Raw genomic sequence first — 230,686 nt, 5'->3', positions numbered from 1 at the left:
TGAAAACAGCGGTTACTACGGCAGGACAAAAACCGGCAACTACCGGCGCCGCTACCGTTAAACCTATACCGCAGTACATCCCCGATAACCCTGCCCTACTGAACGATAAAAGCCTGAACGGGCAATACCAATATCTGCTTACCAAAGTTTACCATTACCAGCAGCCATTGATAATGGCCCTTTGGAAAAACTATTCGGATACGCTGAATGCCACCCGCCGCAAGCTTACCGAAGCCAGCACTAAACTAAGGGTGCAAACGCAAAAAGCGGATTCGTTGCTGGCTGATATTTCGGCTAAGGACCAGAACCTATCTACTTCCAACGCGAAGGCCGATAGCGTAAGCCTGCTGGGTATGCCGCTTACCAAAGCCACTTACAACTGGATAATGTGGGGGTTGGTGGTTGGCTTTGGTGCAATTGCCATTATCGTTATAGCCAGTTCGGGCGCGCACCGCCGAGAGGCCAATTACCGCAGCAAGCTTTATAACGAGCTGGAGGAGGATTACAAAACCTACAAAGCGAAAGCCAACGAAAAAGAAAAGAAATTGGCCCGCGAATTGCAAACCGAACGCAATAAACTAGATGAGTTGTTGGGTAAAGGCTAAGTCCCCCCAGCCGTTGAAAAGTAGTAATGTGATCATAGATGAAAGCTTATCTCTTCGGCTGGAATCCGTTAAAATTTGCCTGGGCAGATATGGACGAGGATGTTCAAACGCTCAAATCTAAGGGCAAACTGGTAGATAACTGGAGCGTGGCCAGCCATAAAGCAATTCAACCCGGCGATAGGGCCTACATTGTAAGGCTTGGCGTTGAACCAAAAGGCATCTTCGCTTCCGGGACAATCTCATCAGAACCATACATCGCTTTCCGTAAAGGCAGGCATTACCACCGTATAGAAATCAGCATCGATACTCTATTGAACCCTGCTAAAGAGCTTATCCTCACCATGGATATCCTGAAAACCGGCAATCTTGCCCAGCAAAACTGGTCGCCGCAGGCATCGGGCATATCCATCCGCTCCGAACTGGTTGATGAGCTGGAAGGCGTTTGGCAGGACTTCCTTAATCCTTAGCCATGTCGTAAAATCGCCACCTAAAGGTCGTTTTTACACGCTACCACGGTTGTTGTTTTTATATACCTTTGACATAACAAACCAAAAAAAAGACATTATGGCAACTCAAATTTTCGTGAATTTACCCGTTAAAAACCTTGATAAATCTGTGGATTTCTTCAAAAAATTGGGGTATTCCTTTAATCCTCAATTTACCAACGAACAAGCTACCTGCATGATCGTGAGCGACACCATTTATGTGATGCTGCTGGTAGAATCGTTCTTCAAAACTTTCAGCAGCAAAGAAATCGCGGATTCTACTAAGGTTGTGGAATCCATCATATGCCTGTCTGCCGACAGCCGCGAGGCGGTAGACGACATCCACAGCAAAGCTCTTGAAGCCGGCGCAACGGCTCCTAAAGACAAAGTTGATTATGGCTGGATGTATAGCTGCAGTTTTGAAGACCTCGACGGCCACCAGTGGGAATACGCGTGGATGGACCCTGCGGGCATGCCACAGCATCAATAGTTCCCTGATAAATACCAGAGCGGCATCCTAACTTTTGGGTGCTGCTTTTTTATTTGCCTTGTCGCGAATGTAATGGAACCTATCTTTCAACTTCAGGAACCGAGCCTCGAAAATAAAGGAGAAACTTACAATAATAACGAGGAATATAAACTTAAAGCCAATAGCCGCCCACAAGGGCAACTGGGTAAAATATTGCATCCACGGCTGCAGGCTCCTTGGCCCGGCAAACAGCTCCTGCCATATATAAATACTATACGATAGCATACCCAGCGTGGTTAAAAAGGTATTGCTGAGTATTTTTGAAAGGAGATCTTTTTGACTAATGGCAATAACAAGCGCAAGCCCGACGAGCGTCGCCGACAAATATTCTGATACGTATTTAGTATAAAATAAAAACGTTTTGGCATGGATGACAATCCCAATCAGCAGGATTGCCAAACTTAAAAATTGATTGGCTTTCAGCTTTTCGGGCTTGATTATTCCTTTAAACATCAGCACTGAAAACACAGAGCCGATGAGGATGATTACCGGCCCTTTCCAAAACGTGTAGTTACAAATACGCGCAAGCAGGTGTAAAACGGCATTACTTGTAAATACGGCGGGCGCAAAATAATCTATTATACAAACCAGCGGCACCACAATTACTATAGACAGCGATATGATGGTATACCACCTTATATTAAGGGCCAGCAAAATGGGGAAGGTAAGATAAAACTGTTCCTCTACCGCCAACGACCAGAAATGCGCGGTGTAGGGTTCCTGCGGCATAGGCATGTTCTTGAAAAATAGCATGGCGGCAATAAAATCAAATAGCCGGATATGCAATTCAAAAACATGGTTAAGCCCGGCAAGTACCAGCAAAAATAACCAGGCAACCGGCAATATGCGCAATGCCCGGCGAATGTAAAAGTGTTTTAAGGAGATACGGCCGTTCCGCAGTTTTTCTTTGATGAGGAGGGTGGTTATCAAAAACCCGCTAAGCACAAAAAAGATATGCACCCCTGTGGTGCTGTTAAAAAGGATTCCGTAATGCCACGAATAATAATTAACGCCAAAATGGCCAAACACCAACAGCAATATGGCCAGGCCCCGCAAGCCGTCAAGTGCCGGGAAGTGGCTGTGCTGCAATACAGCAGGCACCTCGGTAATATCTGCAGATAATCTATGGGCGAGTTGTTTAAGGTAAGCCAAGGCGTTTTAGTACTGATGAATCCGTTGGCTAAGATAGCCAAATTGTGGAACGATAATTTGCGTAAGGTGTATCGTTTGCAATAAAACGCCGTAACGTATAATGAATCCAATTCCTTAAATCGACGATATGAAACCTATATTCAAAACCATCTTGTTGCTGGCATTATGTTTTGCCACCCTGCTTAGTGCCTGCACTAAAACCGCCGGCACCTCCCCTGCTGTTGAAAAATACACAAGCAATAAAGGTACAATCATCATTTTAAGCACCAACCAATGGTATGTTACACGTTTTACCACGGGCGCCGGCGGTACGGTTAACTTAAAATTGGAGGGCACTACCAATGCCGATAAAATCGTATTGAAAACCCATGGCGATGGGCTAATAAGCGATAACGAGTTGCCTTTAGCAACCGGCAAAAAGTTCAGTAGCGACGGAACCATCTCCTTTACGGCAACCGGCGTGCCGGTAGGCAACTTCACGGCCAGCACACAATTGATAGCCTACAAAGGCAGCGATGTTTTCGTAGTGGATTTGGTTAGCGGGGAGTTACATTATTGAAACTTAAGATAGTTCAATTTACTTTGGTTATAATTCCGTAGCATGTCTTCTCTATTTTGCAATCGAATTGGCTAACGGAAACATTCCCGCTATATGGATTTGCGGGCATAACAATCACAGAAACGCCCTTCACAAAAAGCTTACTGTTATTACACAGCTCCAAAACCCTGATAGTGTCGCCAATGGCTGTACAAATTATCGTAGACGAATTATTTGAGTTGGCACCACAGGATCCAGATTTTAGATACTCGATAACTTTACCCTTCACAGCGTAGGATAAGGTAAAATACTTCCAATTATTTAAACAAGTACTTCGTTTATATGCCTTCTTGGGTATGGATGCACAGGTGAAGCAAAAGATACAAATCCAAATTAATAGAAGTAGTTTCCACATAGCTAAATAAATCAAAAAGCTACTCTTTTGCAGTCATGGCTTCTCATAGAATGGTGCCTTACCTGTTACCCCCCCAATTGCAGCTTGCTTCGGCTAGCCTAAGAGAGTAAACACACTATAAACTGTAGATTATAAACTAACTATTCGCAGTATTTGGTTTAGTTAGCCGCAAGTATAGTGCCGTAGTAGGTTTTGTAATTCTTTCGGTCGTAGGCGGCTATTACCGGCATCGACACAAACGAGATCGGCTTATTCCCGGGTTTGATATTGACCTTTGCACCTTCTGCGAAATCACCATGCATGCTGGAAAGCTCGAGCACCCGTATGGTATCTTTTTTATTTACTTCAATTATGCTAACAGATGCGCAGGTTGCCCGGCCGCAAAACATGCTGTTTTTTGCTTGGGTTATTACTTTGGCGTTCTTAATAGTATCCGTTAATTGGCCGTAGGTCCATCCCGGCTTGGAAGCAACTGCCTCCGAAGGGTTCTGAGGCATTTTAGTTGTTATTGGCTTTTTATTATTGCAGCTGGCAATGGTTATAACCACTAGCAGTGAAAGGAGAATCTTAAAAAAGGATTTGTATCGAGCCATGATAAACTAAAAAACAGGGTCTTGCCTATTATCCCAAAAGAAAAGTATTTCAATTGACGTTTCGCCAACATCGTAAAACATGGAGCAATTTCGATGTATAAACGCTTTTCTTAAATTCTCGTTGCCATCAACAGCTTTAAATATATACGGAAACTCACTTATTTTGTCTACAACCTCATACACTCTACGCCTAAATTCCCGTTCTTCACGTTCGCTGAATCGTTCGGCGATTTGCTGCCCGATAGAATAGAAGGTATCTTCTGCCTCATCAGAAAAAATTACATCAAGCATTATCTAACGGGGTATTTCGCCTTGATCTCCTCGAATGTTTTATATCTGCCTGTTTTAATATCTTCTCTCCCCTTGGCAATTCCGGCTAATACATGTTGAGGTAACTCATCTTCCTTAAAAAAAGATATCTCTAACGCTTTCAAAAAAGCATCGAACGCTTTTTCCTGCTCTTCTGTGGGGTTTACAATATAAGTTGCCATATCTCAAATTTAACTAAAATTCTTCAAATGCAAAAAAGCCACTCTTTTGCAAGAATGGCTTTTTTAATTTCGGATCTTCCGGTACTATCACACTTTGATCTCAACTTCAACTCCGCTTGGCAATTCAAGCTTCATTAAAGCATCTACAGTTTTTGAGTTAGAGCTGTAGATATCCAATAACCTCTTGTAAGAGCATAATTGGAATTGCTCGCGTGCTTTTTTGTTTACGTGCGGTGAACGTAATACAGTGAAAATTTTCTTTTCGGTTGGCAAAGGCAGCGGTCCGCTTACTACAGCGCCGGTTGGCTTTACAGTTTTTACGATCTTCTCGGCAGATTTATCTACCAGGTTGTAATCGTAAGATTTCAATTTGATCCTGATTCTTTGGCTCATGTTGTTTGTTTTTTTGGGATCTCACCGATTAAAATGATCTCACCGATTTAAAATTAACTACCCTAAGAGCTATTTGTTAGAGCAGTACTTGTTTATTTTCATTTAATGATTACACCGATTTTGTGTACTACACAGATAATCGGTGTAATCCTAAATTTTCTTAGTTATTACCAGCTGCTCTCTTACCTCTTGCTTTGGCAACTACTTCTTCCTGCACGTTACGTGGGGCTTCTGCGTAGTGGTCAAATTCCATGGTAGATGTAGCACGGCCAGACGTGATGGTACGTAACTGGGTTACATAACCAAACATTTCTGAAAGTGGTACAGTAGCTTTAATTACCTGTGCACCTGCACGTGAATCCATACCTAAAAGCTGGCCACGACGACGGTTCATGTCACCGATAACATCACCCATGTTTTCTTCAGGGGTAAGGATCTCGATTTTCATGATCGGCTCAAGCAATACCGGTTTACATTTTGGCAAGGCCTCGCGGTAAGCCATCTTAGCAGCTAACTCGAAAGATAGCGCATCTGAATCGACTGCGTGGAACGAACCATCAATTAACCTTACTTTTAAGCTGGTTAACGGGTAACCTGCCAATACGCCATTCGCCATAGAAGCGTTAAAGCCTTTTTCTACAGATGGGATAAACTCGCGAGGGATTGAACCACCGCTAATTTCGTTCACAAACTGTAAGCCTTCTTTACCTTCGTCGTTTGGTGATAGTATAACCTGTATATCGGCAAATTTACCACGGCCACCGGTTTGTTTCTTGTATGTTTCGCGGTGTTGGATAGTGCCTGTGATAGACTCTTTGTAAGCAACTTGTGGCGCACCCTGGTTAACCTCTACTTTAAACTCACGTTTTAAGCGGTCCATGATGATATCCAAGTGAAGCTCGCCCATACCGCTAATTACGGTTTGGCCGGTTTCTTCGTCAGATTTTACGTGGAAGGTTGGATCCTCTTCTGATAATTTACCTAAAGCGATACCTAATTTATCTACGTCGGCCTGTGTTTTAGGCTCAATAGCTAAACCGATAACCGGGTCAGGGAAGTTCATCGATTCAAGGATGATCGGGTGTTTCTCATCGCAAAGGGTATCGCCAGTTTTGATATCCTTAAAGCCTACTACCGCAGCAATATCACCTGCACCTACATTAGGTATAGGATTTTGCTTGTTAGCGTGCATTTGGAATATACGGCTGATACGCTCTTTGTTATCAGAACGCATGTTGTGCACATACGAACCTGCTTCCAAATTACCCGAGTAAACGCGGATAAAGCAAAGACGGCCTACGAAAGGATCCGTTGCAATTTTAAATGCTAAAGCTGCAAACGGCTCTTTTTCTGATGGCTTACGTAAAATTTCTTCGCCTGTATCTGGGTGATGGCCTACAATACCTTCAACATCCATAGGTGAAGGAAGCAATTCCATCACGTAATCGAGCATGGTTTGTACACCTTTGTTTTTGAAAGACGAACCGCAAACCATAGGAACTATCTTGGCATCTAAAACAGCCTTACGTAAAGCGTCAAGCACTTCGCGTTCGGTAATAGTTTCAGGCGCATCAAAGAATTTCTCCATCAGGCTCTCATCGTAATCAGCAACAGATTCGAGTAATTTCTCTCTCCACTCTGTAGCTTCTTCGATCATATCCTCGGGGATAGGCACTTCGGTAAAGGTCATACCTTTATCGTGCTCATTCCAAACAATACCTTTCCAGTTGATCAAATCCACAACACCTTTAAAGTGCTCTTCAGCACCAATTGGCAATTGCAAAGGAACAGCGTTACTGCCTAACATGCTTTTTACCTGTTTTACAACATTTAAAAAGTCGGCACCGCTACGGTCCATTTTGTTAACGAAACCAATACGGGCAACGTTGTAGTTGTTAGCCAGGCGCCAATTAGTTTCTGATTGCGGCTCAACACCATCAACAGCACTAAATAAGAACACCAAACCATCCAGTACACGTAAAGAACGGTTCACCTCAACGGTGAAATCCACGTGTCCCGGGGTATCAATAATGTTGATATGGTAGTTTTGGCCCCTGTATTTCCAACCAACGGTTGTAGCAGCCGAGGTGATGGTAATACCACGTTCTTGCTCCTGCGCCATCCAGTCCATCGTAGCTGCACCCTCGTGTACCTCGCCAATTTTATGGCTAACACCCGAGTAGTACAATATACGCTCTGTTGTAGTGGTTTTACCGGCATCAATGTGAGCGGCAATACCTATATTTCTTGTATATCTTAGATCTCTTGACATTTTTGTTTTTTTTTGATTTCACTGATTTTTGTGATTTCACCGATTTGGTACGATCACGCTTAAGGGCGCAATCATACTAAATCAATGTAACCGTAATATATAATCGGTGTAATCCTTTTTATATCGGTGTAATCTTATTAGAAACGGAAGTGAGAGAACGCTTTGTTGGCTTCAGCCATTTTGTGCGTATCTTCTTTCTTCTTAACAGCAGCACCTTCGCCTTTTGCAGCAGAGATGATCTCGCCGGCAAGTTTCTCCATCATGGTTTTTTCGCCACGACGACGTGCATAGCTAATTAACCATTTCATACCCAAAGCAACTTTACGCTCCGGACGAACCTCAGTTGGTACCTGGAAGTTTGCACCACCTACACGGCGGCTTTTTACTTCTACAGCAGGCATTACATTGTTCAAAGCTTTTTTCCAGCTATCTAAACCGTTTTCGCTGGTTTTCTTTTCAACAATTTCAATTGCGTTATAGAATATAGTATAGGCGGTAGATTTTTTACCGTCGAACATCATGTTATTTACAAACCTGGTTACCAAAACATCATTGAATTTTGGATCAGGAAGAAGGATTCTTTTTTTTGGTTTTGACTTTCTCATTGTTACTATCCTCCTTTAATTATTTCTTTTTCTTAGCTGGTGCGCCTTTTGTAGGTGCAGCTACCTGACCTGGTTTAGGGCGTTTGGTTCCGTATTTAGAGCGGCGTTGGTTACGGCCCGCAACACCTGATGTATCCAGTGCACCACGGATGATGTGGTAACGTACACCAGGTAAATCTTTAACACGACCACCACGGATCAAAACAATTGAGTGTTCTTGCAAGTTGTGGCCTTCACCAGGGATGTAGGCGTTAACTTCTTTACCATTTGTAAGGCGCACACGTGCAACTTTACGCATTGCTGAGTTTGGTTTTTTAGGGGTAGTGGTGTACACACGGGTGCACACGCCTCTTCGCTGTGGACAGCTGTCCAACGCTGGTGACTTACTCTTGTCAACCAGAGCTACTCTACCTTTTCTAACTAATTGCTGAATAGTAGGCATTTTTTCCTTTTTGTATTTACTGTTTTATCCTTATTTTAAGGACTGCAAAGGTAGGCACTATTTTTTGATTTTCAAGCGGCTGGCAGAAAAAGTTTTTGTAATGGCCTGATTAGGTGGGCGGATGGCGGAAATGGGGTGGTTTTGAGGTGATTTGGGCTAAAAGGTTACCTTTAAATGCAAGATGTATTAATAGTAAAATAATGAAAGCCTTTTTAAAATCAATTGCCGCGCATCCCTTGTCTGCAATTTGCTATGTTCTATATTTTACACTTTTTGTATCGCAGGTTATACGGGAATTTGAATATCAAAGAATAGTAGAACAAAATAATGGTAAATGGCCACATGGTGTTAGAGAGGGTGCAGGTATTCCGGTTTACTTATTCGGTATTATATTCTTGATCGTTACTATTATTCGCGGCTCTGCTAAAAACGAAAACGGCAGTTTTTACTTTTGGCTTGGGTTGGCAATTTTATTGCCAATGATTATTTACGGGAATATTTAAACTTGAAAAGCAAGTATCGTGCTGCTAACTACCGCCAGCCCCGCTTTCTGTACAAGCCGCTGATAGAAGCGTCTTTTCCGTCAATCGGGTTTAGGTAGGCGGGGTATTTTAAGTCGGTTAATATTTGTTAATTTATCTGCAAATTTTATAAAGAGCATTATGCCCAAAAATAAGACGATAACTGTAAAAGGAACTGTGATTGCTATTGTCGAAGAAAGTGGCGAGGATTTCATTTCCATCACCGATATGCTAAAGGCAAAAGACGGCGACTTTTTTATTGCAGATTGGCTAAGAAATAGAAACACCGTCGAGTTTTTGGGAATATGGGAAAGTGTCTATAATCCCAATTTTAATTATGGCGAATTCGCCATAATTAAAAGTCAAGCCGGGCTAAACAGTTATAAAATCAGCGTAAAAGAATGGGTTGCAAAAACGAATGCCATTGGCTTAAAAGCTACAACAGGCAGATATGGCGGAACCTATGCTCATAAGGATATAGCTTTTGAGTTTGGAATGTGGATAAGCGCCGAATTCAAAGTCTATTTAATTAAAGAATTTCAACGCCTTAAAGAAGACGAAAACGACAGACTAAAATTGGAATGGAATTTTCAGCGGACTTTGGCCAAAATAAACTATACCATACACACAGACGCAATTAAGCTAACCCTAATCCCCAAAGAGCTTAATAAAGCTCAAATTGGGTTTGTGTACGCCAATGAGGCCGATCTTTTAAATGTCGCACTTTTTGGAGTTACAGCAAAAGAGTGGCGAGAGGCCAACCCAAAAGCAAAAGGTAATATACGCGATGATGCAACAATAGAGCAATTGGTAGTTTTATCAAATCTGGAAAGCATTAATTCGGTTTTAATTCACCAGGGCAAACCGCAATCAGAAAGATTAATATTACTGAATACGATTGCAATAACTCAAATGGCCTCGTTAATTAAGAGCAAACAAATAAAGAACCTCCTTTAGTTTTACACCCTGTGCCGAATTGTGCATATTAAACTTTGTCTGTCGCATCACTCCCCCTAATTCTTCACGCTCATCAACTCCCCAAGGCCCAAAGGCGCAACAACGTTTATATTTCCCTTATCGTCGGTAAGCACTTGTATTAGGGTAAATTTGCCTTTGTAGTACCAATAGAACCCGTTAGATACCGGCACCTCGTGCTCGGCAAAAGATTTATCGGTAATGGGTTTAATGCGTTGGATGAATTTTACGAAGTCCACAGGCTTTGCTTTTGATATGGTACACACTGCTGCAAAGCCCCTGTTGGGTATCACGATAACCGAGCCCCACTCGCCCACCAGTTCGGGTGCGTTTCCCTGTAGGTTTAGCGCATAGCTGGCTGCATAATCGTCGTTGGCTAAAAAGTTGAATTCTGTTTTGTGGATGTCGCCATCGAATATTTTCGTAACCTTTTCAACTTTTTGGCTACCCACATTGGCAAGGGCATCTTTAAATACCTCCTCGGCAGGTTTGTTCCATTTTTCGAAATCAGTTTTAAATAGCGGCGAAAACCCGCCAGGCATATCCAGCATCAAAACGGTGGTGGTTCCTTCCAGGTCGACACGCGAAACCATTTTCCCAACGCCGCCTTTTTGCGCAACGCTGGCATCCGAATAAATGCGTACGGTTAAATAAGGCTTAGCTTTATCGTAGGCACTGATATCTATACCATTTGTCTGACCGAAACAAACGCTACCGAACAACAGCAGCAAGATGACAAGATTATTTTTTTTAGCGTGTAGTGATAAAGGCATTTCAGGGCTATTTAAGGCAGGTTAAATTAGATATAAATATCCAGATAGCTAAAACCGGGATGCAATTATCTGCCCAGCCTTATTCTTTTTGAAAACTTTAACGCTGGTTTTTCTATAAGCACATTAAGTACATAAGCCGCCCCAACGCTTACTGCCAACGTGGTGATGCCTAACACAAATGCATTACTGACGTATGTTTTAATAAAATGAAGGTAGAGGTTCGAAAAAACGATATGCGTTAAATATAGCGAATAGGAGATTTCTCCAAAAAACAACAGCACTTTAGGGCTTTTAGCTTTATATAGTAATATAAACAGGGCGGTAATAGCAGGCACAGTACCCGTTGTAATAGAAATTTTCACTCCTAAAAAGCCACAAAACACCAACACAATCACTATTGCCTGCCTCAGGCTTATTTTAGCTGCATAATACAAGAACACAATATAACCTACAGCAAAATTGTATAACGAAGCAAAAATAAGCTCGCGTATATCAAACTGTATAAAAACGCAAGCTGCGCTAACAATCAAAACAAGCGCCAGGGACAGCATCGGTTTCATTTTCATGAGCAGCGGAAACAGCAAGCCCAGCATTACATAATACTGAAACTCGATGGAAAGCGTCCAAAATATACTACTGAACCATGGCTGGCTCTTAAAAAAAGGAACAAGGTATGTTACGTGAAGCACTATTGCCTTAAAACTAAGAAACCGCAGAGGCAATATTTTAAAAACAAACAACAGAATTATAGCAGCCCAGTACGGTGGGTCTATCCTGATACTTCTTTTTAATAGGAACCCTGGGAAATCGGGAAAGGTGTAATTTTTTTTATACAGCGAATATGGAAGGATAAAACCCGACAGTACGAAAAAGATGGTAACGCCCAACTGCCCCATGAAAAAAAGCCTGGCTACCGGCGGGCTGTACACCACCTGGTTACCGATGTAAAAATGAACAATGAAAACGCCCAACGCAGCTATACCACGCAATATGGTCACACTTTCAATGTTGCTGCCTTTATCTGCCATTGCCAAATATAGGGTAATGCCACTGCATGCCAAACATCAATTCCGTATCCAGCCCACAGGTATATCGTTCACAAAAGCCTTGTCTATTTTCCCGACGGCATCTCTGGTAAACTTCAAGGTAAAGCCCGGCTCATTGTTATAGAACAGCAGCTCATCCACTCTAAAAAACTCCAATTTGTCGCCGTCCCAGCTTTGGGTTATTACCAGTTTATTGCCCACGGCAGTTATTTGCAAATACATTCCATTACCGCCGTTTTTAAACCGTCCCCCGCCCAACCAGGCGTCCACGCTTGCGAACACCGCCGTTTTAGCAAAAAGCCAAAAGCGTTAGCGCGGACGTTGAAAAAATCATACAGTCAGGCATGGTTCCATATATTTTTGAAAAGGGAGGCTTGTGCTGCTATTTCCTGCCAGCCCTCCCAATGGCTATCGGGACTGTAAGTCCTCGTTCCTGCGGGCTTTCCGCTACTATCGGGTTTAGCTAAGTTGGGCTTGTTAATGATATTCTCCCTACCTCGCCAGTACCTTTGGCGAAAGAATTACCCCGGATGCATCATCCCAATGAAAAATAACCTGGGTTGGTGTCACTTCTACCGAGCCCTGAGTATTAATGTCATGCAATGAAATAAAAAGCCTGTACGTCCCTACGGTTAAGGGCTCTAAAAAAGAGCTAAAATCGTTGTGTGCCGATAATTGGCGGCGAACGGGGCTGCACCCGTTCGGGTGAAGATAGGTCCCTTGTACCGACATATAAAACCCGCGGGGCATGCTTTCGTAACCAATTCCAAAGTCGAGTACCGAATTGGAACAGTATTTATCTTTCGTGGTAACCGTAAAAGCGAGGTAGCTCGAATCGGACTTAGCACTTTTGATGATCTGCGGCACAAGGCTTATTTGGTCATCATCGGCAAGTTTTGCATAAAACAGGGTTGGCACATACACCGAATCGATAACCGTAATGGTTTTGGGTTTAGATTCGATATCGCTGTTGTTCGCTTTTATAGTATAAGTGCCTGCTTTTGTAAATTTAATAAGGGCAACGGTTTTAACAGGCAGCAGCTCATCCGAGCCGGCGGGCGTTACCACCCAGGTTACTGCTTTAGTGGTATCTGCCCCTACAAACAGCATCGAATCGGGTTCATTAATTTTAATTTTTAATTTGCTTAGCGCTATTTCTCCATAGGCGGCATTGGGTTCACCATTTTTATTGCAGGCGGTTAAAATGCAAAGGGCAAGGATTAGCGCTATTACAGATGTTGATTGCTTTTTCGTCATCGGCTTAAATTGATAAACGAATTTAAACAAACAGCCTGTAAATCAATGTATTATTTTTGTTAAAATAGACGATTTATGCTCTAATACACCAGGCGCATCAATTACAAAAGCGACTTCTGATTCCCTAATATGATATAGGGCTGTGATTACAACTTTCAAGGGATACAATTAAATCGAATAAATTATTAATTTATAATATAAATATTATACTATAAATACAACTATGGAGTTATACCACTAATTAACCGAATTAAAATCGGTCAGTTAATAGTTGATAAAGATTAAACGAAAGCAGGTATAGCGCAAGGCCACGCCTGCTTTTTTGTTTACAGCGGCTTATCGAAACTATCGTTAAGTGCTACTTTATAGCTATCGCTTAGTTTGATGTCCCGTATTTCTCCTGCTCCTTCAAAAGCTATGCATATCCCGGCAATGTCCTTTATGGTTTGGGTTATGGGTGTTTTAAATATCTCCACGCCGTTAAGCTGCACGCATAGCTGCATATTTTTTACACTGCAACGCAGGTTTTGATAGTGGTTAAAATTACAACCGAAAGTACTGAGATCCTTATCCTTACCAAATATCCAGTCTGATGAGGTAAAGAGCTTTAACGCCGAACTACAGCCTTTATTAGCCAGCGGAATAATAATGGCATTTTGCTTGCCCAAAATATAAACAATAACATTCCGGCAGGACGATTCTTCGGCGGTGGAGGTATTGCGCAGGGTGGTTTCAAGCGTAAAATCGCTACCGTTTATGCCATCAAATTCTTTTACATTATAAAACCGCAGCCATTGGCCGTTAAAAACGGGCAGCCCGGTTTTATGGGCAATAGCTGCTGCACCCAGGCCCAGCGCGCCGGGCAGGTGTATCTCCGCATCGCTCAGATAGGTGGGAGACGGTTGTTTATCAAGCAAGCCTACCCAACCTTTCGTTTTTATATATACCGGGGTTTCCTTTTCTATTTTTCCTTTATGTATGAGTTTCGCCGTAAAATAACCCGGGTGATAATAGATAGAGGTATGCTGTGTGCCCGATGTGGCGATGCGCTCCGTCCGGCTTGGGTCCCAGGTTTGCTGCAGGGTAAGGCTGTCGGCCTGCAAGCCCGAAGCATCATAGTCGAACACCACCGAATTGGGCAAGCCATCGGCAACCACCCTCGCCGCAAATTGCACGGGTTTGGCGGTTGTTTTTTCGTGCTGTTTTGGTTTGATTATCCAGGCCAATATCCCGACCAGAACAACACTCATGGTGGCTATACTGATGATTGTCGGCAGGTAATTCTTTTTCCTGGGGGACAAATTGGCCGCAGGTATTGCAGCCGTTTGGCTTTCCGAGTCGATGCGCTGCTTAAAAACACGCCAATCATCGTACCCGACAAATTTGGCAAGCGTGTTCAACGTAGCGGCATTAGGTGTGCTATCATACTTCACCTTGCCCCAAAGTCTTTTCAGCGTGGTAACGCTGAGCATGGCACCAGTTTTATGCAAAAAAAGTTGGCTCAGCTTCTCAAAATCGAGGTCGCTCCAAGCCGTGCTATCACCCCAGCCCAATTGCTCTTCGGCAATCTCCCGCCAGCGGGCTATGTACTGAACCTCTTTTTGCATGCTGATTGACCGTGAATGTGTTTGAATGAACTTGAATATGGCTTTGCCGTCGTGGCCATCCAATTTAGCTTAAAATTATAAATAATCATGAAAAATAAACTACTGCATCTCATCAAACCGGTGCTCATTCTTGCACTATTATTTTACGCAGCCGCCGGCATGGCGCAGACGAAACAAGCTAAGACTAAAGCTATCGCCATGCCCTTTGATGCCGCGCATTTCGACACCACCTTACAAAAGGTAGAGTTTATTACCTATAAAGGCGCAAAGGCCATGAAGGTGCTCCCCGGCAATAAACAGGTGGTGTTAAAGGACCTGATCTTCACCGACGGCACCATCGAATTTGATGCTCAGCCGGTAGATGTTGCCAAATCATCATTCCTCAGCGTGTATTTCCGCAGGCAAAACGGCAACGAAAGCGAGTTGGTGTACCTGCGCATGGCCAAAGACGAAACCCTGCAACGCAACGACGCTATCCAATACGCACCCGTCATACGCGGGGTAAACCTTTGGGATATGATGAACCACTACCAGGGGCCCGCCGAACTGAAGAACGAGGATTGGAACCACTTTAAACTGGTAATATCGGGCATGCAGATGAAAGTGTATATAAACAACATGGCCAAACCCACTTTGGAGATACCGCGACTGGAAGCAAATGCTGCAACTGGCGGCATCGCGTTCGACGGGCAGGCTTACTTTGCCAACCTCGTTATCAAACCCAACGATACCGAAGGGCTTTCGCCGGTTGCGGGTACCGACCTTACCAATCACGATGTAGGTTACATCCGTCGGTGGGATGTATCTGCCGCACAGTTTCTTGAAAAAGGCCGTGAACTGATACGCGAGGACTTGCCTACCGATACCACCAAATGGCAGCCCATCTTGGCCGAGAGGCACGGCCTTATCAACCTCACCCGCCTATTCGGCGGCATGGAAAACCGCGGCGGCGGCGTGCAAAACAAAAACCGCTACGTATGGCTCAAAACCAAAATACGCAGCACTAAAGACCAACTGGCAAAAATACAGCTCGGCTTTAGCGATGAGGCGTACGTTTTCATCAACGGCGGCTTGATTTACGTAGACAAGAACCAGTACCCGCAACCCATACGAAAATATCCTGACGGGCGTTTGGATGTGGCCAACTCCTCATTCGATATCCCCCTCAAAACCGGCGATAATGAGTTGATTATCGGCGTATCCAACTACTTCTACGGCTGGGGCATCGTTGGGCGCATGGTTAAGATGGATGGCAGCATAGCTGTTTTGCAGGAGTAAGAACGCCTTATGAGTCGCTGGTTAGCCAACCAGCGACTCATAATATTCCGATGTCTTCTTTTTTATCCATATTTTTAGGTGTTTTAATATATAAAGCCCAGTAAAACCAAAAACACCCACTCCATGAAAGTACCGTTTCTCACTTTTGTCGCGCTGTTTATATACACATTTGCCAATGCCCAAATAAAACTGGAGAAGCGAACCTACCTCGAAGGAAGACTTGAAATGCTTATCCCCACAGATTTCAAACAAATGTCGGCAGAAATGATTGGCGTAAAATATCCTAATCGTACTCAGCAGCCCCAAGCCGTGCTGTCTGACGACGATGGAACGGTAAATATTATTGTTAACTATTTGCCTCAATCCATACAACCCAGCCAGGTAGCTGAATTTAAAGAATTCCAGTTGAACTTTTTTAAAAAAAACCGCCCCGATGCACAATGGCTGGCAGATGGGGTAAAACAAATAAATGGCAAAACGTTTGGCTTTCTAAAGTTTACAATTGATGCCGTTGATCAGAAAGTGTATAACTATATGGTGTTTTCGGAGTTGAACGGGAAAATTTTAATGCTAAGTTTTAATTGCACCGAAAAACTGCTGCCGAAATGGCAAGCCACGGCCGAGGAGATCATGGCATCGATAGCCCTGAAGTAATAAGGCGTTCATTTCAGTTTTGGGCTTAAATAACTAACTTAGGCTTTACCAAAATCCATTTTAAATTAACCGACCAACCATGACCGTAGACGAAGTTATGGCCGAACTGCAGGCGAATGGCAGCGAAAGCATCAAAAAAATCTTGCTGAAACATGGCGTTAGAGAGCCGTTTTTTGGGGTGAAGGTGGAATATCTGAAAAAAATCCAAAAGAAAACCAAAACCGACTACGAGTTGGCCAAGGGCCTTTTTGAAACCGGCAATGCCGATGCTATGTACCTGGCCGGCCTGATAACCGATGATGCAAAAATGACCAAAGCCGAATTGCAACACTGGGTAGAACTTGCCTTGTCCAACAACATCGGCGAGTACACTGTACCCTGGGTTGCCGCCGGAAGCCGTTTTGGTTTCGAACTGGGATTAGAATGGATAGATAGCAGCGAAGAACGTATCGCCTCGTCTGGGTGGGCCACGCTGGCAAACCTTGTAGCCTTAAAGCCGGACATTGAGCTGGATTTGGCAGCACTAAAAAGTTTGTTGAATCGCATCGGGAAAACTATCCATACCTCCCCAAACCGCGTGCGCTACCAAATGAACAGCTTTATCATTTCTGTAGGCGCATACGTTTCACCGTTAATTGCTGATGCGTTTGAAACTGCGGAAAAGAACGGCATAGTGATGGTAGATATGAACGGCACAGCGTGCAAAGTGCCCGCTGCAGCAGATTATATTAAAAAGGCAAAGGAAAGAAATCCAAACTCCACGAAGAAAAAGACGGTGAAGTGTTGATTGGATTTGTCTCTTCCTTTGTAAAATCAGTGAAATCTGATAAATCGCATAAATCCCGGTTACCTCAACACCTCCCTGGCAATCACAATCTTTTGTATCTCTGAAGTACCCTCGCCTATGGTACAGAGCTTGGCATCGCGGTAATATTTCTCTACCGGGAAATCTTTGGTATAGCCGTAGCCGCCGAATATTTGCACGGCTTCGTTGGCGCAGCGCACCGCTACTTCCGATGCAAAATACTTGGCCATGGCCGATTGTTTCGTAACCGGCAAGTGACGGTTTTTATAATCAGCCGCTTGCATTACCAGTAGTTCTGCGGCTTCTATCTCGGTTGCCATATCGGCCAGTTTAAAAGATATCCCCTGGAAACTGCTTATCGGCTGCCCAAACTGGTGGCGCTCTTTGGAGTAAGCAACCGCTGCCTCAAACGCCCCTTTTGCAATGCCTAAGGATAAGGCCGCGATAGAAATACGCCCGCCATCCAACACTTTCATGGCTTGCTTGAAGCCTTCGCCCTCGGCTCCCAATAGGTTCTCTTTGGGTACACGGCAGTTATCAAAAATCATTTCGGTGGTTTCTGATGCGCGCATGCCCAGCTTATTTTCTTTTTTGCCCGCGCTGAAACCAGGCGTACCGCGTTCAATCACCAACGCGGAAATCCCTTTGCTATCGCCCTTATTGCCGGTGCGTACCATCAACACAGCTACGTCGCCGCTTTTGCCGTGGGTTATCCAGTTCTTCGAGCCATTCACAATATAATGATCACCGTCCAAAACAGCAGTGGTATTCATGCCCATGGCATCGCTGCCGGTGTTGGCTTCGGTTAGTCCCCAGGCGCCAAGCCATTCGGCAGTGGCCAGTTTGGGTAACCAGCGTTGCTTTTGCTCTTCGTTGGCAAAAGCCAGTATATGGCCGGTGCATAATGAATTATGAGCAGCTACAGATAAACCTATCGAACCGCAAACCTTAGCAATTTCTACTATAACCGTTACGTATTCTGCATAGCCAAAGCCTGATCCGCCGTATTCCTCGGGTACCAGCACGCCCATCATGCCGGTTTCGCCCAGTTGCTTGAACAGTTCCAGCGGGAAGTGTTGCTCCTCGTCCCATTGCATTACATTGGGGCGGATATGCTTCTCGGCAAAATCTTTGGCCATCTGGCCTATCATTTTCTGGTTATCGCTGATAGAGAAATCGTAGCCTGCGGGCGTATCGGTTAGTAAGTGGTCCATCCTGAAAAAATAGATTTATAATTGGTTGGGATAAAGATAGAGATAAAATACTATGCATGCATAGTATTTTATCAAATAATCTTAGCAGCTTTTGTACCCTCAAATAAACCTTATTTTAAATAAAAATCTCAAAATCTTTTTATAATTCATTAAAAAGACCGCCTTTGTTCGAAAAAAATCTATATATCTATCTATAAAAATCAAATTACTAAAAAAAGATCTCTAACTAATCTAAAATGCTACAATTTCAAGTCAATATTTCATAGAAATTTCATAAAAAAGCGATTATTAATGAAATTTATTCAGTAAAAAGTCAAAATAAATACCAATTTATCATAATAAGACCGCGTAATAATTAAAAATAACATAATTATTACTGCACTTTTTTAAAAATCACCATAAATTGACAACAGTTACAACATCGTTTTTGCAATTAAAGTAAAAATTCCAAGCCAATTGTAGTGTAAATGTTACACTAGTATCTTGTGTGCATTAACTTTTCACTTTAACTGATCTTTTTATGAAAAAAAAATTATTCAAAAACCTCATTGGGTTGCTGTTGGTACTATTGTGCCAATTTGCCTACTCCCAAAGCCGGACAGTAACCGGTACAGTCACCGCTAAAGACGATGGTTTGCCGGTGCCCGGCGCCACTGTCGTGCTAAAAGGCGCTCACACCGGCACACAAACATCCGCCACCGGTAAATTTATCTTAAGCGTCCCTTCTTCAGGTGGTGTACTGGTGTTTTCCTATCTTGGATACAACTCTTTAGAGGTGCCAATTAATGGAGATGTAATTAATGCGGTGCTTATTACCAACTCAAAACTTTTGGGCGAAGTTGTGGTAACCGGTTCGGGTGTTGCAACAAGCAAAGCCAAATTAGGTATTGCTGTTGAATCACTATCAGGCAAAGCGCTTACCGCATCTCCCCAGGCATCTATCGACCAGGGTTTGGTTGGCCAGGTTGCAGGTGCACAGATATCTTCGGTAGACGGCACACCGGGTGCGCGAACAAATATCGTATTAAGAGGTATAAATACCGTTCAGGGGAGCACTTCTCCTATGATCCTTGTAGACGGTGTGGAATCTCGCACGACAGATTTAAGCCAACTCGATCCCGCTACGGTTGATCACATAGAAATTGTACAGGGTGCAGCAGCATCAACTATTTATGGAGCCCAGGGTGCCAACGGTGTAATCCAGATCTTCACTAAAAAAGGAAGGATCGGTAAAACGCGTATCGACGTTAGTACCAGTATCAGCAGTAACGATTACCTAAACTTAGGCAACGTGCATCAGGCTAAGTTAAGCAGCTTTAAAACGGATGCAAACGGCATTTTTATAGATGCTGGCGGCAATCCAATAACTATTGATGCCGATGGACGTTATAAAGATATTCAATGGGCTTTTGGTGCAGATCCGGGCAATGGATCTCCTACGGCTATGAGTAATCCATTAAACATAGCGCATCAACAATACGGTACTAACTTGCAGTATTATGATCACCTTAAGCAGTTATTCAGAACTTCATATACTACTAATAATAGTGTTGCAATTTCTGGCGCGAACGAAAAATCTGATTATAATTTAACTGTTTCTAACAATAATCAGCAAAGTAACATCAAAAATAATGGTTATAATAACCGTACTAATTTAACAGCCAATGTTGGCTCGGAGTTATTTAAAGGTTTTACCATAAGATCAGTTACGCAATTGATTTACACCAAAAATACACTGAACCCCAACTATGGTATCGGTAATTCCGGGGGTATCTTTGATGTATTAAACGCATCACCTTTTTATGATTTTGACCGCAAAAATGAGGATGGCAGTTACCCGCTATCATTAAACTCCGGTACTGTAAGCGTAAACGGATCTAACCCCAACTATTATACACAATGGGCAAACAGGGTATCAAACCGTGAAGACCTGCTTCAAAGTATAATGGCGGATTATAAAGTAAATAAATTCCTGACCCTAAATGCTAAATACGGCCTCAACTACCAGCACACTGAAGAAAACATCGTTTTCAAAGATCAGTCTAAAACACTTACGGCCATCGACCTGGGTTCTTACTATGGCTTTTTTGCATCACTTCCAAAAGGAGAGTTAGTTAAAAATACCAGTTCTACAGTTTTTCAAAACTTTAACACATCGGCTGTAATTAACACCGATTTCGCAAGGGATTTTAAAATCAATGTGCCTATCACCACCAGTACTTATTTAGGCTTTGATTATAGAAAAAATAATGATAAACAATTTAACACCTACGGTTTAGAATTGCCAGAGTACGAAATTTACAATTTCCAACAAACCGCAACCCAGGCCGTATCTTTTGATTATACAACACCATTTGTAACTTACGGATTTGTATTGAACCAAAAGTTTGACTTTGGAGACTACGCCGGTGTTGCAGGTGGCTTTAGAACGGATTATTCATCGGCTTTTGGCGCGGGTTCAAAACCATTTACGTTCCCAAATGCGAACGCTTATATCCGTGCATCGTCTTTCGGATTCTGGAAAAACTCCTTCCTGGGCAATGCCATTCCCGAGTTTAAGATCAGGGGTGGTTACGGCCAGGCAGGTACACAGCCTTATCCGTTTGACAGGTATCCAACTATTAACCCGGGCCACCTTGGCGGAGCACTGATCTTCAGTTTACCAACAGCCTTAGCCAACCCCGATTTGAAGGTGGAAGTATCTAAAGAATATGAAATTGGTACAGATTTCAGCATCAAAGGTGCATCCGGCAACTGGTTTAATGATATAAGCCTGAGCGGCACTTACTGGAACCGTAAAGCTTCTAATGTTATTTACAACGTTAATACTGCGCCATCAACAGGTGGTACTCAAATTAAAACAAATGCTATCGGCTTGGCGTCGAACGGTGTGCAGGCATCGTTAAATCTTGGGATTTTAAAAAGCAGGGATTTCAGTTGGCACTTTACCGCCAACTTTAGCCACCAAACCACCACAATCACCAGCACAGGCGGTAAGCCAATTATTCTAAGTACCGCTGCCGGTAGCACGCAGTTATCCTTAGTAGCCGGGCAAAAAATTGGCCAGATCTTTGGTAACAAGGCTTTAACCAGCTTAAGTGAAACTAACAGCGCAGGTGTACCTTACATATTGCCGGCCGATTATGACAAATACACTATCGTAAATGGCAGGGTAGTAAATATTGCCAATAAGGGAATCCAGTTTGCCAATGAGGCAACCCCACTTGGCGATCCAAACCCTAAGTTCAACATGTCATTCATTAACGCCTTAACTTACAAATCATTATCATTAGGCTTCCAATTTGACTGGGTTTACGGTAGCCATTTATATAACCAAACCAAAGAATGGCAATATAGGGACGGCATAAGCGGCGACTACGATGTGCCGGTTAATATAGGGGGCACTTCCGGTGCTTACACCGCGTACTATAGAAGCGCATATGCTGATATTATTGGTGGAAGAAACGGCGCAAGAAATGGCACCAAAGATTATTTCTACGAGGGTTCTTCGTTTTTACGATTGAGGAACATTACCCTTGGGTATGATTTCTCCAGCCTGATCAGCCGCAAGGTGTTTAAAAGGGCCTTGCTTACCTTTACCGGCCGTAACTTAATTACAGTTACTAAGTACACCGGCTTTGATCCGGAAATTAGCTCGGGAGCATCTAATTCACCGTTTGACAGGGGCGTAGACCATGATTCGACTCCCAACAGCAAAACGTATCAAATTGGCTTAAATCTTGGATTTTAATTGATCTTAATTGAAAATAAAATGAAAAAATATAAATACATAGTAACATCAATGATCATGGCCGGGGTAGTCTTCTCTTCGTCATGTAAGAAAGAATTGGACGTAAAAAATCCAAATTCGCCAACATTGGAACAAGCAAAAACAGAATCCGGACTAACTTCACTTGCATCGGGCAGTGTTTACATCAACGGCTTTGTAAACGGCAACGGGTGGCTGGGAGACAGTTTCTTTTCATTGTGCTACGGGTACCACGAATTATTGGCAGACGATGTATCTGCGCAAGCATCCAACCAAAATGTAAACTTGGTTAATATGCCCGATTATGCCATACTAGACGACGGCAGTAAGGTTACTAACCCACAGCCACAAATTGCCAACTTAAGGCTCAACAACTCCCGTGATAAACAGGGTACCAACATGTTCTATTACGAATGGCAAAGCATGTACGGATTAAACAATGCCTGTAACCAGATACTGGCTTTAACCGACAATATTAGCTTAGGTGGCGACGCAGCAACTAAACAAGCTACGTACAAGGCATGGGCATACTGGTGGAAAGGCCTTGCCTACGCCAGGTTAGGTTCTGTTTATTACGCCGGGCTGATAAACGATGGCGTAAGTGTAACAAACGGCAACTATGTTACCAGCGCTGCGCTCATCGCCGAATCAAACAAAAACCTTACGCAGGCTATGACGCTTTTAAAAGGCATATCCAATACCGCAACTTATACCGAACTGATGGGTAAACTGATTCCTTCGTTCTTCCAGGTGGGTAATGCGCAGGTGCCTACAACGGATATGTTTGTGCGCAGTATAAATACGCTAATGGCGCGTAATTTATTGGCCAATACCCGTACATCGGCCATGACAGCCGCCAACTGGCAAACTATTTTAACTTTAACCAACGCTGGGATCCAGGCGGGCGATAATGTTTTTGCAGGCTTTACAGCCGCCAATAATTATGTCTTTTCTTCCGGTGGCGGCTCAGTAGCTGCTAACACCGCGGGTGATAAAACATCAACCAGCTTTACCATCAGCGAACGTTTAGTGCAAGACATTAAGCCAGACGATTTGCGTAAAAGCAAGAATTTTTTACAGGGAACGCCTTTCTATAATCAGGTAGGTGGCTTTACTTTTAGTACAAGGTGGCAATTGAATGATGCCAAATTTACCCCAATTCCGGTTAACAACGCGTTCACAATTGCCGACAAAACTCCGGGCAATCAGGAAGTGTATATGGCAGGCAGCTACGAAGAGAATGAACTGATGAAAGCAGAAGCGCTTATTAACACCGGCCAAATTGATTTAGGCTTAGCAAGTGTTGATGCGGTGCGTATTTACCAGGGCGCGGGGCTTGCAGCGGTATCCGGCACTGGTTTAAACCTGGCAGCAGCACAAGAAGAACTTCGTAAAGAACGACGCCTTGCGCTTTTATTCAGGGGGACCGCATTTTACGACGCAAGGCGCTGGGGGGTGATTTATGATATATCTAAAGGTGGCGGCCGCACAAATGCTGTAGTGCTTACATCTTCTGGTGTATTAAACACGCATGCAACCATCAACTATAACTTCCTTGACTATTGGGACGTTCCGGCTGATGAGTTTGAATTAAACCCGCCGGCAGCAGGTAGCGCGCCGATAAAGAATCCGAATTAATGATTCTTATTTGTTTCGTTCTTTATATCAGTTAATACTAATTCCCCAAGGCCGCGCACACAAATTGCGCGGCCTTTTTATTTTATCAATTCTTTTTTTCCTACTGACATAGGGCTGTCATTACCCCGCCGTTTCTTTGAATTACAAAACAAAAACAACAAGCTATGACAACCATCGAATTTTTCCTGGAACAATTAAACTCTGAAGTGGCAACCACCCGCAAAATGCTGGAGCGCATACCAAACGATAAATACGATTGGAAGCCGCATCCAAAAAGCATGAATATCCGCAGCCTTGCCACGCATATTGCCGAGCTGCCTACCTGGATACCTATGGTGCTATCTACCGAAGAGCTGGATTTTGCCGCTGCACCTTACGACCCAACCATCATTAACAATACCGAAGATTTGATGGCCCTGTTCGAAAAATCATTCGTAGCCGGGTTAGAAGCATTGGTGGCCGACAAAGAGTGGCTGATGAACGATACCTGGACGCTGCGAAACGGCCGGGAAATTTACAGCCGCGAGAAAAAATGGGAGGTGATACGCCTCACTATTTCGCAAATCATCCACCACCGCGCACAGCTGGGCGTTTACCTTCGCTTGCTGGATATCCCCATCCCCGGCAGCTATGGCCCAAGCGCGGATGAAGAGTTCGTGCCGATTGAAGTGGAAGAGGCAGCGTAGACGAAACGACGGTTTAGATTTGTCAACTTTCAAAAAGTTGACAAATCTTTGCTGCGTAATCCTCAAAAATAGCATGCACCAGCAAACTAGTGGTGACACAATTTTGTCACCATCGCAATATTTTCAATAAATTGATTATCAATGCATTAAAAGCGTTCACGGTGTTCACATTGCGCCGCGTGAACACTTTATTGAGGTTTTTTGCCATTGTTAAAGCCCTCTTGTGAAGCGAAAAATTCTTAGAATTGGGGTGTATTTAGTTCACCGTCAATTTCACGATCATATCCACCGGGTCGATGGCAACGCCATTAGTGTAGATAAATACGCCTTCGGGTTGTTGCTTAAATTTGAGGGCTGCACCGCTGCTTAGCAACACAACCTTATTCACTTTTTCTTTCAACTGCGGAATAAAAACATACGGTTCTTTTGGTGCAGTGGTTACGTGCGCATACATCGTTTTACCACTAATGGTTGCAACGCCCCATGGTTGCGGCGGTATGGCATTACCCCTTGTGTTGTAAATACTCTCACCATTCTTTTGCAGCCAATTACCTACTATGGCCAGCGTGTCGGTAAATTCCGATTGTATTTTACCGTTTGGCATTGGGCCGATGTTGAGCAAAAAGTTGGCATCGCGACCGGCGGCGTTTACCAGGTAATGGATAATCTGTTTAGATGATTTAAAGCTCCTGTCGTTGATGTTGAAGCCCCAGCTGTTATTGATGGTTTCGCAGGTCTCCAGGGGCAGGTTGCCAATTTTAGAGCCGCCGCTGAAACCTGTGGTATTAGCGCCGGGCAGGTCCTTCTCAAACATCTGGAAATCCTCGCCGCCTATTGGCTCCATATGGTGGTTATTGCCAACCAGTATCGCAGGGTTTAGTTTGTGTATCAGGCCGTATATTTCGTCGTAATGCCAGTTTACGTTCTTCCGCTCCCAATGCCCGTCGAACCAGATTCCTTTTACTGCCGGGTATTTTGTGATGAGTTCGGTAAGCTGGTCTTTCATGAATTTGATGTAGCTATCCCAATCGCCTTTCACGGGTTTGCCATCAACAATCGGGCTACCGAAAGCATAATCAGGTCGGCCCCAATCCAGCAGCGAATAATAAAAATGCAGTTCGATGCCTTCCTTTTCGCATTCTTTGGCCAGTTCCATCAAAGGGTCTTTACGGTATGGGGTAGCATCCACAATGTTGTAAGGCGACATTTTGGTGCCGAACATGCTGAACCCATCATGATGGCGCGAGGTAACGGTGATATACTTCATGCCCGCTTTTTTGGCAAAGGCCACCCATTCCTTTGCATTAAATTCCTGTGGGTTAAAAAAACCGGCGAGGCGTTTATAGCTATCATAAGGTATCTTTTTTTCATGCATCACCCATTCGCCATCGCCCAAAATGCTGTAGAGACCCCAGTGGATAAACAGGCCGAACTTCAGCTCCTGGAATTTCTTCCGGGCGGCGAGGTTATCGGCAGTGGGCGCATATGGGCTTTGCGCACGGGTATTTAAGATAGCCGTTAAAAACAGCAGGCAAATGAGGGTAAGTTTCCGCATAATAATGTATATAGATTTATCGAGCCGAAAATTAGCAATTTTTATGCTTAACCGTAACTTTCACATTTATATTATTTACAGTTAACAGTGTAATCATAACCTTGCGGGATATTGTCTGAACCGGGATTAAACGGATTGCCGGAATTTATAGCAATTGGTTGTCTATGGCTTAAATTCTGTCCATTCATTAATTCCATAAAATTCGAGTTCAGACAAATTGAACGATAACTATATTTACCTCATGTTAGATTCCCGCAGAGATTTCCTTAAAAAGGCAGCCATGCTTACCGGCGCAGCAAGCCTTAGCAGCGTTTTGCCCGCATCCATCCAAAAAGCCCTGGCTATAAACCCGGCGGCTGGTAGCACCTGGCGCGATGCAGAGCACGTTGTTTTCCTGATGCAGGAGAACCGCTCGTTCGACCATTGCTTCGGTACGCTTAAAGGGGTACGCGGATATAACGACCCGCGGGCTATCGACCTTCCCAATAAAAACCCCGTTTGGCTGCAAACCAACGAAAAGGGCGAAACCTTTGCGCCTTTCCACCTCGATATAAAAAACACCAAAGCTACCTGGATGAACTCACTGCCGCACAGCTGGACCAACCAGGTAAATGCCCGCAACGATGGCAAATTCGACCAGTGGCTGATGGAGAAGAAATCGGGCAATCCCGAGTACCGCGATATGCCCCTTACCCTGGGCTACCATACCCGGGCCGACCTGCCTTTTAACTATGCGCTGGCCGATGCTTTTACCGTTTGCGACCAAAACTTCTGTTCCTCGCTTACAGGCACTACGCCAAACAGGTTGTTCTTTTGGTCGGGTACCATACGTGAAGAACAAAAAGAATCATCACGACCACGGGTTTGGAACGAGGATGCGGATTTCGGCACCCTCAACTGGACCACCTTCCCCGAGCGGTTGGAAGATGCCGGCATCAGCTGGAAATGCTACCAAAACGAATTGAGCATACCCCTTGGTTTCGAGGGCGAGCAGGACCCCTGGCTATCAAACTTTACCGATAACCCGCTGGAGTTTTTTGAGCAATACAATGTAAAACTGCACGATAAGCACACCGTCTTCCGCAAGAAAATGCTGGAAATACTGCCCGGCAAAATCACGGAGACCGAGGTCAAGATAAACGCCCTGCCTGCAGGCGATGTAAAGCTTAAGCGACTTAAGGAGGAATTGCATTGGATGCAGGAGCAACTGGCCGATATCAAAAATAACCCGCAACTATTGGAGCCGGGTGCTTTCGACAAGCTTTCGCAAAAGCAGAAGAACATACACCTTAAGGGTTTCGATACCAACCGTACCGACCCGCATTACCACGACCTAACAACACTGAAATACGACGATAACGGCACTAAACGCGAAATGCAGGTGCCAAAAAGCGATGTGCTGCACCAGTTTAGGCAGGATGTAAAAACCGGCAAGCTGCCGACGGTATCCTGGCTGGTGGCACCCGAGAATTTCTCGGACCACCCCGGCGCGCCATGGTACGGCTCCTGGTACGTATCCGAAGTATTGGATATCCTCACACAAAACCCCGAGGTTTGGAAGAAAACCATTTTTGTATTGAATTACGACGAGAACGACGGCTACTTCGACCACGTGCCGCCTTTCGTGGCCCCCCACTCGCACAAAGAGGGTACGGGCAAAGTGTCTAAAGGCATTGACACCCGTGTAGAATTCGTAACCCTGCAGCAGGAGCAGGAACGCAAGGATTTCCCTACCCATTACGATCGCGAAAGCGCCATAGGCCTGGGCTTTAGGGTGCCAATGGTTATCGCGTCACCCTGGAGCCGCGGCGGCTGGGTAAATTCAGAAGTGTTCGACCATACCTCCTGCCTGATGTTCCTGGAGAAATTCCTGACGCACAAAACCGGCAAAACCATTACCGAACACAATATCAGCGATTGGCGGCGCACCGTTTGCGGCGACCTGACCACCGTATTCCGCCCCTACCATGGCGAACATATAGCCAACCCTGTGTTTTTAGATAAGGATAAATATGTGGAAGGCATCCACAAGGCCAAGTTCAAAAAACTACCGACTTTCAAGAAACTGAACGAAACCGACATCAAGCTCATCAAAACCAACCGCCACGCATCGCCGCTGATGCCAAAGCAGGAACCGGGCATCAAGCATTCCAACGCGCTGCCTTATGAACTATATGCCGATGGCGTATTGAGTGAAGACAAGAAATCGTTCCTTATCAAATTCGACGCATCAAACAAGGCATTTGGCAAACAAGCGCTTGGTGCGCCTTTTAATGTGTACGCGCCGGGTAAGCATGCAGGTTTTTACAACCCTGGCCAAATGGAAGCCGCCCGCACCTGGAGCTACGCCCTTACCTCCGGCGACAGCCTGAGCGACGAGTGGAAGCTTAGCGATTTCGAAAACAGCCTGTACCACCTACGCGTATACGGCCCCAACGGTTTCTACCGCGAATTTAAGGGCGACGCCCAAGACCCGGACCTGACTGCCGACGTGCAATACCAACAGGATGCCGCAGGCAAAAAGCTTACGGGCAACATCCAGATAGGTTTCAGTTCGGGCAGTGCAACGCCGTTGCTGGTAGAAGTGATTGACAACGCCTACAAAAGCGCCCCCCTTACCCGCACCGTTTACAACGCCGCAAGGTTTACACCACTGGTGCTAAACCTGCAGAAAAGCCATTGCTGGTACGATTTTACCATAAGGGTTAAAGGGAATGCCAACTTCGAGAAACGCTACGCCGGCCGTGTAGAAACCGGCAACCACAGCTTTACCGACCCATTGATGGGTGGGGTTGTAGTGTAGATATTTGAACACCGAATTTTGAATGCAGAATGTAGAATAATGAAGTAAGAAGACCCATCTACTTCATTATTCGGCGTTGGGCATTCGGTGTTCGATATTTCTCTCTCCTTTACTCTCCGCCCAGCAGCGGGTTATTCACTACTCCGGCGAACAGTACCAACCCGGTTTTCATCTCGCGAATAACGAAGATGAAGGGCCGGTTGAATTCCAGTACCGATATAGGGCCTGCCGAAGTAAGTCCGATTTCTACCGATGTTACAGCGGCGGCTTCGGTGCCCTGCTCATTCACATCTACGAATGCTTTGTGCTTAACATCGGTTATAGTGAGGCCGCCCGCAGCGCGGATGCCAGTAAAGTCGGCCATATCGCTAAAGGCGCGGCCCATGCCCAGGCTTATCAATGGGTCTTTTAACGATTTGCCGTAGGAGAATTTAAACTTAGGGAAGTACACCTGGCTTTGCTGTGCGCCCAACCCGGACATCCAACTGTTCCATTTGGCAGCATCTATACTGGCTATCAAGTCTTTCGCAGATACGCTTGCATCGGGCAAAATGGCTACCATGCTGAACCTGTCGTGCGCATAGGGGAATTCGGCGATGATAGTGGTTTTGCCGCCCTCGGTAACGATATTGTTGTTGTAATCTATCTTACCGGCCATAAAATCGGCCTGTACACTACCGCTGCCTGCCAGGTTAAAGCTCCGTTTTTTGGTTTCAGCGGCATCGAATTTGGTTTTCCATACGCTTTTGAAATAGATGGCGTTGATCAGGAACATCTGCGATTCACTGTTAATGGCATCTACAATACGGGGTATCTTGCCATTGGTTTTATCGCTTACCCAACTGTTGATGGTGTTTTTGGCATCGGGACTGGCAAAATCCAAGGCCTGAACTTTGGCCTGGTAGCTGCTGGTATTTACATCAATAAACGGTTGTAGTACTTCAAGCCCCTGGCGGTACCAGATGGAGTTGGCAATTTTTAGTTGCGTATTTGGCTCAAGACCAGGCAGTTCCGTCATCAGTTTATTGTAGTAGCTGTTTACAACAGGCTGCGTAAAGCTGGTGAAGTTCATGGTATTATTGATAGCATCCAAGGTTTCGTTGCGGGCGCCGTTGGCCGTCATCCCCACGGCGAAGCTTACGCTTAGGGGCGACAGGAACAAGTTTTTGTCGGTACCCTCGGATGCTGATATTTCTTTGAACAGCTTGATTGTAAACGCATTATCCGCTGCTGCTTTTTGTTGTTCGGCGGGGGTAAGCACCAGGCTCTTACCCTCACCAGGGTCAATACCATCGTTTTTATTGCAGGAAACGAAGCCAATCATCAATAAGCCAAATAGCAGCGGAGCGATGCGTTTCATAAGATCAGTTTTTATATTTTCACCTGATTAGTTAATTACATTACGGGGACGTATTTACAAGTGATACAGGCAAATGGAGAAAAATCACTTTCTAAAATCTCCGCGTTTTTGCCATAATGACTTAAAAAAGGGTCGTTTTTCTTATTTTAATGGTGCGCTTTGCGAGTATTTTTTGCGCTTTTTAACCCCGGACGATAACGTCAAATTTCGGCCCCTTAATTTGACAGATAAAGAAGCTCCGCGTTAAGGATAGAAGTGGAAACCCCACAGCCGCGGGAGGGATGGCGCGGGTGGAAGGGCGAGGAGTTGGAACGTATAGCCTGGGCCGAAGGCAACGCCATCAACTACGGCTAACAAAACCCGAAGGTTCGTTTTTCAAGAAAATTATCCAGCGTATAAAAGGTAATTAATTCTCAACTTTTAATCCTAAATTTATCTGCCTGCAACAAACCCCGGTTGCACCGGAAACCAAATTATCAAAACTTACCGCTGATGAAAAAAATCTTGTCCGTACTGCTCGTGCTTTGCCCTGCTTTGTTGTTTGCCCAGGGCAGTAAAGTGTTCGATAACCTTACCGTAAACAGCAAAATACTCAAGAGCGAACGCAAGTTTGCCATTTACCTGCCGCCAGATTACGAAACCAGCGGCCGCAGCTACCCTATCCTGTACCTGCTGCATGGCGCGGGCGACGACCAAACCGGCTGGGTGCAGTTCGGCGAGGTGCAGAACATTGCCGACAAAGCCACCCGCGACGGTAGCGCTACCGCGATGATCATCGTAATGCCCGATGCCAACACCGGCCGCCGAGGCTATTTCAACGACATTAAGGGCGACTGGAACTACGAGGATTTCTTTTTTACCGAACTGATGCCCTACATAGAGAAAAAATACCGCGTAAAGGCCGAGAAACGTTACCGCGCCATTGCCGGCCTCAGCATGGGGGGCGGTGGTAGCTTTGTTTACGCGTTGCACCATCCCGAGTTGTTCTCTTCGGCTTGTCCGCTAAGCGCGGCCACGGGCTTCCTGAGCCTGGATGAGGCCAAAGCCGGCATAGCCCGGATGAACCCCGGCGTAACCCTGGCCGATAGCACCATAAGCAACTTTTACAATAAATATAGTGTAATGCCTTTGATGAACGCCCTTTCGGATGCCAACAAAAAAGCCGTGCGCTGGTATATTGATTGCGGCGACGACGACTTTTTGTACGAGGGCAACGGCCTGGTGCATAACCTGATGCGTAAGAAAGATATCCCGCATGAGTACCGCATCCGCGATGGTGCCCATAACTGGACCTACTGGCGCGCATCGTTACCCAGCGTGCTGGAGTTTGTGTCGCAGGCGTTTCATCAGTATTAATCAATGGGGCATATTATAGGACTATCGGTTTGGGATTTTAAAAACGTTACATTTATAAATAATATACTACTATTTACTAATTTAACATGAGAAAAACCTTATTCCTTTTCGCCATATTTCCAGTGATTCTATCATGTAATCAATCATTAAAAAATAAAGCGGTGTCGGTATCTGATGATAGACCTAAAAGCCAATTATATTTTAATCATATGGTTGATTCATTATCAAATGACTATCAAACTACTAATAACAGTGCAAAAGCGGACTTGAGATATGAAGAATTTAAAAAGTATGCCCTCGACAGCTTAAAAGAAATAAAGGATTGGGTCGTATTAGTTAATGAAGTTTCAGACTATGTAGGTGATGCAAATTCAACAGCACCTCTTCGTATGGATTTATCAAAACCCATTTATAATCTCAAAATGTATTCAGTTATAAGAATGTATGATAAGATAAACCCGTCTTTAGATAGTGTCAATTTACCTCAAGGAGATGTGATCTTTTTAACATACACAACACCTAAATCACCAAAGGATAAGAAGTTCATTGATTTAATAAAATCTGTCAATAATGGAGATACGCTTTTGGTTTCAGGTTCTTTAACCCATATAAACCAAGATTATAAAATAGATTTCAAAGATATGATGAAAACTGGATATGCGTGGAATTTTGACCTGTTAGCTTCTGAAATAAAAAAGAAGTGAGCCTTGGCAGATGAATATAATTATCTTAATAAACACATTTAAAATACATGCAACGCAGACAATTCTTAAGAAATACAGCTATAGCCGCAGGCGCATTATCGTTTTTGGGTAGCCGCGGGTTTGCCTGCAAACTTGCAGACCCTATCTTCCAAATTATTCCCTTACGCAACAACGTGGGGATTTTTATCGAACAGGGCGGTACTATCGCCTGGATGGTAAATAAAGAAGGCATCGTGGTGGTTGACGCGCAGTTCCCTAACACCGCGCCGCACCTGATTGCCGAACTACAGAAGAAAAGCGATAAGCCTTTCCAGTGGCTCATCAACACCCACCACCACGGCGACCATACCAGCGGCAACATCGCTTTTAAAGGCATAGCCAAAAATGTGGCCGCGCACGCCAATTCGCTTGTAAACCAGAAAGCATCGGCAGTAAAACAGAAAAAAGAAGACCAGCAGCTATACCCCGATACCACTTTTACCGACAAATGGAAAGTAAAGGTTGGCGACGAGATCATCAGCGGGCATTACTTTGGCGCGGGCCATACCAATGGCGATGCCTTTATCCACTTTGAGCATGCCAACATCGTGCATACCGGCGATTTGGTGTTCAACAAAATGCACCCGTTTATCGACCGCGGCGCAGGCGCATCGTGCAAACATTGGCCAATCGCCCTGGAAGCTGCCACCAGGCACTTCGATAAAAACACGCAATACGTTTTCGGCCATGCCTTCGAGCCATTAAAAGTTACCGGCACGGTAGAGGATGTAAAGCAGATGCAGGATTACCTGGAGAAACTGGTGGCTTTTGTAGAAAGCAGCATAAAAGCCGGCAAAACCAAGGAGGAAATATTAGCTGCAAAAGCTATCCCCGGCGTAACGCTTTGGCAGGGTGATGGTATACAGCGCAGTTTGTCGGCGGCGTATGAGGAATTATCGGCGTAAGCGACAATGGATCTTTTCCATCCATTAAATATTGAAAAAAGTGTCAGGAAGCGGCGGCTTATATATAAGCTGACTTTCAAGTTAGTACTTGATTATATGGGGTATTTCTTTATTGGTACATTGTTGTATGGTGTTTGTTTCATTTTAGCTCACGCACTATTTGAACATACAAATGTTCCTTCGTTGATAATTAAACTCTTTAACGGCTTGTTAACCATCTGGATTATAGCAGACGTTCTTTTTTGTTCATTGACCGTTAAGCTGACCGGTAGAGGCAAGGGGCGTAACAAAAAAGCTTTAAATGATATTTTAAACGCAAAATATAAGCGGCTAACGAGATTAAGTGCTACCAATGATATGATGAGGTATAAGCAAGAACCCAAAATAGCGGGCTCTATTTACCTGATAACTTGCTTGTTTGACAATGACGAAGCGTTTATTAACATTACATCACTGGGCAAAGGTTCAGGATTTTTACCATTTAACGGGTTATTTAATTATTTACAAAGCCGGCGCATAGCAAAAACTTTCAGCAATTATAAATTTGATTGACCAAATCGTTTATAACCTGAAGCAGACCAAGTATAACGCACGTTAACTTAACACTACTAATATGAAATTAAATCTCCCGGAGCGGCCGCTTCTAATTTTCTGCATGTGTATATTCATGCTTATTTTTAGCCAAAAAACAATGGCACAGCAAAAAGAGCAAATGGTGAGGCTGGCAAAGATACAGGTAGACCCCGCGCAATTAACGCAATATAACGCCGCTTTAAAAGAGCAGATGACTACAGCCGTAAAGCTTGAGCCGGGTGTGCTGACGTATTACGCTGTTGCCGATAAAACCAACCCCGCACACATCACCATATTGGAGATATACGCCGATACGGCTGCATACAAATTGCACATAGAAACGCCCCACTTTAAAAAATATAAACAAACTGTGCAGCACATGGTAACCTCGCTTGAACTGGTGGATGTAAACCTAATCGGGGCCGCTACAAAACCGGGAAGTAATTAATACCATTTATACCATTATCATATGAAAGCCTTGCTTTTCTCCGCCCTCATATCCTTATCCGCCCTATCGGGCCCTAAGCTAAGCAGCACCGCCGTGCTAGAGAAGATGTATGCCAAATACCACGGCAAATGGCATACCTCGCTTACATTTAATCAAACCACCCAGCGTTACCGAAACGATAGCCTGCTGCGTACCGATACCTGGTACGAGCACATCGTTTATCCGGATTTGCTGCGGATAGACTTTGGCGACAAAACGGGCAACGGTGTTATTTACCGGGGCGATTCATCGTACGTGTTCCGTGCCAATAAAGTGGTACGGGCGGGCAAAGGCGAAAACGAATTGATCTTCTTTTTAGGCGGGATGTACTTCAAGCCCTTCGAGCAGGTGCTGGCCCATTTTGCCGAGCTGAAGTTCGACCTGTCCAAATTTCATGAAGACACTTACAACGGCAAGCCCGTTTACGTGATAGGGGCCGATAAGGATGGCGAAAAAGTAACCCAGCTTTGGATAGACAAGGATAAACTGGTGGCAGTACGATATTTTAAATACGATGCCAACGGCAAGGAAGAGGCCACATTTGAGCAACATGTACAGCTAAAAGGCGGCACGTGGAGCGAAACCTTCTGTAAGTTCTACATCAACGACAAGCTGCTGCAAACAGAAACATATCATGATATAGTACCCAATTTACCTACCGATAAAGCTATTTTCGAGCCATCATTGTTAGGCAACAAATAAGGCAGGCACCATATCAATACGCTACGTATTCTTTCTGGTCTATCCGCACCGAGCCTTTGTTTTCGGTGGTACTGATGTACATCGAAACGCGGTAAAAATCGTTATCGAATACGTAAATATTATTATAGCTATCCGCCCCCTGAAACTGCATAACCAGCCTGGTCCGCCGCGCCTGAGCAACCATATTGAGGATGTGCTGCGGATTGCGCGAGGTATAGGTAACGGTATGCAACACCGCCGTATTGGGCAAAACTTTGTTTACACCTATAACGATGGTTTGCTCGCTCGCCTTTGGGTTTATCGACCGGAAGTGCTCTATCTTCTTACCATCCACTTCTTCAATATACTGGTGCTTAAACACCCGGCCAAGCGTTAAATAGGTATGCGCCTGCCCGTCGCTCAGGTTAGCCAGGTTGGTAAGATCAGCAAAAGTGATGCTTTGCGCGCGGGCACTAACCTGCAGGCAAAACAATAGCATGAGCAACAGGTATTTTTTCATTTCTTTTCCTCCCAACAAATATAATTCATTTTAAATGAGTTTGTAAATGCCTTTTAAGGGTGGTACGTGTTAACCGCATGCCGCAGCACATCGCCTTTGTAAAACAGCACATCTTTAAACTTCCCATCGATATAACCCTGCGCCTGATCGGTAAAGTTTGGCGATGCGGCATCGAAAGAATGCCCGCCGGTAATGATGGACTTTGCTTTTAGGGTGGGGCCGAACTCAACGGCAGCTATAAAGCTATTACCCGAGTAGCCGTAACGTTTTTGTGTACCCGGCATTATACGGCTCACGAAGGAAGGAAGCTGCCCAAAATTAGACGACGTTTGCCCCACCGGCAGGCTGGGCAAGGCATCGCTAAAGGTAAGGCCATCCGCAGGGCGCTGGTACCGGTTGATATCACCCCATTGCACCTTCCAACTGCCATAACGGGACTGCAAGCTATTTAGCGCGGTACTAAACATTTCCAGTTGGCGGGCGGCTGGCAGCGATTGCAGCAGGCTGCGCATCCTTTTTACGATGTAGCTCGTTTCGCCCGGCTCGGGCGGAGGCATGGCGCGGAACACCTGCGTGCCCCATTCTACAGCCAGCGTGGTAGCTACCGAGGTTGCTGCGCTACGCTTATCCCAGAATTTCAGTATAATAATAGGTTGGGCCAATTGGGCTTTCAGGTTGTCGGGTGCGGCATCGTATGCCGCGAACAGGTTGGGCAGCAAATCGTCAAAAGCGGCAAGGTAATGATCGTACCCTTTGGCAATTAAGCCATCCAGCGTAAGGTTTTTGGCATCCTTCAAAACAATTACGGCGGTTATGCCCCGGTAATTTTCATCGTCGGGCGCCATGTAAAGGGGATATTTGGCCCTGGCGGGACTAGCAACGCCTGCCGACGTAAAAACCGATGAATTGCAGTTTTGAATGTACCCGGCAGTTGGGTTGTACACATGCACCAGCTCGTCTATATTGCAAAGCCCTTTCCATTCGGTGGCGGGCGTTGCACCGTCTACGGGTATCTCCCAGTTGAATGCCGGATCGCGTTTGGGCATAAAATTGCCGTACCAAAAGGCGGTGTTGCCTTTATCGTCGGCATAAACGGTGTTGTTGCTGGTATTGGCCAGCAGGCCCATTGCCTTGCGGTACCCGGCCAGGTTATTTGCCTTGGTAATCAGCCACGATTCGAGCAGGGCTTTGTAAGATCGGTTATAGTGTTTCAGCGCCAGCCATTTGCCGTTGCGGGCAGCCAGCACGGGGCCATGATGAGTATAGTACGCGGTAATATCGGTAGCCGCCAGCGTATCGCCTTTTTTTACCAAAAGCTTCAATTTCTTTTCGGTTACGGGGCGTAGTTTACCATCGTATTGGTAAAACCATTTGCCGTCTTTTTTCACTACGGTTTCGGCATACATGTCGCCAACGTCCGCATAGCTGCTGGTATGCATCCAACCACAATGCGCGTTAAAGCCCTGGTATATAAAAAACTGGCCCCACGTAACTACGCCGTAGGCATGCAAACCCTCATCGCTTTGCAGCCCTACCTCGCTGCGGAAGTAAAAAGGCACGTGCGGGTTAATGTACAACATGGCATGCCCGCTTGCCGTGCGCGATGGCGAAATGGCAAAGCCGTTGGAGCCTGTCTCGCGTTCCTGCTTCATGTTGATGATGCTTTGCGGGTTGTACAGCGCACCCACCCTGTTCGCGGCATCGCTATAAAAAGCTTCTGTTTCTTTAGCGGTGATGTCACCCGTCTCGGTTGCGGCTACGCTGCCATCGGTAAACATCAAAGCGTACCAGGGCTTGAATTTTTTGAACACCACCGGTTTCACTTCCGGGTGTTTATACAGGTAATAGTTGAGCCCATCAGCAAAGGCATCCAGCAGTTTCCTGAATGAGGGGCTGCTGTTTCTATAATCATTTATGGCGTCGGCGCTATCGGCTATCAGTTGCAGCTGCACATCGGTATAAAGCGGGGCAGCACCGTCGGCCTCACTTTGGCGGCCCATTTGGTACAGGTAGTTGCGTTCTATCCCCTTGAAGTTTTCCTCGCCCTGCGTGTACATCAACCCAAATACTACGCCCGCATCCGTTTTTGAATAGATATGCGGCGTACCATAATTATCGCGGATGATGGTTACCGATTGCGCCTGCTGCTTGTAGCGGGCAATCTCTGCAGGCGTATATGTTTGCGCCAGCATTTGCAGCGGCAACGCAAAAAGGACGAATATTAAAAGCTTCTTCATAAACGACATATCAGCTGTATGGCTTATAGCCCGCTACCGGGGGCTAAACTATTGCCAATTTAATAATAATTGCCATAATGTGGCCTACTGTTGTTAACCCCGCCAAAAAGGAGGCGAACAATGTGTCAAATGAACACTTTAAAAACATTTATCATATGCCACCGTCAAACAAATCATCAATACGCCAAAAACAGCTATAAAAAAAAGTCATTATTGGCGATAACATTCGGCATAGTGTATCGTAAAAAAAATACTTTAAAAAGTTTTTTACACTATGCCTATAATTTGTATATTGGCATTATAATTTGCAGCATTTGTGTTCGATGCTGTTTTTGCAGCAAAAGCAAATAATATTTAAGAATAGTGTAACATTTATATGTAAAACTTCGTCTTTTTATAATAAGAGGAAGACAATATATGTTCTGCAATGTCGTTTATTTGTATATTTGACAGTTATCTATCCGTAGAAGCTGAATTATGACTGTTTTTTCGTTGGAAAAACAGCGCAGATGCTGCCATTTAAAGAGCCATTCATCAACCGCAGGGTTGCATAAATAAAGAACTTGGATAAACTAACATGTTATCTGAGATTTAGTTGATCGACATTATTTGAGAGATGATGTTGCAGAGCGTCCCGGGGTGAGATACGGGACGCTTTTATTTTGCGCTGATTGCACCGATTTTTGTTGATTTCACCGATTACTCCGATTATTTTGATTTCACCGATTTTTTTTGAACCATGATTTAACACGATTTAAGGATTGAGCGATTATACAGGATTATTTTCTGAACCATGATTCTTAACAGGATTTAGCGATTCCAGGACGAGACAGGATTATTTTTTGAACCTTGATTTTCCTGATTAAAGGATTGCATGACTTAACATAATGCAAATCTCAAATCTCAAATCTCAAATCTCAAATCTCAAATCTCAAATCTCAAATCTCAAATCTCAAATCTCAAATCTGAAATCTGCACATCTGCACATCTGAAATCTGCACATCTGCACATCTACTTCTTCCTATACATCGCCATTACCAGCGTTACCATACGGTTGTAGGTATCAAGGCCCTGGGGTTGGTTGTTGGCCCTCAGAAAATTATCATAAAAAATGCCGGTGATTACGTTGGCTTTATTCTGGTAAGCCTGCCAGTATTGGCGTTCCTGCTTAAAATCGGCTTTTACTTGCGGGGATATGCGTTTCTTGAGGGGTTTGCTCATCAGGCTATCGGCCATGTATAGGCTAAACATAAACTCGCGCACGGCCAACTGGTACGCCGAATAGCGCAGCAACCTATCGCGCGAGCCGGTTGCGGCCAGGTAACCCACAAAGTTTGCCTCGTCCTCGGCCCCGTACCCCATTTGGTGGCTCATTTCGTGACAGGCGACGAACGGCCGCACAAATGCCGGTTGCTGGTAGTTCAACTGCGCCTCGGTGGTAAATGGGTTGTAATAACCCGATGTGCCGATATAGTTGAGCAGCGGCGTAAGCAGCGAGGGTTTGATATCGGGACTATATGTTTTAAAATTAGCCGATGTAGTGCCCAGCTTTTTTACCGCTTCCATTGCATTTTTATAGATGGTATCGTTGGGTTGCGCCAGGTCGGCAGCGGTTACGCGGGCGCGGGTGGCGTTGGCGCTATCTATCAGCAAAGTAGTAACCGCTTGCAGTTGCGCAACCGTAAATTTCTCTTCTTTAAGCTGAAGCCTTTCTGCTGCCGATGGGCGGAAATAATTAAGACCCCAAAAAAGGTAAAACAGTAATAAAGTGACCTGCACGCCTATAACAAGCCCCAGGGCTAGCATCCCCGCGCGCAGGAAACGTTTCCTGATCAAATGCCCGATGAGTTTAATCACTGCGTACAACAAATACGCAACCACCACAATGTACGCCAAATCGCCAAAGCTAAAGGGGAACAGGTTGAGTACCGGGTGCAGCACAAAGCATATGGCCGGGTAAAGCCCCTGTGAATAATATTTTTCTACCGCCGCCGGATGCCGGGCGAAAAACATCAGCAGCCAAATGGCCAGGGCAAGCACAGCAATAACCGCGCATCTTTTTAGCAAGGGATGTTCTGCGAAATATCGTTTTATCTCCACAGGGTAAATATATGGCTTTTAGCGGCCGCAGGTAAACATCGTGCATAAAACAAAAGCCCCCGTTTACTGCGGAGGGCCTTGCTATTAAAAATCACGAAATGATTATTTTACGCTCACCGGTACCGATAACTTATCCCAGTTAAGCGAGAAGCCTTTGCCGTTGATTTTATAAACCAAACGCTCTTTCATGCGCGACGCTACCGGTTTTACGGTTACGCGCAGGGCATCCTGGCTTTCATCGTACTTATAGGCACCCCATTGCTTGGCCACTTTGTTGAAGATGATAGTCCAGGTGGTTTCTGTAGGGATGGCGAAAAACCCGTAGGTGCCTGCGGGCAACGTCTTGCCTTCTACCATAATATCTTTGCTGGTGGTAAACACGGTAGCCTCGTTTGCACCGGCGCGCCATACTTTGCCAAATGGCTCCAATTCACCAAAAACTTTACGGCCACGTACCGACGGGCTGCCGTAATTGATGCTGATGGTTGCACCCGCCACTTTAGCGCTAACGCTATCGCGCGGACTTGGGACTGTTTTTTGCGCAAAGGCAACGGTACACATCAATAAGGCAAACGCGAAAACTGCGGCCGCCTTAACCAGGAATGTTCTTTTCATCATAATTCAATGTTTCTTTTTAGATTGGTATATAACGCGTTCAGCGTGATTTATTGCCAGCAAATATAGGTGCATGCATCGGCAAAAGTATCCTAATAGCCCGATTTTAAAAACTTTTATCTCCCGGCCTTGTTATTCATCTATCACCCACATTGCAGTTAGGAATTGACCGAAAGGTTAAACAATTGTTGTGAGTTTTGGCCCTCTGTCCTCAACAAGGCAGAGGGTTTTTTATTCAAAACGGCAATTTTATTCTTCTTCCTTTATCTCCTCCCAATAAAGGGTTTCCTGGTAAATATCGTTCTTGATAGCTACCTGCGCCTTTATGCGTTCCAGTTCGGCCTTTAATTCGTCGGCGCTAAGCGCCTTATTTAAGGAGTGGTAAAAAATAGCGTACCCGGTACGGCTATTGATGCATTTGTAGTGTTTGTCAGCAGTATTCATGGCAGATAATGCTTGTTATAGTATAATACAAACTGCAGGGTTTTTGTTTTAGTATGGAAGGAATTGCACTATGTTTTGCGCGCGATTTGAGTGAACACGAATTTTCTCGAATGCTATCGAATYTCACGAATTTTTAGCTTCAATTATAAATTACTGATTGGCGCTAATTTGCCTTAATTGGTGTAATTCGTGTCGTTTATTTTTATCTGTTTTGCGCGCGATTTGAGTGAACACGAATTCCCTCTAATGGTATCGAATCTCACGAATTTTTAGCTTCAATTATAAATTACTGAYKGGCGCTAATTTGCCTTAATTGRTGTAATTCGTGTCGTTTATTTTTTTTCGTTTTGCCTGGCGGGTTGAGTGAATACGAATTTTCACGAATGTTATCGAATTTCACGAATTTTTAGCTTCAATTATAAATTACTGACTGGCTCTAATTTTCCTTAATTGGTGTAATTCGTGTCGTTTATCATTCGATATTAACCGCTGCTTCTCTTACCTGCCGCCGTCGCCCTGCGGCATATTGTTGTCTTCTTTATCGCGCCCCTTATCTTTATCCTTAGAAAACTCCAGCTTGCCGAATTTGTAGCTGAGCGTTATGCCGAAGCTTTGCAAAGGCACTTGCCTTATGCTTACCTGGTTGAAACCGGGGCCGAAGGTTGTAGCCCGTTGCGTTACGTAATGCGTAAACGGATTAGCGGCCTGCAGGCCAAGGCTTGCCTTTTTGTTCATGAATTGCTTGCGCAGGGCAATGTTGTAAAAGAAAAAATACGGCCTGGTACCCTGCAAATTCTTTTGCGATGAGTTGTAGTTGGCAAAAGCCTCGGCCATAAAATCATGTGGGAACTGGTAACTGGCATTGAGGTTGATGCGGTAAGCCAGCCCGGTTACTTTCGATACGCCCGGATTAATATTGGTACGGCTGGCAAAGAACATGTTGGTGCGCAAATTCAATTTGCCTATGGGTACCGACCCGAAAAGGTTGGCACCTACGGTGGTTTGCGTGCCGATATTGCTGCGCTGGTTCAGCAATACATCGGGATACACGCGGCCGTTAACGTCGAGGCTGTCGTATCGGGTTGAGAATTGCTGAATATCATCGATGTTATGACGGTAAAAGCTGCCTATATAAATATTGGCACCACCATCGAAAGATTTGTTGTAGCCTAGCTCTATGCCGTGGCTCAGCTCGGGTTTTAAATTGGGGTTGCCGGTGCTGATGTTATGCGGATCGCTGATGTTATAGAATGGGTTTAGATCGCCATAGTCGGGGCGTTCTATGCGATACGAATAACTAGCTTTTACAGACGATGTCGGGCTCAGCTTATGCGAGAAGGTTAAGGATGGCACTACGGTGTTGTAACCCGGTATCGCCACGCCGGGGAAATCAGCTGTCGTGTTGGTGTATTCATCCCTGATGCCTGCTTTTACATCCAAAAATTCATGAAATAATGAAGTAGCTACCGAAAGGTAGCCCGCATATATCTGGCGTTTGTAATTGAAACCATAGGTTTGGTTTGCATTGTTTATGTAGGTACCGTCGTTCAGCAGCGTATCGGTATTAACAACGTTCTTCAAGTTTTCTATCACGGCCTTAGCACCGCCTTCCAGCGTGAAAGCTTTGCTGAAAGGATGCACATAATCGATAGAGATGTTCGTCTCCCTATCCTTACCCGGGTTATTGCTGCGCGAGCCGGATGTTGGGTAGCCGCCGGTTAAATAATCCTGCTCGTTAAAGTACGAGAAAGTATTTTTACCATAGCTGGTACTGTACAATATCTCCAGTTCCTGCCCTTCCTTTTTAAATTGTTTTTTATAGGCCAGGCTAAGGTCGGTTGCGTTTACATGGAAACGGCTATCGGATATGCGGTTGCTCAACAAATCGTATATCGGCGTGCCGGCTGTCGTAGTTTTAAACTCGTCCTGGCTGCTAAAGCCATTGCCATGGTTGCCGAAATGATTGAAACCTACCGATGCGGTCAATTCATCTTTAGGTGTAATGCTCCAGTTAAAACTAAGGCCCGATTGATAGCCGCTGCGGCGTTGCGTGTTATTGCCGCTTTGCGTTAAATTGGTAATGGTACCCGATGTCGCGTCGGTAGATGTACGGCTATTGCTGTTTAAGCCGGTTGTGGCCAGCTGCGCGTTGCCGCTGAAAAATGCATTTACGCCAAAGTTATTCTTCCGCATATTAAGGTTGAATGAGCCGTTCTCTAACCTGGTGCCTGCCGCAAGGTTAACGCTGCCGTTAATGCCTTTTACCTTGCTATCCTTCAAAATAATATTGATGATACCACCTGTACCCGCAGCGTCGTACTTAGCACCGGGACTGGTAATTACTTCTATGCTTTTTATCTGGCTGGCCGGTATGGCCTGCAAGGCATCGGCAAGGCTGGCCCCGAAAATGCTGCTTGGCTTGCCATTGATGAGGAAACGCACATTGGCATTGCCTTGGAGCTCTACGTTACCATCAATATCTACCGATACCTGGGGTACTTTCTTCAGCACATCCAGCGCTACGCCACCCTGGGCCGTAAGATCATTAGCGGCGTTGTACACCATTTTATCTATACGGTTTTCTATGATGGGGGCCTTGGCGGTGATGGTGACACCGGTCAGCTGATTTTGTACGGGTGCCAGCAATACATTGGCCAGCGCGGGCGTGCCGCCGCCCTCGGTAACAATTACATGCTCTATGGTAGTGCGGGTGTAGCCCAAAAAATCTACGGTTACCTTATAATCGCCGGCGGGTACGTTGTCGATGCTGAAAGCACCCTTGGCATCGGTGCTGATGCCGTTGAACGGACTGGTGGCACCTTGCTTGAAAACCGAGATGGTAGCGTAATCGACTGGTAGCTTAGTAGTAGCATCAATAACTTTACCGTTTATTTTGCCTTTGCCCGCTTGCGCAAAGCTATTTGCAGATATAATAACTAATAATAGGACCGAAAATATAGTCCTGATGGATAACCTGATATTCATAGAACCACAAAACTGCCAAAGAAATTTGGATAAAAACTGAGTTTAAGCTAAGGTTGCGGAATTGTTACAGATAAGATGATGTGGGATGGCCACGTAACGCCATGCATTTATAAGAATTTATTTCTCGCAAAGGCGCAAAGCCGCTAAGTGTTAAAAAAAACTTTTGGTTACCCGATACTCCCTAAAATATCAACACCAGCGTGCCCGCGATAATCAGCACCGCACCTACCGAGCTTTTCAGCGTGAGCGGTTCGCCCAAAAAGATTACCGATAGCACGATGGCGATGGCCACGCTCAACTTATCTACCGGGGCAACCTGCGATACCTTGCCTAATTGCAACGCCTTAAAATAAAATATCCAGGATAAACCGGTTGCGCAACCCGACAACACAAGGAACACCCAGTTGATTTTGGTTAAATTACCCATGCCGTGTTCCGCTCCTTTGTACAAAACAATCGCCCAGGCTATAAGCAAAATAACCACGATACGGATGGCCGTAGCCAGATCGGTATCTACGCCCTTGATGCCAATTTTGGCGAATATAGCGGTGAGTGCCGCAAACAGTGCTGAGAGGAGCGCGTAAATCCACCACATATCCGTGTTTTTAATTAACAATTACACAAAACTAAGTACAAAAACTGATTTAAAATTGAGGGGACTATTTACTTAAAAAGAAATAACGGGGTTATTCCGCCCGATGAAAATCATCAAAATTTACAATAAAATAGATTTTGTGGCACGTTATTCTTACCTTCATCGTTTTAACCCAATATGAAGAAAACCGATTTCGTTTATTCAGAAGAGTCTGAGCCGCATCGTATCCGTACAAAAAAGATATTGAAAAAATTTCCGGAGCTTAGGAAACTAATAGGGAAAAACCCCAATACCATCTTCGCAATCATAGGCCTGGTAACTTTCCAGGTGGTTTTAGCCTGGTTCCTGCGCGATCAATCGTGGTGGCTGGTAGTTGGTGCAGCTTATTTTTTAGGCGCCTTTGCCGATCATGCTTTATTTGTGATGATACACGAGTGTACCCACCAATTGCTGTTCAAAAACCGCAACGCCAACCGCTTTGCATCTATGTTTGCCAATTTGCCGCAGATATTGCCAAGCGCTATCTCTTTCGAGAAATACCATATCAAACACCACTCGTTCCAGGGCGTGCACGAACTGGATGCCGATTTACCCAACCGTTGGGAAGCAAGGCTCATCAGCAATTCATTCTTCGGTAAAGCCTTGTGGTTATTGTTTTTCCCGGTGTTCCAACTGTTCCGTTTATCACGCCTGCGCGAAATTCACCCTTTCGACGGATGGATAGTAACCAACTTTTTGATACAGGTGGTATTTACAGCCGCTATCGTTTACTTCATGGGTGCGCATTCGCTGGTGTTCCTGTTGCTTAGCTTCTCGTTCTCGGTTGGCCTTCACCCGCTGGGCGCCCGCTGGATACAGGAGCACTACCTTACCCACAGTGTAGAGCAGGAAACTTATAGCTATTACGGTCCGCTCAATACCGTGGCCTTTAACGTAGGCTTCCACAACGAGCACCACGATTTTCCTTCTATCCCCTGGAACAAGCTCCCGGATATCAAGAAAACAGCCCCCGAGTATTACGATACTTTGTATTACCACACCTCGTGGACCAAGCTGTTCTTCCAGTTTTTGTTTGATAGGGAGATATCATTATTCAACCGCATCCTGCGCCGCGAGCGTGGCCGGGTGGCTATTACCGACGTAAGCAAGCCCGATATAGAAATGAGTGCAGACCTTAAAACCGAAAAGGTAGCTTAACCGTCATTTAAAAATATAGATGAGCCGCCCCTAAAAAGGGCGGCTTTTTTTGTCCTTATAGGCTATAGCCTTCAACCTTATGCATTTAATTGCCATAATTTTACTATTTTTGATAACCAATGAGCTAATTTTGTGCGAAGTTGATAATATATGAAGCGATTATATGTTATTAATGCTTATAAAGACATGAGCCGACGCAAGAAATTAAACGTACTGATACCCATTGTGATACTGATGTTTGTGGGTGCCTATGCCAAGCATCGCCTTATAGATCGCAAGCAACAGGCCGCCGGCCGATTGCAGGATAAAGTGATGGACGAAACGTCGGGCATTGCAGCATCAACCCTTAACCCCGATATTTATTACGTACACAACGATAGCGGCGATACCAGCCGTTTTTTTGCCATAACGCCCGATGGCAAGCTGCGCACCACCATATATTACCGTGGCCATAAGCAGCACCTTGGAGCGCTGGATGTAGAAGACATAGACGTTGGCCCCGGCCCCGCAAAAGGCAAAAGCTATGTTTACGTTGGCGACATAGGCGACAATTCGTCCCAACGGAAATTCATTACCATTTACCGCACAGAAGAGAAAAAATCCTGGGGGAAGGACAGTGTGGCCAATACCGTCCCTGTTCCTATCAACCTGCAATACCCGGGCGGCCCGCGCGATGCCGAAACCATGATGATAGACCCGCTGGAGAAGCTGATATACATCGTATCTAAACGTGGCGACAGTGTGGGCGTTTACACCTCGCCTCTCAACTACCGCAACGACGATACCGTTACCATGACCTTTCGCACCAAGCTGTTCTTTAAAGGCATACGCCCCTTTAAATGGATTACGGCGGGGGATATTTCTAAAGATGGAACCCGCATTTTGCTGAAAAGCTACGAGAAAGTATATTATTGGACGCGCCGCCCTAATGAAGCCGTTTGGCAGGCCATGCAGCGCCCCCCACGCGAACTGCCGTACAAGCAGGAAAAACAAGGCGAAGCGATAGGCTTTACGCCCGATGGCAGAGGCTACTATACCACCAGCGAGGGCGTGTACTCGCCCATTTATTATTACGACGTACCGAATTAACTGCAGTTAGTTTTTTACCGCACCCGCGTACCCGCTCATATATTCCCTCGGCGATTTGCCTGTAATGGCCTTAAACACGTAGTTGAAATTGGTAATGCTGCTAAAACCGCAGCTGTAGGCTACATCGGCAATGTTGTTGAGGCTGCCGTTTACCAGCAGTTTGCAGGCTTCGTTTACCCTCACCTTGTTTACGAATGCGATGAAGGTGGTGCGGGTGTGCTTCTTAAAATACCGGCAGAATGCGTTGGGCGTTAAATGCGCCAGCCGGGCAACTTCATCCAGCGTGAGGGCATTACTATAGTTGTGCATAATGTAATTGTACACCGATGCGATGCGGGCACCTTCGGGGTCGGTCATGGAGTAGGGGTAATTCCCGGATGATAACGGTTCTATACCTTCCAGCAAGCTCATCGCATTCAGCATATCTATCAGCAAAGCCAGCTGCGCGGCTCCATTTGCATATTGTATCTTCTGTATCATGGCCCAAAAAGCTACAGCGGCATCTGCAGGTATCTTAAAACCGCTTTGCCATTGGGTAAAAAAGCTTTTCAGCAGGGCCATTTCCGGCAGGCCAAAAAGAGCAGTCAATTGCCCGTTGGGGTTAAAAAAAACACTGATGGCTCTCACCTGCTTATCGCTCCCCTCGGCAAAATATTCGGGACTGCTTTTAAACAAGTGTGGCTGGTTAGCACCCAATACATATACGTCCCCACTACCAAAAACGTGCATGCTATTGCCCGCAAGCAGCGTACCCTCGCCCTGTTGTATCCAGGTTACCTGTATTTCGGCATGGCGATGCAGGTGCGGATAAAAATGCGGCAATTCCTCCTCCTGCACAATAATGCTTTGCCCATGCGGCACCGGTATGGTAAAGGGGAGGACTTTCATGGGTTATTGGTTAAGCCCCCTCTAAATCTCCCCCTGAAGGGGGAGACTTTTTAAGCCCCCCCCTTCAGGGGAGGGTTGGGAGGGGCAGTTAATATCGGTTAGGTGAAAATTGGTCAATATTAGTTGATACTTGCTTTTCGTTAAGCACTTCTTCAATTAGTTTACCTGTTGCTGGTGCTAAGCTTAGGCCCATCATGCCGTGGCCGGTGGCTATGGCTACATTGCTATACCTGGCCGACGTGCCGATATAAGGCAAGCCATCGGGCGAGCAGGGGCGGAAACCGTACCAGATATCTTTTACTTGCGGCGTAGCGGGTTTAAAGCCTGGGAAATATTTGGGGATAGATTCTACGATACCCGCTACGCGGTTCATGTTTATCTTATCATTTATCTTGCCTATTTCCATGGTGCCGCCAAAGCGGATGCTGCTATTCATGGGGGTTACCGATACCCTCGCCTCGCACAGCAGCGCCGGGATACTCATCCGTTTCTGTGGTTCATCAACCATAAAAGAATAGCCTTTGCCCGGCATCAACGGAACGTTAAGCCCGGCAAGTTTAGCAATCGCCGGCGACCATGCACCACCCGCAATCAGGTATTTATCCGCCTTAAAACTTCTATCATTACTTTGCACGGATACCACTTTACCTTGATCGCGTTCGATATGCGTAACCGGTGTATTTCGATGAATCTTTACGCCTGCTGCTTCGAGGTATTTCACTAAACCCGCCATCAGTTTATTGGGATACAGATGCGCATCGCAATGGTAATGCACAGCACCTAATACGTCCGTATCAATCTCGGGCTGCAAAGCGCGAACTTCATCGGCAGTAAGGTTTTGCGCGTCGAGCCCAAGCGCTCTTGCCTTTTCGGCGGTATGGTGTTCTTCATCTTCAAATTTGGCAGTTTTATATAGCATCAGGATGCCCTTGTCCTCCAGTCCGAAGTCAAAGCCCGCCGTTTTATCAAAATCCAGATATAGCTTTTTGCTCAGGAGCGAAAGGTCGCGCAGGGCCACTGCCGAGCGTTCCACATGTTTTTTATTGGCTGCCTTTAAAAATTTAAGTCCCCAGCCAATCAGCTCGGGATTTAAAGAAGGTTTTACGTAGAACGGACTCTTGCTATCGAACATCCAGCGGATGCCTTGCTCTATCATGCCCGGCGCGGCCAATGGTATAAAATGGCTGGGCACTATCATGCCCGCATTGCCAAACGAGGCATTGTCGCTCAGGTTGCCCTGCTCTAGTATTTCTACTTCACAGCCTGCTTTGTGCAGGTAATAAGCTGAAAAAAGGCCTATTATTCCGCCTCCTATGATGGTTGTTTTACTCATGAATTTTATCAGAGCGTCATTGCGAGGAACGAAGCAATCTCCCGGCTTTGCATCGGCGCCATGCGTGCTTGCATGTCCTGTGCAGAGATTGCTTCGTTCCTCGCAATGACGCGGTGGTTATTGTATTTATGTGTTTCTATATCACCTGAAACCCAAACGCGTACGGGTCATCCTCGTCATCAATTTTGATGGTGTTGTAGCCGTACACTTTTGCCCAGCCTTCTATGCCGGGTATAATGGCGGGCTTGCCGCCTAACGTTACTTCATCCTCTACCGTGCCAATGAACTGGCTGCCGATAATACTTTCGTGGATGAACTGGTCGCCTTTTTTGAGTTTGCCCTTGGCATGCCATTGCGCCATACGTGCCGATGTACCTGTGCCGCAGGGCGAGCGGTCTATCGCTTTATCGCCATAAAAAACGGCGTTGCGGGCGGTTGCCTCGGGCGAGATAGTCTTGCCTGCCCACAGGATATGCGTGCAGGTGTTGATTGTCGGATTTTCGGGGTGGACGAAGGTGTATTTTTCGTTGATGCGCGTGCGCAACACCCTGCTCCAGGAAATCAGCTGGTCGGCGGTGTAGTTTTCCAGTCCGGCAAAGTTCACTTGCGGGTCTACTATCGCGTAGAAGTTGCCACCGTAGGCCACATCAACAGTGAGCATGCCCAAATCAGGGCATTCTACTTCCAATCCTTCCGAATCGAGGTACGAGGCTACGTTAACCAACTTTACTGATTTTACCTTACCGCCTACTTGTCTATAGGATATCAGCACCAAGCCGGCGGGTGCTTCCATGCGGATAATACCCGGAGTTTTGGGGGTGATAAGCCCTTCCTCCACCGCGATGGTGATGGTACCTATGGTGCCGTGCCCGCACATAGGCAGGCAGCCGCTGGTTTCGATGAACAGTACGGCTACATCGTTAGCCGGATCATGAGGAGGGTACAGAATGCTGCCGCTCATCATATCGTGCCCACGCGGCTCAAACATCAGGCCTTTGCGTATCCAGTCGTACTCTTTTAAGAAGTGCTGGCGCTTCTCGCTCATATTGGTGCCCGTTAAATTGGGGCCGCCACCGGCAACCAGCCTCACCGGGTTACCGCAGGTATGCGCGTCGATACAGAAGAATGTTTTAGTCATTTCATTTGGGTGAGTGGTGAGTAGTTGAGTGGTGAGTGGTTGGTTTAGTGGTTATAATGCATTTACTACTGTTCAGCTATGCAACCACTCACCACTCTCCATTTACCTCTCACCTATTTACTCCATTCATTATTAAATAGCCGCCAAATGCCCAGCGGGTTTTCGTCTTTAAGGGCATCAGGCAGTAGCGCATTGTCCCAGTTTTGCCAGGCTACCGGGCGCACAAAACGCTTGATAGCACCAGTACCTACCGATGTAAACCTGCTATCGGATGTTGCCGGGAAAGGGCCGCCATGCTGCATGGCGTTACCTACCTCCACGCCTGTTGGCGGGCCGTTCAATATCACGCGACCGGCTATGGCCGATAGTTTATTAACGATAGGTTCGTACAAGGCCAGTTCTTCCCTTTCGGCCATGATGGTAGCGGTTAGCTGCCCATGCAGCGAGCTGATAACGGTTTCTAACTGCGCCATATCATCGGCAACTACCAGCATGCTGTAGGGACCGAATACTTCTTCTTTGAATTTATCATCGGCCAGAAAATCTGAAGCAGCTATTTCGCTTACCACAGCCAATGCCTGGTTTGCGCTTCCGGTATTCAACTTTTCCGACTGCCCAATAACCACTACGGCATGGTTACCCAGCCTTTCTTCGGAAAGTTTTTGGTAATTGCTGCAGATACCCGCAGTGAGCATAGTAGCGGAGTTTACATTTACGATAGATGCGCCAAGGGCTGCTTTGAACCTGTCTAAGCCTTCGGATCTCATCGCCAGCAATAAGCCCGGGTTGGTACAAAACTGCCCCGCACTCATGGTGATAGATTCGCCGTAGGTTTTAGCCAGTTCTTCGGCACGGTTTTGCAAGGCCTGTGGCAATAATATTACCGGGTTGATGCTGCCCATTTCGGCAAATACAGGGATAGGCTCATCGCGTTCGCGGGCCATTTTCACCAATGCCATGCCCCCTTTTAGCGAACCGGTAAAGGTCACGATTTTTGTTTTGGGATGCTTTACCAACGTTTCGCCAACGGCGTAACCATCATCGAACAGGTGAGAGAAAACGCCATCAGGCAGGTTATGCTTTTTAGCTGCCCGCATAATTACCCCGGCAACCAATGCGCTGGCACCAGGATGTGCCGGATGCGCCTTCACTACCACCGGGCAACCAGCAGCCAAAGCCGAAACGGTATCGCCACCGGCAACTGAGAACGCCATCGGGAAGTTGCTCGCACCAAATACCACAGCGGGACCAATAGGCACCAGCATTTTGCGAATATCCACACGAGGCAGCGGCGTCCTATCGGGGATGGCGGTATCTATCACAGCATCTACCCAACTGCCTTCTTCCAGCAGGCTGGCGTACATGTTCAGTTGACCTGTCGTTCTGCCACGCTCGCCCGTTAAACGGGGAATAGGCAAGCCGGTTTCTGCTGCGCAGCGATTGAGCAATTCATCGCCCAGTGCCGTTATGCCTTCGGCAATGCTGCGTAAAAAGGCAGCCTTTGTCTTGGCATCGGTATGGCGGTAAACGGCAAATGCTTTATCGGCCAGTTGCATGGCCGCATCCGCATCGGCAGTGGTTGCTACCGCAAAATCGCCGTCCAGCTCGGTTTCGTTTGCAGGGCTCAACGCCCTGAAGCTTTTACCGGTTGGGGGTATTAACGAATATCCTATTATATTTTGCGTGTTCATGTGTTAGTTTTAGAACCTGTTTAAACAGTCCGTCATTGCGAGCGAAGCGTGGCAACCATCGGCAGGCAGGTCGGATTTACAGGACGGCTCTGCTTGCCGAGGATTGCTTTGTCGCCCCACCTCCTTAGCCAGCCCACCGCTTCTCGCAATGACGTGGAGGTGTTTGGGCACTTCTTGGCTCTTGGCTCTTATTTCTTGACTCTCTCCCTTAACTCACCCCGGTTACATCCACTTCCGCTTCCACACCCCAGCTGCCAACAGGCAATTCGGGGCGGTTTTTAACGGCGTGGTTAATCACTTTTAGAACCCTTTCGCGCTCGTCGCCTGTTATTTTTAAGCGCGGTAAGCGCACGGTTTCGGTGCCCAGGCCGGTTACGCTTTCGGCAAGCTTGATGTATTGTACCAGTTTTGGGTGGATATCCAGCTCCAGCACAGGCAAAAACCAGCGGTAGATGGCCAGAGCCTCCTGCATACGTTCGGCTTTAGCCAAACGGTAAACAGCTACGGTTTCGCGCGGGAAAGCATCAACCAAACCGGCTATCCAACCATCGGCACCCATAAAAAGGCTTTCGAGGGCCAGGGTGTCAACACCTGTCATGATAGCGAACCTATCGCCGAAACGGTTGATCATACGGGTAACGTTGCTTACGTCGCGGGTTGATTCTTTTACCGCCTGTATGTTCGGGTATGCCGATAGCTCTTCAAACATATCCAGCGTAACCTCTATCTTATAATCGTAGGGGTTGTTGTATATCATGATGGGCAGGTGCGTGCTTTGGGCCACATCGGCAAAATACTTCACAGTTTCGGCATCGTCGGCTTTGTAACGCAACGGTGGCAGCATCATCAGGCCATCGGCACCGTATTTTTCGGCGTTTTTGGCGCAAAGCAAGGCAGCTTTAGTAGTTTGCTCAGCTATGTTCAATATCACATAGGCGCGTTTGTCAACCAGCTTTACGGTATGCTCCAGCAAGGCCAACTTTTCCTCGTCGGTAAGCACACTTGCTTCGCCCAGCGAACCACCCAATACAAAGCCATTTGCGCCGGCTTCTATCTGCGCTTCGATGTTCTTGTCGAACGCTTCGAAATCCAATTCATCGTTATCGGTAAACTTCGTGGTTACCGCGGGGAATACCCCTTTCCATACTATACTCATAATGCTCAGCCCCCTAACCCCCTGAAGGGGGAATTTTTGATTTACTTATTTATTAATTAATGTGTTCTCCTTTTTAAGCCCTCCCCTTCAGGGCCTGCCTGCCGGTAGGCAGGGAGGGTTTGGGTGGGGCTACCTACTTCACCCTCAACAACAGCACCCCGTGCGGTGCTACGCTGGCTTTAAAATCACCTGCGCTTTTGGCGATATCTTTTTGCTGCCATACATTGCGGATACTGGTGTACGCACCCGCTGTTTGGCTATCCAACGTAATGGTTTGGTACTTGTCGCTCAGGTTGAAGAGGCCGATTGCTCTGCTGCCGTCTTTCATCTGTTTTACCCATATCTGGTAAGTATCGGTCTTTACCACCTGGCGGGCGGCTTTGCCCAGGGCATCCTGATCTATCGCCAGCACCTCGCTGTTGGTAAGCAGGTTAAGGGTGAATTTATCCAGTGCACCCATATCGCAACCTATCAATAGTGGTACCGACTGCAAGCTCCACAGACTGATGTGCGTATATTGCTCATCGGCAGTAAGGCGGCTGTTATGCAGGGTTGGTCCCCAGCCCACTTTGCCTACAACCAGCATATCGGGGTCGTTAAAATGGCCGGGCTGCGCAAATTTGGCGGCCTCGTCCTGGTTAAAACCAATCTGCGACATACTCCTCCAGGTATCTTCTATATCGCCGGTGGTCCGCCAGCTATTGCCGCCGGTTTCGGCACCCCACTCCCATACCTTGCCCCAGCCATATTGGCAAAAACTCAGCATAATATCGCGGTGTACCTTATCCAGCGATGCGCGGATTACCTGGTAAGGTTTCTTCAAATCATCAAGCGATGGCTTCGAAGCTGTTACTTCGCTGTAAGAGCACCAGTCGTATTTCAGGTAATCGATACCCCAGTCGCCATAGGTTTGGGCATCCTGATCCTCGTGCTGCCAGCTGCCTAAGTAGCCGCCGCAAGTAGTTGGACCGGGCGATGAGTAAATCCCCATCTTCAAGCCCAGGCTGTGCACATAGGCTGTTGTTGCTTTCATATCCGGGAACTTGCTGTTGGTGGTGATCGCGCCGTTTGGCAGGCGTTTGTCTATTTCCCATCCATCATCTATGTTCACGTAGTTCCAGCCGTAAGCGGCCAGTTTTTCTATCATGGTGTTGGCGGCGGTGCGCACGCGGGCATCATCCACGCTCAGGCCAAAGGCATTCCAGCTATTCCAGCCCAAAGCGGGCGTCAGGCCGATTTTATCGCCTATGCTGATGGTGAATTTTTTGCCCGTACTGCCCAAGGCATTGCTTGCCATAAGCGTTACAAAGTATTCGCCCTTTGGGGTGACTACGCCGGTAATAATGCCGGTCTTGCTATCCAGCGTTAACCCTTTTGGCAAACCTGCAGCTTTATAGGTAATGGGTTTTTGCCCCGTTGCCGGGATGAGGTACAAGAAGGGATTGCCCGGCCTTGCGCCATAAACCTCGGGCCCATTTATTTTTGGCTGCGCCGATGGCTCGGGCGTAAGAATGTACGGCGTACTTTCTATCTTCGAAATTTTGGTTCCCGATAGGCTATCGGTAAACTCATAGCTCAATACGTACGATTTCTTCTCGAGTAATGCAGCATTAAAGGTATAAGTGAAAGGTTTGTGGTTTGTGAAAGCAGCGTTGTTTGCTTTTTGATAAAGCACTTTGCCGTCCTCAGGGTCCGTCATCTTAAATTCGAGGATGCCCTTATATTTGTAGCTGCCTCTGGCTACGAGTTTGATGGATTTACCTAAGGATTTTTTTTCACCGTAAAAAAAATCCGCATCACTATTAATGGTAACATAGTCCATGATATCATTCATGCTGATGCTGAACTGGTTGCCGTACAGGCCGCCATCGCCGCCGGTATCGAATATGCGGATGGCTATCACGTTCTCCTTATCCCACAAAATAGCGGGGTTGTTGGTGGCCAGCACATAGCGGCGCGGGCCGTAATGGCCTTCTTTGATATTGCTGCCGGTTTTGGCTACCAGTTTGCCGTTGAGGTACACCTCGTCGTTATCGTCTACGTTCTGCAAATCAAAACGGAGGCTATCCTTTAAATAGGCATTGTTTTTTAATGATGCGGGGATAGTTACATGCAGGCGGTACCAGCCAAAACCGTTACGGTCGGGGTAGCCTTGCCGCTCCCAGGATTTAGCCACATCGATGGGTTTCCATTGGCTGTCGTCATAGGTTTGGTCACTGTAAATGGTGCTGTCGCCGGGCATGAATTTCCAGCCGGTGGCGAGCGAAACCTGCGCATCGGCTTTTGCAAAGCAGGCCAGCAGGAACAAAATGGCGAATATCTTTTTCATTTGATAGAGATTTGGTTATCGGCTGATAATATCGACATATTTTACCTGTTCAGGAAACCAAACCATCATCTCTCCTTTGCCCCGGTTGGCCCATGCATAGTATGGTATAGCCGTAAGGGTCTTTGCTTCGGTGCTTACTATTTGCTTATCGGCATCTATATTGATGGCTTTCACATTGGCCTTCAAAACGGTCACCCCATTAAGCAGGCCCGCATCAAATTGAGAAGTAAATACCGCATCCTTCGGGATGATGATGTTACTGGCCAACCCGCCATTGTCTGTCCATTCAGCCGCATACATCAGCGGACCGCGTTGCAGGGCTATCCTACCTGCATCGTTGGGCAGTTTATCGCTGGCTACAACGCGCTGCACATCCATCGGCAGCAGCATTTCTACCTTATCTCCCTTCTTCCATTTCTTGCTGATGACGGCGTAGCCCCTTTCTATTTGGTATTCTACCGGCTGGCCGTTCAGTTTAATAACTACTTTTTTGTTGAGCGGCTGCTGATAGCTGTACAGATCTGATGGTACGGCCTGATTCTGCGCCCAGCCGGGGATACGTATCTTGAGGTTCATATCCATAGCCGATGCCGGGTTGATAATAAAGGCAAGTCCGCCATCCCAGGGGTAATTGTTTTGCTGGGTTATCTGCAAAGTCTTATTGTTTACCAGCATGCTGCCCGTGCCGCTGATGAACAGGTTCACGAACACATCCTTGCCGTTCTGCGCATAAATGTAGCCCGGCACCGAGGGTATGAGCCTGGCAATATTGGTTGGACAGCAAGAGCACACGAACCAGCCCGAACGCTCGCGCTCAATATCGGGGTGATTAAAATGCTCCTGTATTTGCATGGCATTAGTATAGAAGAACGATTTACCATCCAGCCCAACGCCCGAGATAAGGCCGTTATAAAGCACTTTTTCCAGCACATCTATGTATTTAGAATCGCCGTGCAGCAAAAACATGCGCTGGTTCCAGAACACGCTGCCAATGGCGGCGCAGGTTTCGTTATAGGCGGTGGTGTTTGGCAGCTCGTAATTATCGCCGAAACGTTCGCCATCGCCAACAGCGCCGATGCTGCCTTGTACGTACATTTTTTTACCTACCATGTTATCCCATATCTTATCTATGGCGGCCAGGTATTCCTTATCGCCTGTTAAGGCAGCCACATCGGCCATACCCGAGTACAGGTACATGGCGCGCACGGCGTGGCCCTCGGCCTCATCCTGGTTGATGACGGGTTTATCGTCCTGGTAGTAGGTGCCGTTTTCCCAAACGTTTTTACTTTTCTTGTTATATGGCTTTTTGCCACGCTGATCTATAAAAAATTTAGCCAGATCGAGGTATTCCTTTTTCCCGGTGATGCGGTAAAGGCGTACCAGGCCCATCTCCACAATTTCGTGGCCCGGGGCAACTGCCCTTTTTCCGGGACCGAAAGTCTGTACCAGCAAGTCGGCATTCTTTAAAGCGATATTGAGGAAGTTGCGTTTGCCTGTCGCCATAAAGTGCGCGGCTGCGCCCTCATACATGTGGCCGGCGCAGTATAGTTCGTGACTCTGTTCGTTCTCTTTTACCCAGCGCTCGGGGCCTGCCGCCCCACCTGGATGCAATGGGTCGATAGTGCGGTAGGTGTACAAATAGCCATCCTTTTCCTGCGCCTTGCCAACTACTGTAATCAGCGAATCGAGGTAGGCATCCAATTGCTTATCGGGATGTACCGCAAGCGAGTATGAGGCGCCTTCGATGGTTTTGTAGATATCGGTATCATCAAAAGGGTAAACGGTGCAAAACTTGCCCTTGCCCTCGGCCGCCATCTCAAAGTTCTTTATCCTGCCCGTGGTTTTGCAACGGTCGAACGATGCCGGGATGGTTACCGTGCGATTGGTTTCGATGCGCGAGGTCCAGAATTTATCCGTCAGTGTAACCTTGGTAAAGGCAACAGGCTGTATAGGATAGTCATGCATCTGCGCAAAGGCCGAAGTACCACCAAAGGCTAAAAGCAAAAAAAGGAGCTTCTTCATGGGCAACAGGATAATTTGATAGCTAAAGGTAAAGCTATTCAAAAGTAAGGGAAAATGAGCGGCTTATCGATTAGTTTTTATCTGATTGTAACTAAATATTACCATCATAATCAACAACGATAGCCAAGTTGCGATAAAATACAAGCAATTCACAATTTGTTGATTTATATAGTACTTTGTATTGCATAATACTATATTAAACATATATCTTTGTGGAAATTAAAATTCAACCCATACAATGAAAACAAAAAACAACATTTTAAAAGCGGGCATACTGGCTGTTGCTTTGATACTGGCAGGCAGCACCATCAGCTTTGCGCAGTGCGACAAACCGGTAAAATTAACCTCTTCGGTAACCACCTACCTGAATGATAAGGGTGAAGTGGAAAGGACAGCCGATGAACAAACCGTGGTGACCCTATCCAAAACGGAAATAACCATAACACCGGGCGACCATATGATGAATGGCAGCGTTACCGAATATACCTGCAACTGGACAACCCCTTTCAAAGAAGGCAAAACAACCCTGAAGGCCCTGCTAACCGATGGCAACAACGACCTGCACGTAAACATCACCATCGAGGGTAAAGACGGAAAAGTTACGCTCACGTTTACCGCCGATGAGATGCCCGGTAAAAAGATACAGGTAGTGGCCAATACATTCGAATAATCCTCTTAATCATAACACATGAAAAATCTAAAGAAAATAGTGCTGGCCTTCGTATTGGTACTGGCAGGCACAACAATCAGCTTTGCACAATGCGACAAGCCGGTATTCCTGGCATCATCGACAACCAATTACTACAACGCCAAAGGCGAACTGCAGCGCACTAAGGACGAAGAGACGCTAATCACCCTCACCAAAACCGAAGTGATTATTGCACCTGGCGATGAGGAACACAAAATGACCGGCCCCATAAAATCTTACAGTTGCAACTGGACGATGCCTTATAAAGAAGGCAAAACGGTAGTAACTTCCGTATTTACCGATGGAGGGAAAGAGCTTAACGCCACCATTACCATTGAAGGCAAAGGAGGCAAAGTTACCGTAACTATGGTAGCTGCCGAAATGCCCGATATGAAGATACAGGTGGTGGCAGATAAGTTTGAATAAGCGCGGCCACACTTACTTGTTTATTTAACCACAAAGGGCGCAAAGCGAGAAACACAAAGAGCACAAAGTATTTACAGACCGCTTAAAAAACTTTGTGCTCTTTGTGTAAATAAGCGTGCAATTCTTTGTGCCCTTTGTGGTTAAATATTTTAAAGCTACAACTGCTTTATCTTGATATTCCTATAATTCACATCAAAACCATGATCCTGCAATAGCAGGTGGCCTTTCGCAGCTTCGCCGAAATCTTTCCAAACTTTGTATTTGCTGATGGCTACCAGATCGCGGTAGGCTTGCGAGCCACGGTCGTACTCCAGCACTTTGATGCCGTTTAGGTAATGCTCTACGTGGTTATTGGGATACACTACAATGCGACCGATGTTCCAGGCGCCTATGGGGTGCACGAAGCGGGTCTGCTTTTTGGCGGGGATAAGGTCGTAAAGGGACGCCAGGGTGCGGTTGCCGTCGCGGCCAAGCTTGGCATCGGGGTGCACGGCATCATCAAGCACCTGGTACTCCAGGCCTATGGCCGAGCCGGTAGTTTTCTCGCTGAGGGTAACAAAATATTTCAATCCACTATTGGCACCGGTTACCATTTTGAATTCGAACGACAAATCGAACGCAGCATACTCCCCGTCCGTAACAATGTCGCCGCCATTGGTAGCTTCGCCACCTACCGAGCCCAGTACCGAAATGGTGCCACCTTTTACGCTCCAGCCCTTTGCCGGGAAAGTAGCAGCAGTTGCGCTGTGCCAGCCCTTATTGCTTTTACCATCAAACAGCAGTTTCCAGCCGCCGTGCTCCTCAAAATCTGATAGCTTATTGGGTACCAGGTTCACTACGTAAGCGTCTTCGGAAAATGGCTGCAGGCTTAGCTTGCCCGTTTTTATCTGGATGTTCTTGAAATATATCTTCTTGCCTGCCTGCCCGGCTTCGCTTATGGCGTGCACCTGCAAGCCTATAAAACCTTTGTTATCCAATGTATCTACCACAAAGGCTTTGGCTACGCCGTTTACCCAGGTTTTGGTGGTATTACCAATGCACTCTATTTTGATGTGGTTGTATTCGCCGGTTTTCCAAAGCTCTTTGGCTTTGCCGTTTAGTTCCATGGGGTATAGCCAGTCGCGGCGGCCTTCGTCGTAGATGCCGCCGGTCCAGCTGCGGTCGCTGGGGTCCACTTCGCATTGCTTGCCGTAAACCAGGCCCTTGCCTTCGTGGCCGGCAGGGTTGTAATGGCTGCGTACCTGCACGCCCGAGTTGGTGAGGTTGCTTTCGGTCATCACATCCAGTTCCAGCACAAAATCGCCGTATTCCTTCTCAGTTACCAAAAAGGTATTGCCGCTGTTAAGCACCGCCGTACCGATGATTACGCCGTTGTCCACAACGTACTCCGCATTGCCCGCCAGTTTTTTCCAGCCTTTTAAGGTTTTACCGTCGAACAGGCTGGTATAGCCGGGTTTTGTTTGTGCCGATGCTGCCTGTATGCCGATGCTTGCAGCAGCGGCTAGTATCCATATTTTTAGGTTGTTCTTCATTGTATTTGGTTGATGTTTTTATTCAATTTGCTATAAAAAGCGGGGGCTCCGTGCGATTCCCCTCTTGAGAGGGGGCAGGGGTGTGTTAGCCGATATGCATTGCAAACGTACCATTGTGGCAAACACACCCCTCCCCTCGCTCTTGCCCGTCGCGCGTCCTCTCTAGAGGGGATTTTAAAAAAAGCCTTTACACCTTCAAATCCCATCCCGGCTCATAATCCCTTGTCCAAAGCTTCATGGCTTCGGGGTCGTGCAGGATGTGGCCGTTGGTTGGGTCGCAGTTAAGCACCCTGCCCATGCGTTGGGCAATGTTGCCCAGTTGCGGTATCACGGTAGATTTATGGCCGTTGATGATGGTTTGGTTCAGCTGCGTATCGCCCTGTATTGAGGTAATGAAATTTTGCAGGTGCACTCTATCCAATAGTTCGGTAGGGCTCACTTTATTGCCCGCATCTACCGGGGTTTCGTCTTTTATTTCTTTTACCAGTTTATTATTGTAATCGAAAACCTGGTAGCCGTTGCCGCCGCCGTAGTTGATAGTGCCTTTATCGCCATAAAACACTACGCCGCGACCCACGCCTTCGGAATTGAAACTATTGCAACTGCGGCCCTCCCAGCTTAAGGCGGTGTTGTTGGGGAAGTTGGCCAGTATGGTTTGCGTATCGGGAGTTTCCCAATCGTCCTTAAAGGCAAAGCGCCCGCCTGATGAGGTTACCCTATCCGGGAAATCCACGCCAAGGCCCCAGCGCATCACGTCAATTTCGTGCGTGCCGTTGTTAAGGGCCTCTCCTGTCCCCCAGTTCCAATGCCAGTGCCAGTTGTAATGTATCAGGTTATCTTTATAAGCCTTGCGCGGCGCGTAGCCCTGCCATAGTTCGTAATTCAAGTTGGAGGGCACCGGCGCAGGCTTGCCGAAACCGATGGATTTGCGGTTGTTTACATACCAGCCCCTCGCAAAATACGCCCTGCCGATGATGCCGTCGTGCAGTTCCTGCACCATCTTCTGTACGTTATTGAACGATCGCCTTTGGCTGCCCATCTGCACCAGCTTGTTGTATTTAGCCGCGGCTGCAATGGCCATTTCGCCCTCGTGCGGGTTGTGGCTGCAGGGTTTCTCTACATACACATGCTTACCGGCCTGGCAAGCCAGGATGGTGGCGGGTGCGTGCCAATGGTCGGGCGCGGCTATTACCAGGGCATCCAGATCCTTCTTTTCTAATAGCTGGCGTACATCAGTAATGCCTTTTGGCCGTTTGCCGGTTATCTTTTCTATTTCGGCGATGCATTTATCCATCGCTTTGCTGTCTACATCGCAAATGTAGCCTATCTCGGCATCGGGTATGGCAGCCAGCTTTGCCGCCAAAAAGGCGCCGCGACTGTTTACGCCCATCACGCCTAAAACTACTTTTTTATTGGGCGAGCCTTTAAATACGCCGCCCATGGCCATTTGCGAGCCAACAAGGAAACTGGTGCCGGTAACGGCCATGTTCTGGATAAATCTTCTGCGTTGCATAAAACCGGGTTTGGTAAATGTATTTGCGGTAATTGGTAAGGGCTAATTTAGGTTTTTATGTATTTAGTTGTTTGTAACATTAATACATAAATTGGAAAAGGACTCTCCTTACGCATTCAAAGTAACCCATAGCATAATACATTCTGTAAAAACAATTCGAAATAAAACCTCGCTTTGTGCCCTTTGTGTTTTTTTCCTTTGTGGACTTTGTGGTAAAATTTAACCACAAAGCGCACAAAGATTTTTCACAAAGGGCACAAAGTCATGTGTCGGCCAAATTTCAATTTGTTGTTCAGTCGTGGTTGATGTTTTTGAAGCTGCACCCATTACGGTTTCGCCGTGTAGAGGTTCGGGCCGCTAAAGCCCACAAAAAAAGCAGGCCCCGTACCACCGGGACCTGCTCAAACGAAAACTCTAACTCACAAAATCAAAACTTATATATCGTCTCTGGCGATGTATAACTTATAGATGCTTTTGGCGGCCAATAGTTTAATTGCGGTAAAAAAATAAGCCTTTTACGCAGATAATTTTTTTTAGCTTATGTTTGCTTCAAATTACAACGCCACCAAAGCGATTCATTGCAGATGCTGAACATCGACGAGATCAAAAAACCTATTGCTGCAGAAATTGATGTGTTCGAAGAGAAATTCAAGGTTTCCATGCAAAGCTCGGTACCCCTGCTGGATCGCATTACCCATTACATCGTAAAACGCAAGGGCAAACAAATACGCCCTATGTTCGTGTTTTTTTCGGCCAGTATATGCGGGGGCATCAACGAAAGCACCCATCGCGGGGCCGCATTGGTAGAACTGCTGCACACGGCTTCGCTGGTGCACGATGATGTGGTTGATAACTCCTACCAACGACGTGGCTTCTTCTCTATCAACGCTTTATGGAAAAATAAGATAGCCGTTTTGGTGGGCGATTACCTGTTATCCAAGGGCTTGCTGCTATCGATTGATAACGGCGACTTTGCTTTGCTCAAGATCGTATCTGAAGCGGTGAAGCAAATGAGCGAGGGCGAACTGCTGCAGATAGAAAAAGTGCGCCGCATGGATATTGGCGAACCGGTTTATTACGAGGTTATCCGCCAGAAAACCGCATCGCTCATCGCCTCCTGCTGTGCCTGCGGTGCAGCATCTGCCGGTGCCGACGACGAAACCGTAGAAAAAATGCGCCTCTTCGGCGAGCATATCGGCATCGCTTTCCAGATAAAAGATGACATGTTCGATTTCGGTACCGACGATGTGGGCAAGCCCGTGGGCATCGATATCAAAGAAAAGAAAGTCACCCTGCCGCTTATCTACGCGCTAAACAACAGCAGCCCCGCCGATAAGAAGCGCATGATAAACCTGGTGAAAAACCATAACGACGACCCAAAAAAAATTGCCGAGATCGTAAGCTTCGTAAAACAAAAAGGCGGACTGGAATACTCGGAGATACAAATGAAAAAATACCAGGAAAGCGCCTTCGCTATACTGGATACCTTCCCCGAAGGCCCTGCCCGCACGGGCCTGCAGCAACTGGTGAGGTTTACTACGGAGCGGAGTAAATAATAGGCTGCGTCGCTTTTAATTCCCCTCTCGAGAGGGGGCGCGGTGGATTGTGCGGTTGCAGGGGTGTGTTTGCCACCATGCAATAACGCTATGCACAGTACACAGACACACCCCTCCACCCCTCTCAAGAGGGGAATCGCACTTGGCCCCAGCGCTTTTTAAAGCTCCCATATCCGTGGGTTTGAAAATAAGAGTGTTCGAAACCTTAAAAGTTTGCTTTCATTACCACTCAGCATTGCTTATCCGTTCCATAAATAGAACGGCAATGAAGGTGCATTACTTTTTACAATATTTGATTTGCGCCAATAACCGCAAACCCACCTTCATTGCCGTCGACTTTTAGTCGACGGGCTATGGCCACTTTTATGATGGGGTGTTGAAATAAATTCAACATGATGGCTGACGTAGTTACCCCCATCCAATATCACCCAAAACTTATTAACTTCGCAACATGCAAGGCATCGATTTCAGCTTCCTGAAACCCACTATCCCTAACATACTGGATGTGTTGCTGGTGGCGTTCATCCTGTACCAGCTTTATAACCTCATGCGGGGCACCATCGCCACCAATATCTTCATCGGTTTCATCGCGATATTTTTGCTGTATAAGGTGGTAGAAGCGCTGGACATGAAGCTGCTTACCGCCATCCTTAGCCGCTTTGCCAATGTGGGCATCATTGCCATCATCATCGTTTTTCAGCAGGAGGTGCGGCGGTTTTTGCTGCTGGTGGGCAAGAATGCATCGCTGCAGCGAAACAAGGCCTGGTGGAAATATTTCTTTGGCAAAGCTGAAGCCGAAAAGAACAACTACGCCCGCATAAAACCCATCATCGATGCCTGCAAAACCATGAAGCAGACCCGCACCGGGGCGCTCATCGTTTTCGCCAAGTATTACGACGAGCAATTTTACCAGAACAGCTGCGAGGTGGTAGAAGCCAAGATATCCAAACGCCTACTGGAGGCCATCTTCCAGAAGAACAGCCCCCTGCACGATGGTGCGGTGGTAATAGCTGGCAACAAGATAAAATCGGCCAGCTGCATTTTGCCCGTAACCGAAAAGGCCGACCTCCCCGCGCAATTCGGCCTGCGCCACCGCGCCGGCATAGGCGTTACCGAAGCCAACGACGCCACAGCCATCATCGTATCAGAAGAAACCGGCGAAATATCCTACGCCAAACAAGGCCGCATAAAAATGAACATCAGCTTCGCCGAACTGGAGAAGTTGTTGAATAAGGATTTTTAAGGAAAGCGAGCAACCTTGCATTCGGGTTTCTGCCCCCAATGTCATCCCGAACCGAGGTACGAGGGAGGGATCTTATACGGCAAGCAAAGGTGGATTTTGTTTTGAAGCGATAAATTATGGCGGTGGCTGTGCCCCGGGCTATGCAGGGCTCCGCTGCGCTTCGGCCCCGTTGCCTGCGCTATCACCCTGCGCACCGTGGCAAACCCTTACTATCCCTACCGCGAATGCAGGGTATGTTAATTATGCGCTATCATAAACATGCAATTGGATGCTTGGTACGGGTACACTGCGCTCTTGCCCTGTGCGGCATGCCCGCGCCAGTTGGAGCTAAGATGGTCGTTACCGTAGAGCTAATAAATAGTGACCTATAATCTGATTTTTGTTTTTTTTTATTCATATTTATAGTTGGTTGTTGGTACCGCAGTCTGCATTCGATAATCCTAATCTTATTCTAAACCGATGCATCTCGATATTTTAAAATATTATATTTCTTTATTGAAATCAGGTAGTTCCTTAACTTCTTTGGAAAGTATTCAAAAAAGTGAATTGAACCTTTCTGATCAAGCAATTAAAGAACGGATTGAAATAACTATTGATGCTTTTCAAAAACTCACTCATTCGGGAATCTCTAAAAGCCATCGAGCCGAAATAATTTCGAAAATTAGTAAAGATGGTAAAACTGCTTTGGAAGCGGTCAGAGATGAAAATGCAGATGCTTTGAAGGATAGTCAACTTACCGGTGCGTTAGAGGTAATTGTAAAACTTGACGGGACAAGGCCTTCATTTTTGATTAAAGACGGTCAGATAGATAAATCCTCCGGAACAGTTGGTTTATGGGAAACCACTTTAGATGTCAGCAAAGAACTGTTGAGCAAGGTGATTGGAAGCGTCGGTCGAATCAGCAAAACAAAAAACGATGTTAACTATTTCGGTACCGGCTTTCTAATTCATCAAGATTTGGTAGTGACTAATCATCACATTTTGCAAGAAATTGCCATACTGGACCATAAAACTAAAAAGTGGGTCATTCAAGCTGGTAGCCATATTGATTTTGGATGCGAGTATAATGGTTCAACAATTTATCCAGCACGAGAGATTACAGAGGTCATATTTACACTAGGGGATAACTCACTGATCAGATATCAGAATACTCTAGATATGGCCATATTGAAGCTCGCGCCGTCTAACGACGAATTTGAAGTTTTTAAACTGTCAGACCAATGTCCTGTTAAAGAGTCTCAGGTTTTTACAATTGGATATTCCGGTCCCGTTGCCCTTTCATTATATGGAAAAATTCCATTGTACGATATATTTCGGGATAAATACGGATTTAAGCGACTTGCGCCGGGATTCGTGGCTGATGCTTTCGATATCCTGCCGGCATGGAGCTTTGCCTACGATGCCACAACATCAGGAGGTAACTCTGGCTCCGTTGTAGTAGCTGTTGGTGAAGAAGATTGCGCAATAGGGCTTCATTATGGTGGCAGGGCCTCTCTGCCTGTCGAAAACTACGCACATTCTATTGTCGGCATTCAGAAAAAAGAAGATGTGCGAGATGAATTTAATAATATATTAGAAAAATATGGCATACAATTCTGAGTTATGCTAAGTATAGAACTTATTATACAGGGCATTCGATGTTCAAGATCGGAATTCTCCAAATTGTTTTTACAGGCGCAATCTATTGCAGATAAACAACACGCAATTGCTTTTGAAGCAATTGCGCTTTCTTCCTATGATGGCCCTGCTATTTATGCGGGGCTTTATTATAGTGAAGAAAATGGTTTTTTGAAAGAACTAACTTTACTTGTTATTACAAACGGACTGGAGGATGGGCGATTGGCTAAAGCCTTGGCGGAAAATGCCCACTTTGAGTCGCCAGGAAATGCAAATTTGGAAGCGATGGTAGATTTAGCCAATGGATTTGATTTCCCACTACAGGTTTATAAAGGGATTATCAGGAGCATGAGGATCACCGCCAAAATTTTGATAAATAACGATGCTGTTGGTACCGGGATTCTCATCCAGCCCAATTTGATTCTGACCAGTTGGCATGCTGTTGCATCTTTGTTCATTCTCACAGAGGGGATATATTACCCCGTTGAAGGTTCAGGGAATCGAATTTCTGTTGAATTTGAGGATTTTCTGAGCGTAATTTCCAATACGAACTCTTATTATGGAAAAAACAAAATTGCAGTAAATGTTCGAGAACATTGGTGCCTTGGCTTCTGTGTCTGCCACCCTGAAGAATTAAAAAAAAGAATGCCAAGCAATCTTGAGCAGCTAGAGGGGCACTGGGACTATGTACTAATACATTTGGCGAAGGCTCCGGGTTTTGAAAGAGATTGGGAAAAAATCCGCAACCCTGCACCTGTTCCCAATCCTCAGGAGAAAATAATTTTATTTCAGCATCCTGGGGGTCAAACCATGAAAGTTGATCAGAAATTTATTGTTACACCTAATCCGAAATATCCTTCAGTTGTACCAGGTTTCAGATTTGTTCATTCTGCTAATACATTGCCGGGGTCTTCAGGCGGACCTTGTTTTAACAAAGACTTCAAGCTTTTCGGGATACACCAGGGAGTGTGGAATGAACCCAATGGAAAAACCCTAAACAGAGGTGTTCCGCTTCAGCAAATTGTTAAGCATATTACCGACAATGAAATTGACATACCAGATATTGACCCCATTGACTTTCCGATTTGGCGTATTCAGGGTGTAACTGAGTTTATACCGGTAGTTGGGTGTGATGATTTCAAGAGCGCGGTGTGGGAGTCTGTGGATATTGGTCTTAGAAAACTTTTCATTATTTCCGGGCAAAGTGGACACGGAAAGACCTTTAGATTAGCTGTATTGCGAGCGCTATTGCCTGAATCTTCTCATCACATTATTAATATTTCGGCAGCTGTTATATCAAAAATGACGGCGGCTGAGCTGACTACTTACATCTGCAATGTGGTAGGTCAGATAGACCCTGGTTTTGCTGTATATGATGATATCAACTCAAGTGGAACAGTTTGGATTAAAACGGAATTAATCCCCGCAATAATAACGGCTCTGCAAACCTCCCGGAATGACAGATTAGTTTGGATCTGCTTTGCCGAACTGAATTCTTTCACGTTTGAAAATCAGTCGGCTTCGGATTTATTATTTGCACTTTATGAAGAGTTGTTGACTGAAGATTGGCTTAGGATTGTATTGGATGATATGCAAGCGAGGATACCCCAAACTTTAAAAGGTATCACAATTAACTGTCGGGTTGAAGCAGTTACTGAACAGGAAATACTTGATTTTTTCATGCGATATATCATTGATATTGGCATAAATATCGATGATAGTGGAATTGCGGTTTCTGCAAAAACCGTTTTTGAAAAGTATCAAGATGCTATAGAAGATAAAGACAAATCTATCCCTGGAAGAATTCTTTCTAAGGAAATAAACTTCATGGTAAGCAAGGTTTTAAAGAAAAAAATTAAGGAGAGAATCAATGTCTGAAGACGAAATTTCCGACTTCGAGCTAGGCCAGCTTATTGAAGACCAGTTAAGGTTACTTCGAAAAAATGGGGGTTCCGATGTTTCACTTAGGCAACGGAATCAAGGAAGGCCTTTTTCCATTGATCAAACTTTAGGCCTGTCACTGTTGGTGAACGTTGCATTGATTAAAGCGGCGTTGTCAGGTAGTGTATCACCCAGAGATTTACTTCCTAACGATGTTTCCGCAGTCATAGAGCAGGCGATTCTTACCGAGATATCCTCCCAATTCGATTTGATTAAAGACGACGAAGAGACGCGATGGTGCATCAAATTAATGCATAGGACAGAGATTATCAATTCATTAATCTTGAATGACTGTTTTAACATAGAGATTAATAAACCACTTCCTCAGACTGATCCAATAGGATTGTTTTTTAGGCGTATACTTCGTGGGGAACTGACCGATTCTATAGAAATCAGGCGAATTGATAATCGTAACATTCTTCACCTTATACAGGCACTTGAATGGCTGCAATATATTAATATTCCGAAACCAGATATAGAAGAGTTAAGGATCTATTGGCGGTCAATTCAACTACTTCCCGATCAGCAATTGCTGTTAAAATCAGGATTTATTGGACGAAGGAAGGAAATAAAAATCTTAAAAAAATTTATCTTAAGAGAGGCTTATAAAGACGAAAAAGAAGGATCTTCCATTATTGTAAGCGGAATAGGGGGAGCAGGTAAATCTACCCTAATGGCTAAACTATGTCAGGATTTACACGATTCAAAACAGGTGCTCCTTGCCGTTCTAGATTTTGATAAACCCGGCATGGATCCTGGTGATACTTATTGGTTAGAATCAGAAATGACCAGGCAAATAATGATTCAGTTTCCGCAGCTTTATAAAGCTTTGAACTTACTTCGTAAAGAAATTCAATCAATTGAATACGTCTCTCTGTTGTCATATAGCGATAGTTCTTTAGAAAACAAGGAGAAGTCGAGGTCGTTACGACGACTGATTAGCGGATTAAAGGAAGAACTAATTGTTTGGCAATTGGAAACTTTGCCGCTTGTGTTAATTTTAGACACTTTTGAAGAAGTCACACAACGACATCTGGTTCCTGGTGTTCAGGATTGGCTCGAAGACCTGCAAGAGTACCTTAGGCCTGTCAAATTGAAAGTCATTTTTTCTGGCAGATTTTCATCGAATGCACATCAGGAACTACTTCTCTCGGAATTTACCGAGTCAATTTTAGTCACAGAGTTCGATAAGAAAATTTCTTACGATTTCCTTATCAATCAAAACTTGGACGCTCTGCAAGCTGCACAGATATCAAATTCCAAAATTCTGCCTAAAAGGCCATTGGAGCTTAAATTACTTGCACAAGTTCTGCTCTCGGATAATCAAGTTACAGTAAGTAATTTGGAAGCAGAAATGCGCCTAGGAAATACCAAAGATCTATTTGCCGGCATTGTATACAGAAGAGTTTTACTGCGCATTAAAGATCCAGTTATTCGCAAGATGGCGTATCCAGGCCTAATCCTAAGATATTTAACCGCTAGTTTGATTAAAAACTTGATAATTCCTGTTTTGGAAATGGACGTTATTTCTGATGGGGAGGCTGAACGTATTATTGACGACCTCGCTTCTTATGCTTGGCTAGCTCATAGGACAAAAAATAATGAGGTCTGGCATCGAAAGGATTTGCGTAGATCAATGCTCAAACTGATGGTATCGCAACAACCTCAAATTGCCAGACGCATTCATTTAGCAGCTATCAGTTATTTCGCCAGTAGCCAAGAACAAGAAAGTAGAACTGAAGTTATTTATCATATGCTAATGTCGGCGGAGAACGAAAAAGATTTCTCCGATTTGAATGAAAGAGAATGCAAGATGGCATGGCCTGATCTTCAAGCTGACATTGATGACATGCCGATTAAAAGCAGGGTGATTTTCAGGTATTTTGCGCGACGAACGGTCCGACCTGATGAAATCTACTATCTGCCTGAAAAATATCGTACCGAAGCAGCGCGTTCTGTAGCGCAACAATTCACAACAAGAGGGTTATACAGTTCCGCATTGGATATTATGTATAAAGTCAATGAATCTACAGATGCTAATAACAAATTTGGATATTTTGCTCAATATAACCCAGTAAGACCGGTTTTTGATTCTTGGGAAATAACTATGTTATTAAACACGGCGGAGTGGAATCAATTTTCTCCAAAGCTGGAAGTACCGAACCGAAAATATGACATGAAATATTTGACAGATCTTCTATATATAAATACAGTGATAGTTCCGCATACAGATTCCCAAGGATACTCGATACGAGAACAAGTGACCCAATATAAAGAAAGGTATGTTTTTACGGACTTAGTTCCGGGCAAAGGGGATATACTAAATAAACTACTTGCATCGCTGGTATCGTTGGTTGTAGAGCAAAGTAAATCTTATACTTACAGATGGGAATTTATCGATATACTCAAAAATTTTATACTTGAAGCGAGGGGGCTAGTTTCCCATCAATATAACAAACAACTGTTCCTAACAGAATTAATTGTTGACCACCCGGGAAAAAGAAATTTTTCGGTATCTACCTCTATGCTTCCGTTAGATTTATCCTGGCTGGAAAGACTTGTCTCAAGCTCTTCCCAATACATTTTCATAAACCCGATTCATAGTCATATAGGGAACTTAAAAAAAATGAGTGGTCAAGGTATTAAAACCATAATTAGAATGCTAGCGTTTTATGATAGATCACGCGACGAAAACACACTCGATTTTAACTCATTGATAACCCGTCATAACAAAGAACAGATGGTCGATTTATTAATAGGATCATATCCTGAATTCCGCAATCCCTGTAAATATGCAATCATAGATGTAATGGTAATAAACCAACGTTGGGACTTTTTGATAGGACTATTCGCGGGTCTTATACCAATCGATATTACAGAATTAAATAATTCGGATAGATTGATAGAAAAATGGGAGGACAAACCAGAAACTGAACTTGATCCGTATATTGAATTAATTGATAGGTGCTGGTCCCTCCCTCGTTTAATGGAAGATATCTGCCATAAATTCCCAGGATTTGTAAAAATTGAACTTGTTCGCAGGGCACTAACTGAACTGGATAATAAAGCAAGATACATAATTTCTTCTCATTTAAGGTAAGGTATTTTATTGCGAATTTGGCGCATCTTGTAAACATAAAGTGATTTAAAATTCCAGTTTCTAAGTACAATAGAGAGTTGCAACAGCCCCAATCTTTTCGCTACCGCCCAAGAAGTTGATTCTCATCACCCCGCAGTGCAAGTATATCGACTGGCCAATGCGCAAAAGCTACTGGTGCCGTCTAACTTACCTACACCCCCTCCCCACCTAAACCCGATAGCAGCGGAAAGCCCGCTCCTACCAGCGGCTTGGAGTGTATAGCGGGGCTACCGCGACCCAAGAACCACTGCCCCTGCTTTTCATAAATCCCAATTATCATCTCCCCCCTTTCGCCGATGGTGGCTGTAGCCATATCCTTCGGCGCCCCCCCATAATTGCCCCATGGCAAAATCCCCGATTTTAACAATCCCGTGGCTTTAGTAACCTTGGTTTTTGCAGATATTTGCGCGCAACACAAGATTGCATCAATTTGAAAAACGCAAAATATTACCTGGCCGCTATAAGCGCTTACGCCACCTGGGGCTTTTTTAGCCTGGTGCTTAAACCGCTTAGGGCTTATGCTTCGGTGGATATTTTGTTTTACCGCATTTTTAGCTGCGCCATACTCATGCTGCTGATTACCGCGCTGTTCAAGCGCAAGGCCCTGGCCGATGCGGTAGCGAGGTTTAGGGCCTTGCCTGCTGCGCAAAAACGCAGCGTGGCCCTGCTCAACATAGGCGGCAGCGTGTTTTTGAATATCAACTGGTTCTCGTTTATTTATGTGCTCAACCATGTCAGCATCAAGGCAACTTCGTTGGCTTATTTGGTTTGCCCCATCTTAACTACCCTGCTGGCGTTCTTTCTGCTGCACGAGAAGCTGAGCAAACCGCAATGGGCGGCCGTAGCGCTAAGCATTGCCGGCTGCCTGCTGTTATCGTACGCCGATATTATGGATATGGTGTACGGCATCATCATTGGCCTTACGTATGCCCTGTACCTGGTGAGCCAGCGTAAGAATACCGGCTTCGATAAGTTTATTTTGCTCACGTTCCACATTGTGCTGTCGGCCATTTTGCTGCTGCCCTTTTACCCGGCCTATAGCGGCCCCATACCTACCGAAACCCACTTTTGGGTGTATATAGAAGTGATCGCGGTAGCGTTCACCATCATCCCCCTGTTTTTAAACCTCTACGCCCTCAAGGGACTCAACTCCTCCACCGTGGGCATGCTGCTCAACATCAATCCCATCATCGCGTTCGCGCTGGCCAGTGTGGTGTACCACGAGCATATCAGCACGCTGCAGCTGGCAGCCTACTGCATCATCTTCATGGCAGTGCTGGTGTTTAATGCGCAAATGTTTTTCAAGCCAAAAGCGGTAGGGGAACCAGCTTCTGCCTAGAGACTTAAACTACCAAGCGGGAATCAGCGAAATCTTGACATCATTAAAATCAGCGGTTCAGACAATGGGGTTCTGTCGTGCTTCGTTAGGCGGTGACTGTGATTCTTGCTAAGCCTGTGGATGTCACTTTCTTTTTTTCCGCAAAAAAGAAAGTAACCAAAGAAAAAACTCTCGGCTGCGCCCTGTTCTATGAAAGGCAGTGCTTTAGCAGTTTCAGTGGTTGCCGAACAGGACAAGGCCGATTAGGAAGGGCTTCGTTACGTTCTCCAGAATATGCAAATCAAAAATCGGGTCATCCTCTAATCCTGAAAATCATGGTTCAGACAAAAACAGCGAAATCAGTTAATCATTAAAACGGCGAAGCCCTCTTGAGCACCTTTAAAAAACAATTGAACTGCGAAAAATCAACGGTTCAGGAATTGGCATCAAAAAGAATAAAAACGACCCTTTTTTTGCGCTATTATGGCAAAAACACGGAGATTTTAGCAAGTAATTTTGCGGCATCCAGGGGTCGAAAATTTTACATAAAACCACAATTCGCGCCGGTGCTAACCGTATGAAACACCGCTTGTTTTGCATATATTTGCGAAAATTTTTAGTATAAACGCGGCCTGCGCAAACCCATGGCTGCCTTATACGTTTTCCAAAGCATATATGAGCGAAAAAACAATAGACCTGGGCGAGCAAAGCGAAGTAGAAGTGTACGGTGCCCGGGTGCATAACCTCAAAAATATAGACGTGTCGTTCCCGCGTAATAAACTGGTGGTTATCACCGGGTTAAGCGGCAGCGGCAAGAGTTCATTGGCCTTCGATACCATCTACGCCGAGGGTCAGCGCAGGTATATGGAAACGTTTTCGGCCTACTCGCGCCAGTTCATGGGCGGTATGGAACGCCCTGACGTTGATAAGGTTAGCGGGCTTAGTCCGGTTATTGCCATCGAGCAAAAAACCACCAGCAAAAACCCGCGCAGTACCGTGGGCACCATTACCGAGATATACGATTTCATGCGCCTGCTTTTTGCCCGCGCAGGCGATGCCTATAGCTATACCACCGGCGAAAAAATGGAGCGCATGAGCGAGGACCAGATCCTGCGCACCATCATGGAAAAGTTTCAGGGCCAGCCGGTTAATATTATGGCCCCCGTGGTAAAAGCCCGTAAAGGCCACTACCGCGAATTGTTCGAGCAGATACGCAAGCAGGGCTACCTGAAGGTGTACGTAGACGGCGCCATTGCCGATATCGAACCCAAAATGCAGGTGGACCGGTATAAGATACACGATATCGATATCATCGTAGATCGCCTGGTGGTAACCGAGGATGATAGCAAACGCCTGTACCAATCTGTACAACAGGCACTTAAAATAGCCAAGGGCATCATCCGCATAGCGGATAAGGACAACAATGTGGCCTACTTCAGCAAGTTTCTGATGGACCCGGTATCGGGTATCTCCTACGATGAGCCGCAGCCTAATACCTTTTCGTTCAACTCGCCATATGGCGCCTGCGAAAAGTGCAACGGCTTGGGCTATATCTTCGAGGTGGATGAAGCATCGGTGATACCCAACCCAAAGCTAAGCATCACCAACGGCGGCCTTGCTCCCATTGGCGAGTACCGCGAAACCTGGATATTCCAGGTGCTGAAGTCGTTGGCTAAAAAATACGAGTTCAGCCTCACAACCCCCATAGAAAAACTTACCCGCGAGCAGCTGGATATCATCCTGAACGGCTCGCCGGATACGATAAGCGTTGCCGTTGAATACAACAAATGGAACGTACAGAACTACCAGATCACCTTCGACGGTATCATCCGCATGCTGGAAGAGCAGCAGGAACGCCGTAACGACGAGGGCATGGACGATATGGAGAACTACCGCGTACTGCGTACCTGCCCCACCTGCGAAGGCGCAAGGCTGAAGAAGGAGTCGCTGCATTTTAAGGTAGATGAGAAGAATATCTTCGAGCTGGCTACCATGGATATTACCACCCTAAACCAATGGTACGAAGGCCTGGAAGACCGCCTCAGCGAACGCCAGAACGTGATTGCCAAGGAGATACTGAAAGAGATACGTGCCCGCATCGGCTTTTTGCTGGATGTTGGTTTGAGCTACCTGACGTTGGATCGTACTGCTAAAACGCTCTCAGGTGGCGAGGCACAGCGCATCCGGTTGGCTACGCAAATTGGTTCGCAACTGATGAACGTAATGTACATTTTGGACGAACCGAGCATCGGCCTGCACCAGCGCGACAACGAGCGCCTGATAAACGCCCTCAAAAACCTCCGCGATTTGGGCAATACCGTACTGGTGGTTGAGCATGATAAAGACATGATTTTAGAGGCCGACCATGTGATAGACATGGGCCCGGCTGCCGGCGTACACGGCGGGCAGATAGTAGCACAAGGCACCCCGGCGGAGCTAATGGCGCATCACACGCTCACCACGCAATACATCAACGGCGAACGTGAGATCGCCATCCCCAAGAAACGCCGCGAAGGCAATGGCAAAACACTGAGCCTGAAAAAAGCCACAGGTCATAACCTGAAGAAAGTTTCGGCTGATTTCCCCTTAGGGAAACTGATTGGCGTAACCGGGGTATCGGGCAGCGGTAAATCCAGCTTGATAACGGAGACCTTGTACCCTATCCTGAATCACCATTTTTTCCGTGCCAAAAAAACGCCGCTTCCTTACGATAAAATTGAGGGACTGGAGAATATTGACAAGGTAATTGAGATAGACCAAACGCCGATAGGCCGCACGCCAAGGAGTAACCCGGCTACTTATACCGGCGTTTTTTCGGATATCCGCAACCTGTTTGTGGCCCTGCCCGAATCGAGGATCCGTGGCTATAAACCGGGCCGTTTCTCGTTCAACGTAAAAGGCGGGCGTTGCGAAACCTGCCAGGGCGCGGGCCAAAAGGTAATAGAAATGAACTTTTTGCCAGATGTACAGGTGCCCTGCGAAGAATGCGGCGGTCGCCGTTATAACCGTGAAACGCTGGAAGTGCGCTACCGCGGCAAATCCATCAGCGATGTATTGGATATGAGTATCGAGGATGCTACGCCGTTTTTTGAACATATCCCGGCCATCTACCGTAAGGTAAAAACTTTGTTTGATGTGGGTTTGGGATACATTACCCTGGGGCAATCGTCTACCACTCTATCCGGCGGCGAGGCGCAGCGTGTAAAACTGGCTACCGAGCTTTCTAAAAAAGACACCGGCAATACCTTCTATATACTGGATGAGCCGACTACCGGCTTACACTTTGAGGATATCAATGTACTGCTGGGAGTAATAAACCAACTTGTTGACAAAGGCAATACCGTATTGGTGATAGAGCATAATCTCGACGTAATCAAAGTGGTAGACCATGTGATAGACCTAGGCCCGGAAGGTGGCTCGGGCGGGGGTAAAATCCTCTTCAGTGGCACGCCCGAAGGCCTCTGCAAGGTGAAGGAAAGCTTCACCGGGCAGTTCCTGAAAAAGGAGATGGGGATAAAATAAAGGATAACCGCTATATTGTGGATGGAAATGACGCGAAGCAAAATTTTTCTGTCCGCAATTATACTGCTGTTGGCGGCAACGGTCGCTTTTGCTTTTACGCAGGATGATGATACCTTCCTCAGTTACCGGGTCGACCCCAAAAAGCAGGAGCTAAAGCTCTACTGGCAGGATGCAGGCGGGCAAAATTTCGGTAGCATCCAAAATCTCAAAACTGCTGTAGAGAAAGAAAAGAAAAAATTATTGTTCGCGATGAACGGCGGTATGTACAAACCTGGTGGCTCGCCGTTGGGCTTGTACATACAAAATAAAGTAATCCTTTCGCCACTGGATACCACCACGGCAAGCGGCAACTTCTACCTCAAGCCCAATGGCGTGTTTTACCTCACCACGGATAATACCGCAGCCATCTGCACCACGCCCGAGTTTAAAAATAATGGCAAAATAAAGTACGCCACGCAATCGGGCCCCATGCTGGTTATCAACGGGCAAATCCACCCGGCTTTTAAGGAGGGCTCGCCCAATAAGAACATCCGCAACGGCGTAGGCATCATGCCTGATGGTACGGTGCTGTTCGTGCTATCTAAGCAACCCGTCAACTTTTACGATTTCGCTGATTACTTCAAAAAACTGGGCTGCAAGAATGCGTTGTATTTGGATGGGTTTGTCTCGAGAGCTTACCTGCCGGAGCAAAATTGGGTGCAACTGGATGGAGATTTTGGGGTGATGGTGGGCGTGACGGGGAAGTAGTGATTTGACAGGTTTCCAAAATATGTTTATCTTGTATAAAAAAGATGGCAACGTTTACGATTGATATTCCTGACGAAAAACTAAATGAGGTAGTTGCCTTTTTATTGGCTAACGGTGTGGTTATTCGTGAACCGAAACAAGATATAGTTGAGGACGAAACCTCTTATTTGCTAAAATCACCAAACAACGCATCAAGGTTATTGCAGGCAATTAAAGATTATGAAAGCGGCAAAGGTACAGAAAGGCTACTTGATGAGGAATGATGTCCCACTTCTTTGCAGGGTTTAAAATAAACCCGATATTGCCACCTATACATCAACATGAGCTTCACGGATAAACTTCAGGAAATCGATAAACTCCAAGCCACAATACAAGGACATGGACAGATACCTGTTGCCTTGCTCAACAAAATCAACTACAAGCTGCGCTTAGAATGGAACTACACCTCCAATAGCATGGAGGGTAATAGCCTCACCAAACGCGAAACACGTACGGTGATGGTGGGTGTGGTAAGCGTAAACGATAAGCCTTTAAAAGATATCCTCGAAATAAAAAATCATGATGATGTGATCAACACTATCATGCGAATGGGCAAAGGCGAGCTTAACATTTCCGAAGGCCGCATACGCGATATCCATAAAGGCATCATGCATGAGGATAACCCAGAAAAGCGAAAGCAAATAGGCCAATGGAAAACCGTAGATAATTACATTTATAACTCCCGCGGCGAACGTTATGATTTCGTTTCTCATACCGACGTTCCCGAAAAGATGCACGAACTGGTTAATTGGGCAAACGCCGAAAAGGAGAAGATTGCCCGCAATGCTAAAGGCGCAATCCACCCCATAGAGTTAGCATTGAAATTCCATATCGAATATGTTAATATCCACCCTTTTTACGACGGCAACGGGCGTACCGGCAGGATTTTATCGAACCTTATCCTGATATCTTACGGATACCCGCCTTTTTATATCAACGAGAACGAGCGGAATACTTACTATCAATACCTAACGGATATACAAAGCTACGGCGGCGAGCCCGATTTGTTTTACGAATTTATGGCAGGGTTGGTATTGCGGTCAGTAGAATTTATGAGGGATGTTATTGACGGAAAAGACATTAGCGACGAATAAAGCAATGAAATTTTTCCTCACTTGCCAAACCCTTTTCCTTATTATTCTTCTATTTGGAAACATAAGCCCATCCCAGGCTCAAAAGAAAACTTTATCACTTATAAAAATTACCAAAGCAGAATTCCGCAAGCATCAACCCGCCAACTATCAAATTGAAAAGCCAACCAGGAATTTAAAAGTTAAAGGTAAAATCGTCATAAAAACACCCGTAAAAACCATCGTTTTTCGGGACGATGAAGCCGATAGTACGTTTGTTGAGTACAATTATGAAGGCACGTTGAAGGGGATGCCTTTGCTGGTTATCCATAAAATTGAATATAATACAGAGGAGTATTATCTGATAAATAAACAAACAAGCAAAATTGATACACTTTTTGATAAGCCAATTTTCTTTTCTAATAGTAAGAACTTTATCTGCCTGGAGGGAGCAGCTACAGATACAAAACAACGCATCCAGATAGGTAGCATTACAAACGACGCACTCGTGAAAAAAAGGCTGATTAATCTGCCGGCCGCCCTAATACCAAACAGCATTTATTGGTCGGTTGATAAGGCTATTGTTATTGAGGATAGCCGTTCTAAATTTCATAAGCTAATTTTATAGCTGTAAAACAATTCCTCAAAATCCTACCTTTAGCATTATATGCTGCCTTTATTAATTGCCACCCAAATCCGCGAAGCGGACGCTTATACTATCGCTCATGAGCCTATCTCCTCTATCGATTTGATGGAGCGGGCATCCAAGGCGTTTGTGGGCTGGTTCATCAACCATTTTGCCGATAAGCAAAAAAGCATTGCCGTTTACTGCGGCACGGGCAATAATGGCGGCGATGGGCTGGCTATCGCGCGTTTGTTATATGAGCACGGCTATCAAAACATCGATATCAAAATCATCCGCTTTAGCGATAAAGCGAGCGACGATTTCAATGTAAACCTAAAACGCCTCGGCAAGATAAAGCAGTTGGAGATAAAGCCCGGCGATGCTTTACCCGATGAAGGATGCGAAATCCTGATAGATGCCATGCTGGGCAGCGGACTCAATAAGCCTTTAGCGGGCGATTATGAAAAGCTGGTAGCGCATCTGAACCAGCTCGACACCACCATCGTTTCGGTAGATGTACCTACCGGGTTCTTTACCGATGGCGAGATACCCGCCGACGCCTTGGCAATTAAATCGGCACTCACCATTACCTTTCAGCAGCCCAAGGTGAATTTCCTGTTGCCCGAATCGGGGCTGTATATCGATTGCTGCGAGGTGGTTAAGATTGGGCTTAGCGAAGCGTTTATCAATTCAGCAGATACGCCTTATCAACTGGTTGAAGAAGCCGACGTGCGCAGCCTGCTCAAACCGCGTAAGCGTTTCAGCAATAAAGGCACCTACGGGCACGCCCTTATTATTGCCGGTAAAAACGAAACCATGGGCGCGGCCCTGCTATCTGCTTCGGCGTGCGCGCATGCAGGTGCGGGACTTACTACGGCCTGCATCCCGCAAAGCGGATTGGTTGCGCTCAACAGCTATCTGCCCGAGTTGATGGCCATCATCCGCAAGGACGGAAACGCGCTGGATATTGAATGGGAAAAATTCAGCACCATAGCCATTGGGCCGGGACTTGGCAAAGATACCGAGGCTCTAAAGTTGCTAAAGGCCGTCCTCAAGAATTATAAAAAACCTATAGTGGTTGATGCAGATGCACTAAACCTGTTATCAGAAAATAAAACTTTGCTCAAAAAACTCCCCGCAGACAGCATACTTACCCCGCATATGAAAGAGTTCGACAGGCTTTTTGGCGCGCATGCCAACTGGTGGCAGCGCTTGCAAACGGCTAAAGAAAAGGCTGTGGAATTAGAAATCAACATCATCCTCAAAAATGATTATACCATAACAGCTACGCCGGAAGGGAAGCTTTATTTTAACTCAACAAGCAACGCTGCAATGGCAACAGGGGGTATGGGCGATGTATTGACAGGTATTATTACCGCATTATTGGCGCAAAAATATACGCCGAAACAAGCTTGCATATCAGGGGTTTACATCCACGGAAAAGCCGGCGATGAACTTGCCCTGCCCAACCGCATGCATGTTACCCTCCCCGGTATGATTATACAGCAACTGCCCATTACTATGGCAAAATTGAAGGCATAAAAAAAGGGATGTAAGTATCAAACATCCCTTTTTTCTTATTAACTATTAACTGATCTTATAAAGAACTAAATACTTCTTTTTTGTAGTATATGACGTGTGAAAATCATATTAGTTACTTTAACAACGTATTTAATTTAAGGTTTTAACAAAATTTAACAAATGCAAAAAAAATCCCGGCTGGTAGTACCAATCGGGATTTCGTGTGTTTATTGATAAGGTATCAACTATTTTGATGCGCCTGATACTACCATCTCTGTAATGGTTGGGTTAACACTTCCGCCCATAGGCTCTATGGTTACGGCGAAAGCATCAGCGGCGGCGATGGCTTTCATTTCTTTTACGCCAGATGTATCTATCGCGTTAGCAGAATCGAACACGCCCAAATTTACGGGCTTACCCCCTACCAATGCCCAAAGCTGGTATTGATGCGAGCCGTCATGCGCGGGCAGCTTCATACTCTTTAAATCGAGTATCACCTTTTTGTTGAGCGTGTTCCAGGCAAGTGTCATGGCGGCAGTAGGTGCCTTGGCTGTACCTTTAAGGCGTAATACCCTGTAAACAGTATCGCGGTATATATCCAGTTCCTTTTCGCGGTTGTTTACGTCATTCGCAATCTTTTGCTTATCTACCTGCATGGCGGTAAGCTGCGTATTGGTATCCTGTAGCTTGCTATACAGGTTTATTAAACCATAAATGCTAATGAGCAATAAAACCAGGCAGGCCGCAAATGCATATTTAAAAAATGAGGGTTGCCTTGCGGGCATGGCTATAACATTGTCTACCTCTAAATCATCATCCTCAAATACTTCTTCGGTGCGACTATGCGCTTTGGTAAAGATGCGGTCATCTGCCAAATTGGTGAGCAGGCTGTTCAGTATCCTTCCGCGTAAGGCCTCGGGCGGTGCAATGGCATGCACTTCGGCATAAGCCTCCATCGCGCGTTCTATTGCTTCTATCTCTGCCTTAACTTCAGTATTTTCAGCGGCCATCTTCTCCACTTGTAACTTTTCGTCGGGGCTTATGCTGCCCAGAACGTAAAGTTCCAATATCCCAGATTCTATGTACTCCTTGATGTTTTCCACTGTCAATTAAAATGTTTTCTCAGCTGCTGTATGGCCATCCTCAGGCGCGTTTTAATGGTGCCCAGCGGAACGCCAAGTTCGTCGGCGGCTTCCACATGGGTGTAACCTTTAAAGTACACCAGATCGAGGATTGACTTTTGTTCGGGCTTTAGGGTAGCAACCAGCTCCTTTATACCAAGCAACTCAGGTTTATAAACGGTATTCCTTTGTTCGTCAATGAAAGTTACGTTATTTTCAAGTTCATGGTTTTTGGCCTGGTTCTTAAAATCTTTTGAACGTATCTTGTCTATAGCCAAATTGCGGGCAATATTCACCATCCAGGTAAACAAGCGCCCTTTTTCGGCGCTGTAGCCCGAAAAGGAATTCCAGATTTTTACGAAAGTTTCCTGAAGCACATCCTCAGCAACCGGGATTTCGGTAATGATGCGGGAGATTACTCCGAATAAGGATGCGGAATACATATCATACAATGCCTCCACCGCAATCTTTTCGCGGTTGCGGAGGGCAAGTATTAATTCTTCCTCGGATAGTGATATTTTCGTTTTGCGACTCAACTCCGGTGAAGATAGAAAGGATTAATTACATTTCAAATAAATGCTTTTCGGCATGGTACGACGAACGGACAAGCGGTCCGCTTTCAACATATCTGAATCCTTTCCGTAGTCCCCACTCTTTGTAAGAGGCAAATTGGTCGGGGTGTATCCAGTCTATAACCGGATGGTGGTTACGGGTTGGCTGCAGGTACTGGCCCAGGGTGAGGATATGAACGCCGGCTTGCAGCAGGTCGTCCATGGCTTCTAAAACATCTTCTTCCTTTTCGCCCAGGCCAAGCATAATGCCCGATTTGGTGCGAAGACCCGAATCGGCGACATGGCGCAGTGCTTCCAGGCTTCGGTCGTATTTAGCCTGTATGCGCACTTCTTTAGTTAAGCGGCGAACAGTCTCCAGGTTGTGCGATACCACCTCGGGACGGGTTTCCAGCACACGAGCCAGGTTATCCCAATTACCACGAAAATCGGGCAGCAGCGTTTCCAAAGTAGTTTCGGGGCTTTCACGACGGATAGCGTTAATGGTTTCCGCCCAGATGATGGATCCGCCGTCCTTAAGGTCGTCGCGGTCTACCGACGTAATTACGCAATGTTTTACCTGCATCAGCTTTACCGAGTTGGCTACGCGGTTTGGCTCGTCGGTATCTACGGCCAGCGGGCGACCGGTTGCCACCGCGCAAAACGAGCAGCTGCGTGTACAGATATTGCCCAGTATCATGAAGGTTGCCGTACCGGCACCCCAGCACTCGCCCATGTTGGGGCAATTGCCGCTTTCGCAAATGGTGTGCAGCTTATGGGTATCAACCAGGCCGCGCACATGTGCGTATTCTTTCCCAACGGGAAGCTTCACCCTAAGCCAATCGGGCTTGCGTTGCGGCTGGTTAGCGGGCACTACAGGCAATTCAATCATAGGTACAAAAGTAGTTAAAAACCCCCTAACCCCCTAAAGGGCGAACAGAAGTTTTACAGTAGGTTGATTTTAGTCAGAAAGACCGAGAGTCGAATAAGTCGGAAAGTCAGAAAAGCTATAACTTTAGCACACCAATTGTTCGGATAAAAAAAGCCCCTAAGAAATACTTAAGAGCTTCATCTATTTTCTGTCTTGCTTCTTGGTTCTTGATTTCTTGAATCTAAGCCAACACGCTCACCGCTTCATCAACTGAGATGCTGCCGTGCGATTGGTCTAATATGCATTCGCCGTCTTTTATCACCAGCATCTGTGGCGATTCGTGGTGTACCTGGAAATCTTCGGCAATTTTCGCGGAAAGGTCGCGGTGTTTGATGAGGTCTAAAAAGTAGAGGGGCATATCGCCGGGTAGCTCTTCCCAATCAAGTTCGAAGCGCCTTTTGGCCATCATGCTGATGCTGCAGCGGGTGCTGTGCTTAAAAATAAGGCTGTAGCCTTGTTGCTGCTTAATACTATCCAGCTGCGACGCCGACTCTAACGATATCCATTCCATAACGCAAAAATAAACGTATATACTCTGTTAAAAGTAAATACAATGTAAAACTGCGTAATGTTTTAAGGTTGCGTATCAAAGATGACAAGCCAACTACCGGCCCCTGTTAGGGTACGATCCGTATGCTGGGCACAATTTATTTGAGCATGAGGAAAAGCCTATGCCAATTACCAGGGCCACAACAACTATGTAAAATATCTTTTTCATTTCCTGTATTTATATATCTATTATTTATACGCTATCAGCCACGTAATGTTTCGGCCAATTTTGCCATTTTTATGGCAGTTACAGCCGCTTCATCGCCTTTGTTGCCGTGTTTGCCGCCTGCCCTATCAATAGCCTGTTGCTGGTTATCGGTAGTAAGCACTCCAAATATAACAGGTTTTGAATATTTTATGGCAACATTACTTACGCCATTTGCAACTGCATTGCAAATAAAATCAAAATGGCGGGTTTCGCCCTGTATTACGCAGCCCAGGCATATCACCGCATCAAATTTACCGGTTTGCAAAAGCAGTTCGGCACCGCTGGTTAGTTCAAAACTACCGGGTACTGGGTAGCTGTGTATATGTTTTGGTTTTGCGCCGTGTTTTATCAAGCTATCGTAAGCGCCTTTATATAATGCATTGGTTATTTCGGCATTCCACTCGGCCACCACAATACCAAAGGTAAAGGGCTTTGCCGAAGGTATCTCGGTAGCAGTCGAAAAATCTGACAGGTTTTTAAGGGCAGAAGACATGATGTTAGTTGTAAAAAGTTTTAATAGTTAGAAAGGTTAAAGATGTTAAAAAAGTTAGGAATCAAATATATTTAAAACTATAAAGGGTTAAAAAAGCAGTAACGCATTCGCAATTACAACCTTTTTAACCCTTCTAAATTTTTAACCTCTCGGTAACTTAACTTACGATTTCGCTTCGCTGCGCGCTATGTAAGCATCAATGCYACGCGCTTCGTCGCTGGTAGGGTAATCGCTTTTTATTTTCTTGTAGGTTTCCGCTGCCGATTTGTTATCGTTCTTGGCTTCGTAAACCAGACCAAGTTTTTTCAGGTAAACAGGTGATAAAAACTGGTTGTTAGCTTTATCTATCGCTTTTTTGAAGTAGGTTTCTGCTTTGTCGTAATCTTTCAATTCAACGTAAGCATCGCCTGCGCCACCGAATGCTTCGGCTGCAACCATCATGTCATCGCCGCGGTAACTATCAAAGTTATCAATCGCTTTGCGGTACTCGCCTTTATTTAAATAAGCAACGCCCAAGTAAAAATAAGCCAGGTTAGCGGTTTTAGTGTTGCTGTAATCTTTGATAATCTGCTCCAGACCGGGGTAGCTATCAGCACCTTTTATGGCTTTGTCCCAGTCTTTTCTGGTCCAGTAGTCTTGCGCTACGTGTATTTGGTTAGCTGCTTTTTCTTCGCGTGGGCCCAGGTACACTTTAAGGTAGGCAATATATACGCCTACCATCAATACGATAGCGGCTGCTATAAATAACAAGCTTTTTTGGTTCTCCTGAACAAAGCTGCCACTCTTCACTGCTTCTGTTTGCGCTGGCGTAGCCTTTGTTTTCAACTCGGTTGCTGACATCTGTATTTAAAAATTAAGTTTGCAAAACTACGGTTTTCAAAACTTTTAACAAATAATTATTTTTGGATAGTTAAACGGTTGATTTGGTTGATTATGAGCGGGATTAAACCGGATGTGAAGCTATTTACCGCAAAGAGCGCAAAGGAAGAAACGCAAAGAGGCGCAAAGGCTTTTAAAACAGCCTGGATATTTTGTTAAATGGGATGATAAATTTGTTCCGTTTAATCAAAACGAGTAAGCTCTATTATTTTTTCTTTGTGGCTTAGCGCCTTTGCGTGCCTCCTTCCTTTGCACTCTTTGCGTTCACCGCCATGCAAATCTTTGCGTGCTTTGCGGTTAAAATCGCCACGCTCACAAGAAATAATCCGTAATTTTGCAACCCCATGTACCTGCAACAACTCTCCTTTTTAAATTTTAAGAATTATACCGAAGCCGAGCTTACCCTCAGCCCCGGCGTAAATGCTTTTGTGGGCAACAATGGCGCAGGTAAAACCAACCTGCTCGACGCGGTGCACTACCTCAGCCTTTGTAAAAGCTATTTCAACCCTATCGATAGCCAGCAGATAAAGCAGGGAGCTGACTTTTTTATGGTGAACGGCGTGTTCGAGAAAAATGGCAATAAGGAAGTGGTGGCCTGCGGCGTAAAGCGCAATCAAAAAAAGCAATTCAAACGCAATAAGAAAGACTACCAGCGCCTGGCCGACCATATAGGGCTGCTGCCCCTGGTAATGGTATCGCCCTACGATATCAGCATCATTATCGAAGGCAGCGAAGAACGCCGCAAATTCATCGATAACGTAATATCGCAAACCGATAACCAGTACCTGGATGAGCTGATTGCCTACAATAAGTTCCTGGCCAATCGCAACGCCATGCTGAAGCAGATTGCCGACACCGGCCGGTACGACCCGGAACTACTGGCCGTAATGGATGAGCAGCTCACGGCATCGGGCAGCCGCCTGTTCCAAAAGCGCAGGGCATTTATGGAAGCGTTTACGCCGATATTCAACCAGCACTACAGCTTTATCAGCAATGGTGCCGAGCAGGTAGAACTGGTGTACGAATCGCAATTGCTGAATGATAGCCTGGCAACCCTGCTGAAGAAGAATATCGAGCGCGACCGCATACTGGAGCGTACCACCAGCGGCATACATAAAGATGATCTGCAGTTCAACATCCATGGCATGCCCATGAAAAAGTTTGGCTCGCAGGGGCAGCAGAAATCGTTTTTAATTGCTTTGAAGCTGGCGCAATACACCTTCCTCACCCAAAAAAAAGGTTTTAAGCCCCTATTGCTCTTGGATGATGTTTTTGATAAGCTGGATGATGGCCGCGTAACCAAACTAATGCAGATGGTGAGCAACAACGATTTTGGGCAGGTATTTATTACCGATACCAGCATGGGCAGGGTACAGCAGGTTTTCGAGGCAATAAAGGTGGATGTAAAATTATTTAAGGTAACGGAGGGCAATATAGATGCGTAAAGCAAACGATAAATCGATTAAGGAAGCCATTGAGCAGATGCTTAATGTGTACAAAATAAAACGCCGTTTCGATGAAACCCACGTGGTAGCCAACTGGGCTGATATTGTGGGCAAGCCCATGGCCAACCGTACCAAAGAATTATTCATACGTGATAAGAAGTTGTTCCTGCGCATCGAATCGTCGGTAGTGAAAAACGAACTGGTAAACATGCGCAGCCAAATCATCGCCAAAATAAACGATGAGGCACACACCGTACTGGTAGAAGAAATAGTGTTTTTGTGATTACCTGCGGCCTATGCGTATGCGGGCGGTAATGCCGCGCAGGGCATCATCCATTATGTGCGAAAACGCCAGCAAAAATATACCAGGGAAGATAAAAGCAAACTGGGCCTCTGGGTGGTAACGGAAAATATCTAAAGACACCAGTAAAATAGTAACGATTATAATAGAATAAACGACATATTTAAACAGGGCTTTCATGATTCTTCTTGGGGCTTATCGCAATTTAACTTACAACGTAAAGCTACCAACGAATATTGTAAAAAGCAAGAGGAATTTAATAACAAAGGGCCCGCAAAACATTGCGGGCCCTTTGCATGTATTTGGTTGTTAGAACCTTTCGAAAGCTGAGAAGAAGAAGTTGCCTTCTATATCAGCGTTCTCGTCAGAGTCTGACCCGTGCACCGCGTTTGCTTCGATAGATTTGGCAAACAGCTGGCGGATAGTGCCCGCTTCGGCCTTAGATGGGTCGGTTGCGCCAATCAAAGCACGGAAATCTGCGATGGCATTATCTTTCTCCAATATAGCAGCTACTATAGGGCCGGAAGACATAAAGCCTACCAGGTCGGCAAAGAAACCACGCTCGCTGTGTACAGCATAAAATTCGCCTGCTTTTTGTGCGCTTAGTGCAGTGTATTTAAGGGCTACTATTTTAAAGCCCGCTTTGGTAATATGGTCTAAAATAGCGCCGATGTGGCCGTTTGCTACTGCATCGGGCTTTATCATGGTAAATGTGCGGTTAGTTTTCATTTCTCAGGGTTAATCTTTTTATTATAGATTATTAAAATTGCCGCAAAAGTAGGGTTTTACATCTGAAACATAAAGCTTTTACTATTAAATAAGCTGTTTGTATTTAATTAATTTATTTAGCTTTGCAACTTCTTTTTAAAAATTGATGTTGGATTTAGCCTCGCTTACAGAACTTTTAGCTCAGCCCCAAAAAATAGTCATCACTACCCATCACAAACCCGATGGCGATGCTATGGGTTCTTCGTTAGGGTTGTATAATTATTTGGTACAGCTTGGCCACCACGCAAGGGTTATAGCACCTACAGACTACCCCGATTTTTTGGCCTGGCTGCCCGGCAACGAAGAAGTAATTATCTACACCGAGCATACCGAACAAGCCGCCGCGCTGATTGCCGATGCCGCCATCATCTTCTGCCTCGATTTCAACAACCTTAGCCGCATAAACCAAATGGGCGAACTGGTGGGTGCCAGCAAAGCTTATAAAGTGATGATAGACCATCACCTGGAGCCACAGGATTTTGACGATTACCGTTATTGGGATATCAAGGCCTGCGCAACTGCGCAATTGGTTTATACCTTCATCGTAAACGAGCTTGGCCGCAAAGATTTGATAGATAAAGACGTGGCCACCTGCCTGTACGCCGGCATCCTTACCGATTCTGCTTCCTTCCGCCTGCCCAATACCACATCAGATGTGCACCGCATAGCGGCCGAACTGATAGATTGCGGTGCGGTGAACTGGCGCATACACGAATTGATATACAACAGCGCATCTGAAAACCGTTTGCGCTTTTTGGGGCATTGCCTGGCCAACCGGCTGGAGATATTGCCCGAATACAATACGGCCCTAATTTCCGTTACTAAAGCAGATCTGGATAAGTTTGGCGTAAACACCGGCGATACCGAAGGCATCGTAAATTATGCCTTATCCATGGCAACCATTAAATTAGCGGCCTTTATTGTGGAACGTACCGATATGGTAAAACTATCGTTAAGGAGTAAGGACGAATTCCCGGCCAACGAAATATGCAAAAAATATTTCAACGGCGGCGGGCACCGCAACGCTGCGGGCGGGCAATCCAACGAAAGCCTTGAGGCCACGGTAGCAAAATTCAAAACAATATTACCTGAATATAAAAAACTATTAATACAGTAAAAACTAAAATGAGGAAAAACGTAATGTTAATTGTGCTTGCAGCTGTAGGGTTGGCAAGCTGTAAAGGTGGATTCAAACAGGCTGAAGGCGGCTTGCTTTATGATATACACGTAGATAAACCGGGCGAAACCATTAAAACAGGCGATTTCATGAGCCTGAACCTGGTGCTTAAAACCGATGGCGACTCGGTAATATTCAGCACTTACGAGCAGGGCCGCCCGGTAATAAACGCCATGCCTAAAGCACAGAAAAAAGGCGATATCATCAGCGGTTTTGCCTTGCTTAGCGAAGGCGACAGCGCAACCATTAAAATGAGTATCGATTCGGTTTTCAAAAAAGGCCAGCCAAAGCCACCGGGCATCAAAGGCAAATACCTGGTTTACAATGTTAAGGTAGAAAAAGTGATACCAAGGGGCAACCTGAGCGATGTTGTTTTCCAGGGCCGTATATCTGAATACATGAAAGGCCAGGCCGATGCAATTGCGAAAGCCGAGCCAGCCAAGATTAAGAAATACGCAGACGATAATAAACTCAAAACCACTACCACCGCTTCGGGCCTGGTTTATGAAATTAGCGCGCAGGGCAGTGGCGCAACCATTGCCAACGGAGATACCGCAGTAGTAAATTACACCGGTAAATTGCTGAATGGCAAAATCTTCGATAGCAGCATTAAAGCTGATGCAGAAAAGGCTGCCGCAGCCAACAAACAACCGATCGATCCACGCCGCCCATTTTCACCTTTACGCATAGCCGTAGGCCAGAGCAAGGTGATAAGAGGCTGGGACGAAGGCTTGTTGTTATTGAACAAGGGCGCCAAAGCAACCTTTGTAATCCCCTCATCTTTAGGTTGGGGCGAGCAAGGCGCGCCGCCGATGATCCCTCCATTTGCCATTACCGTATTCACGGTTGAGGTAGTGGATATTGTTCATCCAAACCCCAATGCACCAAAAATTGCAGACCCGCAACCACCAACAATCAGATAATACTTAAAAGCAATGAAAGCCTTCCGTGTATAAGCGGAAGGCTTTTTTATGAAAAATATTTTGCCGGATAAGGCTAACGGGCAAAAGCCCGCAATACTTAAACATACAAATGAAGAAGCTCTTAACCATCGTTTTAATCCTAAGCGTTTTTACCGGTTACGCCCAGGTGAAAAAAAAGCCTGCTGTTAAAGGCAAAACGGCAAATGGCCTAACAGCCAAAAAGACACCCTTACCCATGATAGATGGGCTTAAACAGGCCGATGGTGGTTTGCTTTATAATATCCTCGTGGATAAACCCGGACAAACCATCAAAACAGGCGATTTTATGAGCATTAACCTTGTGCTTACAACCGATGGCGACTCGGTGCTTTACAGTACCTACCAGCAAGGTCGCCCGGTATTTGCCCCAATGCCTAAACCGGAGAAGAAGGGCGACATAACCACCGGCTTTGGCCTGCTTAGCGAAGGCGATAGCGCAACCTTTAAAATGAACATTGATTCGATATTCAAAAAAGGTCAGCCAAAGCCTCCTGGCATTAAAGGCAAGTACCTTATCTACAACCTACAGGTAGTGAAAGTGATACCAAAAGACAACCTGAGCGATGCTGTTTTCCAGGCGCGGGTATCCGAATACATAAAGGCGCAGGGCGATATCATGTTGAAAGCTGAGCCTGCTAAAATAAAAAAATACGTTGATGATAATCAACTGAAAACTACTACAACTGCATCGGGCCTGGTTTATGAGATAACCACCCCCGGCAGCGGCGCAAACATTGCCAAGGGCGATACCGCAGTAGTAAACTATACCGCTACTTTATTAAACGGCAAAATATTCGATAGCAGCATTAAAGAAGATGCCCTTAAAGCTGCCGCTGCCAACAACCAGCCGCTAGATCCTAGCCGCGCATTTACCCCGCTACGTGTTGCCGTTGGCGAAGGCAAGGTGATAAAAGGATGGGACGAAGGCATGTTATTGTTGAAGAAAGGCACCAAAGCTACATTTGTGATCCCATCAGTGCTGGGCTGGGGCGAGCAAGGCGCCCCACCGATGGTTCCGCCGTTTGCGCCAACCGTATTTACGATAGAGGTGGTGGATATTGTACATCCTAAACCCTAATGCACCAAAAAACTGAACGCCGCAATCGCCGGCGATAAGCTATTGAAACATTTATAGCCAGCCGTGTATAGCGGACGGCTCTTTAAGAAAAATAATTTTTGCCGGATAAGGCCTTTGAACACCAGCCAGCAATACAAACAAAAATACAAATGAAGAAGCTCCTCACCATCATTTTAATCCTAAGCGTTTTTACCGGCTACGCCCAGGTGAAAAAAAAGCCGGCTGTTAAAGGCAAGGCTACCACGGCAAAAGGCAAAGCGGCCAAAAAAGGCCCGGCGGCAAAAGGCCCTATACTGGTTGCCGGCGGTTTTACCAAGCTGCCAAATGGCGTACTTTACAAAATCATCAAGAAAAACACCGGGCCTAAAATCAAACTGAGCGATGTGGTTACCTTCCACGTTACTCAGCGTACCGATAAAGATTCGATGCTTTTCAGCAGTTATAAAATGGGGCAACCTGTAAAAGTGCAGGCGCAGCCATCGCGCAACGTGGGCGATCTGATGGATATTTTGCCTTTGCTGGCCGCAAACGATAGTGCCTTCGTAAAAGTGCCTGTCGATTCTGTTTTTAAAGGCATGGAAGCACAACGCCCGGCATTTTTGGCCAAAGGCGGTAATATTTTGTGCACCATAAAAATCGTTAAGATACAATCCATAGCCGATGCCATGGCCGAACGCCAGGCCGGCCTCGTCAAAATAAAAGAAGCCGAAACCGCCGACGCCAACGCTTACGTAAGCAAGCATGGCCTGGTGCTACAAACCACGGCCTCGGGCCTGCGTTATGTGATCACCAAACCGGGTACAGGGCCTAATGCCATGCCGGGCGATTCTATCGTGATACACTACGCCGGCCGCCTTACAAACGAGAGCGTGTTCGATACCAGTATCGAATCTGTAGCCAGGGCGGCAGGCACTTACCAGGAAGGTAACCCTTACCAGCCTTTAATGTTCCGCCTGGGCGTACAGCCGCTGATACAGGGTTGGGTAGAAGGCCTTCAATTGCTCAACAAAGGCGCTAAGGCTACCTTCGTTATACCATCGGCCCTGGGCTATGGCGAACAAGGCAATGGCAATATTGCGCCTTACAGCACCTTGATTTTTGACGTAGAGGTGGTAGATGTAGTGCCTGGCAAAGACAAGAAGTAGCGAGCCCCAAGCTGCGTAAGACGGCCAAAAGCCCGCCAAAAAGCAGCTAACGGTAAAAATTGAATTTAATCAGCATAAAAAGCCTCCTACAACGGAGGCTTTTTTATTTTTGCAGCATGGTATTAACAGATACGCACACCCACTTATACTACGAAACCGACGATGCAAAGCGGCAGGCCCTGATGCAGCGTTGCATGGATAACGGCGTGCAGCGGCTGTTCTTACCCAATGTAGATGCAGCTTCTATGCCGCTGATAGCAGATTTACTGGCTGCTTACCCCGATAATTGCTTTGCCATGCTGGGGCTACACCCCTGTTCGGTAAAGACCGATTGGGAGCACGAGCTGATGCTGATGCAGCCAGAATTACACAAGCACCCTATATACGCCATCGGTGAGATAGGTATAGACCTATATTGGGACAAAACCTTCTTAACAGAGCAGATACAGGCTTTTAAACTGCAGATAAAATGGGCCAAGCAGCTAAAACTGCCCATCGTGATACACTGCCGCGACGCTTTCGACGAGGTGTATGAAGTATTACTACAGGAAAAAGACGAACTGCTGCGTGGTATATTCCATTGCTTTAGCGGCACGCAGGAGCAAGCCCAAAAAGTAATTGCCTTAGGCTTTTACCTGGGGATAGGCGGCGTGGTGACCTACAAAAACGCCGGGCTGGACAAAATCTTACCCGAAATCGGGTTGCAGCATATCGTTTTAGAAACCGATTCTCCGTATCTTACGCCTGTTCCGTACCGTGGTAAACCTAACGAAAGCGCTTATTTAACATACATAGCCCAAAAGGTTGCGGAGCTGCATCAAATTACTGTAGAAGAAGTGGCAAGCACCACCACCGAAAACTCAAGGAAAGTTTTTGGGGTGTAATTATTTTATTAAAGCATAAACCAAACGCATGAGCCAAATACTGATCATCTATACCGGCGGCACCATAGGTATGATGACCGACCCTGTTACCAAAACACTTGTACCCATCAATTTCGAGCAAATTATGGATAATGTGCCCGAGTTGGAGAAACTCAACTGCAAGATAAAGGTGCATTCGTTCGAGCAGATTATCGATTCATCCAACATGAACCCCGCTGTTTGGAGCGAACTTGCCGCGCTCATAGAAGCAAATTACGACGATGTAGACGGTTACGTAATTCTGCACGGCTCTGATACCATGGCCTACACAGCATCGGCGCTGAGCTTTATGTTGCAGAATTTAGATAAGCCCGTGATATTCACCGGCTCGCAGTTACCTATAAGCGCCGTACGCACGGATGCCAAGGAAAACCTGATGACCGCCATCGAAATTGCCAAAGCCAAAAAGAACGACAAAAGTCGCGTCCCCGAGGTTTGTATCTATTTTGACTATAAGCTGTTCCGCGGTAACCGCGCGTTTAAATACAATTCATCCAAGTTCGAGGCTTTCCGTTCGCCCAATTACCCCATACTGGCCGAATCGGGCGTGCACCTGCGTTTCAGCGCGAACGACATCCGGCAGCCGGGCGAAGGGCCGTTAAAAGTTCATAACAACCTCGTTAGCGATGTAGCGGTACTAAAACTTTATCCCGGTATTAGCCCCAAAGTGGTAGAAACCATTTTAGGAGCAGATGTGCGCGGCATTGTAATGGAAACTTTTGGTGCGGGCAATACTACAACTGATCAATGGTTTGTCGACCTGCTGAAAGCAGCAATAGGCGCAGGAAAAGTTATCCTGGATATCTCGCAATGTAAAGTGGGCACTGTAGAGCTAGGCCGTTACGAAACCAGCAAGGAGCTAAAAGATATGGGCGTAGCCAGCGGTTTTGATATGACCTTTGAGGCCGCCGTTACCAAAATGATGTACCTCCTCGGCGAAATAAACGATCCGCAGGAAGTGAAGCGCTGTTTGGAAAAGGATTTGAGAGGCGAGTTAACGGAATCGTAGGGAAGCAAATATTCCGGCGACAACAACCCCATCGTCTTTGCGAGGAGCAGCGGTGGGAAAGAGCAGGGGGCGACGCGGCAATCATCGGCTGGCAGAGCCGCTCTGTCAGTCCGGCCTACGTGCCGATGATTGCCACGCTATCGCTCGCAATGACGATGTTTATAAACGGCACCTCCCTCTAAAATATCCTTTGCCTTATCGCCTCCATAAAGCTCTCTCGGAATTTATCACTCACCGGTATCTGCTTGCTGCCGATGTAAATGTGGTTGTCCTGTATCTTATTAAGCTGTTTGGTATTTACGATGTAAGAGTTATGCACGCGCACAAAGGGCTGCGGCAATTGTTCCTCGATATCCTTTAGTCTGCGGTATATCAGCAATTCCTCAGTGCCTGTTACCAGGCGCACGTATTCCTTTTCGCCCTCAAAGTAAAGTATCTCATCCAGCAATATCTTGCGCAAGGTCTTACCGCTTTTAAAAAAGAAGTAATCGGCTTGTGGCGGGGCCTCGGTTTTAGCAACCGGCGGAGGCGTGCCAAAACTGGCCTCAATTTTCTGGGTAGCGGCCAAAAAGCGTTTCAGGGTAATGGGTTTCAGCAGGTAATCTATCGTTTGGTAAGCGTAACTTTCGGCGGCATGCTCGGCATAGGCCGTGGTGAATACTATTTTGGTATTCTTTGGCAATAGCCCGGCCAGCTCCATGCCGGTAAGGTGCGGCATGTTAATATCCAGGAAGATGAAATCTACCCGACGGTTCTTCAGGAATTCTATCGCCTCCAGCGCATTATAGCACTTGCCCAATAGCTGCCATTGGGTGGTTTGGCCAATAAGCACCTCCAGCAGGTTTACCGCATTAGGTTCATCGTCTATAATAATGCACTTCAGGCTCATGGCAGCGGTATATTTAAGCGGGCATGGTAAATATCGCCATTATTTTGGGTAGACAGTTCAAAATCATCCTTATACAGCAGCTCCAGCCGTTTGCGCAGGTTGGCAATACCGAAGCCTGTTGAAGCCGCGTGCGGCGGCACCTCCGGTATGGTATTTTCAGTCGTAAATATCAGTCGGCCCTCGTCCTGCAGCAATGAGATGTCAATCCTATTATCAATACTGGATTTATCGATGCCGTGCTTAAAAATGTTTTCTACGAAGGTCATCAACAGCATAGGTGGGATGCTAAGCGAGGCATCGCAATGTTTTTCGAATTTGATGCGGATATCGTAGCGGATGCGGATTTTCTCCAGTTCGATGTAGTTTTCGATGAATTGGATCTCGGTTCCTATAGATACCACCTGCTTCGGGCTCTCATCTACAAAATAGCGCATAATGTTGGATAGCTGCTCTATGAGTCCCGCCGTGCGCGGCGCTTCCAGGTACGCCTCGTAATAAATATTATTGAGCGTATTGAACAGAAAATGCGGCTGCACCTGCGATTTGAGCAGATTAAGCTCGGCCTGCGTTTTTTGGGCTATGATCTCATCCGATTGCCTTTTCAGCGCGAAATAAGCTATCGCGATGCGGAAGATAAAGCTGAGCAAAAAAATGACCAGGCTGCTAACCACAAAATTACTCATCGCTTTCATGCTCATCTCTTCGGGCTTTTGGGCAAACAATGCGTTGTATATGCTCATGGTAATGTAACCCCGTACCACCCCAATCCCCCCTAAAAAGGCCATTACGGCCAAAACATATAGCGTCACCTTGCCTTTTTGGTACAGGCGCGGAAACAACCAAAGTATATTTCCATAAATTATTACGGCGTAGAAACTGCTATTTAACAAAGCATAGGTAAGCGCCTGCGAAAACCCATCGTTTTGCATCAGCGACAGCATAATGATGATAAAGAAGAACACCCACACCAACCATTGGAGCTGCACAATATTGAGCTTGCCGCTAAATAATTTCATCCTTAAAAATACGAAGCTTTTTAAGCCTGCGCTACGCTTTTCAACAGATGCCTGCATTTTTTCAATCAACGGCACATCAATTTCAATAATTAAAGGTACCGGGCATTTTAGCCTGTTTTTGTGCTGTTATTGAAGCAATGGGGCGAGCCGCAAAATATTTACAGGCATTAGTTGAACTGATTTTGGAAGCTTTGCCATTGCGCTCAATTTTACGCCAGTTAACTAAAGTAAAACCCAAACATTTCCAAAAAACATGAAAGTAAATATCCCAATCACAGCTATTATTGCAACTCTAGCCGCCTTGTTTCTCTCGGCTCAGCCAAAGACTGCTTCGGCGCAAAAAATTGATACCATCCGGCTCAGCGATAAACGCCTTAACACTGCGGCATTAAAGCCCGGCATGCGCCAGTACCTGGTGTATTTTCAGATGCCCAAATCTCCAAAACAACTGCGCCTATCACTTTGGGTGCGAAACACGGCAATCATAAACCATAATGGCGAACAAGTTTTTGCCACCAGCCAGCATTGGTACACCGGCGACACCACAGGGTATAGAACTGCTTACTCGCTTAACCGTGTAAGCGACTTTGCGCCGGTTTACCATTCAGAAACCGTTAACGGCAAAAACAAATCGTTCAACTGGTCGGCACAGCAGGTAGTGAGTGCAGATACCGTTGCCGCGAATACACTCAAAGGCTTTACGGCAAGCCCGGCCGAACCCTATTTTAACTGGAACCTGGATATAGAAACCTTCGAGATGCTCCCATTGGCAGCCGGCAAACAGTTTGCTATCAACTTTTACGATGCCGTAAGCAATACGCCCGAGTATGCGCTCTACAAGGTTGCAGGCAGCGAGATAGTTGGAACCCTGAACCAGGAAAAAGTAGATTGCTGGAAACTTGTTACCGAAAATGATTACAAAGGAACCCATGCTACGCAGACTTTTTGGATAAGCAAAAAAGGACACGAGTTTATTAAAGAAGAAGATAGCTTTAACGGGATGTATCGCTACAAAGTAAAACTCCCCGCAGCTGCACCCGATATTTTSCGTAAGCTGACGAATTAAGCATTGTTTTGCAAATACCTATCTGATACAACAAGTGAGGTGTTTATCCCTATAGTGTTTGCCAAAAAAATAATGGAAGGTTATTGCCTGCGATAAGCCATGCGCGGAGCTATGAAGTATTTTTAAGCTATAAATGCATTAATGTGCTTTAAATCAGTATCATTGCCATACCAATTAAACCCTTAACCAAATGAAATTTTACATCGAAGTATGGAGTGCCAGGCAAGCCTGGCTTGATTTAAGTATCGAAGATCGCGGCGCATACATGGGCCAGGTAGGTCCTGCAATACAACAAATGCTGGAGCAAGGCGTAGAAATCATAACCTGGGGCGAAAACGATACCGACACGGTGGAACGCCTTGGCCACGATTTCTTCGCGGTATGGAAATTCCCCACCGATGAGTTGGCCAAATCCTTCGAGGCATTGGTTACAGGCGCAGGCTGGTACAATTATTTCGATCAGCTAAACCTCAAAGGCAATGCAGCAAGCCCAACGGATATCATTGGCAAACTCATCAATATTTAACCTTTGCTAAACTTTCCGGCGGCTTTTAATTGTGAGTTAGGGTATTTTGTGCTTTTAATTTTGAAATGCCGTAAATAAATCACACTTTTATATTTACAAACTGTAAACCAAAGCTTTGGAAAACTTTATTGCTATATTCCTGCTGGGTACGGTCGCCTTATTGATAGGCGAGCGGGTGTTTGCTGTTATGGGTGGTCGGCATTATGCTGCCCGCTCAATTGCTCCGCAAAAATTTGTACATGCTTATGTACAGTCAAATATATTAACCAACCCTATTCAAGGCCTTATGCATCCATCGGTTGCATCTATCAGCCTTTCCCAATCCAATTTTCTTGCCCGCGGGGCGCCTGTAAGGGGCTACTATCTATTATGCTGAATAAATAAGGCATTTTATGTCTCCTCTTTTCATGGTAATCCTGCGTGGCGGTAGCTAAACATACTGCTGTGCTTTGCTTTGGCACGTCGGTAAGTATTGTTTACAGATAAACCTTAAGCTGTTTGCTGCTATCTATCAGCCGGCAGCATTAGCAACATTACCCAACATGAAAAACATTATAAAATGGGCCGTAGCAGCTGTGCTTTTAATAGGCGTTGCTATAGGCATGATATCATTTAGCCGAAAATCAGGCTCGCACCAGGAGATGGTGAATTTGCTGAGCCAACTATCCAAAGAGAATTATAACCAAAAAAATTCGTTTTGCCCCGAGGTGAAATACGCGATGCTGGATTCCATCCTGAAAGCCGGAGGGCTGGACAGGAACCTCGACGTGCTTTATTCAAAGGCCGAGCTGGCTTTAGAGGTAGGCAAGGAGCAGGAATCTGTAGATGCATACAATTATTTGACAGCGCATGTAGATTATATGTCGCTTAACCAGATTATGCCTGATGTGGGTATAGCCTTTATGCGCCTGGGCGAGCGTTCCAATTGCATGCTCAACCACACGGGCTCTTCGTGCATATTCCCTATTAAGGACGATGGGGTGCACGTCCTGAAAACGGGCTCGACAAAGGCTATTGATACCTACCAGGCCGTGCTGAAAGCCAACCCGGCCGACCTGCAATCGCGCTGGTTGCTCAACATTGCTTACATGACGCTGGGGCAATACCCGCAAAACGTGCCCAAACAGTTCCTGATACCAGGGCTTGATGCCGACGAGGGCCAGCGCCTGAAACCATTTGTCGATGTGGCCGCCGGGCTCGATCTTAACATCAATGGCAGGGCAGGCGGCGTTATTGCCGATGATTTCAACAACGATGGCTACATCGATATCGTAACCTCGGGCTGGGATTTGCAGGACCCTATGCACTACTTCCGGAACAATAAGAACGGCACCTTTAGCGACGTGACCGAGAGCAGCGGGCTCACCGGCATTACAGGCGGCCTCAACATCCAACAAACAGATTACAACAACGATGGCAAGCTTGATATTTTCGTATTGCGCGGTGCCTGGCTTACCAATGGCTTTGGCAACCAACCATCATCGCTGCTACGCAATAATGGCGACGGCACCTTTACCGATGTTACCACCGAAGCCGGGCTGCTGTACTTCCACCCTACCCAAGCTGCCACCTGGGCCGATTTTAACAACGATGGCTGGTTAGATGTGTTCATAGGCGCTGAAAACCTGCCTACCGCTACCGAAGGCGGCGAGCATCAGTGCATGCTGTACATCAATAACCAAAACGGCACCTTTACCAATATTGCCGCTAAGGCACATTGCGAAATAGGCGAGTTTGTAAAAGGCGTTACCTCTGCCGATTACGACCACGATGGATTACCCGACGTATTCGTATCTACTATGACGGGCAACAAGCACCTGCTTAAAAACATAACCAAACCCGGAGGCATGGTAGATTTCAAGGATGTCAGCGCCGAAGCAGGCCTCGCCGATAACCACGAACGCAGCTTTACCACCTGGTTTTTCGATTACGACAACGATGGCTGGCAGGATATAGTGGTGAGCGACTATAATTTCACCACCAGCCTGGGTTATTATTCTGCTGCTGCTGCTTTAGGCAAACCCGTGCCGCGCGCGGGCAACATTTTCCTATATCACAACAACCATAACGGCAAATTTACCGATGTTACGGTTGAGGCGGGTTTAGATAAAGTGGTGTTCAGCATGGGTGGTAATTTTGGCGATATCGATAACGATGGCTACCCGGATATGTATTTCGGCACCGGTAACCCCGATTTTAAATCGCTTGTGCCCAATAAGCTGTTCAGGAATGTAGGCGGCAAACGTTTTGCCGATGTAACCACCTCGTCGCGCCTGGGCAACCTCCAAAAAGGGCATGGTATTGCCTTTGCCGATTTCCGCAACACCGGCATACAGGATATTTATGCCGAAATGGGTGGGGCCTACAAGGGCGACTCGTACACCAGTTCGCTATACATGAACCCCGGCCAGAGCGACAATAACTGGATAAGCCTGAAACTGGAGGGCGTAAAAGCCAACAAAGCTGCTATTGGCAGTCACATTAAGCTAACCTTTACCGAAAACGGCATCAAGCGCCGTGTTTACCGCGACGTAAACTCGGGCGGCAGTTTCGGGTCATCGCCCCTGCAACAGGAAATAGGCATTGGCCAGGCTACCCTGATAGACGAGTTGGAAATTACATGGGCAGGCAGCAAAACCGTGCAGCGTTTCAAGAATGTAAAGCCCAATCAGTTTTTGGATATAGCCGAGGGAATCGACTTTTTGAAGCCCAAAAATCTTGCAAAACTTACTTTTAAAAATAAGAAAGGAGTGGCCGTATGCATGCCAGAAATGGCAGGAATGAAACAGTAATAACCCATTCAAAGCAAGCACCTTACAGTAATGTGCTTGCTTATTTTTTTTTATTGAAAACTAATATTAATTTTAAGAATTATTACTAAACACGCAAAACCATAAAACCATGAAAAGAATAATGTTAATGTGCTGCCTGTTTTTAGGCGTAAGCATCGCGGCAAGCGCACAAAGTCGGCCCGGCACTACCGACCCGGTTGAAAAAGCGAAAGAATTGCAGCAGCAACTGAAACTTACCGATAAGCAAACCGCACAAATTGCGGCTATCTATACAGATTCGGCAGAGAAATTTGATAAGATAAAGACCGAGCAAAAAGGCAACAACGATAAAATGCTGGTGGCTATACGCCCCCTGCGCGCTGCTACCGTTAAAAAAATTAAAGCAGTGCTAACTACCGCACAAGTGGCCAAATACGAAAAAATGGTAAGTGGCAAGGATAAGGCCAGCACAGGTTGGAGCGACGGCTGGAGCTCTACCGCATCTAACTAAGCTTTACCGAAAGCAGAAACAGCAAGCCGCCCCGTAGCAATACGAGGCGGCTTATTTGTTGACACCCGGCGCGGCAACAAACTTTCATAAAGTTTTGAAAGTTAAAAAACATGTTTATCTTTGTATATGCAATTATCCGAGGCAAAAGGCAAATTTATTGAAGCATGGGGCAAGTTAGGTTCTGAATGGGGCATTAACCGTACCATGGCGCAAGTACATGCCTTGCTGCTGGTTAGCCCTGCTGCGCTCACTACCGAGGAGATTATGGAGGAGCTGAAGATATCGCGTGGCAACGCCAACATGACCCTGCGCGATCTGATAAGCTGGGGCCTGGTAGAAAAACAGCACAAAGCAGGCGAACGCAAAGAATACTTTTTTGCCGATAAAGATACCTGGAACATAGCCCGCCAGGTAGCCAAAGAGCGCCGCAAACGCGAACTGGATCCCATCATCAAAATACTGGACGAATTAAGCAAAGTAGAAGGCGATAGCAAGGATGAAGCCTTTAAAACCTTCAATAAATCGGTTACCGATATAAATAAGCTGGCCAAAAACGTGGATAAGACTTTGGAGACGATGCTAAAGGCCGAAGAGAACTGGTTCTGGAAATCTATCTTTAAAATGTTCAAGTAACATTTTTTTGACTATAAATTTCATATTTTACTGAAAATTCAATCTCAATAAACCTCACCTTAAAATGAAAAAAATATTTACCCCGTTAATGAACGGCTACCTGGTGGCCAATGCAGTCGCTTTTGTCATTATTGGCATCACCAAGTATTTTTCTACAGAACCGGGTGGCAGCAGCGTAATTGTTTTTTCGGAATTTGTGATTGTCCCGTTTTTGATGGGAATCATCAGCGCATGGTTTTGGCGCGATAGAGACCTTTCCGGCAGGATGGTAATCATGCGCTCAATTATCAATTGCATCATCGCTGTAGCGCTCAGCTTCGTGTTCCTCGAGGAAGGGGTTATTTGCCTCATTATCGTATCTCCCTTACTCTGGTCTTTTATTGTGGCGGGCACCTTTGCCGGCCGAACCATGTTCAAACGCGATAACACAACGCTAAATGTGAGTATAGTAGCCCTGCTCCTTCTTGTTTTTGTTATCGATTCCACTTCGGTACACCACTACGAAAATATGGTTGCAGATAGCATTATCATCAAAGCGCCGGTAAGTACCGTTTGGAAAAACGTCGTCGCCTACAAACGCAACACCTCGCCCGATAAATACTGGCTGTTTAAAATGGGGATGCCGAGCCCGGTGGAATCTACTACCGAGGGGTACTATGTGGGCGCAAAACGTAAATGTATTTTCAGTAACGGCTACGTGTTCGATGAAAAGATCGTAGTGTATGACGAGAACAAGAACCTCACGTTCGATATCACCGGGCAGCCGCGCGATCCGGAGATAATGGGCCACCTCGATATCCTGCGCGGGCAATTTTTATTAAAGGATAATGGTGATGGTACAACCACCGTAACGGGCAACAGCTGGTACCGCTTGTACGTTTTCCCGGCCTGGTATTATGATATCTGGGCCAAAAGCATCACCCGCAATGTGCATCTAAGGGTGATGGAGCACATCAAACAAATTAGCGAGGCGCAATAGATGTTCCGGTTCGTAACCAGATATCTTGGCTTTTTAAAGGCAATACCCGGCTTCGGCCTGGTGTTTGATGCCTGGCTGCGAATTGCCACCATTATGGTAAACCCGGAGGTATCCGACTATATCGACGACATTGAAACCGAAGTGTCGGCCTGGCAAAATATCCGCACCTGCATCCATAAATACGGTGGATTACAGTTTAATTATGGCTCGCACGAGATTGGGCATATTCACGGCAACGGCTTACTGGATATGCGATTAAGCCGAAAGGAAAAGCAACGACTGATGGCAGAGGATAACCGAATACTGCACCATCATGTTTTTAAAAGCACCGGATGGATAAGTTTCTATATCAAAAGCGAGGATGATGCAGCTTTTGCCCTGCGGTTGCTAAAAATGGCCTATGATAACAAAATGGCCGACCGCAGATACGGTCAACCGGCATAATCAGGAGATTTTCCTTTTTCCCTCTTTATCATTGATAAATTCGGTGAGTTCCTGTATAAATTCATCCAGCGATAGCGCCGACCGCTTAAGGTAAATAATCATCTTCTTTAATTGAATCGGCGCATCCAGAAATCCGCCGATAATACTGGTTATGCCTAAAATATTGGCTACCGGCAGCCGTACTTTGTGCGATGTAATGAACATCATCTCCTCCATGCTTTTAACATAATCCTTCAGATAGGCTTCGGTTTTTTTAAGTTCGATGTAGGCCGATGCCAGCTCTTCTGCCCGCTTTTCCTTCTCCCCATTTTGATAAACCAGTTCGCGGTTAGCAATCAGCAATTCTGCAGCACGCGCTTCCTTTTCATCATTTTGGTAAGCAAGTTCACGGTTGGCTACAATAAGCTCTGCCGCGCGCTTTTCTTTCTCATTGTTCTGAAAAATAAGTTCTTTGTTGGCCAGGATGAGCTCTTCAGCCCGTTTGCTTTTTTCATCGCGCTGGTAAGCAAGTTCTTTATTAGCTATAACGAGTTCGGCAGCGCGGGCTTCTTTTTCATCGTTTTGGTAAGCAAGTTCTTCATTGGCAATAATAAGTTCGGCAGCGCGCGCCTCCTTTTCTTGATTTTGATAAGCGAGTTCTTTGTTGGCGATGATTAACTCGTCGGATGAGTTTGTTTTATCCATTTGTATCGGCTAAGGTTTGAGTTTGGATTGGGTGAAAAAGGGGTTTAATATGGTATAGTAAACTATACACCATCAATTGTTTAAGTAAAAGAAAATAAAACGCCTTTTGTTAGCGATGGGTAAAAATAATATTACAGTCGCGGAGAGCGCAGCTAGATTAATTCCTTACCCAGAGCGTAAGTTTTTTCACGCAAGTGGGCCAGCAAGCCAGGCCCGCTATCGCCTTGCTGCCCCACATCGCAAGGCATTATTGGCTGGCCTATCTTCACATATAATTTATGCCCGCGTTTGTTGAACAACTGCGAGAAAAGCATAATGGTTTGCAGCGATGGATGGATAAATCGTGCCAGGCTGAACAACAGGCCATTGTTGCCATGGAAATACACCGGCAGTATGGGCTGATTGGCTTTTGCGATGATTTTACCCACAACCGGGTGCCATTCCTTATCGGTTATCTGCCGCCTTTTGAGGCAGTAGGACGATACTTCTCCCGCCGGGAAAATGGCAACCGGCACCCCATCCTTTAAAACCTTGAGCGTAGTTTTTAAGCCGCTGATGCTGGAGGCATCCTTTATATTTTCGAAGGGGTTTACGGCGATGATATGGTCGGCAAGGTTAGGCACTTTCTTCAACAAGAAGTTGCCCATAAACATGGTTTCGGGGCGTTTTTTTACAAGGATACTCAGCAAAGCAAGCGACTCTATGGCCCCATAAGGGTGGTTGGCAACGGTAATAAATGCGCCATCGGCCGGTATATTATGCAAACTTTCCTCGTCTACCACCAGCGTTACACCTAGTGTCTTAAACAAATGGTCGGCAAAGGCTACGCCTTTTAAGGCTTTGGCGTTTTCCATCATCGTGTTAAAGGCATCTATCTTCAACACGTTCATTAAAAACGAGGCGAGCAGCGGGAGGCCATTTATGCCGGCTGCTTTAGAAAAATCTGCTTTGGAAATAGCGGCCATTTTACGTAGGATTAATCTCTAAAAATAACGAACAGGTATTAACTGAAAGTGTCGGCATCATTAAGTCGGCCTACAGGTAATAGATACGATTTATATTGGGAACGACAATTTAAGTGTAGAGTTTATGTTATCAATAAGTTAATTATATGTAAATTTATACTACCAATTATAAATCTCAATTGTACCGCTTTACTAAAACATATTTAACCATCCTGGTGGGTTCTCTGCTCTCGTTTACGCTGGCCAGGGCGCAGCAGCAGCGGATATGCATTGATTTTTACGGCAGCACCTTCAACAGCCAGATAGATAACGCTTTGATACTCGATGTGCCTACTCAGCTTTCGCAGGCATCGGTAAAAGGTTTTTACGATAAAATAAATGCAGGCAATTACCAGCCTGTTATAGACTCGCTTACCGCTTACAAGACCCGAAACCAGTTGAACGATTGGCTGTATTACCAGCTCATCCGCAAAACGGCGCAACAGATAAGCCCCAAGGCTGATAACTATGGCCGCTATACCCTGTACAAATGGTTCATGATGGCTAAAAGTGGCTACGATGTACGCTTGGCCCTTACCCGAAGCAAAGTGATATTTTATGTGTTGAACGATGAGGATATATCAGACATCCCCGCTTTTATAGTAGATGCCAAAAAATACATGTGCCTAAACTATCACGATTACGTCAGGGCCGACCTCAATCTCGATCCACCTATTCCCGTAGCTATTGCTATCGCAGAGGCCAAAAAGGCATTTTCCTACAAAGTTACCCGCATGCCCGATTTTAAGGCATCGGATTACCAGGAGAAAGAACTGCAATTTACTTATCACCACAAGGCATACTACTTCAATATTAAGCTTAATCCCGATGTGGAGACCATCTTTATGAACTACCCGGGGGTTGATTTCGAAACGTATTTCAATATCCCGGTAAGCAAGGAAACTTATAGCTCGCTTATCCCCTTGCTCAAACAAAACATGGAGGGTATGAGCGAAAAGAAAGGCGTTGACTACCTAATGCATTTTACCCGCTACGCCTTTTTATATGAAGACGACGAAGAGAATTATGGCCGGGAGAAACGCCTCTCGCCCGAGGAAACCCTGTTTGCCCGTTACAGCGATTGCGACGACCGCGCCGCGTTGTTCTTTTACCTGGTAAAAGAAATTTACAACCTGCCCATGATAGCCCTGCTGTACCCAACGCATATTACCATGGCAGTGCAGTTCAGCAAGCCGGGGGGCAGTCCCATTGTATATAAAGGCAATGCATATACCATTTGCGAGCCCACCCCTCAGCAGGATGATTTGCGTATGGGCCAGCTACCTAAAAAGCTTAAAACCCAACACTACGAGGTGGTTTATCAATATGTGCCTTTTGCAAAAGGGCAAAAAGGCTTATAGTTTAGCCGTTTAGCAAAAAAACAGCTCCCATAGCGTAAATAATATTTGCAATTGTATTTTTTTTGATACTTTTATCCAAACCCGACTATAAACCTGATTTCTTGAAAAAGGTATTTGCAATAGTAATGCTTGCCGTGCTTATGTTCAACATGGGCGGTTACATGCTGTTGTTCCAATATTTCATCAAGCACTCCGATGATTTTGCCAACGAGCAGATAAGCAAAGGCCTTTACAAACCCGATGAACTGGTAGAAATCAAGATACCGGTACAACTTCCCAGAACCCAGGTGCAGGAAGATTTCCAGGCTATATCAGGCCAGGTAAAGCTAGCCGAGAACGACTACAACTACGTAGCCATGAAGATGACCCGCGATACCATGTATCTGATGTGCATCCCCAACTACGAAAAAACCAGGCTTATTGGCCAAAATATCATCACTGCCAAAAACGTAAGTGATTCGCCGCTGGCTAAAAAAAATCACCTGCCGGTAGAGAAGAAATCAGGTATAGACAGCAACTACAATTATCCGGTTTCGTTGTTCAACCTGGCAGTAGATACATCTGGCCTAATGCCTGCTTTTACTGATCTTATCCAAATTATCCCAAGTACCAGCCTACCTACCCCCGCACAACCACCCGAGGTGCAAGGCCTATTAGCTTAAACAAAATTTTTAAATTGGGGATTGATATGTGCCGTGCGGCTTACTGCCCATGCATGTTTCCCGGCGTAACCCTACCTATGCTATTGCTGTGGTATGGTGCCCATCCCCTGTTCAGTTTATTTTTAATACGGATTTTTTATGCCTTACATAGCACTCGAAGACCACCTGCCCGGCATTACCGGCCTGCTGGAATATAGCAAGGGTACAGCGCAGCCAATACGCGAGCTTACCCAATTCTTACTGCGCGGCCCATCAACTCTTACCGAGGCCGAACGCGAACTGATAGCCACTGTAGTATCCTACGGCAACCAATGCACCTTTTGTACCACTGCCCACACCGCCGCTGCCGACCTGCTGGCCGGAGAAACCGAAACTGCGGCAAGCGTAAAGCAAGACATTGAAACCGCCCCCGTGAGCGAGAAGATGAAAGCGCTTTTAACCATTGCATCGCAAACACGCGAAAGCGGCCGCGCCGTAACCGCCGAGGCAGTTGAACGTGCCAAAGCAGCCGGAGCAAGCGATGTGGAGATACACGATACGGTGCTGATTGCTGCCCTGTTTTGCCTGTACAATCGCTATGTCGACGGCCTTGCTACATCGTTACCGGCCGAAGCAGGCTACTACGATGTGCTGGCTGGCCGATTGGTAAACCATGGCTACACCCGGCTTCCGCAAGGTTACGACCATCTTAAAAAAGCAGTATAAAACACTGGCAGCTTTTAGTAGCAGTTGCAATAAGTGTATTGACTGCTGCCGCCACTTAAAAAGCTGCCACTTAAACAAAAACCCTAACCCCTTAAACTATTACCATCAATGAAAAAGTTTTTACTCATCATATTCTTGCTATCGTCTGTGCGCCTGTTTGCGCAGGACGTAAAAATATCGGGCACCGTAACGGCTGCCGGCAGCAGCGAACCGCTTAGCGGCGCCAGCATCAACGTAAAAGAAAAAATAATTGGTACCACCACCAATTCAAAAGGCCAGTTCACGCTATCGGCAGGCAAAATAAAACTGCCTTTCACCATCGTAATTACCGCCGTAGGGTACGATCAGCAGGAAGTTACCATCACCTCGGCAAGCCAAACGGTAACAAGCCAGCTGGCTGTACGTACCACCCAGCTTAACGAGGTGGTAACATCCGCCACGCGCGTAAACCAAAGCATATTGCAATCGCCGGTGAGTATAGAGAAGCTTACCACTAAAGCCATCAAAGAGAACCCTTCCTTCACTTTTTATGATGCCTTGGTAAACCTGAAAGGTGTAGAAGCCGTTACCAGCAGCATCACCTACAAACAGGTGAACACCCGCGGCTTCAATACCACTGGCAACGCCCGCTTTTTACAACTGGTAGATGGCGTGGACAACCAAACGCCGGGCCTCAACTTCTCGGTGGGCAACCAGTTCGGCGCATCGGATCTGGATGTAGAATCGGTGGAGATAATCCCCGGCGCTGCTTCGGCATTATACGGCCCCGTGGCGTTCAATGGCTTGTTATCTATCAAAACGAAAGACCCCTTTAAATACCAGGGGCTTGCAGTATCGGTAAAATCGGGCATCAACCACGTTGGCGAAACGTTTTCCGACACCAAAGGGCTGTATGATTTCGCCCTGCGCTTCGCAAAATCGTTCAACGATAAATTCGCCTTTAAGTTAAATGCATCGTACCTGACAGGTTCCGACTGGATAGCTAACGACTATACCGACATCAACGCATCTATCCCTGCTGCAAACCGGGGCCCTAACAACCCCGCCCGCGATGCATTGAACATCTACGGCGACGAGATAACCAAGAATATTGCCGGCGTTGGCGTAGTAAACCGTACCGGCTACGAAGAACGCGACCTGATGAACTACGGCGTTTACAGCCTTAAGCTGAACGGCGCACTGCAATACCGCATCAACAACAACCTCGAAGCTATTTATCAGTACAACTACGGCCGCGGTACCGCCAGCTATACCGGCAGCAGCCGTTTCGACCTGAATAACTTTGTGCTGCAAACCCATCGTTTGGAACTAAAGGGCAGTAACTTCTTCATCAGGGGCTACTCGGTAGAAGAGAACTCGCACGACTCATACAACACCCGTTCGCTGGGCCAGTTTATTAACCGCACATGGGTGAAGGATTTGGCGGGGACAACCGTTAGTCCGGCCAATGCAGATAACACCTGGTTCGATCGTTACGAGGCCGCCTTTAAAGGCAATGTTAACGGCGTTACCGGAAATAACCATCCAGCCGCCCGCACCTTTGCCGATCAGGGGCGCCTTTTACCGGGCACCGCAGCGTATGATGCAGCCAAAGATGCATCTATCCACAACTATGGCTTAAGCGGTGCCGGTGTATTCAGCAATAGTAAATTTTACCATTCGGATGGCCAGTACGATTTTAGCAAACACATTAAAGTGTTTGAATTACTTGCGGGTGGCAGCCTTCGCCAGTACAAAATGTTTACCAATGGCAGCTTATTTGATGATAAAACCAACCGTATCAACATCACCGAATGGGGCAGTTTCCTACAGGCCGGTAAAAAACTATTCGACGAAAAACTGAAGCTTACCGCCTCTATCCGTTACGATAAGAACCAAAACTTTAAGGGCAGCTTTACGCCACGTTTCTCGGGCGTGTACTCGGTAACGCCCATGCATAATTTCAGGGCATCGTACCAAACCGGTTTCCGTAACCCTACCCCGGTAGATCAGTTTATCCACTTAAATGTTGGCCCTATCACCATACTGGGTGGCGCGCCAAATAACAGCAAAGGCTTAAACGTTTACGAAAACACCTTCACTTCGGCATCGGTGAACGCATTCGGTGCAGCCGTTGGTGCTGCTATAGGTGCAGGCACGCCGCCGCCGACTGCAATTGCCGCCAATAAGGATTTGCTGGTAAAATCAAACGTAGCCTACATCAGGCCCGAGCAGCAAAAAGCGTTCGAGATTGGCTACAAAGGCGTAGTGAACGAAAGGCTTTTGGTTGATTTGAATTACTACCACAGCTCTTATACCGATTTTATCCTGAACACCGTAGTTATCCAACCAACCAGCCCGGTACTGGGTGCCGATGGCAAGCCAAACATGGCAGCAGCCGGCGAGGTAGCCAACCGCGCGGTAAAAGCGTTCCAGCTTTACACCAACGCATCGGATAAAGTATCGGCACATGGCGTTAGCCTTGGCTTAACGTACCTGTTAGATAGGGGCTATGTGTTGGGCGGTAACGTAACCAAATCTAACTTTAACCTGGGCAACGCAAATGCTAACAACATTGCGCAGTACAACACGCCAGAGTACAGCACCAACATGAACTTTGGTAACCCCAACGTTGGCCATAACTTCGGCTTCAACATCAACTGGCACTGGCAAAGCCAGTTTGATTGGTACGGTACTTTTAATGGCAACCGCCCGGGTCGTATAGCTGCTTACTCGCTGTTTGACGCGCAGATCAACAAAAAACTTCCAAAACAAAACACCACCATCAAATTGGGTGCAAGTAACATATTCAACAAGCACATCTCGCAATCGTACGGCTCGCCAACTATCGGCGGTATCTATTACGTAGCGCTGGTATTTGATAGTCCTTTAAAATAATAATGACATGAATGCGATAACGATTGAAATGGAAAACGCACAAACAAAAAAAAGCACGGCATACCTGGCCACCGCATTTGTACTCTGCTTCGTAAGCAGCGCGCTGGGCGGCTCGGTATCAACCTTGATGTCTGTTTATCTACCTGTAGTTGTAAAAGACTTACAGGGAGATGTTGCCGCCGGTCAATTAAACAGCGTAAGCGGTTTTATCAACGCTATGTTCATATTTGGCTGGGCTATTGGGGGCTTTACCTGGGGCATGATAAGCGACAAGATTGGCCGCAAAAAGGCTTTGATTTTTTCGATAGCCTGCTACGGCACTTTTACCATACTTACGGGGATGATGCCAAAATGGGAAAGTTTGGTGCTTTGCCGTTTTTTAAGCGGCTTTGGCGTTGGTGGCGAAATGGTTGTGGCCATGACTTTTATCAGCGAGATATGGCCGCAAAAAAACAAAGCGGTGTTTATCGGCATCCTGTCCATAGCATTCCCTATCGGGATATTTGCTTCCGGGTTTATTACCGATAACGTACCCCAATGGCGTCACGGCTTTTTCATCGGTGCGGTGCCGCTGGCAATGAGCATTATTGGATTTTTCGTAATAAAAGAATCCGACCAATGGATAAGTCATAAACAAAAACCCATCCAGGCATCAACCGCGCTGTTTGCACCGGTAAATCGCCGCGAAGTTATAATAGGCTCGCTGCTCTTTGGCACTATGCTTATCGGCCTTTGGGCTATTTTCTCCTGGCTCCCTACCTGGGTTCAAAGCCTTATCGCATTTGATGCACCAAAAGAACGCGGCATGAGTATAAAGTTTTTGGGCATGGGGGGGCTTATTGGCGGGTTCCTTTCCGGTTGGGTGGTAAACCTGTTGGGCCAGCGTAAATCTATGTTGCTTTGCTTTGCCGTTTCTACCGTGTTGTCGTTTGTGTTATTCAAAACAAACAGCTCGGTAACAGGTACAGTTTTTGCCGAAATAGCTCTAATGGGTCTCTTCTTCGGTATAAGCCAGGGTGTGTTATCGGCCTATATTCCCCAGCTTTTCCATACCGGTATACGGGCAACGGCAACCGGCTTCTGCTTCAACGTGGGCAGGCTGTTCACGGCAACGGCGGTACTGTTTATCGGCGTGTTGGTATCGGTACTGGGTGGTTACGGCAACGCCATCTTCATCTTTTCGCTGGTGTTTGTGGTAGGACTGATTATAACCCTTTTTGTGGTGAAGGATAAAGCAAAAGAGGCGCAGGTGGTTGAAATGAATGTTTAACAGATAATATTAAAAGATAAAATTATGGCACATATACAAGTCCCCGAGGGCGTACCGGGTATCAGATCGCTGGTAATGTTCAGGCCCGAAACCGGCAAGCACCTGTACGATTTGGCGGAGGTTTTGCTCCGCGGAGAATCGCCCATATCGCAAGCCGACCGCGAATTGATTGCCGCCTATGTATCGCGGCGCAACGAATGCGTGTTTTGCAGCAGCAGCCATGCCGCCGCCGCAAGATGCTTATATGGCGAAGACGATACCACGGTTGATGATGTCCTGACAGACATGGGCGCGGCCAACATCAGCCCCAAACTGAAGACCCTACTTAATATTGCGGGCAAGGTGCAGATACTAGGTACAGAAGTAAAGCAGGAGGACATTGATGCTGCCCGCACACAGGGTGCTACCGATAAGGAAATACACGATGCCGTGTTGATAGCTGCCGCTTTCAGTATGTTCAACCGCTATGTAGATGGCCTGGCAAGCCTCACCCCTACCGACCCGGAAGCCTACAAAGAAATGGGCAAACGTATGGTGCAAGGCTATGCGCTGCCACAAAAACCGGTAACCACTTAAAAACGAAACCAATGGCACACATTAATTTAGAGAATGAACTGCCCGGCATCCGCGGCCTGATGGCTTACAGCCCAAAAACAGAGGCTCCTTTGAATGCGCTTGCCGAAGTTTTACTGCGCGATGATGATAACACCCTCAGCCGCGGCGATCGCGAGCTGATTGGCACCTACGTATCATACCTTAACGATTGCTTTTTTTGTCAGAATGTACACGGCGCATTAGCCGGCCACTACCTGGGCTGCAATATCGACGAGATAGACGCTATCAAAAGTGATTTTACTTCGACAGCTATTACCCCTAAAATGAAAGCCTTGCTGGCTATTGCGGCCAGCGTGCAAAAAGGCGGCAAAGCCGTAACCGAAGAACAGATTACTGCCGCTCGGGCGGAAAACGCGACTGACAAGGAAATACACGATACCGTATTGATTGCCGCATCCTTCTGCATGTTTAACCGCTATGTAGATGGCCTGGCCACGTGGGCCCCGCAAGACAGGCAATTCTACGTAAACCGCGCCCCGCAACGCGCATTAGACGGTTACCAAAGCAGCGTTTACAAATAGCATAACAGAAGCTAATTTCAGCTTAAAGCCTCCGGACGGAAGTTTGGGGGCTTTTTGGCATTAAATATCGTGAGGGATTCCCAATAAATCCTTGAACTGATGAATATCTAACAATGGGATACGTGGAAAAGGGATGGTTTTGAGGATGTTAAAATGACGGTCGTGCGTTACGATGTAATCGGCATTGGCAGCAAATGCACAGTCCACAAACTTATTGTCATCTTCATCGGCATCAATCAAACCTAGTTTATAATGAACAGATGTAAAGAAAGCATTAGGGAGTTCTGTAAGCGAGCGCACCACATCTAAGGCCACATGTGCATTCCAATGTGTTTCTATTATTTCCTGATACTCTAAAAGAATATCCTGAGTAATCGCAATCCGGAATTTGTTATATAACAGTGCTTGATAGAGCCAGTGATATTTTGACCGGCTGGATATAGATACCAATAAAACATTGGTGTCGAGAACAACGGTTAAATCATTGATTTCCGACATTCAACAATTTATCCATATCATCATCGCTCAATCCATTTTTATCCCAAATTTCGTCTGCGCCCTCAATGGCTCGTTCCGCAAAAAAACGGGCGAGCAGATTCTTTAAATCATTAAGATCATTATCAGATAAGTTGGTGCCGAATAGTTTCATCAGCTCTACCTGCGCGTTATTTAGAGGGTATTTTAAAGTGCTCATGGTTTCTGTAGGATAGCTTAAACAAATTTACATTTATTATCAATACAAAATCAATCCCTATATAATATTACTCCCCCAAAAACTCCTCCACCAAAGCCGCTACCAATTCCGGCACTTTGCTGCCTTTTTTGCCGTTTACCAATTCGCCTAAATACTCACCGTGGCCACCGGGGAAAACCGCCAATTTGGAGCCGACGATGTAGTGCGTTATCTCGGTGGCGTGTTCGGGCGGGGCAACGTCTGCATCGCCCGTCATGATAAGGGCGGGCACTTGTATCATTTGGATTTCGTCATCCGTCCAACCCTCAAAATGCTGCATGCGGTAAAGTGATTTATCGTGCATGGCCTGCAAGCCCTTCTGCGTATTGCCTGGTATGGAAAGGAACTCGTCTTTATACTGTTGAGGCATATCTTTAAAGCTTGCCTTGCTCATAAAATCCCAAAACCAGGGCTGCGCGCCGCTGTGTTTGGTAAACGACGATGCTACCACTATTTTACGCGTAAGCTGCGGGTAGCTCATGGCTATTTGCAAGGTAGTTTGCCCGCCGTTGCTGAAACCCATAAAATCGGCTTTGGCAATGCCCAATTGCTTTAACAACTCGGCAACATCGTCGGCATCCTGCTTAAAGGTGAAGGGCGCATCGCGGTCGCTGGTGTGGCCGTTGCCTTGCAATTCAACCGCTATCACCTGCCTGTGCTGCGCAAGGAATGGCAGTATGCGCCCAAAGCTGGTGCGAATGGTGGAGCCACCGCCGTGGATCAATACCAGGGGCATGCCTTTACCGTGTATCTCGTAATACATTTTCATGCCGTTCACTTGTTTATATCCGCTGATGCTATCGGGTTTCATGGCTGTATGGGTTTGGTTTGCTGTTTTATGGCTTACAGTGCAAGCCTGTACGGAAATCGCTATGCCTATAAGACAAAGGGCCTGCCAAAATTTTGTTATCATCGTTATTGGGTTTAAGCTATCAGTTTATCCAGGTTGTTGAACATCTGCAACCAGCTTTGGTAGGCGCCGGTTTGTTTGGCCAGTTCCTCGGCTACGGTTTGGTGCAGGGTAAAGCTACATTTATCGCCGATAGATTTAAACACAATCGTAGTGATGATGGTGCCGGGCCATTTCTCGTCCTTGCCGCTGTCGGCCAGGCGGTTGCCCTGCGGGTCGGTCAAATATATCGAAAACACCAGCCGCTCGGGCGCAACCACTTCCAGGTACTCGCCCTTGCACCAGCAATCGCCATAAACGGGGTTGTGTATGCAGGTTTGGAAGCTGCCGCCGGGCCGCACATCCATAGATAGGATATCGATAGTGCAGCCATCGGGTGCGTACCAATGCTTCAACTGCTCAGTATCTGTCCAGGCTTTAAATACCACTTCGCGCGGGGCATCGCACAGGTGGCTTATCCAAACTTCTTTTTGTTTAGTGTCGGTTTTACTTGGTTCCATTTTCCGTAGGTTTTGCTTGTATGTCGGCTAAAAAATTATCCAATGCATTGAATCTGCCTGCCCATAATTTCCTCGATTCTTCCACCCAGTCCGTCACCTCGGCAAGCTGATCCAGTTTGGCTTCGCAGAAACGTTCGCGGCCCTGTTTGCGGATAGCTACCAAGCCGCATTCGGTCAATATCTTGATGTGACCCGATACCGCCTGCCGGCTAATGTCGAACGCATCGGCAACGGCGTTCAGGTTCATGGCGCCGGAGGCAATGCGACTGATGATTTGGCGACGGGTAGGATCGGCAATGGCCTGGAAAACATCTCTTCTGACAATCATATGCAAGTATATGCTTGCAAATATAAATGCAAGCATATGATTGCGCAATAGAAAATGTAAATTTTTTTAAGATGGTTTATCGAAAGTTTTTAATTGCGTCGGAATGGGTATCAACCAATTGCATTAATGACCGAATGTCCACTCTGGCCCATTTGCCAGGCAGGTAAAGGTCCGCTATCGTCCTGAGGTTTAAGCGGCCGCGTTTGTGATTAAAGGGGCAGGTGAAAGTTAAAGCTGCTGCCGTTACCGGGCTCGCTTTTGATGGTAAAGGTGCCATTATGCTTCTTAATAATTTCAGAGGCGATGTATAAGCCCAGGCCAACTCCCTGGTAATGCATGGCCGTTTTGCTTACCCGGTAAAAGCGTTTAAATAACTGATTGATATCTTCTTTCGCTATGCCTATCCCAAAATCCTGTACGGTAATTGTTATCTGATTAGCTTCTGCCTCGGCTTTAACAATGATTAAGGATGCATTGGGCGAATATTTTATGGCATTGTTAAGGAGGTTAACCATAACCTGTTCTATCCGGAACTGATCGCCCAGGTAGCGGATATCGATGTCGTTTTCGAGGAGTATCTGGTGGTGATTTGCTGTTTGCTGCACATTAAAAATACTGTTGACCAGAGCGTCCGCAAAATTGAACTCTTGTATGTTCAGATCTATTTGCCCTGCGTTTATTTTGGTAACATCCAGCAGGTCTTCTATCAATCGCTCCAAACGCTTGATGCTATGGCTGGCATTTAATATAAAGGCGTAGCTTTTATCGTTTTTGTTCGTCGTTTTTTCCAACAGCTGGTTAATGGCTTTTATGCTGGTTAGCGGGGTTTTGAATTCATGACTTACGATATTGAAAAACTCGTCTTTTTTGGCCTCCGCTTCGGCCCGCCTTGCTTTTTCGGCTGCCTGAAAAAGCAGCTCGGTATCAGCAATGATCAGCTCCTGCGCCCGCTTTTCTTTTTCCTGATTCTGAAAAATCAACTCCGTATTGGCAATTACCAGCTCGGCGGCGCGTTTTTCTTTCTCCTCGTTTTGAAAAATCAATTCGGCGTTGGCTATGATCAGCTCGGCTGCCCTTCTTTCCTTCTCTTTATTTTGAAAAATCAGTTCGTTATTGGCCACGATCAGCTCAGCGGCGCGTTTTTCTTTTTCCTCATTCTGAAACGCTAATTCGCGGTTGGCCACAATCAGTTCTGCGGCGCGTTTTTCTTTTTCCTGGTTTTGAAAAATCAATTCCGTATTTGCCAGCAGCAGCTCGGCGGCCCGCTTTTCTTTTTCGCTGTTTTGAAAAATCAACTCCGTGTTTGCGATAATCAATTCAGCGGCTCTTTTTTCTTTTTCCTCGTTTTGGAAAAGCAGCTCGATATTGGCAATTATCAACTCCCCGGCGCGTTTTTCTCTTTCCTCGTATAACAAATCGAGCTGCTTATTAGCGGTTAACAGCTCTTTTGCCCGTTTAAGTTTTTCTGAATTTTGGAAATCGAGTTCTTTGTTGGCGATGATGAGTTCATTTGCCCGCTTTATTTTTTCCTCGTTCTGAAGGTCGAGTTCGATATTGGCCAGGATCAGCTCTGCCGCAAGTTTTGCTTTTTCCTGATTTTGAAGGGCTAACTCACGGTTAGCAAATATCAGTTCTTCCGATAGGTCTTTTTTATCCATAATTGGGCCGACTGACGTCGTTTAAGAAGCCATCACACCCGTCCGAACGGGAAGATGCAATTATGGTAAGTGATTTTTAGTTCGCAAGAGCCTAAAAAAGACCGGATTTATGCAAGGTACATAAAAACCCTGCGAGTTGGGGTTATTTAATTTCCACGTAAGGGAAATCTGTGCTTTTATAACCCGTCTGACCTTGGCTGGCGTGGTCATAACGCCGAATGCCAAGCTATTATGAGCACAAAGTTTTATTGACAAACGTTTTGTCGGCACATAAGGGTCATTGGTCGGCACACCAGGCCGTCGGGGTAAAGTATTCTCAACTTTACAGTACCAATTAAACCTGACGACAATGAACCCCAAAAAAATACTGATGATGGTAGCTTTTGCCGCTATGGGCATTTGCCTGGTTGATGCCTGCAAAAAAGGCGATGCCGCAAGCCCTGCAATTACAACTACAGGCACCACAACTACCACCACATCTACAGAATCTGTTAAAACAGCGGTGGAGCTGGCCTTCGGGGCCAACATCAACCCGGCCAACCTGGAGAATTACTCCGCCCAAAACATCCCCCCTTATATCACTAAAGATAACTGCGGCCCAAACCCTATTACCAATGCGGGGGCCACGCTTGGTCGGGTGTTGTTTTACGATAAAGCTTTATCGGTTAATAACAGCATAGCTTGCAGCAACTGCCATAAACAAAGCCTGGCCTTTAGCGATGACGCCCTGCTCAGCCCGGGCGTAAACGGTGCAACCACCCGCCACTCTATGCGTTTGGCCAATAGCCGCTTTACGCAGGAAGTACGTTTCTTTTGGGATAAACGCGCCGCCACGCTCGAAGATCAAACCGTGCAGCCTATACAAAACCACAACGAGATGGGCTTTAGCGGCACCAATGGCGACCCTGGCATTGCCACCCTCATTGCCAAACTACAGGCTATCGGCTATTATCAGGAGCTCTTCAAATTCGTATATGGCGATGCTACGGTTACGCAGGCAAGGATGCAAACGGCGCTCTCTGCTTTTATCCGCAGCATACAATCTTTCGATTCTAAGTTTGATACAGGGCTGGCAGCAACCCGCAACCTCAACCAGGATTTCCCCAACTTTACCGCGCAGGAAAACCTCGGTAAATCATTATTCATCAACCCGCCATCGCCGCCAGGCACGGTTGTTAACGGTGCAGGCTGCCAGGGTTGCCATCGTGCGCCGGAGTTCGATATCGACCCCAAGGCCGGCAACAACGGCATCATAGGCGTGGCGGGCAGCACCGCAACAGACATCAGCAATACCAAGGCACCATCCCTGCGCAATGTATTGAACGCCACAGGCACGGCAAACGGCATGTTCATGCATAACGGCAGCCTGACTACCTTGCAAGCGGTAGTGGCCCATTACAACCAAATTACCGTGGAACCCGCTAACACCAATCTCGACCCACGACTGCTTGGCGGCGGCCGCGGGCAAAACCTGCGCCTGAGTGCCGAACAGCAAGCCGCCATCGTGGCCTTTTTGGCTACGCTTAGCGGCAAAGATGTTTATACCAACAAAAAATGGGGCAGCCCCTTCCTGAATAACTAGCCTGGGTTTTGAGTTGGCAATAAGGGTGTAGGATTTGCATTCTACACCCTTATTATGTCGCAATCATACCCTTACGATGTGGTTTTATGATGGTAATTTTAACCAACATAAAACTTAAAGACATGACTGAAACTAAATCAACATCAAAAGCGGCCTTATGGGCCGGGTGGATCATCAGCGGACTTATGATAGCCTTTTACCTGTTTGATGCTATTGGAAAAATTATGCTGGAAAAGCATTCTCTAGACGGCAGCGTTGCGCTGGGTTGGCCGGTAGAACGTATCCCCTCCATCGGCTTTATACTGTTGGCCTGCACCATCCTTTACGCTATACCACGCACCTCCGTTTTAGGTGCGGTATTGATTACCGGATACCTTGGCGGTGCGGTTGCGGTTATGATGCGTACACCAGGACAGCCTTATTTGTTCCCGTTTCTATTTGGCGCGCTAACCTGGGCGGGGATATATTTCCGTAACGAAAAGCTGCAAAAGCTGGTACGGGGCGAATAATAATAGAAACACATAAAAAAGCGTGCGGTTACTTAACCGCGTACTTTTTGTTTAAGTTCAGTCCAAAGCTGGTTTACGATTAAACCACCACAGTCCAACAACAATATTTATAGAATATTAAATATTTCTACACACTTGCTATTATTAATATAATTATTTAATTTTAAGACGACTTAAGGCTTATCACAATTCCCCCGCGCAACCTGTTAAGGTTGTTAGTCCTATCAACTAAGTCTTTGTTATTGGGTAATTTTTTCGATTGCAACGCTTGCAACCGAGTCAGGTAATAAATTATTAAAAATAACATATATGAAGTATTTATATACGATAATATCGTTTGTAATTGGGCTGCTAGTGGCAATCACCACCATAATATTCTATCGCGACAAGTTTACGTTAGCCCTTACAGATAGCAGTTTTATTATTATCGGTGCCTTTTTGATGGCATTTTTGTGCATTTATTATATTTTTAATATTGCGCAAAAAAGCAAAGGAGATGCTACAACAGCATTGGGCATGCCAAACGGATCAGTTAGGGCCATAATAGCATTGCTGGTAATCGTTTTTTTTGCGTTGTCGGCCATCATTTTTTCGTACAGTAATGTAAATGCTGAGTTATCAAAGCAAGTGCTAACCACACTAGCCACGCTGGCCATTGCTGTGTCGTCTTTTTATTTTGGCTCTAAGGCTACCGAGCAAGGCAGTAAAATATCGCAGGAACTATTTAGCCAGGCACTAAGCTCGACCAACCCGACGGCCGAAATTGTCCCGTCTGCCATTATTGAGGAAGCCATAAAAAACAATAAAGAACAATGGCTCATTACCTATAACTGCATAGACATAATCCCCGGGAAAAAAGTAACACAACAGGTTACAAATGAAACCAACTGCATCGTTTTCGTGGTAAAGGAAAAAACCGATAAATCTGTTGCCATACCGCCCACCATCCCATATACATCGGCCAACAAAACGTATACTATACCAACCGATGTACAAGCGCAGGGAGATGGCTCTCCGACTGCTGACAATGTAACCAGCGATAATATACCCGAAACCGTACTAGCAGAAGCGATAAGCAAAAAATTTGATGAGTGGAAACAAGCATTTGATATTGTCGCCGTGAGTGTTGGGAAAAAACAAATTTCAGGCCAAACCACAGATGTTAATTGCCTTGTATTCAGCCCAATTCAAAAGCTTTTGCAAGACGATAAGCTGTTTACCCCCATACCGCCTATCATAAAATTCCCGTCTGTTGATGGGAAAATTTATGATATACCAACAGACGTTAGGGCAACCGGAAGCACAATCCAGGCATCGGCTACACCCGCCCTGCTTTGCGATAATACGGTACCCAAGAGGCCTGGTTGTTCAACCTCCAGAAATCAAGGGAATACAACCGGCACGCTTGGCTTCGTAGTTTACCGAAATAACGTTCCGCATATACTTAGTTGCTATCATGTTTTCTGTTCCCCCGAACTAAACGCCCGGAAATTGAATTTTAAAAGCACGGTGCCGACCAACGAAATAATTTGTTCGCCAGGCAAAAGAGATAATCCCCAAGGGCCACCATTGGGCAAAGTTATAGAAGGAACATTAAACGCTGAACTAGATTGTGCTTTGGCAACAATTGATGACCCTCTTGTCATGATAACTGAAAGAATATGCAATATCGACAAAGCCCCGGTAACGCCAATTACTGTTACGCAAGCCCATGTTAATGCGCATTTCAAAGTTAAATCCGTCGGAAGGACAACGGGTGCTTTAGAGGGGACTATACAACAAGTTTCCGCAACCTGCGATATAAATTACAAAATAAATAACAGTTTGGAAACTGTTACATTGAAAGGATTAATATCTACCAATATGCGAGCCAATAGTGGAGACTCGGGTGCCCCTGTTGTCGACAATGATAATAACGCTATTGGAATCATTATCGCGACTTCTTCAGAGTTCACTTATGTCCTTCCTATACAAAGAATACTTGCTCATTTTTCAATTACCCTAAAACCAACATTATCATGAAAAAATTTTTACTCTATTTGCTTACGTTAATTATGCCTTCAATCTGTTTTGCCCAGCACTATGAAATTAAGAAGGCAGATATAACTACCGCGGGTCTCGCACTATCCGGGAATAAAATCGACATGACTAAAGCCAACTGGGACAACGAAGCTTACCTGAAATTCACTGGCTTTACTGCTACTGAGTTACCCCAAATTGAAGTTCATTGGCATGACACAACCGAAGTAATATCGGCAACCTCAGTTACCGCCACCGACGAAACATTTCTTTTAAAAGGAGCGATGGAGCAAAAAAAACATGTATTTGACATCTTTCTTAACGGAAATGCAATAGGGACCGTGAGCTTTGACCTTAAAGCTGCCGATGGAACAGTTGTTAAGGAAAAGGACGATCCTAAAGAAAACCTGGATGATTCAGACCCCACAGAGGGATATCTTGGAGTGTTGGCAAGTGCCAATTTCGTGGGAAATAATAAATTCCTGTCAGACCTTACGCCTGTCGTCAATATGGGCGGCGTTACAAGATTGTCTAACACAAAGAATTTTTCATGGCAAATCGACGTAAATCCTTATATGGGTGCACAAATAAACACCAAAGACTCTGTGTCGTTAGTTCCTGCGTTAATGTTATACGGCAGGGCTGGCTTAACTTTCAACAACTACCTCAACTTCTTTTTTAATGATAAAAAAACACAGATAACAGTAATGCCCTTTGGTTTTGGTTTGAAATTTATACCAAATCTAAAGGATTCCAACAACCTCGTAATTCAACACAATATCAGGTTTGGTATTGCTCTTAAATACGATAACGTGTTTACATTAAGCGGGCAGATCACACGCGGCTGGCATAATATAACCTCATCATCCGAAGTTGATTTTAAAAAGGTTTTTGGCGATGTCCCTACATCTATCACATATGCAACAGTAACCGGACAATTTGCATTTAAGGGTAAGACCAATGAAATAAGTAACTATGTTTTTTTTGAATGGAGAGGACTGCTCTCTAAGCATAATTTTTCAGCATTTACAAATAATAGAATTTTGACATTAGGGATTCGTAAAACATTAGACTTAACGGGTGGTGGTGCGTTCTCGGTGGGGGATGACGGTGAACCAGTCAAATCACCCAAAAAGCGTAACAGAGTTCGTATGAGTTTATAACTTAATTAAACATCGGCTATGGCATTAGGAGGTTATATAGTCAAAACTCAATCGCGTTAGTGCAAATATTATTTAATAGCAGCCGGATTCGATTCATTCTCCTCCAAATCAACAGCCCTAACGGTCAACCTGCCTTTTGGCCAGGCTTTCCCGGTGATGGGTTGCCAGGTGGTTAAGGGTGTAAAGGCTATGCGCAGCCCTCTGCAATAAATATCGTAACCCAGGATGCCTTTGTTATCGTGCGAGGCCTTCCAGCTTAAATGCTTTTTAGGCCCTATGCCGGTAAGCTTCAGGTTTTTTGGTGCCGAGGGCAGTTGCTTATCAGGGTTGAGCCGATTGGTGCAGTTAATGAATGCCCGTAATACGTGGTAGGTACCTTTCCAGATCTGGCCTTTTAGGGCTAGCTTGTATTGCGGCTGTTTATCCAAGCCGCCCTGGTACCAGTCGCCGTGCTCGTGGTCTATCAGGTAGGTTTGTGTGTAAGCCCAAAGCTTGTGGAATTTTTGACCGTATTGCAGGCTATCCTTCGGGTACATATCATCGAACATCAGCAAGGTATTCAGCCCCTCGGCTTGCGCCCACCAGTTTTTGGTATCGGCTATGATGGTGATGCCGGGCTTATCCTTAAAATAGTAGCCCTCATCGTAAAAGCCGCCTACGCTATCGTCCCAGCCGTTTTTCAGGGCATGGTCAACCATGCGCTTGGCAACGGCCATGGTGGTATGGTCGTTTTTAAGGCCGAGCAGGTGCGATGCTTCCAGCATAAGGTAAGCAGTCTCTACATCGTGGCCGAAGGAAACATGGTCAAGCCCGCGATGGCTCAGAATATAAGTTTCAGAAGAATCGCGGTTGTTAACGGGTGTCCAGTCGGGCTGGAAAAACAGGGTGAGGTTACCCCTTGGCGTTACGATTTTGTCGCGTATCAGCAGCAGCATTTCCTGCAAGCGCACTCGCAGCAAACTATCGGGCCATACCCGGTAAAGCTCGCTAAACGATTCGAGCAGATGGATGGAAGTGTTCTGGTCCTTATACCCCGTCTCGGCGCGGGAAGGGGTTGCCGCCGTGCGGATGATGGGCGTACCATCGCGCTCCATATGCTGATAATATCCTTTAAAAACAGGGTCGTGGCTGTGCTGCTCCAACCAATGGAACTGTTTTATGGCCAGGTTTAGTGCGCTGGTATCGCCGCTTTGGCGGTAGTAAGCGGCAATGGCGTAAAGCGCGAAGGAGTTGCCATAGGCTTCCTTGGGCGCAAAACTGCCGGGCTTGGGCTTGCCCTGCCTATCGGTATAGGTGTAAAAACCGCCGTATTGCTTATCCCACAACACATTCTTTAAAAACAGGAAGCCCTGCGCGGCGCCTTTGGCATAGTATTTTTCGGATGGATACTGCTCCGCCGCCCGGGAGTTGCTCCATACATGGCGGCTTTGGGTAACAATCATCTTGTCCTGATTGCCCGTGGGCTTAAAATCGTAACTAAAGCTGCTCAGGAAGCCGCCGTAAAGTGTATCTATCGCTGCCGGGTACCATGGCTTCAGCAACTCATCTACCATCGATTTCTTCATCTCGCGGTACACCTGCGGGCGGTTTGTAGCAGCAGGTGTTTGAGCGCTGCCGGCCTCGCCTATCAGCATCAAACCAAATGCGGCGCAGCAAAATCTTTTTATATTGACAGATGCCATACGTCTATTTTTTGTTCAGCAGGTGATCGGCAGCCAGTACCAGGAATAAATAATCAGACGTGCCGCCGCCCAACACGTATTCGCCCTGTTGCCACAGGTATGGCCATTTCAGCAATTCCGGAAAATCGGGACGGATGAGGGCCGTGCCCGATGCGCTGCCGCCCGGTATGTACGACCAATCTGCCCGGTTAAAACCATACGCCGTAGTCATAGACCGTGCGCCTACGCCCGAAATGAATGAGGAGGTGTTTGAGCCCGGGTGGCAACCCAAAATAAAGTTGATGGAATTGAGCATGTACTCGTCGCTGAATATGGTTGGGAAATTCGCGCAAAGGAAGTACTGCTTGTACCCAAAGTTTTGGATGCCCCAGCCTGCGCCCCAAATATTGGGTTCGTAAGGCACACCGTACGGCGTTTTTAGGCCCTGTTTCTGTATATCGGCATACATTTTTTTAACGGCGGCGGTAATGGCTTCGGTGTAGTGGGCATCGTTTACCGCTTTTAGGGTACGGCCAACCATCCAGCCGGTGTTGCCAATGCGTTGCGCTATCAACTCCTTGTTCTTCACCAAAAAGTCGGCGTATTTCCTATCGCCGGTGGTGAGTAACAACTCTACCGCCAAGGGTACGAACCTGCCGATGTTCTTGTCCTCGGTTTTGTTCCAAACCTCTGTGGCAATCTGCAGGCATTGGGTAGCCAGGGTATCGTTATAGCCCTTCATTACACGGCTGGCAGCGGCTAAAGCAACGGCGGTTTGCAAAGTGCGGCCGGTATTTTCTTCGGTGAAAACCCAGCGATCATCTGCCGGGGCAGGTTTATTCAGGATGGCATCGGTGTTGGTGCCGTTGGTTTTGTATTGGATGTTATCGGTAAGGTTGGCTGCATCGCCCAGCAAAACGTACTGGCGGATGGTAGGCTCTATAATGCCCCGGTAAAACCGGCCCATGGCCTGGTAGCCACCGGTAATGGTGAGCAGGCCATGCTCTATTTGTTGCAAAACATCGGGCTTGCCATCGGGTTGCTGTATCTCTACGATGTGGTTGGTTTGGTCGATCGTAGTATTATCGTAATCTACATGGAACTCCTCGTAAGCCAAGGTAAGTCCGTGTACGGTTTCGGCTTGTGATTCTACGCGGATATCGAAATCTCCGGCATCGTGCCAGGCACCACGGTTAAGGAAGGGCACGTTATCGCCGGGCTTAAATTTAGTGAGGGTAGAGTGGCCCTGTATGTAACCGTCGAAATGGTTAGAGTCGGTAGGTGCCATACGGGCATCATCCATGTGGCACAAGCCGTGCCATACGCGATACTTATCGTTCACGCGCATGTGGCACATCTGGGCCGGCAAAAAATATTCCAACGTAGGCTGCCATACATCATTGGCGAAAACGTTGCTGCTGATCTGGAAAGGTTCGGTTTGGTAGCCGCCATATTTAACCACATACATGCCCGGTTTTTTTACTGAAGTAAAATCGAAACGGAGATAGTGATAGCGTAAAAAGTTGCCCCACTCTGCGGGGGCTTGCTTAAGCACCGCTACCAGCCCGCCGTTTTCGCTTACGCGAAGCAGCGATACCTGCTGTTTTTGGGTATCGTGCTTATCCAGTTCTATCACCGCAATTTTTTGCTGGCTGGGGTGGTAGCCCACCTGCGATACCTGCACCACCGGCGGCGAGAGCCAGCCCTTGATAGCGTTCGGCGTTACCAGCCATTCTATGGCGCCTTTGGTGGCACCTTTGGCGATGAGCGAGCGCACCACAAACCAGCCGTTGTTGTGCTTGCTGCGGCCATCAAGCAGTTGCAGCTTATCGCCGTTAAGGCTTTGTATCACCATGCGTTGGGCATCCGCCTCGGGCGCAATAATTAATTTTTTGCCACTGGCGAGGGGCTGGGTTTGGTAATCACCATCGTTATCTTTCAGCATCTGGCTGTTCGATTGCAGCGGGAAAATACCGAACTGGTCATCGGCATAGTACGATTTGCCGAACAATACCCCCGGAAACAATTCGATATTGAAGCCCACCTTGCCTATCCAGGCATCAGGCAAAGGTTTATCCAGGTCTACTATAATCTTGAAGGCGTTGCCAACGGGCAGCACGCGGATATTGTAAGCGAAGTTAAGATCTGGATAGATGATGGGGTTAAAGCCCTTACGGTTGATATCGTTATTAGGATATTCCATGCGCACGCTTATTTCTTGYGTAGCTTTATTGATTACCCGCTTGCCTACCTTCGGCGTTGGCGACCATTGCCCCGGCGTAGGCTCAAGCCGCAAATCGCCGTTAGTGGCCACGCGTTGCCCGTTTTGGATAATGCCCACGCCGCCCTGGTGCCCTTCGGGGTAAAAATCGTGTGCCAGCATTACGTTTACGCTGCCGTATTCCAGGTATTCCTGGCTATTGAGTATCATGCCCGTTTTTTTGAGCTTTTGCGCAGTGGCTAATTGAGTGCAGGTCATACAAAATATGCCCGATGCGATGAGTAAAGATTTAACTTTCATAGTAATTCAGAAGAGGCGGGTAAGAGATGTTGCCGCCACCGTAAAATTAGTGCAGCCGGGCGCGGGATAATGGCAGTAATTGATTGTTTTATACAAAAAATGTTAAAAAACGAGCAGGATTACGGCTTTCGGCACGGTTTAGCAGCTGAAATAAGCCTACGTAAATATATTTAGCGGTTTGCGCGGAAGTTTACTATTTTTGCAATCCTAAAAAAGATACGGAGAGGTGTCTGAGTGGTCGAAAGAGCACGCCTGGAAAGTGTGTATACGCCAAAAGTGTATCGAGGGTTCGAATCCCTCCCTCTCCGCAATTTATATATCGAACGATTCAAAAACGCCTTAAATGATGCATTTAAGGCGTTTTTTGTTTCCGGGAACCTCCAAATTATTCAGTAAATCGCATTCTTCTGGCGACCTATAGGTGACCTGTCAGGCATCAAGGGCAACAGGTCACCAGAAAGTTTATAAGTCTAAACGGCAAACCGATCCGTCTAAATGGAGCACATCTGCACAAAAACCAGATCGGACGGGCAACTCAAAGTGGCTTACATCGGCATCAGTGGCATCGAATTCTCTATTCCTTTACCCACATTTTCAGAAACCTGCTGTAGGAATTATCTGTTAATTTATAAGCGGCCGGTATTTGTTTATCCGGAGCATGGTAAGTCGCCAACTTTGTCCCGGAGGGGCGGCTGCTCAGCATTTCATGGATAAACTCTGTATATTCATTGTAAAGTTCAAACGAAGTCTTAACCGAGTAATCGATGCGGCTTCCGGGTTCAATATTTTCGTAAAAAGAGTTATAAAAATAGAAGTTGTCATAATCTTCATAGTTCAGTTCCGTCAGGTTTCCGTAACTGAAATGAACATTTTCCACGCCAAGTTCTTCCTGGGCGCTTTTGGCATGGTTGAACAATTCTTTTCGCTGTTCAATCCCAAAGAAGTGAGTATCGGGATGATAAACCCCTGCCGCAAGGCAAAATTTACCAACGCCGCTGCCGATGTCCAATACCCGGCTACCCTGCACAGCCAAAAAATTACTGGCCTCCAGGGCAATATCCAATGCAGTCCAGTGCAGTTGTGACAACTCACGGATATGCTGCGGGTATAAGTTGTCAAAGGCAGCGTCTTTACGGAAATAGGAAATGTTTATGGTGTCACTGTACATTTTTAGAAGCGCGTTATATTTGAAATATGTATTCAGGTTAAAAAAAAGCTATTCTTTGATCCATAACCGGAGTAATGTTGAAAATCCTGACTCAACCAATTTGAAACTATCCGGCAAGATCTCACCCAAGCTTTGGTAGGTAACTACCCTTGTACCCGAGGGCTTATCTTTCAGCACGGATTGTAAATACTGTGTATAATAATCATAAAGGCCGTAAGATATCTCTATGGTGTCATCAATGACATTTTCCCGGTCGATGTTTTCATAAAAAGAATTGTAAAAATAAAAATGGTCGAACTCTTTGAAGTTCACCTGGGTAATATTTGCATATATGAAACCAGCATTAGCCAACTTGAGATAGTTTTTAACGATCCTGGCATAATGGATCAATTCGTGCCTTTGTTCTACGCCAAAAAAAAGGGAATCCGGGTATAGATGCGCTGCGGTCAGACAGAATTTACCGATACCGCTGCCGATATCAAGAATCTTTGCGCCCTTAATGTTTAAGTATCCTGCCGCAATTTTTGCGACATGCAATGGCGTCCACTGTTTTTGGGACATCAGCTGGAAATGTTCGGGATAAAGCCAATCAAAGTCGGCATCGCTGCGAAAAAAACAATCCATCGGGTTTCGCTTTTTGAAGGGTGCCATTAACGGGTGAATACCCTCCGGTTCTGGCGGAAAAGTGGAATAGGGATAAACTGTAATCACGTACAAATATACCCGGGTAATCGCCTTCCATGATCGGAACTACATCAGCGAAGAATCTGATATTTATCAGTTTTTAATATTATCGTAACTTTGTCTCATGAGTTTATCAGGGATTTTTCCAATTGATCGCTGGAGTTTTATGACACAATCGGTGTTAAGTGTCCTTTCGGAAGAGGATTATAAGATATTAATCAGTAACCAATCGGATTACCGTTATCAGAAAGGCGATGTTATTTTCCGGGAGGGCACCGTGCCGTCAGGAATATTCTTGATCAGAAGCGGTAAGGTTAAAAAATATAAAGTAGATCAGATCGGCAAGGAGCAGATCATTTACGTGGCCGACCGGGGTGAGCTGATTGGGTATCACGCGGTGCTTTCCGAGGAACGTTACCCCGACTCTGCTGCCGCGATGGAAGAAAGCTTAGTTTCCTTTATACCCAAAGAAGACTTTATGGCTGCATTGACGCGGTCGCCGCTTTTTATGCAAAAGTTGCTGAAAGCCCTGAGTCACGAATTTACCGTATTGGCTAATAGCATTTCTGTATTTGCACAGCGTACAGGGCCCGAGCGGCTGGCCATTGCACTTATTGTACTTCGGGAGAAATACAAAAACACGCAGCAAGCCGATCAGGAGATCATTTTAAACATTTCTCGCGCCGACCTGGCCAACATCGCCGGTATTGCCCAGGAAAATGTGATCCGCTTATTAAAGGAGTTTAAAACAGAGGGTATCCTTAACACGGAAGGCAGAAAAATAATGATCAAAGACGTAAAATTGCTGGTCAAGCGGGCTAATTATCGTTAATCGGTATCCCAAAAACTGATAAATATCAGTTCTCCGGCTGATCTCTTTCAGCAAAGGGATGGATTAATTGCTGCATCTTTGTTTATGCCCCAATGCTATACCATTAATCGTTTATGCATTCCAAGCCTCGATCAGGCGGTGGATGATGTTGCCCTTAGCAATCGTCGAGTTAAAGTTTCGCTTTTTTCATTGTAATGCTACCCGCATTTTACTGCCAGAGTGAATGATTGTAGAAATACCCGAAGCGCAGGCTACCTTAAATAAAGCCAATTTTCTACGCGGTGATAGGATTTTCGATAAAATGTATCCGCCAGCTATTGGCGCTTTGTCCGCCATACACTGGACTCCGCTGGATGTTGTGGAAGAAGCCAGTGATTTCCTGGCCGCTCCGGGTGCGCGTATCCTCGATGTTGGCGCCGGAGCCGGGAAATTCTGTATCGCTGCCGGAAACCTTCATCCCGAAGCAACATTCTATGGTATCGAACATCGAAAACCCTTCGTTGACGAAGCTGAACGGATACGTTTGCTTACAGGTGTCAATAATGTAAATTTCCGTTGCGGAAACATAACAGATCTGAAAAGTGACGACTTTGATCATTTTTATTTTTACAATTCCTTCTGCGAGCAGGTTCAGCCATGGGGGAGGATCGATAACACAGTAAAAATATCATTTAGTTTATATCAGCGTTATAAAAACCATTTTCATGCGATGCTTGAAAATAAACCTGCTGATACCCGCCTGGTTACTTATCATACGCCCAATAGCGAACTTCCGAAAAGCTATAAGCTGGTTCGCAACTCGTACAAAAAATGCTTGAAACTGTGGATCAAAACATGACCGGAAGCTACAAGTAGCTAAAAGCGCCCTTATACACAAACACCCCAACATAACACTTATAATTCCTAAATAAGATGCTCCATAAAACGTCGCCTATTGAAAATTGTCAGCTATGCAAAGCTGAAAGTGAACTGACCATATATAAAATTTCCCCGGCCGGACACCAGCGAAATGAGCTCGCCGTATGCCTGGTTTGCCTGGACGAGCTTTCAAAAAAAGGCCGGCCAGATAACCGGTATTGGCGTTTTTTAGCCGAAGCCATGTGGAGTGAGGTGCCGGCCGTACAGGTGCTTGCCTGGCGCATACTCAACCATATCCATGAGGAGAACTGGGCGGCAGATTGCCTGGAGCTGCTTTACCTTGACGAGGAAACATTGGCATGGGCGAAAGCTGGTCTTGAAACCGATGCGGAGGTGATACTTGAATTACACCGCGATAGTCTGGGGAATGAACTGCAAGCCGGTGACACGGTAGTATTGACCCGCACACTTGATGTTAAAGGCAGCTCGTTAAACGCGAAAATGGGTACTGTGGTTAAAAATATCCGGCTGGTTTCAGATAATACTGATCAGATAGAAGGTAAAATCGACGGTCAGACGATCGTTATTTTGACCAAATACCTTCGTAAACAAAAAAGTTAAACAAGTTAAAGATGGCTGTTTTATGGTCATTGGCCACATCTGCCTGCGAAACCTACAGGGATAGTTTTTTAACTGTTCAGAGAAAGTGAATAAACTGAATATAACCAGTGTCCCGAAGTTTTATATCGGCGGCAGCTAAACCTGTCGTGATTTAACATTACGACTCTGTAACTCTTTGCTCCGCATCGTTAGAAAAAGCTGACTTGCCCCTTGGGGATCATAAATTCAGCAACTATAGATTTAGCCCGAAATAAAACAATTTAATTGGCCAATAAATCATTACATAGACCTGTGGACCATGAAGGGCCGTGGCGGCACTATTGATGAAGTGGCGTAAAAGTCAACCTAACCTCTCAGGCTCCGTTTAAATGCAAAAACCTATACTCCCCGCCAACGGGCAATGTCATTAAGTTAAGAAACCTATTGGGGGTTTAGCCGTAGCAGATGAAGCTGGAATTTCCAGGAAAATTATAGCTAAAACAGGTGCGGTTTATTGGAAAAAGCTGGAATTTTTTTTCGGTCCGGACGCGCAATATTTAGGAAAAATGGCCATTCCTTGCAAATTTCGCCCTTTTTACGCCTGCATTGAAGAAGAGCGAAAAAGCACTAAAAACACCGAAAAAACGAAGAAAAACGCAGATTTTTGAAGGCATTTTGGCAAATTTAAGCCAGCGGCAGGGGCAGCATGACGGCAGGTATGTCTTTCCCGGACCGACCCAATTTCACCGTGGTGGTCCAACATTTCTATAAAATAAAAACTGGACAACCTACACGCCAAAACGCGGCATTTCCAACACTTTGTTTGTAAGGAAAACGCGCTGCCCGCAGCATTATTGCGCGTAAAAAATATAGTCCCCAAAACCTTTTTTGATGCATTTTGCTTGATAATTTTGGCTTTCCGGCTGCAAAAAGCACCGGCATGAAGGCAGTATAAGATGAGCGATTACGTATTCGATTTTAAGCAAACAGGTAAAGCCACTCTTCCCTTAGCGGGTGGCAAAGGCGCAAACCTGGCCGAACTGGCCAAAATACCAGGCATACGCGTGCCGGATGGTTTCTGCGTGTCTACAGATGCTTTCAAAAAGGCTATCGAAGAGGCAACGGTAATTGACGGATTGCTCAATAGGTTATCCCCGCTAAAAGCCGGAGACCAGGAAGCAATCGTAATGCTAGGTGCCGCAATTCGCAGCGCCATCGAAAGCAGCCCCATCCCGGAGGAAGTCCGAGAAGAAGTTATCAAGGCACTCTCCGCGTTCGACACAAAGGCTGCCTGGGCGGTGCGTTCCAGTGCGACTGCAGAGGATTTGCCGGGGGCATCTTTCGCCGGACAGCAGGATACTTACCTCAACATCGTGGGGCAACAAGCCGTGATGCAGCATATCCGCAACTGCTGGGCATCCCTGTTTACCGATAGGGCAATCGCCTATCGCATTCAAAACGGGTTCGACCACCGTAAAGTGCAGTTGGCTGTTGTGGTGCAGCTGATGGTGCAGCCGCACGCGGCAGGGGTTATGTTCACCGCCCATCCGGTTAGCGGCAACCGCAAAGTGCTTTCTGTAGATGCTGGTTTTGGGCTGGGCGAGGCCATGGTATCGGGCCTGGTGAACGCTGATAATTATGAGGTGCGCGACGGCGAGATTATCGACAAGAACATATCTGTCAAGAAAATCGGGATTTATTCGGTAGAAGGTGGCGGTACCAAAGAAACGGGTATCGAGCCTGCTCAGCAAAACCGGCAAGTACTTACAGATGAGCAGATTTTGCAGCTGGAGCAAATAGGCAGGAAGATAGAGGCGCATTTCGGCAACCCGCAAGATATTGAATGGTGCCTGCAGGATGATGTGTTCTACATCGTACAAAGCCGGCCTGTGACCACCTTATTCCCCATCCCCGAAGCGGGGGATGAAGGGAAGCACGTTTACATCTCCGTAGGCCACCAGCAAATGATGACGGATGCCATGCGTCCGCTGGGTATATCGCTATGGCAGTTGACCGCCGCCCGCCCTATGTATAAAGCCGGCGGCAGATTATTTGTAGATATCGCTGCCCAATTGGCCATACCTGCCGCAAGGGCAGCGTTGATAGGTGCCATGGGCAAACACGACCCACTATTGAAAGATGCATTACTAACCCTGATAGAGCGTGGCGATTTTATCGAATCCCCGCCTGATGACGGCCAGCCGCAACCGGCCGCGAAAAACGACAAGCCGGCACCCCCAGCTACCCCTAAAACCGAAACAGCAGATAACCCGGAAATAGTTGCCGAACTTATTGCAAACAGCGAAGCATCCTTAGTGGAATTAAAGCAAACTATTTGGACCAAAACAGGCGTAGAGCTCTTCGATTTTATATTGGAAGACAGGCAGGCTTTGCGGATAGGCCTGTTCGATCCGCGGAGCATGGCCGCGATAATGGCTTCGATGAATGCCGCGTTTTGGATAAACGACAAGATGGAAGAATGGCTTGGCGATAAGAACGCAGCCGATACGCTCGCGCAATCCGTACCTAACAACATCACCTCAGAAATGGGCATGGCCCTGCTGGATGTGGCCGATGCGATACGCCTCTATCCTGAAGTGTTAGAATACCTTCGACGCACAAAAGATGATAGCTTTTTGGACGCGCTGTCGCAGTTGAATGGTGGGCAGCAAGCCCGACAGGCCATTGGGGCGTATCTGGAGAAATACGGCATGCGCTGCAGTGGCGAGATAGATATCACCAACACCCGCTGGAGCGAGAAGCCGTCGTTACTGATCACGATGCTCCTCAACAACATCAAGAATTTTGCACCCAGCGAAGGCGCACACAAGTTTGCGCAAGGCCTGGCGGAGGCATCGAAAAAAGAACAGGATTTGCTAAGCCGCTTGATGATGCTTCCCGGTGGCGAAGCAAAAGCAGCTGAAGCAAAGCGGCATATAGGCATCCTCCGCAATTTCGCAGGCTATCGTGAATACCCAAAATACGGCATCATGGCCCGCTTCTTCGTATATAAAACAGCCCTGATGAAAGAAGCGAAGACGCTGGTTGATGCCGGGCTAATTGCCGATATGGAAGATGCATACTACCTCACCTTCCATGAGTTCCGCGAGGTGGTGCGCACAAAGGAATTGGCTGGCGAATTGATCAGGCAACGGCGGGAGGAGCACCAATTTCACCAGAAACTAAACCCGCCCCGCGTTATCACCTCCGATGGCGAAATTATTACGGGCAGGTACAAGCGCGATGATATCCCTACTGATGCCATCGCCGGCCTGGCTGTTTCGGCGGGTACGGTGGAGGGCCGTGCCCGGGTTATCCTGAACATGACAGATGCCAATTTGGAAGAGGGCGATATATTGGTCACCACTTTTACCGACCCGAGCTGGACGCCCCTCTTCCTATCCATCAAAGGCCTGGTTACCGAAGTTGGCGGCCTGATGACCCACGGCGCCGTCATTGCCCGTGAATACGGCCTGCCCGCCGTGGTAGGCCTAGAAAATGCTACGAAGCTGATTGCCGACGGGCAGCGCATACGCGTAAATGGTACCGAGGGGTATGTGGAGATATTGTGAGAAGAGGTTTTTTAGGCATGGGACTACCGCTAAGCCAATTCGCCGATTGTACCCCATCCCTCTTGTAACATAAACCTAAAAAAAGCGTCTTACTTTACAGTAAAAACTAATACTTTAGCTTTTATTATGCTTGCATAACAATCAAACCCATAACTGAACATATGAAAACAATCTACGCTGCCCTACTGGCTGGCAGCATCAGCGCTTGTGCCATCAGCACGGCCAAGGCACAGGCTCCACTTGTCGAAACTCCCGCCTACAAATTGTACCGGGCAACCACAACCAAGATTAACGACCTGGTACACACCAAACTCGATGTACGGTTCGACTACAAAAAACGCTATATGTATGGCAAAGAATGGGTTACTTTAAAGCCTCACATGTACCCAACAGATAGCCTGCGCCTGGATGCCAAAGGCATGGATCTGAAAACCATCGCCGTAGTAAAAAATGGCAAAACCACCCCGCTTACTTTTACCTACGATAGCCTTACCGTAGCCATTAAGCTGGATAAAACTTACACCAACGCCGAAAGCTACACCATCTACATTGATTATACCGCCAAGCCAAATGAGCTGAAAGTAAAAGGCAGTTCGGCTATCAGCGATGCCAAAGGCCTGTACTTTGTGAACCCCGATGGCACCGATAAGGATAAACCCATCCAGATATGGACACAAGGCGAAACCGAGAGCTCGTCGTGCTGGTTCCCTACCATCGATAAACCGAACCAGAAAACTACCGAAGAAATCATCATGACGGTGCCAAAGCAGTACGTTACATTGAGCAATGGCCGTTTGGCGCTATCCAAAGTAAACAAAGATGGCACCCGCACCGATACCTGGAAACAGGAGTTGCCGCACTCGCCCTACCTGTTTATGATGGCCGTGGGCGATTTCAAGATCTATAAAGATAAATGGCGCAACAAAGAGGTAAGTTATTACCTGGAGCCAAAATACGCGCCGTATGCTAAAGATATCTTCGGCTTTACGCCCGAGGTGATCGAATTCTACTCAAAAACCCTGGGTATTGATTACCCATGGTACAAATACTCGCAGATAGTTGTGCGCGATTACGTGAGCGGCGCCATGGAAAACACCACCGCTACCCTGCATGGCACCTACGTACAAGGTACCAAGCGTGAGTTGGACGATCGTTATTACGATGCCGGTCGCAGCACCATCGTGCACGAATTGTTCCACCAATGGTTTGGCGATTATGTAACCGCCGAAAGCTGGAGCAACCTTACCGTGAACGAATCTTTCGCCGATTTCAGCGAAAGCATATGGGCCGAATATAAATACGGCAAGGATGCCGGCGATGCGCACAGCTTCGATGCTATGCAAAGCTACCTTAACCAGCCGGATGCCAAGAAAAAGGATCTGGTGCGTTTCCATTATAATGATAAAGAAGATGTATTCGATGTAGTTACCTACCAAAAAGGCGGTCGCATACTATACATGCTACGCAACTACCTGGGCAACGCTGCGTTCTATAAGGGCCTCAACATTTACCTTAAAACCAACGCCTTTAAAAATGGCGAGGCGCAGCAATTGCGTTTAGCTATGGAAGAAGCCAGCGGCCGCGATCTTAACTGGTTCTTTAACCAATGGTACTACGGCGCCGGCCACCCGGTGCTTAACATCAGTTACAAATGGGATGCTGCTACCAAAAAACAAACTGTTTACCTGCAGCAAACCCAGGATGGTAACGCGTTTACTTTCCCTGTTGCTATTGATATTTATGCCGGCGGCAAAAAAGAGCGTCACACTGTTTGGATGCGCGATAAAGCCGATACACTTACTTTCGATGTAGCATCTAAACCCGACCTGGTGAACTTTGATGGCGATAAGATTTTATTGACCAAGAAAACCGATAGCAAAACGCTGGATGAGTTTGCGTTCCAATACTTCAACGCACCATTGTTCCTGGATCGTTACGAGGCTATCGAATTCGCCAAAACCCGCCAGAGCGATAAGGCAGCGCAGAAGATAATCATTGCGGCCCTTACCGATAAATTCTACCAATTGCGTATCAAAGCCATCAATGCAGCGGCAATTACCAGCTACGATGACGTACGCAATGCAGGCGTGCCAATCATAGCCAGGCTTGCCCAAACAGACGATAATAACCTGGTACGTGCCGCGGCTATCAATGCATTAGGTAAGCTGAAAGCATCGGGCAATATGAACCTGTTTAAACAAGCCTTGAACAGCCAAAGCTATGCTATACAGGGCGCAGCCTTGAACGCCATTGCGCTGCTCAATCCTGCCGATGCTATCCCCCTGGCGAAAAACTATGAGAAGGACAGCAAAGGCGCATTATCGCAGGCCATCCTCAGCGTATATGCAGCCAATGGCGGCGATACCGAATGGCCTTACGTGTACAGCGCCATCAGCGAAGGCGATCCGCAAACCCAATTTAACCTGATGCGCAAATTCGGCGATTTTACCGGCCGCGTAAAAAGCCCTGAGTATGCGCAAGCCGGCATCAAATTCATTGGCGATTTCGGTGCCAAGTACAAACAATTCGGCGTGGCCCCGCAAATAGTAACCTTACTTACTGCAGTAAAAGATGCCCGCACCAAACTGGGCGATACCGCATCTGCCGCAGCTGCCGATAAAGCAATTGCCGCGCTGCAATAATATTTATTAATATGTTTAAGCAGAGCCGCCCCGCAATTGTGGGGCGGCTTTTTAATTAACGCTAATTTTCACGAATTGAGTTGACACGAATTCTCACCAATTGAGACGAATTATAGAAACACTCAGATTTGCCGTACTCTGTGCGCTCTGCCATTAAGAAACTTCTATTCTTGATATTCTGCCAGGCTCTGTGCCCCTCTGTGTGTCTCTCTCTGTGCCCTCTGCGTTTAAAACCCTCTTCGTAAAATTCGGGGTAATTCATTTTTAACACTTTTTAACCTCTTTTAACATTTACTTAAAAGTAAATTCGATAACTTAGTACTATCAAACCGAACCCATATGAAAAAGGCATTGTTACTTGTTGTATTGCTGGCCGGTGCCGGTCGCTTATTGGCTCAAAATGATTTGAAATTGCCCGGCGCAACCGCCATGCCCTTATTATCCATAACGGTTGATACTACCCTGCAATCGCCCACGCTAAAACAACTCACCAAAATACCCGATGCCAATATGCTGAAGAAATTGGCCACATTGGATAAATTCAACCAATCCCCACTAAGTGAAACTAAGCTGATAAGCCAGACGGATGAGTATCGCATGCCAGTGGCAGTACTCAGCGGCAAATCGAACATGCCCATAAAAAAGATAGGCGGCTATTATACCATGCCGGTTTATGGCACTGAAGCTAAGAAGAAGCTGATTACTATAGCTCCGTAATTTGCGGGATTTAGTTGCGGATGCTTTTACGGTAGCCTGTTGCCTTGTTTATCGATATAGGATTCCTCCTGGTGCGCGCGCTACCCTTACTGCTTCTCGGCCGTCCAACGGCCGGGGTTTTCTATTGATCCGTCGCTGGAGCCAGTCCAGATGCCTTCCATTTTGGTGCCGTTGCCCGTTACGTTTACCGTGTAAACAACGGGTTCAATATTGCCGCTTATTATTACCGATTGCATGGTAAGCACCTTCGTAGTGGTGTTGTAGCTGCCGGTAATGCTATCGGTACCCGTTGCACTGCCATCTGTAGCATCCCATTGAAATAGCCCTGTGTAATTGCCACCGTTTTGCGTGAGGGTGAAAGAGCCTGTCCAATGGCGGCCATCATTGCCCAGGGCGCTGGTGATGTTCCATTTGCCTGCCAGCGATGGCTCGGGCAATGCTTTTGAGCCACAGGCTACGATAACCTGTATCAAAAATACCGAAAAGATGATTTTGAGGATGCGCATGCCTTGGTAATTTATTGGTTTACAAGGCTAAAGATAGGCAACCTTTGTCTGTTGCATCAACATTATCGTAATAATTAAGTTTGCACGAAGGCCTTACGCTTTTTTAAATGTCGTTTTTAAAACCGAAGGGAGTAAAAGGATATTAACCCCAGGCTTGTGCAGCCGCTGCATCCTCCCCCTACGAAAATTTTAACCCTGCGAAAATTTTATAAAGTTTAAGTACATATATTTATATTAGGGACAAATTTGACATCCACCCTAATGACCTTACGCACCTTCTCGTTGCTGTTTTGCCTGCTAATAGCTTCGCCCTTTGTGTTTGCGCAAGTACCATCGATACAATCGGTTACGCCCTTAAGTGCCAAGCCGGGTACCACCCTGGTGATAAAGGGCAGCAATTTCAATACCTTGCCCGCCCACAGCAAAGTTTTTTTTGGCGCCAGTTGGGTACCCGTACTGTCGGCCAGCAGCACACAGCTTAACGTTAAAGCACCCTATGGCTCGTATTACGGGCCGGTAACAGTACTTGATTTCGATACACAGTTGTCGGTCACTTCCAATTTTTTCTTCATGACCACTTTTGCCGGGCCGGGCAAAATACAGGCTTCAGATTATGATGCTCCCTACACCCGCAGCACAGGCAGCTCGCCAAGCATGCTGCTGGTGCAGGACTTCTATCAACGCGGCAGCCCCGACCTGGCTACCTTGAACAATGGCGACAACATGATAGCCGAATACCCCAACGAATCTGCCAAAGATGGCGGGGCGTTCAATTTCAGCGGGGGCAGGCAAACCGCTACAGGCAAAAACCCGCAAGGCATGTGCCTGGCCGACATCAATGGTGAGGGCTCGCGCGAAATCATCATAACCAACCGGGACGACAACACCTTATCGGTGTTATCAGATGGCGCACTCAGCGGCAGCTTTGCCACCGGCCCGCAGCCGAGGGCCGTTGCCGCTGCCGATTTCGACGGCGACGGCCGTATTGATATTGCCGTAGCCAACACCGGCGATAACACCATCTCCATACTTCGCAATGCCGGCAATTCCTATTACACCGACCCCACTCATGATTTGCTGGCTAAGATAGACCTTCCCGCAGGCCTCAACCCGCAGAGCATTACCGCTACAGACTTAGATAGCGATGGCAAGCCCGAACTCATCATAGCTAATACCGGCGATAACAATATTTGGGTTTACCCCAATATTGCCGTAGCGGGAAGCATCACCGCAGCATCGTTCGGCCCTAAAATAGTATTTGCAGCGGGTAACGGTCCCATACAGGTGGTTACCGGCGATATAGATGGCGATGACAAGCCGGACCTTCTGGTAGTAAATAGCGGTGCGACCAACATATCCGTGTTCCGCAATACATCGGCGGGCAGCGTATCCTTTGCTGCAAAGGCCGATTTGCCTACGCCATTGGTACCCCTGCACCTCTCCCTGGGCGACCTTGATGGCGACGGCCGCGTTGATGCAGCCATCAGCTGGGCCAACAGCACAAAGCTTTCATTGTTCCGCAATACCTCCACGCCCGGCACGTTCAACTTCGATGCCAACGTCGACCTGGAAACGGGCAGTCTGGTGCGTTTCTCGGCCATCGCCGACTTTAATAAAGATGGCGTAACTGATGTTGTTGCGGGTAGCACAGCAGCCAACATGCTTTATATCTTCCGCAATCACTTGATTACGCCACCGCCGGTAATTACCTCGTTCAGCCCGCAACAGGGCTCAAACGGCGTCACGGTAATCATAAAGGGAACCGACCTCGGCGGAGCTACTGCAGTGAGCTTCGGCGGCATACCGGCGGCAAGCTTTACGGTGGATTCGCCTACGCAAATAACCGCCGTTGTTGGCGCCGGCGCCACCGGCACCGTAAGCGTTACCAGCCCCAAGGGCACTACCGAACTGCCGGGTTTTACATTTGAAGGCAAACCTGCGTTTACTTACGCCGGTCCCCAGGTGTATAAAAAAGGCGTTGCTATTGCAACCCTTGCCCCGCAGCATACCGGCGGTGCGGTAAGCGATTACACACTGACAGCCCAGGATTTTGTAGGCGGTGCTGTCGGCCTTAAAGACGGCACCGGCGCCCAGGCGGAGTTTAACGGCCCTGTAGGTATGGTAATAGACAAAAACGGAAATTTTTACCTGGCCGATAAACTTAATGCGCGCATACGTAAAATAACACCCGCAGGCGTGGTAACTACTTTTGCCGGCAACGACCCCTCAGCTACATTCAATGAACCCACCGGACTTGCCATAGATGCCGCGGGCAATATATACGTGGCCGATGCCCTGAATAACAAAATACGCAAAATTACTCCTGCGGGCGATGTAAGCACCCTGGCCGGCAGCGGGCAACAGGGCAGCGCTGATGGGCCAGCGTTGACTGCTACTTTTAATTATCCAACCGGAGTAGCAGTGGACGCCACAGGCACCATATTCGTGGCCGATTGCAATAACAACGTTATCCGCAAGATTACGCCCGATGGCATGGTTTCCCGTTATAGCGGTACGCTGAACAACCCGGGGGATTTTGACGGCGACATCGATCAGGCGGGGTATTCTAAACCTTACACCCTCGCAATCGATAAGAAAGGCAATATGTACGTTATGGAAAGGGGATCAGGTGCCTTGAGGATTATTAACCCGCAGCAAAACATCACCACGCTTACCAATTTTAGCGGTATGAGCTGCGTAGCAGTAGACGCTGATGACAACATATACGCAAGCACAGGACAGGAAATAATAAAAATAAACTCTTCGGGAAAATTGACCCTGGAATCAACTTCGTTCGGGGGCGAGGGCATGGTAACAGCGCCCGATGGCAGCATCTATATCTGCGGAGGCAACTCCATTAAAAAACTGGTTTACTCACCTGCATATACAATTACCCCTGCCCTGCCCGCCGGCCTCAGTATAGACATAGGCACAGGTATCATTACGGGCATACCGACAGTAACCTGGCCCCAAACTACCTATCAAATAACAGCCGGGAATGCCAGCGGCATCGCTACAGCCAATGTTACCATATCGGTAACAGAAACCAACCCGCAGCCGCCCGTCATCACCTCCTTTACGCCCACTAATGGCCCACTGGGTACCACCGTTACCATCACCGGCACAGGGTTCAGCGCAACCGCCGCCAATAACATCGTTTATTTCGGCGCAACTAAAGGCATGGTGGCAGGCGGCAACACCAAAGAGCTTTTAGTAATAGTACCTGCTGGGGCAACTTACAGCGTGCTAACAGTACTCAATACCGAAACCGAGCTTACGGCTTACGCCACCAAACCGTTCACCGTTACGTTCCCATCAACCCATAAAATAGAGGCCGACGATTTTGAAGCTAAGGTGGAATTCAGGGCGAGCACTAACCTGCAAACCCTCGCCATTACCGATCTGGATGGCGACGGCAAACCCGATATGGTAGTAACCGATTGGACCGATAAAACTGTAGCAGCTTACCGCAACACCACCAATAATGACGGTATCAATACGCAATCTTTCGCGCAGCCGGTGCTGTTTGATACCGGCTTAGAGCCCTGGCAGGTTACCGCCGGCGACCTCGATGGCGATGGCAAACCAGACCTGGTGGTAGTAAACTACGGCACCAACTATATTTCGGTTTATCGCAATACCTCTACAAAAGGGAATATATCGTTTGCGCCAAGGGTAGATATTTACAGCGGCGTTAACCCTGTTGCCGTGGCCATAGGCGATTTGGATGCAGATGGAAAACCCGAGATTGTAGTGGGCAACTCTATCAGCAAAACCATTTCAGTTTTCAAGAATTTCACGCCAACCGGTAATATCAGCGCCGAATCATTTGTGCGGGAGATGGATATACCAGCCGGGCCACAACCTTCGGATATACAACTGGCGGATATGGATGGTGATGGCAAACCCGATATTGTTTATAGCAATGCTAATACAGGCGGCTTCAACGTACTGCGCAGCAAAGCGGTAAAAGGCAGTCTGTCGGCCGATTCGTTTTACCCCCGGGTGAATTTCCCGGGCGTATCGCAATCGCAGAACCTTACCATAGGCGACCTGGACGGCGACAACAAGCCCGATGTAGTGGTAACCAACCAGTTCAACGGTTCGATATCCATCTACCGTAACATCAGCACCCCTGGCGGCATTAATGCAACCTCCATTGCCGTTCCGGTAAATATCCAGCTGCCATTTCCGCAGGATGTGGAGATGGGCGATATAGATGGCGACGGCAAACCTGATCTGGTTATCTCCAACTCCGGGCAAAAATCGATATCGGTGCTGCGCAATAATACCTCGGCGCAAGGGATAGACGCAAACTCTTTTATGCCCGAAGTAAACCTAAAAACTTCCAATGTTTATGATGCCGCCATTGCCGATTTGGATGGGGACGGAAAACCCGAAGTGATAGGCTCTACCGATGGCAGCATCACCGTGTTCCGTTACGAGCCGCACGAGGTAATTACCGCACCGCTTGCCTTTGGTGCTATACCGCCCAAAACGCTTTGCTCGCCCAATTTCGACCCCGGGGCTACCAGCGGCGCACCCATCACCTACACCAGCGATAACCCCGCCGTGGCAACTATCGTGGGCGGCAAGGTGCACATCGTGGACGTAGGTACAGCCACCATAACCGCGAACGACGGCAGCACCACACAGCAGCAAACCTTAACAGTAACCAATATAGGCGCAACGCCTACGGTATCTATCAGTTCCAACCCATCAACCGCCTGCGACGGCATGGACGTTACCTTCAACGCAACCGCGCAAAATGCAGGCCTTAGCCCTACCTACCAATGGGAATTGAATGGCGCAACAGCTGGCACCAACATAGCTACATTTACCGTTACAGGCATGAAAAGCACCGATGTAGTTACCTGCTCGGTTACCAACAACGATGGCTGCGTACCCACAACATCGGGGCCGGTTAGGGGCAAGATAGATGTTTCCATCAATAGCTCGGTGAGCTTGACTATCGCCTCGTCGCAACAGGGGCCAACATGCCCGGGCACAACCGTTACCTTTACGGCAACGCCGACTTACTCGCCCTCGGCGGCTAATTTCGACACGGGCGACATCCGGTATCAATGGTATGTTAACGGTATCGCCACCGGCAGCAACAGCCCGCAATTCATTACAAGGGATCTGAAGGATGGCGATTACGTGTATTGCAACATAGTGGTGGGCGGCAGGTGTATCATCGGCCCTACGGCAGCATCTAATGTAATAACAGCCGCTATAAGCCCGGCGGCGCAATGCCGCACGGACATCCCCAACACCTTTACCCCCAACGGCGACGGTATTAACGATACCTGGCGGCTTGATAACCTATACAATGCATCTACCTCGTTCTCGGTAACTATTTATAACCGCTATGGGGCACAGCTGTTCTACGCTGCAACATACGCCAAACCCTGGGATGGCACCTACAAAGGCAAGCCTGTACCAGTAGGCGTTTACTATTATGTAATCCTTTTGAAAGATACCGGGAAAGCACTATCGGGCTGGGTAAGCGTTATCAGGTAAGGGGCGTTAACGGCAGATGTTATTCGGCAGAAAATCAAACCAATTTCCTTACGGAAGTTTCGGGCGTAATGGTGCTGCCATCAAGGCCTGTAAGCAGGTTTAGTCCGGGCGTTTTGCCCACCTCTATACTGCCCCTGGTGTTATCTATTCCCATAAATTTAGCGCCATTAATGGTGCCCCATTCCAGCAGGGTATCCAGGCTAAGGGAGGGTAAATGCTGCTGCAGGGTACGCATCTCGCTCAGAATACACAATTTATTATTAGAAGCAAGGCTATCGGTACCGAGGGTGATATTCAGTCCCTGGTTCACGAACAGCTCTACCTTGGGCAGGCGTTTCTCAATATACAGGTTAGCATTGGGGCAAAAGCACCAATTAATATTGCGATCGAAGCGTTTGATGAAGTAGATGTCCTTAAGGTTAGTACAGGTGTTGTGCACCATCAGTATTTTTTGCCGGTTGGTAAGCAGCGGAATAATCGATTGCAGCGAATTACGCGCCTGCGGGCGGAAATAATTGATATCAATACCCAGGTGTTTGTACAGATCAACAAAGCCGCCTAATTTATATCGGTAAAACTTATTCTCGTCTTCGCACTCCTGGTTATGTATGCTTAGAAGATTGTTGCCGGTATCGCTGTAGCGTTTGATCAGCTTGAACAAATCTTTAGATACCGAATATGGCGCATGCGCCGTAACTGATACCGATTGCGGCCTAAACTCATCTGCCAGCGCCAGGGCATTGGCAAAAATAACTTCGGCACGTTCGGGTAAGAAACCGAACACTTCTACAAAAGTGTGGTAGTATAATTTGCTTTGGGCTTTTAAGCCTATGGTAAAATTACTGTTACTGATATCGGCAACCGCTACGATGCCATTTTCCTGCATTTCTACATCGGCCTTTTCTGCGGCAGCAGTAATTTCTCCTTTATCGGCATGCCGCACGGCTTGTACGCTTTTTATGAAATCTACCAGACCGTTGCCCGGCGCGATTTTATCCTTCAAGTGCGAAAGTTCGGTATGGCAATGGGTGTTAATAAAACCTGGGACAATTATACCGTTGAGTCTTTCAACAGGGATATTTTGAAAATCAGCTTGTTGACCATCGGAGATGGCAATTATCTTTCCGGCATCGTCAACGGTTACTATTCCATTTTTTATTGGATCGGCTTGGACGGGGTAAATGTAATCGGCTCTAAAACTCTTCATTAAAGTAAAAATGGCATCTTCTAAAAAATTTAAACCCAATCCAATTTAGTAAAATACAATTAACTTTTAGTTATTGTTTTTATGCTACAAAAGAATGACTTTAAAAAAGCGTCGGAATTTTTAAAAATAAGTACTTTTGCAACGTGAACTCAAAAAAAGATAAAATAGACATCCGCAGCTTAAGCCCCGAGGCTCTGCAACAGCACTTTATCCAAATGGATGAAAAGGCGTTCAGAGCTAAACAGGTGTACGAATGGCTATGGAAAAAATCATCCATATCTTTTGATGACATGAGCAATATTTCAAAAGAACTACGCGCTAAACTGGAAGAGAAATTTATTATCAATAACGTTAAAATAAACACCTCGCAGGTTAGTGCTGATAAAACTATAAAAAATTCTTTTATTTTACACGATACTCACTTAATTGAGGGTGTTTTAATACCAACTTCTGAGCGGATGACTGCTTGCGTATCGTCGCAAGTGGGCTGCAGCTTAACCTGCAAATTCTGCGCAACCGGGTATATGGAGCGCAAACGCAACCTTAACCCCGACGAAATATACGACCAGGTGGTGCTGATAGATAAACAAGCGCGCGAAAATTACGGCATCCCTCTATCCAACGTGGTTTATATGGGCATGGGCGAGCCTTTGCTCAATTATGCCAATGTGCTTAAATCGATAGAAAAGCTTACCGCGCCCGATGGGTTGAATATGGCTGCGCGTCGTATTACCGTATCTACCGCCGGCATCGCCAAAATGATACGCAAGCTTGGCGACGACGAGGTGAAATTTAAACTGGCGCTTTCGCTGCACGCCGCTAATGATGAAAAGCGCAACGCCATTATGCCCATAAACGAGCAAAACTCGTTAAAGGCCCTGGCCGATGCCTTGAAATACTACTTTGCCAAAACCAAAAACCCGGTAACTTACGAATACATCATTTTCGATGGCGTAAACGATGGCCTGCAGGATGCCAAAGAGCTTGCCGCATTTTGCAAGCACGTGCCTTGCAAGGTAAACATCATCGAGTATAACCCTATCGCCTTTGCCAGCTACATCAACGCCGGCGAAGATAAAGTAGCTGCCTTTGCCGAATACCTCCACAGCCAGGGCGTTAACACTTACCTGCGCCGCAGCCGCGGAAAGGACATTGATGCCGCCTGCGGGCAATTGGCTATAAAAGAGAAGGATAAGGCTGTTGCTGTAGAGGCGTAACCGTTACCCAGCGTTTTTTTATACAGCGTAAGCCGTTAGTGGTTGTTAAGATAAGTAACGGCGTACTCAAAAACAGCGTCGCGCTTGTTTGTATCGTCTGCGAGGCTATTTGTAACCAGAAAATCAGGTGTTAGGCCATTTTCGATATTAAATCCGCCAGGCGAGGTGGCCTGTGAGGAGGAATAAGAAAGCAGCCAGCCGTTTGGCAACTCCAGGTTAAACGGCGTACCCCCCCCGCCACCGGTTTGATCGCCAATGATTACGGCGTTAGGCAATTCGGACATGTACAACACAAAATCGTTGCAGGAGCTAAAGCACCTGCGGTTTGTTAAAACAGCCACATGCTTATCGGCAAACCGGCTATCGCCTGCGTCAATGTATTTTGCAACTTCCGGAAAGTAATCGTCATGGTCTGCGCCCCGTTTGTAAGCATCGTACTTAACAAGCGTTTTCCCGGCGGCAAATTTAGAAGCCAAAAGGTCTACCATAAGCGACCCGCCGCCGGAGTTATCTCTAACATCGATGATAATTTTATCAACCGTAGCAAATTCTTCGAGCGCTGCGTTGATATCTTCTTCCTTAAGATCACGGCCAAAAGATGGCACGTACAAGTAGCCAATACCATTTATCAACTGGTATGCTAAAATTCCTTTTGTTTTTAGGGCGGTAACGTATCGCGTTTTTATGACATCGTAGTTAAAGTTATGATTGTATGAGCGATAGTAACCCGTATAGCTATAGATCTGCGAGTTGCTGGTTAACGATACATGGCCGTCTTCCAGCTCATCGAGCATATCTATACAAATTTCAAATAACTGTTCGTCGCTGGTACTTTCAGAAACTTTAGGCCTGTATTTACTATAAACGGCCTGCCAGTCTACATGTTTATAAGTAAACATGGCGTACTTCGTATCCAAAGTGTGCCACAGGTAATCAAAAACCGCTACGGGGTTGCTGCTTTCGGTTTTGATTACGGCTTTATTGCACGACAAACAAACCAGCAATACTATCACGGCAGCGATATGGCCAAGGCGGAGCATGTGTTTCATTCCCTAAAAATGATAAGATAAAATAATAGTATTCACTGCCGATTGTACCTTGTTAACCTCTGTTATATTGTAATATTCCCAGCTATAAGCTAACGATATTCCCTTTAAAACACCCGCCCGGTTATCCAGTTGGGTGTGCAGGTTAACTTTTGCATAGCGGCCAAACGTTACGATATGGGTGTTCTTAAGATAGGTTTTAAAGCCGCGGGACAGAAAATCGTTTTCCTTATTATAAACAGAATTCGACCTGGATAAAGCCGACCCCAAAGGGCTAAACACGCCGAAACTTAAACTGCTGGCGTTACTACCACTACTTGCTGTGCCAAAATAATAGTAGATTTTTGCAGCGACACCCAAAGAACTGTTGAATTCGTAATAACTATTATTATTGATATAAGAGCTGTGCCTACGAGTGGCCAGATTATTATCAAATATGCCGCCAAGATAAAGCTGTACGTTGCCATGGCTTACCGGGAACAATGCCAAGTAATTTGCCGCATAACTCTTAGCCGATAACGTAGCCAGGTTCTGATTATTTTTTAAGTTGCCCGATGCAAAACTAAGGGATATAGATTGTTTCAGCTTTTGTGAGTTGATATCAACCCCGGCCATTACCCCGGGGTACCAGCCGGTATAAGTAAGCGCCGACATGCCTTTATCCTTAACCGTTGAATTAGAAAAGGTTATGCCCACCATAGGTTTATAAGTGGTGCCCTGCTGTGCGCTGCAAAATGCCGGGAAAACAAAGCATAAGCATGCCAACAGCGCATACTTAATTTGCGTAATACCTAAAGCTTTGCTTATCAATATATTTCTTTTTGACACTTAGTGAGATGTAGTTACAGCGTAAAAGTCGGTCCACTGGTCCATCCAGTTTTGTGCGCCAAATGCGCCGCGGTACGTAACCGTTTCAAAACCGGTGCTGAAATCGGTACCAAGGAAGTTTGCTCCGGTTAATGCAGGCGAGCCTGAATTAGGCAGCAAGCCAGGATTTGCAAAATTAAACGGATCGGCAAGGCCGATAAGGCCAGGTGTATTAAAACTGGTGTTATTACGAGAGGGGGTAGTTACAAACGCCCTTATGTCATCAGGGCCAATAGAGCCTACTGTATTAAAATCTATCGTATATAACTCGGCAGGGTCTGTAGCGTTGAGCAAATTGTAAGTAAAATCTATTTTCTTTGTCAGCATTTTTTGCGCTGCTCCTTCGTCGCCAATCCTAAATGCGCCATGCGGCATACCCATCAAAACCGAATTCCTAAGGGATAAAGCGCTGCTATAGGATACAGTTACAGAAGATGTCCAGGGCAGGCTTGAATTATATCCAGGGTTTTTGTAAGGCCCAATAACCGTTAGGTTAGATATTACCGGCCTTGTAGCAGGAGAAATGGGGTTGTTTTCGATATCATTTATGGTAAGCAGCCCATCGCAAGTAGGAAGGTAAAAACCATCTGCCGCAAAATAAGGGTGTTTATAGCTAACCAGGAATTGCTGCTTGCCGGCATATCCATTGGAATAAACAAAGCCAATACCACGATTGTTAAAGGCTAGCAGGTTTTTTGCGCTCACAGTACCGCCGTAAAAACCAAAGCCGCAGGTTTGCGTATAGCTGGCTTCTACGTTTTCGATAACGGTTCCCCGGCCAACGCCAACGCACGCAAGCCCATATGAATTTGCGGAGTTTACGCCGGCAAATTCAATCCGCACGTATTTTATGATACCCGAATTATCTACTGCATCGGTTCCGCCGCCACTCGGTAGGGTAGCTCCTAAACCACCCAAGGTAACGATCTTGCTCGGGCGCCCTGTTTCGGGGTTGAAACCGCTAACCGGTGCCAAGCCAAAAATGTATAAGCCGGCCCAATCGCCAAACTGGCGCTGCCCTTCCGGCGAACCCGAGGTAAACACAATCGGTTTATCTACGGTTCCTTCTGCCATTATCTTTGCCCCTTTATCAATTGCAAAATAACCAGACCTGGTTTGGCCGGTTGCAAAATCCAAACTTTTTATAACGGTTCCGGGTGCTATAGTCAAAACCGCTTTGTTGGTTACCAATACCTGGCTAAATGTATAAACCGTATCGCTGCTTAGTGCCCTGTCGGCGGTTATCCTTTCCGGCAGCTTCACTACGGGCTTCGAAACATTAACCGGCGTGTCGGCTTTTTTACAGGAAAACAAACACAGCGCCAAACTGCTGCTGAAAATTAATAGGTAAAGATTTTTTTTCATTTATTGCGTTTATTAAAAAAAATACTGGTTTGGCAAAATTGCCAAACCAGTTTGTAACTTAAAAAGCTTAGTACCTGGCCCAGCCAGTAGTACCAGATTGTTCAAGAGCCCAGGCATTAGTGCCTGTTATCGGGAATGCACCGCGGTATTTCGCAATCTTAAACAATGGTGAACCAAAAGCAGGATTTGATGCAACTGCAAAGTCAGGTCCTGTAAAATTAGCGCCACTCGTTGCAGATGCGTTGCTAAGCAAAAGGAATTGTTCCTGATGTACACCTGTCAGGTTAAATGGATCAACTAACCTCAAAGATGCAGAAGAGAGGTACAATGTGTTGTTGCTGCCAGCCGGATCTTCAAGGTAAGCCCTTAATGATGCATTGGTAAAGGAAGTTGCACCAGTTGTAAAAAAGGCCGAACTTTTAGGATCGTTGTTTACAAGGTTATACTTAAATTCGGCATTATTTGTAGCAAGGCTATCATTAGTTACCTGGCCATCAACATATAATACTTTTGGCCAGCCAATGAATACTGAGTTACGCACTTTGAAAGAGCTGTTCCTGCGGAAACGTGCACCGGCAACAAAAGTACCAGAAACATTGGTAGCAGATGTTTGTGGAGAATGCGGATCTGAATCTACAACGCCATTGTTACCAATAAAAGTAGCGTTAGAGATGATAGGACGTGTGCGTGGGTTGTTTGTAGCAATACCAGTGTTGTCGTTATCGCACTCGATACCATGTGAACCTGATTGGTCATTGATTTCAGGATCCCTGAAAGCCAAAAGGAACTGTAAGGTACCACGGTAACCAAAGTCGAAGTCAAAATCGTCATCAATGCAACGGTAAGATATCAGGTATTTTGGGCATACTGTACCACCAAAAAACTCATATGAGTCATCGCCGCTATAGCTAACCTGTATGTGATGCATGATTGTACCAGCACCAACGCCACCAAGGGTAAGGCCATTAACCTCGTTGTTGTTGCCCAAAGCACCTGCATAAACGCCACCAGCATATTCTATGCGCACAAAAGCTAAGTTACCGCTATTGTCAGCAGCATTAGCACCACCATATTGAGTGTCGGCTGTGTTAGGTATACCTTCGATATAGGTTGTAGTTGGCTTGTTTGTTGGAGCCGAACCTAAAATGATAATACCGCCCCAATCGCCATTGGTTGGAGTTGAGCTATCGCTTGTAAAGATAACCGGTTTGGTTGAATTACCATTGCAATTAAGTTTACCACCTTTAGCAACCAATAATACGCCTTTTTGACCAGCACCTGTAAAACCTTTAATTACGGTATTGGCAGGTATGTTTAAAGTAGCGCCGCTTTTTATAGTTACTAACCCTTTAAGGATATAAGTTCTTGAGGAAGTCAGGCTTACAGTACCGGTAATGTTACCTTTAATGGTATCGATACCTGAACCTCCAGGGCCGTGTACGATGTCACGCTCAACGTTAAGATTGCTGCTTTCTTTAGTACAAGCGCTTAAAAGGCCTGCACATACTACTGCAGTTAAAATTTTAGAAAATAGTTTCATTTTGTTTTTTTATTAATTTTGTGTTAATTATTGAACTTCGCTGGTTTTTTAATTGCATCATGAGACGCTCCGGCCTGGCCGGGGCTACTCTCGGGTGTTTCTTACTACCGGGTTGTTACCTCCATTTTGTTCATCTTTTAGTTTTCGGTTTAGTTTGGTTTCTTTTATATTACTTTTTAAAAGTATAAGTAAGGGTAAGCATATAGTTGCTGAATGATTTCCTGGAATAAACCGTGGCATCGAACGTATTGCCCGAGTATTTTCCGTCCAAATCGTAATCCTGGTACTGGATATACCTATCAGGGATGATGTTGGCGGCATTCAACCTTATTTCTATTTGTTGCTTAAACAGTTTCTGCCCTATCTGCAAATCCAATTGGTTGCGCGGGTTTTCGTACACATCGGGGTAGGTGCTGATGTTGCCACGATCCTCGGCTGTGGTGCCTACCACTACTATGCGGCGGCCGGCACGGTTAAGCGCGGCAGAGAAGCTGAAGGTATTTTTAAACGCATTAACCAGTAAACCTGCATTGATGAGGTAAGGCGATTGCCCGCTAAGCGGCCTGCGCTGCAAATTCTGATCGACATCCGTACGGCCTTCAAAGCCTTGTATCTTACCTATAATGTGCGAATGGATGCGGGCGTAATTGCCAAACACGATGATGTTTTTCAACCACTCGGGCCCCGTGCCGAAATAAAGGTTCTTGCGCGCCTCGAATTCAAGGCCCCAGTTTACCGCGCCTTCGATATTGCGGTACGTACGTATAAATTTTGTAGTAGACGTTGTGGCCTGCGTGTTTACCTCAACGGGGTCTTTCAAATCTTTCCTGAAAATGGAGGCCGAAAATATCTCGCCTGCAGTAGGGAACCACTCTAACCTGAAGTCGAGGTTCCGGATGGTGCCCCTGTTCAAATTAGGATTACCCTGCGTAACATAACCGCTTACAAAATCAAAGTACTCGTAAGGGCTTATTTCCCTGAACTCTGGCCGGGTGAGCGTTTTAGAGTAGGCAGCCCTCACGTTCAAATTCTTGATAGGGGTGTATATCAAACTTGCCGATGGCAATATATCGGTGTTGTAGCGTATATATTGCACTGGGCTTTGATCATCGCCTGTACCGCCGCTACCCGGCAATGCCCTGGCAAGGTCTTCATTGGTACTAAGGCTCATGGTATAAAACTCTGCCCTTACGCCATAGATAAACTTAAGGTTGTCCAGCACATTACTTTCCATGTTCACAAAAGCCGAAGCAAGGTTAGTACCGCCGGTATATTCATTAGCGGGCAATTCGTAGTTAACCAGCACCAAGCCGCCCGGCCTGAAATTCTTTGGCGATAAGATACTATCGATAGACTGGCTAAAATCTACCGGCCTGTCTGATGGGAAGCCGGTTTGATCGTTAGGAGATGTTACGCCGCGGGCTGCATCGAAATAGCCCAGGTTGCGGGTTAAGTACGATCTTTTACGGAATTGCGTAAACGCGCCCGCCTTAAGCTTTTGCAGTTGACTGCCCACTGTAAACGGCGTAGTAACCGCAAAATTCACATTATAGGCTTCCTCTTTTAGCCTGGAATACAAACGGCTCGAGTTTTCTATCGAACCAAACTCGGGTACAAAATAGTTTTGGTTTTTATACGTTACCGTATCGGAAGGGTATAGGTTAACGTAACCGATACGGGTTTGGTTAGGCTCATCTTTTTTTACCTGGTTGTAAGAAACGTTCCAGGTTAAAGTTACCGGGTTTTCTGCGCCCAATTTATGCTCACCCTGCAATTGCGTGCCTATCAATGTTTTGATAGTAGGGTGCATATCCGTAACCATGCTTGGCACGATATCTTGAAAGCCTTCGCCTTGCGTTTTCAAACCGGTTTTAAGCGAGGTTATCGTTTCAAAATCGCGGTTGAACATCGATTTGAGCGCCACTTTATTCTTACCGAACTGGTAGGCTATGTTCAATAAAGCACCTGTGTTTACCTGGTACTTGTAATCCCTTTCGTAGTCATACGAGCGCAAATAACGCAAGGTGTCTCCGGGGGCTACCGTACCCGAATACCGATAAAGCCGGGCAAGATCGTACCTTTGTATCTGGTCTATCGATTCATCGTGCCTGTAGTTGGCAAGGGCTATTATCCCCAGTTTAGAAGCATCTTTGAACACTATGGTTTTGCCAAAGCCCAATTGCAATTGATTGGTAGGCTTTGCGTTGCCCGCAGCAACCGGGTTCCATCCCTTGGCGAGCACATTGCTCAACCGGAACCGCTCTTCCGGATAAAGTTTACCGAAACCGGCCGAAGTAAGGTCTACCTCTTTTGGCAGCGAACGGCCACCGTCGTCAGATCCTATCCAATCATTGCTACCGTTCCGGTCTTTAAAAAACGGATTACCGGTTTGCCCCTCGTACCTTCCGCTGCCTATTGCTACCGAAAAGAAGTCCTGGTCCGGGAAATCCTTTGTGGTCACTTGCACCACGCCGCCCGCAAATTCACCGGGCAAATCGGCGGTGGCGGTTTTTACTACCACAACGCTTTCTATAGCTTGCGCGGGGATTAGATCGAAACTAAACGACCGTCTGTCGGGTTCGGTGCTCGGCAATACGCCACCATTAAGCATGGTGTAGTTATAGCGGTCGGACAAACCCCTCACCACCACGAATTTGCCCTCAGACACGCTTACGCCTGTAACCCTTTTAAGGGCGTCGCCGGCGTTCCTATCCGGCGTGCGGCGGATAAGCTCTGCTGAAATACCATCGGTTATGGCCGAACTATTTTTTTGCAGCGAATAAATGCTCGATTGCGTTTCGCGGCGGAAAGTACTGGTAATTACTACGCCTGCCAACTGGTTGGTTGCGGTTGCCATGGCTATGTTGAGCTGGGAAAGCGCGCCGTCTTTAATCTCAACAAGGGTAATTACCTTGGTTTGGTAGCCTATGTACTTAAAAGTAAGGGTGTAGCTTCCGGGCTGCAATTGCAGGTTGTAATTACCCTGTATATCTGTAGTGGTGCTTAAGGTTACGGGCCCTTCGGCTGTAACGGTAACGCCGGGCAGGGTTTCGCTCGATTTTGCATCGGTAATTTTGCCGGCAAGCTTGCCAGGTGCCGCACGGCGATTTATCTTGGCCTGATCCAGACTGATAAGGATATTGTTATTAACTACGCGGTAAGAAAAATCGGTATTGGCCAAAAGCTTGTCGAGCACTACATCGAGCGTAGCGTTTTGGAACGAGGCGGCGGGGGTGCTTACACCGGCGAACAGATCTTTGTTGTATGCAAAGTTTAAGCCTGTTGCGTTTTGCAGTTGCTGTATGCTTAAGCCCAAATTCTGCTTTTGAAAACTAACGGAAACCTTTATCCCCGAAACCTTTTGCGCAGCAACCGGCGCTGCATTCATCATAACGCAGGTGCTTAAAATAATCGTGATCAGGAGGGTAGAAATGCGCATAAATCGCTTTATGTGTGTAAAAAATATAACCATATATTTGTGAAGTTTTGGGTGAAATTTAGTTGCCGGAAACATTACAGCCGCTAGTGGTTTTGCATCGCACAGGGCTGTTTTTTAAAGCGGAAGCTGCTCTAACAGCTTCCGCTTTTTTGTATAGATATGCCACTCCTTTTAATACATGGTTATTTCATTTTGATTTTGAGCTAAACTGTATTTTGTTCTGTTGATGGAGCTAAGCAGTTTCATCACATTATGTATTTCGTCGGATTTTTTTAATGTGGCAGAGAAATGCAGCCGGGTTATGTTCTTGCCTTTATTTTTTAGCACATATTTGTAGTTATCGAATAAGATAGCCTTAAGGCTCTCAAAATTTACCTGGTCTAAAACGATGTCGCCGTTCATCCAGGGGGCGCGGCTATCTTTCACGCTCTCTTTTAAAATCTTGCCCGTAAGCAACTGGTATTTTATCTGTTCTTTAGGAGTTAGGTAATCTATAAGGTCGTTGCCTACGCTTACAGCCACTTTGCCGGTATTGACGGTAACTTCTATGTTATTTGAATATTTGTAGGCGTTTATATTGAACGAGGTGCCCAAAACCTGGGTGTTTACGCCCTTGCTGTGTACAATAAAAGGACGCTTGTTTTCATGCGCTATTTCAAAAAAGGCTTCGCCTTCCAGCAGCGTTACTTCCCTTAGGTTCGCAGAGAAACGATCGGGATAGCTGAGCTTAGATGACGAGTTCAGCCAGATTTTTGATCCGTCGGCCAGTTCGATCAGCTTCATTTTACCGGCCTCGGCAACTGCCAAATTTATCTTAGCTATTTCGGGTACGGCTTTTAAATTCCGGAAGTAAAAATGGAAGGATCCTGCTGCGATTAAAAAGAACCCAACTATTGCGGCAACCATTAAACGGGCTATCGAACGTGGCCTAGAAAAAAGATTGGTATTGATTTGTGAAGGTAGTATCTGGCCGTGAATTTTGCTCAATACCGAATCGTACTCCTGTTGTTCTTCATCGGGCGATGAAAAAACGGGGGCAGCGGCGTCATCGTCGAACGATTGGTACCACGCTTCAATCTGCTTGCGCTCGGTCTCCGATGCTGTTCCGTCGACGTACCTGCCAAGCAACTCCTTAATCTGTTTTTCGTTTAGTTCCGAATTCAATGCTGGTGCTTTTACTAACTAATTCGGCCAAATTAGCGAAGAGTACCATGCCCGATAAAAAGTTAATGCGCGGGATACAATTACTTAACAATGAGGAAGGAGCGGCAGGAATTAAATGGTGTTATAATCATCAACCGCGCATTTTAGCTTTTTTAAAGCAAGCGATATTTGATTTTTAACGGTTTGGGAAGAAAGGGACAAACGCTCGGAAATTTTTTGATTGCTGAGGTATTCGCCCCGGCTCAATAAAAACACCTGCCGCATTTTAACCGGCAGGCGGCTTATTTCGCCGTTAAGCAGGTCTTCAAGTTCTTTCAGCAAAATCTTGTCGTTGGCGCCGTCGTTTGATACAAATTCCATTTCAGGCGAATCAATTTCCTCGCAAGAAAATTTCACCTTCCTATAGTAGCGGTCGATTATTTTAAACTTTAAAGATTTATAAAGATAAGGCCCAAGGGATTTGTCCTCATCTAACAGTTCGGCATTGTTCCACACCGATAGAAAAATATCCTGGAGTATATCCTGAACATCGTCTTTAGAGCCTAACCGTTTATAAGCGCGCGCATACAACTCTTTGCAGTAGCGTGAATACAATTCATTAAACGCATGAATATTATGCTGTTTAAGTAATGCTATCAGCGTCGATTCAGAAAAACTCTTCACTATTGTTGTAATGTTTTCGTTACGAAAATAGGAAGTAAAGACGAGTTCGGAAATTAAGTTTACGCTACTAAATTGTTAACAGGTAGGCTGCGCACTGCTATATTCAAAGCCAAAATTGCATTCTGTGAACTGCCTCTGCAAAATCGCCCAGTCGTGGATTTCAGATACAATATACAGATTGATCCAAGGAATCGCAAAGCCGCTGTCTCAACCTTCCAGCAAAAACGTTATCTGCGTTTCCCGTTCATCGGGTTTGGGTATATCAGCGCAATCATTCAGAAAAAACGCTGTGCGCATCTAAATATTTACGTACTTTAAACGTATGAATGTGCTGCGTACCTACCTGTCAGATTTTATTTCGCTGATATTTCCCCGGCTGTGCGCGGCCTGCCATGCCAGCCTGGTTTTGGGCGAGGATATGGTTTGTACCGATTGCCTATACAACCTGCCTTACACCAACTTCCACCAACAGCCTGACAATATCGTAGCGCAACAATTTTGGGGGAAGCTGCCTATAGAAGCCGCATACGCGCTTTATTTATTTAACAAAGGCGGCAAGGTACAGCAGATGATGCATCACTTTAAGTACGATGGTATGCAGCGCATAGGTAATATATTGGGCAGTATTGCGGGCAGCCAGCTGGCAGAGAACGAAATATTTAAAACGGCAGATTATATCATCCCGGTGCCTCTCCACAAAAAGCGGCTTAAGGAACGTGGCTATAACCAAAGTGCCTGTTTTGCCTATGGACTGGCCGAAAAACTGAATGCAAGTGTAGAACTGGATAACCTTGTCCGCAGGGTAGCCACCAAAACGCAGACGCATAAATCGCGGTTTGCCAGGTTCGAAAACATGCAGGAAGTATTTGCCGTTGCCAACCCGGATAAACTGGCAAACAAGCATATCATGCTGGTTGATGATATCGTTACCACCGGCTCAACGCTGGAAGCCTGCGGCATAGAACTGCTTAAAGTGCCGGGATTAAAGTTGAGTATGGCTACTATAGCTTATGCGGTCTGAACCGGGATTGAGCGGATTTTTACGATTTATAGGATTTTGATTTGCGTGCGGCATTCCTCCAAACAAAAAAAGCGACCCGATGGAACGCTTTCTTTATTTTATGGAGCCAAACTTCATCATTCGAAATCCTTCTGCCTTCTTGTCTCTTGATTCTTACCTCTTGACTCTGAACTACTGTTTCTGATATCTGCTTAGTTTCATGTGCAGCGTGGCTGGGTCGAAAGGTTTCAGGATATAATCATTCATGCCGGCGCCTTCTATCTCTCCCATCTGGTTGTTCAGCATAGAAGCGGTAAGGGCAATGATGGGCAAATTCTGGAAATAAGGCTCGGTTTTGGAGCGGATAACTCCGGTGGCTTCCAGGCCGCCCATAATAGGCATATGGATATCCATCAGTACTACATCAAAGTCCTTGTGCAGTTCCAGCTTATCAATGGCTTCCTGGCCGTTTTCGGCAAAATCTGCCGATGCGCCCCATTTTTTTAGTACTTTGTTTATAAGCAACCTGTTTATCTGGTTGTCATCTACTACCAGCACATTGATATTTAGCCCTGTTTCCACTTTATTATTGTTATTTTTAGTACGATCGTCTATCTTCTTAAAGGTTACCGTAAACCAAAATGTAGAGCCCTGCCCCGGTATGCTTTCTACAATTATCCGCGAGTCGTGCAGCTCTATCAAGCGTTTACTGATAGCCAAACCCAGGCCTGTACCGCCGTATTCGCGGGTGGTATTTTCCTCGGCTTGCTTAAAAGATTCAAAGATGGTATTTAATTTGCTTTTTGCAATACCAATTCCGGTATCAGATACGGCAAAACGCAGCCTCACGATTTTTTTTTGTTCCTCAATTATCTTTAAATCGATAGTTACGCCGCCTGTGGAGGTAAACTTAACGGCATTACTCACCAGGTTCAGCAAAATCTGTACCAGCCTGGCCCTGTCACCAAGTACCGCTTCGGGTATTGAACCTTCTACTTCGCTCTTCAGATAAATACCCTTTTCCAGCGCTTTGTATTGCATAGAGGCCGTTACGCCCTGTATCATATCCCGTATATCTACCCGGGCATGTTCCAGCACCACATTGCCTGTTTCTATCTTGGTAAAATCCAGCACGTCGTTTATCAGCGTCATCAGGTTCTCTGCCGAGAACTTGAGGATGTTGAGGTTCTCCTTTTGCGAATCGAGCGGGTTATCATCCAGCAACAAATGGCTCATGCCTATCACGGCATTCAGCGGCGTACGTATCTCGTGGCTCATTACGCCTATGAACATATCTTTGGCGCGGCTCAGTTGCAGGGCTTCCTCTTTTGCGGCTATCAGCTCCTGCTCGGCATTCTTTTTGGCAGTGATATCAATGATTACCTCAATGTACTTATCAACCTTTCCTGTATTATCGGTAATAACCGAATTGATGACCGATATCCACACCGGCACACCGTCTTTACGGTAAATGAGCAGATCCACCTCGAAAGATTGCTTCTTTTCGGATAGTTCGCGCGCTTTGGTAATGATGGATACATCGGTAAGCTCGCCTTTAAGCGAATCGCCCAGGTGTTTATCTTTTACATCATGCAAAGCATAGCCGGTAATGTGCTCAAAAGCATCGTTCACCCATTCTACCTTGCCCTCGCCGTTGTTGATGACTACGCCGCTGGTAGTTTTACTGGCAACAAGTGAAAGCAAGGTGAGCTGTTCTTCGGCCTTTTTGCGGCTGCTGATATCCACCATCACGCCTATCTGCCGCTCCACGTTGCCAGCCTCGTTAAACAGCGGACTGTTTGATATGAACACCCATACGGGCGTGCCGTCTTTTTTATATATTTTTATTTCGACTTCGTAAGGCTCGTTCGCTTTTACCTTTTGTACCGCCCCTTTAAAAACCTCCATGTCGGTTTCCGCGCCTACCAGTTTAGTGCCAATAGTTTGCCCTTTTAATTCTTCCAGGGTGTATCCTATTATCTTCTCCATCGATTCGTTCATCCATATTATCCGGCTTTCGTTATCGCGTATCATGATGCCACTTGGCGATTTACGTGCCGCGAACGACAGTATCTCCACGTCCTGCTCGGCGCGTTTGCGCATGGTTATATCGATGATGATGCGGATGGATTTCTCTATCGTACCGTCTGCAGCGTAGATAACAGAGTTGGTTACCGATATCCAGATGGGCTTCCCCTCTTTCGTAAACATAGATAGCTCCACCTCGTACGATCGTTGCTTCTTTATCGCATCTAGTAATTCGTTCTCGGCGGCTTCATCTTTAGGCTTGCCTTTTATAACCTGCCCCAGAAATTTCCCGTCAACATCGCCCGTATTGTAACCGGTTATATGCTCAAAAGCGGCGTTGGTCCATATCACGCAATCGTGGGCATCGCTTATCACCACGCCGTTTTTTATTTTACTGGCCACCAGCGATAGCAGCTGGGTTTCATTCATCAGCTTTTTCTGCAGGGTCATATCGCGGCCGCTGCAGTACCATTTACCGGCCTTGTGTACGGCAGTCCAGCTTATCCATTTAATTTCGCCGGAACGGGTAACCGTTTGGGTTTCTATCTCGAAGGGTTTTTCCGTCGCGATGGCTTTCTCGATAACGGGCACATACTGCTCGCGGTTTTGCCCCGCCACAAAACTCCATAAGGACCTGCCCGTGGCCTCCTCCTGGCTGTAGCCCAAAATATCAAAAATACAGTTATTGATCAGTTCGATGTTAGAATCGGCACCGGCAATCAAATGTATCTCTGATGAATTATTAAAAAGCGTATGAAAATCCTTATGCGCCTGCAGGCTTTGCTCCAATTCTATTTTTTGTTTGCGCAGCACCAGGTGCGATATTACCTCGCTGGCTAATATTTTAAGGGCATCCTGCTGTTCTTCGGTTATCTCTCGTGCACGCTTATCCAGCACGCACAGGGTACCAATGCGGTAGCCGTCGGGGTCTATCAGCGGCGCACTGGCGTAAAACCGCAGCCCAAACTCGCCGGTAACCATCTCATGGTCGCGGTAGAGGTCTTCTTTCGATACATCGGGGATGGTGGTTAAATCGCCCTGCCTAAGGGTGTGCTGGCAAAAGGTATCTTCAATGGGCACGTCGGTAATATCAAGCCCTATGGCCGATTTCATCCATTGGCGGGAGTCGTCTATAAAAGAAATAAAGGCGATAGGTACCTGGCATATATAGGAGGCCAGGCGGGTAATAGCATCATACTCCTTCTCGGGCAGCGTATCTAAGATATTATAAGAATGCAAAGCGTTTAAGCGCCTGCTTTCCAGCTCGATAGGGGTATGATGCTCTGTGTCCATTTATTAGCCCAGGTGTTTATCCCGGTATAGGGGATGCTCTTCCATTAGCTTGTGCACCCTTTTACGTACCTTCTTCAAAACAGTTTCGTTTTCAGGGTCGGTTAATACCAAATCTATCAGTTCCACAATGGTATCCATGTGTTTCTCTTTCAATCCGCGGGTGGTGATAGCGGCAGTACCTACGCGTATGCCCGATGTTACGAACGGCGATTTATCATCGTAAGGTACCATGTTTTTGTTGGCCGTGATATCGGCACTTACCAGCGCTTTTTCGGCAGCTTTGCCGCTGATATTCTTATTGCGCAAATCTATCAGCATCAGGTGGTTATCGGTACCGCCCGATATGATATCATAGCCCCTGTCTACAAATGCCTTGGCCATGGCCGCACCATTCAGTTTCACCTGCAAAATGTATTTCATGTAGCTATCGCTCAATGCCTCGCCGAAAGCGATTGCCTTAGCCGCGATGATATGCTCCAGCGGACCGCCCTGCGTACCCGGGAAAACAGCCATATCCAACAAGGCCGACATCATGCGCACCTCGCCCTTAGGTGTTTTCAAGCCCCATGGGTTCTCAAAATCTTTACCCAATAATATCAAGCCGCCACGCGGACCGCGCAAGGTTTTGTGCGTAGTAGTGGTAACAATATGGCAATGCGGCAGCGGATCGGTAAGCAAACCGCGTGCAATAAGGCCTGCCGGGTGCGAAATATCGGCCAGCACTAATGCGCCAACCTCATCGGCAACGGCGCGGATAAATTCGTAATCCCAATCGCGCGAGTAAGCCGAAGCGCCGCAGATGATCAGTTTCGGTTTCTCGCGCAGGGCAACTTCTTTCAGCTGCTCATAGTCTACATAACCGGTATCTTTTTTAACCCCATAAAAATGCGGCTCGTATAGCTTGCCCGAAAAGTTTACGGCCGAACCATGTGTTAAGTGGCCGCCATGTGAAAGATCGAACCCTAATATTTTATCGCCGGGGTTTAAAACAGCCAGCATAACCGCAGCATTGGCCTGCGCACCGCTATGCGGCTGCACGTTTGCCCACTCGGCATTAAACAATTGCTTGGCGCGTTCAATAGCGATAGTCTCAATCTCATCAACCACTTCGCAGCCGCCGTAATAGCGTTTGCCCGGTAGGCCTTCAGCGTATTTGTTGGTGGCTACAGAGCCCGCAGCTTCCATTACCTGCTTGCTTACAAAATTTTCAGATGCAATCAGCTCTATGCCTTCTTCCTGGCGTTGCTGCTCTTCATCCAGCAATTTAAATATTAATTTATCTCTTTTCATTGTTATGTGTAATGCGCGCTAAGTTAGCTATAAAATTAGAATTGAGATATGAAGATTGAGATTTGAGATGTGAGATATGAGACGTGAGATAAGAGACGTGAGATTTGAGATAAAAAGCAATAATTGATAGCAATACGCAGAAAAGCAGGATTGTATTTTGGGAGGCAACTGTTAGATAGATGTGAGATTTGAGATGTGAGATTTGAGACAGGAAGCTCTACACCAACCGCAGGCTAAACCCGTCCAAAGTGTTCACGCCGCGCCGTGTGAACACCGTGAACACTGATACATTCCTTATAATCAGGTAATTCCAAATTTTATCATGGTGTCAAAATCGTGTCACCACTTTTATTATCAATAGGTTTTATATTTGGGTATAAAAACGCTTGCTTATGCAATATGCCCATATTGCCATAACAAGCCCGCCAAATTTCCGCTTCATTACGCATAATTTGCAGCGGTTTTCGCCAAATTTCCGGGCATTGCCCTGCTATTACCCTGCATCATTACACATTGTTACATATGAATACCTACCATCCCACCGGACGCCCGGATATTATCGAAGCCATCCGTGCTGAAGCCCGGGGACTTGAACTGCGCCCCGCCAAACGTATAACCGATAATACCAACCCGCCGGCCAACCCGGAAGCCTGCCGCTACCTGTTTACCGTTTGCACCGGCAACCGCTGGATGGAGCTTGGAGAGCGCGAACCCAAGGCCATGATGCTTTTCGGCAGTTTTTGGCACCAAAACGAGCTTTGTATGCTGTTTGCCGATAGCAATGCGGGCAAATCGGTACTGGCGGTGCAAATTGGCAATAGCATAGCCCGGGGCAAGGCCATTGGGCCTTTCGCCATGCAGGCAAAGGCCGCTAAAGTGCTGTATATCGATTTTGAACTTACCACGCTGCAATTTTACCAGCGCTATGCCAATACACAAGGCGTGGACAGCTTTAACGATAACTTCTTTCGCGCGGAGTTTAACCCGGATAACCACCTTACGCCGGGCTACAACGAAACCGATGAACAGCTGATGGCGGGCATTGCCTATAAAATCGAACTGGTAAAGGCCAGTGTGCTCATCATCGATAACATCAGCTGCCTGCGCGGCGGTACCGAAAATGCCGCGGTTGCGCTGAGCCTGATGAAGCACCTTAAAGTGCTTAAAACCCAATACAGCCTCTCTATCCTGGTGCTGGCCCATACGCCCAAAAAACGCAACCCCGGCCGGCCACTGCAGGCCGACGACCTGCAAGGCAGCAAAATACTCATTAACCTGGCCGATAGCGCCTTTGCCATTGGCAGCAGCAGCACGCGGCAGCACCTGCGGTACCTCAAGCAAATTAAACAGCGCAACACCGCGCAGGCCTACGGCGAAGAAAACGTATGCCTTTGCCGCATTACCAGGCCCCAACATTTTTTGCAGATGCAGTTTGAAGGCCACAGCCACGAACGCCTGCACCTGCACACCCTCAGCCAGCCCGATAAAGAGCTGCTTGCCCAACACGTAGCTCAATTGGCAGGCAAAGGGTATAGCCAGCGCAAAATAAGCGCTGAACTGGGCATCTCGGTAGGATTGGTGAATAAGCTGATGCCGAAGCCGGCGGCGGGAAGCGGCGCGGTGATAATGCCCACCGAAGGGTAAAAATCAGTAAACTCTTTTCCCTTGGGTAGATTATACCATGCTGCCTGGCATACCCGTGCTAGGAGTTGAAAATAAATCCAAAGCCTTTGCGATGGCTTTCTTGCATGCGGGGCACAAATGAGGACAATGCGCCAGCGGGCGCGGCAATCATCGGTAGGCACAGCGGATTTGCAAATTGTCTGAACCTTGATTCCTGGGACTAAAGGGTGTTCTTGATTCTCGAAACCATACCTCTGCACTATCACCCTTCTCATCTGCACATTTGCACATCTGAAATCTGCACATCATACCCTCTCCGCTACCGCATAGCGTCCCCGCTTGTGGCGCCGTGATGCTTTCTCAACGCGAAAAGAATGCTAAGGCTAACCCGATATGCATGAAGGCTACCTTGCATACGGGCGGTTTGGTGATAACATCAACCGCAGGCTAAAAAGAGAGTGGTGAACCTGGAAAAGGTCATATCTACAAATCAGCTGATTAACAACTACTTAAAAGGCCCGTCCATTTGAAATCTTTTTTGTAAAACACCAGCCTGATTTGCCAGACCACTGTTCTAATTGCTGATATAAATCTTCTCGAATAAGAAGCTCACCTCCGCTCAGTTTAGGTATCTCATCCGAAAGACGATCGGTAACCCCTAAACCAACATAGTCCGACTTCCAACTATTAAATACTAAACCTAAGTTCCCATCTTCATCTACTGCGGATAATCCTTCATTAAAGGTTTTAATCTTTAATTTCAAGTGTGCAAGCGCACTGGAATGCAGCCAAATTAGTATATAGTCCTCCAAGCCATCTGTTTCCCGATTGAGAAAAACCATCTCCCGATCTTGCCGAAATGGGGTTTGACTGGTGAAAATACCGTCCTCAGGAATTCTGTATTGTGAAAATGGATAGGATACTTTTTCCTTATCAGTAAATTGCACTGCTGAGAAAACGGTTAACTCGATTAGTCTTTCGAAGGTCTCACCATGAAACTCTTTTTCGTAATGCCCAAGGCGCACCCAATTCCTGTAGGCATCCGGTCGTTTCCGACTTTCCGGCTCGTGAATTTGTGAAGGTCTAACAAGTTTCTTATCCCTTGGGCAAATAGATTGTGTATAAGCTACAATACTTTTTATTACTAATCTGGTACTGTCAAGAACCTCATCCCGATCAAATGATTCATACAGGTCCTCATATAATTCCGTATTGATTGTTTTTAGAATATAATCCGCGAAATAAATGTTGCTGACGTACATCTCATGTGACCGATTTGCATAAATTTCTAAGGTTTTCTTGCTATTGACCTCTGTTTTAAAATTTGCTCTTGTTTTCTGGAAAGCCTGCTCCAGATCGACAAAAGCAAATTCCAAACGAGTGTGCCTGTGATTTAGCCTCATGAAGACCCCCATTTCGTTATCGTCCATGAAGGGATAACGCAACTTAGCGGGGCCAGCAATCAGTCTGCGAGGTGATTTGCCCAGGAGTTTTTCGATCATGATGTCAATCATGAAATGCCTTAGTGGATAAATGCTTTCCAGTTCTTTATGAAAATGTTTTCCATATCCCGGATTTTCGCGGCCATATTCATAAATCAACTGGACGATGGTGACCTGAATAGCGTTCTCATAATTCTTCCATGTAGAGAAGAAAAATTTAAAGGGCTTAATCATCCGCTCAGGGTTGCGCTGCAAAAGGTCTGCGACACCGGCAAGGGTCCATTGATACCTTTCGGTCGTACCAATCTTAAAACGCGTAATCAGCAGGGCTATCAGTAATTCTTCCTTATCCATTTGAACTGGAAACGAAAGCATCTCACTCCAATCAATAGGCTCAGTTACCGGTAGCCTCTCGGCAATAGCATTATACATGTTTGACCAAGACTCGACAAGTTCCTTTTTATCTAAGCTCGCGTGGGCTAATGCGTTAAAAAGATTACCCGAAAGCGACATCGAATATCCCTTGTCCAGCCGCTTTTCGAGCAACTGGCGAAGCACGTTAAGAGTTTCATCCGCTCTAATTTTGAAAGCCTGATCAAACGCCTCTTTGTTCACTAAAGACTGATAGTTTTCGTTAAGGTCGTTGACAAACCTTGACACCTGGAAGTATATCTGCATGTTACCGCTATCTTCAAAAACCTTGTTCAACTTCTGGGGCTGTCGCTTGTATTTATACTTTCCAGAAAACAAGGCATCAATAATTTTTTTGTATTCGTCAGGCGTTACATTCGTTTCCCGAACTCTATAAAACAGAGACTGGTAATCCCTGTCGGTAATTTCATTATCTTGAAGATAATTAACCATATCTTCTGCCGACATCTCGCTAAAATCCCGACGGGACCGAAATTCCGAAACCAGTATTTTTTCAGTTGATGTTGGAGAGTTGTAGGGTTTGCGTTGCCGAATAAGTGAGATATCTATACGATCATCAATATCTAAATTACCGATAATTGCCCTCAGTATGTTGGCCTGCTCTACGCTAATCTCGTTTCGGAAGGTAACCTTGAATTTCTCGTAAACTGTACCAAGGTACTTTAAAGCCCATTGCTCGTTTAAACCGGCAACTTGCTGAAGGATTCCCATACTGTAATTAAGGAATTTATACGAGGTGGCTAATGGCAAAGTCCTTGATAAATAGTACTCGATCTGAATATCAACACTACCGTTTAACGATATAAGTAAATTTTCAAGACATTTTTCCAGTCTCCAGTCCAATCGTGTGTCAGCCAGCGAGTTGAGTAGGTAGATTTTGCTGTCATCCGGCGCGATTGCAGCGTATTTTTCAAACCACTCAATCGGGAAATACTGTGTTTCCTTCCCATCTGTATGATTGACTACTGAGTATACAAGTGCAAGCAATTCTTTAATTGCTTGCATGCCTCTTGTATTGTCCACTTTATTTAAAGATTCAACCGAATTGAGCAGGTCCTCAATTGTCATATCTTTTCGAAAGGTATACCCTAAAGTAAATTTAAGACCTTCCTTTAAATGTGCTACCGCCTTATCATCACTCCGGCCTGCATATATGGATGTCAGGTTAAAGTGATATTCTGCGATGTAAGAATGCAGATGGTACTGACTTTTGTCCAAGAGTTCTTCTTCAAGCTTTTCCGAAATATATTGCCAATTTTCTTCGTTGGTACAATCACATAGTAAAGAGAACAGCTTATCCGTCGGTAATGGTCCGCCAAGGCTTTTTTGAAGGCTTGTGGTAGTTTCGTCGCTTACTTTAATGAGAGCTTCAATCAACTTTGGATAAAATGCAGCATCATTAACCAGCTTGATTGCATCTTCAAATGATTGATGTATCCAATCCTTTATGGAATGTAAATCGGATGTCCTCGGCTTTCCTTTAAATGGTTCAGTATCGTAGGTTAGCATTTTAAACAGTTCAGCCAATCTGTGCTGATCGGGCTGTTCCTCCTTTCCAAGCTTTATGGTTTCTATTAAGAATATAACCCAGTTATAAAACCAATTGATACTTTTTAGCTGCCCGATACATTCCTGGCATTCCTTGTCATCAGCTTCGACCATTGCTTTAACAAATCTGTCCAAAGCATCAATATCGCGCGAACTGAAATGATCGATGTCCTTAACCTCATTCCGGAGGTTAATCAATTGCATTTTCGATAATTTTGGTGATGCCGGTCTGATTAGAAGTTCAGCGATAACAGTATTTGAAGATATAAGCCTCTGTATGAAATCGCGGTCATAATATTCCTCAAATAAATAGCTGAATACTTGCTTATAATCAGAATTTTCATTTTTGGAAATCCCATCAGCTATGTGAATAATCTTTTCCTCATCTTCGTTTTCTATGCGATGCGTTAAGATCAAAGAGAACATTTCTGTTGTAATTTCAACATTCGCACCTCGAAAGTAATCCAGATAAACTTGCCAAGGGGCTTGCATGTTGTTCAGAAAGCACAATTGACAGGCTTTAAGCCCGAGTTCAAGGCTTAGAGTAGGGCTACCTTCATAAACCAGGTAATCTGCAACTTTTTGGAAACCTTCCAGATTTCCAACAGCTTTCAAATAAGAAAGTAAGGTTTCTTTGAAAGCATCCTCTGTCATGGATATTACCCTGCTAAGTTCGGTAATAATGAACAATTGGGGGATAGAACCCATATTCAGTACGGCCTTGTTGATATATTTGAGGTTGTTGGCGATGATCTCCCAATGGTGGCCATGAAAAGCAGAATTCCATACAAAATCTATTGTTGCAAATTCGAGGGCTTTCTCCAGCTTGCCAGATTCATGGATATATTGGAAATAGAACCGGTAGCTTTTAGGATAGGTGAAGATACCTTTTTCTTCAAACCATGAAATGATTGGGTTATATACTGTTTTTTCAATCGAAATCTGATTGGATATTAACTGGTCAATAATAAATCGACGAAAGCTTTCATGATAAATACTGTAACCGTTCTGGGAAACATTTAGCTTAATAACCGGCTTAAGCATATCCAACGATTCGCTGACCAAATTCCCTTCACCTGTGATTTCCTGTAGCTCACTAAGCGTTACACTAAAGCTTACCCCGCTCAGGATTCTTGGGATCTGTTCCTTAAGGTTGAGCTTGCCCAGTAAATATTGATAATAATTCCTGAGGCCCGAATCATAAACCGGTATTTGTTGTAAATGGTCAAAATCGATTTGGTCAAGATTATGAAGTTCCTCAACGATATAGCGAAGGTAAAGCGGGTTACCTGCAACCTTTAGATTTAGGTATTGTGATAATTTTTGGTTGCCATCAATTAAAATGTTATCCACTCCGCATTTAAGTAGGTAGCTTTCAATTTCTGCCTCTCCCCAACGCGGTATTGACATCGGATAAAAATTGTCAAGTTCCTTTAATTCCGTTATAGGCTGAGATATTGCGAGTATTTTTACGTGTGCTGAAGGCTTCAGTTTATTGATTGCGTGCAAGATGTCAATCTCGGAGCGATTAAGGTCAATGGAAAGGTTTCTGAATTGGTAGATTCGCTCAATATGATCAATGCCATCGATAACGAGTATTGTATCCTCATCAATTGCGGCTAATAACAGATTCAGTTCGTGCAGGTCGCTGGCGTACACTTTTGATTTGGAACCTTTTAACTTTGGAAAAACATCAAGGATTTCTTTGATGAGATTAGCGTACAAAACGTTAATCTGAATCCGCTGTGTTTGTAATTGATCACTTATATCGGTATAGCACAGATGGCGAATTAAGTGAATCTCAGTCCCTGCGATATGCTTTTTAAAGTTTTCGACCAGCCAGGATTTGCCCATGCCGGGTTCGCCTGTCAAGGAAATTCGTTGGTGATTTGCTAATTCAGAAATTAATTGCTCATAGATTGAAATGGTTTCAATTTTCTGATTTTCATTTACAGGAAATACTTGCTGGATAGCGCCATAATCAGTTTTAATCCTGAAATAATCGTAAAAGTCGGCCGTAGACATAGGAACACCTGAACTTCTGTGTTTCCTGACCTTGGCAAGCAAAGCTGAGGCAAATTCCTGTTTTTTGTAATGGTCATTTGGATAATACCCCATTCCTAAACTCTCAACCTTATCCAAGACGAGTTTTTCCAAGGCACCAGGCTGGTAAAGGTCCTCACTGAATTTTGGTAATTCGAGTTCTATAGTAAGGTATTTCAGGAATTCGCTGAAATCCTTATGGTCAATTTTTTGTTGCTTGAATTTATTCCATCCTTTCGGCGGTGTACCTCCGACCGGCCAGAACTTCTCGATATCAAATTGAAATACCCTGGTTTTGAACGCCGGAAAAGATCCTTCCATATAAAGTTCTTCCATCAAATCACCCAAATTTATGTCGGGTATATTCCATGCCAGACATAGGCGCACATACGTTTTAGGTTTGCTGCTTGAAACCCACGATTTGTAAAGGCTGAAAAGAGCTAACTGGTAATTTCCATCATTTGCGAGGTCATCCTTAGTTAGGGTATGGTTATTTTTTTCGTTACTGTATTTAAACTGTTTCTTATAGACCGCATCGGAGTGATTGATTGTAAGATCGTCAAATCTGTCCTCTTTATATTCCTTGAGATCGATAAAAAAATCGGAGGTATTAAACCTGATGACATCATCTAAAATAAAGTAGCAACAAAGCAGGTCTTGATAGCTGTATCCCTGGTGAGCATCTCCAAGTGCCATGTTAGTATTTAAAATAAGTTAACACACGGAGAAATGATTCAACTGTTAAAGCCTGTTTGGATTCATTTGATTCCAAACAGGAATAGGTTATCAATGCACCAAGATCAGGTGCCTTTTCTATTTTTGTTATCTGCTCTGATTTTATTGTTAATGGACCATCAGAAGTGGCTACAGTGATTTGATCTTTGTAATGAGTTCCCATTGTTTACTTTTAAAAGGTTGACAAATTATCACAAAGCTACAATCGATAAAATCTGTGGTCAATCTGCTATCAATGATAAGGTTTTATCTGGATGATTAAAGGTATTCAATTGTCAGAAATATTGCTAATTAAACTAATTGATTAATATCTTGGTTTGTTGATTGTTTATATCCCGGGGATGTAAAATGCGCCAATAGCAATGATTATGCGGATTCAGCCTGTGTCCGGTGTTTTCACTGTGCCACGCCGGTTTTTGAAGATAACAGTCTGCTTTTAGTGAAAACAAGGCACAAAGCAGATTTCTAAACGCGTCCGCATTGCAAGCTGCTCTACTTGCCGGAGATTGCCGCGCTATCGCTCGCAATGACGATGGTGATTAGGGAGGTCCCACACTGCACACTCATCCCTAAACCCGATTGACGGGAAAGCCGCTTCTATCAGCGGCTTGGACAAAAAGCGGGGCAGAACCTTTCCGAAGCATCACAACAGAACCTTTTCTGAATAGAAGCAAGAATTAAGAGTCAAGAACCAAGAAGGAACTGCATCGTGTATGCCTGTCCGTCCTGATGGCTACTTTGCATGCGGGCCACAAGTCGGGGACACTTGCGGCAGCGACAGGAATTTTAACTAATCAAACTATTCCCCCTTCTTACTCTCCACCCGTTTCCTGATCCTGCTTAACGAGGGGTTGGTGATGCCGAGGTACGACGAAATATGATAAGCCGGTATGCGCTCCACGATATCCGGGTGCGCTTCCAGCAGCCGCAGGTAGCGCTGCTCGTGTGAGAAAAATATGAATTCTTCGGTGCGCGTTTGCGCGATCTTGAAAAATGATTCGGCCAATAACCTGCCGAATTTCCCCCAGTTGGGGTGGCTTTCGTAAAGGCTGTTCAGGTCGTGGTATGAGATGAAAAAAATCTCCGAATCTTCCATCGCCTCGATGAAATACCAGCAGGGGCTGCGCGATACAAAGCTTCGGAACGAAACAACAAACTGGTTCTCCGAAAAAAAGAAGATGTTCTTGTCTTCCTTAGTTTCCGGGTCGCGGTAATAGATGCGGAAGATGCCTTTCACAATCAGCCCCAGATCGTTGCAAACCATGCTCTGCATGTTGAAGAAATCTCCTTTCAGCATTTTACGCGCTTTCCAAAACGGTTCGCTAACCATAATATCGTTATCGTTCAGGGGCGCAAAATTCCGGAGGTACTGAAAAATGATGTCGTTTTTATCGGCCATTTGAATATAGTATAAGGCAAACAGTCCTCAAAATTAGTCAGAATATAACACAATCATTTTCACTTAAGTGAAAATCGCCGCTCGCTTTTTAAGTGTAATCGTACCGTAATATTTCCCGGCCGTTTTAACTTAAGTGAAAAACGCGCCCGGCAATACTACAGACCTTTGAGCCAACAAAAACAATAAAATCATGACATCGAATCCTTCATCAAATACAGCAACAAACGCCCCGGGCGTTGAAACTGCTACATCGTTACGCAACCTTTATTTTACCCGTGCCGCCTTTTCGGTGGCCTGGGTTATCCTTGTGGCCATTTTTGCAAAAACGTCCCCTGGCATTGCCAGTATCCTGCTGATTATTTACCCGGCCTGGGATGTGCTGGGCACCTTCCTCGATATCCGAGCCAACCGCAACAGCGCTTCTAAAACACCGCAACATGTAAACATTGCGATAAGCACTGTTACAACCATAGCTGTAGGCATCGCTTTACAAAAAGGCGTGCCCGAGGCACTGATTGTTTTCGGTGCATGGGCAATCGGTACCGGGCTGATACAATTTATCTTAGGCTTACGCCGCCGCAAATCATTAGATGGCCAATGGCCCATGATCCTCAGCGGTGGGCAGTCGGTACTGGCAGGCGTTTCGTTTATCGTACTGGCGCACGACCCTACAAAGGGCATTGCCAGCCTGGGCGGGTACGCAGCATTCGGCGCCTTTTATTACCTGCTTGCGGCGTTTCGTTTGAACAAGACGGTTAATGGGGTTGCTGTGAAAGCCTGAGCGAATTTGCGGCGTTACTTATTCATCCTTGCAAATCGAATATTGAATATTCGATTTGCAAGGATGAATGCTCTTTCGGCGGGGAAACTTTTAGGTTTTTAGTCCTCCTCTTGAGAGTAATAGCCCATCATTAGACAGAATCACCAAACGTTCCAATGGAACGTAGGCAAACCGACATTTTTATTTCTACCAACCACACGTTCCTATGGAACGAAATTGCTTTCCTCATCCCTTCGGGATGTTTGGTTGGTAGAAAAACAAAAAAACCGATTACGTTCCATAGGAACGTTTGGTGATTCATCGACCTGTCCATTCATGGGCTATTACTATTGAGAGGGGCAATCGCACAAGTCCTGGCTCGCATTAATTTAAACGCGATTTCGCCGGGTCCAGGCCGGGGTAACTAAGGTTTTCCCTTTTTTTCAATATAAGTAGTGAGGATTTCGCTTGGTCTTGCCTGCATTCCACGCCGCTGGCGGAAACAGTCCGGAAGAATCATCAGCCATTTTTTTTAATATTTCAGGCGCGTTAATACTAAAAATATTAGCTTTTCATTTATCTTTGAAAAAAAGCTTTGAATGATGCAGCAGCTCAAGTCAAAAATATTCCTGCGGGATGAGGCAAAAGCCTGGCTTAACCGGCACAACGGTGCCGGTGAGGTAATTAGGGTAGTGCCGTCTTATGCACCTGTTGGGCACCAGTGTTACGAACTATATACCGCTTACGATCAAACCGACGAAAACCTGGGCAGGGTTTTATTTGATGCGGATGGTTATTGGATTTACGATGGAGACGACCTGAATGTTATTGAGCAGGAACAGGTAGCGAAATTCATTATCAACTATGTAGAAGTGCTATGAAAAAGAACATTAATTACCGGTTGACCGAAACAGAAAAGCGAACGCTGAAAGCCAAAAAGATCAGCCAAAAGATGTTACAGGATCATGCTCCGGATGAAGTTGCTGTACTACTGAACGCATCGCCGCATCGCGCTAAAGAATTACAGGCGCTTGCGGAGTTTCAAAGCATCCCCTCGTTGGGTATCAATTTCGCAGAAGAACTTATCGGCCAGGGGTATTATTCCTTAGCCCAGCTTAAAGGGAAAGACGCGGTAGAACTCTTTGATGCCTTTGAAAAATTTTGTGGTAGCTGGGCCGACCCATGTGTGGAAGATTCCTACAGGCTGCTGGTGCATTACATCGAAAACCGTGACGATAGCAAACGCTGGTGGCATTTTACAGCAGAACGTAAGGCTTATCGTGAACAGCATGGCTTCCCTGCCAACCGGCCGCAAACGCCCTGGTACGCGGGTGAAAAATATCCTAAAATGAATGCCTATCAAAGGGATTAGGCTATCAAACAGATCAATTAGCGGCGGCCTTTATATTGACGTTGCCTTCCCCTACTTTATTATCGGATAAAACATCATTGGCTGTTTCACCTTCACCCATGGCAAATCCTTCAAGTTTAGCACCTGCGGGTTTTGGTAGGCTTCGAAGCCTTTGGGCGATGGGTCGTGCCAGTACATAAACCAGGCCCAACGGGGTTGTTTTTTCAATACCTCGGCGCCGGGCAGTTCGCCAACTTCGCCTAAAGCAATGGGTTTATTGCCGGCGAGGGCGGTTATCGAGCCAAGATAATGCATAATCCTATTATAATAAATTGAAAACAAAACCCCGACGCTACCTGCGCCGGGGCTTGCCACACAAAACAAAACGTAACGATTACTTAAAACCAAAAATCAGGGGGAATATAAACAACACGATAACCGCCCAGGCAAAATATACCGGCAGGTATGCGGCAATTACTTTGCCTACGCCGGCTATCTCGCCTTTTTTGGTGGCTGCTTTAAAAAGCTGCACGGTTACCAACAGCAGGTTTATCAAAATCAATGCATTACTGCCAAGCACCGCCGCGCGGTTGGGTGTAAAGCCCCCCTCCGTAATTCGGAGCAAAATGGCCGATAGCGCAATGCCGTTTACGATGATGGTTACCGCAGATAAAAGGAACAGCACCCAGGTCTGCATACTTCCCTTAGCCTTAGATGTTTCGGCTACCGAAAAGAAGATGAGTGCCATAACGCCGATAAGCAATGCGTTGAATATGAGCAGGAACTCGCGGTTATTATAGGGGTTTTTGCGCGAGTAAATCATGGCAACAAGGTAGGCCACCAACATTACCAATACCAGCGGACTGAATATTTTGGCAATTATGGGCGATACCTTCCCAACCAGCTGCGGGTTGGTTTGCGTAAGATAGGTACCTACTATCGGCGCCGAGGCGAGCCCGTATATAGCTACGTTCTCGAAATAAAAGTTATTGATATTGAAGCCGATAAGCGAGAAAAGCCCAACCGTAATCATCGACATGATACCGCCTGCCAGCAGGATAAGCGCGGTCATCACCACCAAATCGCCGTTGTATTTTAAGAAGCCCAGCCGCCGGTCATGGTTCAGTTTGGCATCGCCCACAAAAGCAAAGCCCAATATCGCCCATAAGAATAGCCCCAAATGGATGCAGGATAAAATGAGCGTATCGCTTTTGCTTACATGCGGGAACAGGTTGATAAAAAGCAGGCCCGCGATAGTAGCCACCGCCGCGAAGGCGATTTTGCCGATGGACAATTTATTCTTCCAGGCGAAATATGCCGTAAGCAACGGGAATACGATAAAACCTACGTTGCGGGAATAAAATAGCTCTTCATCAATATGGAAGATGGCCGGCAGCTTGGCTATCAGCCCTGCGAACGCGCATGCGATCACAACCATTAAAAGGTCGCCGCTGCTGCCCCAGTTGGTTTCTTCGGTTTCATAGTTGAGCCTTTCGTGCCAGAAATCGGCAAGCGTGTCGCCGGCAAGCTCGGGGTAGAGCACGCTGAACTCGCGTTTAAAAAGCCCTTTGTTGCCCCGGTACAGTTTTTCCAGCTGGCGGGCATCGTGCTGGTGGGTAAGTATCTCCTCTTTCATTGTTTATGGATTAATTTCGTTTGGTCGCAAGCTTAAAAGTCCTTTGTGATACAAAGTTAATGGAAAGTACTTTGCATTTCAAAGTTTTTACTGAATTATTTTTTCGCCCCTACTTTCCTGCCGGAAAAAATTTAAAAAAACACTTGCGTAGTTAAATAGCTACATATATATTTGTAGTCAAATAGCTACGCAAATGAATTTACGAAGAGACGTATTCCAGGCCATTGCCGACCCCACCCGTCGCGCCATACTTTTGCTGCTGGCCTCGCAGGCGCTTACTGCAGGCGCTATCGCGGCCAACTTCGATACCGCAAGGCCAACGGTATCAAAACACCTGCAAATACTCACCGAGTGCGAGCTGCTTAAGCAAACGCAAAGTGGCAGGGAGATCCACTATCATTTAAACCCCGGTAAAATGAAAGATATAGCCGACTTTATAGAACCTTTCCGCCAGATGTGGGACGAGAGGTTCAACAAACTGGAAGACATCATGAAAAACTACCAATCTAAAACATAAATTGCTATGGAACTGAAGACAAAAATTACTGCCGAAGAAGGCAAGCACGATTTAACCATTACCCGGGAGTTCGACCTGCCGGTGCATTTACTGTTCAGGGCACATACCGAGCCCGAAATCGTTTCGCAGTGGATGGGCACCAAAGTGCTTAAACTCGAAAACAAAAAGCATGGCGGCTGGGCCTATGAAACCAGCGATGCGAATGGCAAGGTAGTATTCAGTGCCGACGGCGTGTTCCACGAATGGGTGCCGAACGAGAAAATAACGCGCACATTCGAGATGGCTAACGCGCCGTTCGGCGTACAGCTGGAGTTCCTGACGTTCGAAAAGCTAAGCGATAGCACCAGCAAACTCGTTATCCACAGCCTGTATAAATCCGGCGCGCTGCGCGATCAGATGCTGAAACTGCCTTTTGCGCAAGGACTTAACATGGCGCATAACCGCCTCCAGGAAATCGTAAACAAACTAAAATAAAACTATCATGACCAAGACTCATAAAATCCTCTATTGGTTCACCACCCTTTGGCTAGGCCTGGGGATGACGGCTACCGGCATCGTACAGCTCATCAAACAAAAAGAAGAATTAACGATGATGGAGCATCTGGGCTACCCAGCCTACTTTTTACCTCTGTTGGGTGTTTGGAAAATACTGGGCGTTGTTGCCGTTTTAATGCCTAAATTCCCCGTATTGAAAGAATGGGCTTACGCGGGCTTCTTCTTTGCGATGTCGGGCGCAGTGTATTCACATCTGGCCATCGGCGATGCGGCAAAGGAGCTTTTCGGGCCGGTGTTACTCATCGCCCTTACAATATCTTCGTGGTATCTAAGGCCTGCTGATAGGAAGATTACATCTGTAAATCAATAAATAAACAGCCATGAAAAAGAATTTATCTGCGGAAGAAACAGCGGGACTGCTCGACATCCTGAAGAACCGCTTCGCTAAAAATATGGGCCGCCACCCTGGACTGGTTTGGGTCGACGTACAGCCAAAATTGGAGGCCAGCCCCGAAATACTATGGGTGCTTGATGAAATGGAAATAACCGATGGCGAACCCGATGTGGTAAGCTACGATGAAGCCACAGGCCAGTATGCCTTTTACGATTGCGCCGCCGAAAGCCCTAAAGGCCGCCGTAGCCTGTGTTACGACCGTGAGGCACTCGACTCGCGGAAGGAGCATAAACCCGCAAACAGCGTGATAGATATGGCTGCCGAAATGGGCATCGTATTATTGGATGAAGCGCAATACCGGCACCTGCAAACGCTTGGGCAGTTCGACCTGAAAACATCCAGTTGGATAAAAACGCCTGCCAACATCCGTAAGCTAGGCGGCGCGGTTTTTTGCGACAGGCGGTACGATACTGTGTTCTATTACCACAATGGGGCAGAATCTTATTACGCTGCGCGAGGCTTCCGGGGATGTTTGATGGTGTAGGTATGAATTTGTAGCTTAGCATAGTACAACCAATATCATGAACCCTAAAGTCGATTTTTATTTCGCGAAGCCCGGCAAATGGCAGCAGGAGATTACCCGGCTCAGGACTATTGCGCTCGGCTGCGGACTGGAAGAGGAGCTGAAGTGGGGATGCCCCTGCTATACTTACAAGCAAAGCAACATTGTACTGATACATGTTTTTAAAGAATATTGCGCGTACCTGTTCTTTAAAGGCGCGTTATTGAATGATGCGCGTGGCATCCTCATCCAGCAGACGGAGAACGTACAGGCGGCGCGGCAGGTGAGGTTTACGGAAATAGCCGAAGTTGTCGAACTGGAACCTGTATTAAAAACCTACATCTTTGAGGCCATAGAAGTAGAAAAAGCCGGCCTGAAGGTTGAGTTGAAAAAGACAAAGGAGTTTGAAATGGCCGAAGAATTCCGGCTTAAATTGGATGAGCTTCCGCCCCTTAAAACCGCCTTCGAGGCCTTAACGCCAGGCCGCCAGCGAGGTTACCTGCTGTATTTTTCGCAGCCCAAACAGGCCAAAACCCGTGAGGCCAGGGTAGCGAAATGCATCCCAAGGATATTAGAGGGGAAGGGGCTGGACGATTAACGACTACAACCCATAAGTAATGCAAAACGAAAACACCGACCCAACAGGCCGAGAGCAGATGAGCACTCTGTTGTTGGATGCTCCGACAGCTATAGTTTGGGAGGTATGGACGCAGCCCGAACACATCAGGCATTGGTGGGGGCCAAACGGTTTTACCAGTACCATCGACATAATGGATGTGCAGGCCGGCGGTGAGTGGCTCTTTACCATGCACGGGCCAGATGGCACAGCTTATCCTAACAAAACCCTGTTCAGGGAAGTTGTAGAACATAAAAAACTCATACACGAGCATTTCGGCCCCAACTTTATCGCTACCATCCAATTTGAAAGCCAGGGCAATACGACGCTCCTCAGCTGGTATAAGCTATACGAGACCAAAGAGTTGTTCGATCTGGTCGAAATTAAATACAAAGCTAGCGAAGGCTTTGCCCAAACAGCGGAAAGATTGCAGGTGTATCTTAGCAAGATACACGGATAAACCCCCTACCTGTTCGCATTCTGCATATACAGGAACACTGCCACCGCAATCAATGCAAGTGCGAGCAGCACGGCAAGCACAATCTTGATAGCGCTTAATGGCCGTTCGCCAATTACCTCGCCGGTACTGGCGTTTACCGTAAACTGGTACACTTTATTGTTGTAATTGTAGGCGCTTACCCATACCGGCAGCATGATGTATTTGATAGCCTTGTTTTGGTAATCGGTATCGGTATTATCAACCCGTTGCTCATCACCGCCAATATCGCTGCGGATAGCCGAATCAATCTCTGAAACGGTTTGTGCCTTCGCTTTCTCCAATGCCAGCTCGGGGCTCAGCTGGTAGGTTTCTGAACGAAAACCGCTGGTGTAACGCTCATCGAACCGTGCCAGCATGTGCAGTTTCCAGGGCGTAAGCTTGTTCAAGGTTTTCTCGGGGAGCGATTTACTGGCAGCCACCAAAAGGTCGCGGAAGCTGCATTCAACGGTGCCCGACGCATACGACCAGCTGGTGTGCCGCACCTGCCGGGTGCGGGTTTGGCTTTTACCATCAACCGTTTCGGTGTAGGTCTCGGTGGTGTAGTAGTAGTCGCCACGCTCGCCGGTGTAATCGGTTACGGTATCGGTATCGTAGGCCCAATAAGGCAGGTAAACGCCATTTAAGGTAGATGTGCTGCCTCCGGCTTTCTGCGCCAGGTCGCTGGGCGACCACCACAAGCCCTTAAGCCATTTCTGGAAAAATTCCGCGCCTTGCTTTTGGGTAACCTCGAAGGGCAAAATATAATGCGGCGGCACATATTCTTTGCCGGCCTGCAGGTTCAGCACCAATGGCGCGGTACAAAAAGGGCATTTATCCGCCGTTATGGCTGCATCCAGCACCGTTTGCGAGCCGCAGTTCTTACAATCGACTACCTTGATGTCGTCGGTTTGTTTATCAACGTCTATCCCGGCAACAAATTCATCATAATCAACAGGTACTATTGCATCATTGTCTCCGGTATCGGCTATGGTATTGCTTTCGCCGCAATAACTGCATTGCAGAGTACGCGTGCCGGGTACAAAGTGTAGCAGGGCACCGCATCCCGCGCACTTCAACGATTTGCTGATGCTATCGGCCGGCTTTACAGGTCCGTTCATTTATGAGGTATTAGGTTTTAAAGGATGATGGTTAGGGTAATGGTGGCGGTTCATTATCAAAGAAACCGGCAAGTTCGGCCACGGTGCCTGCGGCGGCCCATCCGGCCATACCTTTTGTCCAAACCACGGTATCTTTAGTAATGGCTTTCGATGCCACCATCGCACCGATCTCGGCAAGGCTGTGCGGCCCGTCAGATTTCCCGTCAATGGCAATATGGTATGCGGTAGAAGGCAACGGCGGCGGCGCATCTGCCCCGGAAGGGTTATTGCCATCGAAATTGCCCGGCTTAAAAACGTTACCCACCTGGCCCATCATGGCAGCGCCTACGCCAAGGCCCATGCCTGCGGCGCCAAGGTTACCGCCTATGGTGTTCTCTGCGGCTTTCTCCATGGCGTTTGCCGCCTGGAACTGCGCATAAGCACCCAAATTGCCCAATATGCCCATCGAGCTGCGTTTATCAAGCACCTCTTCTACCTCGGGCGGCAGCGAGATATTCTCTACCAGCAATTTGGTAAGGTTAAGGCCAAGCTCGGCAAAATCGGGCTGTATGGTTTGGGCTATCAGCTGCCCCATCTCGTTGTAGCTGGCGGCAAGGTCAAGCACCGGTATTTTCGATTGCGCCACGGCATCCATACCGCGCGCTACGATGGTGTTGCGCAGTTGCTCGTCTATATATTCTACAACAAAATCAGGGTTGGTGGCCGATACCTCGGTCAGGAACATCTTAGGATTTTGCACTTTGAAGCTGAACGAGCCGAAAGCGCGCAGCCTTACCGGGCCAAACTCGGCATCGCGCAGCATAACCGGGTTTTTGGTGCCCCACTTCTGGTTTACGAACTGGCGCGTACTCACGAAAAACACGTCGGCCTTAAAGGGGCTATTGAAACCGTACTTCCAGCTTTGCAGGGTGGTGAGTATGGGCATATTTTCGGTATGCAGTTCGTACATGCCGGGCAGGAAAACATCGGCAATGCGGCCCTCGTTCATGAATATAGCCGCCTGCGATTCGCGTACGGTAAGCTTCGCGCCCATTTTTATGGCGTTATCATTGCGCGGGAACTTCCACACCAAGGTATCCTGGGTGGTGTCTACCCACTCTATTACATCTATTAACTCGTTGAGCAGTTTACTGAAAAGGCCCATATGCTTTTTAGGTTTAATTAAGTTTAAAGATGGAAAAAAAAGCCCGATGCACGCAAGCCTTCGTGGTTTTTAATTTTTTTTAATGCTGCTCACGCGCCTTTTTTATGATGACCGCATTTATTTCGCATCATTATTTACTGTTCATTTTATCCATTTTTGTATCAGGCCTGACAGAAAAACTTGCTCAATCTGGCCGTTCATTAACTAACCCTACCTTATATTTCACCATACATACACTTGATTATCTACCGGTTACAAAATTGCCGATTCGGCAAACCGGGAAGATAACCCATCAACTCCATTTGCCTTACAAGAAATCCGGATGCTTGTATAAGCATCCCGCATGTGCTAATTTGGAGTTAATATTGAAGATTAACCAGATTAACAATTATGGTTATGCCCAAGCCTGAACTGATGCCGAATAATTTTGACGAAAAGCTGTTGCAGCTACTCATTTCCCGGATAGAAGATTACGCCATTTACATGCTGGATGCAAACGGATATATTCTTAGCTGGAACCAGGGTGCCAAAAACATCACAGGCTACCATAACGAGGAGGTGATAGGCCGTCATATTTCCATGTTTTATACCGCGCAAGACCGCCAGCAAAACGCAGCGCGTAATAATCTTAACAATGCCCTGAAGAACAACATCCACGAAACCCAGGGCTGGCGAGTACGTAAGGATGGTTCGTTATTCTGGGCAGACGTAGTTATCACCACCTTGTACGACGAAGATGGTTTCTTGAAAGGCTTCGCCAAGATAGTCCGCGATATTACCGCCCGAAAAAAAAAGGACGACCAGAAAACGCTGGTAAATGCCGAACTGGAACGCCGGGTAAAAGCAAACACCGAAAAGATAATTGCAGGCGAGCGCCGTTTTAAAGAACTGATAGAGAACAGCTACGATGGCATCCTGCTGTTTGACAGGTATTGGAACGTACTGTTCCGCAGCCGTTCGGCAGCAAGGATAACCGGCTGGAGCAACGACGAGGTGGCCGACAGGAGATACGATACGCTGGTCCATCCGGACGATGTGGTGGCTACGAAAGAATTATTTGCCTTGGCAAGGTCTAAACCGGGCGAACCTACCGTGATTACTTACCGCACGCAGCATAAACAGGGGCACTATCTATGGGTAGAGTGCGTGCTTAACAGCCTACTAAACGACCCCGACGTAGAAGCCATAGTATGCAATTTTAGGGACATTACCGATCGCGTACTGGCCGAAGAACAGGTGCGCGATAAAAACAGGCAGATAGGCAACATACTAGAGAGTATTACAGACGGCTTCATAGCACTCGACAGGAACTTTTGCTATACCTATGCCAATCGCCGCATTGGCGAAATGGTAGGTATAGAGGCAGGGCAATTGATAGGGAAGTATGTATGGGATCTATTCCCCGATGCCATTAACTCTTCAACTTACAGGGCTTTCAGGCTGGCTATGGAAGAGCAGCGCTACATACTAAACGTAGATTATTACCCGCCGCTTGGGCTTTGGCAGGAAAGCCATATTTATCCTTCGCCGCAGGGCTTATCTGTTTTTATACGCGATATTACCGAACGTAAACTGGCCGAAGCATCGATGCTGCAGTCGGAGTCGAACCTGCGGTCGGTGTTCGAGAATACCGACCTTGCCATTATCCTCTTCGATATGGATGCCCGGCTGCAATCGTTCAACAACAACGCCCGCCGCCTGGCCGATGTGTATTTTAAAGCCGAGCTGAGGATAGGCGAATCGGCATTTTATTACTGCCTGCCAGAAAGGGTTGCCGACGTGAAGCATATTTTGCAAAAGCTACGCCGGAAATCGCCAATTGCCTACGAGGTATCGTATCGGATTACCGCAGACCAGATGCAATGGTTCGAGGTACGCTGGGTAAACGTGCTGAACCCCGAAAGCCAGCCAATCGGCATAATTCTTACCCTGAAAGATATCACCGCGAAGAAACAAGCCGACCAGGAACGCGACCGCATTACGACCGACCTGATACAGCGGAATAAAGACCTGGAGCAATTTACCTACATCGTATCGCACAACCTGCGCGCGCCGGTGGCAAATATAATGGGCCTGGCAAATCTGTTATCTGATGATATGCCGCCGGACGACGAAAACGCCATCGCCCTCAACTCCCTCAATACATCGGTAAGCAACCTGGATAAGGTTATTATCGATCTTAATCATATTTTGCAGGTAAACAGCCAGGCAAACGATACGCTGGAACTGGTTTCGCTGCCGCTGTTGATAGACGAAGTAAAATCGGCCAACAGCCAGCTCATTCAAAAAAACAATGCGCAAATCATTTGCGATTTTGACGCCATAAGCGAACTCACCAGCCTTAAAGGCTACCTGTACAGCATCTTCCAAAACCTTATCGTAAACAGCATAAAATACCATCGTGTAGATATAGCGCCGGTAATCACCATCGTCAGCAAAACCGAAGGCGACAAAGCTTGCCTTTATTTTACAGATAATGGCAAGGGGATAGATATGCAGCGCGACGGGCGGCATCTATTTGGTCTGTACAAGCGTTTCGACCTGAGCGTTGAGGGCAAGGGCATGGGCCTGTTTATGGTAAAAACACAGGTTAACCGCCTCGGCGGCAAAATTACGGTGGAAAGTGCCGTAGATAAGGGTAGCACCTTTAAGCTGGAGTTTCCGTTGAAATAAGCGATTCGAGTAAAGAAAAACCAGCGGGGTAAGAATATCAAATTATGAATTTCGAATATCCAACACCGAAGTTTTTTCCTTCATCATTAAATATTGGACGTTCGGCGTTCGATATCAAATCCTCAGATTGAGTTTATCGATATCCCGCGGCAAAATAACGGCCCTGCAAAACCTTATCGAATGAGCAGTGTTTACCTACAAAACACATCAAATGAATAATTTTTTCAGGGGGCTTATCGCGGCATGGGGCGCAAAAAAATTGGGAGGCGGGTGCTTCTCAACCATTATCATATTCATTATTATTTGGGTGCTATTGGGCAAATGCAACCAGCAATCGCAGGGCAGTGTGCAACCGGTCCGTGCAAAAGTTGCGCAGAGCAAATAAACATCTATTAACTAGGTCTGAGCATGGCTGCAATTAATCTCTTACTCCTCTTTTTAACATTTGTGAGAACTAAAAGCCACGTCGGTGCGTTCTCATAAAAAACAACGCTATGAAAAATCCATTCAAAAAACACGATAACAGCAAATTACTGGTAGCCGGCTTAACCTTAGGGGCCATTTTTGCCGGGGCTATTACCTACCTGTATATCAAACGCAAAGCCGATATAGATGCCGCAGCAGCAGAACTGAAGGAACACGCCAAAGATTACCTAAAAAGGCAGCAAAAAAAAGCTAAAAAACTAAAAACGGATGTAAGCGAGTTGGCGGATATAGGTAATAATTAATCCGGCATTGGGGGTTGCATCTCTCCTCTTGGCGCTATCCAAAAGTTGTTGAAGCCAAGCCCAATTTGTATATCTATCATTTCCTGCTGCAGCATTTCCAACACGGCTAAAAAATTGTACACGAAGTGTACTTTGTTTTCGCTGCCGGCGGCAATGCTGCCAAAATCGAGCCGTTTGTTTATCTGTAGCAGGTTTTGTATGGCCTGTTTCTGCTTCTCGATGGTGTAGGGGTACTGCACCACGGTATGGGTAACGGTTTCCGTACGGGTGAGGTATTGCTTCATCAGGCGGTTATAAACCACCATTAGCTTGTACAGGTTTATTTCTGATAGTTCTTCGCCGGGCACGGTCACTTTCTCCACCTGCTCCAGGTCCTGCTTAATGTTGCCTCGCTTTTCCTGTTTAAAACGCTCATCCTCGTAAGGGCGTATCTCCTCGCAAAGCTCCTTGAATTTCTTGTATTCGATAAGCTTGCGTATCAGCCCCTCCTTGGTATCCAATTCGTTCTCTTCCTCGCCACTATTGTAACGCGGCAGCAGCATCTTGGCTTTAATGCGCATCAGCGTGGCCGCCACAAAGATAAATTCGCTGGCCAGTTCCATGTTCAGCACCGTCATGTGGTGGATGTATTGCAGGAAATCGTCTGTAATTTTAGCGATGGGGATATCGTGTATATCCAGTTCGTCGCGCTCTATAAAAAACAGGAGCAAATCGAACGGGCCCTCAAACTGGGGCAGCCTTATCGCGAAGCTATCATCGGTCATACGCCCAAAAATACAGTTAAAACACGGTAAACAATTATAAATGTTATTTGCAAAACATTATTTACCTTTATACTATTCTGATTTTATCGCATAATATCGCTTACTTTGTAAGTTAAATACGTCTAAAGAATGTCCATGCAGGTACCCGCCGGTGATTTGTTAAAAAGGATTGTCAATCCATCTGATTTAAAGCAATTTAAGGAAGAAGAACTTAAACAGGTGTGTGACGAGCTGCGCCAGTATATCATTGATGTGGTATCGGTAAACGGAGGGCACTTTGCTGCCAGCCTGGGTACGGTTGAACTTACGGTTGCCCTGCAATATGTGCTAAACACCCCTTACGACCAACTGGTTTGGGATGTGGGCCACCAGGCATACGGGCATAAGATACTTACCGGCCGCCGCGAGCAATTCCACACCAACCGCCTGCACAAGGGCATCAGCGGTTTCCCAAAACGTAGCGAAAGCATTTACGATACCTTTGGCGTTGGGCACTCCTCTACCTCCATTTCGGCAGCATTGGGTATGGCGGTGGCTTCGCAATACAAAGGCGAAAGCGACAGGCAACACGTGGCCGTAATAGGCGATGGCGCCATGACAGCCGGGCTTGCCTTTGAGGCGCTAAACCATGCTGGTATCGAAAACAGCAACCTGCTGGTGATACTGAACGACAATAACATGGCGATTGACCCCAACGTGGGCGCACTGAAAGAATACCTTACCGACATTACCACTTCTAAACCCTACAACCGGTTTAGGGACGATATAGCAACCGTGCTCACCAAGCTATCGGCCATTGGCCCGGATGCTTTTAAAATTGCTAAGAAGATTGAGAAAAGCATAAAAGGCACCCTGCTTAAACGCAGCAACTTCTTCGAGGCGCTGAAGTTCCGCTATTTTGGCCCTATCGACGGGCATGATGTGGAGCATTTGGTAAAAGTACTTAAAGACCTGCGCGATATCCCCGGCCCTAAGCTGTTGCATTGCATTACCGTAAAAGGTAAAGGCTATGCTCTGGCCGAAAAGGACCAAACCAAATGGCACGCCCCCGGCTTGTTCGACAAGATAACCGGCGAGATAAAAAAGACAAAGTATGATAAGCCGCAACCGCCTAAATACCAGGATGTATTTGGCCATACCATTATAGAATTGGCCGAAGCAAACCCTAAGATAATGGGTATCACTCCGGCTATGCCATCGGGCAGTTCGCTTAACCTGATGATGAAGGCCATGCCTAACCGCGCGTTTGACGTGGGTATTGCTGAGCAGCATGCAGTTACCTTTTCTGCGGGATTGGCTACACAGGGCCTTGTGCCTTTCTGTAACATCTACAGCAGCTTTATGCAGCGCGCTTACGATCAGGTGATACACGATGTGGCCCTTCAAAAGCTAAACGTAGTGTTCTGTTTAGACCGTGCCGGTATCGCCGGTGCCGATGGGCCAACCCACCACGGCGCTTATGACTTGGCCTATATGCGCTGCATCCCAAACATGGTGGTATCTGCACCTATGAACGAGGAAGAACTGCGCAACCTGATGTACACTGCACAGCAGGAAAATATGGGGCCTTTCAGCATACGCTACCCACGCGGCAATGGGGTGATGGTAGACTGGCGCAAACCTTTCAAAGCCATCCCGGTGGGTAAGGGCCGAAAGATTTCTGACGGCGAGGATGTAGCAATCGTATCCATCGGTGCAGTCGGCAACGAGGTATTAAAAGCTACGGCTCAGCTAAACGAACTAGGTTACTACCCCGCCCATTACGATCTCCGTTTCGTAAAACCATTGGATGCCGCTATGCTGCACGAGGTTTTCAGCAAGTTCCGCTGCGTAATTACGGTGGAAGATGGCTGCGTGGAAGGTGGCATGGGCACGGCTCTGTTAGAGTTTATGGCCGACAATAATTACCAGGCTACCAATGTTATCCGCCTGGGTATCCCCGATAGGTATATAGAACATGGCGAACAGCCCGAGCTTTGGGCCGAATGCGGGTACGATGCCGCAGCCATAGTTGCCAAAGTGCAAAGCCTGGATATCAAATGCAATAAGCATACAATAGCTTCGTAAAAAGCGCCTGATACCATTAAATAAAAAGCGATTGGGGTGACCAATCGCTTTTTATTTATACGCGACTACTACTTTAAATATTCGGGCAGTTTTAACTTATTAAGAGTTTCCCTTGCTTCTTCTATTTTCTTCAAAACAAAGGGGTCGTTAGCATGACTCTTAATATTAGGATCAATAGTCATTTTGCCATATCCTTTTTCTGCTTTTGTTTTTTTAGCTGCTTGCATCATAACTCCTTTCATTAATATCAAATATATTGGTTTATTTTCTCTTAATCAAAAAAGCATCATAATTAACGTTGCTTTGAAACACATGTGCTTCATCCCCTATTATGCCAAGAACCTCAAACTCTGTGCTAATTTCGTGATATAACCGCCCAATACCGATTTGGTATAGCCTTGTCCGGGATGGTGTGCTTCCTTTGGCGTAAATGAGATGATTGCCACAATGGTCACAAAAATTGTTAATTGTTTTTGCGACAGTAGCCAGCACGATGTCCCTATCATTGTTATTAGATACGACTTTATCATCAACACATCCGTTGACCGAACTTTCATCACCAAAAGCCAAATTATAAATAGTTGGGGCATCTTGGATTTTAGAATAGATAACAATCTTTTTTATCCTTCCCTTAGGCCCTTCGCTGTAAAACGAAAAATCCTGGAAATTATCTCCGGCCCTGTAGTCATAACTATCTAAATGCATTGGGTAACAATAAGGCGTTGGTAATTAAAACTCAAGTATAAGGCTTTTTGATGCTTAAGCCAACACCCCCTCCTCAAAACAAACCGCCCAAAAACAGGTTAATACCTTACATCTATGCAAAACGTACATAACCTATAAAAACACATGAATTTAAAACGAACTTTCGGCGCAGTGCTTACCGTATTGGGTATCATCGGCCTTATTTGGACAGGGGTTGAAGTTATCAACCACAAAGGGGCGGCCACCACATTGATCGTAGTTGGCGTAATTTCGATACTATTCTTTTCCACCGGCATCAGTCTGGTACGCAACACTAAGGACGAGGCTTAGTTAACCGCAAGCGGCATGATTACGCCGTCGTTGGAAATACTGAGGCCCGGCTGCCCGAAATCGGCTTCGGTAAGCATTTTTATGCGGAGCGATGCGCGGTTAAGCGTATCGCGTTGCAGCCCCCTATCGTGCGATTGCCGGTACGATACGATATTGCCGCTCAAAAAGCGGCCTTTTTTATCTATGCGTAATTTAAGCAGCGGCGCAAGGCCGCAAACACCTTCTACACTTACGCTACGGTAGGTGCAAAAATTACCCAGGCTGTAGGCTATCAGCCTGTCTTTATACAATTCCATGGCGCGGCTTACATGGGGGCCATTGCCCAGTATCACATCCGCACCTGCATCTATTGCTGCATGGGCAAAGGCATGCACGTTGCCGCGCCGCTCGCCCTTATACGATTCGGCGGCATGGGTTACGTGCTCAAAAGCAACGCCCTCGCCCCCACCATGAAACGATACGATAACGATATCGCTTTGCTGCTTCAACTCTTTGATGATGGCCGTGGCGCCCTCTATGTCCAGCAGCGATACCGTTTGGCTGTTTGGCGAGAAAGCGCAAAAACCATACTTAACGCCGTTAAGTGTAAAAATTTTAGTGGGCGATGTTTTAAGCCCGGCGTAGTGGATGCCCAGGCTATCCAGCACTTTCATGGTATTATCACGTCCCTTCAGCCCAAAATCGTTGCTGTGGTTGTTACCCACGCTCAGCATATCGAAACCGGCATCTTTAAAAATACCGCCATAATACTCGGGCATCTTAAACAAATAGGGCTTGCTGCGAAACTTCAGCTTCATGGCCGATGGCGCACCGGTATCCAGCAACACGCCTTCCAGGTTACCGAAGGATATATCGGCATCGCGCAGATCTTGCAGGGCCTCCTTAAAACTGTTCCTGCCGCTATCGGGCGGCAAGCCGCTGCTGTTGGGGTATGCGGTGCCCAGCATCATATCGCCAACGGCGGCTATGTGTATCGTGCTATCTACGGGCGGTTTTGGGGTTATGGTGTCGGCGATAGTTGCAATAACAGGCTTTTTAGCAGCCTGCTGCATAGCCGGGTTGATGCAACCAGCTATAGCCAGGCAGAGCACGCAAAAGGAAATAAGTTTAGGCCCTGGTGTCATAAGCAAAAAAAATCCCTCCATTTGCTGATGGGGGGATTACGAATATAATAATTTAGGTTTAATTAGTTGTTGTCCGGCCCCGGCTTATCCACGTTATCGCTGCTTAGCCCGGTCTTGAACGATTCCAGCATGCGGCCACCTTTAAAAAAGTAACGGCTGTAGTAAGCATCATCTAAACTGCTGATGGCCACACCACGAGACGAAGCGTGCGCAAACCTGTTGTTGCCCAGGTATATGCCCACATGCGAAATGCGGCGGCTATGTATTTTAAAGAAAACCAAATCTCCTTCTTTCAAATCGTCTTTGCTAACCGGGTCAACCATGCTGAAAATATCGCGTGAGCTGCGGCGGATGGTCAAATTAAATACATCACTGTACAATTGCTTTGTGAATGCAGAGCAGTCGATGCCCTTTTTTGAGCTGCCTCCGAAACGGTATGGGGTACCGATCCAATCGTGCACAAAATTGAAAAGTTTCATGTTAGAAGTTGCCGACAGGGCTACTCCCATAATTTGCGAAAGATAATCTTTAGCTAACGATTCCTGATCGTCCGAATCGGCCGGCTGAACTGGAACGGTTTTTGTTTGAGCCTGTGCGGCCAAAACGCTCATAAATAGTGCAATAGCAAGTGCAATTTTCTTCATTTAATCTCTTTTTTTGTTGATTAGGGGACAACAAACGTATATTAAATCAGACAGTGTGTCTATTGTTAGATACAAAACTATACAAATATTCTAAACCACCAAATAAATAATGAAATTAATTTCATGTTCGTTGGGGTAGAAAATATTAATCAATGTTAATAAAATTATCGTTAAAGTGAATACTCTTAAAAGCGATAAATGTCTAAACTGTTAATTTTCAGCTTAATAAATATTTTTCGTTTAAACCCGGGTGGGGTAGCGTGAATGTGGGAAATTTCCAATTAAGACAAGGCCCGACATTTCAACCACAGAGGAACACGAAGGGTTTTTATTGGTGTTTTTTGGAGTGGTGTTGTTACAATCAGTTGAAACTCTGCGCAAACTGCGCCTTTCTCTGTGATTTTCTGCAGTCAAACTCTGCTACGCACACTTTTAAGCAGTATCTATATCGAAAAGATTATTACGGAAAACCAATATATTGCGCCCTTATAAAGCGTACTTTTTACACACTACCCAAATGAAATTTTGCTTTTAGCCAAAAGTGCATCCCGGGGCCGAAAAAGGTTATATCTATATTAAATAAATCTTTACAACAAATTCGTTGCAGTTTCGGTTATTTGCGAGATATAATTAGATTTGCACATTCTCTTAGAATTGTTTTTAATAAATGAGTTCAATCGAAATAACTAAAGACACCTACCTGATGTGGTATGAGTCTATGCTTTTAATGCGGAAATTCGAAGAAAAAACTGGCCAGTTATACGGTCAGCAAAAAATCCGTGGATTTTGCCACCTGTACATTGGGCAGGAAGCAGTATTGGCCGGCGCCATGTCGGTTATACGCCACGAGGATAGCTTGATAACCGCATACCGCGATCATGCGCACGCATTAGCTAAAGGCACCTCTCCAAACGCTATCATGGCCGAAATGTATGGCAAAGCAACCGGCTGCTCTAAGGGTAAAGGTGGCTCGATGCACATGTTCGACAAAGAAAACCACTTTTATGGCGGGCATGGTATTGTGGGTGGCCAAATACCAATGGGTGCAGGTGTAGCTTTCGCCGAAAAATACAAAGGCACTGATAATGTTAATATTGCCTACATGGGTGATGGTGCCGTGCGCCAGGGTGCATTAACCGAGACCTTCAACATGGCTGCTTTATGGAAACTGCCCGTAATTTTTGTTTGCGAAAACAACGGTTACGCCATGGGTACTTCAGTAGAGCGTACCACTATCCAAACAGATATTTATAAGCTTGGCTTGCCTTACGGCATCCCGTCATCGCCGGTTGACGGCATGGACCCCGTTGCAGTACACAACGCCATGGACGAAGCCGTATCGCGTGCACGCCGTGGCGAAGGCCCGACCTTCCTGGAAATGCGTACCTACCGTTTCAAAGGCCACTCGATGAGTGACCCGCAGAAATACCGCACAAAAGAAGAGCTGGAAAGCTACAAAGCGAAAGACCCTATAGAAGTGGTAAAATTGGCCATCCAAAAAGAAGGTTACGCTAACGATGCCTGGTTCGAAGAAATTGATGCCAAGATAAAAGCACAGGTAGACGAAGCGGTGAAGTTTGCCGAAGAATCGCCGTGGCCCGAAGCATCGGAGCTTTATACCGATGTTTATGTACAACAGGATTATCCTTACATCCGCGACTAATTATTATACCTAAATATTAACAACAAACAGTATATGGCTGAAGTAGTTAAAATGCCTAAAATGAGCGATACCATGACCGAAGGGGTATTGGCAAAATGGCATAAAAAAGTTGGCGACACGGTGAAATCGGGCGATGTATTGGCCGAGATAGAAACCGATAAAGCCACGATGGATTTTGAATCGTACCAGGATGGCACCCTGCTTTACATAGGCGTGCAGGAAGGTAATGCTGTACCTGTTGATGCCATCATCGCAGTATTAGGTAAAGAGGGCGAAGATTATAAAGCGTTATTAGAGGGCAATGCCGCACCTGCCGCTGAAACAAAAGCGCCAGAAGCAGCACCTGCCGAAGATAAAAAACCAGCCGCACCTGTCGAAGCAAAACCAAAGGTTGATTTGTCAAGCATACCGGCCGCTGTTATACGCATGCCCTTGCTTAGTGATACCATGACCGAAGGCACCATTGAAAAATGGAACTTTAAAGTTGGCGATACCGTTAAGGCCGACGACTCATTGGCTGATGTGGCAACCGATAAGGCTACCATGGAAGTTGTTGGTTACGAAGCAGGTACTTTATTGTATATAGGTGTTAAAGAAGGCGAAGCTGTTGCTGTAAATGGCATCATAGCCATTGTAGGTAAAGCCGGTACAGATATCACCCCGTTATTGGATAGTGGTAACGATGCCCCTGCTGCAGCTGCTCCGGCAGAAGCATCTGCACCTACCGCAAGCTCTGACGCTGCACCAAGCGCTACCGCAACAGGTTCTACCGAAGACGATAGCCGCGTAAAAGCGTCGCCACTGGCACGCAAAATTGCAAAAGACAAAGGTATTAACCTTAATGATGTAAAAGGCAGCGCAGACGGCGGCCGCATCATCAAAAAAGATATAGAAAGCTTTACGCCTTCGGCTGCTGAGCCACAGGCCCAGCCTGCCGCTGCTACAAGCGCAGCACCGGCCGCTACTGCACCTGCAAAAGCACCGGTAGTATTGCCAACCTACACAGGTGAAGAGAAATTTACCGAGCGTAACGTTACGCAAATGCGGAAAGCAATCAGCCGCAGGTTATCAGAAAGCTTGTTCACTGCGCCGCATTTCTACGTTACCATGTCGATAGATATGGACCAGGCAATTGCGGCCCGTGGCAAAATAAACGATGTTGCGCCTGTTAAGATATCCTTCAACGATTTTGTGGTGAAAGCCGTGGCTGTTGCTTTAAAACAACATCCGGCCATCAACTCATCGTTCCTGGGCGATAAGATACGCACCAACGAGCATGTACACATCGGCGTAGCCGTAGCGGTAGACGAAGGCCTGCTGGTACCGGTTATTAAATTTGCCGATGGCAAAACGCTTAGCCACATCTCTCAGGAAGTGAAAGAGCTTGCCGGCAAAGCAAAAAACAAAAAATTGCAGCCAGCCGAAATGGAAGGCTCTACCTTTACCATATCTAACTTAGGAATGTTCGGTGTAGACGAGTTTACGGCCATCATCAACACGCCAAATGCATGTATCCTTGCAGTAAGCGGCATACAAGCAGTGCCGGTTGTGAAAAATGGCGCAGTAGTACCGGGCAACGTAATGAAGGTTACCCTAAGCTCAGACCACCGTGTGGTTGATGGCGCACTGGCAGCCGCATTCCTGCAAACACTGAAACAATTACTGGAAGAGCCGGTAAGGCTGTTGATATAAGTTCGGGTTCGGAATTTCGATTTCGGATTTAGAAATTTAGAATAGCGATGGGTTTAGGCTCATCGCTATTTTTGTTTTATACCCGGTTAGCCATCATCCGTACAGCTCGTACAATTTCCTACAACCTCGACACAGTTTCGTACAATCTCGTACAGTTTCGCACAGCAAAAAGGCGGTTTGCAAAAACCTGTGGTTTTTCTGTGGTTTTCTGTGGTTTTCCGAGTAAATCTTACCGGATCCTGGTTGCCCGGAAAAATGGGCGTTTGGGGCGTTCGCCTGTCGCCGAAACAAGCTTTTGGAGCCTCGATGATAACGTGGTTGGCCCGGCGGTAATTGTGTTTTTTTGTTATCTTGCTCCCATGCTCATTGTTGTTTCCGCATTCTTCATCGCCATCCTTTTATATGCCATAAAAAAGATGCGCCGTAAATACAAGCCAACGCAAGCTGTACTAACGCCCGCCCAAAAGCAAATTCTCACAAGCCATGTCCAATTCTACAACCACCTCAGCGATACCGATAAACTTTACTTCGAAGATAAGATAGAGCAATTCCTGGATGATGTACGCATAGAAGGCGTTGGCCTGGAACTTACAGATACCGACCGTATGATGGTGGCCGCCAGTGCCGTTATCCCCATCTTCGGTTTTAAGGATTGGACCTATCGCAACGTCACCAACGTGCTTTTATATCCAGACACCTTCAACAAAGATTTTGAGTTTGAAGGCAACGAGGGCGAGGGCCGTAACATTATGGGCATGGTAGGCAGCGGCTATATGAACGGGCAAATGATACTTTCCCGCGCAGCGCTAATAAAAGGCTTCTCCAAAAACTCCGGCAAAGAGAACACCGGCATCCACGAATTTGTGCACCTGCTGGATAAGGTCGACGGCGCAACGGATGGCATACCCGAAGGTTTCCTGGAGCATGAATACGTTGAACCCTGGGTAAAAATGATGCACCAGGAAATTCATAGGATAGAAGAGGGGCATTCAGATATCAACCCATACGCCACCACCAACGAGGCGGAGTTTTTGGCGGTAGTATCGGAGTATTTCTTTACCAAGCCCGAGCAATTCCAAACCAAGCACCCGGAATTGTATGATATGTTGAGCAAGGCATTCGGGCAGGATCCATCAACAAAATCCTAAATCCGAAACTCTAAATCCGAATCAAACCCCTTCCATGACGTTCGCCGATAAAGTAATCGAATTTAACCGCGGGTTGGAATACACCGGCCCTCCCCTGCCCGCGGGCATCCGCATCATGAACCCCTTTCGCGAAGAGCCGGAGGTATTCCGCATATCCGAAGAGTTTTATAGCAAGTATTATGCGGATCACCATAAGCGCCACCTCATTATGGGTATCAATCCCGGCAGGTTCGGGAGCGGCTTAACAGGCATCCCTTTTACCGACCCAAAGCGGCTCGTAAGCGAGTGCCATATTGCCTACGAGGGCCGCGTAACACACGAGCCTTCATCAGTATTCGTTTACGAGGTAATAAATGCTTACGGCGGGCCTGAAGCGTTTTACAAGGATATTTACATCAATTCTGTTTGTCCGCTTGGTTTTACCACCATAGATGCAAAAGGCAGGGAAAAGAACTACAACTATTACGACAGCCCGGTATTAACCGAAGCCGTAACGCCTTATATCATTGATAACTTTAAGAAACAAATAGTACTGGGTATCGATACCGACCTTTGCTTCTGTTTCGGCACAGGCCAAAACGAAAAATTTATCAAAAAGGTGAACGCTCAATACGGTTTCTTTAAAGAGGTTATCGCATTGGAACATCCCCGGTTCATCATGCAATATAAAAGCAAATCCAAGGCATTTTATATCGATAAATATCTGGAGGCTTTTGCGCGGATGAAGAGTTAACTATCTTGATCGCCAAAGCGATGGGTTCAAAACCCTCACGCGTTCGGAACCTTTAAAACAGCCGTCATGTTGAATTTATTTCAACACCCCATCATAAAAGTAGCCACTATACTAAGCCACCATCCATGCCGATCATCTGTCCTGTGGGGGTCCGAAACAAGTTCGGGATAACGTTTGTTGTTCTTTCGAACACCCAAGGTTTCAAACCCAACACTATAAATTAAGCCTGCGCGATAGTTTATTTATCATCCACCACCATCGCCGTCTTGGCCAGTAACCGTACGCTCTCCACCAAACGGATAAACTCAGCACGGTAGCCTTCGGCATCATTGCCACGAGCGGCATTGGCTATGCTGATGGCTTGCGCAAAGCTGGAGTTTTGCTTGAAGTGCGAATCGCGCAGCAGCATACCGGTTTCGGCAACGGCTGCGGCAAACCTGAAATCTGAGGTGGTTTTATCAAAATCGAGGGGTACATCCTTCACAACGGCCTGGTTAAGCTTGCTTTTGTTAGAGGTTGGCTCCTTGTAGCGGAATTTGATGGTCAGCAGTTCGTTGCCCGCCGTTGCGGGGATATTAATCGCAGCGGGCCGTTGATACTTCAGCGGGTCTACCGAGCCGCTGAAGCTATCGGTAACGCCCACTGGTATAATTTCGTAAAAGGCCGTAACGCTATGACCCGATCCCATATCCCCGGCATCCTTTTTATCGTCGTTAAAATCCTGGTCGGCCAGTATGCGGTTTTCGTAGCCCAGCAAACGATATGCCTGTACATGCGCCGGGTTAAACTCCACCTGCAGTTTTACATCCTTGGCAACGGTAAACAAAGTGCCTCCAAACTCGCTGATGAGGGTTTTGCGGGCCTCGGTAATATTATCTATGTAGGCGTAGTTGCCGTTGCCTTTATCGGCAAGGGTTTCCATTTTGCTGTCTTTATAATTACCCATGCCGAAGCCCAGAACAGATAGCGATATACCGCTTTCGCGTTCTTTCACGATTAGTTTCTCCATATCGCCATCGCTGGATGCGCCAACGTTGAAATCGCCGTCGGTAGCCAGTATAATGCGGTTATTGCCTTTCTTCATCAGGTTTTCGGTGGCAATTTTATAGGCCAGCCTTATACCCTCTCCGCCGGCGGTAGATCCGCCCGCGCTTAAATTGTCGATAGCATTATAAATGGTAGCCTTTTTATCGCCGAGGGTTGATGGTAGCACCACGCCTGCCGCGCCAGCATACACCACCAGGGCCACCCTATCCTGGGGGCGCAGCTGATCTGCAAGCATCTTCAGCGATGATTTTACCAACGGTAGCTTATTCTCGTCGCTCATAGACCCCGATACGTCTATCAAAAACACCAGGTTTGATGCGGGCAGGTTATCTGTAGGGATAGTTTTGGCTTTAAGGGCGATGCGCAGCAGACGATGCTTAGGATTCCATGGCGCGGAGGAAAGTTCTGTGTGGATGGCTACCGGCCCGCCATCTGTTGGCCCGGCAAGGTCGTATTTAAAGTAATTGATCATTTCTTCAATGCGCACGGCATCCGGCGGGGGCAGCTGGCCGCTATTGATAAACCTGCGAAAATTGCTGTACGATGCCGCATCCACATCTACCGAAAACGTAGAGAGCGGCGTAGTTTTGGCTTTCAGGAAGGTATTTTCTACCACAGCCGTATAGCTTTCGTTATCCAGCGTGTCGGCAAGGGCACGATTTCCTCTTAACTGTATTTTCAGGTTTGGATCGATGCTTTTGTCGGTGCTTTGCACAGCCAGCCCGGCAACTTTCGCGCTTAAACCGTAGGCAAAAGTTGCCTGCCTTTGCTTTATTTCTTTACCTGCAATCCTTGTTGTAGCGTAGCCCGATTGCCTCTTAGCGCGCTTTACGCCCAAAGAGCCGGAAACAACTACCTCTCCTATGCTGGTAAAATTGGTTTCCAGCGCTACGTTGATTGTATCGCTTTGCCCTATACTCACTTCCTTTGTATTATAACCCAAAAAACTTACCACCAGGGTTTTAGCCGATTCTGGCACCTTCAAAGTATACTTACCTGTGGTGGTGGTTTGTGCGCCGATACTTGTACCATTTACCTTCACGATGGCCCCGGGGATAGGCAGCCCATCGTCTTTGGCTGTAACGGTACCGGTAATCGCGCGCATTTCCGTCCGCCGGAAGCCTAATAGCCCAACGGCCATTAATAAAATGAGTATTACAATCTTTTTCATCATCTTTTGGTTTTGCAGGTAGGATGCCGCCGAAACCAAATTTCCATAAGCCATAAAAAAAATTTATTTTACGGCTTTTAATGAGCTTCTTCAGAAAACCAGTTAGGCCCGATGATACCGCAGATGAAGAGCTGGTTGCCAGCTATCGCGTAAACGCCGATATAAGCGTACTGGGGAAGTTATATGAAAGGCACATGCCACTGGTTTTTGGCCTTTGCCTTAAATACCTTAAGGACGAAGAACTTGCCCGCGATGCCGTGATGGCGATATTTGAAGAACTGGTGGTTAAGGTAAAGCAGCACGAGGTAAAACAGTTTCGCAGCTGGCTGTATGTGCTTAGCCGCAACCATTGTTTGATGCAACTGCGCAACGATAAAAAATTACCTACCGTTGGGCTGGATGAGTTTATGGAATTCAACCCGGTTTTGCATCCTGAAGATAATAGTACCGATAAAGAGGCAGCGCTACAGGCTTTGGAGCGATGCATGGATAAATTAATGCCGGCGCAAAAACAAAGCGTGCGCTTATTTTATTTAGAAGAGATGTGCTATAAGGATATTGCCGCGCAAACCGGCTTTACCTTAAATGAAGTAAAAAGCTATATACAAAACGGCAAACGCAATTTAAGGCTTTGCCTGGAAAAAAACGGTGAATAAGCAGCGGCCAAACATATTGCAGATACAAAAGTACCTTAAGGGGGAGCTTGATGCCAAAGCTATGCACCAACTGGAGCGCGAAGCCCAGCACGACCCATTTTTGATGGATGCGCTGGAAGGCTACCAAATAGCGGGAAGCAACCAGCAGCGAAATCTGGATATCCTCTCCAAACAGCTTGCCCAGCGCACAGAAAAACAACCACGCCGCATCATCCCCTGGACTACCATCTCCATCGCCGCCGGCGTAGTGGGTTTTATGATTGTGGTGGGCCTGCTTTATAAAGACAAGGATGATGACCCAACACAACCAAAACTTGCACAGGTAACTGTAGCACCGAAATCACAGGCGGATGCCACTGATACTACTACTGCCGTAGCCCGACTAAAAGCAATCGATTTGGCTAACCTGCAAGCCGACAAAAAAGCGCAGCTTAGTTCTGCATTGCGCAGGCAGCAAGCAAATTTAGCCCAAGATAAAGCGATTGTAGCCAACAAACCTATTGCTACCGTTAACAATGCAGATGGATCACTTGCAGAAGTAGTGATGTCGCCCGCGCCGGGGGCAAAAGGGGATAGCAACAGGATGCCTTTGGATGAGATGGTAATAGGTGCCATTTCTGCCCCCAAAACAGATACGGTACATATGCCGCTTACCGTAGCAATCAAAAAAAGGCCCATATCTCAATCGTTGCCCGGCAAAGTAGATGGTGTTACCAGCGAACCCAAGAAGCCCACAAGCGCTTACGATCTTAATAAACTAAACCTGCCGCCCGGCTATTCACCAAACACCGTTGCTACTAATAACAGCCCTTTGCCTATACAAGGCATTACTGTAAAGGCCGATAATAACGCCACAACTGCTTTAACTAACAATGCAAACAGAGTATTTGGGTCGCCTGCCTCCTCTCAAAACCAAACTGTAGATGTAGGGTACTCGGGTTTTGCTAACCTAAAGACTAATGCAAATGCCGACAGCGTTAACATAGCCGGACTAAATACTAAATTGCCTGCTATAAATAATGCGGCTGCTAATAATGCAGCAATTACGCGCAACACCATAGACGATGAAGACACAGACCCCACGGCCGCCCACCCCGCAAAAGGTTGGATGGTTTTCCGGGTGTATATCGCCAAAAACAGTTACCTGCCCGCAGGAGAGAAACCGGGGATAGTAGAAGTTAAATTCACTGTTGCTGCTGATGGCAAACTAAGCAATATAAAAATCACCAAAAGCCTTAGCGCCGTCGCCGATAAAAAGGCTATCGACCTCATCGCCAAAGGGCCAAAATGGAAAGGAAATGTGAGCGGCCAACCACAGGAGATAACACAAAGCATAGGTTTCGTGAATAAGAAATAGGGGTAGCTACCAGCAGATTTACGGATATAAAAAAAGCGATTGGCAGGTGCCAATCGCTTTTTTGTGTCGTCAAGATTTGACAACTCTTAGAGAGTTGTCAAATCTGATGCACTGATTAATTCCTTGCCGGCGCCCCTGCGGGTGGTGCAGGCGGTGTTGGCAATGGCTTGCGTGGTACCATATCCTTACGCTCGCTGGTATTGTACACAAACGATGCAACGATGGTTGCTGCCTGTTTCAGGTCGTCTTCTATCAGTCGATCGTAAGTATCCTGATTACTATGGTGCGTGCGCGAGCCATAGTCTATAGCATCCTGTATAAACTGGAAGCCGGGGATGCCTACTGCATCAAAGCTCTGGTGATCGGTACCGCCGGTGTTGCTGATGGTAACGGTTGTCGCGCCAAGGTCTTTAAAAGGCTCCAGCCAGGTTTTAAACAAAGGACCAGCGGCCGAATCGCCCTGTAAATAAATACCACGGATTTTCCCGGTACCGTTATCCAGGTTGTAATAAGCGTCAAGCTTGGCGGCTTCGGGTTTCAACTCCATAGTCTTAGCGTCGCCAAAGTGGTTAAGCACGTACCCGCGCGAGCCGAAAAGGCCCTGCTCCTCGCTGCTCCATAAAGCAATACGAATGGTGCGTTTTGGTTTAAAGCCGATGGCTTTGAGGATGCGCATAGCCTCCAGCATTACGGCACTGCCCGCAGCGTTATCAGTAGCGCCGGTAGCTGCATGCCACGAGTCTAAGTGGCCGCCAATCATAATCACCTGCTCTTTCAGCTTTTTATCGGTACCCGGTATTTCGGCCACCACGTTGTAACCCTGCATATCGTTGGTGAAGAATTCGGTTTTGATATCCGCTTCAAGTACTACTTTTTTGCCGGCTTTTACCAGGCGCAATATGCGCTGGAAATCTTCGCTGCTGGTTTCCAGTTCAGGAGCCACCGCTTTAGCGGTATCAGCGTAAGAGGCACCGTTGGTGGTAAATAATGTACCGTCGGTACCGCGGGCCTGGCTCAATATCAGGCCGGCTTTTTCGTTCAGTAAAAAGGCTGTGATCGCTGAGCGCATGGCTATAGCCTTGCGCCTGGCCACCATGGCAGGCGAATTAGGGTCGAACGCGTTGTTGCGCTGGCCGCGTGGCGCCATAGTTGCCTGTGCCATCTTATCCAATTCGTCATCGGTATAGCGGGCAGCATCTGATTTAAAGGTACGCTCGGTGAGTGGCTTTGTATCAAATATTACTATTTTGCCTGCGAGGGTGCCTTTGTATTTATCAAGCTCGGCCACGCTATCAGCCTTTACCAGTACCACTTCGCCTTTTATAGGGCCGTTGGTGCCGGGTGTCCACGCTTTGGGAACGGCAATAATGGCGTGGTAATAAGGCACGGTGATGGCAGCGTAGTTTTTCTGCACTTCCCAGCCTTTACCAAATTTGCCCCATGGTTCCAATTTTGCGTTGGCCATGCCCCATTCTTTCAGTTGGGCAACGGCCCAGTCCTGCGCGCGCTTTAAGCCCGGCGAACCAGCCAAACGCGGGCCTGAAACGTCGGTAAGGTTAAAGGCAATATCCATCACTTTAGAGTGGTTAAGCCCCTCTTCGCGAATTTTGGCAGTGGCTGCCGCATCAACGGCATCTTGTGCTAATGCACTGGCCGTTAAGCCTGTAAATGCGATACAGGCGTAAAGTAGTTTTAATTTCATCGTAATCAGTTAATTAAGCAATGAGCAAACTTATTTAAATAAAGCGGTATATGTTTATTGCCGATTTAACAAAGTTGTTACACTGAAATAATTAATTGAGGTATATTTGGGTAACGCCGATTTTTAACCATGCTCACCAACGCTGTCCCCATATTAGCTTCCCTCAACGAGGGAGAAACCATAAAATTCTACACCGAAAAACTGGGTTTCACCTTCCACTCTGCCTGGGACGGCTACCTCATATTTAGCCGCGACGGCATATTTATCCATCTATGGCCTTGTACCGACCCGGAAATACCTAAAGCCACCGGCTGCTACGTAAACGTAACCGAAGTAGATAAGCTATACGAAGAATTAGAACCGAAAGGCGTGGTACACCCCAACGGCGCGCTTACAGATATGCCATGGGGCATGCGGCAGTTCAGGATATTGGATAATGCCGGCAACATAATCCATTTTGGGGAGGATATACAGGGAGATGACGAAGATTAATTAATCAACAGCTTATAACCCCTGCCATGCACGTTAATGATCTCGACGGAAGGGTCCTCGCGCAGGTACTTGCGTATCTTGCTTAAAAACACATCCATGCTGCGGCCATTGAAGTAATTATCATCGTGCCAGATATTCAGCAGGGCCTCCTCGCGGGTAAGCACCTCGTTTTTGCGTAGGCAGAGCAGGCGCAATAGTTCAGCTTCTTTGGTAGATAGCTTTTGCTGCGCATCGCCCCGGGCAATCATTTGCATTGAATAATCGAAGCTATAGCTGCCCAGTTTAAATTGAGAAGGGTTTTCGTCGGCCACTTTCTTTTCGGCCTTGTCGGTGCGTCTAAGCAGGGCATTTATGCGCAGCAACAGTTCCTCTATACGAAACGGCTTCGTGATATAATCGTCGCCGCCCAGGTTAAAAGCCTGGGTTTTATCCTCTATCATGGCCTTAGCTGTAGCGAAGATGATAGGCACATTAGCGTTTATTTTCCTTATTTCCTTGCCAAGGGTAAAGCCGTCCTTTTTAGGCATCATTACGTCAAGTATCAGCAAATCGTACGCTTGTTTGGTAAAAGCACGCAGGCCCTCTTCGCCGTCTTTACATAAAACCACATCAAACTTGCCTTTCAGCTGCAGGTAATCCTGCAATAGCAGGCCCAGGTTTGGGTCATCCTCAACCAGTAATATTTTTTTCATAATTTTTGGTCCGAAAGTCCGATAAGTCCGGAAGTCGGCAAGATTTTAGGTTTTACTTATGCTTCGCTGCTTTTTCTTTCGAACTTGCGGACTGCGAACTTTCCGAATCCCACCTACGCGATGGGGAACTTCAATTCAAACTCCGAGCCCCTATCTTTTTCGCTTTTTACGCCGATGGTACCATCCAGCCTTTTTATGATGGTATTTACATAGCTAAGGCCCAGCCCAAAACCTTTTACATCGTGCAGGTTGCCGGTAGGTATGCGGTAAAACTGTTCGAAAATTTTGCTCTGCTGGTCACGGTTCATGCCTATGCCTTTATCCGCCACCTTAATAGAAACGTAGCCATTCTTTTTTATTGTGGTGATGGTGATATCAGGTGCATCGTTGCTGTATTTTATGGCATTATCTATCAGGTTGTATATCACGTTGCTAAAATGCAGCTCATCGCCAATAATTACGGGTGCCTCATCTGTTAAGTTAAGGCTGGTTGTGGCGTTGTATTTTTGCAGCTTAAGGGCCATACTATCCAACACCAGGCTTATCGTTTCGTTTACGTCTACCGGTTTTTTATCCAGTTTAAAGTCGTTCTTTTCTATGCGGGCAATGTTGAGTACGCGCTCTATATGGCTGCCCAGGCGCACGTTCTCTTCGTAAATAACATTGGCAAGGCGGGCCACGCGGGTTTTATCTTCAGCAATCTCTTCATCTTTCAAAGCCTCGCTGGCTATCATAATGGTTGATACAGGGGTTTTGAATTCGTGGGTCATGTTGTTGATGAAATCTATCTTCATCTCTGATATCTTCTTTTGCCTAAGGATAGAGAAGATAGTGTAGCCAAAGCAAAATATCAACACAAAGAGCAAGCCGCCTGTGGTACCCATGGTAGCCGTCATATTGCCCAATATAAAGGAGTTCCTCTTGGGGAAAGATATCTTTATCTTCCCGGGGTCTCCAAGCACCTGGTTGCTAAAGATGGCCTTCTGGTAGGTGTTGGCTTCTATGAACTCGGGCTTTTTGCCCTCCGTATCCATCGCGCTCGAGAAGATGAGCGAATCGCTGTTGGCGGTGGCCACCTCGTAGCTATAATCCAACACTATGCCGCGGTTTTGCAGCTCGAAACGCAGCAGCGAATCTATCCAGAAACCGTTGAGGCGCTTGGCCAACGGTTCGTTAGATTTTTGATATTCTTCGGCCAGGTTGGTTATAATGTTCGATTTGGTTTGGTAGCGCGGCAGGTTGGCCAGGGAGTCGGCCTCCAGCATCTTTTTTACCTGTTTGAATTCTTTGTCCTTTTGTTGGCGTTTTTGCTGTGCTACCCAAAGTGGGTTAAGGCTAACGGCGGTTACCACCTGGCGGCCAAACTGCGGGTCGTTATATGTACCGCGTAGCGTATCGTATTTATATACCTTTGCTTTAAGGGGGCGGGGCGGCGTTTTTTCTATCTCGGGGATAAAGCGGCCTTGCACATTGCCAAACTCATCTGTAAACTCTTCTATACGGATGCGAAGGTTAACGGTTCCTTGCTGGGTAAGGTTGGCGATCTCGTCGTCTGTCTTTTTGTGCATGATCATGCGCTTCAAACTATCGCGAAGCATGGCCAGTTTGCGCATGCGTTTGCTACGGCTTTTTTTTAGGCTGACCGAGTCGTCCATTCCCGAGGTATTGCCGTTGATGCTTATCTCGGTAAGCTTATCGTTAACGCTCCCCTTCAGGTTGAAAGAGCGTATTTTGGTTTTTGCCGTTAAAAAGGTGATGGCATCCTGCTTAGCAACCTTGTTTACCACGCTGTTCAAAGCATCGTCTACAGTGCGGTTAAACAGATCCGACTGCATTTGGTACGATTGGCGCAAGAAATAATATTGCATGCCCACCACGCCCAACAGCGCAAAACCCATTAAACCGATAATCAAACTGATACTCCTTTTCTTCATCGCTACAGCAAAATTATCTTAATTACGCTGATAACAACCTCATTTAACAATTTTTAACAAATGCGGCTAAGGCATTTAACATATTGATTAATAACCGTTTTATACCTTTGGCGCAATAAACTTAAATCCGCAAAAAATGAAAAAGCTTATCATACACCCCCGGCTGGAAGCAATCCTGGCGCTTAGCCTGGTAGCCATTTTTGGGTTACCCCCATTGGTGCTGGCCCAAAACGCACCAAAAAGCATCGAAATAAAAATAACCAACGGCGATACGACGGTAAACGGCAAAGACATCAAGAAACTATCGCCCGAGGAGCGCAAAGATGCTTTGGGCGAGCTGGACAAGATGGGCAACCTCACCTTTAGGCATACCGATAAAGACGGCAACAGCGATATCGTTATACGCAGAGGGCCGGGCATGCGCGGCCGCAACAACAACGAGGATGTAATTATAGAGCGGCGCATAGACGGCAACATGGCCGATATGAACAGGCCATTTGTTAATGGCAACGGCGATACTATCCGCAAGAAATTCGCCTTCCGCCTGAAGAAGGTGCCCGGCGATAGTACGTTTGCCTTTAAATTCGACGATGAAGGCCCCGATTTCCGGTTAGATGATGGGGATGCTTTCAGCTTTAACGATATGCCGCCGATGCCGCGCAGGCCTTTCGCATTTGATGGACCGGGGCGTGGCCGCATGAGGGCGTTCGACCGGAAGAACAGCCAAATTTTCAATTACTCCAGCACCGATAATGATGGCATCAGTACCGAGGTAAGCTTCCGTGTGAATGATGCCGGTAAAGAAGCGCTGAAGCGGATTGCAGGGGTTGATAAAGCGGCGTTGGCTATCAACGACCTGAACCTCTCGCCCGAGTTCTCCACAGGGAAAACTTCCCTCAGCTTTAACCTGGAGGCCAAAACCATTGCTGATGTAAAACTGAGCGACAGCGAAGGCAAAGCCCTTTGGAGCGATAAAGCCACCGGCGGCACTTTCAGCAAAAAAATAAGCCTGCCGCGCAATGGCATCTACTTCCTTATTGTAAAGCAAGGCGCAAACGTGGCCGTGAAGAGGATAGTGAAGGAGTAGTTGGCAGTTTGCAGTGGGCAGTGGGCAATCAAAAAAAGGCGTAAATACGGCGAAGCCCATGTCATAAATAAGTCCACGCTGAGGATTATCTACCTTGAAATATCCCCTACCAGGGTATCCCGATAATTAAAACAAAAATGAGGCTGATCATAATTTATGATACAGCCTCTTTTTATTTTCCAGGGATGTTTGATAATATATTTATAGGCCTGCCCCGCCTTGCCTCTCGTGGGGTTCATCAACCCCGATTTAAAAAAATATTATCGAGGCGCATCCAGCGTTACGGTGCCCCATATGACGATTTGAAAAAACTCTTTCATTTTAAAACAAAATGAAAATATAAAATAACTTATTTTCCTTAAACAATAATTGCTATAATTGGTTGCACCGATATAGTTATCTTGCCGAAAACAGTATATGGATCCAGCCTCAAGCATAAAAATCGACAGGATAAAAAGTTTCGACTCGCTGCGGGCGCTTGCGATGATGGCAGTAATACTTTGCCACGCGTGTGGCCCCCTTTTTAGAGGAGGCTGGATAGGCGTTGATTTATTTTTCGCGTTGAGCGGTTACCTCATCACATCACTATTGTTGTCAGAGTATGCCGGTAATAATACAATATCGCTGAAAAATTTCTATATAAAACGAACCATGAGGCTGTTACCACCCATGTTGGTACTGTTGCTTATAGCAAATGTTTTATGGCCGCTATCTAAATTGCCGGTATCTGCCAATCAGGGATTATCTAATATCAGCGCGATATTCTACTCCATAAATTTCGTTAAAGATACTGCTGTTGGGAACCTCAGCCATATTTGGTCCTTATCGGTAGAGGAGCAGTTTTATTTTATCTGGCCGGCAGTAATCCTGATGCTGTTAAAGCTTCCGCAACAAAAAATTATCCGCGCTATACTGATAATGGTAATCGCGCTATCGGTATTCAGGATTGTTATATTTAACTACCGTTCAGCATTAACCTGGGGTAATTTTTCGATAGATCCTTACCGCTTCACTTTTTGCAGGCTCGATTGCACTTTACTGGGCGCTATGCTTTCCTTCCTTTTAAATGGCAAAGCCGCTGTTAAGGCAGGCGCTTTTTTTACCAGGAAAAGGATGAGTTGGATGACACCTCTCGCTATCGCGATGCTATTGTTAGTAGTGGTGTTGGTTGCTTCTAACAATCCGGTTTGGTATAACGGGGGCTTCATTATTACAAACGCACTGTGCATTTTTGTTGTATATGCTGCTATAAAGTATCAGGAGCATCGCATGTTTACCAACTCCATCCTTAACTGGTTAGGCAAGCGGTCATACGGCATTTACCTTTACCATTTCCCTATATTCGTATATCTCGAACAATACCATGTATTGCACAACCGAACAAGTTTCGTAATTATTACGGTGCTCCGGCTTTTAATTTCGATAACGGTTGCTGGCATATCGTACAAATATCTGGAGCAGCCTATCTTAAATTTAAGATCGCGGATAAGATTAAAACGCCATACTCAATCCCAACCTACGCCGGAGGTGCCTACGCCAATGGCTTCCTAGCTGTGCAGCTGCGCCGCATCTGAATAATTCAAACAAAAAAGAGGCTGTATCATAAATTATGATACAGCCTCTTTTTTATATTCTTAACGATTGAGCAGCTAACAACTACTTACCGCTCACCATTCACTACTCCCTTAAAACGGCAAATCGTCGTCATCAGCGCTCGAGCTAATATCGGCAGGAGCCGCGTACTGTGGTGCCGCAGCGGCAGTACCAGCTGCGCCTAATGCGTTTATCTTCCATAATTGCAGGGTGTTGAAATAAACCACCTTGCCCATTTTGTCGGTCCATTTACGGCCTTTAAGGTTAAAGAACACTTCTACATCATCGCCAACTTTAACGTTATCCATTAAAGCAGTACGATCTTGTATAGCCTCGAACTTCAAATACTCGGGGTATTGTGGGTTCTCGATGTATTCAAGTATCAATTCCCTCTTTTTTAACGACTCCGTAACCTGTGTGGTTGGAGATACTTCATATACTTTGCCTTTAATTTCCATAGTTCCGAAAATATTTAAAATGTAAAGTTAGCAGTAAGAAATTAAAAGCGGGGTTATTTATTCATAAATTCGCCAAATATATCATGCAAGTTTTCCACACCGAGAGTAAAATCATAATCACCTGCAACAAAAGGCTTTCGCCTTACCTGCAACAGGAGGTTGAAGCACTGGGCTTTACGCCCACCCGTGTTTTCCAAACAGGCGTTGAGTTGCTTGGTACCGTAACCGATACCATTGCCCTTAACCTTAACCTGCGCTGCGCAAGCCAGGTACTATACCTTTTAAAAAGCTTCACCGCCGAAAACCCTACCCAGCTTTACGAAGAGCTGGTACAGATAGAGTGGGAAAAGCTGATTGATTTTTCAGGCTATTTTTCGGTTACATCCAACGTAAATAACGAGCATATCCTTACCCCGCTCTTCGCCAACGTGAAAGTGAAGGATGCCATTGTAGACCGTATAAAGGCCCAAAAAGGCATCCGCCCAAATAGCGGTGCCGATGCCAATAAAACCGTTGTAAGCCTGTACTGGCAGGAAGATAAGGCCGATATCTACATTGATACATCGGGCGAAACACTGGCCAAGCACAGTTACCGTAAAATCCCGGGCAAAGCACCAATGCTGGAAGCCCTGGCCACGTCAACCATAATGGCTACCAAATGGGATATGAAGAGCACATTCATCAACCCCATGTGTGGATCCGGCACGTTGGCCATCGAGGCCGCATTACTGGCTACGGATAAGCATCCGGGACTCTTCCGCATGAATTATGGATTTATGCACATTATGGGTTACGACGAGCAGGTGTTTTTTGTGGAGCGCCGTAAACTGAAGGATAAAGCGAAGAAAGCCTTAGGCTTTAAAATTATAGCTACCGATATCTCCGATGATGCGGTGGATATTGCCCGCAAAAACGCAAATACCGCCGGCGTAGAACATTTGATCGAGTTTAACGTTTGTGACTTTGCGGATACCGAGGTACCTGCCGAGCCGGGTATAGTGATGTTTAACCCCGAGTATGGCGAACGCCTTGGTGTGCATACCAAGTTGGAAATAACTTACGCCCGCATTGGCGATTACCTTAAAAAACAATGCGGAGGCTACCGAGGCTACGTTTTTACCGGCAACCCCGACCTGGCTAAGAAAATTGGCCTGCGCGCAGCCCGCAAAATTGAGTTTTACAACGGCAAACTTGATTGCCGCTTATTTGAATACGAGCTGTACGAAGGCAGCAAACGCGAACCTAAAACAGATTAAATGAAGAAGCTATTAATTATTGCCCTGTTAGTATCGTCGGCCTTTTATTGCAAGGCGCAGGAAGACCTGGCGTTCCCTTTTCAGGGGGGCGGCCAAATCATGAACCGTTTTTTTAAAGATAGCCTGCACGTGAGCAGCGAGATCATCGATAAAAAAGCAACCGGCATGGCGGTGTTCAAGTTCACGGCGGATATCAACGGCAATATCCAGAAAATAGTTATCTATTATGCCGATGATTACCTGCTTACCCTGCCTTTGATAGATGCGCTTAAAAAATCTAACAAGAAGTGGATTATTCCTAACAAAGAGAAATTCCATGATTTTATTATCCCGTTCTCTATCGGTTACAACAACCCATCCTCGGGCCAGGCCGAAGTGCAACGAGCAGCTTACGAGTTTTATACGCAGCGCAAGCCTATCGTAGCACACGATCAGATACCACTTAATGCGGCAACTTTACTGCCAACGGTGGTAGTGAAGTACAATTTGTAGGGACAACAAACCCTGTTCAACAATAAACGCCATGCCTGTTATACAAGCATGGCGTTTATTGTTTACGGCCGGTTTACAGTAGCTTACGCTTCTACCGTAAACTTCTCGCCTATTTGCTGCCTCCACATGGCGTAGTACAAACCTTTTTGATCTATCAGATCGTGGTGTTTGCCAGCTTCGATGATGTAGCCTTTCTCCAGCACGAATATTCTGTCGGCATGCATAATGGTAGATAGGCGATGCGCTATCAGGATGGTGATATGGTCGTTAAGCACTGATACATCGCGGATGGTATCGGTGATCTCTTCTTCGGTAATAGAATCCAGCGAGGAGGTAGCTTCGTCGAACACCAAAATATCCGGCTTGCGCAATAAGGCGCGCGCTATAGAAAGGCGTTGCTTTTCGCCGCCGGACACCTTTACGCCGCCTTCGCCAATAACCGTATCCAACCCTTTATCTGCACGGGCAAGCAGAGTTTGGCAAGCAGCGCGCTGTAATACGTTCATACATTCCTCATCGGTAGCACCCGGGCGCACGAACAATAGGTTCTCGCGAATGGTACCCGAGAACAATTGCGTATCCTGCGTTACGAAGCCTATCTTCTCGCGCAGCTGGTCCAGGTCAATGTCCTTACTCAGGATACTGTTGTAAAGGATATCGCCTTCCAATGGCTGGTATAAACCCACCAGGAGTTTCACTAAAGTAGTTTTGCCCGATCCTGATGGCCCAACGAAGGCAATGGTTTGCCCACTGCTTGTTTCAAAACTGATATTGTTTAAAGCATTGCGATTGGCGGTTAAATGCTTAAAAGTAACATTACTAAAAGTGAGGGTGTCAACTTTTTCTAAGAGTATAGGTTTTTCTGGTTTCTTATCAATTGGCGTGTTCAGGATGTTTTCGAAATTGCCCAGCGATATCTGCGATTCGCGCCACGATTGAATAACGTTACCTAACTCCTGTAAAGGATTAAACAGGAAGAACGAGTAAAAAAGAAATTTTAAATACTCGCCGGGCGTAAGTTCGTTTTTAAATATCAGCACCAATAACACTAACACCATAGCGCTACGCACCAGGTTTACTACGGTACCCTGTATAAAACTCATGCTCCGCACAAATTTCACCTTACGTAATTCCAGATCCAGGATTTTATAGGTGGTTTTATTAAGCCTTTCTATCTCCTGTTTGGCTAAGCCTAAACTTTTCACCAGTTCGATATTCCTGAGCGACTCTGTGGTTGAACCGGCAAGCGCAGTAGTTTCCGCAACTATCTTCCTCTGGATAGATTTAATTCGCTTACTCAGTGTCATGCTCACAAAAGTGATGATAGGTATGGCGCAAAAATAAACCAGTGTTACCTGATAATTTACTTTTAGCGAATAGACGATAACGAAGATCATCCCCACTAAACTCACAAACAGTACGCTAATGAAAGAGGTAATAAACTTTTCACTATCGGTACGCACTTTCTGCAAAATGCCTAACGTTTCGCCGCTGCGCTGGTCTTCAAATACCTGGTAGGGTAGTTCCAGGGAGTGTCTTAACCCATCGGCATACATCTCCGCCCCGGTTTTCTGAACAATGATATTGGTAAAGTAGTCCTGAAAGTTTTTTGCGATCCTCGATACCATAGCAGCGCCAATAGCCAGCCCAACAAGGCTCAGCGAGCCATAAAGCCGGTACTCAAAGCTACGGGCTATGTTATCTTTAGGTATGATGTACTTGTCCATAATAGTACCGGTAATCATGGGATCAAGTAGCGAAAAGCCAATATTTAAACCTGCAAGGACTAGTGCGAGCACAACCGTCCAGCGGTGTTTTGATAAGTAAGAGATTAATATTTTCATGTTGTGCTACAAAACTAAAAAAAGCGAATGGCTAAGAAGCTCATCCCCTTTAATTTGACAATGCGGTTAAAGTAAGGGTTTTGTTTAACCACAAAGGGCACAGAGATTTGCAGGTTGTATATTCACAAAGGGCACAAAGAAAAAGGCTGGACGAGAACTGATAAATTCCTAATAATAAACGATGTTGGCTTTGTGTGCTTTGTGTTTCTTTCTTTGCGTCCTTTGTGGTTAAAATAGCTATCCAATAAAATTAAAAAAGGGAATAACCCCATCGGCCATCCCCTTTCCCTTAAAACAGTTTAAATAATTTTTAAACCGTCATGATATCTTTTTCTTTAGCTTCTGAAAGCTGATCTACTTTTATGATGTAGGCATCGGTAAGTTTCTGCACTTCGGCTTCGCCAACTTTTATCTCGTCTTCAGATACGCCTTCGGTTTTCAGTTTCTTTATCTTCTCGTTGGCGTCCTTGCGTATGTTGCGCACGGCTACTTTGCCGGTTTCGGCTTCGCCCTTTGCTTTTTTAACCAATTCGCGGCGGCGTTCTTCAGTAAGCGGTGGTACGTTTATGCGGATGATGATGCCGTCATTCTGTGGGTTAACGCCCAGGTTGGCTTCTTTAATGGCTTTCTCTATCAGCGGCAGCAGGTTTTTCTCCCATGGCTGCACAATTATGGTACGGGCATCCGGCGTGTTTACGCTGCCTACCTGGCTAAGCGGTGTGGGCGTTCCGTAGTAATCAACGTGGATATCATCCAACATGCTTGGGTTAGCTTTGCCTGCGCGGATTTTCAATAATTCGCTATCTGTGTGCGCAATTGCTTTTTCCATCAAAGCTTTTGCATCAGCTACTTGTTTTTTAATGAGTTCGCTCATCGGTTTATATTTTCGACAAAAATAATAAAAACTATCAAAGCCCCTAATCAGCTTTCACCCAACAACGCATTTTGTAGCGGTAAATTGCGCAAGCGTTCCTGCACACGGCAATTTAACCGCCGTTATGTTTTTGCGACACCAGTTTTTCCACCGGCTAGCCCATGTCTTTACACTTAGCAACCGGCGCATCATAGGTTTTTTGTCGATGCCGGACTTGCGGCTCATAATGAAGAGGAACTTATTGTCGGGATGGCCCACAACCATGTAAGCGTAATCATAGGAAAGGGCAATTATCCGGCAATCAACCTTAAAGGGCCACAAAAACTGAGCTTTCCTACAGGCAAACCGCTTAAGGTCTACAGGTTCAACAGGCTTGTTGGGTACACCGTTGAACGCAGTGAGAATAAAAAGCGTGGCGGTGCAAATCGTTCTTATACCACGACGAACGAAGCGCGCGTATTCACGGTTTTTTACAGGCAAAAAGCTTACTCGCAACAGGAATAAGGGAGGATGCCGTTCTGGGCCGGCGCAGAACCGCCAAACCTAAAAGTAAGCACACAAAAAATCACGCCACCAAAGTATATGAAAGCGTGCAATTGAAAAACAATAGCAAAGCACCGGTTGAAACGGTGCTTTGCCAAAGCCTTAAAGAGTTACCAACGGCTACCGCCGCCGCCGCCTCTGCTATCTTTTGAGTAGCCGCCGCCACCGCCGCTGCCACCTCTGCTGTCTCTTGAGTAGCCACCGCCACCGCCGCCACGGTTACCACCGCCGCCGCCGTAACCACCACCGCCGCCACCGCTTCTGCGATCGCCCGGTTTTTTGTCCTCAGCCTGGCTAACCGCAATATTGCGGCCGGCAACCTGAGACCCATTAAGGCCAGATATTGCTTTTTGAGCAGCCTCATCGTCAGACATTTCAACAAACCCGAATCCTTTGCTACGGCCGGATTCTCTGTCAATAATAATTTTAACGGTGGTTACTTCACCATAAGCTTCAAAAAGCTCTTTTAAATCTGCTTCCTCTAATGAGTACGGAAGGCTTCCTACGAATATGTTCATCAAAAAATTAGTTTAGTATGAGCAGTTTTTGTCCTGTCATTGTATTTGTTTACACCAAATATAGAATAGATATTAATCACTTGTACAATAATTTATCAATCTGCCCCCTTTATTTTAAAAATAGGCACATTTTGATGCGTTTTTTTCAGGAAACGGCCTCAATCACGTAATTTTTCCCGTTCAGGGCAAATTTATCGCCGGCACTTTTACCTTTCAACTGCAGCCCAATAGGCGATGCGGGCGACACGGCAAAATAACTCATGCCATCCAACTGCAAACTGCCTGCGCTTATGGCAATGTAAAACGCTCCATTATTGGTAGTTACCAAACTCCCCGCTTCTGCTGTTGCCGCTTTGCCGGCCGCACTTATTTGTTGCAGGGCCACCATTAGCTTGTTTGCCTCGTTTAGCTGGCTAAGGTTACGGTTCGTTTCTTGCTGAGCCATCTCGCGCCCGGTTTCGTATTTGTCGCCTGCGCTGCTCTTGGTGTCGTTATTGGCGCTTTGCTGCGCTTCGGCTATGGCCTGCTCTGCGGCGTGCATTCGTGTGCGTACGTAGGTTATACACAGTGCATACAGCTGCTCTTTAATATCGCTCATTTAATTATCCTCAAAAAAACGAAGATGGTAAATGTATCGCATATACAAAGCCCCTAAAAAATAAAAGCCCCGGAGCACTCGCTGCCCGGGACTTTCAACCTAAACCTTATCACAATGTAGGTGCGGGGCACCTACGATTTATTAAACGGAATACTTGCCCAAAATGTTGTGCAAACCACGCCCCATTTTACCTGGAAATGATAAAACAGGGCAATTTTATCGGCAAGTAAAACAATCTGCTTAAAAATATATTATTGACTTTGTCGCGTTCGCCTCCATGGCTGCGTAATAGTTTTCGAAACCAATTTAATGATGCCGCACGCAAAACAACATATCTTTAAAGGCTACACTTTTACCCTGTTACTGCTCTCGATATTATTATTGCTTATTGGGCTTTTAGCCGTTGTACCATTTAAGTAGGCAGCAGCGCGCAAGCCTCATTTAAAGCGGCGAGCAACTGAAAATATCGAGTACAAGGGAGTGGGCGCAAGCGGCCCAAGCTGCTTACTTTTTATTCTTGTCGTAAAAACCAAACACTTTCTGAAGCAATGGCGTGGTACGTGCCGATAGGTTTTGGCGGATGTTGATTTCTTCCTTAGCAATCTCCACAAATAAACCATCTATAGCCCGCTGGGTAACGTAATCGGTAATATCGGGGTTTATTTTACTTACGAAGGGTACTTTATTATAGGCCGTAGCGGCATCGCCATAGTATTTGGTTGCGCCAACCTTATTCAGGCTATTTTGTATTACCGGCCTAAAGCTTGCTGCCAGCTGCTGCGTGGTGGTGCGTTTAAAGTATTGGGTGGCAGCATCCTGGTTCCCCAGCAGTATGTTGGTAACATCCTGAATGGTCATTTGCTTTATGGCGTTCACAAAAATGGGCTTAGCTTCTTTGGCCGCATCCTCGGCGGCACGGTTAAGCGATAGTATTACGTTATCTGCCAGTTTGCCCAGGCCTATGCTACGCAGGGTTTTCTCGGCCTTTAAAGCCTCGGGCGGGAAGAATATTTTGATAGCAGTATTGGCAAAAAAGCCATCGGTAACCGATAACTGATCCGAGCTTTTGCCTGTACCTATCTCCAAGGCCTGCTTAAGCCCGTTGGCAATCTCCAGGGTGCTTGGGTTGCCTAATTGCTGCACGGTGCTTTGTGCTACCTGGCTAAGCGTATCGCAGCCAGAGAATAGTATAAAAAGGAACGGGGTAAACAACAGGATTTTTTTCATAGTACTTACTTGCATGCAAAAGTGCTGCCAATAAAACAATATTACGATATTGCTCTCACCAAAGCAAATACCAGCCCGGCCAATAAAGCGGAGATAGGGATAGTAATGATCCAGGCCCATACCAGGTTTATGGTAACGCCCCAGCGTACTGCCGATACCCTTTTGGTAAGGCCCACGCCAATGATAGAGCCTGTGATGGTGTGCGTTGTAGAAACCGGTATGCCGAAGCTTTCGGTAATGAACAGGGTAACCGCGCCGGCACTTTCTGCAGCAACGCCCTCCAGCGGGGTAACTTTGGTAATTTTGGTACCCATGGTTTTAACGATCTTCCAACCGCCGCTCATGGTGCCCAGCGCTATGGCACTATAGCAGCAAATAGGTATCCAGTTTGGCATGGGCGCGCCATGGCTAATTACCTGCGACGATAGCAGCGCCACGTAAATAATACCCATTACCTTTTGTGCGTCGTTACCACCGTGGGCAAAACTTAGCGCAGCAGATGAAATTAGCTGACCGGTTTTAAACCAGTTCTCGGCTTTTGAAGGTTTTGCGTTGCGGCAAATATTGAGTATGAAAATAGTAATGATGTAGGCAATAATTAGACCGATGAAAGGCGCCAGGAATATATAAGCTACAGTGGTTAAAACTACTTTGGTGTTTACTGCCAAAAATGCGTTAGCCCCCATAAACATTGCGTTCGTCATGCCGGCACCGGCAAAGCCGCCTATAAGCGTATGCGAAGAGCTTGAGGGGATACCAAACCACCAGGTGATGAGGTTCCAGGTGATGGCTGCGCAAAGGCCCGAAAAAACCACCTGCATGGTTATGTATTTGGTAAGCACTGTTTTGGCAACGGTGTTGGCTACTTCGAAGTTGCCGCCGTGGAAACCCCAATACCTTACCGCTATATACGCCAGGAAATTAAAGAAAGCAGCCCAAAGCACCGCCTGGAAAGGCGTAAGCACCTTTGTAGAAACGATGGTGGCTATGGAGTTGGCTGCATCGTGAAAGCCGTTGATGAAATCGAAGATAATCGCAAGGCAAACTACGACAACTAATAAGGTGGTAACCATTTAATGGGTTTTTGTTAGGCGTTTTTAACTAAAATGGATTCCATTACGTTTGCCGCATCCTCGCACATATCGGTAGCGGTTTCTAAAGCGGCCAGTATCTCTTTATATTTTATCAGGCGTATAGCGTCTGTTTCGTATAGGAACAAATCGGCAACAGCACGGTCGAAAACGTAATCAGCCTGGTTCTCTACGCTGTTTATGCGTATGCAAGAGTCGGCTATGGCGCGTACGTTGCGCAGATCTTTTAGCTCGCGTACAGCTTTCTCCAGATCGCCGGAGGCCTGCAGTATCAAATCAGACAGCTTGCGTATATGTTCGTTAAAGTCGTCGATTTTGTAAAGGGCCATGCGGTTGGCGGCACCATGTATATAATCGGCAACATCGTCTATTGCAGTGGCCAGCGCGTGTATATCTTCCCTATCAAACGGGGTGATAAAGTTTTTACCAAGCTCCAGGTATATCTGGTGAGTAAGCTCGTCGCCTTTGTTCTCCAGTTTATCTATCTGCCTGAACAGTTCTTCCTGCGTGCCAGTGTTGGTGCTGTTCACTGCTTCTACCAAAATAGTTGCCATGGCTACTACATTGCTTGCGGCCTGCTCAAATAACGGGAAGAAAACTTTTTTATCTTTTGGGACGAAGTACTGGAAGATACTGTTGAGTGACATTATTTTATGTATTTGGTGTAAAGGTACGGTTGCAATGTTAAGTTAATGTTAACTTTTTAACACGGGTATATTGGGGAAAGGCAGTATTTGCTTGGTTTTTTGCAGCGTAAAACCAAATGTAGACCCCAGGCCCTCGGTGCTGCGCACGTTGATAGTTTGCTGGTGCGCCTCTATAATGTGCTTCACGATAGCCAGGCCAAGGCCCGAACCACCTATCTGCCGCGAACGGCTGGTATCTGTACGGAAAAATCGCTCGAACAGGCGCGGCAGGAACTTTTCTTCTATCCCCATGCCGTCATCGGTAACTTCTACCAACACCTGCTCGTGCAGGGTAAAGATGCTTACTGCGGTTTCGCCGCCCTCTTTGCCGTACTTAAAGGAGTTGTCTATCAGGTTTACCAATACCTGTCTTATCTTCTCGCGGTCGGCATTTACGTAGATACCGTCGTCGTATTTTTGTTTAAAGGTAAGTTTGATAAGGTGCTGCCTCGCTTTCAGCTCCAGCGATTCAAAAACTTCCTTAATCAGGTCGTTTATCTTGAATTTAGTATAATTTATAGGTATCTCACCCGATTCCAACTTCGATATTTCGTCCAGATCTTTTATGAGGTAGCTCAACCGGTCTACATTTTTTGAGGCTTTCTCCAAAAACTTGGTGGCCATTTCCTTGTCCTCGAAGTCATCATCCTGCAGGGCTTCAATATAGCCTTGTATGGCAAACAATGGGGTTTTGAATTCGTGCGATATATTTGAGAGGAAGTCGCGGCGGAAACGTTCCTGTTTCTTCAGGTCGTCCACTTCTATTTTTTTAAGGCGGGCCCATTCTTTCACTTCTTCCTCTACATCTTTTATCGGGTTAGCACTTACGTGCTCGCCCAGGGCATCGCGCAAGTCGCGGCCGAGCTTAAGGTTATGGATAAGTTTATAGATGAGTTTTATTTTAGAGTAGATGTATTTCTCTATAAGGTAGTAGAATACGATGTAGCTGCTTATCAGCGTAACCAAAAAGGTTATCATCATATCGTACCATTTATGCTGGAAGTAATAGTTTACCGCCGAAAGGCTAATGGCCACCGCCGCCGAGTTAATTAGGACCAGTACGCGCAAATTCATACAACAAAGTTACGCTTTGTATATGAATGATTTGCCCGCGCCGGCACCGGCTGCAATTAAATTATTGTTAAGTATTAAGCCCGGCTATTTGGCGGTTTCTACCTCAATGGTAATTATGGCCTCATCTGCCAGGGTAAGGGTGCTGCCACCTATGCCAAAATCGCTGCGGTTTATCTTGAAGCTGCCTTTTAAATTGGCACCGGCTGCGGTTGGCAGGTAGCTAAAGGGCACATCTACCTGCTTGGTTTTATCTTTTATGGTGAGATTGAACCTGCCCACATAATTGCTTGCGTTTTTGCGGCTGAAAGAAAGCGAAGACATGGTTATCTTAGGGTATTTGGCCACATCGAAAAAATCCTCGTTTTTGATGTGGTTATCGCGCATCTCGTTTTCGGTATTGAGGGTAGTTGCATCGGCAATGGCCTCTATTTTACTGTCGGCCAATTTTGCCGGGTCGAAGGCTACGCTGGCTTGCATTGTGCCCAGTTTGCCGCCGGTATAAATACCCAGGTTTTTTATTTTAAAGGTGATGGAGGATTTGGTAACGTTGTTTTTTACTTGCGCAAACGCGGTAATGCCGGTTATTAAAAGGGTTATTGCTAAAAATGCTTTTCTCATCTCTGGGTTCTTTCTATCAGTACAGACTTGTTTTACGGCCATTAGTTTAATGCCGCAAAATAAACGTTGCAACAAGCATAATATTTGATGCTGTTGATTTTATCTGTTAAAACTCTACGTGCGCCCTTAACGAGAATACGTGTACCGGTCCTCTATCACTATTGTATGCCGGGTTGGCAATAAACTGGTAATCGGGCGTAAGCCATAGTTTGCTCTGGTAAGCGTTAAGTTTGTAATAAACCTCGGCTACCAACTCAGAAGCATAATTGAGTTTACCATCACCGATGATAAAGCCGTAACCACCTGCGGCCAGATAATCGCGGTGGGGTTTGGAGATGCCGTTGCCCACCAGGGCCAGGCCAAGCTCGTCGTCTTTGCGGTTCCAGCTGCCACCCTTTAATACGGCGCCAAGGCTTATCGAGCGGTCTATTTCTGTAAACGCCCATGTTTCGGTTTTACCATCGTTGTAGCTCAGTTTGGCAAATACACCAAAATTCTTGCTCAGGTACTGGTCGGCACTTATGCCAAAACCCATCTTATGCTTGCCATAAACCAGGTTGGTATCTACCACTGGGGCAAGGGGTTGCTGCGCAAGTGCCAGCCGGTAATTGCCCATTTTGCCGTTGTTGCGGAAACCTAACACCCTAATGGTACCCTTTTGTCCGTTTAGCTGATAGCGTTTCTCGTATTCTAAAGTTTGCGTATTTGCACGGGAGATGCGTTCGTCCCAAATGGCGCCGTTGGCGGATGTGGTAGTCATAGTAAAAGCAAAGCGCAGGGCCCAGGTGGGTTGGCCTAACTCGGCCATGGCACCCATTACATATCCGCGGGTATTGGCGGGATAATCCCAGGCGGCGTTATCCATCAGCGACCAGTTCATGAACTGCGAACGCGCATCGTGGCTAAACTCGTTGCCATCGAAAAAATCGGCCATGCCGAATTTACCCACAGTAAAATTAAGGTAACGCTTGCTGCGTAAGCCGGCCAATTGGTTCACGTCATCGGCAAGGGTATCTTTATCATTGCCCCATTCAAAATTTTGCGAGAAGTACAGCCGGGCGATATATATCTTGGGTTCGGCACCGCCTACCCTAAAGGTTTCGCCATTAGGGAAACCGGCTATGCCGAGCGTTTTGCTTAAGCCCGCGCCACCCGACATCTCGGGGTTGAAATAAGCCGACGCGCCTTTCCACAAACGGGCACCACCGAATAATGTGGTGGTTAAGGATGTTTGGGTTTCTTTGCTTGTCAACAAGCTGTTGTCGCCCGTGTACGGCGCGCTGAATGCAGGCTTAAACTGCGTAATGATAGTTTGCTGAAAATGCAGGTTAAACCGTTGCTGCTTTAGGGTATCCTGCGCCAGCCCGGTTGTACAAATAAATAACAGGGCGATAAAAAGTAGGGGCTTATTCATAATGTTATAACAAGGGAATGAGGCTATTGGTTATTGCACTTCGCTGTAAAACTGCTGCAGATAATCCTGCATAAACTGATGCCTTTGGGCCGCCATTTGCTTGCCGGTATCGGTGTTCATCTTATCCTTAAGCAACAGTAGTTTTTCGTAAAAGTGGTTGATGGTGGGCGCTGCGGTATTTTTATACGCTTCCTTACTCATGTTAAGGTTCGGCACAATATCGGGGTTGTAAATTTCGCGACCTTTAAAGCCGCCGTAGGTAAATGCGCGGGCAATGCCAATAGCACCAATGGCATCCAACCGGTCGGCATCCTGTACTACGCCAAGCTCCGGAGAGTAAAAGGTTACCTTATCGAAACTGGATTTAAAGGACATGTGCCTGATGATTTGCTGTACGTGTTCCACAGTGGCGGCATCGACTGCGATGCTATGGAGGAAATCACCAGCGGTTTTGGGCCCTATCTCTTCATCGCCGTTGTGGAATTTGCTGTCGGCTATATCATGCAGCAGTGCTGCAAGCTCAACAACCAGGGCATCGCACGTTTCTGATTGAGCAATGCGTTTGGCATTGGTGTGCACGCGATTGATGTGCCACCAATCATGGCCACCCTCGGCACCCTTAAGGGTATCCTGCACAAAACGGATGGTTTGGGATATTATATCTGCATGGCTCATATCATCACAATTTGCCGCAAATATATTTTATCAGATTTGGTTTCCGGTTAATTTATGAAATTATGCTGCCTCGGCATCCTCCGTTTTGATAAGCTCGAGCACGTCCGTCTCTAGCACATCAGCGATCTGGAACAGGCGCTCGACGGTAATCTTGGTGTACCCAAGCTCAATTTTGCTGTAGGCGTTTTGCGAAATACTGAGCTTTGCAGCTAAATATTCCTGGGTATAATTCAATTCTTCTCGTTTGTTGCGGATGTTGGCCGCTACTGCTTTTACTTTAAAATTCAACAAATTCTTCATTGTCTGTTTCAATAGAGGGGGATGCTATAATTCATATATAAACGAGAATAAATTACACGCGGATTTTGTTTGGATTAGTTTTTGGTTAATTTTTTTTTGAAAAAAGATTCGGCGGGCAGAAAATGCCAAAAAAACAGGCAAAACCGGTGGTTTTAAAGCGCGAAAGGGCTCTGTACGATGAAAAAATAGTAAAACAATTATTCCCAATAAGCCAAAACGCCATGAACGGTAAAACCGGCATGGCGCTTTTTTATTCTTTGTAAACAATTCTTTATTTTACCAGCGTACCAATGGGTTCGCCCTGAGCAATCTTCATAAAGTTGCCCGGTTTGTTCATATCGAATACGATAATAGGCAACTTATTTTCCTGGCAAAGGGTAATGGCGGTCATATCCATTACGCTAAGACCTTTATCATACACTTCCTGGAAAGATATTTCATCATAACGGGTTGCGGATGGGTCTTTCTCCGGATCGGCGGTGTATATACCATCTACGCGGGTACCTTTTAAAACCACATCGGCTTTTATTTCAATAGCGCGTAGCGATGCAGCAGTATCGGTAGTAAAATACGGGTTACCTGTGCCTGCGCCAAAGATGACGATTTTGCCGCATTCCAAATGGTGCATAGCACGGCGGCGGATGTATGGTTCGCAAATCTGCTCCATTTTAATGGCCGATTGCAGGCGGGTATCAACTCCCACGCTTTCCAATGCATTCTGTAGCGCCATACAGTTTATTACGGTGGCCAGCATGCCCATATAATCTGCCTGGGCGCGTTCCATGCCGCTTTTTTCGGCACTCAGGCCGCGGAAGATGTTGCCACCTCCTACTACTACTGCAATTTCTATACCTTGTTCTTTTACGGCTTTGATGTCTTGCGCGTATTGCAAGACCTGGTTGTTATCAATACCGTATTGTCTTTGCCCCATCAGGGATTCGCCGCTAAGCTTTAGGAGAACTCTTTTGTATTTCATGTAGAAGGATGATTTGTCAAAAATAGTTAATTAATGGTATTGTTAAAACTTTATATCGCCTCTGTTAATAAATTCCCTTTTAATATTGTTCCCTTAATTTGATAATTTTCATCAAAAATGAGCATGTCAGCGTAAAAACCCGCAACGATTTGGCCATTAAGGTTCATTTTTGATAACTCAGCCGGATATTTGGATGCCATGTTGATGGCCTCAGCTAATTCAATGCCCACCTTTTCTACGCAATTTTGCACCGCTTTCAGCATGGTTAAACTCGAGCCGGAAAGTGTACCATCGGGCATTACGTATTTACCGCCTTCTAAACGGTGCTGGTAAGCGCCTTCTGTGGCAGCGGTAACGGCATCGGTTATCAGGAAAAGCTTATCGCCCAATTCGCGTTTGGCCAGGCGTATCATGGGCCAATCTACGTGGTTGCCATCGGCTACGATGCTGGTGTAGGGTTTTTCTTCGAATATCGCAGGGATATAGCCCGGCTCGCGGTGATGCATCTGCGGCATGGCGTTAAACAGGTGCGTAACCGCCGGGATGGGTCTGTTTAAGAACGCCTTGCCCTGCTCATAAGTGGCATTGCTATGGCCCGATGATATAATGATGCCTTGCGCATGCAGATAATCTATCACCTCCTGCTCCTGCAGTTCGGGCGCAATAGTAATCATCTTAATGGTGCCTTCGGCACTCTCCACCCAGCATTTTACTTCGGCAAGGGTAGCTTTTTTGATATACTTTTCGGGGTGTGCGCCTTTTTTTGCGGGGTTCAGGTATGGGCCTTCGAGGTGCAAACCCCAGAAGCATCCGCGTGCTTCGGCACGGTAGGCTATTGCCGCAGCTATGCCTTGCTCAACAATTTGGTTGGTGTTGGTACCAATGGTGGCAAAAAAGCCGATGGTGCCCTGGTTAAGCAGGTCATCTTCCATTCGCTTTAAAGCAGCCACTTCCGGCGTGCCGGCGAACAATTTTCCGCCGCTGCCGTAAATCTGCAGATCTATTAAGCCGGGCGCGAGGTATGCGCCTTGCAAATCCTTTTTTGATGCTTCCTGCGGGATGGCCGACTGGTCAACCACGTCGACAATGCTATCGCCTGAAATTAGGATTGCTTTACCATCGGTGATGGCACCGTTAGAGATGAGTTTAAGATTATGAAGTGCTGTTATCATATTAGCCCCCTCTAAATCTCCCCCTGAAGGGGGAGACTTTAATTTGTATTCCATAGCGTCCCCTTTCACAATAAAGCCCTCCCTTTCAGGGGAGGGTTGGGTGGGGCAAGCAAAAAAAATCCCCCTCGTTAAAAACGAGGGGGATAATATATTTAAGCTCCTAAAGCTACCCGCTTAAATGCGGTAACGGTAAGGCCCTTATCAATGCTATCCAAAAACTGGCTTACGTTCTTCGAAGAGTCTTTTACAAACTCCTGGTTTAGTAAGGTTGAGTCTTTGTAGAATTTGTTCAGCTTGCCGGCAGCGATTTTTTCAACCATTGCTTCTGGCTTGCCTTCTGCGCGGATAACGTCTTTTGCAATCTCAAGCTCGCGCTCGATAACTGATGCATCAACACCATCTTTATCTATAGCAACCGGGTTCATGGCAGCAATTTGCATGGCAACGTCTTTACCTGCTTCGTCGGCACCATCAACATTTTTGCTTAAGCCAACCAATACGCCTAAACGGAAGTTACCGTGTATGTAAGCGATAACTTTTTCGCCTTCGATTACTTCGTATTTAGATACGCCGATTTTCTCGCCGATTTTGCCTGTTTTATCGATGATAGCATCACCAATTTTAACACTAGCGTTTTCAACGTCGATACTTAAAGCGTAAAGCTCTTCGATGTTTTTTGGGTTAGCCTCAACAGCAATGTTAGCAATTTCGTTGGCAAATGCTACGAATTCGGCATTCTTAGCTACGAAATCTGTTTCGCAGTTAAGTTCGATGATAACACCACGTTTAGCATCTGCTGAAGTACGTGATATAACAACGCCTTCGTTGCTTTCGCGATCCTGACGACTTGCGGCCACTTTAGCTCCTTTTTTTCTTAAAAAATCAATAGCAGCTTCAAAATCGCCGTTGGTTTCAGTTAAAGCTTTTTTGCAATCCATCATGCCTGCACCGGTTTGCTGGCGCAGTTTGTTTACATCAGATGCAGAGATTTGTACTGTAGACATTGTATTTTAGTTAAATAGTGGATAGTGAGTGGTGAGTAGTTTTACATCCTATCTCCAAACACCAAATTTTATTAATGAATAAGTGGTGAATAGTAACCAGCGGGTTGGAACAACTCACCATTCACTACCCACCACTCACCAATATTATTCTTCTGTTGACTCAGCAGCAGGGGCTTCGGTTTCAGCAGCTTCTGCTGTAACTTCTGCGGTCCTTCTCCTTTTACCGCCTTCGGTAGCTGCAGAACGATCTGTAACTTCCGGTGCGTCAGCCTTTGCTTTAGCAGCAGCAGCTTCTTTTTCAGTCTCGTCTTCTTTATCGCGTTTGCGTTCTTCCAAACCTTCTTCGATAGCTTTGATGATGATACCGGTAATCAAAGAGATTGATTTGGTAGCATCGTCGTTAGCCGGGATAGGGAAATCGATGTTAGAAGGATCAGAGTTTGTATCAACCATCGCGAAAGTCGGGATGTTTAATTTCAAAGCTTCTGAAACAGCGATGTGCTCTTTCTTCACGTCGATAAGGAACAAAGCAGCAGGTAAACGGTTAAGATCCGATATACCACCAAGCAAAGTTTCTAATTTGATACGCTCGCGCTGTATCATCAATCTTTCTTTTTTAGAAAGGTTGCTGTAAGTACCGTCTTTAGTCAATTTATCGATGTTAGACATCTTTTTGATCGACTTGCGTACGGTAGCAAAGTTGGTTAACATACCACCCAACCAACGCTCGGTGATGTAGGGCATGTTTACCAGTTTCGCTTGCTCGGCTACGATATCCTTAGCTTGTTTCTTGGTAGCTACGAATAATACCTTGCGGCCCGATTTTACGATTTGTTTTATAGCTGCAGCAGCTTCTTCAACCTTAGATAAGGTTTTGTTTAGATCGATAATGTGGATACCGTTGCGCTCCATAAAAATGTACTGTGACATTTTCGGGTCCCATTTGCGGGTAAGGTGGCCAAAGTGTACACCTGCATCCAGTAAATCCTGATATGTTGTTCTTGCCATTGTTGTTGTCCTCCTAAAATTTTAGCGTTTACTGAATTGGAATCTCTTACGTGCTTTCCTGCGACCTGGTTTCTTACGCTCAACCATGCGGTCATCACGTGTCATCAAACCTTTAGCGCGCAGTGCCGGTTTTTTCTCCGGATCCAGTTCAACAATAGCTTTCGCAATAGCTAAACGAACGGCTTCTGCCTGTCCTTTTACACCACCACCTGCTACGTTTACTTTTACATCGAATTTACCAGCCGAGCCAGAAACTTCTGTGCTTTGCATAACGATGTATTGTAAAGGTAAGGTAGGGAAGTACTCTTTGTAATCTTTACCGTTTACGGTAATTGCGCCTGCACCATCAGTTAAATAGATGCGGGCAACTGCTGTTTTTCTTCTGCCTGAAGTGTTAGTTGTTGGCATTTTTCTTTTCTCCTGTTAATTAAATGGTTTTTGGATTTTGAGCTGCATGAGGGTGCTCTGCGCCTGCATAAACGTGCAGGTTACCGTAAATAGCACGGCCTAAACGATTTTTAGGCAACATACCGCGTACGGCTTTTTCAATCACACGCTCAGGATGTTTTGCCATTAACTCTTTTGGAGAAATGAAACGCTGACCACCTGGATAACCAGTGTAAGAAACATAAGTTTTATCGCTAAACTTGTTTCCGGTCAGTTTAATCTTGTCTGCATTAATAACGATAACGTTATCTCCGCAGTCTACGTGTGGGGTGAAACCTGGCTTGTGCTTACCTCTGATCATCATAGCGATCTTAGTACACAAGCGCCCCAAAATCTCATTGTTTGCATCAACAACAACCCATTCTTTGCTAACGGTTTTCTTGTTGGCTGAGACAGTTTTGTAACTTAACGTATTCACTTGCTTTAAATTAAATTTATTAAACGTATTCTATACCCCGTAATTACGGGACTGCAAAGATACGCGTATTTGTTAAATTTACAAATGGTATTTACTTTTTGCAGCCCCTTGATTTTAAATGAGGTAGATGGTGTGGTATGGAGGCTGGTTTAGGGGTTTCTGAGCAGGGGGAAATGGCAGTAGCAGGGGGAAGTGGGCAGTAGCAGGAGGAAAGTAGCAGTGGCGGTAGCAGGGGGAAGTGGCAGTAGCAGGAGGAAAGTAGCAGTGGCAGTAGCAGGCGGAAAGTAGCAGTGGCAGTAGCAGGCGGAAAGTAGCAGTGGCGGTAGCAGAAGGAAAGCGGCCGTGGCGGTAGCAGGAGTCTGCACTCTGCAACTGCTACTGCTACTGCTACTTTATACAGCCAGCTCTTAAACCAACTCTTCGCAGCTAAACCCCGCTACCCTAAGGATATGCTTGATGGTTTGTGGTTCGATACGGGTGCTTACGATGCGGAGCACGCGGTCGCAATCTTCCAGATCGAAGGTGTAGCGTTTGATATCTGATAGCGCGCTTAGCAATGGTTGTAAGCGGTTTGCCTGCCTGGGCGTGGCTACGCTTGTTTTAAATATCAGCACATCCATAGGTTGGTGTTTTTGTGGGTGATGTATATATAGATAAAACCCTTTTGTCATTTCGACCAAGCGATAGCGAGGGAGAAATCTTGTTGTTGATGCAAGGATCGCCACCTTGCATGTTCGATGTGCTTATTTAACAAGATTTCTCGTCGCTGCGCTTGCCTCGAAATGACATGGAGTTTTGGTTGTTATTTTTTCTCTTCTTCCTTAAAGTCGGCTTCGGGTTTTTCGTCCCTGAAGGCGTCCCAGCCGCCACGGCGGTGTTCGCCCCTACGGCCCCAGCCGCAGCGGTCTTTCCATTGGGACTTGAATTTCTCGCGGTCTTCGGGACTCATGTTGCGGAAGCGTTCTTCCATCATTTGCTTGCGGCGCATCCATGGGGCACCACCGCCGCCTTTGCCACCAAAGCCGAAGAGTATCTTACTCAGGATGAATATCCCCATGGCCTGCCAATAAGTAATGGTGCCAACGTGCAGTATATCGGGCAGCAGGTGGTTCCAAAGCTGCATTACTACGTAACTAATAAGGGCTAATATGGCTGCTATCCCAAAAGGTATCAGGAATAGCTTTGCTTTATGTTTTGTGTACATTTCTTTATTTTTTTAAATCAATAATCATTCATTTCATCATACAACTGCTTCAGGCGTTTGCGCAGGTGCAGTACCGCGTAGCGCTTGCGCGATACTAAGGTGTTGGTGTTTTCTCCGGTGCGTTTGGCAATCTCCTCGAAGGGGATGTCCTCCAGTTCGTGCCAGGTGAACACCTGCCGCTGCTGTTCGGGCAGTTCGTCAAGCGCTATGAAGAGCTGCTCCCAAAACAGGTTGCGTATGTATTCGGTTTCGGGCGTGCGGGCCTCGGCGAGGAGTATCTCGCTAAAGTTGGGCGCATCGTCATCTTCGCCGCCATCGTTGCCTGCCATATCGTCCAGCAGGGTTTCGGTGTGTTTTTTATGCTTGTCGAGTATCTTGTTGCGCGCAACACGGTACAGCCAGGCACTGGTTTGCTCAATGGGCTCCGAATTCAGTACGTTGCTGAACTGGTACCAAACATCCTGCAGGATGTCTTCGGCATCGGCATCGCTCTTCACCCGCTTGCGGATAAACCCCAACAGGCTTTTACCATACGCCTTTATGGTGTGTATGATATGGCTTTCTTTATCCTGGGGCATTACTACGCTTTGCAATTGTATGAGTGTTTAAAGATAAAGACGACCGTGGGTTTAAAACATTTTAAATAAATAAAAATAAATCAGCCCCACCCAAACCCTCCCCGGAAGGGAGGGCTTCAAATCACCAAAAAGTAAATTCTCCCCTGCCGGGGGAGATATAGAGGGGGCTAAAAAACCAAATCCCTACCTTGCACGTTCTAAAACTATGGCCGATAAAAAAACATTGATACTTGGCGCCACGCCCGATGCCAGCCGCTACGCTTACCTGGCCGCTAACCGACTGGTGAGCCGTGGGCATAGCATCGTAAACGTGGGCATCAAAACCGGCGAGGTGGCCGGCGTACCCATCGAAAAGCCCGAGACCATCCATACCGATATAGATACCATTACCCTGTACGTTGGCCCGCAGAACCAGCCGCCACTGTACGATTATATCCTGAATACCAAACCCAAACGCATCATCTTTAACCCCGGCACCGAGAACGCCGACCTCCGCCGCATGGCACAGGAACAGGGCATAGAAACAGATTATGCCTGCACGCTGGTGCTGCTGAGTATTGGGCAATATTAGTGAGTGTGCCGGGTGTTCCACTTTGAATGTGGGACACTATTTTTTAAACGGTTGCTGATTATCAAATAGTTGCAGTTTTCAGCGGAACACTTTGGAACATCCCTAAACTTGAGATAAAACCCATAAAGTGCTTATTTAAAGGAAATTATGCTATTTTTTATTTTTTGCGTCGCAAGAGGTGGGACACTTTTTTCGATATAAGGGAAACACCTCTGAAGTAAAATCCGGCTATAGGTTTACAATTTTGATGCTTAAGTCGGCGGCGGCGGGTTAGGCGGAGTTCCGTCGCAGGGCATAGAAACCGACTACGCCTGCACGTTTGTGCTGCTGAGTATTGGGCAGTATTAGTGAATAGTGGGTGGTGAGTGGATGGTTTTTGTCCAGGTTTTGTTTTATAGAAATTTGGGGAAACACCGGAAAATTGTGCCCGGACCGGCTACCCTTGTATCCTCATTTTGCCTTCGTTTTTTTGCTAAAATTTACCAAAATACCCGAGAAAATCGGAGTTTTTTCGGTGTTTTTCTCTGCTTTTTGGGACTTATGGGCCTTTGGGGCTATTTTGTAAAAAGGGCCTAATTTGCATGGAAAGGGCGTTTTTAAGCAAAACGGGCCATACGCTGCTCCAAAAAAATTTCCAGGTTTTTCCAGGTTTTGTGCCAATTTTAGCTATGGATTTCCAGGAATTTCCAGCCTGTTTTTGGGGAGGAAAGGCTGCTGAATACGATGTGCAAGCCCGCATGCGCCGGTAATTGGTGAGCTTGCTAAACAAAGCCGGAAACCGTAAGTTTACCCTGCATGGCCGATGTACACTCCAAAGAAACCCGAAGCTACAATATGTCGCGCATACGCGGGAAGGATACCAAGCCGGAGATGGTGGTGCGGAAGAATGCGATTTAATTATTTACTTCAATAACTTATATTAGCAATTCTTAAGTAGCCTAATTGAACGTTGGTTTACCTTTTTTCATCCTTCGATTTAGATCATTGTCTTAATGTGGGAAATATTCTAAATGAGTATTTGGTAATCTAATCATGGACTACTTTAGAACTGGTAGGGCAAAGCGATTTTACGCAAAAAAAGCGTCCCCAAAGACTAATTGATACCTGAATATTAGCAATAAGAAGATATGGCTGAAGTAATTAGAATGCCCAAGATGAGCGATACTATGACCGAAGGGGTAATAGGAAAATGGCTTAAAAAAGTTGGTGACACAATAAAGTCGGGCGATGTTTTGGCTGAGGTTGAAACTGACAAAGCTACTATGGATTTTGAATTGTACCAGAATGGAACTCTGCTTTATATAGGTGTAAAGGAGGGTGATGCCGTACCTATTGATGCTATTATTGCTATATTGGGTAAAGCGGGCGAGGATTATAAATCATTGTTGAAAGATAGCGATGCTTCCATACAGGTAGCTGCAAAAAGTGGCAGCAACGCTAAAGAAGCTGCATTAGAAACAAAGCGTGACACCTATGCTTGGAATGTGGCTGTTTCTGGATTAGATGCTACGGCAAAGACGCAATACGATCCATCCTCGAACAATCTTTTTAATAAATTGCCGCAAAAGAAGGTAGATGATTTGCTAATATTTATCAGCCATTCTTCTAAAGACGCGCTAATTGTCAAAGCCTTTGTCGACAAGATTCTCAAACTGTCGTTAAAAATAGAAAGCGATCAGTTGTTCTGCACTTCCCTAGATGAGAATTCAATAAGATCTGGCGAAGATTTCAGAGACGCAATTAAACAAAAGCTGCAACAAGCCTCATTAGTTATATTAATAATCTCTGAAAACTACAGAACAAGTGAAGTTTGTTTGAACGAAATGGGAGCGGCTTGGGTGTTAAGCAATAAGGTTGTTCCATTTATCGTTCCACCGATAGACTACACCTCGGTAGGCTTTATACATGAACCAAATCAGTTGCTAAAAATCAATAAAAAGGAAAACTTATTGAAGTTTATTGATGAAGAAAAAGCTGAAAATAATAGAGTTAAACTGGGGGAAATTACACGCCACATAGATGAATTTTTAACGCAAATAAAAGGCCTAATCAATAACAATCCGGTCAATAGAATGGTAAAACCAATAATCAGACCCGTTAATGAGCTCGGTTTATTGGACGGAGATATTGTTGAACTTAACAATCGAGAAGGACTTTATCTTTTTCAAAACGAAAAACTAACATATATTGCCGATGATAGTGCATTTTCTTTACATGTTTATGGTTTAAACAGAAAAGATAGGAAGTCCATTAATCATACGGAAGCAAAGCAAATAATAGATAAGCAACTATACATTCCAGTATTATACGGTTGCAAGATAATGATAGATACTGCGACAAATAAAAAATGGCTGTTGGTCAATGGTGAGAGACGTTTTCTGCCAAATCAAGTTTATTCAATACTTGTAAAAAGAGATGGGTACAAACTTGTAAGTCTTAGCCATGATGAGGTGATGAGAATACCAGAAGGCGATAAGTTAAATGACATTGATAGCAATTTTTCGCATCTACTAGCATGACAGTGTATTATTTAATAACCACTGACCAACCCACCACCTGCCCCATCTGCGGAGCAAGAACCGAAGAGCTATCCAACTTTCTCCACACCCTCCTCCAATTAAAAATCGAAGAATGCATAAATACAGATTGTAAACATGTATTTTTCGAGATAGAAAATTAACATGAAACCCGGACAAACCCTATGGACAAAAGAGCAACTCATCCTCGCCATAAACCTGTATAGCAAAATACGGTTCGGGCAGATGCATGCCAATAACGCCGAGGTTAAAGAGTTGGCCGCCATTATCGATAGGAGTCCATCGGCTATTGCCCGCAAGCTGGGCAATTTCGCCAGTTTCGACCCTAAGCTACAGGCGCGGGGTATTAGGGGTTTGGAGAACGCCAGCAAACTGGATAAGCAGGTTTGGCAAGAATATATGCACAATTGGGACCAGCAATTCATTGAAAGCGAAGTGCTGCTCGCGCAAAAGAAGAACACCACTATCGAAGCTTTAAATCCTATCGAGGAAGAAGAGTTCGAGCAAAGAGAAGGCAAGGAAGTCGTGCGCTCTGTATTGGTGCGGCTTAATCAAACGGCGTTCCGCAAGATGGTGTTGAGCAATTTCGATAACCAATGCTGTATTACGGGTATCGACCAAACATCGCTGCTGGTTGCCAGTCATATTTTGCCTTGGAGCAAAGACGAGGGCAATCGCCTTAATCCCAAGAATGGCCTGGCTTTAAATTGCCTGCACGATAAGGCTTTCGACAGGGGACTGTTAACCATTACCGAAGATTTCAAAATCAAGATATCATCCGTCTTTCACAAAAGCAGCAATATCCCAAGCATTCACGAAAACTTCATCGCTTACGATGGCATGCCCTTGTTTGCGCCCAAAAAGTTTTCGATTGATGTGGAGTTCCTGAAAGTGCATAACAGCACTTTCAAGATTTAAAACTTCACTCATATCCCATTGCCTACCCCATCCTATCCGGCTAAATTAGCCGCATGACCAATATTAAATTCAATTACCGCTACCGCGATGCCGGCAACTACAAAAACCACAGCTGGGTTGTCTTCGTCAATCCCGACAATGTAGGTTTGTCGGATTTAGAAATCCTCATCCAATCCAAACTCATCGATGAGACTTATTTCTACGCAGACCAATGGCTGTTGCCCGATCTCCACTTCCACACATGGAACAACCAATTAGACCATACCTGGCACGAGTTCGAATCCATCGAGCACACCCTCGACGCGCCAAATACAGCATTAACTTTGGCGGAATTTACCGCCGCCATTGAAAAGGTAAAACCATTTACCTGGTAATTCCTTATTTTAGCATCAATCAATCCCGGCTCATCATGAAAAAGATACTTTGCATCATCACCTTACTAATAACCATAACCACCCTTGCCTTTTCGCAAAAAATACAGCACCCCAAACAAGCCATGACGGATGCGCAGGCAAAGGCCATCCTTACCGGTATGCAGCAAAAAGGCAGCGATGCCGAAAAGGTGGAGGCGTTAAAGGCGGGGGTAAAGGATAAGGGCATCACGGTAGAGCAGCTGACTACGCTGCTTAACCAATTCTCGGCAGATGAAAGCAAACTCATCTGCGCTAAGTTTGCCTTCGCCTACACGGTAGACTATAAAAAATACGACAAAATACAAGACCTTTTTGGCGACGAGGCCAGCAAAAACGAGTTGGAGGATTTTGTAAAGAGCAATAGGTAGTTTGATCATTTTCGTGATGCCACGAAAATGATCAAACTATAACCGTCATGTTGATTACTATGACATATGCAAATGTTTTTGCCATGATAGTTTATTTTTCATGAAGATTTCTTGATTAAACAGTGTGTCCGAATGAATGAGTTTGAATACAAGCTTTAGCAAGACGTTTTTTATCCGATTCAATATGGATA

At 46.2% G+C, this 230,686-nt stretch carries 210 protein-coding genes and 1 tRNA gene (1 of these 211 cut by a window edge); 107 read left to right on the top strand and 104 right to left on the bottom strand.

Annotation, left to right across the window (positions count from 1 at the left end; genetic code table 11):
- The 3 genes from AC1DYT_RS17465 to AC1DYT_RS17455 all read left to right on the top strand — a co-directional run.
- Positions 1–605, top strand: the 3' portion of a protein-coding gene (locus tag AC1DYT_RS17465; RefSeq protein WP_477470843.1) for a hypothetical protein. Its footprint begins 193 nt before the window's first position; the window shows 605 of its 798 coding nt (coding positions 194–798); the start codon falls outside the window, past its left edge; it ends in the stop codon at positions 603–605.
- 38 nt (positions 606–643) lie between these two features.
- Positions 644–1,072 (top strand): EVE domain-containing protein, encoded by a 429-nt coding sequence (locus AC1DYT_RS17460; RefSeq protein WP_477470842.1) that lies wholly within the window; start codon positions 644–646, stop codon positions 1,070–1,072.
- Positions 1,073–1,169: 97 nt separating this feature from the next.
- Positions 1,170–1,580, top strand: a complete 411-nt coding sequence (locus tag AC1DYT_RS17455; protein ID WP_477470841.1) for a VOC family protein — start codon at positions 1,170–1,172, stop codon at positions 1,578–1,580.
- Between the two features lie 27 nt (positions 1,581–1,607).
- Here the strand turns inward: AC1DYT_RS17455 and AC1DYT_RS17450 are convergent, their stop codons facing one another.
- Complete coding sequence (locus AC1DYT_RS17450) at positions 1,608–2,771, bottom strand: acyltransferase family protein (protein ID WP_477470840.1); 1,164 nt, start codon at positions 2,769–2,771, stop codon at positions 1,608–1,610.
- A gap of 127 nt (positions 2,772–2,898) precedes the next feature.
- Here AC1DYT_RS17450 and AC1DYT_RS17445 point away from each other — a divergent pair, with 127 nt between their 5' ends.
- Positions 2,899–3,330: a hypothetical protein gene (locus AC1DYT_RS17445; RefSeq protein ID WP_477470839.1), complete on the top strand. Its 432-nt coding sequence runs from the start codon at positions 2,899–2,901 to the stop codon at positions 3,328–3,330.
- Between the two features lie 552 nt (positions 3,331–3,882).
- Here AC1DYT_RS17445 and AC1DYT_RS17440 read toward each other — a convergent pair.
- From AC1DYT_RS17440 to rpsL, 7 genes are all read right to left on the bottom strand, one after another.
- Positions 3,883–4,221: a hypothetical protein gene (locus AC1DYT_RS17440; RefSeq protein ID WP_477470838.1), complete on the bottom strand. Its 339-nt coding sequence runs from the start codon at positions 4,219–4,221 to the stop codon at positions 3,883–3,885.
- A gap of 102 nt (positions 4,222–4,323) precedes the next feature.
- Positions 4,324–4,608: a type II toxin-antitoxin system RelE/ParE family toxin gene (locus AC1DYT_RS17435; RefSeq protein WP_477470837.1), complete on the bottom strand. Its 285-nt coding sequence runs from the start codon at positions 4,606–4,608 to the stop codon at positions 4,324–4,326.
- On the bottom strand, positions 4,608–4,808 hold the full coding sequence (locus tag AC1DYT_RS17430; RefSeq protein WP_477470836.1) for a hypothetical protein: 201 nt from the start codon (positions 4,806–4,808) through the stop codon (positions 4,608–4,610). Before AC1DYT_RS17430 ends, AC1DYT_RS17435 begins: the two co-directional genes overlap by 1 nt.
- An 87-nt stretch (positions 4,809–4,895) precedes the next feature.
- Positions 4,896–5,201, bottom strand: coding sequence for a 30S ribosomal protein S10 (gene rpsJ, locus AC1DYT_RS17425; RefSeq protein WP_022830652.1), 306 nt, complete (start codon positions 5,199–5,201; stop codon positions 4,896–4,898).
- A 160-nt stretch (positions 5,202–5,361) separates the two neighbouring features.
- Complete coding sequence (fusA, locus tag AC1DYT_RS17420) at positions 5,362–7,473, bottom strand: elongation factor G (protein ID WP_477470835.1); 2,112 nt, start codon at positions 7,471–7,473, stop codon at positions 5,362–5,364.
- 137 nt (positions 7,474–7,610) lie between these two features.
- Positions 7,611–8,078 carry a 30S ribosomal protein S7 gene (gene rpsG, locus AC1DYT_RS17415; protein WP_134335638.1) on the bottom strand — a complete coding sequence of 156 codons (468 nt, stop codon included), beginning with the start codon at positions 8,076–8,078 and terminating at the stop codon, positions 7,611–7,613.
- A gap of 19 nt (positions 8,079–8,097) precedes the next feature.
- Positions 8,098–8,520, bottom strand: a complete 423-nt coding sequence (gene rpsL / locus AC1DYT_RS17410) for a 30S ribosomal protein S12 (RefSeq protein ID WP_090645085.1) — start codon at positions 8,518–8,520, stop codon at positions 8,098–8,100.
- 200 nt (positions 8,521–8,720) lie between these two features.
- On the opposite strand from rpsL, the gene AC1DYT_RS17405 reads away from it, so the two are divergent.
- A complete protein-coding gene (locus AC1DYT_RS17405; protein WP_477470834.1) occupies positions 8,721–9,023 on the top strand; it encodes a hypothetical protein in 303 nt (100 codons plus the stop codon).
- A gap of 159 nt (positions 9,024–9,182) precedes the next feature.
- Positions 9,183–9,998: a KilA-N domain-containing protein gene (locus AC1DYT_RS17400; RefSeq protein ID WP_477470833.1), complete on the top strand. Its 816-nt coding sequence runs from the start codon at positions 9,183–9,185 to the stop codon at positions 9,996–9,998.
- A gap of 56 nt (positions 9,999–10,054) precedes the next feature.
- Here the strand turns inward: AC1DYT_RS17400 and AC1DYT_RS17395 are convergent, their stop codons facing one another.
- The 5 genes from AC1DYT_RS17395 to AC1DYT_RS17375 all read right to left on the bottom strand — a co-directional run bounded on the left by AC1DYT_RS17395 (position 10,055) and on the right by AC1DYT_RS17375 (position 14,699).
- On the bottom strand, positions 10,055–10,789 hold the full coding sequence (locus AC1DYT_RS17395; RefSeq protein WP_477470832.1) for a DUF1444 domain-containing protein: 735 nt from the start codon (positions 10,787–10,789) through the stop codon (positions 10,055–10,057).
- Positions 10,790–10,854: 65 nt separating this feature from the next.
- The gene (locus tag AC1DYT_RS17390) at positions 10,855–11,817 is read right to left on the bottom strand and encodes an acyltransferase family protein (RefSeq protein WP_477470831.1); all 963 of its coding nucleotides are present in this window, start codon (positions 11,815–11,817) and stop codon (positions 10,855–10,857) included.
- A 36-nt stretch (positions 11,818–11,853) separates the two neighbouring features.
- On the bottom strand, positions 11,854–12,057 hold the full coding sequence (locus AC1DYT_RS17385) for a hypothetical protein (protein ID WP_477470830.1): 204 nt from the start codon (positions 12,055–12,057) through the stop codon (positions 11,854–11,856).
- A gap of 270 nt (positions 12,058–12,327) precedes the next feature.
- A complete protein-coding gene (locus AC1DYT_RS17380) occupies positions 12,328–13,092 on the bottom strand; it encodes a hypothetical protein (RefSeq protein WP_477470829.1) in 765 nt (254 codons plus the stop codon).
- A gap of 326 nt (positions 13,093–13,418) precedes the next feature.
- Entirely contained in the window at positions 13,419–14,699 is a 1,281-nt protein-coding gene (locus AC1DYT_RS17375) for a hypothetical protein (RefSeq protein ID WP_477470828.1), read from the bottom strand.
- 87 nt (positions 14,700–14,786) lie between these two features.
- On the opposite strand from AC1DYT_RS17375, the gene AC1DYT_RS17370 reads away from it, so the two are divergent.
- From AC1DYT_RS17370 to AC1DYT_RS17360, 3 genes are all read left to right on the top strand, one after another.
- Positions 14,787–15,977 (top strand): hypothetical protein, encoded by a 1,191-nt coding sequence (locus AC1DYT_RS17370; RefSeq protein ID WP_477470827.1) that lies wholly within the window; start codon positions 14,787–14,789, stop codon positions 15,975–15,977.
- 123 nt (positions 15,978–16,100) lie between these two features.
- Positions 16,101–16,631 carry a DcrB-related protein gene (locus AC1DYT_RS17365; protein ID WP_477470826.1) on the top strand — a complete coding sequence of 177 codons (531 nt, stop codon included), beginning with the start codon at positions 16,101–16,103 and terminating at the stop codon, positions 16,629–16,631.
- A gap of 79 nt (positions 16,632–16,710) precedes the next feature.
- Positions 16,711–17,418: a DNA alkylation repair protein gene (locus tag AC1DYT_RS17360; RefSeq protein WP_477470825.1), complete on the top strand. Its 708-nt coding sequence runs from the start codon at positions 16,711–16,713 to the stop codon at positions 17,416–17,418.
- A gap of 59 nt (positions 17,419–17,477) precedes the next feature.
- Here the strand turns inward: AC1DYT_RS17360 and AC1DYT_RS17355 are convergent, their stop codons facing one another.
- Positions 17,478–18,650, bottom strand: coding sequence for an acyl-CoA dehydrogenase family protein (locus AC1DYT_RS17355; protein WP_477470824.1), 1,173 nt, complete (start codon positions 18,648–18,650; stop codon positions 17,478–17,480).
- Positions 18,651–19,170: 520 nt separating this feature from the next.
- Between AC1DYT_RS17355 and AC1DYT_RS17350 the strand changes: the two genes are divergently transcribed.
- The 3 genes from AC1DYT_RS17350 (at position 19,171) to AC1DYT_RS17340 (ending at position 24,743) form a co-directional block, all read left to right on the top strand.
- Positions 19,171–22,401 carry a SusC/RagA family TonB-linked outer membrane protein gene (locus AC1DYT_RS17350; RefSeq protein ID WP_477470823.1) on the top strand — a complete coding sequence of 1,077 codons (3,231 nt, stop codon included), beginning with the start codon at positions 19,171–19,173 and terminating at the stop codon, positions 22,399–22,401.
- A 21-nt stretch (positions 22,402–22,422) separates the two neighbouring features.
- Positions 22,423–24,057: a RagB/SusD family nutrient uptake outer membrane protein gene (locus AC1DYT_RS17345; protein ID WP_477470822.1), complete on the top strand. Its 1,635-nt coding sequence runs from the start codon at positions 22,423–22,425 to the stop codon at positions 24,055–24,057.
- Between the two features lie 164 nt (positions 24,058–24,221).
- Positions 24,222–24,743: a DinB family protein gene (locus tag AC1DYT_RS17340; protein ID WP_477470821.1), complete on the top strand. Its 522-nt coding sequence runs from the start codon at positions 24,222–24,224 to the stop codon at positions 24,741–24,743.
- A 256-nt stretch (positions 24,744–24,999) separates the two neighbouring features.
- On the opposite strand, the gene AC1DYT_RS17335 is transcribed toward AC1DYT_RS17340, so the two are convergent.
- Entirely contained in the window at positions 25,000–26,298 is a 1,299-nt protein-coding gene (locus tag AC1DYT_RS17335; protein WP_477470820.1) for an alpha-L-fucosidase, read from the bottom strand.
- Between the two features lie 241 nt (positions 26,299–26,539).
- Between AC1DYT_RS17335 and AC1DYT_RS17330 the strand changes: the two genes are divergently transcribed.
- On the top strand, positions 26,540–29,101 hold the full coding sequence (locus AC1DYT_RS17330) for a phosphocholine-specific phospholipase C (RefSeq protein ID WP_477470819.1): 2,562 nt from the start codon (positions 26,540–26,542) through the stop codon (positions 29,099–29,101).
- 109 nt (positions 29,102–29,210) lie between these two features.
- On the opposite strand, the gene AC1DYT_RS17325 is transcribed toward AC1DYT_RS17330, so the two are convergent.
- Positions 29,211–30,461, bottom strand: a complete 1,251-nt coding sequence (locus AC1DYT_RS17325) for a serpin family protein (protein WP_477470818.1) — start codon at positions 30,459–30,461, stop codon at positions 29,211–29,213.
- Positions 30,462–30,953: 492 nt separating this feature from the next.
- Here AC1DYT_RS17325 and AC1DYT_RS17320 point away from each other — a divergent pair, with 492 nt between their 5' ends.
- From AC1DYT_RS17320 to AC1DYT_RS17295, 6 genes are all read left to right on the top strand, one after another.
- The gene (locus AC1DYT_RS17320; protein WP_477470817.1) at positions 30,954–31,817 is read left to right on the top strand and encodes an alpha/beta hydrolase; all 864 of its coding nucleotides are present in this window, start codon (positions 30,954–30,956) and stop codon (positions 31,815–31,817) included.
- 86 nt (positions 31,818–31,903) lie between these two features.
- Complete coding sequence (locus AC1DYT_RS17315; RefSeq protein ID WP_477470816.1) at positions 31,904–32,521, top strand: hypothetical protein; 618 nt, start codon at positions 31,904–31,906, stop codon at positions 32,519–32,521.
- Positions 32,522–32,568: 47 nt separating this feature from the next.
- Positions 32,569–33,465 carry an MBL fold metallo-hydrolase gene (locus AC1DYT_RS17310; RefSeq protein WP_477470815.1) on the top strand — a complete coding sequence of 299 codons (897 nt, stop codon included), beginning with the start codon at positions 32,569–32,571 and terminating at the stop codon, positions 33,463–33,465.
- A gap of 6 nt (positions 33,466–33,471) precedes the next feature.
- On the top strand, positions 33,472–34,017 hold the full coding sequence (locus AC1DYT_RS17305) for a hypothetical protein (RefSeq protein WP_477470814.1): 546 nt from the start codon (positions 33,472–33,474) through the stop codon (positions 34,015–34,017).
- Between the two features lie 139 nt (positions 34,018–34,156).
- Positions 34,157–34,486, top strand: a complete 330-nt coding sequence (locus AC1DYT_RS17300) for a putative quinol monooxygenase (protein ID WP_477470813.1) — start codon at positions 34,157–34,159, stop codon at positions 34,484–34,486.
- Between the two features lie 21 nt (positions 34,487–34,507).
- On the top strand, positions 34,508–35,227 hold the full coding sequence (locus tag AC1DYT_RS17295; RefSeq protein WP_477470812.1) for a LolA-like protein: 720 nt from the start codon (positions 34,508–34,510) through the stop codon (positions 35,225–35,227).
- A 13-nt stretch (positions 35,228–35,240) separates the two neighbouring features.
- Here the strand turns inward: AC1DYT_RS17295 and AC1DYT_RS17290 are convergent, their stop codons facing one another.
- The 7 genes from AC1DYT_RS17290 to AC1DYT_RS17260 form a co-directional block, all read right to left on the bottom strand.
- Positions 35,241–35,726: a hypothetical protein gene (locus AC1DYT_RS17290; protein WP_477470811.1), complete on the bottom strand. Its 486-nt coding sequence runs from the start codon at positions 35,724–35,726 to the stop codon at positions 35,241–35,243.
- A gap of 53 nt (positions 35,727–35,779) precedes the next feature.
- A complete protein-coding gene (locus AC1DYT_RS17285; protein WP_477470810.1) occupies positions 35,780–37,963 on the bottom strand; it encodes a penicillin acylase family protein in 2,184 nt (727 codons plus the stop codon).
- A gap of 1,011 nt (positions 37,964–38,974) precedes the next feature.
- Positions 38,975–40,030: a DUF3810 domain-containing protein gene (locus AC1DYT_RS17280; RefSeq protein WP_477470809.1), complete on the bottom strand. Its 1,056-nt coding sequence runs from the start codon at positions 40,028–40,030 to the stop codon at positions 38,975–38,977.
- 135 nt (positions 40,031–40,165) lie between these two features.
- Entirely contained in the window at positions 40,166–40,681 is a 516-nt protein-coding gene (locus AC1DYT_RS17275) for a DUF2911 domain-containing protein (RefSeq protein WP_477470808.1), read from the bottom strand.
- Between the two features lie 246 nt (positions 40,682–40,927).
- Positions 40,928–41,122, bottom strand: a complete 195-nt coding sequence (locus AC1DYT_RS17270) for a hypothetical protein (protein WP_477470807.1) — start codon at positions 41,120–41,122, stop codon at positions 40,928–40,930.
- A 498-nt stretch (positions 41,123–41,620) separates the two neighbouring features.
- Positions 41,621–44,107 carry a TonB-dependent receptor gene (locus AC1DYT_RS17265; RefSeq protein ID WP_477470806.1) on the bottom strand — a complete coding sequence of 829 codons (2,487 nt, stop codon included), beginning with the start codon at positions 44,105–44,107 and terminating at the stop codon, positions 41,621–41,623.
- A gap of 181 nt (positions 44,108–44,288) precedes the next feature.
- Positions 44,289–44,702: an EamA family transporter gene (locus tag AC1DYT_RS17260; RefSeq protein ID WP_477470805.1), complete on the bottom strand. Its 414-nt coding sequence runs from the start codon at positions 44,700–44,702 to the stop codon at positions 44,289–44,291.
- Positions 44,703–44,879: 177 nt separating this feature from the next.
- Here AC1DYT_RS17260 and AC1DYT_RS17255 point away from each other — a divergent pair, with 177 nt between their 5' ends.
- Together AC1DYT_RS17255 and AC1DYT_RS17250 are read left to right on the top strand one after the other, a co-directional pair.
- The gene (locus AC1DYT_RS17255; RefSeq protein ID WP_477470804.1) at positions 44,880–45,899 is read left to right on the top strand and encodes a fatty acid desaturase; all 1,020 of its coding nucleotides are present in this window, start codon (positions 44,880–44,882) and stop codon (positions 45,897–45,899) included.
- A 150-nt stretch (positions 45,900–46,049) separates the two neighbouring features.
- The gene (locus AC1DYT_RS17250) at positions 46,050–46,988 is read left to right on the top strand and encodes a hypothetical protein (RefSeq protein ID WP_477470803.1); all 939 of its coding nucleotides are present in this window, start codon (positions 46,050–46,052) and stop codon (positions 46,986–46,988) included.
- Between the two features lie 6 nt (positions 46,989–46,994).
- Here the strand turns inward: AC1DYT_RS17250 and AC1DYT_RS17245 are convergent, their stop codons facing one another.
- The 7 genes from AC1DYT_RS17245 to AC1DYT_RS17215 form a co-directional block, all read right to left on the bottom strand.
- Complete coding sequence (locus AC1DYT_RS17245; protein ID WP_477470802.1) at positions 46,995–47,876, bottom strand: AraC family transcriptional regulator; 882 nt, start codon at positions 47,874–47,876, stop codon at positions 46,995–46,997.
- Between the two features lie 88 nt (positions 47,877–47,964).
- Positions 47,965–49,209 (bottom strand): NAD(P)/FAD-dependent oxidoreductase, encoded by a 1,245-nt coding sequence (locus AC1DYT_RS17240; RefSeq protein ID WP_477470801.1) that lies wholly within the window; start codon positions 49,207–49,209, stop codon positions 47,965–47,967.
- A 136-nt stretch (positions 49,210–49,345) separates the two neighbouring features.
- On the bottom strand, positions 49,346–50,347 hold the full coding sequence (locus tag AC1DYT_RS17235; protein WP_477470800.1) for a 4-hydroxyproline epimerase: 1,002 nt from the start codon (positions 50,345–50,347) through the stop codon (positions 49,346–49,348).
- Positions 50,348–50,460: 113 nt separating this feature from the next.
- A complete protein-coding gene (locus tag AC1DYT_RS17230; RefSeq protein ID WP_477470799.1) occupies positions 50,461–52,038 on the bottom strand; it encodes an aldehyde dehydrogenase (NADP(+)) in 1,578 nt (525 codons plus the stop codon).
- 208 nt (positions 52,039–52,246) lie between these two features.
- Positions 52,247–53,194: a dihydrodipicolinate synthase family protein gene (locus AC1DYT_RS17225; RefSeq protein WP_477470798.1), complete on the bottom strand. Its 948-nt coding sequence runs from the start codon at positions 53,192–53,194 to the stop codon at positions 52,247–52,249.
- A gap of 133 nt (positions 53,195–53,327) precedes the next feature.
- Complete coding sequence (locus AC1DYT_RS17220; protein WP_477470797.1) at positions 53,328–55,523, bottom strand: putative Ig domain-containing protein; 2,196 nt, start codon at positions 55,521–55,523, stop codon at positions 53,328–53,330.
- 15 nt (positions 55,524–55,538) lie between these two features.
- The gene (locus AC1DYT_RS17215; protein WP_477470796.1) at positions 55,539–57,545 is read right to left on the bottom strand and encodes a glycoside hydrolase family 127 protein; all 2,007 of its coding nucleotides are present in this window, start codon (positions 57,543–57,545) and stop codon (positions 55,539–55,541) included.
- 238 nt (positions 57,546–57,783) lie between these two features.
- Here AC1DYT_RS17215 and AC1DYT_RS17210 point away from each other — a divergent pair, with 238 nt between their 5' ends.
- The gene (locus AC1DYT_RS17210) at positions 57,784–58,215 is read left to right on the top strand and encodes a hypothetical protein (RefSeq protein ID WP_477470795.1); all 432 of its coding nucleotides are present in this window, start codon (positions 57,784–57,786) and stop codon (positions 58,213–58,215) included.
- A gap of 18 nt (positions 58,216–58,233) precedes the next feature.
- Complete coding sequence (locus tag AC1DYT_RS17205) at positions 58,234–58,659, top strand: hypothetical protein (protein WP_477470794.1); 426 nt, start codon at positions 58,234–58,236, stop codon at positions 58,657–58,659.
- Between the two features lie 155 nt (positions 58,660–58,814).
- Here AC1DYT_RS17205 and AC1DYT_RS17200 read toward each other — a convergent pair whose 3' ends face one another.
- Positions 58,815–60,191 (bottom strand): 3-keto-disaccharide hydrolase, encoded by a 1,377-nt coding sequence (locus tag AC1DYT_RS17200; protein ID WP_477470793.1) that lies wholly within the window; start codon positions 60,189–60,191, stop codon positions 58,815–58,817.
- Positions 60,192–60,378: 187 nt separating this feature from the next.
- A complete protein-coding gene (locus AC1DYT_RS17195; RefSeq protein ID WP_477470792.1) occupies positions 60,379–61,704 on the bottom strand; it encodes a Gfo/Idh/MocA family protein in 1,326 nt (441 codons plus the stop codon).
- Positions 61,705–62,288: 584 nt separating this feature from the next.
- Between AC1DYT_RS17195 and AC1DYT_RS17190 the strand changes: the two genes are divergently transcribed.
- The 12 genes from AC1DYT_RS17190 to AC1DYT_RS17135 all read left to right on the top strand — a co-directional run bounded on the left by AC1DYT_RS17190 (position 62,289) and on the right by AC1DYT_RS17135 (position 80,063).
- Positions 62,289–63,260 (top strand): polyprenyl synthetase family protein, encoded by a 972-nt coding sequence (locus AC1DYT_RS17190; protein ID WP_477470791.1) that lies wholly within the window; start codon positions 62,289–62,291, stop codon positions 63,258–63,260.
- A gap of 451 nt (positions 63,261–63,711) precedes the next feature.
- A complete protein-coding gene (gene cdaA / locus AC1DYT_RS17185) occupies positions 63,712–64,503 on the top strand; it encodes a diadenylate cyclase CdaA (protein WP_477461242.1) in 792 nt (263 codons plus the stop codon).
- A 459-nt stretch (positions 64,504–64,962) separates the two neighbouring features.
- The gene (locus AC1DYT_RS17180) at positions 64,963–66,102 is read left to right on the top strand and encodes a trypsin-like serine peptidase (RefSeq protein WP_477470790.1); all 1,140 of its coding nucleotides are present in this window, start codon (positions 64,963–64,965) and stop codon (positions 66,100–66,102) included.
- 3 nt (positions 66,103–66,105) lie between these two features.
- Entirely contained in the window at positions 66,106–67,998 is a 1,893-nt protein-coding gene (locus AC1DYT_RS17175; RefSeq protein ID WP_477470789.1) for a trypsin-like serine peptidase, read from the top strand.
- Positions 67,991–71,161, top strand: a complete 3,171-nt coding sequence (locus AC1DYT_RS17170; RefSeq protein ID WP_477470788.1) for a P-loop domain-containing protein — start codon at positions 67,991–67,993, stop codon at positions 71,159–71,161. The genes AC1DYT_RS17175 and AC1DYT_RS17170 overlap by 8 nt, the downstream gene beginning before the upstream one ends.
- 469 nt (positions 71,162–71,630) lie before the next feature.
- On the top strand, positions 71,631–72,539 hold the full coding sequence (locus AC1DYT_RS17165; protein ID WP_477470787.1) for an EamA family transporter: 909 nt from the start codon (positions 71,631–71,633) through the stop codon (positions 72,537–72,539).
- Positions 72,540–73,193: 654 nt separating this feature from the next.
- Positions 73,194–76,040, top strand: a complete 2,847-nt coding sequence (gene uvrA, locus AC1DYT_RS17160; protein ID WP_477470786.1) for an excinuclease ABC subunit UvrA — start codon at positions 73,194–73,196, stop codon at positions 76,038–76,040.
- Positions 76,041–76,067: 27 nt separating this feature from the next.
- On the top strand, positions 76,068–76,787 hold the full coding sequence (locus AC1DYT_RS17155) for a phosphodiester glycosidase family protein (RefSeq protein WP_477470785.1): 720 nt from the start codon (positions 76,068–76,070) through the stop codon (positions 76,785–76,787).
- 44 nt (positions 76,788–76,831) lie between these two features.
- The gene (locus tag AC1DYT_RS17150; RefSeq protein ID WP_477470784.1) at positions 76,832–77,050 is read left to right on the top strand and encodes a type II toxin-antitoxin system Phd/YefM family antitoxin; all 219 of its coding nucleotides are present in this window, start codon (positions 76,832–76,834) and stop codon (positions 77,048–77,050) included.
- 57 nt (positions 77,051–77,107) lie between these two features.
- Positions 77,108–77,920, top strand: coding sequence for a Fic family protein (locus AC1DYT_RS17145; protein WP_477470783.1), 813 nt, complete (start codon positions 77,108–77,110; stop codon positions 77,918–77,920).
- Positions 77,921–77,924: 4 nt separating this feature from the next.
- On the top strand, positions 77,925–78,524 hold the full coding sequence (locus AC1DYT_RS17140; RefSeq protein WP_477470782.1) for a hypothetical protein: 600 nt from the start codon (positions 77,925–77,927) through the stop codon (positions 78,522–78,524).
- Between the two features lie 39 nt (positions 78,525–78,563).
- On the top strand, positions 78,564–80,063 hold the full coding sequence (locus AC1DYT_RS17135; RefSeq protein ID WP_477470781.1) for an NAD(P)H-hydrate dehydratase: 1,500 nt from the start codon (positions 78,564–78,566) through the stop codon (positions 80,061–80,063).
- A 224-nt stretch (positions 80,064–80,287) separates the two neighbouring features.
- Here AC1DYT_RS17135 and AC1DYT_RS17130 read toward each other — a convergent pair whose 3' ends face one another.
- From AC1DYT_RS17130 to AC1DYT_RS17105, 6 genes are all read right to left on the bottom strand, one after another.
- Complete coding sequence (locus tag AC1DYT_RS17130) at positions 80,288–81,145, bottom strand: anti-sigma factor (RefSeq protein ID WP_477470780.1); 858 nt, start codon at positions 81,143–81,145, stop codon at positions 80,288–80,290.
- Positions 81,146–81,147: 2 nt separating this feature from the next.
- Positions 81,148–81,699 carry an RNA polymerase sigma factor gene (locus tag AC1DYT_RS17125; RefSeq protein ID WP_477470779.1) on the bottom strand — a complete coding sequence of 184 codons (552 nt, stop codon included), beginning with the start codon at positions 81,697–81,699 and terminating at the stop codon, positions 81,148–81,150.
- Positions 81,700–81,724: 25 nt separating this feature from the next.
- Complete coding sequence (gene lipA / locus AC1DYT_RS17120; RefSeq protein ID WP_477470778.1) at positions 81,725–82,603, bottom strand: lipoyl synthase; 879 nt, start codon at positions 82,601–82,603, stop codon at positions 81,725–81,727.
- 220 nt (positions 82,604–82,823) lie between these two features.
- Entirely contained in the window at positions 82,824–83,153 is a 330-nt protein-coding gene (ytxJ, locus tag AC1DYT_RS17115) for a bacillithiol system redox-active protein YtxJ (protein WP_477470777.1), read from the bottom strand.
- A 241-nt stretch (positions 83,154–83,394) separates the two neighbouring features.
- Positions 83,395–83,892 carry a 6,7-dimethyl-8-ribityllumazine synthase gene (ribH, locus tag AC1DYT_RS17110; protein ID WP_477470776.1) on the bottom strand — a complete coding sequence of 166 codons (498 nt, stop codon included), beginning with the start codon at positions 83,890–83,892 and terminating at the stop codon, positions 83,395–83,397.
- A gap of 162 nt (positions 83,893–84,054) precedes the next feature.
- Positions 84,055–84,732, bottom strand: a complete 678-nt coding sequence (locus tag AC1DYT_RS17105; RefSeq protein ID WP_477470775.1) for a tetratricopeptide repeat protein — start codon at positions 84,730–84,732, stop codon at positions 84,055–84,057.
- Between the two features lie 383 nt (positions 84,733–85,115).
- Between AC1DYT_RS17105 and recF the strand changes: the two genes are divergently transcribed.
- Positions 85,116–86,216: a DNA replication/repair protein RecF gene (gene recF / locus AC1DYT_RS17100; RefSeq protein WP_477470774.1), complete on the top strand. Its 1,101-nt coding sequence runs from the start codon at positions 85,116–85,118 to the stop codon at positions 86,214–86,216.
- Complete coding sequence (locus AC1DYT_RS17095) at positions 86,209–86,499, top strand: DciA family protein (RefSeq protein WP_477461222.1); 291 nt, start codon at positions 86,209–86,211, stop codon at positions 86,497–86,499. The genes recF and AC1DYT_RS17095 overlap by 8 nt, the downstream gene beginning before the upstream one ends.
- Here the strand turns inward: AC1DYT_RS17095 and AC1DYT_RS17090 are convergent, their stop codons facing one another.
- Together AC1DYT_RS17090 and AC1DYT_RS17085 are read right to left on the bottom strand one after the other, a co-directional pair.
- On the bottom strand, positions 86,500–86,697 hold the full coding sequence (locus tag AC1DYT_RS17090; RefSeq protein ID WP_477470773.1) for a hypothetical protein: 198 nt from the start codon (positions 86,695–86,697) through the stop codon (positions 86,500–86,502).
- Between the two features lie 129 nt (positions 86,698–86,826).
- Entirely contained in the window at positions 86,827–87,246 is a 420-nt protein-coding gene (locus AC1DYT_RS17085; protein WP_477470772.1) for a nucleoside-diphosphate kinase, read from the bottom strand.
- Positions 87,247–87,391: 145 nt separating this feature from the next.
- Here AC1DYT_RS17085 and AC1DYT_RS17080 point away from each other — a divergent pair, with 145 nt between their 5' ends.
- From AC1DYT_RS17080 to AC1DYT_RS17055, 6 genes are all read left to right on the top strand, one after another.
- Entirely contained in the window at positions 87,392–88,402 is a 1,011-nt protein-coding gene (locus tag AC1DYT_RS17080; protein ID WP_477470771.1) for a DHH family phosphoesterase, read from the top strand.
- A gap of 8 nt (positions 88,403–88,410) precedes the next feature.
- Positions 88,411–89,385, top strand: coding sequence for an FKBP-type peptidyl-prolyl cis-trans isomerase (locus AC1DYT_RS17075; RefSeq protein ID WP_477470770.1), 975 nt, complete (start codon positions 88,411–88,413; stop codon positions 89,383–89,385).
- A gap of 109 nt (positions 89,386–89,494) precedes the next feature.
- Positions 89,495–90,502 carry an FKBP-type peptidyl-prolyl cis-trans isomerase gene (locus AC1DYT_RS17070; RefSeq protein ID WP_477470769.1) on the top strand — a complete coding sequence of 336 codons (1,008 nt, stop codon included), beginning with the start codon at positions 89,495–89,497 and terminating at the stop codon, positions 90,500–90,502.
- A gap of 149 nt (positions 90,503–90,651) precedes the next feature.
- Positions 90,652–91,647 (top strand): FKBP-type peptidyl-prolyl cis-trans isomerase, encoded by a 996-nt coding sequence (locus AC1DYT_RS17065; protein ID WP_477470768.1) that lies wholly within the window; start codon positions 90,652–90,654, stop codon positions 91,645–91,647.
- A gap of 116 nt (positions 91,648–91,763) precedes the next feature.
- On the top strand, positions 91,764–92,531 hold the full coding sequence (locus AC1DYT_RS17060; RefSeq protein ID WP_477470767.1) for a TatD family hydrolase: 768 nt from the start codon (positions 91,764–91,766) through the stop codon (positions 92,529–92,531).
- A 28-nt stretch (positions 92,532–92,559) separates the two neighbouring features.
- A complete protein-coding gene (locus AC1DYT_RS17055; RefSeq protein ID WP_477470766.1) occupies positions 92,560–93,579 on the top strand; it encodes an asparaginase in 1,020 nt (339 codons plus the stop codon).
- A gap of 178 nt (positions 93,580–93,757) precedes the next feature.
- On the opposite strand, the gene AC1DYT_RS17050 is transcribed toward AC1DYT_RS17055, so the two are convergent.
- A complete protein-coding gene (locus AC1DYT_RS17050) occupies positions 93,758–94,468 on the bottom strand; it encodes a LytR/AlgR family response regulator transcription factor (protein ID WP_477470765.1) in 711 nt (236 codons plus the stop codon).
- Positions 94,465–95,484: a sensor histidine kinase gene (locus tag AC1DYT_RS17045; RefSeq protein WP_477470764.1), complete on the bottom strand. Its 1,020-nt coding sequence runs from the start codon at positions 95,482–95,484 to the stop codon at positions 94,465–94,467. The genes AC1DYT_RS17050 and AC1DYT_RS17045 overlap by 4 nt, the downstream gene beginning before the upstream one ends.
- A 253-nt stretch (positions 95,485–95,737) precedes the next feature.
- Here AC1DYT_RS17045 and AC1DYT_RS17040 point away from each other — a divergent pair, with 253 nt between their 5' ends.
- From AC1DYT_RS17040 to AC1DYT_RS17005, 8 genes are all read left to right on the top strand, one after another.
- A complete protein-coding gene (locus AC1DYT_RS17040) occupies positions 95,738–96,550 on the top strand; it encodes a DUF3108 domain-containing protein (protein WP_477470763.1) in 813 nt (270 codons plus the stop codon).
- Between the two features lie 190 nt (positions 96,551–96,740).
- Positions 96,741–97,076 carry a DUF6616 family protein gene (locus tag AC1DYT_RS17035; RefSeq protein WP_477470762.1) on the top strand — a complete coding sequence of 112 codons (336 nt, stop codon included), beginning with the start codon at positions 96,741–96,743 and terminating at the stop codon, positions 97,074–97,076.
- A gap of 115 nt (positions 97,077–97,191) precedes the next feature.
- Positions 97,192–97,452: a hypothetical protein gene (locus AC1DYT_RS17030; protein WP_477470761.1), complete on the top strand. Its 261-nt coding sequence runs from the start codon at positions 97,192–97,194 to the stop codon at positions 97,450–97,452.
- A gap of 166 nt (positions 97,453–97,618) precedes the next feature.
- A complete protein-coding gene (locus tag AC1DYT_RS17025) occupies positions 97,619–99,868 on the top strand; it encodes an FG-GAP-like repeat-containing protein (protein WP_477470760.1) in 2,250 nt (749 codons plus the stop codon).
- Positions 99,869–99,977: 109 nt separating this feature from the next.
- Entirely contained in the window at positions 99,978–100,358 is a 381-nt protein-coding gene (locus tag AC1DYT_RS17020) for a hypothetical protein (protein WP_477461558.1), read from the top strand.
- Between the two features lie 126 nt (positions 100,359–100,484).
- Positions 100,485–100,991 (top strand): GbsR/MarR family transcriptional regulator, encoded by a 507-nt coding sequence (locus AC1DYT_RS17015; protein WP_477470759.1) that lies wholly within the window; start codon positions 100,485–100,487, stop codon positions 100,989–100,991.
- 64 nt (positions 100,992–101,055) lie between these two features.
- Positions 101,056–101,970, top strand: coding sequence for an SRPBCC family protein (locus tag AC1DYT_RS17010; protein ID WP_477470758.1), 915 nt, complete (start codon positions 101,056–101,058; stop codon positions 101,968–101,970).
- A complete protein-coding gene (locus AC1DYT_RS17005) occupies positions 101,971–102,414 on the top strand; it encodes a luciferase domain-containing protein (protein WP_477470757.1) in 444 nt (147 codons plus the stop codon). It begins immediately after the preceding gene.
- Here AC1DYT_RS17005 and AC1DYT_RS17000 read toward each other — a convergent pair whose 3' ends face one another.
- Positions 102,415–103,098, bottom strand: coding sequence for a diguanylate cyclase (locus AC1DYT_RS17000; protein WP_477470756.1), 684 nt, complete (start codon positions 103,096–103,098; stop codon positions 102,415–102,417).
- A 152-nt stretch (positions 103,099–103,250) separates the two neighbouring features.
- Positions 103,251–104,063, bottom strand: a complete 813-nt coding sequence (locus tag AC1DYT_RS16995; protein ID WP_477470755.1) for a lysophospholipid acyltransferase family protein — start codon at positions 104,061–104,063, stop codon at positions 103,251–103,253.
- A gap of 179 nt (positions 104,064–104,242) precedes the next feature.
- Between AC1DYT_RS16995 and AC1DYT_RS16990 the strand changes: the two genes are divergently transcribed.
- The 7 genes from AC1DYT_RS16990 to AC1DYT_RS16960 all read left to right on the top strand — a co-directional run bounded on the left by AC1DYT_RS16990 (position 104,243) and on the right by AC1DYT_RS16960 (position 112,113).
- Complete coding sequence (locus AC1DYT_RS16990) at positions 104,243–105,463, top strand: hypothetical protein (RefSeq protein WP_477470754.1); 1,221 nt, start codon at positions 104,243–104,245, stop codon at positions 105,461–105,463.
- 101 nt (positions 105,464–105,564) lie between these two features.
- The gene (locus AC1DYT_RS16985) at positions 105,565–106,125 is read left to right on the top strand and encodes a hypothetical protein (RefSeq protein ID WP_477470753.1); all 561 of its coding nucleotides are present in this window, start codon (positions 105,565–105,567) and stop codon (positions 106,123–106,125) included.
- A 138-nt stretch (positions 106,126–106,263) separates the two neighbouring features.
- Complete coding sequence (locus AC1DYT_RS16980; protein WP_477470752.1) at positions 106,264–106,830, top strand: carboxymuconolactone decarboxylase family protein; 567 nt, start codon at positions 106,264–106,266, stop codon at positions 106,828–106,830.
- 108 nt (positions 106,831–106,938) lie between these two features.
- Positions 106,939–109,707 (top strand): TonB-dependent receptor, encoded by a 2,769-nt coding sequence (locus AC1DYT_RS16975; protein WP_477470751.1) that lies wholly within the window; start codon positions 106,939–106,941, stop codon positions 109,705–109,707.
- 7 nt (positions 109,708–109,714) lie between these two features.
- A complete protein-coding gene (locus AC1DYT_RS16970) occupies positions 109,715–110,977 on the top strand; it encodes an MFS transporter (protein WP_477470750.1) in 1,263 nt (420 codons plus the stop codon).
- Positions 110,978–111,001: 24 nt separating this feature from the next.
- Entirely contained in the window at positions 111,002–111,553 is a 552-nt protein-coding gene (locus AC1DYT_RS16965) for a carboxymuconolactone decarboxylase family protein (protein WP_477470749.1), read from the top strand.
- 11 nt (positions 111,554–111,564) lie between these two features.
- On the top strand, positions 111,565–112,113 hold the full coding sequence (locus AC1DYT_RS16960; protein ID WP_477470748.1) for a carboxymuconolactone decarboxylase family protein: 549 nt from the start codon (positions 111,565–111,567) through the stop codon (positions 112,111–112,113).
- 60 nt (positions 112,114–112,173) lie between these two features.
- Here AC1DYT_RS16960 and AC1DYT_RS16955 read toward each other — a convergent pair whose 3' ends face one another.
- The 6 genes from AC1DYT_RS16955 to AC1DYT_RS16930 form a co-directional block, all read right to left on the bottom strand.
- Positions 112,174–112,611: a putative toxin-antitoxin system toxin component, PIN family gene (locus AC1DYT_RS16955; protein WP_477470747.1), complete on the bottom strand. Its 438-nt coding sequence runs from the start codon at positions 112,609–112,611 to the stop codon at positions 112,174–112,176.
- On the bottom strand, positions 112,595–112,807 hold the full coding sequence (locus tag AC1DYT_RS16950) for a hypothetical protein (protein WP_477470746.1): 213 nt from the start codon (positions 112,805–112,807) through the stop codon (positions 112,595–112,597). The genes AC1DYT_RS16955 and AC1DYT_RS16950 overlap by 17 nt, the downstream gene beginning before the upstream one ends.
- Positions 112,808–112,874: 67 nt before the next feature.
- Positions 112,875–113,759 (bottom strand): alpha/beta fold hydrolase, encoded by an 885-nt coding sequence (locus AC1DYT_RS16945; RefSeq protein WP_477470745.1) that lies wholly within the window; start codon positions 113,757–113,759, stop codon positions 112,875–112,877.
- Positions 113,760–113,770: 11 nt separating this feature from the next.
- Positions 113,771–114,256: an SRPBCC family protein gene (locus tag AC1DYT_RS16940; RefSeq protein WP_477470744.1), complete on the bottom strand. Its 486-nt coding sequence runs from the start codon at positions 114,254–114,256 to the stop codon at positions 113,771–113,773.
- Positions 114,243–114,584, bottom strand: coding sequence for an ArsR/SmtB family transcription factor (locus AC1DYT_RS16935; RefSeq protein ID WP_477461542.1), 342 nt, complete (start codon positions 114,582–114,584; stop codon positions 114,243–114,245). Before AC1DYT_RS16935 ends, AC1DYT_RS16940 begins: the two co-directional genes overlap by 14 nt.
- A gap of 209 nt (positions 114,585–114,793) precedes the next feature.
- Entirely contained in the window at positions 114,794–116,242 is a 1,449-nt protein-coding gene (locus tag AC1DYT_RS16930; RefSeq protein WP_477470743.1) for a sensor histidine kinase, read from the bottom strand.
- Between the two features lie 349 nt (positions 116,243–116,591).
- On the opposite strand from AC1DYT_RS16930, the gene AC1DYT_RS16925 reads away from it, so the two are divergent.
- From AC1DYT_RS16925 to AC1DYT_RS16910, 4 genes are all read left to right on the top strand, one after another.
- Complete coding sequence (locus AC1DYT_RS16925) at positions 116,592–117,824, top strand: cytochrome-c peroxidase (RefSeq protein ID WP_477470742.1); 1,233 nt, start codon at positions 116,592–116,594, stop codon at positions 117,822–117,824.
- Positions 117,825–117,946: 122 nt separating this feature from the next.
- Complete coding sequence (locus tag AC1DYT_RS16920) at positions 117,947–118,333, top strand: DoxX family protein (protein WP_477470741.1); 387 nt, start codon at positions 117,947–117,949, stop codon at positions 118,331–118,333.
- A gap of 309 nt (positions 118,334–118,642) precedes the next feature.
- Positions 118,643–120,355: a trypsin-like peptidase domain-containing protein gene (locus AC1DYT_RS16915; RefSeq protein ID WP_477470740.1), complete on the top strand. Its 1,713-nt coding sequence runs from the start codon at positions 118,643–118,645 to the stop codon at positions 120,353–120,355.
- Positions 120,352–121,515: a hypothetical protein gene (locus tag AC1DYT_RS16910; protein ID WP_477470739.1), complete on the top strand. Its 1,164-nt coding sequence runs from the start codon at positions 120,352–120,354 to the stop codon at positions 121,513–121,515. The genes AC1DYT_RS16915 and AC1DYT_RS16910 overlap by 4 nt, the downstream gene beginning before the upstream one ends.
- A gap of 68 nt (positions 121,516–121,583) precedes the next feature.
- Here the strand turns inward: AC1DYT_RS16910 and AC1DYT_RS16905 are convergent, their stop codons facing one another.
- Entirely contained in the window at positions 121,584–123,197 is a 1,614-nt protein-coding gene (locus tag AC1DYT_RS16905) for an AGE family epimerase/isomerase (protein ID WP_477470738.1), read from the bottom strand.
- 4 nt (positions 123,198–123,201) lie between these two features.
- Positions 123,202–125,697: a glycoside hydrolase family 9 protein gene (locus tag AC1DYT_RS16900; protein ID WP_477470737.1), complete on the bottom strand. Its 2,496-nt coding sequence runs from the start codon at positions 125,695–125,697 to the stop codon at positions 123,202–123,204.
- A 220-nt stretch (positions 125,698–125,917) separates the two neighbouring features.
- Here AC1DYT_RS16900 and AC1DYT_RS16895 point away from each other — a divergent pair.
- Positions 125,918–126,005 (top strand) — tRNA-Ser (locus AC1DYT_RS16895).
- A gap of 266 nt (positions 126,006–126,271) precedes the next feature.
- Here the strand turns inward: AC1DYT_RS16895 and AC1DYT_RS16890 are convergent.
- Positions 126,272–126,865 carry a methyltransferase domain-containing protein gene (locus AC1DYT_RS16890; RefSeq protein ID WP_477470736.1) on the bottom strand — a complete coding sequence of 198 codons (594 nt, stop codon included), beginning with the start codon at positions 126,863–126,865 and terminating at the stop codon, positions 126,272–126,274.
- A 48-nt stretch (positions 126,866–126,913) separates the two neighbouring features.
- Positions 126,914–127,576 carry a class I SAM-dependent methyltransferase gene (locus AC1DYT_RS16885; RefSeq protein ID WP_477470735.1) on the bottom strand — a complete coding sequence of 221 codons (663 nt, stop codon included), beginning with the start codon at positions 127,574–127,576 and terminating at the stop codon, positions 126,914–126,916.
- 97 nt (positions 127,577–127,673) lie between these two features.
- Here AC1DYT_RS16885 and AC1DYT_RS16880 point away from each other — a divergent pair, with 97 nt between their 5' ends.
- The 7 genes from AC1DYT_RS16880 to AC1DYT_RS16850 all read left to right on the top strand — a co-directional run bounded on the left by AC1DYT_RS16880 (position 127,674) and on the right by AC1DYT_RS16850 (position 136,770).
- A complete protein-coding gene (locus tag AC1DYT_RS16880) occupies positions 127,674–128,381 on the top strand; it encodes a Crp/Fnr family transcriptional regulator (protein WP_477461533.1) in 708 nt (235 codons plus the stop codon).
- 223 nt (positions 128,382–128,604) lie between these two features.
- Positions 128,605–129,219 (top strand): class I SAM-dependent methyltransferase, encoded by a 615-nt coding sequence (locus AC1DYT_RS16875; RefSeq protein ID WP_477470734.1) that lies wholly within the window; start codon positions 128,605–128,607, stop codon positions 129,217–129,219.
- A gap of 74 nt (positions 129,220–129,293) precedes the next feature.
- A complete protein-coding gene (locus AC1DYT_RS16870) occupies positions 129,294–129,860 on the top strand; it encodes an alkylphosphonate utilization protein (protein ID WP_477470733.1) in 567 nt (188 codons plus the stop codon).
- 585 nt (positions 129,861–130,445) lie between these two features.
- The gene (locus AC1DYT_RS16865) at positions 130,446–130,610 is read left to right on the top strand and encodes a hypothetical protein (protein WP_477470732.1); all 165 of its coding nucleotides are present in this window, start codon (positions 130,446–130,448) and stop codon (positions 130,608–130,610) included.
- A gap of 185 nt (positions 130,611–130,795) precedes the next feature.
- Positions 130,796–133,411 carry a phosphoenolpyruvate synthase gene (gene ppsA / locus AC1DYT_RS16860; protein WP_477470731.1) on the top strand — a complete coding sequence of 872 codons (2,616 nt, stop codon included), beginning with the start codon at positions 130,796–130,798 and terminating at the stop codon, positions 133,409–133,411.
- Positions 133,412–133,572: 161 nt separating this feature from the next.
- The gene (locus AC1DYT_RS16855) at positions 133,573–136,053 is read left to right on the top strand and encodes a M1 family aminopeptidase (protein WP_477470730.1); all 2,481 of its coding nucleotides are present in this window, start codon (positions 133,573–133,575) and stop codon (positions 136,051–136,053) included.
- Positions 136,054–136,392: 339 nt separating this feature from the next.
- On the top strand, positions 136,393–136,770 hold the full coding sequence (locus tag AC1DYT_RS16850; protein WP_477470729.1) for a hypothetical protein: 378 nt from the start codon (positions 136,393–136,395) through the stop codon (positions 136,768–136,770).
- An 86-nt stretch (positions 136,771–136,856) separates the two neighbouring features.
- On the opposite strand, the gene AC1DYT_RS16845 is transcribed toward AC1DYT_RS16850, so the two are convergent.
- Positions 136,857–137,276, bottom strand: coding sequence for a hypothetical protein (locus AC1DYT_RS16845; protein WP_477470728.1), 420 nt, complete (start codon positions 137,274–137,276; stop codon positions 136,857–136,859).
- Positions 137,277–137,537: 261 nt separating this feature from the next.
- Here AC1DYT_RS16845 and AC1DYT_RS16840 point away from each other — a divergent pair, with 261 nt between their 5' ends.
- Positions 137,538–142,799 carry an FG-GAP-like repeat-containing protein gene (locus tag AC1DYT_RS16840; RefSeq protein ID WP_477470727.1) on the top strand — a complete coding sequence of 1,754 codons (5,262 nt, stop codon included), beginning with the start codon at positions 137,538–137,540 and terminating at the stop codon, positions 142,797–142,799.
- Between the two features lie 34 nt (positions 142,800–142,833).
- Here the strand turns inward: AC1DYT_RS16840 and AC1DYT_RS16835 are convergent, their stop codons facing one another.
- Positions 142,834–144,006, bottom strand: coding sequence for an amidohydrolase family protein (locus AC1DYT_RS16835; protein WP_477470726.1), 1,173 nt, complete (start codon positions 144,004–144,006; stop codon positions 142,834–142,836).
- Positions 144,007–144,149: 143 nt separating this feature from the next.
- Here AC1DYT_RS16835 and rlmN point away from each other — a divergent pair, with 143 nt between their 5' ends.
- A complete protein-coding gene (gene rlmN / locus AC1DYT_RS16830; RefSeq protein WP_477470725.1) occupies positions 144,150–145,223 on the top strand; it encodes a dual-specificity RNA methyltransferase RlmN in 1,074 nt (357 codons plus the stop codon).
- 35 nt (positions 145,224–145,258) lie between these two features.
- On the opposite strand, the gene AC1DYT_RS16825 is transcribed toward rlmN, so the two are convergent.
- From AC1DYT_RS16825 to AC1DYT_RS16795, 7 genes are all read right to left on the bottom strand, one after another.
- Positions 145,259–146,272 carry a S41 family peptidase gene (locus tag AC1DYT_RS16825; RefSeq protein WP_477470724.1) on the bottom strand — a complete coding sequence of 338 codons (1,014 nt, stop codon included), beginning with the start codon at positions 146,270–146,272 and terminating at the stop codon, positions 145,259–145,261.
- A 3-nt stretch (positions 146,273–146,275) separates the two neighbouring features.
- Entirely contained in the window at positions 146,276–147,097 is an 822-nt protein-coding gene (locus AC1DYT_RS16820) for a hypothetical protein (RefSeq protein ID WP_477470723.1), read from the bottom strand.
- Positions 147,098–148,501, bottom strand: coding sequence for a hypothetical protein (locus AC1DYT_RS16815; RefSeq protein WP_477470722.1), 1,404 nt, complete (start codon positions 148,499–148,501; stop codon positions 147,098–147,100).
- Between the two features lie 67 nt (positions 148,502–148,568).
- The gene (locus AC1DYT_RS16810; protein WP_477470721.1) at positions 148,569–150,041 is read right to left on the bottom strand and encodes a hypothetical protein; all 1,473 of its coding nucleotides are present in this window, start codon (positions 150,039–150,041) and stop codon (positions 148,569–148,571) included.
- A 169-nt stretch (positions 150,042–150,210) separates the two neighbouring features.
- Positions 150,211–153,432, bottom strand: coding sequence for a TonB-dependent receptor (locus tag AC1DYT_RS16805; protein ID WP_477470720.1), 3,222 nt, complete (start codon positions 153,430–153,432; stop codon positions 150,211–150,213).
- A 219-nt stretch (positions 153,433–153,651) separates the two neighbouring features.
- Entirely contained in the window at positions 153,652–154,644 is a 993-nt protein-coding gene (locus AC1DYT_RS16800) for a FecR domain-containing protein (protein WP_477470719.1), read from the bottom strand.
- A gap of 111 nt (positions 154,645–154,755) precedes the next feature.
- Positions 154,756–155,307 carry an RNA polymerase sigma factor gene (locus AC1DYT_RS16795; RefSeq protein WP_477470718.1) on the bottom strand — a complete coding sequence of 184 codons (552 nt, stop codon included), beginning with the start codon at positions 155,305–155,307 and terminating at the stop codon, positions 154,756–154,758.
- 322 nt (positions 155,308–155,629) lie between these two features.
- Between AC1DYT_RS16795 and AC1DYT_RS16790 the strand changes: the two genes are divergently transcribed.
- A complete protein-coding gene (locus AC1DYT_RS16790) occupies positions 155,630–156,328 on the top strand; it encodes a ComF family protein (protein ID WP_477470717.1) in 699 nt (232 codons plus the stop codon).
- A gap of 171 nt (positions 156,329–156,499) precedes the next feature.
- On the opposite strand, the gene AC1DYT_RS16785 is transcribed toward AC1DYT_RS16790, so the two are convergent.
- Positions 156,500–159,628, bottom strand: coding sequence for a PAS domain S-box protein (locus tag AC1DYT_RS16785; RefSeq protein ID WP_477470716.1), 3,129 nt, complete (start codon positions 159,626–159,628; stop codon positions 156,500–156,502).
- Positions 159,629–159,631: 3 nt separating this feature from the next.
- Positions 159,632–160,918, bottom strand: a complete 1,287-nt coding sequence (locus tag AC1DYT_RS16780) for a serine hydroxymethyltransferase (RefSeq protein ID WP_477461518.1) — start codon at positions 160,916–160,918, stop codon at positions 159,632–159,634.
- A 522-nt stretch (positions 160,919–161,440) separates the two neighbouring features.
- On the opposite strand from AC1DYT_RS16780, the gene AC1DYT_RS16775 reads away from it, so the two are divergent.
- Complete coding sequence (locus tag AC1DYT_RS16775) at positions 161,441–162,562, top strand: AAA family ATPase (RefSeq protein ID WP_477470715.1); 1,122 nt, start codon at positions 161,441–161,443, stop codon at positions 162,560–162,562.
- Positions 162,563–163,050: 488 nt separating this feature from the next.
- On the opposite strand, the gene AC1DYT_RS16770 is transcribed toward AC1DYT_RS16775, so the two are convergent.
- The 3 genes from AC1DYT_RS16770 to AC1DYT_RS16760 form a co-directional block, all read right to left on the bottom strand.
- Complete coding sequence (locus tag AC1DYT_RS16770; RefSeq protein WP_477470714.1) at positions 163,051–168,702, bottom strand: ATP-binding protein; 5,652 nt, start codon at positions 168,700–168,702, stop codon at positions 163,051–163,053.
- Between the two features lies 1 nt (position 168,703).
- A complete protein-coding gene (locus AC1DYT_RS16765; protein ID WP_477470713.1) occupies positions 168,704–168,904 on the bottom strand; it encodes a hypothetical protein in 201 nt (66 codons plus the stop codon).
- A 636-nt stretch (positions 168,905–169,540) separates the two neighbouring features.
- The gene (locus tag AC1DYT_RS16760; protein WP_477470712.1) at positions 169,541–170,140 is read right to left on the bottom strand and encodes a Crp/Fnr family transcriptional regulator; all 600 of its coding nucleotides are present in this window, start codon (positions 170,138–170,140) and stop codon (positions 169,541–169,543) included.
- Positions 170,141–170,330: 190 nt separating this feature from the next.
- Between AC1DYT_RS16760 and AC1DYT_RS16755 the strand changes: the two genes are divergently transcribed.
- The 3 genes from AC1DYT_RS16755 (at position 170,331) to AC1DYT_RS16745 (ending at position 172,272) form a co-directional block, all read left to right on the top strand.
- Positions 170,331–170,921, top strand: coding sequence for a hypothetical protein (locus AC1DYT_RS16755; protein ID WP_477470711.1), 591 nt, complete (start codon positions 170,331–170,333; stop codon positions 170,919–170,921).
- A gap of 578 nt (positions 170,922–171,499) precedes the next feature.
- Positions 171,500–171,781 (top strand): hypothetical protein, encoded by a 282-nt coding sequence (locus tag AC1DYT_RS16750; RefSeq protein ID WP_477470710.1) that lies wholly within the window; start codon positions 171,500–171,502, stop codon positions 171,779–171,781.
- Positions 171,778–172,272 (top strand): helix-hairpin-helix domain-containing protein, encoded by a 495-nt coding sequence (locus AC1DYT_RS16745; RefSeq protein ID WP_477470709.1) that lies wholly within the window; start codon positions 171,778–171,780, stop codon positions 172,270–172,272. Before AC1DYT_RS16750 ends, AC1DYT_RS16745 begins: the two co-directional genes overlap by 4 nt.
- 51 nt (positions 172,273–172,323) lie before the next feature.
- Here the strand turns inward: AC1DYT_RS16745 and AC1DYT_RS16740 are convergent, their stop codons facing one another.
- On the bottom strand, positions 172,324–172,566 hold the full coding sequence (locus tag AC1DYT_RS16740; protein ID WP_477470708.1) for a hypothetical protein: 243 nt from the start codon (positions 172,564–172,566) through the stop codon (positions 172,324–172,326).
- 79 nt (positions 172,567–172,645) lie between these two features.
- Positions 172,646–173,887, bottom strand: a complete 1,242-nt coding sequence (locus tag AC1DYT_RS16735) for a hypothetical protein (RefSeq protein WP_477470707.1) — start codon at positions 173,885–173,887, stop codon at positions 172,646–172,648.
- A gap of 193 nt (positions 173,888–174,080) precedes the next feature.
- Between AC1DYT_RS16735 and AC1DYT_RS16730 the strand changes: the two genes are divergently transcribed.
- Genes AC1DYT_RS16730 through AC1DYT_RS16705 form a run of 6 tightly spaced genes read left to right on the top strand, consistent with a single transcriptional unit; the run spans position 174,081 to position 176,931 of the window.
- On the top strand, positions 174,081–174,404 hold the full coding sequence (locus AC1DYT_RS16730) for an ArsR/SmtB family transcription factor (protein ID WP_477470706.1): 324 nt from the start codon (positions 174,081–174,083) through the stop codon (positions 174,402–174,404).
- 6 nt (positions 174,405–174,410) lie between these two features.
- The gene (locus AC1DYT_RS16725) at positions 174,411–174,878 is read left to right on the top strand and encodes an SRPBCC domain-containing protein (protein WP_477470705.1); all 468 of its coding nucleotides are present in this window, start codon (positions 174,411–174,413) and stop codon (positions 174,876–174,878) included.
- A gap of 7 nt (positions 174,879–174,885) precedes the next feature.
- On the top strand, positions 174,886–175,269 hold the full coding sequence (locus tag AC1DYT_RS16720; RefSeq protein WP_477470704.1) for a DoxX family protein: 384 nt from the start codon (positions 174,886–174,888) through the stop codon (positions 175,267–175,269).
- A gap of 10 nt (positions 175,270–175,279) precedes the next feature.
- On the top strand, positions 175,280–175,837 hold the full coding sequence (locus tag AC1DYT_RS16715; RefSeq protein ID WP_477470703.1) for a DUF4256 domain-containing protein: 558 nt from the start codon (positions 175,280–175,282) through the stop codon (positions 175,835–175,837).
- Positions 175,838–175,874: 37 nt separating this feature from the next.
- Complete coding sequence (locus AC1DYT_RS16710; RefSeq protein WP_477470702.1) at positions 175,875–176,453, top strand: YdeI/OmpD-associated family protein; 579 nt, start codon at positions 175,875–175,877, stop codon at positions 176,451–176,453.
- A gap of 19 nt (positions 176,454–176,472) precedes the next feature.
- A complete protein-coding gene (locus tag AC1DYT_RS16705; protein ID WP_477470701.1) occupies positions 176,473–176,931 on the top strand; it encodes an SRPBCC domain-containing protein in 459 nt (152 codons plus the stop codon).
- Between the two features lie 5 nt (positions 176,932–176,936).
- Here the strand turns inward: AC1DYT_RS16705 and AC1DYT_RS16700 are convergent, their stop codons facing one another.
- Positions 176,937–178,067 (bottom strand): zinc finger domain-containing protein, encoded by a 1,131-nt coding sequence (locus AC1DYT_RS16700; protein WP_477470700.1) that lies wholly within the window; start codon positions 178,065–178,067, stop codon positions 176,937–176,939.
- Between the two features lie 31 nt (positions 178,068–178,098).
- Positions 178,099–179,211: an SPFH domain-containing protein gene (locus AC1DYT_RS16695; RefSeq protein WP_477470699.1), complete on the bottom strand. Its 1,113-nt coding sequence runs from the start codon at positions 179,209–179,211 to the stop codon at positions 178,099–178,101.
- A 396-nt stretch (positions 179,212–179,607) separates the two neighbouring features.
- On the opposite strand from AC1DYT_RS16695, the gene AC1DYT_RS16690 reads away from it, so the two are divergent.
- Together AC1DYT_RS16690 and AC1DYT_RS16685 are read left to right on the top strand one after the other, a co-directional pair.
- Positions 179,608–181,884 (top strand): PAS domain-containing sensor histidine kinase, encoded by a 2,277-nt coding sequence (locus AC1DYT_RS16690; RefSeq protein ID WP_477470698.1) that lies wholly within the window; start codon positions 179,608–179,610, stop codon positions 181,882–181,884.
- Between the two features lie 494 nt (positions 181,885–182,378).
- Positions 182,379–182,612, top strand: a complete 234-nt coding sequence (locus AC1DYT_RS16685) for a hypothetical protein (protein ID WP_477461495.1) — start codon at positions 182,379–182,381, stop codon at positions 182,610–182,612.
- Here AC1DYT_RS16685 and AC1DYT_RS16680 read toward each other — a convergent pair.
- Positions 182,609–183,376 (bottom strand): segregation and condensation protein A, encoded by a 768-nt coding sequence (locus AC1DYT_RS16680; protein ID WP_477461494.1) that lies wholly within the window; start codon positions 183,374–183,376, stop codon positions 182,609–182,611. The two genes, AC1DYT_RS16685 and AC1DYT_RS16680, sit on opposite strands and share 4 nt — an antisense overlap.
- A gap of 135 nt (positions 183,377–183,511) precedes the next feature.
- Here AC1DYT_RS16680 and dxs point away from each other — a divergent pair, with 135 nt between their 5' ends.
- Positions 183,512–185,443 carry a 1-deoxy-D-xylulose-5-phosphate synthase gene (dxs, locus tag AC1DYT_RS16675; RefSeq protein ID WP_477470850.1) on the top strand — a complete coding sequence of 644 codons (1,932 nt, stop codon included), beginning with the start codon at positions 183,512–183,514 and terminating at the stop codon, positions 185,441–185,443.
- Between the two features lie 68 nt (positions 185,444–185,511).
- Here the strand turns inward: dxs and AC1DYT_RS16670 are convergent, their stop codons facing one another.
- Together AC1DYT_RS16670 and AC1DYT_RS16665 are read right to left on the bottom strand one after the other, a co-directional pair.
- Positions 185,512–185,685: a hypothetical protein gene (locus tag AC1DYT_RS16670; RefSeq protein WP_477470697.1), complete on the bottom strand. Its 174-nt coding sequence runs from the start codon at positions 185,683–185,685 to the stop codon at positions 185,512–185,514.
- Between the two features lie 19 nt (positions 185,686–185,704).
- The gene (locus AC1DYT_RS16665) at positions 185,705–186,148 is read right to left on the bottom strand and encodes a DUF6934 family protein (RefSeq protein ID WP_477470696.1); all 444 of its coding nucleotides are present in this window, start codon (positions 186,146–186,148) and stop codon (positions 185,705–185,707) included.
- A 144-nt stretch (positions 186,149–186,292) separates the two neighbouring features.
- On the opposite strand from AC1DYT_RS16665, the gene AC1DYT_RS16660 reads away from it, so the two are divergent.
- The gene (locus tag AC1DYT_RS16660) at positions 186,293–186,478 is read left to right on the top strand and encodes a hypothetical protein (RefSeq protein WP_477470695.1); all 186 of its coding nucleotides are present in this window, start codon (positions 186,293–186,295) and stop codon (positions 186,476–186,478) included.
- On the opposite strand, the gene AC1DYT_RS16655 is transcribed toward AC1DYT_RS16660, so the two are convergent.
- On the bottom strand, positions 186,475–187,602 hold the full coding sequence (locus AC1DYT_RS16655) for a CapA family protein (protein WP_477470694.1): 1,128 nt from the start codon (positions 187,600–187,602) through the stop codon (positions 186,475–186,477). The two genes, AC1DYT_RS16660 and AC1DYT_RS16655, sit on opposite strands and share 4 nt — an antisense overlap.
- A gap of 62 nt (positions 187,603–187,664) precedes the next feature.
- Positions 187,665–188,246, bottom strand: a complete 582-nt coding sequence (locus tag AC1DYT_RS16650; RefSeq protein WP_477470693.1) for a C40 family peptidase — start codon at positions 188,244–188,246, stop codon at positions 187,665–187,667.
- Between the two features lie 667 nt (positions 188,247–188,913).
- On the opposite strand from AC1DYT_RS16650, the gene pdhA reads away from it, so the two are divergent.
- From pdhA to AC1DYT_RS16630, 4 genes are all read left to right on the top strand, one after another.
- A complete protein-coding gene (pdhA, locus tag AC1DYT_RS16645) occupies positions 188,914–189,909 on the top strand; it encodes a pyruvate dehydrogenase (acetyl-transferring) E1 component subunit alpha (protein ID WP_477470692.1) in 996 nt (331 codons plus the stop codon).
- A gap of 33 nt (positions 189,910–189,942) precedes the next feature.
- Positions 189,943–191,601, top strand: a complete 1,659-nt coding sequence (locus AC1DYT_RS16640) for a dihydrolipoamide acetyltransferase family protein (protein WP_477470691.1) — start codon at positions 189,943–189,945, stop codon at positions 191,599–191,601.
- Positions 191,602–191,960: 359 nt separating this feature from the next.
- On the top strand, positions 191,961–192,749 hold the full coding sequence (locus AC1DYT_RS16635; RefSeq protein WP_477470690.1) for a M90 family metallopeptidase: 789 nt from the start codon (positions 191,961–191,963) through the stop codon (positions 192,747–192,749).
- A gap of 34 nt (positions 192,750–192,783) precedes the next feature.
- On the top strand, positions 192,784–193,482 hold the full coding sequence (locus AC1DYT_RS16630) for an SMUG2 DNA glycosylase family protein (protein ID WP_477470689.1): 699 nt from the start codon (positions 192,784–192,786) through the stop codon (positions 193,480–193,482).
- Between the two features lie 238 nt (positions 193,483–193,720).
- Here AC1DYT_RS16630 and AC1DYT_RS16625 read toward each other — a convergent pair whose 3' ends face one another.
- Positions 193,721–195,754, bottom strand: coding sequence for a YfbK domain-containing protein (locus AC1DYT_RS16625; protein ID WP_477470688.1), 2,034 nt, complete (start codon positions 195,752–195,754; stop codon positions 193,721–193,723).
- A gap of 26 nt (positions 195,755–195,780) precedes the next feature.
- Here AC1DYT_RS16625 and AC1DYT_RS16620 point away from each other — a divergent pair, with 26 nt between their 5' ends.
- A complete protein-coding gene (locus AC1DYT_RS16620) occupies positions 195,781–196,356 on the top strand; it encodes an RNA polymerase sigma factor (protein WP_477470687.1) in 576 nt (191 codons plus the stop codon).
- A complete protein-coding gene (locus tag AC1DYT_RS16615) occupies positions 196,349–197,713 on the top strand; it encodes an energy transducer TonB (protein ID WP_477470686.1) in 1,365 nt (454 codons plus the stop codon). Before AC1DYT_RS16620 ends, AC1DYT_RS16615 begins: the two co-directional genes overlap by 8 nt.
- Before the next feature lie 115 nt (positions 197,714–197,828).
- Here the strand turns inward: AC1DYT_RS16615 and AC1DYT_RS16610 are convergent, their stop codons facing one another.
- Positions 197,829–199,415, bottom strand: coding sequence for a M28 family metallopeptidase (locus AC1DYT_RS16610; RefSeq protein WP_477470685.1), 1,587 nt, complete (start codon positions 199,413–199,415; stop codon positions 197,829–197,831).
- A 129-nt stretch (positions 199,416–199,544) separates the two neighbouring features.
- On the opposite strand from AC1DYT_RS16610, the gene AC1DYT_RS16605 reads away from it, so the two are divergent.
- Complete coding sequence (locus AC1DYT_RS16605) at positions 199,545–199,907, top strand: bleomycin resistance protein (RefSeq protein WP_477470684.1); 363 nt, start codon at positions 199,545–199,547, stop codon at positions 199,905–199,907.
- On the opposite strand, the gene AC1DYT_RS16600 is transcribed toward AC1DYT_RS16605, so the two are convergent.
- Positions 199,904–200,599, bottom strand: coding sequence for a response regulator transcription factor (locus tag AC1DYT_RS16600; protein ID WP_477461479.1), 696 nt, complete (start codon positions 200,597–200,599; stop codon positions 199,904–199,906). The genes AC1DYT_RS16605 and AC1DYT_RS16600 overlap by 4 nt on opposite strands.
- A 113-nt stretch (positions 200,600–200,712) precedes the next feature.
- Positions 200,713–202,533 carry a sensor histidine kinase gene (locus AC1DYT_RS16595; RefSeq protein WP_477470683.1) on the bottom strand — a complete coding sequence of 607 codons (1,821 nt, stop codon included), beginning with the start codon at positions 202,531–202,533 and terminating at the stop codon, positions 200,713–200,715.
- Positions 202,534–202,669: 136 nt separating this feature from the next.
- On the opposite strand from AC1DYT_RS16595, the gene AC1DYT_RS16590 reads away from it, so the two are divergent.
- Positions 202,670–203,620, top strand: coding sequence for a T9SS type A sorting domain-containing protein (locus tag AC1DYT_RS16590; protein ID WP_477470682.1), 951 nt, complete (start codon positions 202,670–202,672; stop codon positions 203,618–203,620).
- Positions 203,621–204,037: 417 nt separating this feature from the next.
- Positions 204,038–205,171, top strand: coding sequence for an acyltransferase family protein (locus tag AC1DYT_RS16585; RefSeq protein WP_477470681.1), 1,134 nt, complete (start codon positions 204,038–204,040; stop codon positions 205,169–205,171).
- Between the two features lie 134 nt (positions 205,172–205,305).
- Here AC1DYT_RS16585 and AC1DYT_RS16580 read toward each other — a convergent pair whose 3' ends face one another.
- Positions 205,306–205,671, bottom strand: coding sequence for a DUF3127 domain-containing protein (locus AC1DYT_RS16580; protein WP_133236248.1), 366 nt, complete (start codon positions 205,669–205,671; stop codon positions 205,306–205,308).
- 83 nt (positions 205,672–205,754) lie between these two features.
- Between AC1DYT_RS16580 and AC1DYT_RS16575 the strand changes: the two genes are divergently transcribed.
- Both AC1DYT_RS16575 and AC1DYT_RS16570 read left to right on the top strand, forming a co-directional pair.
- On the top strand, positions 205,755–206,927 hold the full coding sequence (locus AC1DYT_RS16575; protein WP_477470680.1) for a THUMP domain-containing class I SAM-dependent RNA methyltransferase: 1,173 nt from the start codon (positions 205,755–205,757) through the stop codon (positions 206,925–206,927).
- Positions 206,928–207,419 (top strand): hypothetical protein, encoded by a 492-nt coding sequence (locus AC1DYT_RS16570; RefSeq protein ID WP_477470679.1) that lies wholly within the window; start codon positions 206,928–206,930, stop codon positions 207,417–207,419. It begins immediately after the preceding gene.
- An 83-nt stretch (positions 207,420–207,502) separates the two neighbouring features.
- On the opposite strand, the gene AC1DYT_RS16565 is transcribed toward AC1DYT_RS16570, so the two are convergent.
- The 3 genes from AC1DYT_RS16565 to AC1DYT_RS16555 all read right to left on the bottom strand — a co-directional run bounded on the left by AC1DYT_RS16565 (position 207,503) and on the right by AC1DYT_RS16555 (position 210,458).
- Positions 207,503–209,263 (bottom strand): ABC transporter ATP-binding protein, encoded by a 1,761-nt coding sequence (locus AC1DYT_RS16565; RefSeq protein ID WP_477470678.1) that lies wholly within the window; start codon positions 209,261–209,263, stop codon positions 207,503–207,505.
- Between the two features lie 310 nt (positions 209,264–209,573).
- Positions 209,574–210,137, bottom strand: a complete 564-nt coding sequence (frr, locus tag AC1DYT_RS16560; protein ID WP_477470677.1) for a ribosome recycling factor — start codon at positions 210,135–210,137, stop codon at positions 209,574–209,576.
- 54 nt (positions 210,138–210,191) lie between these two features.
- Complete coding sequence (locus AC1DYT_RS16555; protein ID WP_477470849.1) at positions 210,192–210,458, bottom strand: lipocalin family protein; 267 nt, start codon at positions 210,456–210,458, stop codon at positions 210,192–210,194.
- Between AC1DYT_RS16555 and AC1DYT_RS16550 the strand changes: the two genes are divergently transcribed.
- Positions 210,387–210,641 carry a hypothetical protein gene (locus AC1DYT_RS16550; protein ID WP_477470851.1) on the top strand — a complete coding sequence of 85 codons (255 nt, stop codon included), beginning with the start codon at positions 210,387–210,389 and terminating at the stop codon, positions 210,639–210,641. The genes AC1DYT_RS16555 and AC1DYT_RS16550 overlap by 72 nt on opposite strands.
- Before the next feature lie 149 nt (positions 210,642–210,790).
- Here the strand turns inward: AC1DYT_RS16550 and AC1DYT_RS16545 are convergent, their stop codons facing one another.
- From AC1DYT_RS16545 to AC1DYT_RS16500, 10 genes are all read right to left on the bottom strand, one after another.
- Positions 210,791–211,198: an RNA recognition motif domain-containing protein gene (locus AC1DYT_RS16545; protein ID WP_477461472.1), complete on the bottom strand. Its 408-nt coding sequence runs from the start codon at positions 211,196–211,198 to the stop codon at positions 210,791–210,793.
- 145 nt (positions 211,199–211,343) lie between these two features.
- Positions 211,344–211,796 (bottom strand): 3-oxoacyl-ACP synthase, encoded by a 453-nt coding sequence (locus AC1DYT_RS16540; protein WP_477470676.1) that lies wholly within the window; start codon positions 211,794–211,796, stop codon positions 211,344–211,346.
- A 504-nt stretch (positions 211,797–212,300) separates the two neighbouring features.
- The gene (locus AC1DYT_RS16535; protein ID WP_477470675.1) at positions 212,301–213,023 is read right to left on the bottom strand and encodes a DUF4197 domain-containing protein; all 723 of its coding nucleotides are present in this window, start codon (positions 213,021–213,023) and stop codon (positions 212,301–212,303) included.
- 41 nt (positions 213,024–213,064) lie between these two features.
- Positions 213,065–214,096 carry an inorganic phosphate transporter gene (locus tag AC1DYT_RS16530; protein WP_477461469.1) on the bottom strand — a complete coding sequence of 344 codons (1,032 nt, stop codon included), beginning with the start codon at positions 214,094–214,096 and terminating at the stop codon, positions 213,065–213,067.
- A gap of 14 nt (positions 214,097–214,110) precedes the next feature.
- A complete protein-coding gene (locus tag AC1DYT_RS16525; protein WP_477470674.1) occupies positions 214,111–214,761 on the bottom strand; it encodes a DUF47 domain-containing protein in 651 nt (216 codons plus the stop codon).
- A gap of 48 nt (positions 214,762–214,809) precedes the next feature.
- Positions 214,810–215,874 (bottom strand): sensor histidine kinase, encoded by a 1,065-nt coding sequence (locus tag AC1DYT_RS16520; RefSeq protein ID WP_477470673.1) that lies wholly within the window; start codon positions 215,872–215,874, stop codon positions 214,810–214,812.
- 84 nt (positions 215,875–215,958) lie between these two features.
- The gene (locus AC1DYT_RS16515) at positions 215,959–216,492 is read right to left on the bottom strand and encodes a YceI family protein (protein ID WP_477470672.1); all 534 of its coding nucleotides are present in this window, start codon (positions 216,490–216,492) and stop codon (positions 215,959–215,961) included.
- A 106-nt stretch (positions 216,493–216,598) separates the two neighbouring features.
- Positions 216,599–217,906 (bottom strand): carbohydrate porin, encoded by a 1,308-nt coding sequence (locus tag AC1DYT_RS16510; protein ID WP_477470671.1) that lies wholly within the window; start codon positions 217,904–217,906, stop codon positions 216,599–216,601.
- Between the two features lie 30 nt (positions 217,907–217,936).
- Positions 217,937–218,581, bottom strand: a complete 645-nt coding sequence (locus AC1DYT_RS16505) for an HD domain-containing protein (RefSeq protein WP_477470670.1) — start codon at positions 218,579–218,581, stop codon at positions 217,937–217,939.
- Positions 218,582–218,641: 60 nt separating this feature from the next.
- A complete protein-coding gene (locus AC1DYT_RS16500; protein ID WP_477470669.1) occupies positions 218,642–218,881 on the bottom strand; it encodes a helix-turn-helix domain-containing protein in 240 nt (79 codons plus the stop codon).
- Between the two features lie 122 nt (positions 218,882–219,003).
- Here AC1DYT_RS16500 and AC1DYT_RS16495 point away from each other — a divergent pair, with 122 nt between their 5' ends.
- Positions 219,004–219,144 (top strand): hypothetical protein, encoded by a 141-nt coding sequence (locus tag AC1DYT_RS16495; RefSeq protein ID WP_477470668.1) that lies wholly within the window; start codon positions 219,004–219,006, stop codon positions 219,142–219,144.
- Between the two features lie 8 nt (positions 219,145–219,152).
- On the opposite strand, the gene pyrH is transcribed toward AC1DYT_RS16495, so the two are convergent.
- The 9 genes from pyrH to AC1DYT_RS16450 all read right to left on the bottom strand — a co-directional run bounded on the left by pyrH (position 219,153) and on the right by AC1DYT_RS16450 (position 225,703).
- Positions 219,153–219,857, bottom strand: coding sequence for a UMP kinase (gene pyrH, locus AC1DYT_RS16490; protein ID WP_477461462.1), 705 nt, complete (start codon positions 219,855–219,857; stop codon positions 219,153–219,155).
- Between the two features lie 50 nt (positions 219,858–219,907).
- Positions 219,908–221,029, bottom strand: a complete 1,122-nt coding sequence (nagA, locus tag AC1DYT_RS16485; RefSeq protein WP_477470667.1) for an N-acetylglucosamine-6-phosphate deacetylase — start codon at positions 221,027–221,029, stop codon at positions 219,908–219,910.
- A gap of 152 nt (positions 221,030–221,181) precedes the next feature.
- Positions 221,182–222,033, bottom strand: a complete 852-nt coding sequence (tsf, locus tag AC1DYT_RS16480) for a translation elongation factor Ts (protein WP_477470666.1) — start codon at positions 222,031–222,033, stop codon at positions 221,182–221,184.
- A 144-nt stretch (positions 222,034–222,177) separates the two neighbouring features.
- Positions 222,178–223,041 (bottom strand): 30S ribosomal protein S2, encoded by an 864-nt coding sequence (gene rpsB, locus AC1DYT_RS16475; RefSeq protein WP_477461459.1) that lies wholly within the window; start codon positions 223,039–223,041, stop codon positions 222,178–222,180.
- A gap of 21 nt (positions 223,042–223,062) precedes the next feature.
- Entirely contained in the window at positions 223,063–223,449 is a 387-nt protein-coding gene (gene rpsI, locus AC1DYT_RS16470) for a 30S ribosomal protein S9 (RefSeq protein ID WP_133236290.1), read from the bottom strand.
- 19 nt (positions 223,450–223,468) lie between these two features.
- Positions 223,469–223,906, bottom strand: a complete 438-nt coding sequence (gene rplM / locus AC1DYT_RS16465; RefSeq protein WP_133236292.1) for a 50S ribosomal protein L13 — start codon at positions 223,904–223,906, stop codon at positions 223,469–223,471.
- A gap of 407 nt (positions 223,907–224,313) precedes the next feature.
- Positions 224,314–224,526 (bottom strand): hypothetical protein, encoded by a 213-nt coding sequence (locus AC1DYT_RS16460; protein ID WP_477461458.1) that lies wholly within the window; start codon positions 224,524–224,526, stop codon positions 224,314–224,316.
- A 182-nt stretch (positions 224,527–224,708) separates the two neighbouring features.
- On the bottom strand, positions 224,709–225,110 hold the full coding sequence (locus AC1DYT_RS16455) for a hypothetical protein (RefSeq protein ID WP_477470665.1): 402 nt from the start codon (positions 225,108–225,110) through the stop codon (positions 224,709–224,711).
- A gap of 17 nt (positions 225,111–225,127) precedes the next feature.
- Positions 225,128–225,703: an RNA polymerase sigma factor gene (locus AC1DYT_RS16450; protein WP_477470664.1), complete on the bottom strand. Its 576-nt coding sequence runs from the start codon at positions 225,701–225,703 to the stop codon at positions 225,128–225,130.
- A gap of 190 nt (positions 225,704–225,893) precedes the next feature.
- On the opposite strand from AC1DYT_RS16450, the gene AC1DYT_RS16445 reads away from it, so the two are divergent.
- From AC1DYT_RS16445 to AC1DYT_RS16415, 7 genes are all read left to right on the top strand, one after another.
- Positions 225,894–226,259: a CoA-binding protein gene (locus tag AC1DYT_RS16445; RefSeq protein WP_477470663.1), complete on the top strand. Its 366-nt coding sequence runs from the start codon at positions 225,894–225,896 to the stop codon at positions 226,257–226,259.
- A 581-nt stretch (positions 226,260–226,840) separates the two neighbouring features.
- A complete protein-coding gene (locus AC1DYT_RS16440) occupies positions 226,841–227,008 on the top strand; it encodes a hypothetical protein (protein WP_477470662.1) in 168 nt (55 codons plus the stop codon).
- A gap of 46 nt (positions 227,009–227,054) precedes the next feature.
- Positions 227,055–227,156 (top strand): hypothetical protein, encoded by a 102-nt coding sequence (locus AC1DYT_RS16435; RefSeq protein ID WP_477470661.1) that lies wholly within the window; start codon positions 227,055–227,057, stop codon positions 227,154–227,156.
- Positions 227,157–227,386: 230 nt separating this feature from the next.
- Complete coding sequence (locus AC1DYT_RS16430; protein ID WP_477470660.1) at positions 227,387–228,778, top strand: biotin/lipoyl-containing protein; 1,392 nt, start codon at positions 227,387–227,389, stop codon at positions 228,776–228,778.
- Between the two features lie 162 nt (positions 228,779–228,940).
- Entirely contained in the window at positions 228,941–229,714 is a 774-nt protein-coding gene (locus tag AC1DYT_RS16425) for an HNH endonuclease (RefSeq protein WP_477470659.1), read from the top strand.
- A 53-nt stretch (positions 229,715–229,767) separates the two neighbouring features.
- Positions 229,768–230,088: a hypothetical protein gene (locus AC1DYT_RS16420; protein WP_477470658.1), complete on the top strand. Its 321-nt coding sequence runs from the start codon at positions 229,768–229,770 to the stop codon at positions 230,086–230,088.
- A 35-nt stretch (positions 230,089–230,123) separates the two neighbouring features.
- A complete protein-coding gene (locus tag AC1DYT_RS16415) occupies positions 230,124–230,495 on the top strand; it encodes a DUF4476 domain-containing protein (RefSeq protein ID WP_477470657.1) in 372 nt (123 codons plus the stop codon).
- Positions 230,496–230,686: the final 191 nt, after the last annotated feature.

The sequence above is a fragment of the Mucilaginibacter sp. P1_D10 genome (assembly GCF_056406215.1).
The sequence above is the reverse complement of the archived record's forward strand: the minus strand, read 5'-3'. Positions and strand labels throughout refer to the sequence as shown.

Bases quoted from the DNA above. Each gene is read 5' to 3' on its own strand.
- AC1DYT_RS17460 (WP_477470842.1), top strand. From the start codon at position 644: ATGAAAGCTTATCTCTTCGGCTGGAATCCGTTAAAATTTGCCTGGGCA.
- AC1DYT_RS17455 (WP_477470841.1), top strand. From the start codon at position 1,170: ATGGCAACTCAAATTTTCGTGAATTTACCCGTTAAAAACCTTGATAAA.
- AC1DYT_RS17445 (WP_477470839.1), top strand. From the start codon at position 2,899: ATGAAACCTATATTCAAAACCATCTTGTTGCTGGCATTATGTTTTGCC.
- AC1DYT_RS17440 (WP_477470838.1), bottom strand. From the start codon at position 4,221: ATGCCTCAGAACCCTTCGGAGGCAGTTGCTTCCAAGCCGGGATGGACC.
- AC1DYT_RS17435 (WP_477470837.1), bottom strand. From the start codon at position 4,608: ATGCTTGATGTAATTTTTTCTGATGAGGCAGAAGATACCTTCTATTCT.
- AC1DYT_RS17430 (WP_477470836.1), bottom strand. From the start codon at position 4,808: ATGGCAACTTATATTGTAAACCCCACAGAAGAGCAGGAAAAAGCGTTC.
- rpsJ (WP_022830652.1), bottom strand. From the start codon at position 5,201: ATGAGCCAAAGAATCAGGATCAAATTGAAATCTTACGATTACAACCTG.
- fusA (WP_477470835.1), bottom strand. From the start codon at position 7,473: ATGTCAAGAGATCTAAGATATACAAGAAATATAGGTATTGCCGCTCAC.
- rpsG (WP_134335638.1), bottom strand. From the start codon at position 8,078: ATGAGAAAGTCAAAACCAAAAAAAAGAATCCTTCTTCCTGATCCAAAA.
- rpsL (WP_090645085.1), bottom strand. From the start codon at position 8,520: ATGCCTACTATTCAGCAATTAGTTAGAAAAGGTAGAGTAGCTCTGGTT.
- AC1DYT_RS17405 (WP_477470834.1), top strand. From the start codon at position 8,721: ATGAAAGCCTTTTTAAAATCAATTGCCGCGCATCCCTTGTCTGCAATT.
- AC1DYT_RS17400 (WP_477470833.1), top strand. From the start codon at position 9,183: ATGCCCAAAAATAAGACGATAACTGTAAAAGGAACTGTGATTGCTATT.
- AC1DYT_RS17395 (WP_477470832.1), bottom strand. From the start codon at position 10,789: ATGCCTTTATCACTACACGCTAAAAAAAATAATCTTGTCATCTTGCTG.
- AC1DYT_RS17390 (WP_477470831.1), bottom strand. From the start codon at position 11,817: ATGGCAGATAAAGGCAGCAACATTGAAAGTGTGACCATATTGCGTGGT.
- AC1DYT_RS17385 (WP_477470830.1), bottom strand. From the start codon at position 12,057: ATGTATTTGCAAATAACTGCCGTGGGCAATAAACTGGTAATAACCCAA.
- AC1DYT_RS17380 (WP_477470829.1), bottom strand. From the start codon at position 13,092: ATGACGAAAAAGCAATCAACATCTGTAATAGCGCTAATCCTTGCCCTT.
- AC1DYT_RS17375 (WP_477470828.1), bottom strand. From the start codon at position 14,699: ATGCAAAAAGAGGTTCAGTACATAGCCCGCTGGCGGGAGATTGCCGAA.
- AC1DYT_RS17370 (WP_477470827.1), top strand. From the start codon at position 14,787: ATGAAAAATAAACTACTGCATCTCATCAAACCGGTGCTCATTCTTGCA.
- AC1DYT_RS17365 (WP_477470826.1), top strand. From the start codon at position 16,101: ATGAAAGTACCGTTTCTCACTTTTGTCGCGCTGTTTATATACACATTT.
- AC1DYT_RS17360 (WP_477470825.1), top strand. From the start codon at position 16,711: ATGACCGTAGACGAAGTTATGGCCGAACTGCAGGCGAATGGCAGCGAA.
- AC1DYT_RS17355 (WP_477470824.1), bottom strand. From the start codon at position 18,650: ATGGACCACTTACTAACCGATACGCCCGCAGGCTACGATTTCTCTATC.
- AC1DYT_RS17350 (WP_477470823.1), top strand. From the start codon at position 19,171: ATGAAAAAAAAATTATTCAAAAACCTCATTGGGTTGCTGTTGGTACTA.
- AC1DYT_RS17345 (WP_477470822.1), top strand. From the start codon at position 22,423: ATGAAAAAATATAAATACATAGTAACATCAATGATCATGGCCGGGGTA.
- AC1DYT_RS17340 (WP_477470821.1), top strand. From the start codon at position 24,222: ATGACAACCATCGAATTTTTCCTGGAACAATTAAACTCTGAAGTGGCA.
- AC1DYT_RS17335 (WP_477470820.1), bottom strand. From the start codon at position 26,298: ATGCGGAAACTTACCCTCATTTGCCTGCTGTTTTTAACGGCTATCTTA.
- AC1DYT_RS17330 (WP_477470819.1), top strand. From the start codon at position 26,540: ATGTTAGATTCCCGCAGAGATTTCCTTAAAAAGGCAGCCATGCTTACC.
- AC1DYT_RS17325 (WP_477470818.1), bottom strand. From the start codon at position 30,461: ATGAAACGCATCGCTCCGCTGCTATTTGGCTTATTGATGATTGGCTTC.
- AC1DYT_RS17320 (WP_477470817.1), top strand. From the start codon at position 30,954: ATGAAAAAAATCTTGTCCGTACTGCTCGTGCTTTGCCCTGCTTTGTTG.
- AC1DYT_RS17315 (WP_477470816.1), top strand. From the start codon at position 31,904: ATGAGAAAAACCTTATTCCTTTTCGCCATATTTCCAGTGATTCTATCA.
- AC1DYT_RS17310 (WP_477470815.1), top strand. From the start codon at position 32,569: ATGCAACGCAGACAATTCTTAAGAAATACAGCTATAGCCGCAGGCGCA.
- AC1DYT_RS17305 (WP_477470814.1), top strand. From the start codon at position 33,472: ATGGATCTTTTCCATCCATTAAATATTGAAAAAAGTGTCAGGAAGCGG.
- AC1DYT_RS17300 (WP_477470813.1), top strand. From the start codon at position 34,157: ATGGCACAGCAAAAAGAGCAAATGGTGAGGCTGGCAAAGATACAGGTA.
- AC1DYT_RS17295 (WP_477470812.1), top strand. From the start codon at position 34,508: ATGAAAGCCTTGCTTTTCTCCGCCCTCATATCCTTATCCGCCCTATCG.
- AC1DYT_RS17290 (WP_477470811.1), bottom strand. From the start codon at position 35,726: ATGAAAAAATACCTGTTGCTCATGCTATTGTTTTGCCTGCAGGTTAGT.
- AC1DYT_RS17285 (WP_477470810.1), bottom strand. From the start codon at position 37,963: ATGAAGAAGCTTTTAATATTCGTCCTTTTTGCGTTGCCGCTGCAAATG.
- AC1DYT_RS17275 (WP_477470808.1), bottom strand. From the start codon at position 40,681: ATGATGAAAAGAACATTCCTGGTTAAGGCGGCCGCAGTTTTCGCGTTT.
- AC1DYT_RS17270 (WP_477470807.1), bottom strand. From the start codon at position 41,122: ATGAATACTGCTGACAAACACTACAAATGCATCAATAGCCGTACCGGG.
- AC1DYT_RS17265 (WP_477470806.1), bottom strand. From the start codon at position 44,107: ATGAATATCAGGTTATCCATCAGGACTATATTTTCGGTCCTATTATTA.
- AC1DYT_RS17260 (WP_477470805.1), bottom strand. From the start codon at position 44,702: ATGTGGTGGATTTACGCGCTCCTCTCAGCACTGTTTGCGGCACTCACC.
- AC1DYT_RS17255 (WP_477470804.1), top strand. From the start codon at position 44,880: ATGAAGAAAACCGATTTCGTTTATTCAGAAGAGTCTGAGCCGCATCGT.
- AC1DYT_RS17250 (WP_477470803.1), top strand. From the start codon at position 46,050: ATGAAGCGATTATATGTTATTAATGCTTATAAAGACATGAGCCGACGC.
- AC1DYT_RS17245 (WP_477470802.1), bottom strand. From the start codon at position 47,876: ATGAAAGTCCTCCCCTTTACCATACCGGTGCCGCATGGGCAAAGCATT.
- AC1DYT_RS17240 (WP_477470801.1), bottom strand. From the start codon at position 49,209: ATGAGTAAAACAACCATCATAGGAGGCGGAATAATAGGCCTTTTTTCA.
- AC1DYT_RS17235 (WP_477470800.1), bottom strand. From the start codon at position 50,347: ATGACTAAAACATTCTTCTGTATCGACGCGCATACCTGCGGTAACCCG.
- AC1DYT_RS17230 (WP_477470799.1), bottom strand. From the start codon at position 52,038: ATGAACACGCAAAATATAATAGGATATTCGTTAATACCCCCAACCGGT.
- AC1DYT_RS17225 (WP_477470798.1), bottom strand. From the start codon at position 53,194: ATGAGTATAGTATGGAAAGGGGTATTCCCCGCGGTAACCACGAAGTTT.
- AC1DYT_RS17220 (WP_477470797.1), bottom strand. From the start codon at position 55,523: ATGAAAAAGATATTCGCCATTTTGTTCCTGCTGGCCTGCTTTGCAAAA.
- AC1DYT_RS17215 (WP_477470796.1), bottom strand. From the start codon at position 57,545: ATGAAGAAGCTCCTTTTTTTGCTTTTAGCCTTTGGTGGTACTTCGGCC.
- AC1DYT_RS17210 (WP_477470795.1), top strand. From the start codon at position 57,784: ATGAAAACAAAAAACAACATTTTAAAAGCGGGCATACTGGCTGTTGCT.
- AC1DYT_RS17205 (WP_477470794.1), top strand. From the start codon at position 58,234: ATGAAAAATCTAAAGAAAATAGTGCTGGCCTTCGTATTGGTACTGGCA.
- AC1DYT_RS17200 (WP_477470793.1), bottom strand. From the start codon at position 60,191: ATGAAGAACAACCTAAAAATATGGATACTAGCCGCTGCTGCAAGCATC.
- AC1DYT_RS17195 (WP_477470792.1), bottom strand. From the start codon at position 61,704: ATGCAACGCAGAAGATTTATCCAGAACATGGCCGTTACCGGCACCAGT.
- AC1DYT_RS17190 (WP_477470791.1), top strand. From the start codon at position 62,289: ATGCTGAACATCGACGAGATCAAAAAACCTATTGCTGCAGAAATTGAT.
- cdaA (WP_477461242.1), top strand. From the start codon at position 63,712: ATGCAAGGCATCGATTTCAGCTTCCTGAAACCCACTATCCCTAACATA.
- AC1DYT_RS17180 (WP_477470790.1), top strand. From the start codon at position 64,963: ATGCATCTCGATATTTTAAAATATTATATTTCTTTATTGAAATCAGGT.
- AC1DYT_RS17175 (WP_477470789.1), top strand. From the start codon at position 66,106: ATGCTAAGTATAGAACTTATTATACAGGGCATTCGATGTTCAAGATCG.
- AC1DYT_RS17170 (WP_477470788.1), top strand. From the start codon at position 67,991: ATGTCTGAAGACGAAATTTCCGACTTCGAGCTAGGCCAGCTTATTGAA.
- uvrA (WP_477470786.1), top strand. From the start codon at position 73,194: ATGAGCGAAAAAACAATAGACCTGGGCGAGCAAAGCGAAGTAGAAGTG.
- AC1DYT_RS17155 (WP_477470785.1), top strand. From the start codon at position 76,068: ATGACGCGAAGCAAAATTTTTCTGTCCGCAATTATACTGCTGTTGGCG.
- AC1DYT_RS17150 (WP_477470784.1), top strand. From the start codon at position 76,832: ATGGCAACGTTTACGATTGATATTCCTGACGAAAAACTAAATGAGGTA.
- AC1DYT_RS17145 (WP_477470783.1), top strand. From the start codon at position 77,108: ATGAGCTTCACGGATAAACTTCAGGAAATCGATAAACTCCAAGCCACA.
- AC1DYT_RS17140 (WP_477470782.1), top strand. From the start codon at position 77,925: ATGAAATTTTTCCTCACTTGCCAAACCCTTTTCCTTATTATTCTTCTA.
- AC1DYT_RS17135 (WP_477470781.1), top strand. From the start codon at position 78,564: ATGCTGCCTTTATTAATTGCCACCCAAATCCGCGAAGCGGACGCTTAT.
- lipA (WP_477470778.1), bottom strand. From the start codon at position 82,603: ATGATTGAATTGCCTGTAGTGCCCGCTAACCAGCCGCAACGCAAGCCC.
- ytxJ (WP_477470777.1), bottom strand. From the start codon at position 83,153: ATGGAATGGATATCGTTAGAGTCGGCGTCGCAGCTGGATAGTATTAAG.
- ribH (WP_477470776.1), bottom strand. From the start codon at position 83,892: ATGTCTTCTGCCCTTAAAAACCTGTCAGATTTTTCGACTGCTACCGAG.
- recF (WP_477470774.1), top strand. From the start codon at position 85,116: ATGTACCTGCAACAACTCTCCTTTTTAAATTTTAAGAATTATACCGAA.
- AC1DYT_RS17095 (WP_477461222.1), top strand. From the start codon at position 86,209: ATGCGTAAAGCAAACGATAAATCGATTAAGGAAGCCATTGAGCAGATG.
- AC1DYT_RS17090 (WP_477470773.1), bottom strand. From the start codon at position 86,697: ATGAAAGCCCTGTTTAAATATGTCGTTTATTCTATTATAATCGTTACT.
- AC1DYT_RS17085 (WP_477470772.1), bottom strand. From the start codon at position 87,246: ATGAAAACTAACCGCACATTTACCATGATAAAGCCCGATGCAGTAGCA.
- AC1DYT_RS17080 (WP_477470771.1), top strand. From the start codon at position 87,392: ATGTTGGATTTAGCCTCGCTTACAGAACTTTTAGCTCAGCCCCAAAAA.
- AC1DYT_RS17075 (WP_477470770.1), top strand. From the start codon at position 88,411: ATGAGGAAAAACGTAATGTTAATTGTGCTTGCAGCTGTAGGGTTGGCA.
- AC1DYT_RS17070 (WP_477470769.1), top strand. From the start codon at position 89,495: ATGAAGAAGCTCTTAACCATCGTTTTAATCCTAAGCGTTTTTACCGGT.
- AC1DYT_RS17065 (WP_477470768.1), top strand. From the start codon at position 90,652: ATGAAGAAGCTCCTCACCATCATTTTAATCCTAAGCGTTTTTACCGGC.
- AC1DYT_RS17060 (WP_477470767.1), top strand. From the start codon at position 91,764: ATGGTATTAACAGATACGCACACCCACTTATACTACGAAACCGACGAT.
- AC1DYT_RS17055 (WP_477470766.1), top strand. From the start codon at position 92,560: ATGAGCCAAATACTGATCATCTATACCGGCGGCACCATAGGTATGATG.
- AC1DYT_RS17050 (WP_477470765.1), bottom strand. From the start codon at position 94,468: ATGAGCCTGAAGTGCATTATTATAGACGATGAACCTAATGCGGTAAAC.
- AC1DYT_RS17045 (WP_477470764.1), bottom strand. From the start codon at position 95,484: ATGAAATTATTTAGCGGCAAGCTCAATATTGTGCAGCTCCAATGGTTG.
- AC1DYT_RS17035 (WP_477470762.1), top strand. From the start codon at position 96,741: ATGAAATTTTACATCGAAGTATGGAGTGCCAGGCAAGCCTGGCTTGAT.
- AC1DYT_RS17025 (WP_477470760.1), top strand. From the start codon at position 97,619: ATGAAAAACATTATAAAATGGGCCGTAGCAGCTGTGCTTTTAATAGGC.
- AC1DYT_RS17020 (WP_477461558.1), top strand. From the start codon at position 99,978: ATGAAAAGAATAATGTTAATGTGCTGCCTGTTTTTAGGCGTAAGCATC.
- AC1DYT_RS17015 (WP_477470759.1), top strand. From the start codon at position 100,485: ATGCAATTATCCGAGGCAAAAGGCAAATTTATTGAAGCATGGGGCAAG.
- AC1DYT_RS17010 (WP_477470758.1), top strand. From the start codon at position 101,056: ATGAAAAAAATATTTACCCCGTTAATGAACGGCTACCTGGTGGCCAAT.
- AC1DYT_RS17005 (WP_477470757.1), top strand. From the start codon at position 101,971: ATGTTCCGGTTCGTAACCAGATATCTTGGCTTTTTAAAGGCAATACCC.
- AC1DYT_RS17000 (WP_477470756.1), bottom strand. From the start codon at position 103,098: ATGGATAAAACAAACTCATCCGACGAGTTAATCATCGCCAACAAAGAA.
- AC1DYT_RS16995 (WP_477470755.1), bottom strand. From the start codon at position 104,063: ATGGCCGCTATTTCCAAAGCAGATTTTTCTAAAGCAGCCGGCATAAAT.
- AC1DYT_RS16980 (WP_477470752.1), top strand. From the start codon at position 106,264: ATGCCTTACATAGCACTCGAAGACCACCTGCCCGGCATTACCGGCCTG.
- AC1DYT_RS16975 (WP_477470751.1), top strand. From the start codon at position 106,939: ATGAAAAAGTTTTTACTCATCATATTCTTGCTATCGTCTGTGCGCCTG.
- AC1DYT_RS16970 (WP_477470750.1), top strand. From the start codon at position 109,715: ATGAATGCGATAACGATTGAAATGGAAAACGCACAAACAAAAAAAAGC.
- AC1DYT_RS16965 (WP_477470749.1), top strand. From the start codon at position 111,002: ATGGCACATATACAAGTCCCCGAGGGCGTACCGGGTATCAGATCGCTG.
- AC1DYT_RS16960 (WP_477470748.1), top strand. From the start codon at position 111,565: ATGGCACACATTAATTTAGAGAATGAACTGCCCGGCATCCGCGGCCTG.
- AC1DYT_RS16955 (WP_477470747.1), bottom strand. From the start codon at position 112,611: ATGTCGGAAATCAATGATTTAACCGTTGTTCTCGACACCAATGTTTTA.
- AC1DYT_RS16950 (WP_477470746.1), bottom strand. From the start codon at position 112,807: ATGAGCACTTTAAAATACCCTCTAAATAACGCGCAGGTAGAGCTGATG.
- AC1DYT_RS16945 (WP_477470745.1), bottom strand. From the start codon at position 113,759: ATGATAACAAAATTTTGGCAGGCCCTTTGTCTTATAGGCATAGCGATT.
- AC1DYT_RS16940 (WP_477470744.1), bottom strand. From the start codon at position 114,256: ATGGAACCAAGTAAAACCGACACTAAACAAAAAGAAGTTTGGATAAGC.
- AC1DYT_RS16935 (WP_477461542.1), bottom strand. From the start codon at position 114,584: ATGATTGTCAGAAGAGATGTTTTCCAGGCCATTGCCGATCCTACCCGT.
- AC1DYT_RS16930 (WP_477470743.1), bottom strand. From the start codon at position 116,242: ATGGATAAAAAAGACCTATCGGAAGAACTGATATTTGCTAACCGTGAG.
- AC1DYT_RS16925 (WP_477470742.1), top strand. From the start codon at position 116,592: ATGAACCCCAAAAAAATACTGATGATGGTAGCTTTTGCCGCTATGGGC.
- AC1DYT_RS16920 (WP_477470741.1), top strand. From the start codon at position 117,947: ATGACTGAAACTAAATCAACATCAAAAGCGGCCTTATGGGCCGGGTGG.
- AC1DYT_RS16915 (WP_477470740.1), top strand. From the start codon at position 118,643: ATGAAGTATTTATATACGATAATATCGTTTGTAATTGGGCTGCTAGTG.
- AC1DYT_RS16910 (WP_477470739.1), top strand. From the start codon at position 120,352: ATGAAAAAATTTTTACTCTATTTGCTTACGTTAATTATGCCTTCAATC.
- AC1DYT_RS16905 (WP_477470738.1), bottom strand. From the start codon at position 123,197: ATGGCATCTGTCAATATAAAAAGATTTTGCTGCGCCGCATTTGGTTTG.
- AC1DYT_RS16890 (WP_477470736.1), bottom strand. From the start codon at position 126,865: ATGTACAGTGACACCATAAACATTTCCTATTTCCGTAAAGACGCTGCC.
- AC1DYT_RS16880 (WP_477461533.1), top strand. From the start codon at position 127,674: ATGAGTTTATCAGGGATTTTTCCAATTGATCGCTGGAGTTTTATGACA.
- AC1DYT_RS16875 (WP_477470734.1), top strand. From the start codon at position 128,605: ATGATTGTAGAAATACCCGAAGCGCAGGCTACCTTAAATAAAGCCAAT.
- AC1DYT_RS16870 (WP_477470733.1), top strand. From the start codon at position 129,294: ATGCTCCATAAAACGTCGCCTATTGAAAATTGTCAGCTATGCAAAGCT.
- ppsA (WP_477470731.1), top strand. From the start codon at position 130,796: ATGAGCGATTACGTATTCGATTTTAAGCAAACAGGTAAAGCCACTCTT.
- AC1DYT_RS16855 (WP_477470730.1), top strand. From the start codon at position 133,573: ATGAAAACAATCTACGCTGCCCTACTGGCTGGCAGCATCAGCGCTTGT.
- AC1DYT_RS16850 (WP_477470729.1), top strand. From the start codon at position 136,393: ATGAAAAAGGCATTGTTACTTGTTGTATTGCTGGCCGGTGCCGGTCGC.
- AC1DYT_RS16845 (WP_477470728.1), bottom strand. From the start codon at position 137,276: ATGCGCATCCTCAAAATCATCTTTTCGGTATTTTTGATACAGGTTATC.
- AC1DYT_RS16840 (WP_477470727.1), top strand. From the start codon at position 137,538: ATGACCTTACGCACCTTCTCGTTGCTGTTTTGCCTGCTAATAGCTTCG.
- AC1DYT_RS16835 (WP_477470726.1), bottom strand. From the start codon at position 144,006: ATGAAGAGTTTTAGAGCCGATTACATTTACCCCGTCCAAGCCGATCCA.
- AC1DYT_RS16825 (WP_477470724.1), bottom strand. From the start codon at position 146,272: ATGAAACACATGCTCCGCCTTGGCCATATCGCTGCCGTGATAGTATTG.
- AC1DYT_RS16815 (WP_477470722.1), bottom strand. From the start codon at position 148,501: ATGAAAAAAAATCTTTACCTATTAATTTTCAGCAGCAGTTTGGCGCTG.
- AC1DYT_RS16810 (WP_477470721.1), bottom strand. From the start codon at position 150,041: ATGAAACTATTTTCTAAAATTTTAACTGCAGTAGTATGTGCAGGCCTT.
- AC1DYT_RS16805 (WP_477470720.1), bottom strand. From the start codon at position 153,432: ATGATGAATGCAGCGCCGGTTGCTGCGCAAAAGGTTTCGGGGATAAAG.
- AC1DYT_RS16790 (WP_477470717.1), top strand. From the start codon at position 155,630: ATGAATGTGCTGCGTACCTACCTGTCAGATTTTATTTCGCTGATATTT.
- AC1DYT_RS16785 (WP_477470716.1), bottom strand. From the start codon at position 159,628: ATGGACACAGAGCATCATACCCCTATCGAGCTGGAAAGCAGGCGCTTA.
- AC1DYT_RS16780 (WP_477461518.1), bottom strand. From the start codon at position 160,918: ATGAAAAGAGATAAATTAATATTTAAATTGCTGGATGAAGAGCAGCAA.
- AC1DYT_RS16775 (WP_477470715.1), top strand. From the start codon at position 161,441: ATGAATACCTACCATCCCACCGGACGCCCGGATATTATCGAAGCCATC.
- AC1DYT_RS16770 (WP_477470714.1), bottom strand. From the start codon at position 168,702: ATGGCACTTGGAGATGCTCACCAGGGATACAGCTATCAAGACCTGCTT.
- AC1DYT_RS16765 (WP_477470713.1), bottom strand. From the start codon at position 168,904: ATGGGAACTCATTACAAAGATCAAATCACTGTAGCCACTTCTGATGGT.
- AC1DYT_RS16760 (WP_477470712.1), bottom strand. From the start codon at position 170,140: ATGGCCGATAAAAACGACATCATTTTTCAGTACCTCCGGAATTTTGCG.
- AC1DYT_RS16755 (WP_477470711.1), top strand. From the start codon at position 170,331: ATGACATCGAATCCTTCATCAAATACAGCAACAAACGCCCCGGGCGTT.
- AC1DYT_RS16750 (WP_477470710.1), top strand. From the start codon at position 171,500: ATGATGCAGCAGCTCAAGTCAAAAATATTCCTGCGGGATGAGGCAAAA.
- AC1DYT_RS16745 (WP_477470709.1), top strand. From the start codon at position 171,778: ATGAAAAAGAACATTAATTACCGGTTGACCGAAACAGAAAAGCGAACG.
- AC1DYT_RS16740 (WP_477470708.1), bottom strand. From the start codon at position 172,566: ATGCATTATCTTGGCTCGATAACCGCCCTCGCCGGCAATAAACCCATT.
- AC1DYT_RS16735 (WP_477470707.1), bottom strand. From the start codon at position 173,887: ATGAAAGAGGAGATACTTACCCACCAGCACGATGCCCGCCAGCTGGAA.
- AC1DYT_RS16730 (WP_477470706.1), top strand. From the start codon at position 174,081: ATGAATTTACGAAGAGACGTATTCCAGGCCATTGCCGACCCCACCCGT.
- AC1DYT_RS16725 (WP_477470705.1), top strand. From the start codon at position 174,411: ATGGAACTGAAGACAAAAATTACTGCCGAAGAAGGCAAGCACGATTTA.
- AC1DYT_RS16720 (WP_477470704.1), top strand. From the start codon at position 174,886: ATGACCAAGACTCATAAAATCCTCTATTGGTTCACCACCCTTTGGCTA.
- AC1DYT_RS16715 (WP_477470703.1), top strand. From the start codon at position 175,280: ATGAAAAAGAATTTATCTGCGGAAGAAACAGCGGGACTGCTCGACATC.
- AC1DYT_RS16710 (WP_477470702.1), top strand. From the start codon at position 175,875: ATGAACCCTAAAGTCGATTTTTATTTCGCGAAGCCCGGCAAATGGCAG.
- AC1DYT_RS16705 (WP_477470701.1), top strand. From the start codon at position 176,473: ATGCAAAACGAAAACACCGACCCAACAGGCCGAGAGCAGATGAGCACT.
- AC1DYT_RS16700 (WP_477470700.1), bottom strand. From the start codon at position 178,067: ATGAACGGACCTGTAAAGCCGGCCGATAGCATCAGCAAATCGTTGAAG.
- AC1DYT_RS16695 (WP_477470699.1), bottom strand. From the start codon at position 179,211: ATGGGCCTTTTCAGTAAACTGCTCAACGAGTTAATAGATGTAATAGAG.
- AC1DYT_RS16690 (WP_477470698.1), top strand. From the start codon at position 179,608: ATGCCCAAGCCTGAACTGATGCCGAATAATTTTGACGAAAAGCTGTTG.
- AC1DYT_RS16685 (WP_477461495.1), top strand. From the start codon at position 182,379: ATGAAAAATCCATTCAAAAAACACGATAACAGCAAATTACTGGTAGCC.
- AC1DYT_RS16680 (WP_477461494.1), bottom strand. From the start codon at position 183,376: ATGACCGATGATAGCTTCGCGATAAGGCTGCCCCAGTTTGAGGGCCCG.
- dxs (WP_477470850.1), top strand. From the start codon at position 183,512: ATGCAGGTACCCGCCGGTGATTTGTTAAAAAGGATTGTCAATCCATCT.
- AC1DYT_RS16670 (WP_477470697.1), bottom strand. From the start codon at position 185,685: ATGAAAGGAGTTATGATGCAAGCAGCTAAAAAAACAAAAGCAGAAAAA.
- AC1DYT_RS16665 (WP_477470696.1), bottom strand. From the start codon at position 186,148: ATGCATTTAGATAGTTATGACTACAGGGCCGGAGATAATTTCCAGGAT.
- AC1DYT_RS16660 (WP_477470695.1), top strand. From the start codon at position 186,293: ATGAATTTAAAACGAACTTTCGGCGCAGTGCTTACCGTATTGGGTATC.
- AC1DYT_RS16655 (WP_477470694.1), bottom strand. From the start codon at position 187,602: ATGACACCAGGGCCTAAACTTATTTCCTTTTGCGTGCTCTGCCTGGCT.
- AC1DYT_RS16650 (WP_477470693.1), bottom strand. From the start codon at position 188,246: ATGAAGAAAATTGCACTTGCTATTGCACTATTTATGAGCGTTTTGGCC.
- pdhA (WP_477470692.1), top strand. From the start codon at position 188,914: ATGAGTTCAATCGAAATAACTAAAGACACCTACCTGATGTGGTATGAG.
- AC1DYT_RS16640 (WP_477470691.1), top strand. From the start codon at position 189,943: ATGGCTGAAGTAGTTAAAATGCCTAAAATGAGCGATACCATGACCGAA.
- AC1DYT_RS16635 (WP_477470690.1), top strand. From the start codon at position 191,961: ATGCTCATTGTTGTTTCCGCATTCTTCATCGCCATCCTTTTATATGCC.
- AC1DYT_RS16630 (WP_477470689.1), top strand. From the start codon at position 192,784: ATGACGTTCGCCGATAAAGTAATCGAATTTAACCGCGGGTTGGAATAC.
- AC1DYT_RS16625 (WP_477470688.1), bottom strand. From the start codon at position 195,754: ATGGCTTATGGAAATTTGGTTTCGGCGGCATCCTACCTGCAAAACCAA.
- AC1DYT_RS16620 (WP_477470687.1), top strand. From the start codon at position 195,781: ATGAGCTTCTTCAGAAAACCAGTTAGGCCCGATGATACCGCAGATGAA.
- AC1DYT_RS16610 (WP_477470685.1), bottom strand. From the start codon at position 199,415: ATGAAATTAAAACTACTTTACGCCTGTATCGCATTTACAGGCTTAACG.
- AC1DYT_RS16605 (WP_477470684.1), top strand. From the start codon at position 199,545: ATGCTCACCAACGCTGTCCCCATATTAGCTTCCCTCAACGAGGGAGAA.
- AC1DYT_RS16600 (WP_477461479.1), bottom strand. From the start codon at position 200,599: ATGAAAAAAATATTACTGGTTGAGGATGACCCAAACCTGGGCCTGCTA.
- AC1DYT_RS16595 (WP_477470683.1), bottom strand. From the start codon at position 202,533: ATGAAGAAAAGGAGTATCAGTTTGATTATCGGTTTAATGGGTTTTGCG.
- AC1DYT_RS16590 (WP_477470682.1), top strand. From the start codon at position 202,670: ATGAAAAAGCTTATCATACACCCCCGGCTGGAAGCAATCCTGGCGCTT.
- AC1DYT_RS16585 (WP_477470681.1), top strand. From the start codon at position 204,038: ATGGATCCAGCCTCAAGCATAAAAATCGACAGGATAAAAAGTTTCGAC.
- AC1DYT_RS16580 (WP_133236248.1), bottom strand. From the start codon at position 205,671: ATGGAAATTAAAGGCAAAGTATATGAAGTATCTCCAACCACACAGGTT.
- AC1DYT_RS16575 (WP_477470680.1), top strand. From the start codon at position 205,755: ATGCAAGTTTTCCACACCGAGAGTAAAATCATAATCACCTGCAACAAA.
- AC1DYT_RS16570 (WP_477470679.1), top strand. From the start codon at position 206,928: ATGAAGAAGCTATTAATTATTGCCCTGTTAGTATCGTCGGCCTTTTAT.
- AC1DYT_RS16565 (WP_477470678.1), bottom strand. From the start codon at position 209,263: ATGAAAATATTAATCTCTTACTTATCAAAACACCGCTGGACGGTTGTG.
- frr (WP_477470677.1), bottom strand. From the start codon at position 210,137: ATGAGCGAACTCATTAAAAAACAAGTAGCTGATGCAAAAGCTTTGATG.
- AC1DYT_RS16550 (WP_477470851.1), top strand. From the start codon at position 210,387: ATGGCCCACAACCATGTAAGCGTAATCATAGGAAAGGGCAATTATCCG.
- AC1DYT_RS16545 (WP_477461472.1), bottom strand. From the start codon at position 211,198: ATGAACATATTCGTAGGAAGCCTTCCGTACTCATTAGAGGAAGCAGAT.
- AC1DYT_RS16540 (WP_477470676.1), bottom strand. From the start codon at position 211,796: ATGAGCGATATTAAAGAGCAGCTGTATGCACTGTGTATAACCTACGTA.
- AC1DYT_RS16535 (WP_477470675.1), bottom strand. From the start codon at position 213,023: ATGAAAAAAATCCTGTTGTTTACCCCGTTCCTTTTTATACTATTCTCT.
- AC1DYT_RS16530 (WP_477461469.1), bottom strand. From the start codon at position 214,096: ATGGTTACCACCTTATTAGTTGTCGTAGTTTGCCTTGCGATTATCTTC.
- AC1DYT_RS16525 (WP_477470674.1), bottom strand. From the start codon at position 214,761: ATGTCACTCAACAGTATCTTCCAGTACTTCGTCCCAAAAGATAAAAAA.
- AC1DYT_RS16520 (WP_477470673.1), bottom strand. From the start codon at position 215,874: ATGAATTTGCGCGTACTGGTCCTAATTAACTCGGCGGCGGTGGCCATT.
- AC1DYT_RS16515 (WP_477470672.1), bottom strand. From the start codon at position 216,492: ATGAGAAAAGCATTTTTAGCAATAACCCTTTTAATAACCGGCATTACC.
- AC1DYT_RS16510 (WP_477470671.1), bottom strand. From the start codon at position 217,906: ATGAATAAGCCCCTACTTTTTATCGCCCTGTTATTTATTTGTACAACC.
- AC1DYT_RS16505 (WP_477470670.1), bottom strand. From the start codon at position 218,581: ATGAGCCATGCAGATATAATATCCCAAACCATCCGTTTTGTGCAGGAT.
- AC1DYT_RS16500 (WP_477470669.1), bottom strand. From the start codon at position 218,881: ATGAAGAATTTGTTGAATTTTAAAGTAAAAGCAGTAGCGGCCAACATC.
- AC1DYT_RS16495 (WP_477470668.1), top strand. From the start codon at position 219,004: ATGCCAAAAAAACAGGCAAAACCGGTGGTTTTAAAGCGCGAAAGGGCT.
- pyrH (WP_477461462.1), bottom strand. From the start codon at position 219,857: ATGAAATACAAAAGAGTTCTCCTAAAGCTTAGCGGCGAATCCCTGATG.
- nagA (WP_477470667.1), bottom strand. From the start codon at position 221,029: ATGATAACAGCACTTCATAATCTTAAACTCATCTCTAACGGTGCCATC.
- tsf (WP_477470666.1), bottom strand. From the start codon at position 222,033: ATGTCTACAGTACAAATCTCTGCATCTGATGTAAACAAACTGCGCCAG.
- rpsB (WP_477461459.1), bottom strand. From the start codon at position 223,041: ATGGCAAGAACAACATATCAGGATTTACTGGATGCAGGTGTACACTTT.
- rpsI (WP_133236290.1), bottom strand. From the start codon at position 223,449: ATGCCAACAACTAACACTTCAGGCAGAAGAAAAACAGCAGTTGCCCGC.
- AC1DYT_RS16460 (WP_477461458.1), bottom strand. From the start codon at position 224,526: ATGGATGTGCTGATATTTAAAACAAGCGTAGCCACGCCCAGGCAGGCA.
- AC1DYT_RS16455 (WP_477470665.1), bottom strand. From the start codon at position 225,110: ATGTACACAAAACATAAAGCAAAGCTATTCCTGATACCTTTTGGGATA.
- AC1DYT_RS16445 (WP_477470663.1), top strand. From the start codon at position 225,894: ATGGCCGATAAAAAAACATTGATACTTGGCGCCACGCCCGATGCCAGC.
- AC1DYT_RS16440 (WP_477470662.1), top strand. From the start codon at position 226,841: ATGGAAAGGGCGTTTTTAAGCAAAACGGGCCATACGCTGCTCCAAAAA.
- AC1DYT_RS16435 (WP_477470661.1), top strand. From the start codon at position 227,055: ATGGCCGATGTACACTCCAAAGAAACCCGAAGCTACAATATGTCGCGC.
- AC1DYT_RS16430 (WP_477470660.1), top strand. From the start codon at position 227,387: ATGGCTGAAGTAATTAGAATGCCCAAGATGAGCGATACTATGACCGAA.
- AC1DYT_RS16425 (WP_477470659.1), top strand. From the start codon at position 228,941: ATGAAACCCGGACAAACCCTATGGACAAAAGAGCAACTCATCCTCGCC.
- AC1DYT_RS16420 (WP_477470658.1), top strand. From the start codon at position 229,768: ATGACCAATATTAAATTCAATTACCGCTACCGCGATGCCGGCAACTAC.
- AC1DYT_RS16415 (WP_477470657.1), top strand. From the start codon at position 230,124: ATGAAAAAGATACTTTGCATCATCACCTTACTAATAACCATAACCACC.